The sequence below is a fragment of the Mycobacterium sp. MMS18-G62 genome, from assembly GCF_053877835.1.
On record NZ_CM132662.1, the window covers coordinates 2,383,684 to 2,603,608 of the forward strand.

The 219,925-nt window shown below is 65.5% G+C and carries 245 protein-coding genes, 1 tRNA gene and 3 pseudogenes (2 of these 249 running past the window's edge); 156 read left to right on the forward strand and 93 right to left on the reverse strand.

Features of this window, described 5'->3' with window-relative positions:
• Positions 1-16, reverse strand: the start of a protein-coding gene (locus tag ACWW36_RS11860) for a peptide deformylase (protein ID WP_456141723.1). Its footprint begins 578 nt before the window's first position; 16 of the gene's 594 nt are visible here — the first part of the coding sequence; it begins with the start codon at positions 14-16; the stop codon falls past the left edge of the window.
• A 135-nt stretch (positions 17-151) separates the two neighbouring features.
• On the opposite strand from ACWW36_RS11860, the gene ACWW36_RS11865 reads away from it, so the two are divergent.
• The 5 genes from ACWW36_RS11865 to ACWW36_RS11885 are packed head-to-tail and all read left to right on the forward strand — an operon-like array spanning position 152 to position 3,413.
• Complete coding sequence (locus ACWW36_RS11865) at positions 152-460, forward strand: DUF3263 domain-containing protein (protein ID WP_456141724.1); 309 nt, start codon at positions 152-154, stop codon at positions 458-460.
• Between the two features lie 42 nt (positions 461-502).
• Positions 503-964, forward strand: a complete 462-nt coding sequence (locus ACWW36_RS11870; RefSeq protein WP_456141725.1) for a LytR C-terminal domain-containing protein — start codon at positions 503-505, stop codon at positions 962-964.
• 10 nt (positions 965-974) lie between these two features.
• The gene (sodC, locus tag ACWW36_RS11875; RefSeq protein ID WP_456141726.1) at positions 975-1,661 is read left to right on the forward strand and encodes a superoxide dismutase[Cu-Zn]; all 687 of its coding nucleotides are present in this window, start codon (positions 975-977) and stop codon (positions 1,659-1,661) included.
• A complete protein-coding gene (locus ACWW36_RS11880; protein WP_456141727.1) occupies positions 1,642-2,775 on the forward strand; it encodes a glutamate--cysteine ligase in 1,134 nt (377 codons plus the stop codon). Before sodC ends, ACWW36_RS11880 begins: the two co-directional genes overlap by 20 nt.
• Positions 2,776-2,777: 2 nt before the next feature.
• Complete coding sequence (locus tag ACWW36_RS11885; RefSeq protein ID WP_456141728.1) at positions 2,778-3,413, forward strand: LON peptidase substrate-binding domain-containing protein; 636 nt, start codon at positions 2,778-2,780, stop codon at positions 3,411-3,413.
• Here ACWW36_RS11885 and ACWW36_RS11890 read toward each other — a convergent pair.
• From ACWW36_RS11890 to ACWW36_RS11920, 7 genes are read right to left on the reverse strand one after another with little or no spacing between them, the layout of a single operon-like run.
• A complete protein-coding gene (locus ACWW36_RS11890; RefSeq protein ID WP_456141729.1) occupies positions 3,410-4,303 on the reverse strand; it encodes an SAM-dependent methyltransferase in 894 nt (297 codons plus the stop codon). The two genes, ACWW36_RS11885 and ACWW36_RS11890, sit on opposite strands and share 4 nt — an antisense overlap.
• Complete coding sequence (mnhG, locus tag ACWW36_RS11895; protein WP_456141730.1) at positions 4,290-4,652, reverse strand: monovalent cation/H(+) antiporter subunit G; 363 nt, start codon at positions 4,650-4,652, stop codon at positions 4,290-4,292. Before mnhG ends, ACWW36_RS11890 begins: the two co-directional genes overlap by 14 nt.
• Positions 4,649-4,936: a monovalent cation/H+ antiporter complex subunit F gene (locus ACWW36_RS11900; protein ID WP_456141731.1), complete on the reverse strand. Its 288-nt coding sequence runs from the start codon at positions 4,934-4,936 to the stop codon at positions 4,649-4,651. The genes mnhG and ACWW36_RS11900 overlap by 4 nt, the downstream gene beginning before the upstream one ends.
• Positions 4,933-5,472 (reverse strand): Na+/H+ antiporter subunit E, encoded by a 540-nt coding sequence (locus tag ACWW36_RS11905; RefSeq protein ID WP_456141732.1) that lies wholly within the window; start codon positions 5,470-5,472, stop codon positions 4,933-4,935. The genes ACWW36_RS11900 and ACWW36_RS11905 overlap by 4 nt, the downstream gene beginning before the upstream one ends.
• 28 nt (positions 5,473-5,500) lie before the next feature.
• On the reverse strand, positions 5,501-7,096 hold the full coding sequence (locus ACWW36_RS11910; protein ID WP_456141733.1) for a Na+/H+ antiporter subunit D: 1,596 nt from the start codon (positions 7,094-7,096) through the stop codon (positions 5,501-5,503).
• Positions 7,093-7,563, reverse strand: a complete 471-nt coding sequence (locus ACWW36_RS11915) for a Na(+)/H(+) antiporter subunit C (protein WP_456141734.1) — start codon at positions 7,561-7,563, stop codon at positions 7,093-7,095. Before ACWW36_RS11915 ends, ACWW36_RS11910 begins: the two co-directional genes overlap by 4 nt.
• Positions 7,560-10,442 (reverse strand): Na+/H+ antiporter subunit A, encoded by a 2,883-nt coding sequence (locus ACWW36_RS11920; protein WP_456141735.1) that lies wholly within the window; start codon positions 10,440-10,442, stop codon positions 7,560-7,562. Before ACWW36_RS11920 ends, ACWW36_RS11915 begins: the two co-directional genes overlap by 4 nt.
• Positions 10,443-10,572: 130 nt before the next feature.
• On the opposite strand from ACWW36_RS11920, the gene ACWW36_RS11925 reads away from it, so the two are divergent.
• The gene (locus ACWW36_RS11925) at positions 10,573-11,997 is read left to right on the forward strand and encodes an FAD-dependent monooxygenase (protein WP_456141736.1); all 1,425 of its coding nucleotides are present in this window, start codon (positions 10,573-10,575) and stop codon (positions 11,995-11,997) included.
• Here the strand turns inward: ACWW36_RS11925 and ACWW36_RS11930 are convergent.
• On the reverse strand, positions 11,962-12,426 hold the full coding sequence (locus ACWW36_RS11930) for a DUF1707 domain-containing protein (protein ID WP_456141737.1): 465 nt from the start codon (positions 12,424-12,426) through the stop codon (positions 11,962-11,964). The genes ACWW36_RS11925 and ACWW36_RS11930 overlap by 36 nt on opposite strands.
• 92 nt (positions 12,427-12,518) lie before the next feature.
• Here ACWW36_RS11930 and ACWW36_RS11935 point away from each other — a divergent pair, with 92 nt between their 5' ends.
• Positions 12,519-12,962 (forward strand): SRPBCC family protein, encoded by a 444-nt coding sequence (locus ACWW36_RS11935; protein WP_456141738.1) that lies wholly within the window; start codon positions 12,519-12,521, stop codon positions 12,960-12,962.
• Between the two features lie 81 nt (positions 12,963-13,043).
• On the opposite strand, the gene ACWW36_RS11940 is transcribed toward ACWW36_RS11935, so the two are convergent.
• From ACWW36_RS11940 to ACWW36_RS11960, 5 genes are read right to left on the reverse strand one after another with little or no spacing between them, the layout of a single operon-like run.
• Positions 13,044-15,245 (reverse strand): AAA family ATPase, encoded by a 2,202-nt coding sequence (locus ACWW36_RS11940; protein WP_456141739.1) that lies wholly within the window; start codon positions 15,243-15,245, stop codon positions 13,044-13,046.
• Between the two features lies 1 nt (position 15,246).
• Complete coding sequence (gene pssA, locus ACWW36_RS11945; RefSeq protein ID WP_456141740.1) at positions 15,247-16,098, reverse strand: CDP-diacylglycerol--serine O-phosphatidyltransferase; 852 nt, start codon at positions 16,096-16,098, stop codon at positions 15,247-15,249.
• On the reverse strand, positions 16,095-16,793 hold the full coding sequence (locus ACWW36_RS11950; protein ID WP_456141741.1) for a phosphatidylserine decarboxylase: 699 nt from the start codon (positions 16,791-16,793) through the stop codon (positions 16,095-16,097). Before ACWW36_RS11950 ends, pssA begins: the two co-directional genes overlap by 4 nt.
• Before the next feature lie 22 nt (positions 16,794-16,815).
• Positions 16,816-18,045 (reverse strand): molybdopterin molybdotransferase MoeA, encoded by a 1,230-nt coding sequence (moeA, locus tag ACWW36_RS11955; protein ID WP_456141742.1) that lies wholly within the window; start codon positions 18,043-18,045, stop codon positions 16,816-16,818.
• Positions 18,045-18,956 (reverse strand): SDR family NAD(P)-dependent oxidoreductase, encoded by a 912-nt coding sequence (locus ACWW36_RS11960; RefSeq protein WP_456141743.1) that lies wholly within the window; start codon positions 18,954-18,956, stop codon positions 18,045-18,047. The genes moeA and ACWW36_RS11960 overlap by 1 nt, the downstream gene beginning before the upstream one ends.
• 41 nt (positions 18,957-18,997) lie before the next feature.
• On the opposite strand from ACWW36_RS11960, the gene ACWW36_RS11965 reads away from it, so the two are divergent.
• From ACWW36_RS11965 to ACWW36_RS11980, 4 genes are read left to right on the forward strand one after another with little or no spacing between them, the layout of a single operon-like run.
• Positions 18,998-19,480, forward strand: a complete 483-nt coding sequence (locus ACWW36_RS11965; RefSeq protein WP_456141744.1) for a PH domain-containing protein — start codon at positions 18,998-19,000, stop codon at positions 19,478-19,480.
• A 32-nt stretch (positions 19,481-19,512) separates the two neighbouring features.
• A complete protein-coding gene (locus ACWW36_RS11970) occupies positions 19,513-20,937 on the forward strand; it encodes a PH domain-containing protein (protein ID WP_456142457.1) in 1,425 nt (474 codons plus the stop codon).
• Positions 20,934-21,413 (forward strand): VOC family protein, encoded by a 480-nt coding sequence (locus tag ACWW36_RS11975; protein WP_456141745.1) that lies wholly within the window; start codon positions 20,934-20,936, stop codon positions 21,411-21,413. Before ACWW36_RS11970 ends, ACWW36_RS11975 begins: the two co-directional genes overlap by 4 nt.
• 44 nt (positions 21,414-21,457) lie before the next feature.
• Complete coding sequence (locus ACWW36_RS11980) at positions 21,458-22,273, forward strand: HAD-IIA family hydrolase (RefSeq protein WP_456141746.1); 816 nt, start codon at positions 21,458-21,460, stop codon at positions 22,271-22,273.
• On the opposite strand, the gene ACWW36_RS11985 is transcribed toward ACWW36_RS11980, so the two are convergent.
• Entirely contained in the window at positions 22,268-22,993 is a 726-nt protein-coding gene (locus ACWW36_RS11985; protein WP_456141747.1) for a Type 1 glutamine amidotransferase-like domain-containing protein, read from the reverse strand. The genes ACWW36_RS11980 and ACWW36_RS11985 overlap by 6 nt on opposite strands.
• A 68-nt stretch (positions 22,994-23,061) precedes the next feature.
• On the opposite strand from ACWW36_RS11985, the gene ACWW36_RS11990 reads away from it, so the two are divergent.
• Positions 23,062-23,544 (forward strand): SRPBCC family protein, encoded by a 483-nt coding sequence (locus ACWW36_RS11990; RefSeq protein ID WP_456141748.1) that lies wholly within the window; start codon positions 23,062-23,064, stop codon positions 23,542-23,544.
• Here the strand turns inward: ACWW36_RS11990 and ACWW36_RS11995 are convergent.
• Together ACWW36_RS11995 and ACWW36_RS12000 are read right to left on the reverse strand one after the other, a co-directional pair.
• Positions 23,533-25,221: a DEAD/DEAH box helicase gene (locus ACWW36_RS11995; RefSeq protein WP_456141749.1), complete on the reverse strand. Its 1,689-nt coding sequence runs from the start codon at positions 25,219-25,221 to the stop codon at positions 23,533-23,535. The genes ACWW36_RS11990 and ACWW36_RS11995 overlap by 12 nt on opposite strands.
• Before the next feature lie 80 nt (positions 25,222-25,301).
• Positions 25,302-25,799, reverse strand: a complete 498-nt coding sequence (locus ACWW36_RS12000) for a cupin domain-containing protein (protein ID WP_456141750.1) — start codon at positions 25,797-25,799, stop codon at positions 25,302-25,304.
• Between the two features lie 80 nt (positions 25,800-25,879).
• Between ACWW36_RS12000 and ACWW36_RS12005 the strand changes: the two genes are divergently transcribed.
• Positions 25,880-26,668, forward strand: a complete 789-nt coding sequence (locus ACWW36_RS12005; RefSeq protein ID WP_456141751.1) for a polysaccharide deacetylase family protein — start codon at positions 25,880-25,882, stop codon at positions 26,666-26,668.
• 21 nt (positions 26,669-26,689) lie between these two features.
• Here the strand turns inward: ACWW36_RS12005 and ACWW36_RS12010 are convergent, their stop codons facing one another.
• Positions 26,690-27,598 (reverse strand): SDR family NAD(P)-dependent oxidoreductase, encoded by a 909-nt coding sequence (locus tag ACWW36_RS12010; protein WP_456141752.1) that lies wholly within the window; start codon positions 27,596-27,598, stop codon positions 26,690-26,692.
• A gap of 99 nt (positions 27,599-27,697) precedes the next feature.
• Here ACWW36_RS12010 and ACWW36_RS12015 point away from each other — a divergent pair, with 99 nt between their 5' ends.
• Both ACWW36_RS12015 and groL read left to right on the forward strand, forming a co-directional pair.
• The gene (locus tag ACWW36_RS12015; protein ID WP_456141753.1) at positions 27,698-28,261 is read left to right on the forward strand and encodes a TetR/AcrR family transcriptional regulator; all 564 of its coding nucleotides are present in this window, start codon (positions 27,698-27,700) and stop codon (positions 28,259-28,261) included.
• 237 nt (positions 28,262-28,498) lie between these two features.
• A complete protein-coding gene (groL, locus tag ACWW36_RS12020; RefSeq protein ID WP_456141754.1) occupies positions 28,499-30,124 on the forward strand; it encodes a chaperonin GroEL in 1,626 nt (541 codons plus the stop codon).
• Between the two features lie 124 nt (positions 30,125-30,248).
• Here groL and ACWW36_RS12025 read toward each other — a convergent pair whose 3' ends face one another.
• Positions 30,249-31,058 (reverse strand): class I SAM-dependent methyltransferase, encoded by an 810-nt coding sequence (locus ACWW36_RS12025; protein ID WP_456141755.1) that lies wholly within the window; start codon positions 31,056-31,058, stop codon positions 30,249-30,251.
• A gap of 128 nt (positions 31,059-31,186) precedes the next feature.
• Here ACWW36_RS12025 and ACWW36_RS12030 point away from each other — a divergent pair, with 128 nt between their 5' ends.
• Together ACWW36_RS12030 and ACWW36_RS12035 are read left to right on the forward strand one after the other, a co-directional pair.
• Positions 31,187-31,954, forward strand: coding sequence for a superoxide dismutase family protein (locus ACWW36_RS12030; RefSeq protein WP_456141756.1), 768 nt, complete (start codon positions 31,187-31,189; stop codon positions 31,952-31,954).
• An 86-nt stretch (positions 31,955-32,040) separates the two neighbouring features.
• Positions 32,041-32,865, forward strand: coding sequence for an SDR family NAD(P)-dependent oxidoreductase (locus ACWW36_RS12035; protein WP_456141757.1), 825 nt, complete (start codon positions 32,041-32,043; stop codon positions 32,863-32,865).
• A 13-nt stretch (positions 32,866-32,878) separates the two neighbouring features.
• On the opposite strand, the gene ACWW36_RS12040 is transcribed toward ACWW36_RS12035, so the two are convergent.
• Positions 32,879-34,102 carry a threonine/serine exporter family protein gene (locus ACWW36_RS12040; RefSeq protein WP_456141758.1) on the reverse strand — a complete coding sequence of 408 codons (1,224 nt, stop codon included), beginning with the start codon at positions 34,100-34,102 and terminating at the stop codon, positions 32,879-32,881.
• 16 nt (positions 34,103-34,118) lie between these two features.
• Positions 34,119-34,499, reverse strand: a complete 381-nt coding sequence (locus ACWW36_RS12045; RefSeq protein WP_456141759.1) for a pyridoxamine 5'-phosphate oxidase family protein — start codon at positions 34,497-34,499, stop codon at positions 34,119-34,121.
• Positions 34,500-34,559: 60 nt separating this feature from the next.
• Between ACWW36_RS12045 and ACWW36_RS12050 the strand changes: the two genes are divergently transcribed.
• A complete protein-coding gene (locus tag ACWW36_RS12050; protein ID WP_456141760.1) occupies positions 34,560-35,399 on the forward strand; it encodes an alkaline phosphatase family protein in 840 nt (279 codons plus the stop codon).
• Here the strand turns inward: ACWW36_RS12050 and ACWW36_RS12055 are convergent.
• Positions 35,396-37,126 (reverse strand): N-acyl-D-amino-acid deacylase family protein, encoded by a 1,731-nt coding sequence (locus tag ACWW36_RS12055; RefSeq protein WP_456141761.1) that lies wholly within the window; start codon positions 37,124-37,126, stop codon positions 35,396-35,398. The two genes, ACWW36_RS12050 and ACWW36_RS12055, sit on opposite strands and share 4 nt — an antisense overlap.
• A gap of 46 nt (positions 37,127-37,172) precedes the next feature.
• On the opposite strand from ACWW36_RS12055, the gene ACWW36_RS12060 reads away from it, so the two are divergent.
• The 11 genes from ACWW36_RS12060 (at position 37,173) to ACWW36_RS12110 (ending at position 46,616) form a co-directional block, all read left to right on the forward strand.
• A complete protein-coding gene (locus ACWW36_RS12060; RefSeq protein ID WP_456141762.1) occupies positions 37,173-37,562 on the forward strand; it encodes a VOC family protein in 390 nt (129 codons plus the stop codon).
• A 46-nt stretch (positions 37,563-37,608) separates the two neighbouring features.
• Positions 37,609-38,778: an AMP-binding protein gene (locus tag ACWW36_RS12065; RefSeq protein ID WP_456141763.1), complete on the forward strand. Its 1,170-nt coding sequence runs from the start codon at positions 37,609-37,611 to the stop codon at positions 38,776-38,778.
• Between the two features lie 12 nt (positions 38,779-38,790).
• Positions 38,791-39,054 carry a hypothetical protein gene (locus tag ACWW36_RS12070; RefSeq protein WP_456141764.1) on the forward strand — a complete coding sequence of 88 codons (264 nt, stop codon included), beginning with the start codon at positions 38,791-38,793 and terminating at the stop codon, positions 39,052-39,054.
• A gap of 73 nt (positions 39,055-39,127) precedes the next feature.
• A complete protein-coding gene (locus ACWW36_RS12075) occupies positions 39,128-39,646 on the forward strand; it encodes a mycothiol transferase (RefSeq protein WP_456141765.1) in 519 nt (172 codons plus the stop codon).
• 47 nt (positions 39,647-39,693) lie between these two features.
• Positions 39,694-40,179 (forward strand): phosphoesterase PA-phosphatase, encoded by a 486-nt coding sequence (locus tag ACWW36_RS12080; RefSeq protein WP_456141766.1) that lies wholly within the window; start codon positions 39,694-39,696, stop codon positions 40,177-40,179.
• 53 nt (positions 40,180-40,232) lie between these two features.
• Positions 40,233-41,750, forward strand: coding sequence for an aldehyde dehydrogenase family protein (locus ACWW36_RS12085; protein WP_456141767.1), 1,518 nt, complete (start codon positions 40,233-40,235; stop codon positions 41,748-41,750).
• 62 nt (positions 41,751-41,812) lie between these two features.
• Positions 41,813-42,664: a polyphosphate kinase 2 gene (gene ppk2, locus ACWW36_RS12090; protein WP_456142458.1), complete on the forward strand. Its 852-nt coding sequence runs from the start codon at positions 41,813-41,815 to the stop codon at positions 42,662-42,664.
• A gap of 29 nt (positions 42,665-42,693) precedes the next feature.
• On the forward strand, positions 42,694-43,539 hold the full coding sequence (locus tag ACWW36_RS12095; protein ID WP_456141768.1) for a hypothetical protein: 846 nt from the start codon (positions 42,694-42,696) through the stop codon (positions 43,537-43,539).
• Positions 43,540-43,551: 12 nt separating this feature from the next.
• On the forward strand, positions 43,552-44,544 hold the full coding sequence (locus ACWW36_RS12100) for a DUF2889 domain-containing protein (protein ID WP_456141769.1): 993 nt from the start codon (positions 43,552-43,554) through the stop codon (positions 44,542-44,544).
• 57 nt (positions 44,545-44,601) lie between these two features.
• Complete coding sequence (locus ACWW36_RS12105; RefSeq protein ID WP_456141770.1) at positions 44,602-45,162, forward strand: PadR family transcriptional regulator; 561 nt, start codon at positions 44,602-44,604, stop codon at positions 45,160-45,162.
• Positions 45,162-46,616, forward strand: coding sequence for an MFS transporter (locus ACWW36_RS12110; protein ID WP_456141771.1), 1,455 nt, complete (start codon positions 45,162-45,164; stop codon positions 46,614-46,616). Before ACWW36_RS12105 ends, ACWW36_RS12110 begins: the two co-directional genes overlap by 1 nt.
• On the opposite strand, the gene ACWW36_RS12115 is transcribed toward ACWW36_RS12110, so the two are convergent.
• From ACWW36_RS12115 to ACWW36_RS12125, 3 genes are read right to left on the reverse strand one after another with little or no spacing between them, the layout of a single operon-like run.
• Positions 46,603-47,508 carry a crotonase/enoyl-CoA hydratase family protein gene (locus ACWW36_RS12115; protein ID WP_456141772.1) on the reverse strand — a complete coding sequence of 302 codons (906 nt, stop codon included), beginning with the start codon at positions 47,506-47,508 and terminating at the stop codon, positions 46,603-46,605. The two genes, ACWW36_RS12110 and ACWW36_RS12115, sit on opposite strands and share 14 nt — an antisense overlap.
• A gap of 43 nt (positions 47,509-47,551) precedes the next feature.
• Positions 47,552-48,412 carry a lysophospholipid acyltransferase family protein gene (locus tag ACWW36_RS12120; RefSeq protein ID WP_456141773.1) on the reverse strand — a complete coding sequence of 287 codons (861 nt, stop codon included), beginning with the start codon at positions 48,410-48,412 and terminating at the stop codon, positions 47,552-47,554.
• A complete protein-coding gene (locus ACWW36_RS12125) occupies positions 48,409-49,188 on the reverse strand; it encodes a class I SAM-dependent methyltransferase (RefSeq protein ID WP_456141774.1) in 780 nt (259 codons plus the stop codon). The genes ACWW36_RS12120 and ACWW36_RS12125 overlap by 4 nt, the downstream gene beginning before the upstream one ends.
• Before the next feature lie 83 nt (positions 49,189-49,271).
• On the opposite strand from ACWW36_RS12125, the gene ACWW36_RS12130 reads away from it, so the two are divergent.
• Both ACWW36_RS12130 and ACWW36_RS12135 read left to right on the forward strand, forming a co-directional pair.
• Positions 49,272-49,841, forward strand: coding sequence for a TetR family transcriptional regulator (locus ACWW36_RS12130; protein ID WP_456141775.1), 570 nt, complete (start codon positions 49,272-49,274; stop codon positions 49,839-49,841).
• A 48-nt stretch (positions 49,842-49,889) separates the two neighbouring features.
• Entirely contained in the window at positions 49,890-50,945 is a 1,056-nt protein-coding gene (locus ACWW36_RS12135) for an NAD(P)H-dependent amine dehydrogenase family protein (RefSeq protein WP_456141776.1), read from the forward strand.
• A gap of 9 nt (positions 50,946-50,954) precedes the next feature.
• Here ACWW36_RS12135 and ACWW36_RS12140 read toward each other — a convergent pair whose 3' ends face one another.
• Together ACWW36_RS12140 and ACWW36_RS12145 are read right to left on the reverse strand one after the other, a co-directional pair.
• Positions 50,955-51,665, reverse strand: coding sequence for a class I SAM-dependent methyltransferase (locus tag ACWW36_RS12140; RefSeq protein WP_456141777.1), 711 nt, complete (start codon positions 51,663-51,665; stop codon positions 50,955-50,957).
• Positions 51,666-53,666 (reverse strand): prolyl oligopeptidase family serine peptidase, encoded by a 2,001-nt coding sequence (locus tag ACWW36_RS12145; protein WP_456141778.1) that lies wholly within the window; start codon positions 53,664-53,666, stop codon positions 51,666-51,668.
• 74 nt (positions 53,667-53,740) lie between these two features.
• Here ACWW36_RS12145 and adh point away from each other — a divergent pair, with 74 nt between their 5' ends.
• The 6 genes from adh to ACWW36_RS12175 all read left to right on the forward strand — a co-directional run bounded on the left by adh (position 53,741) and on the right by ACWW36_RS12175 (position 58,312).
• Positions 53,741-55,264, forward strand: a complete 1,524-nt coding sequence (adh, locus tag ACWW36_RS12150; protein WP_456141779.1) for an aldehyde dehydrogenase — start codon at positions 53,741-53,743, stop codon at positions 55,262-55,264.
• Positions 55,265-55,354: 90 nt separating this feature from the next.
• Positions 55,355-55,861: a DUF779 domain-containing protein gene (locus ACWW36_RS12155; protein WP_456141780.1), complete on the forward strand. Its 507-nt coding sequence runs from the start codon at positions 55,355-55,357 to the stop codon at positions 55,859-55,861.
• Between the two features lie 29 nt (positions 55,862-55,890).
• A complete protein-coding gene (locus ACWW36_RS12160) occupies positions 55,891-56,169 on the forward strand; it encodes a putative holin (RefSeq protein ID WP_456141781.1) in 279 nt (92 codons plus the stop codon).
• Positions 56,162-56,641 carry a hypothetical protein gene (locus ACWW36_RS12165; protein WP_456141782.1) on the forward strand — a complete coding sequence of 160 codons (480 nt, stop codon included), beginning with the start codon at positions 56,162-56,164 and terminating at the stop codon, positions 56,639-56,641. Before ACWW36_RS12160 ends, ACWW36_RS12165 begins: the two co-directional genes overlap by 8 nt.
• Before the next feature lie 10 nt (positions 56,642-56,651).
• Entirely contained in the window at positions 56,652-58,046 is a 1,395-nt protein-coding gene (lpdA, locus tag ACWW36_RS12170; RefSeq protein ID WP_456141783.1) for a dihydrolipoyl dehydrogenase, read from the forward strand.
• The gene (locus ACWW36_RS12175) at positions 58,043-58,312 is read left to right on the forward strand and encodes a hypothetical protein (RefSeq protein ID WP_456141784.1); all 270 of its coding nucleotides are present in this window, start codon (positions 58,043-58,045) and stop codon (positions 58,310-58,312) included. Before lpdA ends, ACWW36_RS12175 begins: the two co-directional genes overlap by 4 nt.
• Here ACWW36_RS12175 and ACWW36_RS12180 read toward each other — a convergent pair.
• Both ACWW36_RS12180 and ramB read right to left on the reverse strand, forming a co-directional pair.
• Complete coding sequence (locus ACWW36_RS12180; protein WP_456141785.1) at positions 58,309-58,851, reverse strand: carboxymuconolactone decarboxylase family protein; 543 nt, start codon at positions 58,849-58,851, stop codon at positions 58,309-58,311. The genes ACWW36_RS12175 and ACWW36_RS12180 overlap by 4 nt on opposite strands.
• Entirely contained in the window at positions 58,848-60,263 is a 1,416-nt protein-coding gene (gene ramB / locus ACWW36_RS12185; RefSeq protein ID WP_456141786.1) for an acetate metabolism transcriptional regulator RamB, read from the reverse strand. The genes ACWW36_RS12180 and ramB overlap by 4 nt, the downstream gene beginning before the upstream one ends.
• A gap of 100 nt (positions 60,264-60,363) precedes the next feature.
• On the opposite strand from ramB, the gene ACWW36_RS12190 reads away from it, so the two are divergent.
• The 3 genes from ACWW36_RS12190 to ACWW36_RS12200 all read left to right on the forward strand — a co-directional run bounded on the left by ACWW36_RS12190 (position 60,364) and on the right by ACWW36_RS12200 (position 63,657).
• Positions 60,364-61,179, forward strand: a complete 816-nt coding sequence (locus ACWW36_RS12190; protein WP_456141787.1) for an acyl-ACP thioesterase domain-containing protein — start codon at positions 60,364-60,366, stop codon at positions 61,177-61,179.
• A gap of 265 nt (positions 61,180-61,444) precedes the next feature.
• The gene (gene aceA / locus ACWW36_RS12195; RefSeq protein WP_456141788.1) at positions 61,445-62,731 is read left to right on the forward strand and encodes an isocitrate lyase; all 1,287 of its coding nucleotides are present in this window, start codon (positions 61,445-61,447) and stop codon (positions 62,729-62,731) included.
• A 71-nt stretch (positions 62,732-62,802) separates the two neighbouring features.
• Positions 62,803-63,657: a 3-hydroxybutyryl-CoA dehydrogenase gene (locus tag ACWW36_RS12200; RefSeq protein WP_456141789.1), complete on the forward strand. Its 855-nt coding sequence runs from the start codon at positions 62,803-62,805 to the stop codon at positions 63,655-63,657.
• Here the strand turns inward: ACWW36_RS12200 and ACWW36_RS12205 are convergent.
• From ACWW36_RS12205 to ACWW36_RS12215, 3 genes are all read right to left on the reverse strand, one after another.
• Positions 63,645-64,475: an endonuclease domain-containing protein gene (locus tag ACWW36_RS12205; RefSeq protein ID WP_456141790.1), complete on the reverse strand. Its 831-nt coding sequence runs from the start codon at positions 64,473-64,475 to the stop codon at positions 63,645-63,647. The genes ACWW36_RS12200 and ACWW36_RS12205 overlap by 13 nt on opposite strands.
• 107 nt (positions 64,476-64,582) lie before the next feature.
• Positions 64,583-65,452 carry a polyphosphate kinase 2 family protein gene (locus ACWW36_RS12210; protein WP_456141791.1) on the reverse strand — a complete coding sequence of 290 codons (870 nt, stop codon included), beginning with the start codon at positions 65,450-65,452 and terminating at the stop codon, positions 64,583-64,585.
• Positions 65,449-66,156 (reverse strand): TetR/AcrR family transcriptional regulator, encoded by a 708-nt coding sequence (locus ACWW36_RS12215; RefSeq protein ID WP_456141792.1) that lies wholly within the window; start codon positions 66,154-66,156, stop codon positions 65,449-65,451. The genes ACWW36_RS12210 and ACWW36_RS12215 overlap by 4 nt, the downstream gene beginning before the upstream one ends.
• Positions 66,157-66,292: 136 nt before the next feature.
• On the opposite strand from ACWW36_RS12215, the gene ACWW36_RS12220 reads away from it, so the two are divergent.
• The 8 genes and pseudogenes from ACWW36_RS12220 (at position 66,293) to ACWW36_RS12255 (ending at position 70,927) form a co-directional block, all read left to right on the forward strand.
• Complete coding sequence (locus ACWW36_RS12220) at positions 66,293-67,588, forward strand: DUF445 domain-containing protein (protein ID WP_456142459.1); 1,296 nt, start codon at positions 66,293-66,295, stop codon at positions 67,586-67,588.
• Between the two features lie 94 nt (positions 67,589-67,682).
• A complete protein-coding gene (locus ACWW36_RS12225) occupies positions 67,683-68,090 on the forward strand; it encodes a helix-turn-helix domain-containing protein (RefSeq protein WP_456141793.1) in 408 nt (135 codons plus the stop codon).
• Between the two features lie 518 nt (positions 68,091-68,608).
• Positions 68,609-68,740, forward strand: a pseudogene (locus tag ACWW36_RS12230) (hypothetical protein); the annotation flags it as partial.
• A 75-nt stretch (positions 68,741-68,815) separates the two neighbouring features.
• On the forward strand, positions 68,816-69,097 hold the full coding sequence (locus ACWW36_RS12235) for a DUF2516 family protein (RefSeq protein ID WP_456141794.1): 282 nt from the start codon (positions 68,816-68,818) through the stop codon (positions 69,095-69,097).
• A gap of 16 nt (positions 69,098-69,113) precedes the next feature.
• Positions 69,114-69,527, forward strand: a complete 414-nt coding sequence (locus tag ACWW36_RS12240; RefSeq protein WP_456142460.1) for a DUF2599 domain-containing protein — start codon at positions 69,114-69,116, stop codon at positions 69,525-69,527.
• The gene (gene deoC, locus ACWW36_RS12245; protein ID WP_456141795.1) at positions 69,527-70,204 is read left to right on the forward strand and encodes a deoxyribose-phosphate aldolase; all 678 of its coding nucleotides are present in this window, start codon (positions 69,527-69,529) and stop codon (positions 70,202-70,204) included. The genes ACWW36_RS12240 and deoC overlap by 1 nt, the downstream gene beginning before the upstream one ends.
• 109 nt (positions 70,205-70,313) lie before the next feature.
• Positions 70,314-70,604 carry a hypothetical protein gene (locus ACWW36_RS12250; RefSeq protein ID WP_456141796.1) on the forward strand — a complete coding sequence of 97 codons (291 nt, stop codon included), beginning with the start codon at positions 70,314-70,316 and terminating at the stop codon, positions 70,602-70,604.
• Between the two features lie 32 nt (positions 70,605-70,636).
• Positions 70,637-70,927 carry a hypothetical protein gene (locus tag ACWW36_RS12255; protein WP_456141797.1) on the forward strand — a complete coding sequence of 97 codons (291 nt, stop codon included), beginning with the start codon at positions 70,637-70,639 and terminating at the stop codon, positions 70,925-70,927.
• A gap of 6 nt (positions 70,928-70,933) precedes the next feature.
• On the opposite strand, the gene ACWW36_RS12260 is transcribed toward ACWW36_RS12255, so the two are convergent.
• From ACWW36_RS12260 to ACWW36_RS12280, 5 genes are read right to left on the reverse strand one after another with little or no spacing between them, the layout of a single operon-like run.
• Entirely contained in the window at positions 70,934-71,818 is an 885-nt protein-coding gene (locus ACWW36_RS12260; protein ID WP_456141798.1) for an LmeA family phospholipid-binding protein, read from the reverse strand.
• The gene (locus tag ACWW36_RS12265; protein ID WP_456141799.1) at positions 71,815-72,630 is read right to left on the reverse strand and encodes a carbon-nitrogen hydrolase family protein; all 816 of its coding nucleotides are present in this window, start codon (positions 72,628-72,630) and stop codon (positions 71,815-71,817) included. The genes ACWW36_RS12260 and ACWW36_RS12265 overlap by 4 nt, the downstream gene beginning before the upstream one ends.
• A 9-nt stretch (positions 72,631-72,639) precedes the next feature.
• Positions 72,640-73,440, reverse strand: a complete 801-nt coding sequence (locus ACWW36_RS12270; protein ID WP_456142461.1) for a class I SAM-dependent methyltransferase — start codon at positions 73,438-73,440, stop codon at positions 72,640-72,642.
• Positions 73,415-73,936, reverse strand: a complete 522-nt coding sequence (locus ACWW36_RS12275) for a DUF2505 domain-containing protein (protein ID WP_456141800.1) — start codon at positions 73,934-73,936, stop codon at positions 73,415-73,417. Before ACWW36_RS12275 ends, ACWW36_RS12270 begins: the two co-directional genes overlap by 26 nt.
• A 22-nt stretch (positions 73,937-73,958) precedes the next feature.
• Positions 73,959-74,471 (reverse strand): DUF2505 domain-containing protein, encoded by a 513-nt coding sequence (locus ACWW36_RS12280; RefSeq protein WP_456141801.1) that lies wholly within the window; start codon positions 74,469-74,471, stop codon positions 73,959-73,961.
• 26 nt (positions 74,472-74,497) lie between these two features.
• Between ACWW36_RS12280 and ACWW36_RS12285 the strand changes: the two genes are divergently transcribed.
• Together ACWW36_RS12285 and ACWW36_RS12290 are read left to right on the forward strand one after the other, a co-directional pair.
• A complete protein-coding gene (locus ACWW36_RS12285; protein ID WP_456141802.1) occupies positions 74,498-75,544 on the forward strand; it encodes a UDP-N-acetylmuramate dehydrogenase in 1,047 nt (348 codons plus the stop codon).
• Between the two features lie 15 nt (positions 75,545-75,559).
• Positions 75,560-76,846: a L,D-transpeptidase gene (locus ACWW36_RS12290; RefSeq protein WP_456141803.1), complete on the forward strand. Its 1,287-nt coding sequence runs from the start codon at positions 75,560-75,562 to the stop codon at positions 76,844-76,846.
• A 3-nt stretch (positions 76,847-76,849) separates the two neighbouring features.
• Here the strand turns inward: ACWW36_RS12290 and ACWW36_RS12295 are convergent, their stop codons facing one another.
• Positions 76,850-77,599, reverse strand: coding sequence for an SDR family oxidoreductase (locus ACWW36_RS12295; RefSeq protein ID WP_456141804.1), 750 nt, complete (start codon positions 77,597-77,599; stop codon positions 76,850-76,852).
• A 162-nt stretch (positions 77,600-77,761) separates the two neighbouring features.
• Here ACWW36_RS12295 and ACWW36_RS12300 point away from each other — a divergent pair, with 162 nt between their 5' ends.
• From ACWW36_RS12300 to ACWW36_RS12330, 7 genes and pseudogenes are all read left to right on the forward strand, one after another.
• Positions 77,762-79,030: an ROK family protein gene (locus ACWW36_RS12300; protein WP_456141805.1), complete on the forward strand. Its 1,269-nt coding sequence runs from the start codon at positions 77,762-77,764 to the stop codon at positions 79,028-79,030.
• Positions 79,031-79,051: 21 nt separating this feature from the next.
• Entirely contained in the window at positions 79,052-80,353 is a 1,302-nt protein-coding gene (gene mshA, locus ACWW36_RS12305; RefSeq protein WP_456141806.1) for a D-inositol-3-phosphate glycosyltransferase, read from the forward strand.
• Positions 80,350-80,856, forward strand: a complete 507-nt coding sequence (locus tag ACWW36_RS12310) for a YbjN domain-containing protein (RefSeq protein ID WP_456141807.1) — start codon at positions 80,350-80,352, stop codon at positions 80,854-80,856. Before mshA ends, ACWW36_RS12310 begins: the two co-directional genes overlap by 4 nt.
• Positions 80,857-80,879: 23 nt before the next feature.
• Positions 80,880-81,626: a phosphoglyceromutase gene (locus ACWW36_RS12315; RefSeq protein WP_456141808.1), complete on the forward strand. Its 747-nt coding sequence runs from the start codon at positions 80,880-80,882 to the stop codon at positions 81,624-81,626.
• Positions 81,627-81,744: 118 nt separating this feature from the next.
• Positions 81,745-82,923: a sensor histidine kinase gene (locus tag ACWW36_RS12320; RefSeq protein WP_456141809.1), complete on the forward strand. Its 1,179-nt coding sequence runs from the start codon at positions 81,745-81,747 to the stop codon at positions 82,921-82,923.
• Positions 82,924-82,931: 8 nt separating this feature from the next.
• Positions 82,932-83,618: a two-component sensory transduction protein RegX gene (gene regX, locus ACWW36_RS12325; protein WP_456141810.1), complete on the forward strand. Its 687-nt coding sequence runs from the start codon at positions 82,932-82,934 to the stop codon at positions 83,616-83,618.
• Between the two features lie 259 nt (positions 83,619-83,877).
• Positions 83,878-84,645: pseudogene (locus ACWW36_RS12330) on the forward strand (glycosyltransferase 87 family protein); the annotation flags it as partial.
• A gap of 282 nt (positions 84,646-84,927) precedes the next feature.
• On the opposite strand, the gene ACWW36_RS12335 reads toward ACWW36_RS12330, so the two are convergent.
• Positions 84,928-85,227, reverse strand: a complete 300-nt coding sequence (locus ACWW36_RS12335) for a YciI family protein (protein WP_456141811.1) — start codon at positions 85,225-85,227, stop codon at positions 84,928-84,930.
• Complete coding sequence (locus ACWW36_RS12340) at positions 85,224-86,000, reverse strand: hypothetical protein (RefSeq protein WP_456141812.1); 777 nt, start codon at positions 85,998-86,000, stop codon at positions 85,224-85,226. Before ACWW36_RS12340 ends, ACWW36_RS12335 begins: the two co-directional genes overlap by 4 nt.
• Before the next feature lie 33 nt (positions 86,001-86,033).
• Between ACWW36_RS12340 and ACWW36_RS12345 the strand changes: the two genes are divergently transcribed.
• The 9 genes from ACWW36_RS12345 to ACWW36_RS12385 all read left to right on the forward strand — a co-directional run bounded on the left by ACWW36_RS12345 (position 86,034) and on the right by ACWW36_RS12385 (position 93,524).
• Positions 86,034-87,035 carry a Ppx/GppA phosphatase family protein gene (locus ACWW36_RS12345; RefSeq protein ID WP_456141813.1) on the forward strand — a complete coding sequence of 334 codons (1,002 nt, stop codon included), beginning with the start codon at positions 86,034-86,036 and terminating at the stop codon, positions 87,033-87,035.
• Positions 87,032-88,063, forward strand: coding sequence for a hypothetical protein (locus ACWW36_RS12350; protein WP_456141814.1), 1,032 nt, complete (start codon positions 87,032-87,034; stop codon positions 88,061-88,063). The genes ACWW36_RS12345 and ACWW36_RS12350 overlap by 4 nt, the downstream gene beginning before the upstream one ends.
• A gap of 28 nt (positions 88,064-88,091) precedes the next feature.
• The gene (locus tag ACWW36_RS12355) at positions 88,092-88,937 is read left to right on the forward strand and encodes a sugar phosphate isomerase/epimerase family protein (protein WP_456141815.1); all 846 of its coding nucleotides are present in this window, start codon (positions 88,092-88,094) and stop codon (positions 88,935-88,937) included.
• A gap of 45 nt (positions 88,938-88,982) precedes the next feature.
• On the forward strand, positions 88,983-89,762 hold the full coding sequence (locus tag ACWW36_RS12360) for a thioesterase family protein (protein WP_456142462.1): 780 nt from the start codon (positions 88,983-88,985) through the stop codon (positions 89,760-89,762).
• Positions 89,763-89,792: 30 nt separating this feature from the next.
• On the forward strand, positions 89,793-90,665 hold the full coding sequence (proC, locus tag ACWW36_RS12365) for a pyrroline-5-carboxylate reductase (RefSeq protein ID WP_456141816.1): 873 nt from the start codon (positions 89,793-89,795) through the stop codon (positions 90,663-90,665).
• Positions 90,666-90,805: 140 nt separating this feature from the next.
• Positions 90,806-91,069, forward strand: a complete 264-nt coding sequence (locus ACWW36_RS12370; protein WP_015304597.1) for a helix-turn-helix domain-containing protein — start codon at positions 90,806-90,808, stop codon at positions 91,067-91,069.
• Between the two features lie 125 nt (positions 91,070-91,194).
• Positions 91,195-91,296: a 30S ribosomal protein bS22 gene (locus ACWW36_RS12375; protein ID WP_003402602.1), complete on the forward strand. Its 102-nt coding sequence runs from the start codon at positions 91,195-91,197 to the stop codon at positions 91,294-91,296.
• Positions 91,297-91,325: 29 nt separating this feature from the next.
• Positions 91,326-92,414 (forward strand): SDR family oxidoreductase, encoded by a 1,089-nt coding sequence (locus tag ACWW36_RS12380; protein WP_456141817.1) that lies wholly within the window; start codon positions 91,326-91,328, stop codon positions 92,412-92,414.
• A gap of 33 nt (positions 92,415-92,447) precedes the next feature.
• Entirely contained in the window at positions 92,448-93,524 is a 1,077-nt protein-coding gene (locus ACWW36_RS12385; RefSeq protein WP_456142463.1) for a lysophospholipid acyltransferase family protein, read from the forward strand.
• Positions 93,525-93,542: 18 nt separating this feature from the next.
• On the opposite strand, the gene ACWW36_RS12390 is transcribed toward ACWW36_RS12385, so the two are convergent.
• Positions 93,543-94,082 (reverse strand): FAS1-like dehydratase domain-containing protein, encoded by a 540-nt coding sequence (locus tag ACWW36_RS12390; RefSeq protein WP_456141818.1) that lies wholly within the window; start codon positions 94,080-94,082, stop codon positions 93,543-93,545.
• 52 nt (positions 94,083-94,134) lie between these two features.
• On the reverse strand, positions 94,135-95,019 hold the full coding sequence (locus tag ACWW36_RS12395; protein WP_456141819.1) for an HAD family hydrolase: 885 nt from the start codon (positions 95,017-95,019) through the stop codon (positions 94,135-94,137).
• A gap of 38 nt (positions 95,020-95,057) precedes the next feature.
• Between ACWW36_RS12395 and ACWW36_RS12400 the strand changes: the two genes are divergently transcribed.
• The 14 genes from ACWW36_RS12400 (at position 95,058) to ACWW36_RS12465 (ending at position 105,746) form a co-directional block, all read left to right on the forward strand.
• Positions 95,058-95,315, forward strand: coding sequence for a glutaredoxin family protein (locus tag ACWW36_RS12400; RefSeq protein ID WP_456141820.1), 258 nt, complete (start codon positions 95,058-95,060; stop codon positions 95,313-95,315).
• 65 nt (positions 95,316-95,380) lie between these two features.
• Positions 95,381-96,718 carry a glutamyl-tRNA reductase gene (locus ACWW36_RS12405; protein WP_456141821.1) on the forward strand — a complete coding sequence of 446 codons (1,338 nt, stop codon included), beginning with the start codon at positions 95,381-95,383 and terminating at the stop codon, positions 96,716-96,718.
• Between the two features lie 3 nt (positions 96,719-96,721).
• Complete coding sequence (hemC, locus tag ACWW36_RS12410) at positions 96,722-97,669, forward strand: hydroxymethylbilane synthase (protein ID WP_456141822.1); 948 nt, start codon at positions 96,722-96,724, stop codon at positions 97,667-97,669.
• A 2-nt stretch (positions 97,670-97,671) separates the two neighbouring features.
• Positions 97,672-99,330: a uroporphyrinogen-III synthase gene (locus ACWW36_RS12415; protein WP_456141823.1), complete on the forward strand. Its 1,659-nt coding sequence runs from the start codon at positions 97,672-97,674 to the stop codon at positions 99,328-99,330.
• A gap of 142 nt (positions 99,331-99,472) precedes the next feature.
• Positions 99,473-100,453, forward strand: coding sequence for a porphobilinogen synthase (gene hemB, locus ACWW36_RS12420; protein WP_456141824.1), 981 nt, complete (start codon positions 99,473-99,475; stop codon positions 100,451-100,453).
• Positions 100,450-100,863: a hypothetical protein gene (locus ACWW36_RS12425; protein ID WP_456141825.1), complete on the forward strand. Its 414-nt coding sequence runs from the start codon at positions 100,450-100,452 to the stop codon at positions 100,861-100,863. Before hemB ends, ACWW36_RS12425 begins: the two co-directional genes overlap by 4 nt.
• Before the next feature lie 20 nt (positions 100,864-100,883).
• Complete coding sequence (locus ACWW36_RS12430) at positions 100,884-101,261, forward strand: hypothetical protein (protein ID WP_456141826.1); 378 nt, start codon at positions 100,884-100,886, stop codon at positions 101,259-101,261.
• Positions 101,258-101,740 carry a DUF3093 domain-containing protein gene (locus tag ACWW36_RS12435; RefSeq protein WP_456141827.1) on the forward strand — a complete coding sequence of 161 codons (483 nt, stop codon included), beginning with the start codon at positions 101,258-101,260 and terminating at the stop codon, positions 101,738-101,740. Before ACWW36_RS12430 ends, ACWW36_RS12435 begins: the two co-directional genes overlap by 4 nt.
• A complete protein-coding gene (locus ACWW36_RS12440; RefSeq protein WP_456141828.1) occupies positions 101,737-101,967 on the forward strand; it encodes a hypothetical protein in 231 nt (76 codons plus the stop codon). The genes ACWW36_RS12435 and ACWW36_RS12440 overlap by 4 nt, the downstream gene beginning before the upstream one ends.
• 111 nt (positions 101,968-102,078) lie before the next feature.
• Positions 102,079-102,948 (forward strand): oxygenase MpaB family protein, encoded by an 870-nt coding sequence (locus tag ACWW36_RS12445; RefSeq protein WP_456141829.1) that lies wholly within the window; start codon positions 102,079-102,081, stop codon positions 102,946-102,948.
• The gene (locus ACWW36_RS12450; RefSeq protein ID WP_456141830.1) at positions 102,935-103,531 is read left to right on the forward strand and encodes a TetR/AcrR family transcriptional regulator; all 597 of its coding nucleotides are present in this window, start codon (positions 102,935-102,937) and stop codon (positions 103,529-103,531) included. The genes ACWW36_RS12445 and ACWW36_RS12450 overlap by 14 nt, the downstream gene beginning before the upstream one ends.
• A 45-nt stretch (positions 103,532-103,576) precedes the next feature.
• Positions 103,577-103,855, forward strand: a complete 279-nt coding sequence (locus ACWW36_RS12455; protein WP_456141831.1) for a hypothetical protein — start codon at positions 103,577-103,579, stop codon at positions 103,853-103,855.
• A 38-nt stretch (positions 103,856-103,893) separates the two neighbouring features.
• On the forward strand, positions 103,894-104,379 hold the full coding sequence (locus tag ACWW36_RS12460) for a pyridoxamine 5'-phosphate oxidase family protein (protein ID WP_456141832.1): 486 nt from the start codon (positions 103,894-103,896) through the stop codon (positions 104,377-104,379).
• Positions 104,376-105,746, forward strand: a complete 1,371-nt coding sequence (locus ACWW36_RS12465; protein WP_456141833.1) for a cytochrome P450 — start codon at positions 104,376-104,378, stop codon at positions 105,744-105,746. The genes ACWW36_RS12460 and ACWW36_RS12465 overlap by 4 nt, the downstream gene beginning before the upstream one ends.
• Here ACWW36_RS12465 and ACWW36_RS12470 read toward each other — a convergent pair.
• Positions 105,743-106,126, reverse strand: a complete 384-nt coding sequence (locus ACWW36_RS12470) for a nitroreductase family deazaflavin-dependent oxidoreductase (protein ID WP_456141834.1) — start codon at positions 106,124-106,126, stop codon at positions 105,743-105,745. The genes ACWW36_RS12465 and ACWW36_RS12470 overlap by 4 nt on opposite strands.
• A gap of 23 nt (positions 106,127-106,149) precedes the next feature.
• Between ACWW36_RS12470 and ACWW36_RS12475 the strand changes: the two genes are divergently transcribed.
• From ACWW36_RS12475 to ACWW36_RS12510, 8 genes are all read left to right on the forward strand, one after another.
• Positions 106,150-106,545: a nitroreductase/quinone reductase family protein gene (locus tag ACWW36_RS12475; protein WP_456141835.1), complete on the forward strand. Its 396-nt coding sequence runs from the start codon at positions 106,150-106,152 to the stop codon at positions 106,543-106,545.
• Between the two features lie 51 nt (positions 106,546-106,596).
• Positions 106,597-107,901 carry a glutamate-1-semialdehyde 2,1-aminomutase gene (hemL, locus tag ACWW36_RS12480; protein WP_456141836.1) on the forward strand — a complete coding sequence of 435 codons (1,305 nt, stop codon included), beginning with the start codon at positions 106,597-106,599 and terminating at the stop codon, positions 107,899-107,901.
• The gene (locus ACWW36_RS12485) at positions 107,898-108,509 is read left to right on the forward strand and encodes a histidine phosphatase family protein (protein WP_456141837.1); all 612 of its coding nucleotides are present in this window, start codon (positions 107,898-107,900) and stop codon (positions 108,507-108,509) included. The genes hemL and ACWW36_RS12485 overlap by 4 nt, the downstream gene beginning before the upstream one ends.
• A 14-nt stretch (positions 108,510-108,523) precedes the next feature.
• Entirely contained in the window at positions 108,524-109,093 is a 570-nt protein-coding gene (locus tag ACWW36_RS12490) for a TlpA disulfide reductase family protein (RefSeq protein WP_456142464.1), read from the forward strand.
• Positions 109,090-109,866, forward strand: coding sequence for a cytochrome c biogenesis CcdA family protein (locus ACWW36_RS12495; protein WP_456141838.1), 777 nt, complete (start codon positions 109,090-109,092; stop codon positions 109,864-109,866). Before ACWW36_RS12490 ends, ACWW36_RS12495 begins: the two co-directional genes overlap by 4 nt.
• A 107-nt stretch (positions 109,867-109,973) precedes the next feature.
• A complete protein-coding gene (gene resB / locus ACWW36_RS12500) occupies positions 109,974-111,491 on the forward strand; it encodes a cytochrome c biogenesis protein ResB (RefSeq protein WP_456142465.1) in 1,518 nt (505 codons plus the stop codon).
• A complete protein-coding gene (gene ccsB / locus ACWW36_RS12505; RefSeq protein ID WP_456141839.1) occupies positions 111,491-112,465 on the forward strand; it encodes a c-type cytochrome biogenesis protein CcsB in 975 nt (324 codons plus the stop codon). Before resB ends, ccsB begins: the two co-directional genes overlap by 1 nt.
• A gap of 36 nt (positions 112,466-112,501) precedes the next feature.
• Positions 112,502-113,596 (forward strand): MinD/ParA family ATP-binding protein, encoded by a 1,095-nt coding sequence (locus ACWW36_RS12510; protein ID WP_456141840.1) that lies wholly within the window; start codon positions 112,502-112,504, stop codon positions 113,594-113,596.
• A gap of 2 nt (positions 113,597-113,598) precedes the next feature.
• On the opposite strand, the gene ACWW36_RS12515 is transcribed toward ACWW36_RS12510, so the two are convergent.
• Positions 113,599-113,760 (reverse strand): hypothetical protein, encoded by a 162-nt coding sequence (locus ACWW36_RS12515; RefSeq protein WP_456141841.1) that lies wholly within the window; start codon positions 113,758-113,760, stop codon positions 113,599-113,601.
• Positions 113,761-113,808: 48 nt separating this feature from the next.
• Between ACWW36_RS12515 and ACWW36_RS12520 the strand changes: the two genes are divergently transcribed.
• The 3 genes from ACWW36_RS12520 (at position 113,809) to ACWW36_RS12530 (ending at position 115,513) form a co-directional block, all read left to right on the forward strand.
• Complete coding sequence (locus ACWW36_RS12520; RefSeq protein WP_456141842.1) at positions 113,809-114,135, forward strand: DUF4229 domain-containing protein; 327 nt, start codon at positions 113,809-113,811, stop codon at positions 114,133-114,135.
• Positions 114,132-115,184, forward strand: a complete 1,053-nt coding sequence (locus tag ACWW36_RS12525) for an aminotransferase class V-fold PLP-dependent enzyme (protein ID WP_456141843.1) — start codon at positions 114,132-114,134, stop codon at positions 115,182-115,184. Before ACWW36_RS12520 ends, ACWW36_RS12525 begins: the two co-directional genes overlap by 4 nt.
• 95 nt (positions 115,185-115,279) lie before the next feature.
• On the forward strand, positions 115,280-115,513 hold the full coding sequence (locus ACWW36_RS12530; RefSeq protein ID WP_456141844.1) for a hypothetical protein: 234 nt from the start codon (positions 115,280-115,282) through the stop codon (positions 115,511-115,513).
• Positions 115,514-115,532: 19 nt separating this feature from the next.
• Here ACWW36_RS12530 and ACWW36_RS12535 read toward each other — a convergent pair whose 3' ends face one another.
• Positions 115,533-117,107 carry a sensor histidine kinase gene (locus ACWW36_RS12535; protein WP_456141845.1) on the reverse strand — a complete coding sequence of 525 codons (1,575 nt, stop codon included), beginning with the start codon at positions 117,105-117,107 and terminating at the stop codon, positions 115,533-115,535.
• Between the two features lie 140 nt (positions 117,108-117,247).
• Here ACWW36_RS12535 and ACWW36_RS12540 point away from each other — a divergent pair, with 140 nt between their 5' ends.
• A complete protein-coding gene (locus ACWW36_RS12540) occupies positions 117,248-117,616 on the forward strand; it encodes a response regulator (protein ID WP_456141846.1) in 369 nt (122 codons plus the stop codon).
• Here the strand turns inward: ACWW36_RS12540 and ACWW36_RS12545 are convergent.
• Entirely contained in the window at positions 117,598-118,251 is a 654-nt protein-coding gene (locus tag ACWW36_RS12545) for a response regulator (protein ID WP_456141847.1), read from the reverse strand. The two genes, ACWW36_RS12540 and ACWW36_RS12545, sit on opposite strands and share 19 nt — an antisense overlap.
• Before the next feature lie 321 nt (positions 118,252-118,572).
• Here ACWW36_RS12545 and ACWW36_RS12550 point away from each other — a divergent pair, with 321 nt between their 5' ends.
• Together ACWW36_RS12550 and ACWW36_RS12555 are read left to right on the forward strand one after the other, a co-directional pair.
• A complete protein-coding gene (locus ACWW36_RS12550) occupies positions 118,573-118,794 on the forward strand; it encodes a helix-turn-helix domain-containing protein (protein ID WP_456141848.1) in 222 nt (73 codons plus the stop codon).
• A gap of 2 nt (positions 118,795-118,796) precedes the next feature.
• The gene (locus ACWW36_RS12555) at positions 118,797-119,363 is read left to right on the forward strand and encodes a Clp protease N-terminal domain-containing protein (protein ID WP_456142466.1); all 567 of its coding nucleotides are present in this window, start codon (positions 118,797-118,799) and stop codon (positions 119,361-119,363) included.
• Here ACWW36_RS12555 and ACWW36_RS12560 read toward each other — a convergent pair.
• Both ACWW36_RS12560 and ACWW36_RS12565 read right to left on the reverse strand, forming a co-directional pair.
• Positions 119,360-120,229: a 1,4-dihydroxy-2-naphthoate polyprenyltransferase gene (locus ACWW36_RS12560; RefSeq protein ID WP_456142467.1), complete on the reverse strand. Its 870-nt coding sequence runs from the start codon at positions 120,227-120,229 to the stop codon at positions 119,360-119,362. The two genes, ACWW36_RS12555 and ACWW36_RS12560, sit on opposite strands and share 4 nt — an antisense overlap.
• A gap of 24 nt (positions 120,230-120,253) precedes the next feature.
• On the reverse strand, positions 120,254-120,913 hold the full coding sequence (locus tag ACWW36_RS12565) for a DUF1345 domain-containing protein (protein WP_456141849.1): 660 nt from the start codon (positions 120,911-120,913) through the stop codon (positions 120,254-120,256).
• 88 nt (positions 120,914-121,001) lie between these two features.
• Here ACWW36_RS12565 and ACWW36_RS12570 point away from each other — a divergent pair, with 88 nt between their 5' ends.
• Genes ACWW36_RS12570 through ACWW36_RS12585 form a run of 4 tightly spaced genes read left to right on the forward strand, consistent with a single transcriptional unit; the run spans position 121,002 to position 124,697 of the window.
• The gene (locus ACWW36_RS12570; protein ID WP_456142468.1) at positions 121,002-121,778 is read left to right on the forward strand and encodes an S-methyl-5'-thioadenosine phosphorylase; all 777 of its coding nucleotides are present in this window, start codon (positions 121,002-121,004) and stop codon (positions 121,776-121,778) included.
• Positions 121,775-122,806 (forward strand): NAD-dependent epimerase/dehydratase family protein, encoded by a 1,032-nt coding sequence (locus ACWW36_RS12575; protein ID WP_456141850.1) that lies wholly within the window; start codon positions 121,775-121,777, stop codon positions 122,804-122,806. The genes ACWW36_RS12570 and ACWW36_RS12575 overlap by 4 nt, the downstream gene beginning before the upstream one ends.
• The gene (locus ACWW36_RS12580) at positions 122,807-123,556 is read left to right on the forward strand and encodes an alpha/beta hydrolase (protein WP_456141851.1); all 750 of its coding nucleotides are present in this window, start codon (positions 122,807-122,809) and stop codon (positions 123,554-123,556) included. It abuts the gene before it with no gap.
• Positions 123,557-123,569: 13 nt separating this feature from the next.
• Positions 123,570-124,697, forward strand: a complete 1,128-nt coding sequence (locus ACWW36_RS12585; protein ID WP_456141852.1) for an NAD(P)H-dependent flavin oxidoreductase — start codon at positions 123,570-123,572, stop codon at positions 124,695-124,697.
• On the opposite strand, the gene ACWW36_RS12590 is transcribed toward ACWW36_RS12585, so the two are convergent.
• Positions 124,694-125,143, reverse strand: coding sequence for a nitroreductase family deazaflavin-dependent oxidoreductase (locus ACWW36_RS12590; RefSeq protein ID WP_456141853.1), 450 nt, complete (start codon positions 125,141-125,143; stop codon positions 124,694-124,696). The genes ACWW36_RS12585 and ACWW36_RS12590 overlap by 4 nt on opposite strands.
• 63 nt (positions 125,144-125,206) lie before the next feature.
• On the opposite strand from ACWW36_RS12590, the gene ACWW36_RS12595 reads away from it, so the two are divergent.
• Entirely contained in the window at positions 125,207-126,541 is a 1,335-nt protein-coding gene (locus tag ACWW36_RS12595; protein WP_456141854.1) for an adenylate/guanylate cyclase domain-containing protein, read from the forward strand.
• Between the two features lie 107 nt (positions 126,542-126,648).
• Here ACWW36_RS12595 and ACWW36_RS12600 read toward each other — a convergent pair whose 3' ends face one another.
• The gene (locus tag ACWW36_RS12600) at positions 126,649-127,671 is read right to left on the reverse strand and encodes a sensor histidine kinase (RefSeq protein WP_456141855.1); all 1,023 of its coding nucleotides are present in this window, start codon (positions 127,669-127,671) and stop codon (positions 126,649-126,651) included.
• On the reverse strand, positions 127,658-128,341 hold the full coding sequence (locus ACWW36_RS12605; RefSeq protein WP_456141856.1) for a response regulator transcription factor: 684 nt from the start codon (positions 128,339-128,341) through the stop codon (positions 127,658-127,660). The genes ACWW36_RS12600 and ACWW36_RS12605 overlap by 14 nt, the downstream gene beginning before the upstream one ends.
• Before the next feature lie 106 nt (positions 128,342-128,447).
• Here ACWW36_RS12605 and ACWW36_RS12610 point away from each other — a divergent pair, with 106 nt between their 5' ends.
• From ACWW36_RS12610 to ACWW36_RS12630, 5 genes are read left to right on the forward strand one after another with little or no spacing between them, the layout of a single operon-like run.
• Positions 128,448-129,095, forward strand: coding sequence for a glycosyltransferase family 2 protein (locus ACWW36_RS12610; RefSeq protein WP_456141857.1), 648 nt, complete (start codon positions 128,448-128,450; stop codon positions 129,093-129,095).
• A complete protein-coding gene (locus ACWW36_RS12615) occupies positions 129,092-129,760 on the forward strand; it encodes a TIGR04282 family arsenosugar biosynthesis glycosyltransferase (RefSeq protein ID WP_456141858.1) in 669 nt (222 codons plus the stop codon). Before ACWW36_RS12610 ends, ACWW36_RS12615 begins: the two co-directional genes overlap by 4 nt.
• On the forward strand, positions 129,750-130,379 hold the full coding sequence (locus ACWW36_RS12620) for a methyltransferase domain-containing protein (RefSeq protein ID WP_456141859.1): 630 nt from the start codon (positions 129,750-129,752) through the stop codon (positions 130,377-130,379). The genes ACWW36_RS12615 and ACWW36_RS12620 overlap by 11 nt, the downstream gene beginning before the upstream one ends.
• Entirely contained in the window at positions 130,376-131,476 is a 1,101-nt protein-coding gene (locus ACWW36_RS12625; protein ID WP_456141860.1) for a molybdopterin-dependent oxidoreductase, read from the forward strand. The genes ACWW36_RS12620 and ACWW36_RS12625 overlap by 4 nt, the downstream gene beginning before the upstream one ends.
• Positions 131,473-131,898 carry a hypothetical protein gene (locus ACWW36_RS12630; RefSeq protein ID WP_456141861.1) on the forward strand — a complete coding sequence of 142 codons (426 nt, stop codon included), beginning with the start codon at positions 131,473-131,475 and terminating at the stop codon, positions 131,896-131,898. Before ACWW36_RS12625 ends, ACWW36_RS12630 begins: the two co-directional genes overlap by 4 nt.
• A gap of 90 nt (positions 131,899-131,988) precedes the next feature.
• On the opposite strand, the gene ACWW36_RS12635 is transcribed toward ACWW36_RS12630, so the two are convergent.
• Positions 131,989-133,344: a hypothetical protein gene (locus tag ACWW36_RS12635; protein ID WP_456141862.1), complete on the reverse strand. Its 1,356-nt coding sequence runs from the start codon at positions 133,342-133,344 to the stop codon at positions 131,989-131,991.
• A 94-nt stretch (positions 133,345-133,438) separates the two neighbouring features.
• Between ACWW36_RS12635 and ACWW36_RS12640 the strand changes: the two genes are divergently transcribed.
• From ACWW36_RS12640 to zwf, 3 genes are all read left to right on the forward strand, one after another.
• Positions 133,439-134,029, forward strand: coding sequence for a TetR/AcrR family transcriptional regulator (locus ACWW36_RS12640; RefSeq protein ID WP_456141863.1), 591 nt, complete (start codon positions 133,439-133,441; stop codon positions 134,027-134,029).
• Between the two features lie 67 nt (positions 134,030-134,096).
• Positions 134,097-134,786 carry an SDR family oxidoreductase gene (locus ACWW36_RS12645; protein WP_456141864.1) on the forward strand — a complete coding sequence of 230 codons (690 nt, stop codon included), beginning with the start codon at positions 134,097-134,099 and terminating at the stop codon, positions 134,784-134,786.
• 39 nt (positions 134,787-134,825) lie between these two features.
• Entirely contained in the window at positions 134,826-136,322 is a 1,497-nt protein-coding gene (gene zwf / locus ACWW36_RS12650) for a glucose-6-phosphate dehydrogenase (protein WP_456141865.1), read from the forward strand.
• Between the two features lie 4 nt (positions 136,323-136,326).
• Here the strand turns inward: zwf and ACWW36_RS12655 are convergent, their stop codons facing one another.
• The 4 genes from ACWW36_RS12655 to ACWW36_RS12670 all read right to left on the reverse strand — a co-directional run bounded on the left by ACWW36_RS12655 (position 136,327) and on the right by ACWW36_RS12670 (position 138,770).
• Entirely contained in the window at positions 136,327-136,941 is a 615-nt protein-coding gene (locus tag ACWW36_RS12655) for a pyridoxamine 5'-phosphate oxidase family protein (protein WP_456141866.1), read from the reverse strand.
• A gap of 36 nt (positions 136,942-136,977) precedes the next feature.
• Positions 136,978-137,262: a hypothetical protein gene (locus ACWW36_RS12660; protein ID WP_456141867.1), complete on the reverse strand. Its 285-nt coding sequence runs from the start codon at positions 137,260-137,262 to the stop codon at positions 136,978-136,980.
• A 78-nt stretch (positions 137,263-137,340) separates the two neighbouring features.
• Positions 137,341-138,417, reverse strand: coding sequence for an o-succinylbenzoate--CoA ligase (menE, locus tag ACWW36_RS12665; protein WP_456141868.1), 1,077 nt, complete (start codon positions 138,415-138,417; stop codon positions 137,341-137,343).
• A 50-nt stretch (positions 138,418-138,467) separates the two neighbouring features.
• On the reverse strand, positions 138,468-138,770 hold the full coding sequence (locus ACWW36_RS12670) for a DUF3349 domain-containing protein (protein ID WP_456141869.1): 303 nt from the start codon (positions 138,768-138,770) through the stop codon (positions 138,468-138,470).
• Between the two features lie 215 nt (positions 138,771-138,985).
• Here ACWW36_RS12670 and ACWW36_RS12675 point away from each other — a divergent pair, with 215 nt between their 5' ends.
• Genes ACWW36_RS12675 through ACWW36_RS12685 form a run of 3 tightly spaced genes read left to right on the forward strand, consistent with a single transcriptional unit; the run spans position 138,986 to position 140,865 of the window.
• Positions 138,986-140,230 (forward strand): anion permease, encoded by a 1,245-nt coding sequence (locus ACWW36_RS12675; RefSeq protein ID WP_456141870.1) that lies wholly within the window; start codon positions 138,986-138,988, stop codon positions 140,228-140,230.
• A 32-nt stretch (positions 140,231-140,262) separates the two neighbouring features.
• On the forward strand, positions 140,263-140,544 hold the full coding sequence (locus ACWW36_RS12680) for a hypothetical protein (protein WP_456141871.1): 282 nt from the start codon (positions 140,263-140,265) through the stop codon (positions 140,542-140,544).
• A gap of 15 nt (positions 140,545-140,559) precedes the next feature.
• Positions 140,560-140,865 carry a DUF3349 domain-containing protein gene (locus ACWW36_RS12685; protein WP_456141872.1) on the forward strand — a complete coding sequence of 102 codons (306 nt, stop codon included), beginning with the start codon at positions 140,560-140,562 and terminating at the stop codon, positions 140,863-140,865.
• A gap of 42 nt (positions 140,866-140,907) precedes the next feature.
• Here ACWW36_RS12685 and ACWW36_RS12690 read toward each other — a convergent pair whose 3' ends face one another.
• The 3 genes from ACWW36_RS12690 to ACWW36_RS12700 are packed head-to-tail and all read right to left on the reverse strand — an operon-like array spanning position 140,908 to position 143,744.
• A complete protein-coding gene (locus ACWW36_RS12690; protein WP_456141873.1) occupies positions 140,908-141,279 on the reverse strand; it encodes a VOC family protein in 372 nt (123 codons plus the stop codon).
• A gap of 23 nt (positions 141,280-141,302) precedes the next feature.
• Positions 141,303-142,853, reverse strand: a complete 1,551-nt coding sequence (locus ACWW36_RS12695; RefSeq protein WP_456141874.1) for a long-chain-fatty-acid--CoA ligase — start codon at positions 142,851-142,853, stop codon at positions 141,303-141,305.
• Between the two features lie 12 nt (positions 142,854-142,865).
• Entirely contained in the window at positions 142,866-143,744 is an 879-nt protein-coding gene (locus ACWW36_RS12700) for an SDR family oxidoreductase (protein WP_456141875.1), read from the reverse strand.
• 62 nt (positions 143,745-143,806) lie between these two features.
• Here ACWW36_RS12700 and ACWW36_RS12705 point away from each other — a divergent pair, with 62 nt between their 5' ends.
• Together ACWW36_RS12705 and ACWW36_RS12710 are read left to right on the forward strand one after the other, a co-directional pair.
• On the forward strand, positions 143,807-144,301 hold the full coding sequence (locus ACWW36_RS12705) for a pyridoxamine 5'-phosphate oxidase family protein (RefSeq protein ID WP_456141876.1): 495 nt from the start codon (positions 143,807-143,809) through the stop codon (positions 144,299-144,301).
• 44 nt (positions 144,302-144,345) lie between these two features.
• Complete coding sequence (locus ACWW36_RS12710) at positions 144,346-145,290, forward strand: NmrA family NAD(P)-binding protein (RefSeq protein ID WP_456141877.1); 945 nt, start codon at positions 144,346-144,348, stop codon at positions 145,288-145,290.
• Position 145,291: 1 nt separating this feature from the next.
• On the opposite strand, the gene ACWW36_RS12715 is transcribed toward ACWW36_RS12710, so the two are convergent.
• The 6 genes and pseudogenes from ACWW36_RS12715 to ACWW36_RS12740 all read right to left on the reverse strand — a co-directional run bounded on the left by ACWW36_RS12715 (position 145,292) and on the right by ACWW36_RS12740 (position 149,464).
• Positions 145,292-145,681, reverse strand: coding sequence for a hypothetical protein (locus ACWW36_RS12715; protein WP_456141878.1), 390 nt, complete (start codon positions 145,679-145,681; stop codon positions 145,292-145,294).
• A 13-nt stretch (positions 145,682-145,694) separates the two neighbouring features.
• Entirely contained in the window at positions 145,695-146,606 is a 912-nt protein-coding gene (locus tag ACWW36_RS12720) for a 1,4-dihydroxy-2-naphthoyl-CoA synthase (RefSeq protein ID WP_456141879.1), read from the reverse strand.
• Positions 146,603-147,064 (reverse strand): nitroreductase/quinone reductase family protein, encoded by a 462-nt coding sequence (locus tag ACWW36_RS12725; protein ID WP_456142469.1) that lies wholly within the window; start codon positions 147,062-147,064, stop codon positions 146,603-146,605. The genes ACWW36_RS12720 and ACWW36_RS12725 overlap by 4 nt, the downstream gene beginning before the upstream one ends.
• 24 nt (positions 147,065-147,088) lie before the next feature.
• Positions 147,089-147,520: pseudogene (locus tag ACWW36_RS12730) on the reverse strand (nitroreductase family deazaflavin-dependent oxidoreductase); the annotation flags it as partial.
• Positions 147,517-148,203 (reverse strand): HAD family hydrolase, encoded by a 687-nt coding sequence (locus ACWW36_RS12735; protein ID WP_456141880.1) that lies wholly within the window; start codon positions 148,201-148,203, stop codon positions 147,517-147,519. The gene ACWW36_RS12735 and the pseudogene ACWW36_RS12730, both read right to left, overlap by 4 nt.
• Before the next feature lies 1 nt (position 148,204).
• Positions 148,205-149,464 carry an RNA polymerase sigma factor gene (locus ACWW36_RS12740; protein WP_456141881.1) on the reverse strand — a complete coding sequence of 420 codons (1,260 nt, stop codon included), beginning with the start codon at positions 149,462-149,464 and terminating at the stop codon, positions 148,205-148,207.
• Between the two features lie 67 nt (positions 149,465-149,531).
• Between ACWW36_RS12740 and ACWW36_RS12745 the strand changes: the two genes are divergently transcribed.
• Positions 149,532-149,741 (forward strand): ribosome modulation factor, encoded by a 210-nt coding sequence (locus ACWW36_RS12745; RefSeq protein WP_456141882.1) that lies wholly within the window; start codon positions 149,532-149,534, stop codon positions 149,739-149,741.
• Positions 149,725-150,327 (forward strand): nucleoside/nucleotide kinase family protein, encoded by a 603-nt coding sequence (locus ACWW36_RS12750; RefSeq protein WP_456141883.1) that lies wholly within the window; start codon positions 149,725-149,727, stop codon positions 150,325-150,327. Before ACWW36_RS12745 ends, ACWW36_RS12750 begins: the two co-directional genes overlap by 17 nt.
• 70 nt (positions 150,328-150,397) lie before the next feature.
• On the opposite strand, the gene fadD8 is transcribed toward ACWW36_RS12750, so the two are convergent.
• Together fadD8 and ACWW36_RS12760 are read right to left on the reverse strand one after the other, a co-directional pair.
• The gene (gene fadD8, locus ACWW36_RS12755) at positions 150,398-151,999 is read right to left on the reverse strand and encodes a fatty-acid--CoA ligase FadD8 (RefSeq protein ID WP_456141884.1); all 1,602 of its coding nucleotides are present in this window, start codon (positions 151,997-151,999) and stop codon (positions 150,398-150,400) included.
• 122 nt (positions 152,000-152,121) lie between these two features.
• Complete coding sequence (locus ACWW36_RS12760; RefSeq protein ID WP_456141885.1) at positions 152,122-152,592, reverse strand: YciI family protein; 471 nt, start codon at positions 152,590-152,592, stop codon at positions 152,122-152,124.
• Positions 152,593-152,726: 134 nt separating this feature from the next.
• On the opposite strand from ACWW36_RS12760, the gene ACWW36_RS12765 reads away from it, so the two are divergent.
• Together ACWW36_RS12765 and ACWW36_RS12770 are read left to right on the forward strand one after the other, a co-directional pair.
• Positions 152,727-154,334 carry an amidohydrolase gene (locus ACWW36_RS12765; protein WP_456141886.1) on the forward strand — a complete coding sequence of 536 codons (1,608 nt, stop codon included), beginning with the start codon at positions 152,727-152,729 and terminating at the stop codon, positions 154,332-154,334.
• A 30-nt stretch (positions 154,335-154,364) separates the two neighbouring features.
• Positions 154,365-155,933: a long-chain-fatty-acid--CoA ligase gene (locus ACWW36_RS12770; protein ID WP_456141887.1), complete on the forward strand. Its 1,569-nt coding sequence runs from the start codon at positions 154,365-154,367 to the stop codon at positions 155,931-155,933.
• A 7-nt stretch (positions 155,934-155,940) separates the two neighbouring features.
• Here the strand turns inward: ACWW36_RS12770 and ACWW36_RS12775 are convergent, their stop codons facing one another.
• Together ACWW36_RS12775 and ACWW36_RS12780 are read right to left on the reverse strand one after the other, a co-directional pair.
• Complete coding sequence (locus tag ACWW36_RS12775) at positions 155,941-156,564, reverse strand: SOUL family heme-binding protein (RefSeq protein ID WP_456141888.1); 624 nt, start codon at positions 156,562-156,564, stop codon at positions 155,941-155,943.
• Entirely contained in the window at positions 156,564-157,046 is a 483-nt protein-coding gene (locus ACWW36_RS12780) for a TspO/MBR family protein (protein WP_456141889.1), read from the reverse strand. The genes ACWW36_RS12775 and ACWW36_RS12780 overlap by 1 nt, the downstream gene beginning before the upstream one ends.
• Before the next feature lie 112 nt (positions 157,047-157,158).
• On the opposite strand from ACWW36_RS12780, the gene ACWW36_RS12785 reads away from it, so the two are divergent.
• From ACWW36_RS12785 to ACWW36_RS12815, 7 genes are read left to right on the forward strand one after another with little or no spacing between them, the layout of a single operon-like run.
• Positions 157,159-158,115: an o-succinylbenzoate synthase gene (locus tag ACWW36_RS12785; RefSeq protein WP_456141890.1), complete on the forward strand. Its 957-nt coding sequence runs from the start codon at positions 157,159-157,161 to the stop codon at positions 158,113-158,115.
• Positions 158,116-158,168: 53 nt separating this feature from the next.
• The gene (locus ACWW36_RS12790; protein WP_456141891.1) at positions 158,169-159,137 is read left to right on the forward strand and encodes a GlxA family transcriptional regulator; all 969 of its coding nucleotides are present in this window, start codon (positions 158,169-158,171) and stop codon (positions 159,135-159,137) included.
• Positions 159,138-159,153: 16 nt separating this feature from the next.
• Positions 159,154-159,891: a DJ-1/PfpI family protein gene (locus ACWW36_RS12795; protein WP_456141892.1), complete on the forward strand. Its 738-nt coding sequence runs from the start codon at positions 159,154-159,156 to the stop codon at positions 159,889-159,891.
• 50 nt (positions 159,892-159,941) lie between these two features.
• A complete protein-coding gene (locus ACWW36_RS12800; protein WP_456141893.1) occupies positions 159,942-160,724 on the forward strand; it encodes an alpha/beta fold hydrolase in 783 nt (260 codons plus the stop codon).
• A gap of 17 nt (positions 160,725-160,741) precedes the next feature.
• Positions 160,742-161,392, forward strand: a complete 651-nt coding sequence (locus ACWW36_RS12805) for a DedA family protein (RefSeq protein ID WP_456141894.1) — start codon at positions 160,742-160,744, stop codon at positions 161,390-161,392.
• A gap of 43 nt (positions 161,393-161,435) precedes the next feature.
• Complete coding sequence (gene menD / locus ACWW36_RS12810) at positions 161,436-163,064, forward strand: 2-succinyl-5-enolpyruvyl-6-hydroxy-3-cyclohexene-1-carboxylic-acid synthase (protein ID WP_456141895.1); 1,629 nt, start codon at positions 161,436-161,438, stop codon at positions 163,062-163,064.
• 8 nt (positions 163,065-163,072) lie between these two features.
• On the forward strand, positions 163,073-163,552 hold the full coding sequence (locus tag ACWW36_RS12815) for a DUF3592 domain-containing protein (RefSeq protein WP_456142470.1): 480 nt from the start codon (positions 163,073-163,075) through the stop codon (positions 163,550-163,552).
• Here ACWW36_RS12815 and ACWW36_RS12820 read toward each other — a convergent pair.
• Entirely contained in the window at positions 163,539-164,207 is a 669-nt protein-coding gene (locus ACWW36_RS12820) for a DsbA family protein (RefSeq protein WP_456141896.1), read from the reverse strand. The genes ACWW36_RS12815 and ACWW36_RS12820 overlap by 14 nt on opposite strands.
• A gap of 133 nt (positions 164,208-164,340) precedes the next feature.
• Between ACWW36_RS12820 and ACWW36_RS12825 the strand changes: the two genes are divergently transcribed.
• Positions 164,341-165,468 (forward strand): glycosyltransferase family 4 protein, encoded by a 1,128-nt coding sequence (locus tag ACWW36_RS12825; RefSeq protein ID WP_456141897.1) that lies wholly within the window; start codon positions 164,341-164,343, stop codon positions 165,466-165,468.
• A 10-nt stretch (positions 165,469-165,478) separates the two neighbouring features.
• Here ACWW36_RS12825 and ACWW36_RS12830 read toward each other — a convergent pair whose 3' ends face one another.
• Together ACWW36_RS12830 and ACWW36_RS12835 are read right to left on the reverse strand one after the other, a co-directional pair.
• On the reverse strand, positions 165,479-166,303 hold the full coding sequence (locus ACWW36_RS12830; protein WP_456141898.1) for an SDR family oxidoreductase: 825 nt from the start codon (positions 166,301-166,303) through the stop codon (positions 165,479-165,481).
• A gap of 108 nt (positions 166,304-166,411) precedes the next feature.
• Complete coding sequence (locus ACWW36_RS12835; protein ID WP_456141899.1) at positions 166,412-166,849, reverse strand: hypothetical protein; 438 nt, start codon at positions 166,847-166,849, stop codon at positions 166,412-166,414.
• Positions 166,850-166,915: 66 nt separating this feature from the next.
• On the opposite strand from ACWW36_RS12835, the gene ACWW36_RS12840 reads away from it, so the two are divergent.
• The gene (locus ACWW36_RS12840) at positions 166,916-167,608 is read left to right on the forward strand and encodes a demethylmenaquinone methyltransferase (protein ID WP_456141900.1); all 693 of its coding nucleotides are present in this window, start codon (positions 166,916-166,918) and stop codon (positions 167,606-167,608) included.
• On the opposite strand, the gene ACWW36_RS12845 is transcribed toward ACWW36_RS12840, so the two are convergent.
• Positions 167,605-169,167, reverse strand: coding sequence for a phytoene desaturase family protein (locus ACWW36_RS12845; protein ID WP_456141901.1), 1,563 nt, complete (start codon positions 169,165-169,167; stop codon positions 167,605-167,607). The genes ACWW36_RS12840 and ACWW36_RS12845 overlap by 4 nt on opposite strands.
• A 58-nt stretch (positions 169,168-169,225) precedes the next feature.
• Here ACWW36_RS12845 and ACWW36_RS12850 point away from each other — a divergent pair, with 58 nt between their 5' ends.
• The gene (locus ACWW36_RS12850; protein ID WP_456141902.1) at positions 169,226-169,819 is read left to right on the forward strand and encodes a TetR/AcrR family transcriptional regulator; all 594 of its coding nucleotides are present in this window, start codon (positions 169,226-169,228) and stop codon (positions 169,817-169,819) included.
• Between the two features lie 5 nt (positions 169,820-169,824).
• Here the strand turns inward: ACWW36_RS12850 and ACWW36_RS12855 are convergent, their stop codons facing one another.
• From ACWW36_RS12855 to ACWW36_RS12865, 3 genes are all read right to left on the reverse strand, one after another.
• Positions 169,825-170,034, reverse strand: coding sequence for a hypothetical protein (locus ACWW36_RS12855; protein ID WP_456141903.1), 210 nt, complete (start codon positions 170,032-170,034; stop codon positions 169,825-169,827).
• Between the two features lie 75 nt (positions 170,035-170,109).
• Complete coding sequence (locus ACWW36_RS12860; protein ID WP_456141904.1) at positions 170,110-170,532, reverse strand: DUF488 domain-containing protein; 423 nt, start codon at positions 170,530-170,532, stop codon at positions 170,110-170,112.
• Between the two features lie 11 nt (positions 170,533-170,543).
• Complete coding sequence (locus ACWW36_RS12865) at positions 170,544-170,990, reverse strand: GAF domain-containing protein (RefSeq protein ID WP_456141905.1); 447 nt, start codon at positions 170,988-170,990, stop codon at positions 170,544-170,546.
• Between the two features lie 31 nt (positions 170,991-171,021).
• Here ACWW36_RS12865 and ACWW36_RS12870 point away from each other — a divergent pair, with 31 nt between their 5' ends.
• Entirely contained in the window at positions 171,022-171,315 is a 294-nt protein-coding gene (locus tag ACWW36_RS12870) for a hypothetical protein (RefSeq protein ID WP_456141906.1), read from the forward strand.
• On the opposite strand, the gene menJ is transcribed toward ACWW36_RS12870, so the two are convergent.
• Positions 171,312-172,532 (reverse strand): menaquinone reductase, encoded by a 1,221-nt coding sequence (gene menJ, locus ACWW36_RS12875; RefSeq protein WP_456141907.1) that lies wholly within the window; start codon positions 172,530-172,532, stop codon positions 171,312-171,314. The two genes, ACWW36_RS12870 and menJ, sit on opposite strands and share 4 nt — an antisense overlap.
• Before the next feature lie 21 nt (positions 172,533-172,553).
• Here menJ and grcC1 point away from each other — a divergent pair, with 21 nt between their 5' ends.
• The 3 genes from grcC1 (at position 172,554) to ACWW36_RS12890 (ending at position 175,131) form a co-directional block, all read left to right on the forward strand.
• Complete coding sequence (grcC1, locus tag ACWW36_RS12880; protein WP_456141908.1) at positions 172,554-173,561, forward strand: nonaprenyl/(2E,6E)-farnesyl/geranylgeranyl diphosphat synthase; 1,008 nt, start codon at positions 172,554-172,556, stop codon at positions 173,559-173,561.
• Between the two features lie 62 nt (positions 173,562-173,623).
• The gene (htpX, locus tag ACWW36_RS12885; protein WP_456141909.1) at positions 173,624-174,505 is read left to right on the forward strand and encodes a zinc metalloprotease HtpX; all 882 of its coding nucleotides are present in this window, start codon (positions 173,624-173,626) and stop codon (positions 174,503-174,505) included.
• Positions 174,506-174,549: 44 nt separating this feature from the next.
• The gene (locus ACWW36_RS12890; protein WP_456141910.1) at positions 174,550-175,131 is read left to right on the forward strand and encodes a hypothetical protein; all 582 of its coding nucleotides are present in this window, start codon (positions 174,550-174,552) and stop codon (positions 175,129-175,131) included.
• A 24-nt stretch (positions 175,132-175,155) separates the two neighbouring features.
• Here ACWW36_RS12890 and ACWW36_RS12895 read toward each other — a convergent pair whose 3' ends face one another.
• Together ACWW36_RS12895 and ACWW36_RS12900 are read right to left on the reverse strand one after the other, a co-directional pair.
• Complete coding sequence (locus ACWW36_RS12895) at positions 175,156-176,181, reverse strand: NAD(P)H-dependent glycerol-3-phosphate dehydrogenase (RefSeq protein WP_456141911.1); 1,026 nt, start codon at positions 176,179-176,181, stop codon at positions 175,156-175,158.
• A gap of 31 nt (positions 176,182-176,212) precedes the next feature.
• Positions 176,213-176,704 (reverse strand): YajQ family cyclic di-GMP-binding protein, encoded by a 492-nt coding sequence (locus tag ACWW36_RS12900; RefSeq protein WP_456141912.1) that lies wholly within the window; start codon positions 176,702-176,704, stop codon positions 176,213-176,215.
• Positions 176,705-176,811: 107 nt separating this feature from the next.
• Here ACWW36_RS12900 and ACWW36_RS12905 point away from each other — a divergent pair.
• Positions 176,812-176,894, forward strand: a tRNA-Tyr gene (locus tag ACWW36_RS12905).
• A gap of 41 nt (positions 176,895-176,935) precedes the next feature.
• On the opposite strand, the gene ACWW36_RS12910 is transcribed toward ACWW36_RS12905, so the two are convergent.
• Entirely contained in the window at positions 176,936-178,129 is a 1,194-nt protein-coding gene (locus ACWW36_RS12910; protein WP_456141913.1) for a tyrosine-type recombinase/integrase, read from the reverse strand.
• A 37-nt stretch (positions 178,130-178,166) separates the two neighbouring features.
• Positions 178,167-178,379 (reverse strand): helix-turn-helix domain-containing protein, encoded by a 213-nt coding sequence (locus ACWW36_RS12915; protein WP_456141914.1) that lies wholly within the window; start codon positions 178,377-178,379, stop codon positions 178,167-178,169.
• A 156-nt stretch (positions 178,380-178,535) separates the two neighbouring features.
• Here ACWW36_RS12915 and ACWW36_RS12920 point away from each other — a divergent pair, with 156 nt between their 5' ends.
• The 5 genes from ACWW36_RS12920 to mobF all read left to right on the forward strand — a co-directional run bounded on the left by ACWW36_RS12920 (position 178,536) and on the right by mobF (position 185,167).
• A complete protein-coding gene (locus tag ACWW36_RS12920) occupies positions 178,536-178,817 on the forward strand; it encodes a type II toxin-antitoxin system RelE/ParE family toxin (RefSeq protein WP_456141915.1) in 282 nt (93 codons plus the stop codon).
• Positions 178,818-178,830: 13 nt separating this feature from the next.
• Positions 178,831-179,118, forward strand: a complete 288-nt coding sequence (locus ACWW36_RS12925; protein ID WP_456141916.1) for a HigA family addiction module antitoxin — start codon at positions 178,831-178,833, stop codon at positions 179,116-179,118.
• Positions 179,119-180,090: 972 nt separating this feature from the next.
• On the forward strand, positions 180,091-180,249 hold the full coding sequence (locus ACWW36_RS12930; protein ID WP_456141917.1) for a hypothetical protein: 159 nt from the start codon (positions 180,091-180,093) through the stop codon (positions 180,247-180,249).
• Between the two features lie 5 nt (positions 180,250-180,254).
• Positions 180,255-181,511: a hypothetical protein gene (locus ACWW36_RS12935; RefSeq protein WP_456141918.1), complete on the forward strand. Its 1,257-nt coding sequence runs from the start codon at positions 180,255-180,257 to the stop codon at positions 181,509-181,511.
• Positions 181,512-182,377: 866 nt separating this feature from the next.
• Positions 182,378-185,167 carry a MobF family relaxase gene (mobF, locus tag ACWW36_RS12940; RefSeq protein WP_456142471.1) on the forward strand — a complete coding sequence of 930 codons (2,790 nt, stop codon included), beginning with the start codon at positions 182,378-182,380 and terminating at the stop codon, positions 185,165-185,167.
• A 501-nt stretch (positions 185,168-185,668) separates the two neighbouring features.
• Here mobF and ACWW36_RS12945 read toward each other — a convergent pair.
• Both ACWW36_RS12945 and ACWW36_RS12950 read right to left on the reverse strand, forming a co-directional pair.
• Complete coding sequence (locus tag ACWW36_RS12945; protein ID WP_456141919.1) at positions 185,669-186,373, reverse strand: hypothetical protein; 705 nt, start codon at positions 186,371-186,373, stop codon at positions 185,669-185,671.
• Between the two features lie 362 nt (positions 186,374-186,735).
• The gene (locus ACWW36_RS12950; RefSeq protein ID WP_456141920.1) at positions 186,736-187,083 is read right to left on the reverse strand and encodes a hypothetical protein; all 348 of its coding nucleotides are present in this window, start codon (positions 187,081-187,083) and stop codon (positions 186,736-186,738) included.
• Positions 187,084-187,283: 200 nt separating this feature from the next.
• Here ACWW36_RS12950 and ACWW36_RS12955 point away from each other — a divergent pair, with 200 nt between their 5' ends.
• From ACWW36_RS12955 to ACWW36_RS12980, 6 genes are all read left to right on the forward strand, one after another.
• Positions 187,284-187,910 carry a hypothetical protein gene (locus ACWW36_RS12955; protein WP_456141921.1) on the forward strand — a complete coding sequence of 209 codons (627 nt, stop codon included), beginning with the start codon at positions 187,284-187,286 and terminating at the stop codon, positions 187,908-187,910.
• The gene (locus tag ACWW36_RS12960) at positions 187,907-189,376 is read left to right on the forward strand and encodes a hypothetical protein (RefSeq protein WP_456141922.1); all 1,470 of its coding nucleotides are present in this window, start codon (positions 187,907-187,909) and stop codon (positions 189,374-189,376) included. Before ACWW36_RS12955 ends, ACWW36_RS12960 begins: the two co-directional genes overlap by 4 nt.
• A 667-nt stretch (positions 189,377-190,043) precedes the next feature.
• Positions 190,044-190,709: a hypothetical protein gene (locus tag ACWW36_RS12965; protein ID WP_456141923.1), complete on the forward strand. Its 666-nt coding sequence runs from the start codon at positions 190,044-190,046 to the stop codon at positions 190,707-190,709.
• 463 nt (positions 190,710-191,172) lie between these two features.
• A complete protein-coding gene (locus tag ACWW36_RS12970; protein WP_456142472.1) occupies positions 191,173-191,802 on the forward strand; it encodes a nucleotidyltransferase domain-containing protein in 630 nt (209 codons plus the stop codon).
• 3 nt (positions 191,803-191,805) lie between these two features.
• Entirely contained in the window at positions 191,806-192,189 is a 384-nt protein-coding gene (locus ACWW36_RS12975; protein WP_456141924.1) for a hypothetical protein, read from the forward strand.
• Between the two features lie 475 nt (positions 192,190-192,664).
• The gene (locus ACWW36_RS12980) at positions 192,665-194,065 is read left to right on the forward strand and encodes a hypothetical protein (protein WP_456141925.1); all 1,401 of its coding nucleotides are present in this window, start codon (positions 192,665-192,667) and stop codon (positions 194,063-194,065) included.
• A 760-nt stretch (positions 194,066-194,825) separates the two neighbouring features.
• On the opposite strand, the gene ACWW36_RS12985 is transcribed toward ACWW36_RS12980, so the two are convergent.
• The 3 genes from ACWW36_RS12985 to ACWW36_RS12995 all read right to left on the reverse strand — a co-directional run bounded on the left by ACWW36_RS12985 (position 194,826) and on the right by ACWW36_RS12995 (position 197,338).
• The gene (locus ACWW36_RS12985; RefSeq protein ID WP_456141926.1) at positions 194,826-195,065 is read right to left on the reverse strand and encodes a hypothetical protein; all 240 of its coding nucleotides are present in this window, start codon (positions 195,063-195,065) and stop codon (positions 194,826-194,828) included.
• A gap of 414 nt (positions 195,066-195,479) precedes the next feature.
• Complete coding sequence (locus tag ACWW36_RS12990) at positions 195,480-196,664, reverse strand: IS481 family transposase (RefSeq protein WP_456138213.1); 1,185 nt, start codon at positions 196,662-196,664, stop codon at positions 195,480-195,482.
• A gap of 203 nt (positions 196,665-196,867) precedes the next feature.
• The gene (locus tag ACWW36_RS12995; RefSeq protein ID WP_456141927.1) at positions 196,868-197,338 is read right to left on the reverse strand and encodes a hypothetical protein; all 471 of its coding nucleotides are present in this window, start codon (positions 197,336-197,338) and stop codon (positions 196,868-196,870) included.
• A 172-nt stretch (positions 197,339-197,510) separates the two neighbouring features.
• Here ACWW36_RS12995 and ACWW36_RS13000 point away from each other — a divergent pair, with 172 nt between their 5' ends.
• Positions 197,511-198,302 (forward strand): bestrophin-like domain, encoded by a 792-nt coding sequence (locus tag ACWW36_RS13000; RefSeq protein ID WP_456141928.1) that lies wholly within the window; start codon positions 197,511-197,513, stop codon positions 198,300-198,302.
• A gap of 33 nt (positions 198,303-198,335) precedes the next feature.
• Here the strand turns inward: ACWW36_RS13000 and ACWW36_RS13005 are convergent, their stop codons facing one another.
• On the reverse strand, positions 198,336-198,566 hold the full coding sequence (locus tag ACWW36_RS13005) for a hypothetical protein (RefSeq protein WP_456141929.1): 231 nt from the start codon (positions 198,564-198,566) through the stop codon (positions 198,336-198,338).
• A 6-nt stretch (positions 198,567-198,572) separates the two neighbouring features.
• The gene (locus ACWW36_RS13010) at positions 198,573-198,974 is read right to left on the reverse strand and encodes an ester cyclase (protein ID WP_456141930.1); all 402 of its coding nucleotides are present in this window, start codon (positions 198,972-198,974) and stop codon (positions 198,573-198,575) included.
• 215 nt (positions 198,975-199,189) lie between these two features.
• Here ACWW36_RS13010 and guaD point away from each other — a divergent pair, with 215 nt between their 5' ends.
• On the forward strand, positions 199,190-200,593 hold the full coding sequence (gene guaD / locus ACWW36_RS13015; protein WP_456141931.1) for a guanine deaminase: 1,404 nt from the start codon (positions 199,190-199,192) through the stop codon (positions 200,591-200,593).
• Positions 200,594-200,612: 19 nt separating this feature from the next.
• Positions 200,613-201,350 carry a hypothetical protein gene (locus ACWW36_RS13020; protein WP_456141932.1) on the forward strand — a complete coding sequence of 246 codons (738 nt, stop codon included), beginning with the start codon at positions 200,613-200,615 and terminating at the stop codon, positions 201,348-201,350.
• Positions 201,351-201,467: 117 nt separating this feature from the next.
• On the opposite strand, the gene ACWW36_RS13025 is transcribed toward ACWW36_RS13020, so the two are convergent.
• A complete protein-coding gene (locus tag ACWW36_RS13025) occupies positions 201,468-202,067 on the reverse strand; it encodes a TetR/AcrR family transcriptional regulator (protein ID WP_456141933.1) in 600 nt (199 codons plus the stop codon).
• Positions 202,068-202,304: 237 nt separating this feature from the next.
• Positions 202,305-202,871: a hypothetical protein gene (locus tag ACWW36_RS13030; RefSeq protein ID WP_456141934.1), complete on the reverse strand. Its 567-nt coding sequence runs from the start codon at positions 202,869-202,871 to the stop codon at positions 202,305-202,307.
• 40 nt (positions 202,872-202,911) lie between these two features.
• Between ACWW36_RS13030 and ACWW36_RS13035 the strand changes: the two genes are divergently transcribed.
• The 5 genes from ACWW36_RS13035 (at position 202,912) to ACWW36_RS13055 (ending at position 211,011) form a co-directional block, all read left to right on the forward strand.
• Entirely contained in the window at positions 202,912-204,873 is a 1,962-nt protein-coding gene (locus ACWW36_RS13035; protein ID WP_456141935.1) for an Ig-like domain-containing protein, read from the forward strand.
• 78 nt (positions 204,874-204,951) lie between these two features.
• Positions 204,952-205,392 carry a hypothetical protein gene (locus ACWW36_RS13040; RefSeq protein WP_456141936.1) on the forward strand — a complete coding sequence of 147 codons (441 nt, stop codon included), beginning with the start codon at positions 204,952-204,954 and terminating at the stop codon, positions 205,390-205,392.
• Positions 205,389-207,545, forward strand: a complete 2,157-nt coding sequence (locus ACWW36_RS13045; RefSeq protein WP_456141937.1) for a peptidase domain-containing ABC transporter — start codon at positions 205,389-205,391, stop codon at positions 207,543-207,545. The genes ACWW36_RS13040 and ACWW36_RS13045 overlap by 4 nt, the downstream gene beginning before the upstream one ends.
• Positions 207,546-207,559: 14 nt before the next feature.
• Entirely contained in the window at positions 207,560-210,631 is a 3,072-nt protein-coding gene (locus ACWW36_RS13050; protein ID WP_456141938.1) for a lantibiotic dehydratase, read from the forward strand.
• A gap of 110 nt (positions 210,632-210,741) precedes the next feature.
• Complete coding sequence (locus tag ACWW36_RS13055; protein WP_456141939.1) at positions 210,742-211,011, forward strand: hypothetical protein; 270 nt, start codon at positions 210,742-210,744, stop codon at positions 211,009-211,011.
• An 87-nt stretch (positions 211,012-211,098) separates the two neighbouring features.
• On the opposite strand, the gene ACWW36_RS13060 is transcribed toward ACWW36_RS13055, so the two are convergent.
• Complete coding sequence (locus ACWW36_RS13060) at positions 211,099-212,322, reverse strand: cytochrome P450 (RefSeq protein ID WP_456141940.1); 1,224 nt, start codon at positions 212,320-212,322, stop codon at positions 211,099-211,101.
• A gap of 101 nt (positions 212,323-212,423) precedes the next feature.
• Between ACWW36_RS13060 and ACWW36_RS13065 the strand changes: the two genes are divergently transcribed.
• The 5 genes from ACWW36_RS13065 to ACWW36_RS13085 all read left to right on the forward strand — a co-directional run bounded on the left by ACWW36_RS13065 (position 212,424) and on the right by ACWW36_RS13085 (position 216,585).
• Complete coding sequence (locus tag ACWW36_RS13065) at positions 212,424-213,674, forward strand: PucR family transcriptional regulator (protein ID WP_456141941.1); 1,251 nt, start codon at positions 212,424-212,426, stop codon at positions 213,672-213,674.
• Positions 213,675-213,921: 247 nt separating this feature from the next.
• Positions 213,922-214,191, forward strand: a complete 270-nt coding sequence (locus tag ACWW36_RS13070; protein ID WP_456141942.1) for a WGxxGxxG family protein — start codon at positions 213,922-213,924, stop codon at positions 214,189-214,191.
• A 115-nt stretch (positions 214,192-214,306) separates the two neighbouring features.
• Positions 214,307-214,864, forward strand: coding sequence for a CsbD family protein (locus ACWW36_RS13075; RefSeq protein WP_456141943.1), 558 nt, complete (start codon positions 214,307-214,309; stop codon positions 214,862-214,864).
• 26 nt (positions 214,865-214,890) lie between these two features.
• Positions 214,891-215,568 carry an IF2 family translation initiation factor gene (locus tag ACWW36_RS13080; RefSeq protein ID WP_456141944.1) on the forward strand — a complete coding sequence of 226 codons (678 nt, stop codon included), beginning with the start codon at positions 214,891-214,893 and terminating at the stop codon, positions 215,566-215,568.
• Between the two features lie 231 nt (positions 215,569-215,799).
• A complete protein-coding gene (locus ACWW36_RS13085; RefSeq protein ID WP_456141945.1) occupies positions 215,800-216,585 on the forward strand; it encodes a SigB/SigF/SigG family RNA polymerase sigma factor in 786 nt (261 codons plus the stop codon).
• Positions 216,586-216,600: 15 nt separating this feature from the next.
• Here the strand turns inward: ACWW36_RS13085 and ACWW36_RS13090 are convergent, their stop codons facing one another.
• Complete coding sequence (locus tag ACWW36_RS13090; RefSeq protein ID WP_456141946.1) at positions 216,601-218,316, reverse strand: NHL repeat-containing protein; 1,716 nt, start codon at positions 218,314-218,316, stop codon at positions 216,601-216,603.
• A 183-nt stretch (positions 218,317-218,499) separates the two neighbouring features.
• On the opposite strand from ACWW36_RS13090, the gene ACWW36_RS13095 reads away from it, so the two are divergent.
• The gene (locus ACWW36_RS13095; RefSeq protein WP_456142473.1) at positions 218,500-219,750 is read left to right on the forward strand and encodes a KasA/KasB family beta-ketoacyl-ACP synthase; all 1,251 of its coding nucleotides are present in this window, start codon (positions 218,500-218,502) and stop codon (positions 219,748-219,750) included.
• Here ACWW36_RS13095 and ACWW36_RS13100 read toward each other — a convergent pair.
• On the reverse strand, positions 219,747-219,925 hold the 3' end of the coding sequence (locus ACWW36_RS13100) for a cyclopropane mycolic acid synthase family methyltransferase (protein ID WP_456141947.1). Its footprint extends 706 nt past the window's final position; only the last 179 of its 885 coding nucleotides appear in the window; the start codon falls outside the window, past its right edge; the stop codon is at positions 219,747-219,749. The genes ACWW36_RS13095 and ACWW36_RS13100 overlap by 4 nt on opposite strands.

The window sequence follows — 219,925 nt, forward strand, 5'->3', positions numbered from 1 at the left end:
TGGGTACGACGGCCACGGGGGAAGCTTAAGTCGGCAATCATCACCGCCCGACTCGCGGGGCTAGCTGACGCCGCAGCCTCCGACCCCATGGTTGAATGTTCGCCGAAGCACAAGGATGTTATTTCTAGTGTCGGAAGGGTCCAGGAGCGATATGGACGGCGCCATCGCGCGGACTGAGCAATCCGGAGACGACTCTGATCTCAGTGATGGGCTGACCCGCCGCGAGCACGACATCTTGGCGTTCGAACGCCAGTGGTGGAAGTACGCCGGGTCCAAGGAAGACGCGATTCGGGAACTGTTCTCGATGTCGGCAACCCGCTACTACCAGGTGTTGAACGCTCTTGTGGACCGCCCTGAGGCGCTGGCAGCGGACCCGATGCTGGTCAAGAGGCTGCGCCGGCTACGTGCCAGCCGGCAAAAGGCGCGCGCCGCGCGGAGGCTCGGCTTCGACGTCACCTGAGCTTTCGGGCTTGGGCGGCCCAGCTAGATACAGTGGGCGGTAATGAACCAGCGTGATTCTTCCGGGCTGCCCCTGCGCGCCATGGTGATGGTGCTCCTGTTTTTGGGCGTGGTCTTCCTGTTGGTCGGCTTCCAGGCCATGGGCTCGGGCGACGACTCCGACGGCGGATCGTCAATAGCCACGTCGACGATCACCACGACATCCACACCGACGTCCTCGTCTCCGGCGCCGGCGAAAGCCGACGTGCGGGTCTACAACATCTCGTCGACCGAAGGTGCCGCCGAAGGGGCCGCCAACCGACTGCGCGAGGCGGGCTGGAATGTCACAGAGACCGGCAACCTCAGCCTTCCGGAAATATCGGCGACGACGGTCTTCTTCAGCGACGCCGCCGGCGAGCGTGAGGCCGCCAACGAGGTGGGCAAGTTACTGTCGGCGCCGGTACAGCCGCGGGTCCCGGAATTGACCGAGCAACCGCCAGGCGTGGTCGTAGCGGTCACCGGCTAGGCTCTTGCACATGCTCAAGTCCGTCGCTGCTGCCGCCATCTTCGCCATTCCCGTCGTCGCGTTGAGCGCATGCAGCCCTAACGAACCCGTAGCCACCCAGCCCGGCACCACGCCGTCGATTTGGACCGGCTCACCGTCGCCGTCAGCATCGCCGACCGAGGGCCAGAACGAGGCAAAGGGCGAGAAGCTCACCGCCCAACTGAAGAAGGCCGACGGCACCACGGTGGCCACCGCCGACATCGAGTTCACCGGCGGCTATGCGACCATCACCGTGCAGACCACTGGGCCGGGCGCGCTGGCGCCGGGCTTCCACGGCCTGCATATCCATTCGGTCGGAAAGTGTGAGGCCAACTCCGTTGCGCCGACCGGCGGTGCGCCAGGCGACTTCAATTCCGCGGGTGGACATTTCCAGGTCGCCGGGCACACCGGGCATCCCTCCAGCGGCGACCTGACCTCGTTGCAGGTCCGCGAGGACGGCACTGCGAAGTTGGTGACGACGACCGACGCCTTCACCGCGGCCGACCTGCTCGGCGGCGCCAAGACCGCGATCATCATCCACGAAAAAGCGGACAACTTCGCCAACATCCCGCCGGAGCGGTACCAGCAGGTCAACGGCGCTCCTCCGCCTGACGAAACCACCCTGAACACCGGCGACGCCGGAAAGCGCGTGGCCTGCGGTGTTATCGGCACCGGTTAGCCGTCACATCGACTTCGCCGGCTCACCCCGGCCGACCGTTGGTGTCGAGTGGGAGTTCGCCCTCGTCGACGCCGAAACCCGCGACCTGTCCAACGAGGCCGCTGCAGTCATCTTGGAACTGGGCGAGAACAACCCGCGTGTGCACAAGGAACTGCTGCGCAACACCGTCGAAATCGTCACCGGTGTCTGTGATTCCACGCCGCAGGCGATGGAGGATCTGCGCTCGACATTGGTGACCGCGCGCAAGATCGTGCGCGACCGCGGCATGGAGTTGTTCTGCGCCGGCACGCACCCGTTCGCGCAGTGGTCGGCCCAGAAGCTGACGGATGCACCTCGCTATGCAGAGCTGATCAAGCGCACGCAATGGTGGGGACGCCAGATGCTGATCTGGGGTGTGCATGTGCACGTTGGCATTTCGTCTGCACACAAGGTGATGGCGATCATCACGTCGCTGCTCAACCATTTTCCCCATCTATTGGCACTGTCGTCGTCATCGCCGTTCTGGGCCGGAGAGGACACCGGTTACGCGAGCAACCGCGCGATGATGTTTCAGCAGTTGCCGACGGCGGGTCTGCCGTTCCACTTCCAGACGTGGTCGGAGTGGGAAGGCTTCGTCCACGACCAGAAGAAGACCGGCATCATCGACCACATGAACGAAATTCGCTGGGATATAAGGCCTTCGCCGCATCTCGGCACAATCGAAGTGAGGATCTTCGACGGCGTCTCGAACCTTCGTGAGCTCGGAGCACTTGTCGCGCTGACGCATTGCCTGATCGTCGACTTGGACCGCCGCCTCGACGCCGGCGAGCAGCTGCCGACGATGCCGCCGTGGCATGTGCAGGAGAACAAATGGCGCGCCGCACGATACGGCCTGGACGCGGTCATCATTCTGGACGCCGACAGCAACGAGCGTCTGGTCACCGAGGATCTCGACGAGCTGCTGAACCGGCTTGAACCGGTGGCGAAATCGCTGCATTGCGTCGACGAGCTGGCGTCAGTGTCCGACATCTACCACTCGGGCGCGTCATACCAGCGCCAGCGCAGGGTCGCCGAGGAGCACGACGGTGATCTGCGTGCGGTGGTCGACGCGCTGGTCGCCGAACTGGTCATCTAGCCGTGGCGGTCGTGCCGATGTTCCCGCTCGAGGTGGCGATGCTGCCCGGAGAGGAATTGCCGTTGCGGATCTTCGAGCCGCGTTATGCCGCGCTGGTGCAACGTTGTCTGGCCGCCGAGGACCCGGCGTTCGGTGTGGTGCTGATCGCCGCGGGCCGGGAAGTGGGCGGCGGCGACACCCGAAGCGACGTCGGAGCGCTCGCACACATCACCGAATGTGCCGACTTCGGCGACGGCCGCTACCGGCTCAAGTGCGTTATGGGACAGCGGATCCGGGTGCTCGAGTGGCATCCCGACGACCCGTACCCCCAGGCTGCGGTCGAGCTGTGGCCCGACGAGCCCGGTGAGGCGGTCGACGTCGAGGCGATCCGCGACGTCGAGGGCCGCATGATGGCGCTGTTCGAACGGATCGCCGCGGCGCGGGGTGCGCAGGTGGACCCGCGTGACATCGTCGTGGGCGCCGATGCATCCGGTGATGCCGCACTGTGGCTGTACGCGTTGGCTTCCCGCGTGCCGATGGGCCAGGCCGACCGGTACGCGGTGTTGGCTGCACCGACGGTCGCCGCTCGACTGGCCGCGCTCAGCGAGGCAGTCGACACCGTGACCGCGATGGTGGAGTTTCAGCTGTCGGGCGACTAGCCCGTCAAGTGACCTTCGACGAATGCCGTGCGGGGCGACACGTCGTCGACCTGACCCGGCTTGCAGCGGCCATACCGGGTCATCAGGTCGGCCGCCTCGATGGACGTCACTTCCCAACCGCGCTCGCCAAGCCAACCGGCGACGTCGGTACGGTCTTCGATGTACCACAGATCCGCAGTGTCGGGTCCCTCGGCGTCCTCGCCGGCCTCCTCACGCAGCCGACGCAACTGTTCGCGGCGGCGTGCGAGATAGTCGCGATCGAAGAAGCCGGCGCCGAACGATTCGACCGCGACGCGGCTGCCATGGGCACTGAGTTCGTGAATGCGCTCGAACAGTAGGTCCTGGCCATCGGCGGGCAGATAGGGCAGCAGCCCCTCGGCAGACCACGCGGTGGCGATCGTGGGATCGAACCCCGCGTCGCACAACGCTTTCGGCCAATCCTGCCTCAGGTCGACGGGCACGGCGACATGAAGAGCCGCCGGGTCTTGTTCGCGAAGCGTCTCCGCTTTGAACGCCAGCACCTTGGGCTGGTCGATCTCGTACACCACGCTGCCGTCTATCCATGGAAGCCGCCATGCCCGCGCATCGAGTCCGGCTGCCAGGATGACCGATTGCTCGATTCCGTTGGCGCCCGCGGCGATAAAGAACTCGTCGAACCATTTCGTGCGCGAGGCGGCGTAACCGGAGATGGACCGGATCCGCTCGAGCATGTAGGCGGGCGGGAGTTGCCAGCCGCGCTTCACGGCCGCATCGACGAACACCTGCGCGTACGGATCGCTGAAGAGTGGGCACTCAGAGGTCATCTCCTGCGATCGCGACCATGCCACTCCAAGCGCGGTCTGGCCCACACCCTCGGTGATGTCCCAGCTGTCGTCCTCAGTCCGCACCATTGCCGCGGGGTTCCCTGTTTTCGGCAAACTCATGCATATCGTCGCGGGCCAGTAAGTCGTCGCGAATGTTTTGCTCTCGATAAGCCAACTGGCCGACCCGGTTGGCCACCACCGGCGCGGTGATCACGGTGAACAATCCGGTCAGAATGATCATGCCGACGTCGATATTGCCGCGCAGCCGGATCGCGGCACCGGCCAGCACCAGCAGCAGCCCCAGCACCTGCGGCTTGGTTGCGGCATGCATCCGCGTGAGGGCGTCGGGGAAGCGAACCACGCCAATCGCCGCGGTGAGCGAAAGTGTCGACCCGCCGAGCACCAAGACGGCCGTCGCGACGTCCAGGACGTTCATCGGGAACTCCTTGTGCGGTAAGGCTTGTCGGTGTCAGGCACCCTGAACCGCGCAACGCTGACCGAGCCGACGAAGCTGATCAGGGCGAGAGCAGTCAGCCCGTACGTCACCGTGGTGTCCAAACTGAACGCCGCCCACGTGCCGATCGAACACATCGTCACCGCGACGAGCGTGTCCAGGGCCACTAGCCGGTCCAGCGTGGTCGGCCCGGCGAGCAACCGAATCATGGTGATGGCCGCCGCCGCGCCGAGCATCACCGCCGCGATGATCCAGACCGTGTTCATCTGCCCTCCTCCGTCTTGTCCGCCGAGGGACGCCATTCAGCGGTGCGCTCAAACGTCGACACCAACAGCCGTTCGATCCGTGACACCTGGCGGTAGAACCGGTCGACGGCCTTTTGCGAGCCCACGTCGATGACGTGCACATAGATCATTCGCCGCACCTGGTCGATCTCGAGGACGATCGAACCCGGCGTCAGAGTGAGGATGTTGACGGCCAGCGCGAGCACCAGGTCCGACTTGATGTCCAGATGCGCCCGCAGCACCGCACTGCGCGGCGGTGAACCAGGGCGGATCGCCAGCCACACCACGTGCATCGACGACATCACCAGCTCGTAGGCGACCACCGCGATCAGCACCAGCAGCGACACGGGATGTACCCGTCCCTCGACGGGCACCGCGGGCAAGGGGAGTAGCACCGTGATCATCACGGCGATGGCCAACCCGCTGACGACGTTGGCTACGGAGACCGTGCCCCACAACAACATCCAGACCAGAATCAGCCAGCACAGCACCCAAACCCGAAGCGCCGCGGCCCTCATCGCTGCCCTCTGCTCTTCGCGCAAGCGCTCATCGCTGCCCCACTACGGCCGAAATGTATTCACCGCGGTCGAGTATCTGGTCGGCCGCCCGTTCGCTGTAGGAGAAGATCGGGCCGGCCATTACGGTCAGGGTCAGGCCGACGGCGATGAGCGCTCCCGTCGGCGCCACCATGCCGGCCGGCATCCTGCCGACGTCCTCGCGGTGCACGAGCTCGATGTCCTCCAGGTCCTCGAGCAGCGCAACCGGGCCTGCGGCGGCGAGATGACCCTCCGGCGCGTCCTCCCGAGAACGCCAGAACGCCTTGGTCCAGACCCGTGTCACCACATACAGCGTCAACAGACTGGTGAGCACAGAGCCGCCGACGAGCAGCCATGCGAGCACCGAACCGTTCTGCGCGCCGGCCTCGAGAAGCGCCACCTTGCCGATGAACCCTGAAAACGGTGGGATGCCACCAAGATTCAGCGCGGGTACCACGAAGACGAAGGCCAGCAGCGGACTGGCGGCGGCCAGCCCCCCGAGCCGCTGCAGCGTCGACGCACCGGCCTGGCGTTCGATCAGCCCGACCACCAAGAACAGTGTGGTCTGCACCAGAATGTGATGGGCCACATAGAAAATCGCTCCTGCCATCCCCAGCGGGCTGGACAGCGCGATACCGAACACCATGTAGCCGATGTGGCTGACCAACGTGAACGACAGCAGTCGTTTGATGTCGCTCTGCGCGATCGCGCCGAGGATACCGACGAGCATCGTCAACAGCGCCGCCACCAGCAGCACATGGTCAAGGCCGCCGCCGGGAAACAGCAGCGAGTGCGTCCGGATGATCGCGTAGACACCAACTTTCGTCAGCAGACCGGCGAACACCGCGGTGACAGGAGCAGGGGCCGTTGGATATGAGTCCGGCAGCCACGCCGACAGCGGGAACACCGCGGCCTTGATCCCGAACGCGACGATCAAGAACGCGAAGAGGGCCCCGCGAGTCCCCGACGGCACACCGTCGAGCCGCATCGCCAGCTCCGCCATGTTCAGTGTGCCGGTTGCCGCATAGACCATTGCGATCCCGGCCAAGAAGATCAGGGACGACACCATCGACACCATCACGTACGACGTGCCCGCGCGCACCCGCTCCCGGCTGGCACCGATGGTCAGCAGCACAAAGCTCGCCGTCAACAACACCTCGAACCCGACGAACAGATTGAACAGGTCTCCTGCGAGGAACGTGATGCACACACCGGCGGACAGCACCAGGTAGGTGGGCAGGAAGATCGACACCGGCTGGCGTTCGTCCCCGTCGCGGATACCCTGTCCGATCGCGTACCAGACCACGGCCACCAGGACGATCGACGAGACGAGCAACATCATCGCCGAAAGCCGGTCCACCACAAGCGTTATGCCAAGCGGACCCATGCCGGCGTGGCTGACGCCCCAGCCGCCGACGTACGTCACGAGCGTTCCGTGTCGATCGGCCAGGTACACAAGCAGGGCGCACACCACCACGACAGCTGTCAGCGCGAGCAGCGTGATCGCGCGCTGCAACCGCGGCCTGCGACCGGCGAACAGCGTGAGCGCGGCGGCGACCAGTGGTATCAAGACGGGCAGCGGCGTCAGCGACAAGGCAGGTGTCATCGCGAGCCTTCGTAGCCGGGAAGCGCGTCGAGCTCATCCGGTGCGTCGGTGTCCCTGCTCGGTTCAGGCTGCAGCCGATCCTCGTCGAGGGCCGTTGCTTCTTCGGCGGCCAGCTGTGCCACCCGGGCGTCTTCCTCGTCGACTCCGATCTCATCGGCGGTGGTCAATCGATACGAGCGGTAGATCAGCGCAAGCACGAACGCCGCGACCCCCATCGTGATCACGATGGCCGTCAGGATCATGGCCTGCGCCAGCGGATCGGCGGTGACCGTCTCGCCATTGCTGGTGCGCCCCCGCACCGGCGGATTGCCCGACGGCCCACCTGCGACCAGGATCAGAAGGTTGACCGCGTTGCTGAGCAACAGCAGCCCGAACAACATTCGGGTCATGTTGCGTTCCAGCAGCAGGTAGACCCCCGCGCTGGTGAGCCCGCCGATGATGATGAGCGGAACGATGTGGACCGTCATCGCTTGAGCTCCGCTGCCCGGCTGGCGGTCTGTTCGGATACCTCGACATCGACCCGGGCGCCGAGGCTGCGCAGGACGTCGAGCACAAGCCCGACGACGATCAGATACACGCCGAGATCGAAGAACAACGCGGTGACGAACTTGACGGTGCCCAGCACCGGGACGTCGACCTCGATCAGCGCCGAAGACAACGCCGGTGCGCCGAGCATCAAGGAGGCGACCGCGGTGCCCGCGGACAGGCTGAGGCCGGCGGCCAGGATTTTCCCGGCGTCCAGCGGCAGCGTCTCGCCGAGCTCGTAACGCCCGCCGGCGAGGTAGCGCAACACCAGCGCCAGACCCGCGGTCAAACCACCCGCGAATCCGCCGCCCGGTGTGTTGTGTCCGGCGAAGAAGAAATACGCCGACAACACCATGATCAGCGGAAAGATGATGCGGGTCGTCACCTCGAGGACAAGCGACCGGTGGCGCGGGTCGCGCAATTCGCTTCCACGCAGCCAGGTGATCTCACCAACCGCGGGGCTCCTGGCATCCGCTCCGCTGACATCGGAACGGCCCGCGTCGGCTACCCGTGGAGCTGCACCAAAACGCCTGTGCCGGAACACCATTGATGCGACACCCGTCGCCGCCACCAGGAGCACGGAGATCTCGCCCAGGGTGTCCCATGCGCGAATGTCGACCAGGATCACATTGACCGTGTTGGCGCCGTGACCGCGGAAATACGCTGCGTCCGGCAGCAATTCGGCGATGGGCGTGCCGGTGCGGACCGCCATCGCGAAGACGCCGATCGTCGTCACGGTTGCGCCGACCGCCAGTGCGAGCACCGCACGCGGCAGCCGGCGACGGTTGACGTCGTCGCTCGTCGTCTCGGCAGGAAGAGTGCGCAGCACGAGCACAAAGATCACCAGCGTCAGCGTCTCCACCAGAAACTGCGTCAACGCCAGATCCGGTGCGCCGTGAAACGCGAAGATCGTGCCGCAGCCGTAGCCGGTGACGCCGACCAACAACAGTGCGGCCAGGCGGTTGCGCATCACGGTGGCGCCGACCGCGGCGGCAAGGATCAGAAACCCGACGACGGCCTGTAGCGGTGAGCCCCACAACGCGAACTGTGGGCGGCCGCGGGCACCGAACGTCAAGACCAGCGTGGGCACCAGAACAAGGGTCGCGAGGATCACCGACTGCGTCGCAGGGATCGAGCCGCGCTGGGTGAAGGCCGTCAGCCGCACCGCCAGCAGATCGGCACCGTGAAGCACGGCGTCGTAGATGCGGTCGGCGTTGCCCAGCGGCGTTCGGACCGTGCGCAGCCGCCGCAGCCGGGCTCTGGCGAAGTACGCCGCTGCGCCGAGGGCGAGGACGAGCGCCGACAGAAGCAGCGGTGCGCCGACGCCGTGCCACAGCGCGAGGTCGTAGCGGGCCCCGCCGGGCACGGTGTCGGCGTATGTGTGGAGCGCTTCGTCGAGCGGCGTCGGCCACAGTCCGAACAGCAGGCCGGCTGCAGCCAAAATGGCCGGGGCGGCAAGGAAACTGGCGGGCAGCTCGTGCATCTCGGCCACCCGGGTGCTGGGTTGCGGTCGTCCCTTGCCGCCGAAGGCGCCGAGCAGGAACCGCAGGCTGTAGATCGTGGTGAACACGGCGCCGAGCACGATCCCCGCGAGCACGTAAGGGGCTGCGGCGCCGAGCGCCGGGCTGTGCGCGACGGTTTCGAAATCGGCTTCCTTCGCGACGAAGCCGAGGAACGGCGGGACCGCGGCCATGCTTGCCGTCGCGGCGGCGGCGATGAGCAGCAGCGGTCGGTGGCGCTGCCCGAGCCCCGCCAGCCTGCGGATATCACGGGTGCCGGTGGCGTGGTCGATGACGCCGACGACCATGAACAGCGAGGCCTTGAACATCGCGTGCGCGCAGAGCATGGCCAGCCCCGCCAGCATCAGGTCGCCCCCGCCGGCACCGACCATCACGGTGATCAGCCCGAGCTGGCTGACCGTGCCGAACGCCAGGATCAACTTCAGGTCGTATTCGCGCACCGCGCGCCAACCGGCCAGCAGTGTGGTCAGTACGCCGAGGATCACCACTGTCGGTCGCCACGGCGGCTCGTCGGCAAAGCCGGGCGTCATCCGCGCGATGAGGTAGACGCCGGCCTTGACCATCGCCGCGGCGTGCAGGTAGGCGCTGACCGGTGTCGGCGCCGCCATCGCACCGGGGAGCCAGAAGTGCATGGGCACGATGGCCGATTTGGCAAGCGCGCCAACCAGAATCAGCGTCACAGCGATCGACACCATCTGTCCGGTCGGGGCCGCCGCGATCAATTCGGACAGCAGATAGGTGCCGGTCTTGTTGCCCAGCATGACGATGCCGACCAGCATCGCCAGCCCGCCGAACGTCGTCACCAACAGTGCTTGCGTTGCCGCGCGGCGGCTGGTGGCGCGTTCGGCGTAGTGGCCCACCAGTAGGAACGACAGCACGGTGGTGAGCTCCCAGAACACGTAGAGCACCAGCATGTTGTCGCTGACGACCAGTCCGAACATCGCGCCGGAGAAGGCGACCAGCTCGGCGGCGAAACTCGGCAGTCGCTTCTCGGTGTGGCCGTCGTGATGGTGGAAGTAGTCGGCGCAATAGAAGAGGACGAGCGCGCCGATGCCCAGCACGAGAACGCCCATGATCGCCGAGAGCGCGTCGAAGCGCAGCGTGATGTTCATCGACAAAGCGGGCAGCCACTCGATGTTGGCCGTCGCGGCGTGACCCGATCCCGGCCAGTTCAGCGCGACCCAGAGCAGCGATGCCAGCGGGACCAGCGCCAGGGGATAGAACGCCATCCGGCCCCACCTGTACACGAGCAGCGGAGCGACGGCCGTCGCTACGGCGTGCGCGAACAGGATGGCGAGCATGGCACTCCGGATCTCGTGCGGGTCGGCGATGAGCCGTCGGGCGAAGAGCAGATAGCGGGGTGTCAGCCGGTGTCAATGGCTTTGGTTTAACGCCAGTCTACGTGGGCGGATGCAGCTACCATCCGGCGTCGTGGGCACATCCGAGGTTGTCGTGGTCGGCGCAGGCCCGACCGGTCTGATGCTGGCGTGTGAGCTTGCGTTGGGTGGGGCGAAGGTGCGGCTGCTCGAACAACGCACCGACATGCCGAACATCACCAGGGCGTTCGCTGTCCACGCGCGCACGCTCGAGCTGCTCGATGCACGTGGCCTGGCCGACGAGTTGATACCCCGCGGACTCGTGGTGCCCCAGATCGCACCACCGGGCGGCACCACGCTGGACCTGACCGAACTGCACAGCCGATTCGGGATGGTGCTGATGGTTCCGCAAAGTGGGACCGAGCGTCTGCTGCAGACGCGAGCCGGGGAGGTTGGCGTCGAGATCGTGCACGGCGCCGAAGTCGTCGGGCTGACACAGGACGACAACGGCGTGACGATGGAGTGCGCAGGCGGTGACTCGGTTCGCACGGACTATGTAGTGGGCTGCGACGGCGCGCACAGTGCCGTGCGAACACTGCTCGGCATCGACTTCGTCGGCAAGCAATACCAGACCCATATCCTGCTGGCCGACGTCCACTTGGCGTCGCCGCCGCAAGACGGTCTGTTCGCAAAGGCCAGTCCCGAGGGCGTGGTGCTCTTCGTGCCCTTCGGCGACGGCAAGTTTCGTGCGATCGCATGGGACCGGCTGCGCGAACAGGCCCCGCTCAGCGAGCCGGTGACGCTGGACGAGATTCGCAGTGCGTTCGACCGCATCGCGGGCGACGACTTCGGGATGACCGAAATGAGCTGGAGTTCACGATTTCTCAGTGAGCGACGGCAGGCCCGTCATTATCGTCGCGGCCGGGTGTTCTTGGCCGGCGACGCCGCCCACGTGCATTCGCCACTTGGCGGCCAGGGCATGAACACCGGCCTCGGCGACGCGATGAACCTGGGCTGGAAGCTGGCCGCCGCCGTGCGCGGCACCGCGCCGCCCTGGCTGCTGGATACGTACGAAAGAGAGCGCCATCCCGTCGGCGCAATGGTGTTGAGAATGACGGACGCGTTCAACCAGATCGTGCTCGACCGCTCCGCGGTGCGGCGGGCGGTGCGCAGCTTCGCGCTCGGAACGATCCTGCGGATTCCGCGCACGCGGCGGATGGTGGCCGAACGGCTCAGCGGTATCGGGATCGCCTATCCACATTCGCGTGACGAGGATTGGATGGTCGGTCGCCGGATGCCGGATATCGAATGCGACGGGAAGCGGGTCTACGAACTGCTGCGCGCAGGGAAGTTCGTGTTGGTGACGGCGGTGCCGGTGCAGCTGGATCGGCCGGACATCGTGCATGCCGTCGACGCCCATCCCGAGTTGCCGGACGCCGTGCTGGTTCGTCCCGACGGCTATGTCGCGTGGGCGAGCGAACGCATGCCCGACGCGAAGCAGATTTCAGCGGCGATCAACCACTGGAGCCCCGTGGCATAGCGGCGGCATCGCGAACCGGATCGGCAGTGCGTGGCCGATCACGCCGATGCCCGCGCCGAGGATCGGCCAGATCGGCCAGAAGTACCAGGCGCCGGCGGTGAGGCCGACGGCCAGCCACACCGCGAGCACGATGACGACCATCGCCAGATATCCGGCGAGGTGGATCTGGACACCGAGGCGGGCGGCCCGTCGGCGGGCCGCCTGGCGTTGCGGGTCGTTGCGCCGCAGCTGGGCGAGCGGCAGGTCGGCGACGAGTTGGCGCAGTTCGGTGATGGTGTTGGCGGCGAATGCGGCCTGCAGCCGCTTCTCGTACTCGTCCATCGCGAGGTATCCCTGCGCCAATGCTTGGCCGAGTTGGCTCGCGGTCTTCTCGCGTTCGCGGTCGCCGGCTCGAATAGAAGGTGCGGCTGGTGCGGTTGCGACGCTCATGGTGTCTCCCGAGGTGCATCTTGACAGTGACTAGTTCTAGGTTGACTATGCACCCTCAACTTGTCACTGTCAAGATGTTGTTGAATCGGATCATGACCCCCAAAGTTGTCAGCGCGAGCCGGGAGATCGCCGCGCCGGCGGACCGGATCTTCGAACTGATCGCAGACCCGTCGCAGCAGCCGCGATGGGACGGCAACGACAACCTCGCCGAAGCAGGTCCCGACCAACGTGTGCACGCGGTCGGTGACGTGTTCACCATGACGCTCACCATGGGCGCCGTGCGTGAGAACCATGTCGTCGAATTCGACGAGGGCCGGCTCATCGCATGGCGGCCGTCGGAGCAGGGGAAGAAGCCGCCGGGTCACCTGTGGCGTTGGGAGCTCGAGCCCGTCGACGACGCGCGCACGCTCGTCACGCACACCTACGACTGGACGCAGCTGACCGACGAGAAGCGCATGGTCCGCGCTCGGGACACGACCGCGGACCGGCTTCAGGCGTCGCTCGACAGACTCGCTGAGCTTGCCGAGGAGGGCTGATCAGTGGCCGGCCGCGAGACTGCACTTATTGCGAGAAAGTGCGAGTGAGCCCCGCGACAACTGCAGTTTCGCGGCAGGTCCTCAGTGGCCGGCGGAGAACGCCCGCAGCGAATCGACCTGAACCGGGTCCAGCGAAGGGCGCACGGCTTCTCGCGCCTTGGCGACGTCGGCAGCGGTCACGTCGGCCGCGTCGATAGAGCGCCGCATCGCTGTCAGCGCCGCCTCGCGCAGCAGTGCCACGCAGTCGGCCGCGCTGTAGCCGTCGAGATCGGCGGCCAGTGCGTCGAGGTCGACGTCGTCGCTGAGCGGGACGGATTTGCCTGCGGTGCGCAGGATTTCGCGACGGGCTTCGGCGTCGGGTGGTTCGATGAACACCAGCTTCTCCAGCCGCCCTGGACGCAGCAGGGCCGGATCGATCAGGTCAGGGCGGTTCGTCGCGCCGACCACCACGACGTCGCGCAGCGGCTCGATGCCGTCGAGTTCGGTGAGCAGCGCCGCCACGACGCGGTCGGTGACCCCCGAGTCGAAGCTCTGCCCACGCCGAGGCGCCAGCGCGTCGATCTCGTCGAGGAACACCAGCGACGGCGCGGAGTCGCGGGCGCGCCGAAACAGTTCGCGCACAGCCTTTTCCGACGCGCCCACCCATTTGTCCATCAGCTCTGCGCCCTTGACCGCATGCACCGACAATCGGCCCGAACTCGCGAGTGCCCGCACAACGAACGTCTTGCCGCAACCCGGCGGGCCGTACAACAACACACCGTGCGGTGGGGCGACACCGAGACGCTGGAACGTGTCGGGGTGTTGCAGCGGCCACAGCACCGCTTCGGTGAGCGCTTGTTTGGTGGCGGCCATATCGCCGACGTCGTCGAGCGTGACCGAACCGACCGACACTTCTTCAGTCGCCGACCGCGACAGCGGGCGAATGACGGTGGTGGCTCCGAGCAGATCGTCTTGTCTCAGCACTGGGGGCTTGCCGTCCGAACTGGCCCGGGCTGCGGCCCGCAGCGCGGCTTCACGAACGAGCGCGGACAGATCAGCGACGACGAAGCCCGGTGTGCGCTCGGCGATTTCGTCGAGGTTCAGGGTTTCGGTGGGGACACCGCGCAGCAACACTTCGAGCAGCTGTCTGCGGACCCCGCCGTCGGGCAGGCTCAGGCCGAGTTCGCGATCGCACAGGTCGGGTGCGCGCAGCCGCGGGTCCAGGGCGTCGGGCTGCTGAGAGGTCGCGACGAACGCCACTCCCGGGGTGGCGACGGCATTGCGCAGTTCGGTGAGGATCAACGTCGCTACGGGGTCGGCCGCCGACGGCAGCAGTGCGTCGATGTCGGTGATCAGCAGCACGCCGCCCCCGTCACGCACCTCCGCCACTGCTGACGACACGCGTTTCAATCGGTCCTCTGGGTGCAACGCGCCGACCTCGGGACCGTCGAGCTCGACCAGCCGCCGGTTGGCGCACACTGCACGCACGAGGGCGGCCTTGCCGACGCCGGCGGGGCCGGACACCACGACGCCGAGATTTGGTTTGGCGCCGAGCTTTTCGAGCAGTTCGGGCTGGTCGAGCGAAAGCTTGAGCCATTCGGTGAGGCGGCTCGCCTGGGCATGCGAGCCCTTGAGGTCGTCGATGTCGACCGTGGCCGTCGGCTTGGCGGGCGTGGTCACCGTATGTTGCCCGATCGCGGCCTCCGCGGTCACAGCCAGCCCGTCGCCCCAGCTGACAACCGAATTCGGTTGCACGCTAACAGGTCCTGCAGGGTCGACGCCCGTCACCGTCAGCAATTCGGAGGTCCATGTGATTCCGACCGACGACGCCAGCGCAGCCGTCGCGGCCGACGTCGGGATGTCGGGTCCGAGCTCGCGCGGCAGCAGCGAGACCGTGTCGCCCACCGTCATCACCTTGCCCAGCAGGGCCTGTCGCAGCGTGGCCGACGAGATCGACTGCGTGGCAAGCTGCGACCCCGACACCATCACCGATCGTGCGCCGTACACGGTCACCGGCGCGACGATGACGGTCGTGTCCTCACGAAGACCGGCGTTGGACAACGTCACATCGTCGAGCAGAGCGGTTCCGGCCGGTGTGCCCGCGGGCGCCACACCCGCGACGGCGGCCGTGGTTCGCGAGCCGGTCAGCGATACCGCATCCCACTCCCGGATCCCAAGCGCCGCAATGGCTTCCGGATGCAGCCGGACGACGCCACGGCGGGAGTCCAGTGCAGAGGTGTTCAGCCTCGCGGTCAACCGGAGATGGCTCAGAGGTGGATCGTCCGCGACGTCGGTTTGCGTCACGTCAGCCGCCGGGTCTGCGCAGGCCCAGCCGCATCATCGACCGGCGGTGCGGATGGGCACGGCGGATCGCCCGGCGCGCTGCCCGCTGCTGTCGCGGTTTGTCGCCCCACACCTCGGGATGCGCCGCCAGGAATCGCCTTGTGCGGATGGCGAACGGGATGTGGATGACATAGGCGGCGATGATCAGCAGGATGACCACGTACCCGTACAGGATCGATGCAGCGACCCCGATGGCCAGCAGCGCCAGCAGCGGCGCGACCATGTTGGGCGACACCGAGAACGTGTGAATCTTGCGCATCGGGATGGTGCTGACCACCAGCAGCGAGACGCCGATCATCCAAATCACCACTGCGGGTTCCGACGTCCACCACCCGTCGCCGAACTGCATCTTGGCCGCCAGCGGTCCGATCGCGCCGATCGCGCCCGCCGGAGCAGGCATCCCGACGAAGTACTCCTTTTCATAGGCGGGCCTGTCCATGTCGAGCATCGCGTTGAACCGCGCCAGCCGTAACACGATGCACACCGCGTAGAGCAGCACCACGATCCAGCCGATGCGCGAATGCGACAACAGTGTTGCGTAGACGATGAAAGCCGGTGCGACACCGAAGTTCACGGCATCGGCCAGCGAGTCGATCTCCTCGCCCATGCGGGAGGTCGCCTTCAGAATGCGGGCAATGCGTCCGTCGAGAGCGTCGAGTATCGCGGCGACGGCCAGAAACGCCATCGCTTCGGTCGGGCGGTTGTCCAGCGCCATCTTCACCGCGGATAGGCCGAGGCAGATGGCGGCCACCGTCATGGCGCTGGGCAGAATGCGCAGGCTGACGACCGACGGCTTGACGCGGGGTTTGATCACGGCAACTCGGCCAATACGGTTTCGCCCGCCAGTGCACGCTGCCCCGTGGTGACCAAGAGGTTCGACCCCGCAGGCAGGTAGGTGTCGAGCCGCGAGCCGTAGCGGATCAGGCCGTACGTGTCGCCGATTGACACCTTGTCGCCGGCCTTGACGTCGCACACGATTCGACGCGCGACCAGCCCGGCGATCTGCACGGCGATCACGTCGACGCCGTCGGGTGTGCGGATCAGCACGCTGTTGCGTTCGTTGTCCTCGCTGGCCGCCTCGAGTTCGGCCGAGCCGAACAGCCCGGGGCGGTGCGCGACGGCGACCACTTCGCCGCTGACGGGTGCGCGCTGCACATGTGCGTCGAAAATCGACAAGAAGATGCTGATGCGCGGCAACGGCGTTGCGGGCAAGCCAAGTTCGGCAGGCGGCAGCGCTTCTTCGATGAGGCAGATGAGTCCGTCGGCCGGCGCGACCACGAGACCAGGGCGAGTGGGTGGCACCCGCGGCGGATGACGGAAGAACGCCGCGTTCGCAGCGGCAGACGCCAGGCCTGCCCCGCGCAGCCAGCGGTTCTTCCGGCCAAGCGCCGCGACCGCGAGGCTTGCCCCGACGAAGGGTAGCCCCGCGGAGTGCATCGGCGGAATAGTGGTGCGGACCAGCGCCAAGAGTCGCGCGGGGCCTGTTTGGAGGTCGGGGCGTCTGGCCATCGTGCAGCGATTCTACGGGCGCTCAGCCAGCAGACAGGTCCCACACCTGCACCGGGGACCCGGCGGTCAACTCCGCGACCTCCTCGTCGATCTCCAGCAGGCAGTTGGCCGAGGCGAGCCAGCGCAGATGGTGCGATGCGGGCGGACCGTAACTGGTGACCGTGTTGTTGGCTACGTCGAGCACGCCGCGGCGGAACTGCCTCTTGCCGCGCGGGGAGGTGAGGTCATCGGTCAGCACGGCCGTGCGGCGGGCCCGCTCAGGATTCGGCAGTCCCATCGCCGCGCGCAACGGCCCGCGGATGAACACCTCGAACGACACCAGGGCGCTCACCGGGTTGCCGGGAAGGGTGATGATCGGCGTGCCATCCACCGAGCCCGCACCCTGCGGCATGCCGGGCTGCATCGCCACCTTCACGAAATCCACCTCACCGCTTCCGCCCGATGTCGCCGGCCCTCCGGCTCCGAGGGCGTCCTTGACGACCTCGTACGCGCCCGCGCTGACACCCCCGGTCGTGATGATCAGATCCGCCTCGCCGGTGTACCGGTCAAGCGCTTCCCGGAACGCGTCGACGTCGTCGCCGGCCATCGGTGAAGCCACCACATGTGCACCGGCGTCGCGAACCGCGGCCGCCAGCATCACCGCGTTCGACTCATAGATCTGACCCGGCTGCAGTGGCGTACCCGGGGCCACCAGCTCCGAGCCCGTCGACATCACCAGCACACGTTGACGGGGCACCACGGTCAGCTCGCCGAGTCCGAGGGCAGCAGCGAGGCCGAGTGCTGCCGGTGTGACAACCTGCCCGGCGCGCAACACCGTGGTGCCTGCCGTGACGTCCTCGCCCGCACGGCGAATGTGCTGCCCGGGTTTGGCGCTCGCGCGGATGGAGACGGTGTCGGTCGCACCGTCGGTGGCTTCTACCGGAATGACGGCGGTGGCGCCGGCAGGCAGCGGCGCGCCGGTCATAATCCGGTGTGCCGTACCGGGTTTCAGCGTCAGCGGGTCGGTGCGTCCAGCCGGGATGTCCTCGGCGACCGGCAACACGACTGGCTCATCGGGTGTTGCGCCGGCGATGTCGTCGGCAACGACGGCGTACCCGTCCATCGCCGAGTTGTCGAACCCCGGCAACGACAGCGGCGCGACGACATCGTCGGCCAGCACCAAGCCAAGCGTGTCGGCCAGCTGCTGCGCGACCGGCGCGCGGTGGGTGATCAGACCGGCGACGACGCGCCGGTGCTCCTCGACGGATCGCATCAGACGGGATACGTCACGCCGGTGAGCTCCTCGGATACCGTCCACAGCCGGCGCTGGAGGTCCTCGTTGTGCGATTGTGCGCTGGAGCCAACGACTTTCGGATGGCCACGCGATTCGCCGATCCCGTCCGGTCCGTAGTACTGGCCGCCTTGTGCACTGGGGTCGGTGGCGGCGCGGAGGGTCGGCAGCGCGCCCATCTCGGCGGACTGGGTGAAGGGCCGCCAGAAGAAGTCCGGGATGAAACCGGGCAGATGTCGCATGAGCTCGGTGTCCGAGAAACCGGGGTGGGCGGCGAGCGCGACGGTCGGCGTCCCCTTCGCGGTGAGCCGACGCTGCAGCTCGTAGGTGAACAACAGGTTGGCCAGCTTGGACTGACCGTAGGCCTCGACGCGGTTGTACTTGCGCTCCAACTGCAGGTCCTCGAAATGGATCCGGGCCATGATCTTGTGGCCCACGCTGCTGATCGTCACCACCCGCGACCCTTCGACCGGCAGCAGGTTGTCGAGCAGTTGACCCGTCAGCGCGAAGTGGCCGAGGTGGTTGGTGCCGAACTGCATCTCGAAGCCGTCTTTGGTCGTTTCGCGCGTCGGCACGTACATCACACCCGCGTTGTTGATCAGCAAGTCGATGCGCGGGTAGGCGGCCCGTAGTTCGTCGGCGGCCTTGCGAACGCTGTCCAACGACGTCAGGTCGAGCTCCTGCAAGGAGACGACGGCGTTGGGGCTCTTCGCCTTGATGCGGTTGGCGGCCTCGTTGCCCTTGTCGAGATTGCGCACGGCCAGCACGACGTGTGCGCCCTTGTCGGCGAGCACGGTCGCGGTGTCGAATCCCAGGCCGGAATTTGCGCCGGTGACGATGGCGACCTTGTCGGATTGATCCGGCACGTCGGCCGCGGTCCATTTGGCACTCATGGGTTCAACATACTCAGCGTGTTTTGCGCCATGCTCGAAACATGAATCTCGTTGATCCGGCCTATCCGCCGAGCCGAAAGGCCCCGCTGGTGTGGGCGCTTGGGGCCGCGATCCCGTGGGGCTTGCTGGTGATCGGCCAGGTGGTGTGGTTCGCGATCGACCCGCGACTGATGTGGGTGCACTGGTCGGCGGCCGCGGTCACCGCGGTGGCCATCGTGGCGTTCGTGGTCGTCGTTCCACTGTGGCGCTTTTCCGTGCACCGCTGGGACATCGGCGAGCAGGCGGTCTATACGCGGACGGGTTGGCTGGTACAGGAGCGGCGGATCGCGCCGATCTCGCGGGTACAGACCGTCGACACCTACCGCGGACCGTTGGACCGCCTGTTCGGTCTGGCCAACGTCACGGTGACCACCGCGTCGTCGGCGGGTGCGGTGCGGATCGTCGCGCTGGACGCCGACGTCGCCGACCGGGTCGTCGCGCAGCTCACCGACATCGCCGCGATCGGCTCCGAGGACGCGACGTGACCGAGGACGGTTGGAGCCGGCTCAGCCCGCGAATGCTGCTCGTCCACCCCGTGCATGAGGTATTGCGTCAGATACCGGTCCTGGTCGGATCGCTGGTGCTGGGTTCGGCGACCGGCAATCAGATGTGGGCCGTTGCCGTGCTGGGTCTGACGGTCGCATTCGGCATCGCCCGGTGGTTCACCACGGCGTACCGCATCGAGCCCGACGAGGTGCAGCTGCGGGCGGGTGTGTTGCAGCGGAAGGTTCTTTCGGTGCCGCGCAACAGGATTCGATCGGTGTCCACCGATGCGCGGTTGCTGCACAGGCTGCTCGGGCTGACCGTGTTGCGGGTCAGCACCGGCAAGGCGGCCAAGGGTGACGCAGCATTCGCTCTTGACGCGGTGGAGGCCGAACAGGTGCCACGGCTGCGTGCCATTCTGCTGGCCGATTCATTGGCCGTTTCGGAGGACGACGCTCCGTCGGGTGTGCTGCTGGCCCGCTGGCAGCCGTCATGGCTGCGCTACAGTCCGCTGAGCTTCACCGGGCTGGCGATGATCTTGGGCGCGGTCGGGCTGGCGTATCAAGCGGGAGTCGGTGCGGCACTGCAGGATTCGCGCGCTGCACGATCAGGGATCGATGCGGCCGAGAGATTCGGTGTGGTGGCGAGCGCGGTCGTCGCGGCGGTGGTGGTGCTCGTCGCCTCGGTGTTGTTGTCTGTGGCCCGATCGCTGGTGACATACGGAAATCTGGTGTTGCGTCGCGATGCCGACGTCTTGCACCTCGAGCACGGACTGCTGCGGGTACGCCAGCACACCTACGACATGCGCCGGTTACGCGGGGGAACGCTGCGCGAACCGCTGCTGGTCCGAGTCTTCGGCGGCGCACGGCTGGATGCGGTGATGACAGGTGTCGGCGGCGAGGGGGAGGCGTCGCTTCTGCTGCCGCCGTGCCCACGTGCGACGGCGGAAGCCGTGCTGAGCGAGCTGATCGCCCGGCCAGACGAGGTGACAGGCCCGCTGCGCGCTCACGGGCCGGTGGCGACGCGCAGGCGGTGGACCCGAGCGTTGACATTCCCGGCCGTGGTGGCGGTGGTGCTGGGCGCGCTTTACGCCTGGATGCCTGTCTGGGTCTGGCCCGTGTGGGTGCTGTTGACGGTGTGTTGTGCGCTGCTGGCTGTCGATCGGTCGCGGGCGCTGGGGCATCGGGTCAGCGCGGAGTGGTTGGTGGCCCGCGCCGGAAGTCTTGACCGCCGCAGGGACTGCATCGCGACCGCGGGCATCATCGGGTGGACGGTGCGCCAGACTCTGCCGCAGCGCAGGGCCGGGGTGGCGACGCTGATCGCTGCCACTGCAGCCGGTGTGAAGCGGTATCAGGTGCTCGACGTTCCCGCGGAAGCGGCGTGGTCGATCGCCGCGACGGCATCTGGATGGCTAGCCGAGACCGAGTGGGCTCGGACGTGCGCCACAATCGAAGCATGATCACAGGCCTGGCACACACCGGCGTATGCGTTCCCGACTGCGAGGCTGCGGTGACGTACTACCGCGATGTGCTGGGATTCAGCGTGCTCTCGCCGCCGTATGTGATGGACGGCGAGGCAATCCGCGCCGATATGGGGCAGTTGTTGGCCGATCCGGCGATGAAGGCCGCGATCGTGGGCTTCGGCGACGACGGGGACCGCGTCCTCGAGGTGATCGAGTACCTGCGCGCCGGCGGGAGCGACGCCCGTCGGGCTGCCGGCCTGGCCGACAGTGGGCTCACGCATGTCGGACTGATTTGCGACAACCTCGACGAGACGCGGAAGTCTCTGGAAGACAAGGGAGTTCACTTCCTTGTCGACGGGACAGCCGATATCGCCGGGGTGCGCACCACGTGGTTCGCCGATCCATGGGGTGTGGTCTTCATCCTGGTAGAGAAGCGCAACCCTGACCGTCCGTACTTCGCTCAGCTGGGGTAGCCCCCCCGAGTTGCGCTGATTCGTTTGCCGTTTACTGTCGGGCCATGGCTATCGGTGGAGTGCTGTTCGACATCGATGGCGTCTTGGTGACGTCATGGAAGCCGATCCCCGGTGCCTCAAAAACATTGCGGACGCTATCTGATCACCAGATCGCATGCTCGTATCTGACGAACACCACGACGCGTACCCGCGTTCAGATCGCCGGGTTGCTCAATGAGGCGGGCATGGATGTGCGAGCCGACGAGGTGATCACGGCGGCGGTGCTGACGGCGGAGTACGTCCGCAACCGTTATCCCGACGCCCGGTGTTTTCTGGTCAACAGTGGTCAGATCGCGGAGGACATGCCAGGCATCGACATCGTCTACTCCAGCGAGTTCACCGGGCCGGCGGCGCCCGAGACTCCCGATGTCGTACTGCTTGGCGGGGCGGGGCCGGAGTACAGCCATTTGACCCTGTCGTGGGTATACGACTGGATGGCGCAGGGCGTGCCGGTGGTGGCGATGCACCGCAGTACCGCGTGGACGACCACCGACGGGCTCCGTATCGACACGGGCATGTATCTGATCGGCATGGAAGAGACGTCGGGGCGCAAGGCGACAGCCGTGGGGAAGCCGGCGCCGGAGGGTTTCCTTGCCGCCGCAAGCAGACTCGGCGTCGACCCGGACGAGATGTACATGGTCGGCGATGACCTCAACAACGACGTGCTGGCCGCGCAGGTGGTCGGAATGGTCGGGGTTCTGGTGCGCACGGGCAAGTTCCGGCAGGATACGTTGGACCGTTGGGCTGCAGACGAATTCGCGATGCAGCCTAATCACGTCATCGATTCGGTGGCCGATCTGCCGAAGTTGCTTGGGCTATAGCCGCCTGGTTTCCAACCGAACTTCCACGGCGTCGGCGCCATCGGACTCGACGAAATAGGCTGCCGCGCCGTCACGTTCGCTGACGGCTTCGGCGAACTCGGTGCCGCCGTACAGGACGCCGGCGCCGTCGTCGGTGGCGTATCCGGACGGCAGCGTGTCGTCGGCGATCAGTCGGTGAAACAAAGGCCGGCGCTGTTCCTCGGAGTCGTAATGCACGCCGTTCGAGAACGGCACCAGTGCGAGTCCGTCAGTCACCGCACGCAATTCGGGCCCGAACGAGTCGGTGGTACCACCGACATGCCAGCAGATCGATCCGGCGGAGATACCCGTCAGCACGACTCCGGCCTGCCATGCGGCATGCATCGCCGCGTCGACGCCGTGCAGCTTCCACATCGCCAACAAACCCGCGACGCTTCCGCCGAATACCCACACCACATCCTGGCCGAGCAAGTGGGCGGTGATGTCGTCGACGTTCGGCATCGGGAAGAGCGCCAGGTGCGACGGCTGAATCCCTCGCACCTGGGCGGCTTCGTAGAGGTGGTGCAGTGCCGCAGCGTCGTCGCCCAGTGCGGTCGCCACAAAGCAGACCCGCGGTGCCCGGCTGGTCACTCCGGAGAGTTCGATCGCATAGTCGGTCAAGGCGCTGAATTCCCAGCGCGTCCGTCGGCCATCCCGAATGCCTCCACTGGTCGCCAGGATGGTCGGTGCGTCGGCGGGCATGCGGCCAACGTAAACGCGATCGCGAATTCTCGCGATTACTTATTCCGTCGACGGCAGTCTCTATAGGTGTGACTGAAGAAACCTTGAGTGTCGTGACGACGATCAATGCTCCCGCCCAGGCCGTCTTCGACGTGCTGGCCGACCCGTCGACCCATGCGGCGATCGACGGCACAGGGTGGGTCAGGGAATCACTGGACGGTAAGCGCCTGACCGAAGTCGGCCAGGTTTTCCGTGTGGCGATGTACCACGACAACCACCCCAACAAGGACTACGAGATGGCGAACCGTGTCGAGGCATTCGACCCGCCACATGCCATCGCCTGGCAGCCCGGACAAGGTTCCGACGACGCCAATCTTGAGTTCGGCGGGTGGTTTTGGCGATACGACCTGAAGCCGGTCGGGCCCGCGAAGACCGAGGTCACCCTGACCTACCACTGGTCGAAAGTGCCACCGCAGACCCGTGAACACATCGGGTTCCCGCCCTTCGACGTGTCGCATCTCGACAACTCGCTAAAGAATCTGGCGGAGCTGGCTGAAGGCTCACGCCTGTAGCGTGCGCACCGCTTCGATGCGGGCCCGCAGTTGATCGGTCGTGGCCGCCGCCACCGGCGGGCCGCCGCACACCCTGCGCAGTTCATTGTGAATCCACCCGTGCGGCTTGCCTGTTCGGTGGTGGGCGATCGTCACCAGCGCGTTGAGCTCCCTGCGCAGCTCCCGCAGTTGGCCGTGCGTCGACGGCCGCGGCACCTCCCCGCCGGCCGTGCGACTGCGCCGGTCGATCTGCTCTTCTTGCCTGCGCCGCAACAGGTCTCGCATCTGCGAGGCGTCGAGCAGGCCCGGGATGCCGAGATAGTCGGCTTCCTCCTCGCTGCCCGCGGGCGTCGCGGTGCCGAACGACGACCCGTCGAAGATCACCTGATCCAATTCGGCATCGGCGCCAAGCGATTCGAAGCCGTTGTCCAGTTCACTCGGCTCGGATTTACGCCGCTCCACGTACTCGTCCTCGTCGCCCTGGGACTCCCTGTGCGGCTTGCCAAGGACGTGGTTGCGCTGGGCCTCCATCTCGCTGGCCAGCATCAGCAGGTTCGGCACCGACGGCAAGAAGATGCTCGCCGTCTCGCCAGGCCGCCGCGATCGCACAAACCGTCCAATGGCCTGGGCGAAGAACAACGGCGTCGACGCGCTCGTGGCGTACACGCCCACGGCCAGCCGGGGAACGTCGACACCCTCCGACACCATCCTCACCGCGACCAGCCATCGGCTGTCGCCCGCCGAGAACTGGCTGATGCGGTCCGAGGATCCGGGATCGTCGGACAGCACTACCGTCGGCGCCTCACCCGTGATCTTGGTGAGCAGTTCGGCATATGCGCGAGCGGCGGTTTGATCCGACGCGATGATCATTCCGCCGGCGTCGGGCACATGCTGGCGCTTCTGCTGTAACCGTGTGTCGGCGGCGGCGATGACCGCGGGCATCCACTCGCCGGCCGGATTCAACGCGGTGCGCCACGCCCTCGCGGTCTGTTCGGCATTCAGGGGCTCGCCCAGACGTGCCGCATGCTCCTCGCCCGCGCTGTCACGCCAGCGCGCCTCGCCCGAGTAGGCTAGGAACACGACGGGCCGGACGACGCCGTCGGCCAGCGCATCGGCGTAGCCGTAGACGTGGTCGGCCACCGACCGCAGCAAGCCTTCACCGTCGGGCTCGTAGGTGACGAACGGGATCGGGCTGTCGTCACTGCGAAACGGCGTGCCCGTCAACGCAAGCCGGCGCGTCGCGTCGCCGAACGCCTCGCGGATGGCCTCGCCCCAACTCTTCGCGTCGCCGCCGTGGTGAATCTCGTCGAACACGACGAGCGTGCGGTAGTTCTCGGTGCGCACCCGGTGCCGCATCGGGTGGCTCGCCACTTGCGCGTAGGTGACGACCACACCGTGATACTCCGACGACGTCTGCGCCGACGAGTTGGAGAATTTCGGATCGAGCGCGATACCAAAGCGCGCTGCGGCCTGGGCCCACTGAATTTTGAGATGTTCGGTCGGCACGACGACGGTGATCCGCTCGATGACGCCGTCGGACAGCAGCTCTCCTGCCACGCGCAGGGCAAACGCCGTCTTGCCTGAACCGGGGGTGGCGACGGTCAGAAAATCCCGCGGCTGGGCGCCAAGATACCGTACCAATGCCCGACGCTGCCAGCCTCGCAAAGCCTGGGTGTCGGGCGCTGTATAAGCCCGCACCCAAAGCTCCTCACTGATCGGACTGCAGCCTAGCGCAAGGGATTACGCGGGTGCATCTTGTTGCGCGTGTCGCGCGCGTGTCACTCGATGAAGAAGTTGTCGTTCTTGATGAACCACTCGCGGCGCTCGTCGTCGGTCATCTCGGACAGATGCGCCATACCCTCGAAGTAGTGTTCGCGCGGCGCGCCGGGAGCAAACAGCATCAAGATCGAGGTAGGCTCGTCCGCTTCGTTGCGGAAGCCATGGATGCCGCCGGGCGGCACATACAGGAAGTCGTTCGGATGGCCGTCGACCCAGTCGGTGCCGTCGTAGAGCTTGACGGTGCCGGACAGCACAAAGAACGCCTCGGACATGGCCCGGTGAAAGTGCGGTCCGGGGCCGCCGCCCTTCGGGGCGATCTCCACTCGGTACAGGCCGTAGTCGCCGTCGGTCGCCTGCTGGTTGGCGAGATAGTGGTATTTCACCAAGCCGAACGCGTCGTAGTCCGGCGGATCAGTGCCTCGCCGAAGCCGTGCACTGACCTCTGGTTCGTCTTTGGTGTATCGCGGTGGGGGATAAGGCGGCACGACGAGTGACATCGTCTCCAGCTTGCCACAGCAGCTCTGTTTCGCCGCGCTCTCGACAGCTTCCATTCAGGTAACGGAGCTAGCCTGCGCGGGTGATCAGCCGGAGGGCATTCCTGGCTACCGTTGCGGGTTCGGTGGCGGCTGCCGGCATCGGTATAGCGGACGCGGCCGCGGCCCCGCCCGATTTGGACCCGGGAGCTGTCGCCTCGCTCAACCGAGGGCGTGCGCCCATCCAGTGGGGCATGTCGCTGCCCGGTGTCTCCACGACGTTCGCCGCCGGTGGCAAGCAGATTGCGCTGACGTTCGATGCATGTCGCGGCGCGTGCGACGACACGCTGCTGGCGACTCTGACACGCAATGCCGTTCCCGCAGTGCTCTTTCTGTGCGGGATGTGGATTGACGCAAACCCCCGCACCGCGGAACGACTCGCTGCGAATCCGTTGTTCGAAATCGGCAACCACGGCACTCGCCATGTCCCGCTATCGGTGACCGGGCGCTCCGCGTACGGGATCGGCGGGACCCGGTCGGCCGATGAGGTGGTGGCTGAGGTGTGGACCAACCACAGCAAGATCACCGCGTTGACCGGTAAACCGCCGACCTGGTTTCGTCCCGGCACTGCCCACTACGACGACGTCGCCGTCGAGATCGTCCACGAGCTCGGCGAACGGCCGCTCGGCTTCGCGGTCAACGCCGACAAGGGTGCGACGGCGCAAGCGGCGTCGGTGCGCTCCAACATTGTTGGGGCGGCACCAGGATCGATCGTGATCGCTCACATGAACCATCCGGAGTCGGGGACCGCCGCGGGAGTGGGCGACGCGATCACCACACTGCGCTCGGCGGGCGGGGAATTCGTAGCCGTTAGCGGCCAAGCCGTGACGTGAGTTGCGTCGCCCGTCGCGGCGTCACCCGACGGGATACACAACTCCCGTCAGCTCCTCCGACACCGCCCACAGCCGGCGCTGCGCGGCCGTGTCGTGGGATGCGGCGGTCGAGTTCACGATCTTCGGGTAGCCCCGCTGTTCGCCGAATCCGTCGGGGCCGAAGTACTGCCCGCCGAGCACGCCCGGATCGGTGGCCGCCCGCAAGGTGGGCAGTGCGCCCATGTCCGGACCCTGGAACAGCGGTGTCAACAAGGCGCCAACTCCGCGTATCGCGGCGGGCAGATTGCGCATCAACTCGGTGTTCGAGCCGCCCGGGTGCGCGGCGGCGGCGATGGTGTTGGTGCCGATCAACCGGCGCTGCAGCTCGTACGTGAACATCAGGTTGGCGAGCTTGGCCTGCCCGTAGGCGCCGACCCGGCTGTAGTCGTTTTCCCATTGCAGGTCGTCGAAGCGGATCCCGCGGGCGAAGCGGTGCCCGGTGCTGCTGACCGTCACCACACGTGAACCCGGCACCGCCAGCACGCGATCGAGCAGCAGTCCGGTGAGCGCGAAATGGCCCAAGTGATTGGTGCCGAACTGCAGTTCGAAGCCGTCCTTCGTGGTGGACTTCGGCGTCATCATCACACCCGCGTTGTTGATCAGCAGGTCGATCGTGTCGTGCTTGGAGCGCAGCTCCTCGGCCGCGCCGCGGATCGACTCCAACGAGGTGAGGTCGAGCTCTTGCAGTGCCACGCTGGCGCCGGGAGTGCGCCTGCTGATGAGCTCGGCCGCGGCCTTCCCCTTCTCCAGATTGCGGACGGCGAGCACGACGTGGGCGCCCTTTGCGGCGAGCGCCGCGGCGGTCTCGTAACCCAACCCGGTGTTGGCACCGGTGATGACGGCCGTGCGACCCGTCTGGTCGGGAATGTCGGCGGTGGTCCACTTGCCCATGATTATCTCCTACAATCGCTTAAACGGGGCGGGCGCTCCGCTTGATTACGACTATACGGAACGCGCGCCCCGCTTCGTCAATTCCTGAGGTGATGTGATTTGGCTCAACCGGATCGGCCGCTACGCGCAGACGCGGCGCGCAACCGCGCGCGGGTGCTCGAGGTCGCGTACGAGACATTCGCCGCCGAGGGACTCGGCGTGCCGATCGATGAGATCGCCAGGCGCGCCGGCGTCGGCGCAGGCACCGTATACCGGCATTTCCCAACCAAGGAGGATCTGTTCCGTGCGGTCATCGCGGACCGCCTCAACCGCATCGTCGACGACGGGCGTGCTCTGTTGGCATCCGGCGATCCGGGGGAGGCACTGTTCACGTTCCTGCGATCGATGGTGCTGGAGTGGGGCGCGACGGACCAAGGCCTGGTCGATGCGCTCGCCGGGGTCGGCATCGACATCAAGGATGCGGTGCCCGACGCAGAGGAAGCGTTCTTGGAGATGCTCGGCAAGCTGCTGCGGGCTGGGCAGAAGGCGGGCACGGTGCGACGTGACGTCGACGTGCCCGACGTGAAGGCGATCGTCGTCGGGGCCCAGGCGATGCAGGCATATCGGCCGGACACTGCCTCGCGGCTCACAGAGGTCGTGCTCGACGGCTTGCGCGCAGGGTGAACGCTGCTTGATTGTCCGGCTCCTCGTCCCCGCTGCGCGGCCGCCTTCGTCGCCGGACGACCTTGCACTCTCCCTGGTCGAGTGCTAAGAATGCAGTTGGCACTCGCGACCGGTGAGTGCTAGGTCGGGACGGTGAGGCAGGGGCCGCACACGCGGAGCACATCCCCAGCCGTCCGTCGCGGGCACTGCACCCGGCCAAAGACGTGCCATCCCCAAATTTCGGAGGAACACTTCGCAATGGCCAAGACAATTGCGTACGACGAAGAGGCCCGTCGCGGCCTCGAGCGGGGCCTGAACAGCCTCGCCGACGCGGTAAAGGTGACGCTGGGCCCCAAGGGCCGCAACGTCGTCCTTGAGAAGAAGTGGGGCGCCCCCACGATCACCAACGATGGCGTATCCATCGCCAAGGAGATCGAGCTGGAGGACCCGTACGAGAAGATCGGCGCTGAGCTGGTCAAGGAAGTCGCCAAGAAGACCGACGACGTCGCAGGCGACGGCACCACCACCGCCACCGTTCTGGCCCAGGCGCTGGTTCGCGAGGGCCTGCGCAACGTCGCGGCGGGTGCCAACCCGCTCGGCCTGAAGCGCGGCATCGAGAAGGCTGTCGAGAAGATCACCGAGACGCTGCTGAAGTCGGCCAAAGAGGTCGAGACCAAGGAGCAGATCGCGGCCACCGCGGCTATCTCCGCCGGTGACACCCAGATTGGTGAGCTGATCGCCGAGGCCATGGACAAGGTCGGCAACGAGGGCGTCATCACCGTCGAGGAATCCAACACCTTCGGCCTGCAGCTCGAGCTGACCGAGGGCATGCGCTTCGACAAGGGCTACATCTCGGGTTACTTCGTGACCGACGCCGAGCGTCAGGAAGCGGTCCTGGAGGATCCGTACATCCTGCTCGTCTCGTCGAAGATCTCGACGGTCAAGGATCTGCTGCCGTTGCTGGAGAAGGTCATCCAGTCCGGCAAGCCGTTGCTGATCATCGCCGAGGACGTCGAGGGCGAGGCCCTGTCCACCCTGGTCGTCAACAAGATCCGCGGCACCTTCAAGTCTGTGGCCGTCAAGGCCCCGGGCTTCGGTGACCGCCGCAAGGCGATGCTGCAGGACATGGCCATCCTCACCGGTGGTCAGGTCATCAGCGAAGAGGTCGGCCTGTCCCTCGAGACCGCCGACGTCTCGCTGCTGGGTAGCGCCCGCAAGGTCGTCATCACCAAGGACGAGACCACCATCGTCGAGGGTTCTGGTGACAGCGAGGCCATCGCAGGCCGTGTTGCCCAGATCCGCACCGAGATCGAGAACAGCGACTCCGATTACGACCGCGAGAAGCTGCAGGAGCGCCTGGCCAAGCTGGCCGGCGGTGTTGCGGTGATCAAGGCCGGTGCCGCCACCGAGGTGGAGCTCAAGGAGCGCAAGCACCGCATCGAGGACGCTGTCCGCAACGCCAAGGCGGCCGTCGAGGAGGGCATCGTCGCCGGTGGCGGCGTGGCCCTGCTGCAGTCGGCTCCCGCGCTGGAGGAGCTCAACCTCACCGGTGACGAGGCCACCGGCGCGAACATCGTCCGCGTGGCGCTCGAGGCTCCGCTGAAGCAGATCGCGTTCAACGGTGGTCTGGAGCCTGGCGTCGTGGCTGAGAAGGTCCGCAACTCTGCCGCCGGAGTCGGCCTGAACGCCGCCACCGGTGAGTACGAGGACCTGCTCAAGGCAGGCGTGGCCGACCCGGTCAAGGTGACGCGTTCGGCGCTGCAGAACGCGGCGTCCATCGCGGCGCTGTTCCTGACCACCGAGGCGGTCGTCGCCGACAAGCCGGAGAAGGCGGCCGCTGGTGCGGCCGACCCAACCGGTGGCATGGGCGGCATGGACTTCTAAAGTCGCCAATGACGAGGCCCGGTCCCTTGTGGGACCGGGCCTTTGTCGTAGCGACTCGCCGAACGTGGGTTACCCGCACGCAGTTTCGCGCCGGCACGTGACATAAGCACACACTCGGCGAGGACTAGGTCGCAAGCACGACGCCTTGGATGGCTCGCAGCCGGCCGTCGGCGAGGGCGGCCGTCAGGTTCTTCGCCTTGGCGCCGAAGTCGGCGACGAACGCGTGCAGCCCAAGCGGATTGGTGGGCAATGTCATAAGCGCCTGCATCAATGCGGCGGCCTCCGCGGTGAGATCGGCCCAGTGGTCGATCGTGAACCCGGCCGACTCGATAGTGGTACGCAACTCGTCGGCGGTGGCAAGGTGGCTTCGGTCGGGTCGGTCTGCCCACGGCAGCGGATAGTCGAGTTCGCGACCATCGCCAGAAACGATGTCCCACAATGCAAGTCGACCGCCATCCACCATCACCCGGCGCGCTTCGGCGTAGAGTCGCGGCTTGTCGGCCACGTTCATCTGAACGTGCTGGCTGAAGACGACGTCGAACGTGGCGTCGGCGAAAGGCAGTGCGGTGACGTCTGCCTGCCGAACGGAAATGCGGTCGTCCAACCCGACGAGCTGATTGAGCCAACGAGCGGTCTCGCAGTATTCGTCGGTCAGGTCGACCGCGGCCACCCGACACGCGCATTTGTCGGCGACGAAACGGGCGGTGCCGCCGATACCGCTGCCGGCGTCGAGCACCGCGTGGTCGCTGGTGAGGCCGAGTAGATCCACCAGCTGGTGGGTGGCGATGCGACCCATGGTGTGGAAATCCTCGAGCGGTGCGAGGTCCGCCGGCGCAAGACGTTCGAGGTCCAATCCGGCGGTGATGAGTGCTTGCTCGATGTTTTGCCGTGAGACGCCCGTTGCGTATTGAGTGTCGATCGCGATGTCGGTCATGGTGCCAGCATGAAACGGCAAGACAAGAAAATCAACTAAAAAGACTACAAACGAGTCTGCTGTGAGCGTAAGCCACCCGTGGTGAATTCCCAGTTTGTTGCGCGCATCGTTCGGGTACGCGGCGCTTCATGAAGAAGCACGTCACCGCCGCCATTGCTTTGCTTGCCACGCCGGTCGCCGTTGTGAGCGCGTGTTCGAATCAGTCCTCGAACAACCCGTCGACGTCGACCACGTCCACCACGTCAGGGTCGGCCAGCGCCCAGACGCTGACCACCCAACTGAACACCACCGACGGAAAGCACGTCGCCGATGCAACCGTCGACTTCAGCAACGGCTACGCCACCGTGACCGTGCAGACCGCCGCGACCGGAATCCTTTCGCCCGGCTTTCACGGGCTTCATATCCACGCGGTAGGCAAGTGCGATGGTGACTTCACGTCCGCGGGCGATCACTTCCAGGCGCCGGGGCATACCGCCCAGCCGGCAAGCGGTGACCTACCGCCTCTGCTCGTGCGCTCGGACGGCTCGGGCAAACTCGTCGCCACGACCGATGGGTTCACGTTGGACCAACTCAAAGGCCCGGAGGGCTCGTCGATCGTGCTGCACCAGAGCGCCGACATGGGTACCGCGTCCGCCGATCAGCGCCTCGCCTGCGGCGTGCTCAGCCCAGTGAGCGCCGCGAGCACGTCGGTGTCGACGTCGGTCTCGACGTCGACCGTGACCACGACGGCCGCCTCCCCGGTTCCGCCGGCCACCGCAACGGAGACGACTTCGTCGTCAGAAACCACGTCCACTTCGAGCGTCGCGCCGAGCACGAGCACGAGCACCGTCACCGTGATTCAGCCGCCGACGATTCCGCCGATCACGGTGCCCCAATTGCCGGGACCCAACGGCTAGGCGGGCGCGCCGAGCGTGGGAATAGCGTCGTCGTGCGCACAGGTTGTCAACGAAAACGCCCACGTCCGACGCAAGGTTGAAACCACATGCCGCTGCCACCGCCATCGCCGACCAGCACCGCAGTCATCACCGGTGCATCCTCCGGAATCGGCGCCGACCTCGCCCGCGAGCTCGCGGCGCGTGGCCACGGCGTCACCCTGGTGGCCCGCCGCGAGGACCGGCTGCGCGAGCTCGCCGCCGAACTCGGTGGCGCCGTCCGCGTCGAGGTGATCGCTTGCGATGTCGCCGATCCCGCTGCCCGGGCGGCACTGTTCGACGAGGTAGAGCGCCGCGGCCTGACCGCCGACATTCTGATCAACAACGCCGGTATCGGGGTCGTGGGCGCCGTCGCGACCGCACCGGTGGCCGATGAGATCGCCCAGGTGCGGGTCAACGTCGAGGCCGTTATCGATCTGACGACGCGCGCCGTGCAGCAGATGGTGCCGCGGCGCACCGGTGCCATCCTCAACGTCGGCTCGACCGCGGGTTTTCAGCCCTTCCCTGGACAGTCCGGGTACGCAGGCACCAAGGCGTTCGTCGGCATCTTCACCGAAGGGTTGCGCGTCGAACTGGCCGGCACCGGTGTCACTGTCGCGGTTCTGCATCCCGGCCCGGTGCGCACCGAATTCCTCAGTGCTGCAGGCATGGACGAACGCGAGTTCGCCAACGCCTTCCCGAAGTTCATGTGGATGCCGTCACGGGCGGTGGCCAAGATCGGCATCGACGCGCTGGTTGACGACCGCGGCAGTGTCATTGCCGGTCTGCCGAATCAGATCAGCACCCGAGTGATGCAGCTGTTGCCGCGAAAGGTGTTGCTGAAGGTGCTGGCCAGCCAGCACCCCGCCCTCAAACGCGACAGCGCAGTGCGCTGACGGGCACGCTCGTCTAGCGCCAGGACAGCGCGCTGCCGAAGAAGTGCATCGGCAGCGCCAGGCCGATCGCCATGCCGGTCACGGTGATCGACGCGACGATCAGATCCGACGACGCGGCGCTCAGCAGGGCAGGCGATGGATGGCCTGCGAACTGCGCGAAGCCGCTCAGCGTTCGGAACACATACACACCGGGCACCAACGCCACCACAGACGCAAAACCGATGCCGGCGAACGGGATACGCATGTAGTGCGACACCGGCACCAATATCGCCCCGGCCAGGAGGCAGGACAAGAACGCGGCGAGCGCGACGCTGGCGCCCGCATGCAGCGCCCACCAATGCACGGCATGCGCGAGCGCGCCGACCGCCACGGGCCAACCGATCATCCGCCACGGCATCGAGAAGTAGACCGGGTAGGAGGCCGCCGCGATGCCCGCGGCGATCACGTCGAGATAGAACGGCGCGGCAAGGGGCGGCGCGGACACCGCCAGCGACTGACCGCCAAGGCCAAGCCCCAGCACAAGGCCTCCGGTGATCGCGGCGAGCAGAAGCGCGGCGTAGCCCACCCGTGCAAGGCCAAGCGACATCCGCAGGTCGAGCAGATCGAGCGCACCGTTGAGGATGTGCGGCCCCGGCACCAGCACCATGGCCTGACACACGGCGACCAGTGCTGTCGACGCGCCGAGGTTCAGGTGGGTGGCGAGGGCGCCGATCGCGCCGGCGATCACCGCCGCGCCGAAGACCTGCACCAGCGGGCTGGCGCCGGTATTGCCGAGCCAGCGTCGCAACAGTCCGCCGGCGGCGGCGCCGATCGCGACGAGCAGCACCGTCAGTGGGTGCGCGGCGCCGAAGATGACGGCAAGCGCGCCAGCGCCCGTCGCGCACGCGACAGTGAAAGCAGCTGTGCTGGAATTCTTTTCGCTGCCGGCATCGGTGACGGCGCGGACGACGGTCCGCAGTTCCAACGGCCCGTCCTCAGCACGGTCGATAACTCTCATCAGCGTGCCGACCCGCCGCATGTTGATGGCGGTCGGCGAAACCGGTTCGGTCAGCACGGTGCCGCGTGATGATCCGGCGGTGAGCGTCAACATGGGCCATGACGGGACCAGCACGGTGTCTACACTCAACCCGCTGTTCAGCCGGGCCACCGCCGTCTGCGTCATCGCGGTGGACTGCCCGTTGGCGTATAGAAGCGCCGCGGCCGCCAGCACCGTGCGGTAGCGCTCGTCGTCTTCCATAGCCCGATTCTCGGACCTAGTCCTGCTGTTCGATCGGCACACAGTCGTGCAGGCAACCCGTTGCGGCAGCGGGGGAGTTCGGCGTCGCGGCGCGATGCAGAACCGCGCGGCTGGGCACGACTTTCAGCGTGTCATCTGAGGCGCGGCCCTGGCCGTCGACGATCAACGAATAGCCGCCGGGCTCCTTCGGCGGCCAGACCAGCGTGACACCGTCGTGCTGGGCGACGTTCTTGCGCGTGCTGTTGCCGATCGGGCCGACATCGACAACGCCGTCGGTGAGCACCGGATCAACCGCCACGGTGTGCGCGCGATAGTCGTCACCGACCGTGATCAGGTAGGCGAACGCGAACTCGGCCAACGCGTCCGCCAGCTGGTCGAGATCCACCTTGACGCTCATGCGGTGAGGATACGGCGGGTTGACCGCTCACCGTCAGACTTGGTTCCTACACTGCGCATCATGAGGCGCTGGCCTTATGTCGCAGCAGCGGTCGCCGCAGTGCTCGCGTGTCTGGCCGAGCCCGAAGCCGCCGCCCAGTCGATGCCGACGCCGGCGCACATCGTCATCGTTGTCGAGGAGAATCACTCCAGCGCCAACGTGATCGGCAGCAAGTCCGCGCCATTCATGAACCAGCTGAGTGCCAACGGCGCACTGATGACGCAGTCGTACGCCGAGACCCATCCGAGTGAGCCGAACTACCTCGCGATGTTTTCCGGCAGCACGTTCGGTCTGACATCCGATGCCTGCCCTGTCGCTGCCGGTGCCGCCCCGAATATCGCTTCCGAACTGCTGGCGGCGGGGTACACGTTCGCCGGATTCTCCGAAGATCTGCCAGCCGTCGGGTCGCCGGTGTGCGCGGCGGGCAAGTATGCGCGAAAGCATGTGCCGTGGGCGAACTTCACCAACGTGCCCGCGACGACGTCATTGCCGTTCTCGATGTTCAACTCCCGTTCCGACTACGCGAGCCTGCCGACGGTGTCGTTCGTCATCCCCAACCTCGACAACGACATGCACGACGGCACCATCGAGCAGGCGGACAGCTGGTTGGCCGCCAACCTCACGCGGTACGCCAACTGGGCGGTGGCCAACAACAGCTTGCTGATCGTCACGTGGGACGAGGACGACAACGGTCCGGCGAACCAGATCCCGACGATGATTTACGGCGCCAACGTGAAGCCGGGCCAGTACAACGAAGTCATCAGCCACTACAACGTGCTGTCCACCATCGAGCAGATGTACGGACTACCGAAGACGGGGCTGGCCGCGAATGCTCCTGCGATCTCCTCGATTTGGGCCTAGGCCGGGGCCGGTTGACGGCCGCGCACCAGACGGCCCGGCCGCGCCTCGGTGGGCACGCCGTTTTCGGCGATGATCTCGCCCGACACGATCGTCGCCCGGTAGCCGTCCGCGGTCTGATCGAGCCGTCGGCCGCCGGCGGGCAGGTCGTGGGTGATCACCGGTTTGTGTAGCCGCAACCCCGCGTGGTCGATGACGTTCAGATCGGCCTTGTAGCCCACGGCAATCCGGCCGCGATCGGCCAGACCGGCGACTCGGGCCGGCGCCGACGTCATCATTCGGACAGCGTCGGGCACGCTCAACCGACCAGACGCGCGGTCGCGGGCCCAGTGTGCAAGCAGGAACGTCGGATAGCTTGCGTCGCAGATCATTCCGTAATGCGCCCCGCCGTCGCCGAGGCCGAGCACCACATCGTCGCGACGGATCAGCCTGCCGACGGTATCGAGTGAGTTGTTCTCGAAGTTGGCCATCGCCACCAGCAGCATGGCGTGGCCGTCGTCGTCGAGTAGCCGGTCGTAGGCCTCCTCCATCGGGCTGACTCCCCGTGCGGCGGCCCGTGCGGCGATCGACGTCGACGGGTCCGGCTCGTAGTCGGGGTTGTCGGTCAACGGGAAGATCCAGTTCCACGCCTGGGCGAGGTACAGCAGCGGATGGCCGCCTTCGGCGGGCTTGTCGGCGAGGATGCGGGCACGCACCTCGGGCTTGCGCATCTCGGCCACCCGCTCGGCCAGCGGAAGATCCGCGATCTCCTGATAGCTTGGATAGAACACGAACGGGTTGCCGGTCAGCTCCAGCCCGATCACCAAACCGATTGGGCGCGGGAACATTTGAGCGGTGATCGTGGAGTCCGGGGTGGCGACCGAGTTGAACTTCTCGATCAGCGTGATCGCGTCCGGCCAGATCGGGTCGCCCGAGTTGCCCGTCGCGAGTGTGAAGGTCACCGGCAGTCGGTGGTCCTGCGCAGCCTCGAACACGGCCTGCAGCACGTTGGCGTAGCCACCCGCCGCGATGTCGGGAACGAACTGGATCAACCCACCGCCGCCCTCGGCGACGCCTGCCGCGATCGCGTCGATCTCGGACTGCGCGGCGTCGTAGGTGGGGATCAACTCGCCGCTGGCGGTCTTGTGGAACGAGAACCGCGACGACGCGAAACCCAGCGCTCCCACTTCGATCGCCTCACGTGCCAACTCCCGCATCCGCGTCAGATCCTCGGCGGTGGCCGGCTCGCGGTCGGCGCCACGCTTACCCATCACGTAAACGCGCAGCGGCGAGTGGGGCAGGTAGGCAGCGACATCGATATCGCGGTGTCGCGAATCCAGTGCTTCTAGGTATTGGGGGAACGTCTCCCAATCCCATGGCAGGCCGTCGACCATCACCACACCGGGGATGTCCTCGACGCCGGCCATCACGTCGACCAGCACCTCGTGGTCTTCGGCACGGCACGGTGCGAAGCCGACGCCGCAGTTGCCCATCACGGCGGTCGTCACACCGTGCGCCGACGACGGCGTCATCCGGTCCGACCAGATGGCCTGCCCGTCGTAGTGGGTGTGCAGGTCGATGAACCCGGGCGTGACGAGCAGTCCGGTGGCATCGATCTCCTGGGCGCCGGCGCCGTCGACCGCCCCCACCGCGGCGATCACCCCGTCAACGACGGCGACATCGCCGACATAGGGTTCGCCGCCGAGGCCGTCGACGATGGTGCCGTTGCGGATGACCAAGTCGTACGTCATTAGCTGAATGTACGACTGTCTCACCACCGCATGCCAGGATGAGCCCGTGATCGACCACTTCGGAATCAACTGCGCGGACTGGAACAAGTCGAAGGAGTTCTACGACAAGGTGCTCGGCGTGCTGGGTTACACCCGGCAGATGGACTTCGAGGTAGCCATTGGCTATGGCAAGGAGGGCAAGCCCGCCTTCTGGATCGCCGACATGAACATCGGCGACGCAGCTGGACCCAACCGGGAGATCCACGTCGCATTCGTGGCCAAAGACACCGACGAAGTCAAGGCGTTCTACGACGCCGCCCTCGAATTGGGCGCGGAGTCGCTGCACGCCCCGCGGCTGTGGCCGGAGTACCACCCCGGCTACTTCGGCGCGTTCGTCCGTGACCCCGACGGCAACAACGTCGAGGCGGTATTTCACGGCGCAGCCCCGCAAAGTTGATGGCCGCGAGCTAACATCGTGGCGGCCCAGCGAGGAGACGAGGCGGATGGTGAGCAGCGCGTCGGTGGTCGCGCACGCCGAGCCCGACGCGAACGTCGTCGTCCAGCGCTACCTGGCCGCGTTCAGCGAAGACTCATCGATACTCGTTGCGGCCGGCCCTAGGCTCGCCTGCCTGCGATCCGCTGACTGGCTCGCCGATTGGTGCACGACGGATTGCGCGTCGACGTTCGAACCGGGCCGATGCGCCACGGATGAGCTGGTGATCGAGTCGTCGGGGACGACGGGCGAACCGAAGCTGATCCGGTATCGCAAGCAGACGCTGCGTGAGTGCGCGACGGCGATCGCCAAGTCCTTGCCGCTGACGGCGCAACGCGAAGCGTATGTGTCCCTGGTGAATCCGCGCCTGGCGTACGGCCTGTCGATCATGCACAGCCATCTGTCGGCGGGTGTGCCGGTGACGATGAAGCGCGCGCCGATCTCGTTGGACTCGTGGGAACAGTTCCGCCATGAGTTGCGGCCCAACTCGTCGGTGTATCTTCTCCCGCATCAGTCATACATGCTCGCGCACAAGGGCTTTTCGTTTGACAATCCGATCGAGCTGATATTCGCGGGCGGCAGGCTCACCCGGAACATGGTCGACCATCTGTACACGTCGTTTCCGAACGCCACGATCGTCAACATGTACGGTCAAGCCGAGATGGGCCCGCGTATCGCGATCGGCAGGTACCCGATCTCGGACTTCCGCGAAGGCAACGTGGGTGTGCCGTTGCCGGGGGTGAAAATCCGTATCGCTCAAGAGAACTCGATTGAGGTGCAAACCCCGTACCAGATGGCGTCCTACATTGCGGGCGACGGGACCGTCCGGCCCATGCCGGCATGGTGGCCGACCGGTGACATTGGGCACCTGTCGCCGACCGGCGATCTGTATGTCGACGGCCGCGCCGCCGCCGACATCAACTTCCTCGGCACCCGCGTGAGGCTTGCCGACCTGGGCGACGTTGTCCGCGGTGTGGACGGTGTCCTGGACGTCGGTGTGTCGGCGGCGGATCACACGGTTTACGGGCAGCAGCCTTCGATCCGGGTGCTTACCCAAGGCGGCGGCGATATCGAAGCGCGGGCGCGAAAAGCATTGGCCGCCTTGATCGGAACGCGAGCTGCGGCCGTGCTGATACGTATCGTCGAGCCCGCGAATCTTCCCGAATCCGGCAAGATCTGAAGGCACGTTGCGATGGCGGCTACGTGGGAAGTGTTGCGGCGGCGCCTGTTGGAGCGTGTCTTCTACAACTTCGCCGAAGACGACGTCGTCGCGTCGACCGATCTGATGAGCGACGGCTATCTCGACTCCCTTTCGGTACTGGTCATCCTCGCTTCACTCGACGAGGAACTGGGCGACGAACTCGCCGTACAGCATGCGCGTGTTCCTGACACGGCAAGCCTGGAAGCCATCGGCGGCTTGTACCAACGGCTGCTCATCCAGAGGCAGGTGCGCTGATACGTGACCCACGCGAGCAAGACCTGCAGTTCGACGGCCCGGCATCGCGATCGAGCCAAGGTAGGTTCAAGACATGGCTGACTCTGATGTGGCAGCGGTTCGCGAACTGCTGAGGGACTCGTTCACCCGGCTCATCGAGCACGTCGAGGAGTTGACCGACGGCCTGACCGACGAGATCGCAATCTTCCGGCCGACCGGAACCGCGAACAGCATCGCGTGGCTGATCTGGCACAGCGCGCGTGTACAGGATGCGCAGCTCTGCGATATCGCCGGCACCGAGCAGGTCTGGACTCGCGACGGCTGGGTCGACCAGTTCGGCCTCGACCTACCGCGCGACGACACCGGCTACGGCCACGACACGGACGACGTCGGCAAGGTGCGCGCACACGCGGACCTGTTGGCCGGCTACTACCACGCGGTGCACAAGGTGACGCTGGAGTACATCGCGTCGGTGACGTCCGACGAGCTGGGCCGCATCGTGGACAAGCGCTGGAATCCGCCGGTGACGGCGAGCGTGCGGCTGGTCAGCATCATCGACGACTGCGCACAGCACCTGGGCCAAGCGGCCTACGTGCGCGGTATCGCAACCTGAACGGCCAGAAGGCGATTCGGTGGTGCCCGCCGATCGCGCTGGTTGCGATGCTCTTGCTCGGCTGGGCCGTCGGCAAGCGCTCCACGGCGGTTGACGACTGGTTTCAGCGCTACCGCCACAGTCCAGCGCACTGGCTGCTGTTCTTCACCGACCCGTGGGTGCTCACGGTCATGCTCGCGGCCTGTGTGGGCGTGGCGCTTTACCGGCGACGCTGGCGGCTGGCGGCGCTGGCCGTGGTGGCTCCGCTGGTCGCGGTCGCGGCTGTCGAGCTGTTGAAGCGATTGTTCGGCCGTGAGAACGGCGGCGCGCTGGCATACCCGAGTGGCCACACGACGGTGACGGTGGTCGTGCTCGGCATCGCGGTGCTGGTGGCGGGTGCCGCGTTGTGGGCTGTGCTTGTCGCGGTCGTCTTCTGCCTGTTGGGCATGCTCGGCCAGGGCGTCACCTACCACTACTTCACCGACACGATCGGCGCGGTGCTGCTCGGGACTGCCATCGTCTGCATCGCGGCGCGCTTCACCGAACCGACTTGACACGTGTCAACCCCGGTGCGATCTACGTCACAGCCGGTGGTTACCATGAGGCCATGACGGCGACACCAGAAGTCGATGTGTCCGACACCAGCACCATCCGCAATCCTGCGACCGGCGCGGTGGCCGGCACAGTGCGATGGACCGACCCGGCCGACGTGCCGCGCATCGCGGCTGGGCTGAGGGAGGCGCAGCGCCAATGGGAGGCCCGCGGCGCCAAGGGCCGCGCCAAGGTACTGGCGCGCTACGCGGTGTGGCTGGGCGAGCATCGCGACGAGATCGAGTCGCTGCTGATCAAGGAGACCGGCAAGTCGGCCACCGATGCGGCCCAAGAGGTACCGCTGCTGATCATGATCGCCTCGTACTACATCAAGACGATGGAGAAGGCGCTTGCACCTGAACCGCGTCCGGCGTCACTGCCGTTCTTGGCGATCAAGAAGGTCGAGGTGCACTACCGGCCGCGTGCGGTCGTCGGGATCATCGCGCCGTGGAACTACCCGGTCGCCAACGCGCTGATGGACGCGATCGGCGCGCTGGCGGCGGGCTGTGCGGTGCTGCTCAAGCCGTCGGAGCGCACACCGCTGACCGCGGAGTTGCTGATGCGCGGCTGGCTGGACTCCGGTGCGCCCGAGGTGCTGGCGCTGGCTCAGGGTTCCCGCGAGGTGGCCGAAGCCGTCATCGACAATTCCGACTTCATCCAGTTCACCGGTTCGAGTGCGACCGGCGCCAAGGTGATGGAGCGCGCGGCTCGTCGGCTCACCCCGGTCAGCCTGGAACTCGGCGGCAAGGACCCGATGATCGTGCTCGACGACGCCGACATCGACCTGGCCGCACACGCCGCGGTGTGGGGTGCGATGTTCAACGCCGGCCAGACGTGCGTGTCGGTCGAGCGCGTGTATGTCCTCGAATCCGTATACGACCAATTCGTCGCCGCCGTGGTGCGCGACGTCAACAACCTGAAGCTGGGCGCCGGCGACGGGTACGACGTCGGCTCGCTGATCGATGACAGCCAGGTCGCGGTGACCGAGCGGCACGTCGCCGACGCAACGGCCAAGGGGGCCAAGGTGCTGACCGGTGGCAAGCGCCCGCAGGGTCCCGGCAGCTTCTACCCGCCGACCGTGCTGGTCGACGTCGACCATTCGATGGCATGCATGACCGAGGAGACGTTCGGGCCCACGCTGCCGATCATGAAGGTGGGCAGCGTCGACGAGGCGATCCGGCTGGCCAACGACAGCCCGTACGGCCTCAGCGCAGCAGTGTTCTCCAAGGACGTCGACCGTGCGAAAGCCGTTGCGGTCCAACTGGATTGTGGCGCCGTCAACGTCAACGACGTGATCTCGAACCTGATGTGCACCACGGCGCCGATGGGCGGCTGGAAGACGTCGGGTTTGGGTGCGCGCTTCGGCGGGGCGGACGGGTTGCGTAAGTACTGCCGTCAAGAGGCGGTCGTCGCGCCGCGCACCCACGTCGGCGCCGGAGGCGTCTACTACAACAATTCGCTCAAGGCGCTCAAGCGGATGAACAAGCTGATGACCCGCTTGGCGCTGGTCACGCCGCGCCGCGCAGCTAAGTAGGCACCGCGCGTTCACTCGCGCTTCACCTGGACGTCTACGCGTGTCGATACTTTCGGCACGTGATTCTGGATTCGCACAGCTACGTCGTGCATGACGACGACGATGACGACCCGATCCTCCTGGACGCCAACGGCATTCCCGTCGACACCTGGCGTGAGAATTACCCGTACGACGAGCGGATGAAGCGCGAGGCGTACGAGGAGCAGAAACGGCTGCTGCAGATCGAATTGCTGAAGCTGCAGAAGTGGAGTCAGGCCAACGGCCACCGGCACGTCATCGTGTTCGAAGGCCGCGACGCTGCGGGCAAGGGCGGCACCATCAAGCGCTTCATGGAACACCTCAACCCGCGCGGCGCGCGCGTCGTCGCCTTGGAGAAGCCGACCGATCGCGAACGCACCCAGTGGTATTTCCAGCGCTATGTTCACCACCTGCCTGCACACGGTGAAATCGTGATGTTCGACCGGTCCTGGTACAACCGCGCCGGTGTGGAGCGGGTGATGGGTTTTTGCACGCCGAAGCAGCACGCTGAATTCATCCGCCAAGTACCGCTTTTCGAGCAGATGCTGGTCAACGACGGCATCAGCCTGACCAAGCTGTGGTTTTCGGTGTCGCCGTCGGAGCAGCGCACCCGCTTCACCATTCGTCATGTCGATCCGGTCCGGCAGTGGAAACTGTCGCCGACCGACATGGCTTCGCTCGACAAATGGGACGCCTATACCGCGGCCAAGGAAGACATGTTCGCGTGGACGGACACCGAGATCGCGCCGTGGATGGTCGTCAAGAGCAACGACAAGAAGCGGGCGCGCGTGAACGCGATGCGGTACGTGTTGAGTAGGTTCGACTACGACAACAAGGACCATGAGGTGGTCGGCAGGCCGGATCCCCTCATCGTGGGGCGCGCGCTTAACGACTAGGCCGCGCGTCCCGTCGCGAAGGAGGATGCGTGCGGTTCGTGGCGACCGTGTTCCTGTGGCTCGTCACCACGGCCGCACTGGCGGTGGCGGTACCGGCGATGTGGGCGCAGAAGACGATCGTCGACGAGAACGGGTATTCGGCCTTCGCCTCGTCGGCCGCGAAGGACCCGAAGCTGCAGCAGGCGATGGCCAACGAACTCACGACGCAGATCACGTCGTTGGCCGCTAACAAGGGCTATGCCCTCAATGCCGATGTAGTCCATGAGGTCGCTGCGGCCTATACCGGTAATGCGGGCTTTCCCGGCCAGTTCGCGCAGGCGAATCGGATCGCGCACCGATGGATGTTCACCGATTCGGTGCAGCACGGGAACGCCAAAGACGAGTGGTTGCTCGACGTCGCACCGATGCTGTCGGATCCCTCGTTCAAGGCCACGCTCGGAAACCTCAACCTCGAGGTGCCCGACACATTGACCGTGCCGATCACCGTGGATTCGGAAAATCTGCGGCCCGGACAGTTGCGTCAATTGTCGAAGTGGGGTCCGTGGGCCAGTGTCGGGGCGACCATCGTGACGGGTGTGTTCGCGTTGCTGACATTGGCGATGTCCCGATCGCGCGGGAAAACACTTGCCGCGCTGGGTGTTTCGGCCCTGCTCGTGGGTGCCGCCGGCTGGGCGGGGGTCGAGGTGGCCCGGCGATACGTCAACAAGGCGCTTGACCGCACGACCGGCGATATTCGTCAGGTCGCCGACGCCATGGTCAACCACGCGGAAAGCAGCCTGCACCTGTGGCTGAACCTAACGCTGGTCGCCGGTGGTGCGCTGGTGGTGTTCGGTGTCGTCGTGTCCATGCTGGGCGGACTGCGGCGACGCGAGTAGTACCGTCTTGTGATGCCATTCGTCACGGACATCGTCGGGCCGCAGCGGCCCGTCCGGACGTGGCCACCGCTCGTCCCCGGTGCGGTACGCCGGACGAGCACCATCGACACCCATCCCGCGGGTACGGGCAACGTTGACGTCGACTTGCGGGCGCGCGACGTGGTGGCCTGCGCGCCGGACACCGTCGAGGTGCTCGGGCAGGTCTGCGTGCGCGCGCATCTCGCCGATCGCGTCATCGACGACATCGCCTCTGAACCGAGCGACGATCGGCTTAAGCGGCTACTGGGCAGCAGGGTCGGTCCTGGGTTCCGCTCGACGGTCGGCAAGCTCCTTCCGGAGGAAGCCGAGCGTGCCAGCCTGCTGCACCTGCTGCTCGACGACTGGGTCGGCGCGTCGCTGGTTTCGGGATATGCGGTGCAGCACGCAGCGATCAATCTGGGCATCGAGCAGAAGCTGCCGGACGGTGTCGCTGACAACATGGCAGGAATCTGCGCTGGCTTCGCACCGGACGCGTCGCTTGTCGGGTATGCCAAACGCAACGGCATGATTCCGTCGGCGCACGGGCCGATCGCGCCGCCGCTCGACACCGATGGCGATGGGATGCACGTCGTCGAACCGTTGCGCGCCCACGGCATGCGCCGGTTCCGCCGGCTCGACCTTCTTCCGGTCGACGCCGAGTCGATTGCCTTCGACGCACACTTTCGTGACACCCACGTCGATGGCGACGGCGTGGAGACGATCGTGCACGAGTACACGGTCGCGGGCTCGGTGGACACGGCGACGCGAACCATATCGTCGGTCACCGCGAATGTGCGGGTACTGCCGTGGCAGGAATGCCCTGGCGCCATCGGAAGTGCGACGCGGGTCGAGGGGATGACGCTGTCGGAGCTGCGCGGCCGCATACGTGGCGAGTTCGTTGGCACCAGCACGTGCACGCACCTAAACGACACGTTGCGGGCGCTCGGTGACCTCGATGCCCTGCTCGACCACTATCGAGGCGTCTAAGGCGGGCGTTGTCCGTGCCGGTTGCACGCGCGCGATTACTCGTGCGAGAGTAGTCTCGTGTCGTCCATCCGGATCTTTCTGCTCGCCGCCCTGCAGGAGCGCGGTCCCATGCACGGTCACCAGCTGCGCCTCCTTGCCGAAGAAGAGCACGTCTCCCTCTGGACCGACATCAGCGTCGGCAGCCTGTACGGGGCCATCAAGCGGCTCGCCGCCGAGGAGCTGATCGAAGAGGTCCGCGTCGAGCGAAGCGGCGCCTATCCGCAGCGGCAGGTTTGGGCAATCACCGACGCGGGCCGCGAAGCCCTCGGCGGGTTGCGATTGCGGGCACTGCACGACATCGTCATAAAGCCGGACCCGTTCGACCTCGCGGTGACTCGCGTCGACGAAGACCACCTTGACGATCTGTCGGCGATCATCGCCGCTCGGATGGCGTCGCTGTCGGGCACGCTCGAGCAATGGGAAGCCCACGCCGCGGCGATCGACCGCTACCTGAGTGTCAGTGAACGGATGGTGATGAAGCATCGCGCCGACCGGCTGCGTGCCGAAATCGCCTGGCATGGAGACCTTCTCGCGGCGCTGCCGGAAATCATCGCCGACTATCGCGCCAGGAGGCCTTGATGGCCGCTTCGGTTGCGACGTCGAAACGGGCTGTCGTATCACGCAATAAGTGGCTGGCTCTGGCCGTCTTGTTGGCCGGAGGATTCATGGCTCTGCTCGACGCGACCATCGTCAATGTCGCTCTACCGACCATCCGGACCAGTATCGGGGCATCGAACGCCACGCTCTCCTGGATCGTCTCCGGGTATGCACTTGCGTTTGGGCTTGCCCTGATTCCGGCGGGACGTGTGGGTGATCGGTGGGGGCACAAGTGGGTGTTCATCACTGGTCTGTCACTGTTCACTCTCGCCAGCCTGGCGTGCGGCTTGGCTCAGAACGACGGCCAATTGATCGCGGCAAGAGCGGTCCAAGGACTGGCGGGTGGCGTTTTCTTCACCACGATCACAGCGTTGATCCAATTGATGTTCGCGGACCCGCAGCGCGGCCGCGCCTTCGCGATTCTTGGTGCGACGATTGGCTTTTCCACTGCGCTCGGCCCGCTGGCGGGAGGTCTGATCATTCAGGCTTTCGGTGCGGAATCCGGGTGGCGGCTGGTCTTCGGGGTGAACCTCCCGATCGGAATCGTCGCCGTTGCCGCGGCCGTGGTGTTTCTCCCAGGTGGTGCCGAAAGCGCCGATAGCGCAGCCGACTGGCCGGGGCTCGCTCTGCTCACGGCGGGTCTGGTGGCGTTGCTCACGCCCTTGATCGAAGGCCAACAAGAAGACTGGCCGGTCTGGACGTATGCGTCGATGGCCGGAGGGGCGGCGCTTTTCGTGCTGTTTGGCCTATGGGAACGGCGCCTGGAGAACGCCAACGGCAATCCCTTGGTGCCGCCGCGATTGTTCACCCACCCATCCTTCGCTGGCGGGGTACTGCTCGCGTTGGTCTACTTCGCGGCCTTCACAAGTATCTTCTTCACCATCGCGCTGCTGTGGCAGGCCGGTTTGGGCCGCACCGCGTTGCAATCCGGGCTTGTCGCAATGCCCTTCGCCGTCGGCACCATCGTCGGTGCCTCTCAGAGTGATGTACTCGCCGCGCGATTCGGCCGCAGCGTACTCATCGTCGGCCTTGGTCTGGTCACTGCTGGCATAACGGTTGTGTGGCTCATCTTCGCGCTCAGCGCGCCCGCCCGCTACAACGGCCGGGAATTGCTTGCACCGTTGCTTGTCGCCGGTGTCGGTAGTGGCTTGTTCATAGCGCCGAACGCCGACTTCATCGTCGCGACGGTGGAGCGCCGTGACGCGGGCGCGGCCAGTGGCGTGATCGGGACGATGCAGCGCATCGGCAGCGCAATCGGCATCGCGATCATCGGCACGGTGCTGTTCGGCACGTTGCACGTCAAACCCGGGCCTGACGCTGTAGCCGTGGCATTCGGCCACAGCGCGACGATGGCGATGGGCGCCAGCGCCGTGCTGAGCGTTGTAGCGTTCGGTCTTGCGTTCGCGTTGCCTCGTTCGGTGCCTACGGCTCGATGACGTGTGAGGGGTCGGGCCGCCGCTCCGGTGGCGCCTGACTGTAGTCGCCCCAGGGGCCGTCCCGGAGTTCGATCGCTGCGCGCACACCGTCGTTGGCGGCGGTGTCGATGAACTGCAGTGCATCTGGAGTGTTGCGCATCAATCCGTCGAGGATTCCGCCGAGTGTTTGCGTGGAGGCCAGGCCCATGTTCTCGTAGGCCTGGTTGACGATGAGTTTTTGGGCCTGCAGTTGGGAAAGCGGGATGGTCGCGAGCTTGTCGGCGACTTCTTTGACGCGCGCCTCGAGGTTCTCGAACGGCACGGATTCGTTGATGAGTTCGACTGCGGCAGCTTCCTTTCCGGTCAGCGGCTCGCCAGTTAGCGAGTGCCATTTCACCTTGGCGAGACTCAGCCGGTAGAGCCACATGCCGGTGAGGTACGCACCCCACATGCGGGCGTATGGCGTGCCGATGACCGCGTCGTCGCTTGCGATGACGATGTCTGCGCACAGGGCGTAGTCGCTCGCTCCGCCAACGCACCAGCCGTGCACCTGAGCGATGACGGGTTTGGAGGCCCGCCAGATGGCCATGAACTTCTGTGTCGGCCCGGTCTCGCGGGTGCTGACCATCGCGAAGTCCTTGCCGGGATCCCAACGGCCGTCGGTGTTCATCGCGTCGCCCCAATGCTTGAAGCCGCCGCCGAAGTCGTAGCCGCCGGAGAACGCGCGTCCCGCACCGCGCAACACGATCACTTTGATAGCGGGGTCGCGTTCGGCAACGCCGATGGCACTTTCGATTTCGTCGGGCATCGGCGGAACGATGGTGTTCAGATGCTCGGGCCGGTTCAGCGTGATGGTGGCGATCGGCGGCTCAGTCTTGTAGAGCAGCGTTTCGAACTCAGGCGTCGTCGGCATAGCAGCAGTCGACTCACTGTCGCCCCAGAAGTCAAGGGCGCCATCAGGCCGGAGGCTGGGTCGCGCTGCGCCAGCCCAGCGGGCTCAGTTCCCGGTAGGGATCCCCTTGGCGGATGGCCAGCAGGTCGGCCAAGGTCTGCTCGAGTGATTCCTGGGTCTTCTGCTTGACCGTATCCACCCACTTTTCGTCCGAAACCCGTGGGGGTTTCGTGGTTTCGATCGGGGCGGCGAAGCGCATATACATCCGCTGCGGTCGGGGAATCAGCGTGGGACCGATCCCGTGCATCAGCGGCAGTGCCATATCCGAGCGACCCGACAGTGTCTTGCCGAGGGTCTGGCTGAAGCGCCCCCACCGACTTTCACGAGTGGTCAGGCTTTGGTAGACGTCATCGCCACCAATCAGGCCGACCGGCACGATCGGGTAGTCATGTTGCACCGACACGCGTGCGAATCCAGCGCGGCCTTGCCAGCGCAAGGTGTTCTCCTCGCCCTTGTACTTGGCAATCTCGCGACCACCGCCGGGGAACACCAGGATGCTTTCGTCGTGTCGCATCAGCTCGCTGGCGGTCTCCGGCGCGCCGACGACGGCACCGCATGCGGCGAACAAGTCACCGGCCAGCCCGCGCAGGCGGCCCATGCCACGCTCGGCCAAAGGGCGCACCCGTTTGCCGGTCACGCGGCGCGCGAAATACGGCATCATGAAGATCTCGGCACCGGACTGAGTGTGGTTGCCCACCAACAGGAATCGCCCGTCGCGGGGCAGGTTTTCCAGCCCGTCGACATACGGCCGGGAGAGGTCGACGAGTGGTGTCACCCGGTCGGCGACTGTCTCGACGACACGGCGTAGCGCCTGAACGCGCCCTGACTGATTCATGATCGCGTCAATGTTCACGTCGGTGCTCATGGCCGGGAGAACACCAGGGTCGTGGCTGACGGGCCGAGCCGAAGCGGCGACGGCAGGAACTCGATGCTCATCGTCGGGTCGGCCGCCTTGCCGAGCGCGAGGAATGCCGAGCGGCTGTATGCCCGCAACGAACTGATGAAGCCGTCGTGCATCACCGGCCTCAACCGCGGCACCACTGCCAGCGGCGCCAGTACCAGTGGGGCAAGGATCAGCAGCAGGGGAGATGGACGTTTGAGGTCGATCACCAAGAAGTGCTTGCCGACGCGGGTGGCTTCCGCGATTGCGCGTGAGGCGATGGCCGGCGGCAGGTGGTGAAACGCCTGGGCGAACACCACGAGGTCGTAACTGTTGTCGGCGGCGTCGATCGCGGTGGCATCGACCACCTGGGTACGCACCCGCGGGTTGGCGCCCAGCTCGCTCGCGGCGATGTTGGCCACCGAGGTCGGGTCCAGGTCACTGATCGTCACCGTGGCAGTGGGGTGCAGCTCCAGGATCTTGGCCGACAGCTTGCCGTGCCCGGCGCCCAGTTCGAGGATGCGCGGGTTGGCAATGTCGGCGACCAATCCGAGTGCGGTGCGGGCGTGCTTCTCGTGCTGCCCGGTTCGGGTACCCATCCGATCGAGAGCGGAGATCACCGTCTGCTTCACCTCGTCGGGGATGTCGTAGCGGTCGGTGTATTCCAATGCATCGGTCTGCAACCGCCGATCCAGCCACGAGGCGTCGGGCCCGCCTCGCGGCATTTCGCCGATCGCCCGGTGCACTGCCACTTCGCTCATCACTTCGCTCCTCGCATGTCGTGTAGTGGACTGGATGCCACCAACGTACCGAACGAACCAGTTCGTCTGGCTATGATTCTCCTGTGAGAAACACGACCGAGCTGCGCGGCGAAATCCTGGAGGCGGCCCGGGCCGAGTTCGCCCAGTACGGACTGGCCGGAGCCCGGATCGACCGCATCGCCAAGACCGCCCAGGCCAGCAAGGAACGCCTCTATGCGCACTTCGGCGATAAGGAAACCCTCTTTCGCGAAGTGGTGATCACCGACATCGCCGATTTCGTCCGCTCGGTTCCGCTGCGCCCGGAGGCGATCCACGAATTCGTCGGTGACGTTTTCGATCTGGCGTGCAGGCGCCCCGAACACCTTCGCATGATCGATTGGGCGCGGCTGGAAGGCGTCAATCTCGGTGAGCCAGTCCTCGATGGCCAGCACATCCCGACGCAGGCCATCTCCGCGATCGAAGCCGCGCAGGCAGGCGGCCACGTCGACCCCACGTGGCAGCCGTTCGACCTCGTCGCCCTGCTCTTCGCGATCGGACTGGCCTGGGCGCACCTGCCCCACCCCAATGCGCTCACCGACGATCCCGACGTCATCGCGCACCGTCGCGCCGCGGCCGTCGAAGCCGCCAGCCGGATCATCGCCACCCGGGGCTAAGTGCCAAACCCGGCGATCAATCGTCGTCCTTACCGTAAGCTCCTCAGCATGTTGCGCGTCATTCAGTGGGCCACCGGATCCGTTGGCCGCCACGCCGTCGCCGCCGTCCACGAGCATCCCGACCTCGAACTCGTCGGCGCGCTCGTCTACAGCGACGCCAAGGCCGGCCGCGACGTCGGCGACACCTGCGGCATCGGGCCGATCGGAGTCACGGCAACGACGGACCGCGACGAGATAGTCGCCCTCGACGCGGACTGCGTGCTCTACATGCCGCAGGGCGAGATGAACCCGATGGGAGCGCTCGACGACATCTGCCGACTGCTCGCGTCCGGCAAGAACGTGGTGTCCACCGCCGTGACGGGACTGATCTATCCGCGAAGTCTCGGTGACAGGGTCGTCGACCGGCTCGAAGCTGCCTGCGCGCAAGGACACGCGTCCTTCCACGCGACGGGCATCGAACCGGGCTGGGCCGCAGAGGTTTTGCCGCTCACGATGTCGGGACTGTTCCAACGCATCGACAGCCTGCTGGTCCAAGAGCTGATGGACTACACCACCTACGACAGCGCCGACATGCTGTTCGACATCATGGGTTTCGGCAAGGCGCCCGACGAACCTGTCCCCATGGCCGACGCCTCACTCGCCGGCGTCACGTTCCGCGCGCCGCTGATGCTGCTGGCCGACGGGCTCGGCGCCACCGTCGACGACTTCGTCTACCACCGCGAAATCGCCGTGGCTGAAAGGGCATTCGACATCAAGGCCGGACGAGTGGAGGCCGGGACCGTCGCCGCGCAGCGGTTCGGCTACACCGCGATCGTCGGCGGTCGGCCGGCGCTGACCGTCGAGCACATCACCCGGCTCGGCGATGACCAGGCGCCGGACTGGCCGAACGGACGGGGCTGGAAGGTGACCGTCGAAGGGCGACCGTCGATGGTGCTCGATTCGCAGATTGCCACCCACGGTGAAGACGAAACGGATCAAGGCTGCTTGGGTACCGCGATGCATGCCATCCACGCGATCGCACCGGTGTGTGCGGCGGCACCGGGAATCCGTACCTTCCTTGACCTTCCGATGATCACGGGTCGGGGAGTGCTGGCGAGCCGCTGAGCGACCGGGTCAGTCGCGCACCGCACCGAAGTGGACCAGGGCCCCTGAGCGCCGCAGGAAATCGATCCGCAGCCCGGCGCCTGTCAGCCACTGGTGCAGATCGTCCATGCTGCCGCCAGGCCCGAAGAGCCCTGCGCGCTGGAACGCCCCGATGATCAGGTCTTGGCGTCTTCCGGCGCCGCGGACGACGGCGTCGCCGATGAGGCGGCCGCCAGTGCGCAGGCAGCGCACGATCTCCCGGACCGCCGCCGACGGGTCGGGTAGGCAGTGCAGGCCGTTGAAGGACACACACAAATCGAACTCGTTGTCGCCGAACGGCATCCGCTCGATGTCGGCCTCGACGAACTCGACGCCTTCTCGGCCCAGCGCGGATGCCCGTCGCCGAGCCCGGGCGAGCATGTCCGGGGAGATGTCGGCAGCCACATAGCGAACCTGCTGGTCCTCGCGCAGCCCTCGCAACGCAAGCCCGCCGCCACACGGGACGTCCAGCACCGCCGAGCCGTCCGGCAGCTGGCCCAACAACCGGATCCTGTCGAACAGCAGCGTGGTGTCGGTGCTCCACAGTGCGAGCCCGCCTGGCCGGGCCAGCCACTCGCGCTCCGCCACGTAGTCATAGGCGCCACCGCCGAGCCGACCGACGATCCGTTCGCTCCAGGGATTGCGCACATCGGTCATGCGCTCACCATCCCGCAGCGCGGCGGGACGGTCAACGTCTGACATCTAGCCCCCGAGCGTCCGGTGCAGAAACTCGAAGATCAGCGCTGACCTGAACGCCGTCTGCGCATTGTCGGCAGCGCCTGCGTGCCCGCCCTCGATGTTCTCGTAGTAGTGCACGGGATGACCGGCCGCTTCCAGGGCCGCTGTCATCTTCCGTGCATGACCGGGATGCACCCGATCGTCACGCGTCGACGTGGTGATCAGGACCGGCGGATACCGCCGCTCTGCCGAGATGTTCTGATAGGGCGAGTATTTCGAGATGAACTCCCAATCCTCTGGATCGTCCGGATCTCCGTACTCGGCAACCCAGGACGCACCAGCCAGCAGCAGATGGAATCGCTTCATGTCGAGCAGCGGCACGCTGCACACCAGCGCGCCGAACAGCTCGGGGTACTGCGTCAGCATGATGCCCATCAGCAAGCCGCCGTTGCTGCCGCCCTGGGCGCCCAACCGCTCGACTGTCGTGATGCCGCGAGCGACCAAATCCCGTGCCACAGCCGCGAAATCCTCGGCCACCAGATGCCTGCCTTCGCGCATCGCCTGGGTGTGCCAGGTCGGGCCGTACTCGCCGCCGCCGCGGATGTTGGCCATCACATACGTGCCTCCGCGTGACAACCACAGCCTGCCGAGGACACCGTCGTAACCAGGGGTGCGAGCCACCTCGAAGCCGCCGTAACCGCCGAGCAGGGTGGGACCGGGTGCCTCGACATACTTGTGGCGGACCACAAAGTACGGGATCGCGGTGCCGTCGTCGGATGTCGCGAAATGCTGCGCGACGACGAGGTCCGCGGCGTCGAAGAACGACGGCGCCCGCTTGATCTCGGCGAGCTCGTCGCCCGCCGTCCCGTACAGCAATCGCGACGGCGTATCGAATCCGCTTGAGTCCAGGAACATTTCGTCGCTGTACTCGTCGGTTGCCACAATTACCGTGTTGGTGTTCTCCGGGATGCCCGGTACCGGCTCGGCCGTCCACGATCCCGGTGTCAGGACCTCGACACGGCTCGCCACGTCGGCCAGCGTGACCACCACGAGCTTGTCCCGTGTCCACGCGTAGTGGTTCAGGCAGGTGTGCGCATCCGGCTCGAACACCACCTCCAATTGGGCTGTGCCCGCGAGGAATTCGTCGTAATTGGCGGCCAGCAGCGAGCCGGCCACATACTCCGCGGACGCGGTGTACCAGTCGGTGCGCAATTCGATCAGCAGCCAGTTGTGGTGCACCGAGACGGTCGCATCGGTGGGCGCGTCGATCCGGATCAACTCGGCGCCGCGCAGCTCGTAGACCTCGTCGTTGAAGAAGTCGATGGCGCGCCGCAACACGGTTCGCTCGAAACCCGGTGTGCGGTCCACCGATGCGGCGACGATGACGTCCGTGCTCGCCGCGCTGAATACCGTCTCGGCATCCTCGAGCGGTTGGTCACGCCGCCATCGCTTCACCAGCCGCGGATATCCCGACTCTGTCAGCGAGCCCTCGCCGAAGTCGGTTCCGAGCAGGACGGTGTCTTCGTCCTCCCAGCTGATCTGCGTCTTGGCCTCCGGCAGCTGGAAGCCGTTGTCGACGAATTCGCGTGTGCGCATGTCGAACTCACGAACAATTGCGGCATCCGAGCCGCCCCGCGACAGGCTGACCAACGCCAGCTCATACGACGGCTCGATGACATCTGTGCCCGCCCACACCCAGTTCTCGTCGTCTGTGGCCGCGAGCGCGTCGACATCGATGACGACGTCCCAGTCCGGTTCCTCGCTGAGATAGCTGGCCAGCGTCGTGCGTCGCCACAAGCCGCGCGGGTTGTCGGCGTCGCGCCAGAAGTTGTACAGGTGCTCACCACGGCGCCGCACATACGGGATGCGGGCGTCGGTGTCGAGCACCTCCAACGCCTCGGCGCGCATCTGCTCGAACCGTTCCCCGCCGAGCTCGGCGAGCGTCGGCTCGTTGTGCTTGCGCACCCAGTCCAGCGCGTCGTCGCCAGAGATGTCCTCGAGCCACAGATACGGATCGTCAGCCACGAGAACCATTCTGGCCGCCCGGCGTAGTGTGAGCTGCGTTACACCGATTCGCCTGAACTCTGAGGGAGTCACTGATGACCGTTTATGCCCGCCCCGGCGCTGCCGATGCGCTGATGTCCTACGAGTCGCGGTACGGAAACTTCATCGGCGGCGAATGGGTCCCGCCCATCGGCGGTGAGTATTTCGAGAACCCCACACCCGTCACCGGTCAAACTTTCTGCGAAGTGCCCCGGTCGAACGAGGCCGACGTCGACAAGGCGCTCGACGCCGCCCACGCAATCGCGTCGCATTGGGGCAAGACCGCGCCGGCCGAGCGCGCCAACATCCTCAACAAGATCGCCGACCGCATCGAAGAGAACCTGGAATCGATTGCACTGGCCGAGGCGTGGGACAACGGAAAGCCCATCCGCGAAACGCTGGCCGCCGACATCCCGTTGGCCGTCGATCACTTCCGCTACTTCGCAGGCGCGATCCGCGCCCAGGAAGGCTCGCTGTCACAGATCGACGACGACACCGTCGCCTACCACTTCCACGAGCCGCTCGGTGTCGTCGGGCAGATCATTCCGTGGAACTTCCCGATCCTGATGGCCACGTGGAAGCTCGCGCCTGCACTCGCGGCGGGCAACGCCGTCGTGCTCAAGCCCGCCGAACAGACCCCGGCGTCGATCCTCTATCTGATGACGTTGATCGGTGATCTGTTGCCCGCCGGCGTGGTCAACGTGGTCAACGGGTTCGGGTTCGAGGCGGGCAAGCCGTTGGCGTCCTCGAACAGGATCGCCAAGATCGCCTTCACCGGCGAGACCACCACCGGGCGGCTGATCATGCAGTACGCGTCGCAGAACCTGATTCCCGTCACGCTCGAGCTCGGCGGCAAGAGCCCCAACATCTTCTTCAACGACGTGATGGCCGCCAACGACGACTATCAGGACAAGGCGCTGGAGGGCTTCACGATGTTCGCCCTCAACCAGGGCGAGGTGTGCACCTGCCCGTCGCGCTCGCTGATCCAAGCCGAGATCTACGACGAGTTCCTCGAGCTGGCAGCCATCCGCACCAAGGCCGTCCGCCAAGGCGATCCACTGGACACCGAAACCATGATCGGCAGCCAGGCGTCCAACGACCAGCTGGAAAAGGTGTTGTCCTACATCGAGATCGGCAAGGACGAGGGCGCGCGCGTCGTCACCGGCGGCGAACGCGCGGAGCTCGGCGGCGACTTGTCCGGCGGCTACTACGTGCAACCGACGATTTTCGAGGGCAACAACACGATGCGGATCTTCCAGGAGGAGATCTTCGGGCCGGTCGTCGCGGTCACGTCGTTCTCCGATTACGACGACGCGATCAGCATCGCCAACGACACGCTCTACGGCCTTGGCGCCGGCGTGTGGAGCCGCGACGGCAATGTGGCATACCGCGCCGGCCGCGATATCAAGGCAGGCCGCGTGTGGACGAACTGCTACCACGCCTACCCGGCACATGCGGCGTTCGGCGGCTACAAGCAGTCCGGCATCGGGCGCGAAAACCACAAGATGATGCTCGACCACTACCAGCAGACGAAGAACCTGCTGGTGTCCTACAGCGACCAGGCGTTGGGCTTCTTCTGATTCCCAGAAACGGCGCGAACGTGGGTTACCGTCACGCCGAAGTGCGATATCGCGTGACGGTAACCCACGTTCGGCGGGGAGAGGAGTGAGTTGGACGCTCCAGCGCGCGCGCTGATCACCGAGTCGGCCGCCGAGCTGCTGCGCAAGCTGCAGAGCCGTCACGGCGCGTTGATGTTCCACCAGTCCGGCGGCTGTTGTGACGGGTCGTCGCCGATGTGCTACCCCGACGGGGAGTTCATCGTCGGCGACCGCGACGTGCTGCTCGCAGTCCTCGACGTCGGCTTGCATCTCCAACCAGAAGGCGTTCCGGTCTGGATCTCCGGCCCGCAGTTCGAGGCGTGGAAACACACGCAGCTGGTGATCGACGTCGTGCCGGGCCGCGGCGGCGGGTTCAGCCTCGAGGCACCGGAGGGCATGCGGTTCCTGTCGCGCGGGCGCGCCTTCAGCGACGACGAGAACAAGTTGCTGGCCGAACAGCCTGCGGTTACCGGCTCCGACTACGCCGACGGCAAACGTCCACCGGCAACCGGCACGCATATCGTCGCCGAAGCGGTCGATGCTTGTCCGATTCCTGCAGGGCGTGGCGTGAAGCCGTAATCGACGCCGCCGGAGCTATCGTCGGAATTGTGATAGCCCTACCGCGTGCGTGGTTGCTGGCCGGTGCGATGCTGGTCGGGACCGCGGTCGGGATGATCGCCGGAATCGCCGCGACGGTCCTTGTCACGACCGCCATCCGGCCTGACGTGGTGATCGCGCTTGTCGTCGGTGTGCCCAGTTCCATCGGGATGCTGATGATCCTGTTCTCCGGACGACGCTGGATCACCGCGCTTGGCGCATTCATCCTCGCGATCGCGCCCGGATGGTTGGGCGTGCTCGTTGCAATCCAGGTGGCGTCCAGTGGCTGAAACATACGACCGCGATACGTTGACCGGCGAGCCGACGTCGCCCTATTTGCCGACTTTCACCGGCGAGCTGCCTGCCCAACCCGACCCGCAGGACGCGCCGTCAGAGCCATTACCCGTTCCGGCGCGGCCGGTCGTCCTACCTGGCGCCTACCAGTACCTCAAGCGCTGGACGTTCGTGCTCGTCGTGGCAGCGGTGTGGATCGTCGCCGCACCCATCGGGCTCGGCCTGTACTACTGGTGGTTTCACTCGATCGACAAGACGCCGTCGGTGTTCGTCGTCCTGCTCTTCCTCGCGGTCTGCACGGTCGGCAGCCTGCTGAGCGCGATGGTGCAGAACAAGCCTCTCGTATCGGCGCTGGCGATCGGACTCATGTCAGCACCGCTTGCCGCCACGGGTGCCGCCGCGGTGCTGCACGGTCTCTATTTCTGCGAGCGAGTAAGCCGATGCCTGGTGGGGTTGATCCCCTACTAAGGTTGGGCGGGTGACCCACTATGACGTCGTCGTTCTCGGAGCAGGCCCCGGCGGATACGTCGCCGCGATTCGCGCCGCCCAACTCGGGCTGAACACCGCCATCGTCGAACCCAAGTACTGGGGCGGCGTATGCCTCAACGTCGGGTGCATCCCGTCCAAGGCGCTGCTGCGAAATGCCGAACTGGCGCACATCTTCACCAAGGAGGCCAAGCAGTTCGGCATCAACGGGGAGGCGACGTTCGACTACGGGGTCGCGTTCGACCGCAGCCGCAAGGTCGCCGACGGCCGAGTCGCCGGTGTGCATTTCTTGATGAAGAAGAACAAGATCACCGAGATCCACGGCTACGGCAAGTTCACCGACGACCACACGCTCGAGGTCGATCTCAACGAAGGTGGCAGCGAGACAGTCACGTTCGACAACATCATCATCGCCACCGGCAGCAGCACGCGGCTGGTGCCCGGCACATCGCTGTCGGACAACGTGGTCACCTACGAGAAACTGATCATGACGCGGGAGCTGCCAAAGTCCGTCGTGATCGCCGGCGCGGGCGCGATCGGCATGGAGTTCGGCTATGTGCTGAAGAACTACGGCGTCGACGTCACCATCGTCGAGTTCCTGCCGCGGGCGCTGCCCAACGAGGATGCCGACGTCTCCAAGGAGATCGAGAAGCAGTTCAAGAAGCTGGGCGTGAAGGTGCTGACGGGCACCAAGGTCGAGTCGATCAAGGATGACGGCGGCGAGGTCACCGTCACCGTCAGCAAGGACGGCAAGAACGACGAGCTCAAGGCCGAAAAGGTGTTGCAGGCAATCGGTTTCGCGCCGAATGTCGAGGGCTATGGTTTGGACAAGGCCGGGGTGCAGATCACCGATCGCAAAGCGATCGGCATCGACGACTACATGCGCACCAACGTGCCGCACATCTACGCCATCGGCGATGTCACGGGGCTCTTGCAGTTGGCGCATGTCGCCGAAGCGCAAGGCGTGATCGCGGCCGAAACCATCGCCGGCGCAGAGACTTTGCCTCTCGGGGACTACCGAATGCTGCCGCGCGCGACGTTCTGTCAGCCGCAGGTCGCGAGCTTCGGGCTGACGGAGGAACAGGCACGCGATGAGGGCTATGACGTGAAGGTCGCGAAGTTCCCGTTCACCGCCAACGGCAAGGCGCACGGCGTCGGCGATCCGAGCGGCTTCGTGAAGTTGATCGCCGACGGCAAGTACGGCGAGCTGATTGGAGGTCACTTGATCGGCCACGACGTGTCCGAACTGTTGCCCGAGCTGACGCTGGCCCAGAAGTGGGATCTGACCGCCAATGAGCTGGCCCGTAATGTTCACACCCACCCGACGATGTCCGAAGCGATGCAGGAATGCTTCCACGGCCTCGTCGGCCACATGATCAACTTTTGAGAGCGATCTGGGTCGCCGGCATCGGCGGATTGGTGGTCGGCCACATCCTGTGGCTGGCCGGCATTTCCATTGCCATCGCCACGAGCTCGATCAACACCTGGGTGCTCGTCGTGGCGGCGGTGTCGTTTGTCGCAGGCGCCGCCGCGGCCTACCTCGGCTGGCGCTCGTACCGCCGCAAGTCCGACGTCTGGGCGGCGTTCTTGTTGATGCTGCCGATTTCACCGGTACTGCTGTCGCTGATCGTGCTCGGCGTGACGTACCTCTAGTCCGGGAAGTCGAGCGGAATCCTCAGCGTCGCCATCGTCGCGGCCAACGCATCGTATTGCCCTGCAAGCGTGCAGAATTCGATGAGCTGCGCCCGGCTGTAGATGCTCGACAGGGCCGCCCACGTTTCGGGCGACATCGATCGGGTGATGACGAACTCGTCGGTCGCGGTGATCAGCACACGCTGGCGATCGGTGAGCCCCTCGGCGTCGGGACCCTCGAAGATCCTTGCCTGAAGCTCGTCGTCGACACCGCGACTGCGCGCCAGCCGACGATGCTGCTGCAGTTCGTACTCGCAGTTGCGCAGATGCCCGACGCGAAGGATCACCAGTTCGGCGTCCTTGCGGGACAACTTGCCGGCGTAGAGCAGGAAACCGGAGAACGGTAACCACGCCAGGAACAGCAGCTTGTGCTGACCCAAGACATTGAACAGGTGGAACTTCGGGGCGCGAATCCCGCGGGCACCGAGCTTGGCGATGGCCCAGTTGACAGGACCCAACTCCCGGAAGCCGCCGGGTGGAATGCGTGCGGGCGTGCTCATGACTGCCTCACCAGATACGGCGACACCGTGCTGCGGTGTTCGTTGATGTCCAACGCGCGGCCCAGCGCCGGAAAGGCCCGCTGCGGACAGTTGTCGCGCTCGCAGACGCGGCACCCGGCGCCGATCGGAGTTGCGTTGTCACCCGACAAGTCCAGTCCCTCCGAGTAGACCAGCCGATGTGCGTGGCGGAGTTCGCAGCCCAGGCCGATCGCGAACGTCTTACCTGGCTGACCATATCGCGACGCGCGCCGCTCCACGGTGCGCGCCACCCACATGTAGTTGCGCCCGTCGGGCATCTGCGCGAGCTGCACCAGGATCTTGCCCGGGTTGGCGAACGTCTCGTAGACATTCCACAGGGGACAGGTGCCGCCGGAGGACGAGAAGTGAAAGCCGGTGGCGGACTGACGCTTTGACATGTTGCCCGCCTTGTCGACCCGCACGAACGACAAAGGCACGCCCCGCAATCCGGATCGCTGCAGCGTCGAGAGCCGGTGGGCGATCGTCTCGTAGGACACCGAATAGAACGCCGACAGCCGTTCGATGTCGTAGCGGAAGTTCTCGGCGACGTCGTGGAATTGCCGGTACGGCAACACCGTCGCGGCGGCGAAGTAGTTGGCCAGCCCCAGCCGGGCCAGCCTGGTGGACTCGTCGCTGGTGAATTTGCCTTCGGCGACCAGCTTCTCGATCAAATCGCCGAATTCCAGATAGGCCAACTCCGCGGCCATTTTGAACACCGTCTGCCCGGACGACAAATGGCCGCTGATCTGCAGCGTCTTGGACGCGGGATCGAAGCGGTGCAGCACGGTGTCACCCAGGTCGATGCGCCGGACGATGTGCACACCGTGCACCATCGTCAACCGGTCGGACAGCTCGCGGACCAACTCGCCGCGGTGCATCCGCATGCGGATGGTGAGATCCTCTGCGGCCGTGTCGAGCTCGTGCAGGTAGTTCTGCCGCTGATAGAAGTAGTCGCGCACCTCTTCGTGCGGCATCGTGATCGACCCGCTGCCGCTTCCGTCGGAGAACCGGTCCTCGGTCGCGGCGGCGAGCTGCGTCGTGGTCAGCCGATAGCGGCGGTGCAGGTTGACCATCGCCTTGGCGAGCGTCGGATGGGCGGTGACCATGTCGGCGACCTCCGCAAGGTCGACGTCGACATCGAGGTCGCGGTCCAGGGTCACCTCACGCAACTCGGCGACCAGGCGGGTGTCGTCCTGCGAGGCGAAGAACGTCGCATCGACGCCGAACACCTCGGTGATGCGCAGCAGCACCGCAACGGTCAACGGGCGAACGTCGTGCTCGATCTGATTGAGGTAGCTCGGCGAGATGTCCAGCATCTGCGCCAGCGCGGCCTGGCTGAAGCCGCGTTCGCTCCGAAGTTGTCGCACCCGTGAGCCGACGAACGTTTTCGCCACGTCAACCAGGCTAACAGCGCTGCGAAGATCACCTTTGCATTGTTGGCAGTTCGGCGGCTGTGGCAGGATCGTGCAGGTTGCAGTGACAGGGGAGCAGGGCATGGCGGGTAACTCAGGTAGCACCGGTTTGGCCAAGGTGATGATGCCTGTGCCCGACCCGCACCCCGACGTCTTCGACGTCCAGTGGCCTCTGCGCGTCGCCGACATCGACCGCGAAGGCAGGCTGAAGTTCGACGCGGCCACCCGCCACATCCAGGACATCGGCTCGGACCATTTGCGCGAACTCGGCTTCGAGGAAACCCATCCGCTGTGGATCGTCCGGCGAACCATGATCGACCTGATCAAGCCCATCGAATTCCAGGACATGCTGCGGTTGCGGCGCTGGTGCTCTGGCACATCCAACCGTTGGTGCGAGATGCGCGTGCGCATCGACGGGCGCAAGGGCGGGCTGATGGAGTCCGAAGCATTCTGGATCAACATCAACCGCGAAACCCAGGGCCCGGCGCGCATTGCCGACGACTTCATCGAGGGCCTGCAGCGCACCACCAACGTCGATCGGCTGCGGTGGAAGCCCTACCTGAAACCCGGTAGCCGCGAGGACGCCGCACAGATCCGCGATTACCCGGTCCGCGTCAGCGACATCGACATCTTCGACCACATGAACAACTCGGTCTACTGGAGCGTGATCGAGGACTACCTCTTCAGTAACCCCGAACTGCTGCACAAGCCGATCCGGGTCACCATCGAGCACGACGCCGCGGTGGCGCTCGGCGACAAACTGGAGATCATTTCGCACGTGCACCCCGCTGGGTCGACCGATCAATTCGGTGCCGAGCTTGCGGATCGCACTGTTAGAACGCTCACATACGCGGTCGGCGACGAGACCAAAGCCATCGCAGCGATCTTCGCCCTCTGACCACCTTCCGTTAAACAGTACGAGCGTACTGACCAGCGAAAATCTGGTTACCTCCGGGCAGCTACTGAACCGGTTCAGGCAATAGCCGTCTTCGCAACCTTCGCAAGCTATGACGAGGCCTTGGCGAAAATTTGCAACTGAAATGGGTGGACCTGCGGTTATGCATTGATGCATCCTCGGATTAGCACACAAGTGAAGATGCTGGGGCATTAACAACTGGTGATCGGCCGGGACGCCTTAGCGACTTGCAAACGAAGGAGATCGAATGTCGACCGTCGGCACGCCGAAGTCGCCCGAACAGATCCAGCACGACTGGGACACCAACCCGCGCTGGAAGGGCATCACCCGCACCTACACCCCGGCCGACGTGGTGGCCCTGCAGGGTTCGGTAGTCGAGGAGTCCACGCTCGCCCGCCGCGGCGCCGAAGTGCTCTGGGAGCAGCTTCACGACATGGAGTTCGTCAACGCGCTGGGCGCGCTGACGGGCAACATGGCGGTGCAGCAGGTCCGCGCCGGCCTCAAGGCCATCTACCTGTCGGGTTGGCAGGTCGCCGGTGACGCAAACCTGTCCGGTCACACCTACCCCGACCAGAGCCTGTACCCGGCCAACTCGGTGCCGCAGGTGGTGCGCCGCATCAACAATGCGCTGCTGCGCGCCGACCAGATCGCCAAGGTCGAGGGCGACACGTCCGTCGAGAACTGGCTGGCCCCGATCGTCGCCGACGGCGAGGCCGGCTTCGGCGGCGCGCTCAACGTCTACGAGCTCCAGAAGGCCATGATCGCCGCAGGCGTCGCGGGGTCGCACTGGGAGGATCAGCTGGCTTCGGAGAAGAAGTGCGGCCACCTCGGTGGCAAGGTGCTGATCCCGACCCAGCAGCACATCCGCACGCTGACCTCGGCCCGCCTGGCGGCCGACGTCGCAGACGTCCCGACGGTCGTGATCGCCCGTACCGACGCCGAGGCGGCCACCCTGATCACGAGCGACGTCGACGAGCGCGATCAGCCGTTCATCACCGGCGAGCGGACCAAGGAAGGCTTCTACCGCGTCAAGAACGGCCTGGAGCCCTGCATCGCACGCGCCAAGGCCTACGCGCCGTACTCCGACCTGATCTGGATGGAGACCGGCACGCCGGACCTGGAGCTGGCGGCGAAGTTCGCCGAGGGCGTCAAGAGCGAGTTCCCGGACCAGATGCTGGCGTACAACTGCTCGCCGTCGTTCAACTGGAAGAAGCACCTCGACGACGCGACGATCGCGAAGTTCCAGAAGGAGCTCGGCGCGATGGGCTTCAAGTTCCAATTCATCACGCTGGCCGGCTTCCACGCCCTGAACTACTCGATGTTCGATCTGGCCTACGGCTACGCCCGCAACCAGATGAGCGCCTACGTCGAGCTGCAGGAGCGCGAGTTCGACGCCGAGGAGCGGGGTTACACCGCGACGAAGCACCAGCGCGAGGTCGGCGCCGGCTACTTCGACCGGATCGCCACCACCGTGGACCCGACTTCGTCGACGACTGCGCTGACCGGTTCGACCGAAGAGGGTCAGTTCCACTGAGCCGCTAGTTTGTGACATCAGGCCCCGTCCTTATATTGGGCGGGGCCTGATGCTGTGGTGAGGAGAATTTGGTGAGCATTGAACGGGTAGGCGTCGTCGGCGCCGGACAGATGGGATCGGGCATCGCCGAAGTGTCGGCGAAGGCGGGCGCGGACGTCGTCGTGTTCGAGCCAACCGAGGAACTGGTCAATGCCGGCCGGAACCGCATCACCGGCTCGCTGGAGCGGGCGGCGAGCAAGGGCAAGCTCTCCGAGAGTGACCGCGACGCCGCATTGGCGCGGCTGACGTTCACGACGAACCTCGCGGACCTGTCCGACCGTCAGCTCGTCATCGAGGCGGTCGTGGAGGACGAGACCGTCAAGGGCAAGATCTTCGCTCAGCTCGACGAGATCATCAGCGATCCCGACGCGGTGCTGGCGTCGAACACCTCAAGCATCCCGATCATGAAAATCGCTGCGGCAACAAAGAATCCGAGCCGCGTGCTCGGCTTGCACTTCTTCAACCCGGTGCCGGTGCTGCCCCTCGTCGAACTCGTCAACACGTTGGTCACCTCCGATGCGGCGATCGCGCGCACCGAGAAGTTCGCGAGCGACGTGCTGGGCAAGCAGGTGGTGCGCTGCGGTGACCGGTCAGGGTTCGTCGTCAACGCGCTGCTGGTGCCGTACCTGCTGTCAGCGATCCGCATGGCGGAAGCCGGCGTCGCGACCGTCGAGGACATCGACACGGCCGTCGTGGCCGGGCTGTCGCACCCAATGGGGCCGCTGCGGCTGTCGGACCTCATCGGCCTCGACACCATGAAGCTGATCGCGGACTCGATGTACGACGAGTACAAGGACGCGACCTATGCGCCGCCGCCGCTGCTGCTGCGCATGGTCGAGGCGGGTCAACTCGGAAAGAAGTCGGGTCAAGGCTTCTACAAGTACTGAGCGAGCGCCGCTCGGACACGCCTCAGAATCCCTGCGCGGTCGTATCGCAGCTGGCGCGCGCTGATTCGGATGATGATCCATCCCTGTGCCGCAAGGAATTCCAGTCGCTCGATATCGTCGGCGTGGCTGTTCGGGTTTGTCCAGTGATGTCCGCCGTCGTATTCGACGCCGACTTTCCATACGGGCCAGCCCATGTCAACCCGGCGGCGGCCGACTTTGATTTGGGTGACGGGCCGAGGCAGTCCGTCGCGCACCAACAGGAGACGCAACTCGGTCTCCTTCGGGGACTCGGCGCCACCATCAGCAAGATCCAGAGCCTTGCGTAGGGCACGCATGCCGCGGGCGCCGGGGTACCGGTCGGCGATGCGTTCGACCTCCTGGACCGTGCATCCCGTGGAGTTCAGCAGCGCATCGATACGCACAATTGCCGTGTCGCCTGACACCCGTCGGCCGATGTCGTATGCGGTCCTCGCGGAAGTCGTGCAAATGATGCTCTGCCTCAAGCAGATCTCGTCGTCGGCGATGGTGCCGCGGTGAATAAGGATGCCCCGCGGAGCTGGCTGGCGCGCATAAGCAATCTCGGCCGGCGCGTCGTCGGGTAGCCATTGTGTACCGTGCATCGCCGCCGCCGAATGTCCGACCAGCGTGGCCGTGCGGCGCGACCACAACCATGCGGCCCTGGCCATATCAACTGCATTTAGTTCGAGACCCTTGCGGGCGTAGACGTTGTAATGAAGCTTGACGTACTTGGTGCGCAACGTCTGGCGAGTCACCATGCCAGCTGCGAGTGCCTCACTGGCCACAATGAGATCGTCCACACAGTTAAGGGGTCGTAGGACCCCTAACGGTTCCCGAGAGTGCGGAATATGACGGGAATCGGTCGAAAGCCGTCATATGTCGTACGCTCGGCGCGGCGGCTAGCCCCTTAGCAGTCCGCGAGCCGCTTCTTCTCCAACTTGACATCGAAATCCGGTGGCGGCCAAGACATGTTGAGGGTCTTCAAAGACTCGATCAGCAACTCGGTGATCGCTAACCGGCTGTACCACTTCTTGTCGCACGGGATGATGTACCACGGCGCGTAGTCCGTCGATGTGCGGTCCAGCATGGCTTGATAGGCCTGTTCGTACTGCGGCCACAGCTTTCGCTCGTCGATGTCGCCTGGGTTGTACTTCCAATACTTGTCCGGCCGTTCCAGGCGCTCGGCCAACCGCTTCCTCTGCTCGTTGAGCGAGACAAACATCGCCACCTTGACCAGAGTCGTTCCGCTGTCGACGAGTTCACGCTCGAATGCGTTGATCTCGTCGTAGCGAGGCTCCCACACCTCCCGTGGCACGAGGTTGTGTACTCGCACGATCAGAACGTCTTCATAGTGCGAGCGATCGAACACACCGATGTGCCCGGCCGGCGGCAGCGCATTGCGGATGCGCCAGAGGTAGTGGTGAGCCAGCTCCTCGTCGGTCGGCTTACCGAAGCTGTGGTACCGGATACCTTGCGGATTCCCAGCGCCCACAACATGTTTGACGATGCCACCCTTGCCTGCGGTGTCCATGCCCTGCAGCACGAGCAGTACCGATCGGGTGTCGCCTGCCTCTGATCTGCTGTTGGCGTACAGCATCTCCTGCAGCTCGGCGAAGCGGAGATTGCGCTCGTCCTGCAGCACCTTGGCGTCCTGTTTGGACCCGTCGAAGCCGGGCGTGCTGTTGGTCTTGATGTCGCCGACCTGGTCTCCAGCCGAGAACGACAAGTGCTCATGGGGTTCGTGCGACCACAGCGACGGGAGTTCGTCGTCGGTCATCGGTCAAGCAACCGGGGAGGCACGATCGGCGACGGATGCGGCTGATCACGGAATTTCTCCAGCGAACCGCCGACCTCGACGATGCCGCACAGCGCACTCCAGGACAGCATCGTCAAGTAGTCGATCAGCTCGTCGGCGGTCATCCGCGGATTCGACATCCATGAGTGCGTGGCCAACTGGACCCCCCCGACGGTGTGATAGGCCCAGGGTTCGACGCCGCGGGTATCCATCCCGGCTTCTGCCATGCGGCGGCGCAGCATGACGGCGAGCATCCTCGCGATGATCTGCTCGGAATCCGCGACCGCCTTGCTCTTGCTGGCCGAGTTGTTCGCCATGACGAACCGGTACGGCTCCGGTTCGTTGGCCACGGTGTCGACGTAGACGCGGATGATCTCGCGGGTCAGATCGAAGCCATCCAGGTTCGACGACAGCGCGGCGGTCATGTTCGGAATCAGCGTGGTCTGCGCGAACCGCATCATCACGGCGGTCGTGAGGTCGTTCTTGTCGACGAAGTAGCGGTACAGAACCGTCTTGGACACGCCGATTTCCGCCGCGATCTCGTCCATGCTGACGTTGCTGCCGCGACGCCGGATGGCCTCGAGCGTGCCGTCGACAAGTTCGTTGCGGCGCTCCACCTTGTGTTGGTGCCAGCGCCGTTTTCGGCCATCGGTCTTGACCGCCACCGCCGAGGTCTGCTGTGCCACTGTCCTCGTGATCCGTTCCCTAGTTCCCCTTGATACTACGGGCGATCTTGGTTCGGGGGCTTGCGGGACGGGTGCCCACCCCGTCGTAGCGGATGATGGAGGAGTGGCACACAGACCGGACGTCGGCAGGCGCGCGATGACGGCTGCGCGGCCGAGTTTCGCCGAGTCGCTGGCGGGGGCCGACTCCGCCGCAGATGCGCAGCGCCTGCGCGCCCTGCGGCGGATGAAAGTCGTCGCGCTGAGCTTCCTGGTCGGCGCCACCGTCATCTTCCTCGTCTGTACGTGGGCGCAGTCCAACGGGGCCGCGGCGTGGGTCGGCTATGTCCGCGCTGCCGCCGAGGCCGGCATGGTCGGCGCGCTGGCCGACTGGTTCGCTGTCACCGCGCTGTTCAAGCACCCGCTGGGCATCCCGATCCCGCACACCGCGATCATCAAGCGCAAAAAGGACCAGCTCGGCGAGGGCCTCGGCGCCTTTGTGCGGGAGAACTTCATGTCACCGCAGGTCGTGGAGACCAAACTGCGCGACGCTCAAGTTGCGGGTCGGCTCGGCAAGTGGCTGTCGGAGCCGGCGCACGCCGAGCGGGTCGCGGCCGAAACCTCTACCGTCCTGCGCGTGCTCGTGGAGATGTTGCGCGACGAGGACGTGCAACACGTGCTCGACCGCATGATCGTCAAGCGGATCGCGGAGCCGCAGTGGGGTCCGCCGATCGGGCGAGTGCTGGCCTCGTTGCTGGCAGAAGGGCGACAGGAAGCGCTGATCCAGCTGCTCGCCGACAGGGCCTTCCAATGGTCGTTGAACGCTGGCGACATCATCGAGCGCGTGGTCGAGCGCGATTCGCCCACCTGGTCGCCCCGCTGGGTCGACCACCTCGTCGGCGACCGCATCCATCGCGAGCTGATGGACTTCACCGACAAGGTGCGCCGCAATCCCGATCACGAACTGCGCCGCTCGGCAACGAGATTCCTCTTCGAATTCGCCGATGACCTGCAATACGACGATGCGACGATCCAGCGGGCCGAGAACGTCAAAGACCAGATCATGGCCCGCGACGAAGTCACCCGCGCGGCCGAGACGGCCTGGGCCGCCGCGAAACGAATTCTCTTCGAATCGGTCGACGATCCGTCGTCGGCGTTGCGGACCAGGATCGCCGACTCGGTCGTCGTCATCGGGGAGTCGCTGCGCGACGACGCCGAACTGCGCGACAAGGTCGACAGCTGGATCGTGCGCGCGGCCCAACACCTCGTTTCCGAATATGGGGTGGAGATCACAGCGATCATCACCGAAACAATCGAGCGGTGGGACGCCGACGAGGCCAGCCGCCGCATCGAGCTGCATGTGGGCCGCGACCTGCAATTCATCCGGATCAACGGCACGGTGGTGGGCTCGCTGGCGGGTCTGATCATCTATTCGATAGCTCAGCTACTCTTCTGACCTGCGCTAGCTAGTGCTTGCAAAAGTTAGCACCCCGTCGTACGGTTAATGGCGTCGCACATCGGATACCCGACGCAATCGAGGGGGCCACGCAATGCCGCAGGATGAAAATCTTGCCGCCGTCGTGTCCACCGCTGCGCAGAACGCAAAGCAGGACATCGGCACCTTCATCAGGACGCAACGTGAGGCAGCGCAGGTATCCGTGCGGCAGTTGGCCGAAAAGGCCGGCGTCAGTAATCCCTACCTCAGCCAGATCGAGCGGGGATTGCGGAAACCCTCCGCCGACGTGCTGCAACAGATTGCCAAGGCGCTGCGGGTGTCCGCGGAAGTGCTCTACGTGCGGGCCGGGATCTTGGAGCCCAGCGAGAAGAGCGAAGTCCGCGACGCCATCGTCACCGACACGGCGATCACCGAGCGGCAAAAGCAGGTGCTGCTCGAGATCTACACGTCGTTTTGCCAACAGAACGAAGCCGCGGTAGATGAGGAGCTGACGACTGACTGAGACCAGAACATCCGCTCACTAGAAGTCCAACGAAACCATCAGAAGGGAATGCAGACATGGCACAACAGAAGAACCAACCGAACCTTGATGTCGACGACTTGAAGGCTCCGCTGCTCGCCGCGGTAGGCGCCGCAGATCTGGCCCTCGAGCGGGTCAACGAGATCGTCGCGACCCTGCGTGAGCGCGCCGGCGAGGCCCGCACCGACACCCAGGCGCGCGTCGAGGAGAGCCGCGCCCGCCTGAACAGGCTGCAGGAAGATCTGCCGAGCCAGTTCGGTGAGCTTCGCGACCGGCTGTCCTCGGACGAGCTGCGCAAGTTCGCCGAGACCTATGCCGAGGCCGCGCAGAGCACGTACAACAAGCTCGTCGAGCGTGGCGAGGTCGCCCTGGAGCGCCTGCGCAACGCGCCCGCGCTCGAAGAGGGCCGCGGTCGCGTCGAAAGCTACCGCGAGCTGACCGAGGAGGCGCTGGGCAACGTCGCACAGCAGACCCGCGCTGTCGGCGAGCGCGCCGCCAAGCTGGTTGGCGTCGAGCTGCCGAAGAAGGCTGCTCCCGCCAAGAAGGCCCCGGCCAAGAAGGCTCCCGCCAAGAAGGCTGCGGCCAAGAAGGCTCCGGCCAAGAAGGCGCCGGCCAAGAAGGTCACCCAGAAGTAACTATTCGGCTCCGGTCGTCCGTCAGGGCGACTCAATGTCGACCGGGGGACGTAACCCGCTTAGGCTAGCTATGTGGAACTACAAGGCCTTGTGGGTTACGTCCTCTTTGCTTTGCAGATCGCGGTAGTGGCGACGGCCGTTTATGCCTTCGTGCACGCCGCGCTGCAGCGGCCCGACGCCTACACCGCCGCCGACAAACTGACCAAGCCTGTATGGCTGATCATCCTCGGAGTCGGTGTGCTGTTGGCCTTGGTGCTCGGCATCACCGGCGTGGCGATCGCGGCGGTCGCCGCCGGCGTCTATCTCGTCGACGTGCGGCCGAGGATCCTGGAAATCCAGGGCAAGTCCCGATAGCCGCGAGATGACAAAGCTGCGTCTTGTCGTCGCCGCCGCGATGGCACTCATCGCCGTGCCGCTTGGGATGGCTCCCGCTGCAACCGCTGCCCCCGCCGTACCAGGGCCGCCGTATGTCGACCACGTCCAGTGGGCGAAATGGGGCGACATGTCGAGCCTGCGCGTGTATCCGACGGAGGCCGCGCGGGTGGCGTCCGTCCAACCGGGCACTGATGCGCAAGCCGATGAAGCCTGGGCCGAAGTGCTGACGCTCTCGCCCGACGCCGACATCCCCGGCATGAAGGCTCAGTTCGTATGCCATTGGCATTTCGCCGAATTCGCCGAGCCCGGCAAGGTCAGCTGGAACCTCGAACCATGGCGCAACGAGGTCTCCGACGACCAAATGATCGCGGCGGGCTGTAACCCCGGCGGCACCGTAGAACCGTTCTAGTGCGCAACTACAGGCGCGACGAGGTGGCCGGCCTCGTCGACCACACGCTGCTCAAACCGGAAGCCACCGAAGTCGACGTGGCCGTTCTGGCGTCCGAAGCCGCCGAACTCGACGTGTTCGCGATCTGCGTATCGCCGTCGATGGTTCCCGCGGCCAAACGGTTCCGCTCAGTGGGGCAGGCGATCTGCTCGGTGGTGGGATTCCCTTCAGGCAAACATCTTTCGGCTATCAAGGCCGAAGAAGCCAGGCATGCGGTAGCGGCAGGGGCCGACGAGATAGACATGGTCATCGACGTCGGCGCCGCGCTCCACGGTGACTTCGACGCGATCCGCGCTGACGTCGCGGCCGTGCGGGCCGCCATCGATGAGCGAGTGATTCTCAAGGTCATCGTCGAGTCTGCTGCCCTACTCGACTTCGGTGACGAGCAGACACTGATGAACGCCTGCCGCGCCGCGGCCGACGCCGACGCTGATTTCGTGAAGACCTCCACGGGATTTCACCAAAGCGGGGGCGCATCAGTACAAGCCGTTGAGATCATGGTCGCGACGGTCGGACCCAGGGTGGAGGTGAAAGCGAGCGGCGGAATTCGTACCGCTGAAGATGCCGTCGCGATGCTCAACGCCGGTGCGACGCGGCTCGGGCTTTCAGGAACCCGTGCCGTACTCGACGGGCTGTGATCATTATTTGACGCCAGCTACAGAATTTGCTGGCTTTGTTCGCTAACTCTGCGTATGATCGGCGGATCGCCGCCTTCTGTAGGTGGTGAGACACAGATAGGACTGCACAATGACGTCACATAGCCATTTGCCGCGGCGGCTCTCAGCTGTTGCCGGCATCGGGGCCATCATCGCAATGGGCACGATCGCCGCTTGCGCCAAAGAAGAGAAAGCGCCTCCGACTACAACGACGACCACCACCACGACGACGACCACGACGTCCCCGTCAGCGCCTCCGGTGGCGCCGACCGAAAAGAGCATCAACCCCACCGGTGGCAACCTGTTCACCCCGACGGTCTATGCACCCCCGGCACCGACGGCACCTCCTGGCGTCCACCGCAACGGCGGCGGCGGCGAGTAGTAAAACCAGTCGTATACAGATAGGACTGCAGAATGGATTCACGACGAATGAGTCGTCTCGGGGCGGTCTGTGGCGTCGCCGCGGTCATCGCCATGGGTGGTCTGACCGCGGCTTGCGGCGGTTCTGAGAAGAAAGCGCCTGAAACCACGCCGACGACGACCGCGACGACGACGCCGTCGACGTCAGCGGCCGGCGCACCGCCGGCGCCGACCGAAAAGAGCATCAACCCGACCGGTGGCAATCTGTTCACGCCGCCGGTTCAGGCGACGCCGGCGCCGAATGTGCCACCGGGACAACACCCCGGTATCAACGGCGTTCCCTAGGCTCGATCAGATCCCGCTGAAGCAGGGATCCTGCTGTCCCTTCGGGATCGACGCGTTCTGGGTCGAAAATTGGCTCACCACACCGGAATCGGTGACCTGCACGCTGTCGGCGTGGATGCCCATCGGGTAGTTCTTCGTCAGCTGTGCGGTGAACGCGTCCAGCGCAGGCTGCACGGTTTCGCGTGGCAACGTGAAGCCGAGTCCCGTCAATTCGGTTATCTGTAGCGAGATTCCGTTGTCGGCGACGGCGGGCTTTGCGGTGATGCTGCCAAGCGCGCCCTGCAGCTCGATCGTGCCTGCAGACGGATTGGTGGAGACGCCCGTCAGGAACGAACCGACAAGCGGAATGGCGTTCTGGATGGTCTGCTTGATGCCCTCGGAACTCCACGTGATGTTGGCGCGCAACGATCCGACCGAGCCGCTGGTCGTGGCGGTGTCTTCCAAGCGGACATCTTTGATGTCCATGTCGACCTTCATGCCATTGGCCTGACGGATCTGGTTGCCCGCGGTCTGGACCGTGATGTTGGTGTAGTGGCCGGTCATGTGCTGCCACAAGAACGGCGGGACAGCGCCGAAGGACACCTTGGCCTCGTCCTGGACCACGCACGAGACGACCCTGCTCACCACCGCGTCGGCGCGGCTGCGGGCATACAGTTCGCCGCCGAGCACGCCCGCCAGCACCAGGGCGAGGACGATGACCGCGACCAGAACGATGGACAGCGGGTCGCGGAAGAAACTCTTGACCTTGTCAAGCGGCGAATCGTTCTGCTCCGGCGGCGCGGATGGCGGAAGTGGTGCGCCCTGGCCGCCCGGCGGCTGGCTATGCGGAAACTGTGGCTGCGGTGGGACGGGCGGGGCCTGATCGGCCGGACGAGCCCAGGGATCGGTCACCCCAGCGATTGTGCCTTACCGACGTGAGCGAACTCTGAGCGGTTGCGCAACACCGCGATCGTTTCTCGGGTCTTGGCGGCTGCGTCAAGGTCGAGATCGGCGACGAGCAGCTGCGGGTCCGGACCCGCCGACGTCAGCACCTCACCGACGGCCGTCGCGACCAGGCTGCCGCCCACCCCGGTCGGGCCGGAGGCCGCGATTTCGTCGCCTGGATAGGCCTGGCCGACTGCCGCGATAATGCCGGTCGTATCGATCGCGCGGGCGCGGGCCAGCAGCGTCCACTGCTCGAGCTTGCCCGGTCCGGCGCCCCACGACGCGTGCACCGTGATCAGCTGCGCGCCGCGCTGGGCCAGCTCGATGTAGAGCTCGGGGAAGCGGATGTCGTAGCACAGGGTCAGGCCGACGTTAACTCCGTCGACGGTGATCATCACCGGTTCGCGGCCCGGTGCGACCGTTTTCGACTCTTCGAATCCGAACGCGTCGTAGAGATAGATCTTGTCGTAGTGCGCGTCGACGCCGGGCCCGGTCGCGATCAGCGTGTTGGTCACCCTGCCGTCGTCGGCCGGACGGAACATGCCCGCGACGACGACGATGCCTGCCTGCTCGGCGATCGCCCGGACACCGGAGGCCCAGGAGCCGTCGAGCGGTTCGGCGATCGGCGCGAGCGGCACCCCGAACCGGCACATCGTCGACTCGGGGAACAGCACCAGTTTCGCGCCTGCCTCGGCGGCGCGCCGCGTGTAATCCTCGACCAGCCCGAGGTTGGCCGAAGGTTCTGTGCCGCTTTGGATCTGCGCGAGGGCAATCCGCATGCCGTCAGCCTAGACCGGCGCGACGTCGGACCAGGGCACGGTCAGCACCCCGTCACGCATCCGTCGTCGCGGCGGATCGACAGGGAAACCCTCGGTGCGCAGCAGGTCGAGCATCGCCCGCCAGCGCACCCGCGGGCCGAAGACGCCATGAGCGGCGGCTCTGGCCCACGCCCGGTCAGCGGCGGTCAGCAGCGCGTGGATCGGCTGGCCTTCGGCGTTGTGGTGGATCAGCACCTTCGGCAGCCGCTCGGCGAGATCCGACGGTCGCTCGATGGCGAACGGGTCGCACGCCAGCGTGAGGCTGACTGGGCCTGCGGCGTCCAACAGGACCCAGCAACAGCGGCGGCCCAGCTCGTCACAGGTGCCGTCGACGATCAAACCACCGGGCGCGAGTCGCCCCTGCATCACCGACCATGCCTCGGACACCGCCTCCACCGGATACTGCCGCAGTACGTTGAAGGCTCGCACCAAAACCGGTGTGTGCCCGGCCAATTCGAAACCGCCGTGACCGAACTCGACTGAGCTGTTTCGGGCGGCGTGAGCCGCGCGCACGCGCTCGGGGTCGATCTCCAGCCCGACCACCCGAACGTCGGCGCGAACCACCCGCAGCCGCGCCGCCAGCTCCAGCGTGGTCACCGGGAGCGCTCCGTAACCCAGGTCGATGACCAGTGGATCGGCGGCGGCCTGCAGCGCGGTGCGTACCCGCCGCGAGTGCACCAGCCACCGATCGCTGCGGCGCAGGCGGTTGTAGCCGGTCGTGCCGCGGGTGATCGCGCCGACCGGCTTAGTGATGCTTCGCGATCCAGTCAGCGGTGAACGCCTCCTCGGCGTGGAACAGGTGCTTGATGTTGTTCAGGATCAGGTCTTCCAGCGCCCCGCCGACCAACGGGATGTAGACCTTGCAGACGCTGGCCAACCGCAATCGGCTTCCCGTCTCGGTCTCGCTGAGGAAGTACTGGCCGCCGAATCGGCCCGGGCCACGGGGGACGGACGCGGAGTAGGTGCCCTTGGCCCTGTTCCTCGCATGGTCGTAGGGATCGAAGTGCTGGGTTCGGGTGATGACCATGTCGACCGGCATCACGGTGCGGGCGATCGGCGGCAGCTCCGAGCGCGGCATGACCTGGACGAAGACGATGTCGGTGCCGCGCTCATCTGACGTAAAGGACGTGATCTCCGACCCCGATTCCGGGCTCAGCCGACGGTACGTCTCCATCAGGGTTTGCCAGTAGTCGCGGCTGGTGAAGTCGGCATAGATCTTCTCCGCCGGTGTGTCGAAGGCGATCGTGTGCTCCATGCGCCGCGCCATGGCACATAATTTTACTTACGGATTAGGCGTTTTCGGTGATCCACACCGTTGTAAAGCGCTGCTCGGCGATCAACAACTCGACGAGCTGGTTGCCGATGAAGTTCTCGATCTTGCCCCCGACGAGCGGGATGTTGACCTCGACGGTGACCGTGAACTCCAGCCGTGAGCCGGCGCCGGAGTTTGCCGAGACGAGCACGGCGGTGCCGGAGAGTGTGGCGGGCGCACCGCGAATCGCGCCCTGCACCGTCGCGCCGGCCTGACCGTCGCGTATCGGCGTCCACGCTTCTTCGCGAACGAAACTCAGATCGCCGCGATGAAACTGCGTCACTATGCCGGGTAGCCGGTCGGCGCGCAGCGTCTGCGTGGTGACCACGTCGATTCCGCCCTGCGCGTCGACGTCCATCGAGTCGAGCGTGTAGTCGTCGGCGCCGGAATCGGCCAGGCGCGCAAGCCAATACTGTTCATCGCGCAATGCCCGGTGGACCTGTTCGACACTGCCCTCGTATTCGGCGGCCATGTCGAATGAACGCGGCATAGCTGGCCACGCTACCGTTACGGCCCGTGACCGGTCTGGAGCTGGGGGGTGCGGCCGTCGCGGAGGACGTGCCGCTCGCGCCGCTGACCACGCTGCGCATCGGACCCGTTGCGCGCCGGTTGATCACCTGTTCGAGCACCGAGCAGGTCGTCGAGGTGTTGCGCTCCGTCGGCGACGTGTTGGTGCTCGCGGGCGGGTCCAATGTCGTGCTGGCCGACGATCTGACCAACCTGACCGTGGTGCTGCTCGCCAACACGGAGATCACTGTCGAGGGCAACCTCGTGCGTGCCGAGGCCGGCGCGGCGTGGGACGACGTGGTCGTGACCTCACTGGCGTATGGGCTGGGCGGGCTGGAATGCCTGTCGGGAATTCCCGGCTCGGCGGGTGCGACGCCGGTGCAGAATGTCGGCGCGTACGGCGCCGAGGTCGCCGACACGATCCGTCGGGTGCGGCTGCTGGACCGCCGTACCGGCGAGGACCGATGGGTCGCGCCTGAAGAGCTTCAATTCGGTTATCGCACAAGCATTCTCAGGCACTCGCAGGCCGCGACCGTGCTTGAAGTGGAGTTTGCTCTCGACGCCGAAGGACGCAGTGCACCGCTGCGGTACGGCGAGCTGGCCACGGCGCTGGGCGCCGAGCCCGGGTCGCGCGCCGCCCCGACGCGTGTGCGGGAGGCGGTGCTGTCGCTGCGTGCGCGTAAGGGCATGGTGCTCGACGACGCCGACCACGACACCTGGAGCGTCGGCTCGTTCTTCACCAATCCCGTCGTCGCGCCCGCAGAGTTCGATCGGTTACAGCAGAGGATCGACGGCCCCGTCCCTAACTACCCCGCACCCAACGGGGTGAAGCTGGCGGCGGGCTGGCTCGTGGAGCACGCCGGTTTCGGCAAGGGCTATCCCGGCGACGGCGCACCGGCGCGGCTGTCGACCAAGCACGCGTTGGCTGTGACCAACCGGGGCCATGCCACCACTTCGGACGTGATTGCCCTGGCCAGGGCGGTGCGCGACGGGGTTAGATCGACATTCGGGATAGAACTCACACCTGAGCCGATTCTGGTTGGGTGCGAAGTCTAGGTACCCTGGGTCCACGTGACCCCAGCCAACCCCAAGCCGTCGTTCAGCCGACGGCAGGCACTGACCGCGCTTGCGGTCGGAGTCGTCGTGCCGGGCGCACTGGCGGCCTGCGGTAGCAAGGTCAGCAAACCAAGTGAGCAATCCGCGGCGCCCGCGGCAGCGTCGGTCAGCTACAAGCCGACGAACGCCGCCACGGATGTGTCCCCCGTCGACAAGATCAGCGTCGAGGTCAAGGACGGCTGGTTCCAGCGGGTCACCCTGACAAATCCCGAGGGCAAGGCCGTCGCGGGTGCGCTCAACCGCGACCGCACCGAATTCACGGTCACCGAACCCCTTGGCTATGGCCTCGAGTACACCTGGGGCGGCTCGGCCGTGGGCCGTGACGGCAAGGCCATCCAGCTGTCCGGCGGCTTCGCCACGATCAAGCCGGACACCCGGGTCAACGGCCAGTTCCAGCTGGCCGACGGCCAGGTCGTGGGTGTCGCGGCGCCGGTCATCATTCAGTTCGACGCCTCCATCACCGACAAGGCGTCGGTCGAGAAGGCGTTGAAGGTGACGACGACCCCGCCGGTCGAGGGCGGTTGGGCCTGGCTGCCCGACGAGGTCGGCGGTTCGCGGGTGCACTACCGCACGAAGGAGTACTACCCGGCGGGCACGAAGGTGAATGTCGAGGCCAAGCTCTACGGTGTCGACTTCGGTGACGGCGCCTACGGCGCGCAGGACATCACGCTGAACTTCGAGATCGGCCGCCGCCAGGTGGTCAAGGCCGAGGCGTCGTCGCACCGCATTCAGGTGCTCGACGCCGGGGGCGCGGTGATCATGGACTTCCCGTGCAGCTACGGCGAGGGCGACCTGCCGCGCAACATCACCCGCAGCGGCGTGCATGTCGTCACCGAGAAGTACGAAGACTTCTACATGACCAACCCCGCCGCCGGATACAGCAACGCGCACGAGCGGTACGCCGTGCGGATCTCCAACAACGGCGAGTTCATCCACGCCAACCCGGCCAGTTCCGGAGCGCAGGGCAACACCAACGTCACCAACGGCTGCATCAACCTGTCGACAAGCGACGCGCAGCAGTACTTCGGCAGCGCCATCTACGGCGACCCCGTCGAGGTCACCGGCACGTCGATCGAGCTGTCCTACGCCGACGGCGACATCTGGGACTGGGCCGTGTCGTGGGATGAATGGGTATCGATGTCGGCGTTGTCGTCACAACCGTCACCGAGCCAGATCCCGAGCACCGCGCCGGCCACACCGTCGGACGCCCCTCAACCGGTCAACGGACGGCCCGGCGGTTAAGTCCTAGGTTTTGCGGTTGAAGCGCGACGCGGTGGCCTGATCCCGCGGCCGGATCACGATCGTGTCGAGGTTGACGTGCGATGGCCGCGACGCGACGAACCCGATCACCTCGGCCACGTCCTCGGCGACCAGCGGGGTGACGCCTTCGTACACCTTGGCCGCGCGTTCGGTGTCTCCTTCGAATCTGCGCAGTGAGAAGTCGGTCTTCACCATCCCGGGTGCAATTTCGGTGAGCCGCACCGGTTTTCCGAGTAGCTCTCCGCGCAGCGTGCGATGCAACGCACCCTGTGCGTGCTTGGCGGACGTGTAGCCGGCGCCGTTGTCGTAGGTCTCGATCGCAGCGATCGACGTGACCGTGACGATCAGACCGTCACCCGAGTCGATCAGCTTGGGCAGCAGCGCGCGGGTGACGCGCAGCGTGCCGAGCACGTTGGCCTCCCACATCCAGCGCCAGTGGTCGATGTCGGCTTCCATCACCGGTTCGAGGCCCCGGGCTCCGCCGGCATTGTTCACCAGCACGTCCACCCGGTCCAGGGCGTCGGCGAGGGCGGTCACCTGCTCGTCGGACGTGACGTCCGCCACAATCGCGGTACCGCCGATCTCGTCGGCAAGTGCCTTGATCGGGTCTGCCCGACGGGCCACGCAGACTACGTGAAAGCCTTGCGCTGCAAGGGTTCTCGCCGTTGCTTCGCCGATCCCGGCGCTGGCGCCGGTGACTACCGCGACTCGATCGACCGCTGTCGGTGTCGTCATCTGCCCAACTTTAGTTGGCGTGCTAAGTTCATCGTGTGTTCCGGAGCTGTTGTTGTCGCCGCGCGATCTGCCGCGCCTGACCGACCCCGGATAATCTCACTGTCCCGTTGAGTCGCCAGGTGTGGCCAAGACCCACCCGCCGACTTCAACCAAGGACATCCGATGCGCACCACCGCCACCCTTCGTCAGACCCCCACCGCCCACACCAAGCGGGCCCTGCTCGCGCGGCCCTCGATCGTCGCGCCGTCGCTGAAGGTGGCCGATGCTGCGGCCGCATCGGTGTTCGGCGCTGCGCGGCTGCGCGGACCGATCGCCCGTGACGTCATCGCCCAAGTCACCCAGCTCAGCATCGCGACGGTGAACCGTCAGGTCACCGCGCTGCTGGACGCCGGCATCCTTCGTGAACGCGCCGACCTCGCGGTCTCAGGTGCGATCGGCCGCCCACGCGTGCCCGTCGAGGTCAACCACGAGCCGTTCCTCACGCTGGGCATCCACATCGGCGCCCGCACAACGAGCATCGTCGCCACCGACTTGTTCGGTCGCACGCTCGACGCGGTCGAGACGCCGACGCCGCGCGGAGCGCAGGGCGCCGCCTTGGCGTCGCTCGCCGGCAGCGCCCGCCGCTATCTGAGCCGTTGGCACCGCCGACGCCCGCTGTGGGTGGGCGTGGCAGCCGGCGGTGTGGTCGACGGAGCGACCGGTTACCTCGACCACCCGCGGCTGGGCTGGTCGGAGGCGCCGGTTGGCCCGGTGCTCGCCGAGACGCTCGGCCTGCCGGTATCGGTCGCTTCCCACGTCGACGCGATGGCAGGAGCCGAGCTGCTTCTCGGCGTGCGCCGCCTGCCGACCCCAACGACGACGAGCCTCTACGTCTACGCCCGCGAGACCGTCGGCTATGCACTGTCGATCGGCGGCCGGGTGCACTCACCTGCCAGCGGGCCCGGCACCATCGCGGCGCTGCCTGCGCAGTCGGAACTGCTCGGCGGCACCGGCCAGCTCGAGTCCACCGTCAGCGACGAGGCGGTGCTGATCGCGGCGCGCAAGGCCCGCGTCATCCCTGCCGAGGGCCCGGCGTCGACGATGACATCGGTGCTGCGGGCCGCCCGGCAGGGCAACCAGCAGGCCAGCGCGCTGCTGGCCGAGCGGGCGCGGGTGCTCGGCGAGGCGGTCGCCCTGCTTCGCGACATGCTCAACCCCGACGACTTGGTGGTCGGCGGGCAGGCGTTCACCGAGTATCCGGAGGGCATGAGCCTCGTCGAGGCCGCGTATGCCGAGCGTTCGGTGTTGCCTGCCCGCGACATCCGAGTGACCGCGTTCGGCAACCGGGTCCAGGAAGCCGGAGCGGGCGTGGTGTCGCTCGGCGGGCTCTACGCAGATCCGATCGGCGCGATGCGACGCGCACAGAGCCGCCGACCCGAAGTGTCCGCATGACCGCGGTGTAGACATGAGTGTGTGCGCCTAGCAACAGACCTGCCGCATCGCGTCGCTGTGCTTTCGGTGCACACCTCGCCGCTCGCGCAGCCCGGGACCGGCGACGCCGGAGGCATGAACGTCTACGTCCTGCAGAGCGCATTGCAGATGGCCCGTCGCGGCGTCGAGGTGGAGATCTTCACGCGCGCCACGTCGTCGGCCGACCCGCCCGTCGTGAAGGTGGCGCCTGGCGTGCTGGTGCGCAATGTCGTGGCCGGGCCGTTCGAGGGACTCGACAAGTACGACCTGCCCACTCAGCTGTGCGCGTTCACCGCAAGCGTGCTGCGCGCGGAAGCCACCCACGAGCCCGGCTACTACGACATCGTGCATTCGCACTACTGGCTGTCCGGGCAGGTGGGCTGGCTGGCCCGCGACCGCTGGGCGGTGCCGCTGGTGCACACCGCGCACACCCTCGCGGCAGTCAAGAACGCCGCGCTGGCCGACGGCGACTCACCCGAGCCGCCGCTGCGCGCCGTGGGGGAGCAGCAGGTGGTCGACGAGGCAGACCGGTTGATCGTCAACACCGAACATGAAGCGCAGCAACTGATTTCGCTGCATCACGCCGACCCGGCGCGCATCGACGTCGTGCATCCCGGCGTCGACCTGGAGATGTTCACCCCCGGTGACCGGGCCGCAGCCCGCGCCACACTGGGGCTTGACGCCGACGAGCAGGTGGTGGCGTTCGTCGGTCGTATCCAGCCGCTCAAGGCACCCGACGTGCTGCTGCAGGCGGCCGCCAAGCTGCCCGGCGTGCGGGTCCTGGTGGCAGGTGGGCCATCGGGCAGCGGGCTGGCGGCACCGGACGGTTTGGTCCGTCTGGCCGACGAACTGGGCATCACCGAACGCGTGACGTTTCTGCCGCCGCAGTCACGCGACCAACTCGTCGAGGTGTACCGGGCCGCCGACCTTGTCGCCGTCCCGAGCTATTCGGAGTCGTTCGGGTTGGTCGCCATCGAGGCGCAGGCGTGCGGTACCCCGGTGGTGGCCGCCGCGGTCGGCGGGCTGCCGGTAGCCGTACGCGACGGCGTGAGCGGGACGCTCGTCAACGGCCACGACGTCGGCGACTGGGCCTCGGCGATCGACGCACTGCTACAGCAAGGGCCGCAGACGATGAGCCGGGCCGCCGTCGAGCACGCCGCCACGTTCTCCTGGGCGCACACCGTCGACGCGCTGCTGGCCAGCTACGGGCATGCGATCGGCGACTACCGCGCCCGCCATCAACGCCGTGATACGGCGCGGCGCACCGGCCGTCGCTTCTCGATGCGGCGGGGTGTCCGGGCGTGAGTGACGTCACGAAGCTCATCGAGGACACCTGCAAGGAACACGGCCTCGTCTGCACCCGTCACGACGGCGCGCACGGAGGGCTGCCGGGCATCATCGTCGAACTGCCCGGCGAGCGGCGGCTGAAGACCAACACGATCCTGTCGATCGGCGAGCATTCCGTGCGCATAGAGGCATTCGTCTGCCGCAAGCCCGACGAGAACCACGAGGGCGTGTACCGCTTCATGCTCAAGCGCAACCGCCGCCTATACGGCGTCGCCTACACGCTCGACAACGTCGGCGACATCTACCTCGTCGGCCGGATGTCGCTGGCTTCCGTGACTCCCGACGAGATCGATCGCATCCTCGGGCAGGTGCTCGAGGCCGTCGACTCGGACTTCAACACCTTGCTGGAGTTGGGTTTTCGCTCGTCGATCCAGAAGGAATGGGAGTGGCGGGTGTCGCGCGGTGAATCGCTGAAGAACCTGGAGGCGTTCGCGCACCTTATCGACGAAGACGACTCCTAGCAGTCATGAGAGGATCGGGCGTCATGGGAGATGCCACGCTAATCCTGCTCCGACACGGCGAGAGTGACTGGAACCAGAAGAACCTGTTCACCGGCTGGGTCGACGTCGACCTCACCGAAAAGGGCAGGGCCGAAGCGGTCCGCGCGGGTGAGCTGATCAAGGAGTTGGACCGCCAGCCCGACGTGCTGTACACGTCGCTGCTGCGACGGGCGATCAACACCGCCAACCTCGCGCTGGATGCGGCCGACCGCCACTGGATCCCCGTGCACCGCGACTGGCGCCTCAACGAACGCCACTACGGCGCGCTGCAGGGCCTGAACAAGGCCGAGACCAAGGAGAAGTACGGCGAAGAGCAGTTCATGGCCTGGCGGCGCAGCTACGACACGCCGCCGCCACCGATCGAGGCGGGCAGCAAGTACAGCCAGGACACCGATCCGCGCTACGCCGACATCGGCGGCGGGCCGCTGACCGAATGCCTCAAGGATGTCGTCGAACGGTTCGTGCCGTATTACGAGAGCACGATCGTGCCCGACCTCCGGGCAGGCAAGACGGTGCTGATCGCCGCCCACGGCAACTCGCTGCGCGCGCTGGTGAAGTACCTCGACGGCATGTCTGACGAGGACGTTGTCGGGTTGAACATCCCGACCGGCATCCCGCTGCGCTACGACCTGGATTCCGAGCTCAAACCGAAAGTCATCGGCGGGCAGTACCTGGATCCTGAGGCCGCGGAAGCGGGCGCGGCCGCGGTGGCCGCTCAGGGCGCCAAGTAGTGCTCGACGGCAAACACTGGGTAAACGGCTACCGAACACCTGCGATTGCCCGTGTGACTTGTCCCGTTTTGGCCGCACGCTGCTGGGATGACGTTCACCGGGAACGTACGATTTTCGCGTGAGTGTGGTATCGGCACTGCTGCTCGCAGCGGTAGTCGCACTGCTCGCACTGGTAATCGGTGTCGGGTTGGGGGCGGGGCTAACACCCCGTCTGGCCGAACGTCGGCAACGCCAGGCCGCCGAGCAGGCCGGCATCACCGTGTCCCAGATGCTCGAACACATCGTCTCGCAGTCGCCGGTGGGGATCGTGGTGGTCGACACCTACCGTGACGTCGTCTACACCAACGACCGGGCGCGCGAGCTGGGCCTGGTCAAAGACCGGCTGCTCGACGACCGCGCCTGGCTGGCCGCGGAGCGCACGCTGGCCACCGGAGAAGACGGCGAGGTCGACCTTTCGCCGCGCAAGAAGACCAATCCCGGACGATCGGGCCTGTCGGTTCGCGGACACGTGCGGCTGCTGACCGAGGACGACCGACGGTTTGCGGTCGTCTACGTCGACGACCAGTCCGAGCACGCCCGGATGGAAGCCACCCGCCGCGACTTCGTGGCCAACGTCAGCCATGAACTCAAGACGCCGGTCGGCGCGATGGGTGTGCTCGCCGAGGCGCTGCTGGCCTCGGCCGACGACGCCGAGACCGTGCGCAGGTTCGCCGAGAAGATGCTCGCCGAATCGCACCGGCTGGCCAACATGGTCGGCGAGTTGATCGAACTGTCCCGGCTGCAGGGCGCCGAACGGCTGCCCGATCTGGAGGCCGTGGACGTCGACACCGTGGTGGCCGAGGCGGTGTCGCGCTACAAGGTAGCCGCCGACAACGCCGACATCGCGGTCACCACCGACGCGCCAACCGGCTACCGCGTGCTGGGTGACCAGCCTCTGCTCGTTACGGCGATTGCCAACCTGGTGTCCAACGCAATCGCGTACTCGCCCAATGGATCTCCGGTGTCGATCAGCCGCCGCCGCCGGGGCAACAACATCGAGATCGCCATCACCGACCGCGGCATCGGCATCGCCCGCGAGGACCAGGAGCGGGTGTTCGAGCGGTTCTTCCGCGTCGACAAGGCACGTTCGCGTGCCACCGGCGGCACCGGACTCGGCCTGGCGATCGTCAAGCATGTCGCCGCCAATCACAACGGATCCATCCGGCTGTGGAGTCAGCCGGGAACGGGATCGACTTTCACCTTGTCGATTCCGGCCTATCCCGATCATGAAGATGAATCGGACGAGCGAGAGGACTAGCCAGACCAATGACCAGCGTGTTGATCGTGGAGGACGAGGAGTCCTTGGCCGATCCCCTGGCCTTTCTGCTGCGCAAGGAGGGCTTCGAGGCCACCGTGGTGGCCGACGGCCCCTCGGCACTGGCCGAATTCGAGCGGGCCGGTGCCGACATCGTCCTGCTGGACCTGATGCTGCCGGGGATGAGCGGCACCGACGTGTGCAAGCAATTGCGTTCCCGCTCAAGCGTTCCCGTCATCATGGTGACGGCACGCGACAGCGAGATCGACAAGGTCGTCGGGCTCGAGCTCGGCGCCGATGACTACGTGACCAAGCCGTATTCCGCCCGCGAGCTCATTGCTCGCATCCGGGCGGTGCTGCGGCGCGGCAGCGACAGCGACGACTCCGGCATCGGCGACGGTGTGCTCGAAGCCGGCCCGGTTCGGATGGACGTGGAGCGTCACGTCGTCTCCGTCAACGGCGAGCAGATCACCTTGCCGCTCAAGGAGTTTGACCTGCTCGAGTACCTGATGCGCAACAGCGGACGCGTGCTCACCCGCGGGCAGCTCATCGACCGGGTGTGGGGTGCCGACTACGTCGGCGACACCAAGACGCTCGACGTTCACGTCAAGCGGCTGCGCAGCAAGATCGAGGCCGACCCGGCGAACCCGGTGCACCTGGTCACGGTGCGCGGTCTCGGCTACAAGCTCGAAGGCTAAGCCTCCGACGGTCGAACGTTCCTTACCGGCATCCCTGGGAGCCGTTCACAACTAGCTCGTCTATTGTCGGGCCTTTGCAACACAGGGCCGACACAGCGGACGACGACGAGTGACAACGCAGACCACATCAGATATCAAAGACCACAATTTCATCACCCCGTGGGTGCGTCATGGCGGCCCGGCGGTCGCGGCGGCCTCGCTGCTGACATACGTCGCCGTGTATCTGCACTGGCCGACGCTGCGGCTGCAGATCGACGCGATGGTGTACCGGTTCGCCGCTGAGCGCCTGCTGGCCGGGCTCGACCTGTACTCGACGGGTTTCACCGGCAAACCCGACGAATTGCTGTTCATCTACCCGCCTTTCGCGGCGATCTGTGCGATTCCGCTCGCGCTGCTCGACCGGGTCTCGGCGCAGTTCCTGTGGCTTCTCGGCATGGTTGTCGCATTGACGTATGCCGTCGTGCGGATGCTGAAATCGGCGGGTATGCAGGCCGGTGCCGGCCTGTTCAGTCTCACGGCGCTTCTGGTGGGTGTGACCGCCTGGCTCGAGCCAGTGCGGCTGACAGCCGAACTGGGGCAGATCAACCTGGCCCTGCTCGTGCTCGTGCTGGCGGATCTCCTCACGCCGAAGCAACGCAGGTGGGCGGGCGTCGGCATCGGCGTGGCCGCGGGCATCAAGCTGACACCGGCGTTGTTCATCGTGTACCTGCTGGTGACCCGTCGGGTCCGTGCGGCGCTGGTCGCCACCGCCACGCTCGCGGCCACGGTTGCCCTCGGATTCGCCATCGCGCCAAGCGATTCCGTCACGTTCTGGTTGCGCGGCCGCTTCGACGACGTGAACCGCATCTCGCATGACCCGCTCGCGAACACCAGTGTGCGCGGCTTGTTTCTGCGTATGCATTGGTCGCCCTCGCTCGCCACGGTCGTCGCGGTGGCGGTTGCGGCCCTCGCCGTCGTGATCGGAGCCGTCGCGTATCGCCGCGGCCAGAGCGTATTGGCCGTTGCCGTCGTCGGGATGGCGTCGGCCGCCGCGTCGCCGTTCAGCTGGAGCCACCACTGGGTGTGGTTCGTGCCGTTGGTCGTTCACCTGGGGTATCGCGCGTACGTTCACGGCAGCCGGATCGCCGCCGCGGCCATGTGGCTCGTGTGCGCCTTCGTCGGCGGCTGGTTCGTTTCGGTCGCCGGCGACACGCCACAGGCTGGTGTCATGTCGCTGCGGCCCGGCCGCATCTGGACCGAAATACTGCCCGCCACTTATGTTTTCGTCTTCGCCGCCGTACTGCTCGGTGCGGCCGTGTGGCTGTGGTGGTTAACCCGTTCGGCCGCCCATGATCTCGAACACCTCAAAGGTGTTGACACCGGCGGTAACCGACGGGTCGCGCTCGCCGATCGCCAGCACCTCGGCGCGGTCGGCGGCGCGCAGCACGCCCATGCCCCATACGCCCTCGGGGTCGGCGACTGGTCCGTAGACCACGACTCGACCCGCGCTCAGTAGGTTCGCCCAGTACGTCATGTGAAGCGTCATCGCGTGCCGTTCCTCGGCGGTCATCGTCTGGGCGAAGTCCGCTCGCGGCGGGACCAGCCGGAACAGAAACAGCGACTCGCTCATTCGGCCAAACGGGTCGCGGGGTGCACCGCGATCAGCCCTAAAGCGCTGCGGCGCTTGCACATTGCGGCCAGCTCGGCATAGGCCTTCTCACCGAGCAGCTCGGTGAGCTCGGGCGCATACGACTCCCAGACCTGCTTGGCTCCGACGTGCGCGGCAGGGTCCCCGGTGCAATACCAGTGCAGATCAGCTCCGCCCTCGCCCCAGCCCCGCCGGTCGTATTCCGTTATCCACGTCTTGAGGATCTCCGAGCCGTCCGGCCGTTCCACCCACTCCTGGGTGCGGCGGATCGGCAGCTGCCAGCACACGTCGGGCTTCATTGTCAGCGGCTCGACCCCGAGCTTGAGCGCCTTGCTGTGCAGCGCGCAGCCGATGCCGCCGGGGAAGCCGGGGCGATTGAGAAATATGCAGGCGCCCTTGTATTTTCGGGTGCGAAGGTTGGGCTTGTCGTCGTATTCATCCATTTCGAGGTAGCCCTTTTTGCCCAGCCCCTTGTCGCGGAACTGCCAATCCTCGTCGGTCAGCTGCTTGACGGCGTCGTCGAGCCGGGCGCGATCGTCCTTGTCGGACAGGAACGCGCCGTGCGAGCAGCAGCCGTCGTCGGGCCGCCCCTCGACCGTGCCCTGACACGCGGGTGTGCCGAACACGCATGTCCAGCGCGACAGCAGCCACGTCATGTCTGCGGCGATCAGATGCTCTGCATTGTCGGGGTCGTAGAACTCCACCCATTCACGGGCGAAATCCAATTCCACCTCTCCATGATGCGATGCGCTCACGGAACACAACGGTAGACCCAATAAGGTGGTGACGTGCGATTAGGCGTGCTGGATGTCGGCAGCAATACCGTCCACCTCTTGGTGGTCGACGCGCGTCGCGGCGGGCATCCGACACCGATGAGTTCCACCAAGGCGTCGCTGCGGCTTGCGGAGGCGATCGACAACTCAGGCAAGCTGACTCGCAAGGGCGCCGACAAGCTGATCAGCACGCTCGACGAGTTCGCGAAGATCGCCGCCAGCTCCGGCTGCGCCGAGTTGATGGCGTTCGCCACCTCGGCCGTGCGTGACGCCACCAACTCCGAAGACGTACTCGCCAGGGTGCTCGCCGAAACTGGCGTGGCGCTGCAGGTGCTCAGCGGCGTCGACGAATCCCGGTTGACGTTTCTGGCCGTGCGCCGCTGGTACGGCTGGAGCGCCGGCCGCATTCTCAACATCGACATCGGCGGCGGTTCGCTCGAACTGTCCAACGGCGTCGACGAGGAGCCCGATGCCGCTCTGTCGATGCCGCTCGGGGCGGGCAGGCTCACGCGCGAATGGCTGCCCGACGATCCGCCGGGCCGGCGTCGTGTGGCGATGCTGCGAGACTGGCTGACCACCGAGTTGGCCGACGCCGGGGCCAAGATGCTCGAGGTCGGCAGCCCGGACCTGGCCGTGGCGACGTCGAAGACCTTCCGCTCGCTGGCCCGTCTCACCGGCGCGGCGCCCTCCGGTGCCGGTCCGCGGGTCAAGCGGACACTCACAGCGACCGGCCTCAGGCAGCTCATAGCATTCATCTCTAGGATGACCGCGGCTGACCGTGCGGAGTTGGAGGGGGTGAGTGCCGAGCGGGCGCCACAGATCGTCGCCGGAGCTTTGGTAGCTGAGGCGAGCATGAAGGCTCTTGGCGTCGACAGCGTGGACATCTGCCCCTGGGCATTGCGAGAAGGGCTGATTCTGCGGAAACTCGACAGCGAAGCGGATGGAACTGCCTTGGTCGAGACGTCCGTACGGGATCCTGGACGAGAAGTAACGAGGCCCAAAGGCAACACACGATGACTGGACCAGAAGATAGCCACAGCAGCACGCGACCGATTTCGGTCGCGGAGTTGCTGGCGAAGAACGGCACTATCGGTGCCCCGCCCGTCGGCGGCCGGCGCCGGCGCCGTCGTGGCAACAGTGACGCCGTAACCGTCGCCGAGCTGACCGGCGAAATCCCGATCGTCACCGATCGCGACGTCGAAGAAACGGCCGAGCCGGAACCGACGGCCCACGACGAGCACGCCGACGCGACCGGCCCCGTCTCCACGAACGGCGCCGTCGAGCACGTCGAAGAGGCAGAAGCAGAGGCAGAGGCTGCGCCGGCCGACGAATACGACGAGGTCGACGACGCCTACGCCGACGCGGTCGCCGACTACTCAGCGCACATCGAGCAGCGGGACGCCGAGCAGGACCCGGTGGATTTCTTCTCGCCTCCGCGCCGCCCGCATTACGCCCACGCCGCCCGCCGTTTCCGCCCCTCTGTCGGGGTGGGCGCCGAACAGATGAGCCCGGATCCCGTCGTCGACGACGACGAGGACGTCGATGCCGGAGCGGACCTCATCGAGCCGCCCGAGATCGAGGACGTCGACACCGCGACCGCAGTCGAGGCGCGCGATCGTGACGAGCTGCCGTCGTATCTGCGGTCGAGTCAGGGGCCGTTGTTCGGCGGCCAGACGGTCGCCGACGACCTGGCCCGCCGCGGTGCCGCTCCTACTCCGGAGGACATCGACCTCGAAGACGCGGAAACGCAAGAGGACGCGCACACCGCCGCCCCTGCGGGAATGTCGTCGTTCCTGCGCGGCGCGTTGATCGTCGGGCAGTGCATCATCGCGGTCGCATTCGGAGCGGGCCTGTTCGTCGCGTTCGATCAGCTGTGGAAGTGGAACAACATCGTCGCGCTGGTGTTGTCCGTCCTGGTGATCCTGGGCCTCGTGGTCGGCGTGCGGGTAGTGCGCAAGACCGAGGACATCGGCAGCACGCTGATCGCGGTGGCGGTCGGCGCGCTGGTCACCCTGGGACCGTTGGCGCTGCTGCAATCGGGTTAAGAAGCCGACAGACGCCGAATTAGACCCAGTGCGCCCCGCCATCAAGGTTGGTCTGTCGACGGCCTCGGTCTATCCGCTGAGGACCGAGGCCGCCTTCGAATACGCCGCCCGGCTGGGCTACGACGGTGTCGAGCTGATGGTCTGGGCGGAGGCGGTCAGCCAAGATATCGACGCCATCGAGCAGTTGTCGATTCAGTACGACATGCCGGTGCTCTCCGTGCACGCGCCGTGCCTGTTGATCTCGCAGCGGGTGTGGGGTGCCAACCCGATCCCGAAGCTCGAGCGAAGCGTGCGCGCCGCCGAACAGCTGGGCGCGCAGACCGTCGTCGTGCATCCGCCGTTCCGCTGGCAGCGCCGCTACGCGGAGGGCTTTTCGGAACAGGTGATCGAACTCGAGGCGTCCAGCGACGTGATGGTCGCGGTGGAGAACATGTTTCCGTTCCGGGCGGACAGGTTCTTCGGTGCCGGCCAGACGTCCATCCAGCGGATGCGTAAACGAGGCGGCAAGCCTGGGCCGGGCATCTCGGCGTTCGCGCCGTCCTACGACCCGCTGGACGGCAACCACGCGCACTACACGCTTGACCTGTCGCACACCGCGACGGCGGGCACCGACGCCGTCGACATGGCCCGCCGCATGGGTGACGGGCTGGTGCATCTGCACCTGTGCGACGGCAGCGGCGCCTCGACCGACGAACATCTGGTGCCAGGCCGCGGCACCCAGCCCACCGTCGAGGTCTGCGAAATGCTTGCCGGGAGCGACTTTTCCGGTCATGTGATCCTCGAGGTGACAACGTCGGGCGCGCGCACCGCGACCGAACGTGAAGCGCTGCTGACCGAGTCGCTGCAGTTCGCCCGCAAGCATCTGTTGCGCTGAATCGATCGAAAGGAAACCGTGGGCTCCACGCTGTTCACCGACGCCATGGCGCTCACCCCCGTGGGAGACGGCGCGTATGACGGTGTGCTGAACGAACATTGGACAATCGGGCCCAAGGTGCACGGCGGGGCGATGCTGGCGCTGTGCGCCAACGCCGCCCGCATCGAGCACGGTGGAGATGTTCAGCCGATCGCTGTTTCGGGCAACTTTTTGTGGGCGCCCGATCCGGGGCCGATGCGGGTGGTCACCACCGTGCGCAAGCGAGGCCGCCGCGTCAGCCTCATCGACGTCGAACTGAATCAGGGCGAGCGCACCGCTGTGCGCGCCGCCGTCACTCTCGGCGACCCCGAACATCATGTGCCGCCGCTGCTCTCGGTCAACCCGGTGGTTCCGCTGATGCAGCCTGAACCTCCGCCGGGCCTCGAGCCGATCGGACCGGGCCATCCGATGGCGGACATCGTCCACCTGGCTCACGGATGCGATATCCGGCCGTCGCTGACCACATTCACACCTCGCAGCGACGGCGGCCCACCGATCATCGAGTACTGGGTGCGACCGAAGGGCGTCGCGCCGGACGTGCTGTTCGCGCTGCTGTGCGGCGACGTGTCCGCCCCTGTGACGTTCGGCGTGAACCGGACGGGCTGGGCGCCCACGGTGCAGCTGACGGCGTATCTGAGGGCCCTGCCCGCCGACGGGTGGCTACGCGTGTTGTGCACGACGGTGCAGATCGGCCAGGACTGGTTCGACGAGGACCACATCGTCGTCGACTGCGAGGGCCACATCGTCGTGCAGAGCCGTCAGCTGGCAATGGTGCCCGCGCCGTAACGTCGTCTCACGTCTGCAATGCTTTCCCGCATGGCCAGAATCGCGATCATCGGCGGTGGAAGTATCGGCGAGGCACTGCTGTCCGGGCTGCTGCGGGCAGGACGGCAGGTCAAGGACATGGTGGTCGCCGAGAAGTTCCCCGACCGCGCGAAATACCTGTCCGAGACGTATTCGGTGTTGGTGACCACGGTGGCCGACGCCGTCGAGACCGCGACCTACATCATCGTCGCTGTGAAGCCCGCCGACGTGGAGACCGTGATCGGCGACCTCGCCGATGCCGCCGCAAAGGCCGAAAGCAATTCGGCCGAGCAGGTTTTCGTCACGGTGGCGGCCGGCGTCACCACGGGGTACTACGAGGCGAAACTGCCGGCCGGGTCGCCGGTCATCCGGGTGATGCCGAATGCACCGGTGGTCGTCGGTGGGGGAGTCAGCGCGCTGGCGCGCGGCCGGTTCGCCACCCCTGATCACCTCAAGGAGGTGTCGGCGATTTTCGACGCGGTCGGCGGCGTGCTGACCGTGCCGGAGTCGCAACTCGACGCGGTCACGGCCGTGTCTGGTTCGGGGCCCGCCTATTTCTTCTTGATGGTGGAGGCGCTCGTCGACGCCGGCGTCGCGGCCGGCCTTTCGCGTTCGGTGGCCACCGATCTGGTCGTGCAAACAATGGCCGGTTCGGCCGCCATGTTGCTGGAACGCCTCGATGAGGCGCAGCCCGCCGGCGACGCGGCGATGGGCACCGCGATGGACACCACGGCCGCCCAGCTGCGGGCCACCGTTACCTCACCGGGCGGCACTACGGCGGCTGGTCTGCGGCAACTCGAAAAGGGCGGTTTGCGGGCAGCGGTCGCGGACGCCGTCGACGCCGCGAAAAGGCGCTCTGAGCAGCTAGGAATTACATCAGAGTAATTAGGGAATTTCCAACTGATTAGCCCACACCCGTCGCAGTAACCCCACCTGCCACGCTATTCTCCCAGTGGTAAGCACGGGTCGGGTGCCAGCGGTGGGGAAGCCGCTGGGACTGCCCGTGCCTGAAGGATTGGGTTGCGATGACGTCTATGAACGGGCCATCGGCGCGGGATTCGGCTAGTGGAAAGTCGGCGCGCGACGCCGGACCCACCGACGGCCAGCCGCCACGAGCTCAATTTCTCACCGTCGCCGAAGTGGCAAGCCTGATGCGGGTCAGCAAGATGACGGTGTACCGGTTGGTGCACAACGGCGAGTTGCCCGCTGTCCGGGTTGGCCGCTCGTTCCGTGTGCACGCCAAGGCCGTCCACGACATGCTGGAGAGCTCATACTTCGACGCGGGTTAGGCGGCAGCGTCCGCTCTTCGCGCAAGCGGCTCATCGCCAGACGCGTTTTTCGTTTACCTAGGCCGCCCAGGTAAGGTGACCGGGTCAGTCAACTTTGTTTTGAAGTAGCGGAGACTCCGGAGTTAATGGGTTCAGTCATCAAGAAGCGACGCAAGCGCATGTCGAAGAAGAAGCACCGCAAGCTGCTTCGTCGCACGCGGGTGCAGCGCAGAAAGCTCGGCAAGTAGCTTCGTGCCTCGGCCGCTAGGCTGACCGAATGGATTCTGGGGGCGAATCGAGCGGTCCCGAGTCGCGGGACACCGTTCACTATCCGAAAGTCGTTCTGGTCACGGGAGCGTGCCGTTTTCTGGGCGGCTACCTGACCGCCCGCCTCGCGCAGAACCCGTTGATCAACCATGTGATCGCGGTCGACGCGATCGCGCCGAGCAAGGACCTGCTGCGGCGGATGGGCCGCGCGGAGTTCGTCCGCGCCGACATCCGTAATCCGTTCATCGCCAAGGTCATCCGCAACGGCGACGTCGACACGGTCGTGCACGCCGCCGCGGCGTCGTACGCGCCACGCTCCGGCGGTCGGGCAGCGCTCAAGGAACTCAACGTGATGGGCGCGATCCAGCTGTTCGCGGCGTGCCAGAAGGCGCCGTCGGTGCGCCGGGTCGTCCTGAAGTCCACTTCCGAGGTGTACGGCTCGAGTTCACGCGATCCCGTGATGTTCACCGAGGACAGCAGTGCTCGCAGGCCACCGGGTGACGGTTTCGCCCGAGACAGCATCGACATCGAGGGCTACGCGCGCGGGCTGGGCCGGCGCAGGCCCGACATCGCCGTCACGATTCTCCGGCTGGCCAACATGATCGGCCCTGCGATGGATACCGCCTTGTCGCGGTATCTGGCGGGACCGGTGGTGCCGACGGTCGTCGGGCACGACGCGCGCCTGCAGCTGCTGCATGAGCAGGATGCGCTGGGTGCGCTGGAGCGCGCGACGATGGCGGGCAGATCGGGCACCTACAACGTCGGTGCGGCCGGCATCATCATGATGAGTCAGGCGATCCGGCGCTCGGGTCGGATTCCGCTGCCGGTGCCGCGGTCGGCGCTGTGGGCAGTGGATTCGCTGTGGCGCGCAACTCGCTACACTGAAGTGGATCGTGAGCAGCTCGACTACTTGAGCTACGGCCGAGTCATGGATACCGCACGGATGCGAAACGACCTAGGCTATAGCCCCAAGTGGACGACAGCGGAGGCTTTCGACGATTATGTGCGTGGTCGAGGATTGACTCCGATCGTCGACCCGCGATGGGTACGCTCAATGGAGAGTCGCGCCGTTGCAGCGGCGCAGCGGTGGGGACGTTAACGAAAGACTCTGAAATCGGGTGGGGAGAAGGTACTGAGCGTGGCGGGCGAGCCTAAAGCCAAAGTCATTCCGCTGCATTCCAATTCGGGTCGTGCCAGTGCCCAGCGGCGTGCCGCCAATCAGCGTGCCGAGAGTTCGCGCCGACATCCCTCGCTCCTCTCAGACAACGGCGGCCGCGCTTCCGCCGAGCAGATCGCTGCCGTCGTACGGGAGATCGACCAGCGGCGCGGATCCGTCTCAGGCGCGGGAACGGCCGACGAGACGCCCTCCGAACTCGCCAAGCGGATCGCGTCGGTTGCCGAGTTCGTCCGCAAGAGGATGATGGGCGACTACACCGTCGACGAGTTCGGCTTCGATCCACACCTCAACAGCGCTATCTTTCTGCCTTTGCTGAGGGTCTTCTTCAAGTCGTGGTTCCGCGTCGAGGTCAGCGGGATCGAGAACTTGCCGGAGTCCGGGGCCGCATTGGTGGTCGCCAACCACGCCGGCGTGTTGCCGTTCGACGGGTTGATGACGTCGGTGGCCGTGCACGACCATCACCCGACGCACCGGGATCTGCGGCTGCTGGCCGCCGACATGGTCTTCGACATGCCGATGGTCGGCCAGGCGGCGCGCAAGGCCGGCCACACCATGGCATGCACGTCCGACGCGCACCGGCTGCTGGCCGCGGGCGAGCTGACCGCCGTATTCCCCGAGGGGTACAAGGGCCTGGGCAAGCACTTCAAGGACCGCTACAAGCTGCAGCGGTTCGGCCGCGGCGGGTTCGTGTCGGCCGCGTTGCGGACCAAGGCACCAATCGTGCCGTGCTCGATCGTCGGCTCCGAGGAGATCTATCCGATGATCGCGGACGTCAAGCTGCTCGCGCGGCTGCTCGGCCTGCCCTATTTCCCGGTCACTCCGCTGTTCCCGCTGGCCGGTCCGGTCGGCATGGTGCCGCTGCCGTCGAAGTGGTACATCCAGTTCGGCGAGCCGATCTCGACCGAGGAGTACGACGAGTCAGCCGCTGACGATCCGATGATCACGTTCGAGTTGACCGACCAGGTTCGCGAAACCATCCAGCAGACGCTGTATCAGCTGCTGGCCAACCGGCGAAACACTTTCTTCGGCTGAGGTTCTCGCCGGGAAGGGTTAGTTCTTTTTAGAGCTTTGCCCAGCAATCATTTTCGCGATCGCGGCGTCGCGGGCGGCGGCAATCTGAGCGCTTATCTCGTCGGCTTCGGTGTCGGACTGTGCCTCGCCCATCACGGTGACGATGCTTGTGAGCACCGGCTTGCCGTCGGCGTCGGTCACCTCGCCGCGGATCTCGGTGACCACCGCGCCGTGCGACTCGGTCACCGAATCGAGATACGAGTCGAAGTACAGCTTGTCGCCGGCCACGATCGGCCGATGGAAGGTGATCTTCTGGTCGCGGTGCAGCACCCGCTCCATGTTGATCGGCACGTCGAACTGGTTGAAGATCTCCAGCTGGACCTTGCGCCCTGCCACGGCGAGGAACGTCAGCGGCGCGATCAGCGCGTCATACCCGCATTCCTTGGCGGCGTCCTCGCTGAAATGGGCGGGATGCTCGTCCTTGATCGCCCGGGCGAACTCACGGATCTTCTCCCGGTCGACCTCGAAGTAGTCGGGGTACCGGTAGTGGGTGCCGATGATCTCTTCAGCGATGGCCATCTGGTCGTTCTTCCCCTCCAGGTGTTAGCGGCGCGAGCCTATCAGCGGCGACTCAGCTGCCATCCTGCCTGCGGGAAACGATTGCAGCCAAAGCCCCGCCGACCGCGCCGAGCGCCAGCGCCGACGGCACGCCGATGCGGGCCGCCTTGCGGGCAGTCCGGAAATCGCGGATCTCCCAGCCCCGCTCGCGGGCCAGGTCGCGCAGGTCGGCATCGGGGTTGATGGCGACGGCCGTGCCGACCAGCGACAGCATCGGCACGTCGTTGAAGCTGTCCGAATACGCGGTGCAGCGGCGCAGGTTCAGGCCCTCGCGGATGGCCAGCGACCGCACTGCGTGCGCCTTGCCGGTGCCGTGCAGGATGTCGCCGACCAGTCTGCCGGTGAACACCCCGTCGACCGATTCGGCGACGGTGCCCAGCGCCCCGGTCAGCCCGAGCCGCTTCGCGATCGTGGCGGCCAGCTCGTAGGGCGTCGCGGTGACCAGCCACACCTGCTGGCCGGCGTCCAGATGCATCTGTGCCAGCGCGCGGGTGCCTGGCCAGATCTTGTCGGCGATGATCTCGTCGTAGATCTCCTCGCCGACCGCCATCAGTTCGGCCGTCGAGCGGCCCTCGATGAACGCCAGCGCCTTGGTCTTGCCTGCGGCCACGTCGTCGCTGTTCTCCCGGCCGAGAAGCTGAAACTTGGCCTGCGCGTAGATGAAGCGGCCCATATCGCCGTACGTGAAGTACTTGCGCGCGGCCAACCCGCGGGCGAAGTGCACCAGAGACGAGCCGTGCACCAGCGTGTTGTCGACGTCGAAGAACGCCGCGGCCGTCAGGTCCGGCGGCGGTGCAGGCGGGGTGGCGACCGCCTCGGCGGCAAGATCGGTGACGGCCGCCTCCGCGCTGGCCTCGCCGGCCAACTGTTGTTGGGCCGCCTCCTCCGTATCGGACACGAATCAACCCTAAGTCACGGGGTGCGCATACTTGCGGGGTGAACCGGCGGGTGGAATTGCTCACACGTGAGGGCTGCACGATCTGTGCGGGTGCCGCGACGCGGCTCGCGAAGTTGGCCGGTGAGCTCGGCTTCGAGCTGACCGTCACCGATGTCGACGCCGCAGCGGCGGCGGGTGATTCCGCGCTGCGTGCCGAGTTCGGCGACCGGCTCCCCGTGGTGCTGTTGGACGGCGTAGAGCACAGCTATTGGGAGGTCGACGAGCCCCGGCTGCGGGCGGATCTTGCGCAGCCTTGACCAGCAGAGCAAATTTGGTAGCCCAGCTGGTAAACGACTACCGTGGATGACGTGGTGATGGAGCCGTGAGCGTGCTGCTTTTCGGGGTTTCGCACCGCAGCGCGCCGGTGTCGGTGCTCGAGCAGTTGAGCACCGACGAGTCCGATCAAGCCAAGATCGTCGACCAGGTGCTGCAGTCCTCACTCGTGACCGAGGCCATGGTGCTGTCCACCTGCAACCGCGTCGAGGTCTACGCCGTCGTCGAGGCTTTCCATGGCGGCCTTTCGGTGATCGGTCAGGTGCTTTCCGAGCATTCGGGCATGTCCCTGAACGACCTGACGAAATACGCCTACGTGCGCTACGCCGAGGCGGCCGTCGAGCACCTGTTCGCCGTCGCGAGCGGGCTTGATTCCGCGGTGATCGGCGAGCAGCAGGTGCTCGGCCAAGTCCGCCGCGCCTACGCGTCCGCCGAGGCCAACCACACCGTCGGGCGCACGCTGCATGAGCTCTCCCAGCGGGCGCTGTCGGTCGGCAAGCGCGTGCACTCCGAAACAGGTATCGACGCCGCGGGGGCATCGGTGGTGTCGGTGGCGCTCGGCATGGCCGAAGAGAAATTGGGCGGCCTGGCCGGCCGCAGCGCGGTCGTCGTCGGCGCCGGCTCAATGGGGGCCCTGTCGGCCAAGCATCTGGCGCGCGCGGGGATCGAGCGCATCCACGTCGTGAACAGAACGTTGCCCCGCGGGAAGCGGCTGGCCCACAACATCCGCGAACTCGGCGTAACCGCCGATGCCTTCCCGCTGGATCACCTGCCGCCCGTGCTCACCGACGCCGACGTCGTCGTCTGCTGCACCGGCGCGGTCAGGCCCGTGGTGTCGTTGGCCGACGTCCATCACGCGCTCGCCCGCCGCGAGCACCAGCTGGTCATGTGTGACCTGGGAATGCCGCGTGACATCGACCCCGCGGTGACCGGTCTGCCCGGCGTTTTCGTCGTCGACATGGACCGCATCCAGCGTGAACCGTCTGCCCGCGCGGCCGCCTCCGACGCCGACGCCGCCCGCAATATCGTCGCCGCCGAGGTCGCCAACTACCTGGCAGGGCAGCGGATGGCCGAGGTCACGCCGACGGTGACGGCGTTGCGGCAGCGGGCCGCCGACGTCGTGGAGGCCGAGTTGCTGCGGCTGGACAACCGCCTGCCCGGGCTCGACACCGCACACCGCGACGAGGTCGCCAAGACCGTGCGCCGCGTCGTCGACAAGCTGCTTCACGCCCCGACGGTGCGCGTCAAACAGCTGGCGAGTGCGCCCGGGGGTGACAGCTACGCCGAGGCGCTGCGCGAGTTGTTCGAACTCGACCAGCAGGCCGTCGACGCCGTCGCCGGGGGCGAATTGCCTTTAGTGACAACAGATCTCGATCAGACCGAGTAACGCTTGACCAAAAGCCGCGCAGTAATCCGGATAGGCACCCGGGGCAGCCTGTTGGCGAAGACCCAGGCCGGTGCCATCAAAGATGCCCTGACCGCCAAGGGTCACCCCGCCGAGCTGGTGATCGTCTCCACCGAAGGGGACCGTTCGGCCGGGCCGATCGCCGACATCGGTGTGGGCGTCTTCACAGCCGCGCTGAGAGAGGCCATCCACGACCGGGTCGTCGACATGGCCGTGCACTCCTACAAGGATTTGCCGACGGCGCCCGACCCGCGGTTCACGATCGCCGCAATACCCCCACGCGAAGACGCCCGCGACGCCCTGGTGGCCCGCGACGGACTGGTGCTCGGAGAGTTGCCGGCGGGCTCGGTGATCGGCACGTCGAGCCCGCGACGGATCGCGCAGCTTAGAGCATTGGGTCTCGGTTTGGAAATCCGCCCCCTACGAGGCAACCTTGATACCAGGTTGAACAGGGTTAGCAACGGTGATCTCGACGGCATCGTGGTCGCCCGAGCGGGACTGGCCCGCATCGGACGACTAGCCGATGTCACCGAGACTCTCGAGCCGGTGCAGATGTTGCCAGCGCCGGCTCAAGGTGCGCTCGCGGTCGAGTGCCGCGCAGACGACACCGAGCTTGCCGCGCTACTGGCGGAGTTGGACGACCCCGACACACGCGCTGCGGTCACCGCTGAACGAGTCCTGCTCGCCCGACTGGAGGCGGGTTGTTCCGCACCGGTGGGTGCGATCGCGGAAGTGGTCGAGTCCATCGATGAGGACGGCCGCGTCTTCGAAGAGGTGTCGCTGCGCGGCTGCGTGGCGGCGCTGGACGGATCCGACGTGATCCGTGCGTCCGGCGTCGGGACTCCCGATCGGGCACGAGAGCTTGGTCTCTCGGTGGCCGAGGAGTTGTTCGAACTGGGCGCACGCGATCTGTTGGTCGAGGCTGGGAGATAGAGATGACTGGGCATTCGGGGCGAGGGCGCAAGCCGAAGCCGGGCCGCATCACGTTCGTCGGTTCAGGCCCCGGTGATCCGGGCCTGCTGACGACCCGGGCCCGGACGGTACTGGCCAACGCCGCCCTGGTGTTCACCGACCCCGACGTCCCCGAAGCGGTGCTCGCGCTTGCCGGTTCCGAGCTGCCGCCGCCGTCGGGACCTGAACCCGCTGAGGCGGCCAAGCCCGAGGACGCGGACGCGACGGAATCAACTCCGGTGACGATCCTGCCCGGCGGCCCGGATATCCGGCCCGCGCTGGGCGATCCCGCGGAGGTGGCCAAGACCCTGGCGCACGAGGCGCGTACGGGCGTGGACGTGGTGCGTCTGGTGGCCGGCGATCCGCTGTCGGTGGACGCGGTGATCACCGAGGTGACCGCGCTGGCCAAGACGCACCTGAATTTCGAGATCGTGCCGGGGCTGCCGGACACCACTGCCGTGCCGACGTATGCCGGCCTGCCGCTGGGCTCGGCGCACACCGTCGCCGACGTCCGCGGCGACGTGGACTGGGCGGCGCTGGCCGCTGCGCCCGGCCCGCTGATCCTGCACGCCACCGCATCTCATCTGCCCGATGCGGCGCGCACGCTGATCGAGCACGGGCTGGTCGACACCACGCCGTGCGTGGTGACCGCGAACGGGACGACGTGCCAACAGCGTTCGGTGGAAACCACGCTGGCCGGACTTCTCGACAAGGCCACGCTGGCTGGCACTGAGCCGTCGCCCTTGGCCGGGCCGTTGGTGGTGACGATCGGCAAGACCGTCGCCAACCGCGCGAAGCTGAACTGGTGGGAAAGCCGCGCTTTGTACGGCTGGACCGTGCTCGTGCCGCGCACCAAGGACCAGGCCGGCGAGATGAGCGAAAGGCTGGTCGGTCACGGCGCATTGCCGATCGAGGTGCCGACCATCGCGGTCGAGCCGCCGCGCAGCCCTGCGCAGATGGAGCGCGCGGTCAAGGGTCTGGTCGACGGCCGCTTCCAGTGGGTCGTGTTCACGTCCACCAATGCGGTGCGTGCGGTGTGGGAGAAGTTCAACGAATTTGGACTCGACGCCCGCGCGTTCTCCGGCGTGAAGATCGCATGCGTCGGGCAGGCAACGGCGGACCGGGTGCGTGCGTTCGGCATCAACCCCGAGCTGGTGCCGTCGGGTGAGCAGTCGTCGCTGGGCCTTCTTGACGAATTCCCGCCCTACGACGACGTTTTCGACCCGGTGAACCGGGTTCTGCTGCCGCGGGCGGACATCGCCACCGAGACGCTGGCCGAGGGCCTGCGTGAGCGGGGCTGGGAGATCGAGGATGTCACCGCATACCGCACGGTGCGTGCCGCGCCTCCGCCGGCGTCGACCCGCGAGATGATCAAGACCGGCGGTTTCGACGCGGTGTGCTTCACGTCGAGCTCGACGGTGCGCAATCTGGTCGGCATCGCGGGCAAGCCGCACGCGCGGACCATCGTCGCGTGCATCGGCCCCAAGACCGCCGAAACCGCAGCGGAATTCGGCCTGCGCGTCGATGTGCAGCCAGAAGTCGCGGCGGTCGGTCCGCTGGTTGAGGCGCTGGCCGAGCATGCCGCCCGGCTGCGTGCCGAGGGTGCGCTGCCGCCTCCGCGCAAGAAGAGCCGGCGGCGGTAGCGGGGCGCTCGAAATCAGTGGGGGACAGTGAACATGACGACTCTTTTGCCCGCCTCTGAGCGACAACAGGCCGATACGGATCTTGGTGTCGACGGTTTGTCGCGCATGTCCATCGAAAATCGGCGGATCTGAGGAACCCACAGTGGCCTATCCACGTCACCGCCCCCGTCGGCTCAGGTCAACCCCTGCCTTGAGGCGGCTCGTCGCGCAAACATCCTTGGAGCCAAGGCATTTGGTGCTGCCGATGTTCGTCGCCGACGGCATCGACGAGCCCCGCGACATCGCCTCGATGCCCGGCGTTGTTCAGCACACCCGTGACTCGCTGCGCAGGGCGGCGGCCGACGCCGTGGCTGCGGGCGTGGGGGGTCTGATGTTGTTCGGCGTGCCGCGCGACGAAGACAAGGACGCCACAGGCTCAGCGGGCATCGCCGACGACGGGATACTGAACGTTGCGCTGCGGGATCTGGCCAAGGATCTCGGCGACGAGACGGTGCTGATGGCCGACACGTGCCTCGACGAGTTCACCGACCACGGTCATTGCGGCGTCCTCGATGCGGCGGGTGCGGTCGACAATGACGCCACCAACGCCCGCTACGTGGAATTGGCTGTCGCACAAGCAGAATCGGGCGCCCACGTGGTCGGTCCGAGCGGGATGATGGACGGTCAGGTCGCAGCAATCCGCGACGGCCTTGACGCCGCAGGGCACGTCGATACCGTCATCCTCGCCTACGCCGCGAAGTTCGCCTCGGGCTTCTACGGACCGTTCCGTGAAGCGGTCGGCTCCAGCCTGCGCGGCGATCGTCGTACCTACCAACAAGATTCGGCCAACGCCCGCGAGGCCGTCCACGAGATCGAGCTGGACATCGACGAGGGCGCCGACATCGTCATGGTCAAACCGGCGATGGCCTACCTCGATCTGGTGCGCGCCGCGGCCGACATTTCGCCGGTGCCCGTCGCCGCCTATCAGGTGTCGGGCGAATACGCGATGATCAGCGCCGCCGCCGCCAACGGCTGGATCGACCTGAAAACCGTGGCGCTGGAAACATTGACGAGTATCCGGCGCGCCGGTGCCGACATCGTGCTGACGTATTGGGCGGCCGACGTGGCCGGCTGGCTCGAGTGACGGAAGACGACGGCCGCGCGCGTCCCGTCGACGTCGACACCGGATTCTGGCTGTGGCTGGCGGCGCTGCCGCTGTTGGTCATCGGGTACGTCGTCGACTTGTTGACCACCCCGCAACAGCACCCGCCTGTCATCGTGTACGCGATCTCGGCGGTGTTCGTGTTGGTGGTGTCGGCGGTGGTGGTGACGTTTCTGATCCTGATGCGGCACGGCTACCGATGGGCGCGCACCGTGCTGACCGGCGGCGGGATCGCCTCGGTCGTGTACACGGCCACCAGCCTGTTCACCGTCGACAGACCCGCACCCGCTGCGATCACCTTCGCGATCACCGCGATCGTCGGATCAGTGCTGATCGCCGGGGGTGTCTTCCTGTTGCACCGCAAGGACGCCCACGCCTTCTTCACGCGCTGACCGGATAGGCTGGCCGGACCATGACAGCTCCACCGTCGCGACCACGTGTGGTCACCGCCGCCTTCTGGTGCTGGGTGGCCGCGTCGATCATGCTGATCGTCGGTGGTCTGATCGTCGCTTCCGTTGGTCTTCCCCTCGTCTACCGAGGAGCGGGTGTCATCACCGCGGCCGCCGGCGCCGGGTTGGCGTTTCTGGCCGGCCGCGCCCGCAGCGGCGACACACGGTTTCGCCGGGCCGCCGTCACGCTTTCGCTGGCGACCGTTGTGCTGGTGGCGCTGGTGGCTGTAGTCGGGATCGTCCACGTGCTCACCCTGCTCGCGGTCATCCCGCTGATCGCAGGCGTTGTCCTGATCACCCGCCCTGCCGCGGCGTCGTGGTCTGAGCAGGAGCAGCAGTGATCGAGAGCGAAGCGCCGCCGGAGGTGTTGTTCTACGAGCCGGGTGCGAGCTGGTGGTGGCTGCTGGCAGGCCCGGCGTCAGGCGTCGCGATGGCATTGATTCAGCTGTCAGCCGGATACGGTTTCCAATTCCTGGTTCCTGGCGTGTTTTTCGTCCTGGTGACCGGATTCCTGGCGATTCAAGTCAAGGCGGCGCGCATCCACACCTCGGTGGAACTGACGCCCGATTATCTGCGACAGGGGACGGAGCGAATCAGCGTCGACGACATCGCGCGCATCTATCCCGAACCCAAGGGGCCCGAGGAGCCGAAATGGCAGTCGGCGCGGGCGTTGGGCGAGTTGACCGGCGTACCGCGGGGCCGCAAGGGCATCGGGCTCAAACTCACAAATGACCGCGCCGCACAAGCATGGGCGCGTAAGCACCACGTGTTGCGTGCCGCGCTGACGCAGGTGGTGGAAGAGCGCATACCGCCGTTATGAGGACCCGTGTGGAGTTGGCGCTGGCCGTCGTCGCGGCGGTCGGCTGCGTGCTGAGCTGGCTTGGTGCCAGCGAAACCGTGGCCGTCGCGCCGGTGCTCTCCGGCGAACCGCAGACCACCTCGGTGATCTACAACGCGCCGCTGCTGGCGCTGTCGTTAGTGCTGGCGACCGCCGCAGGGGTGCTGGCTGTCCTCGCCGTCGCGCGGCTCCGCCGTTCCGCGAAATAGCGTTCCTGGTCGTGATCTGAGGCTTTCACCAGCCATGTCTTCTCGCTCGGGCACCGTGAGACCGCTCACACGCCGTTGGTACAAAGTGCGAAATCTGTAACACTGTTCCTCATGACGGAACTGGCACCGGTCGCCGACAGCACGGACGATGCCCTGCCGCTGGGCCCGGGCTCACTGGTGTGGCGCTACTTCGGCGACAACCGCATGTACCTCATCGGGCCGCGGCCGGCGGTGCTGCAGAACATGCTCGCCGAACTGGGTCAGGGGGTGCTCGACCACTCCACGTTCTTCGCCGACACCGCCGAGCGGCTCAAGCGCACGATTCCGCCGATCTTCAACACCGTGTACGGCACCGACGACGACAACGCCGGCATGCAGGTCCGCGACTTCCACCACCACGTCAAGGGCGATATGCCCAGCCAGTACGGGGGAGCTGGCCGTTACCACGCGCTCGACCCTGACACGTACTTCTGGGCGCATGCGACGTTCGTCGAACAGGTGCTGTACTTCGCCGACACCTTCGTCAAGCGGCTCAGCCGCGACGAGAAGGAGCAGATCTACCTCGAGTCCAAGACCTGGTACCGCCGTTACGGCGTCAGCGACCGGCCGATGCCAGCGAATTACGCTGAGTTCGAACGGTATTGGGACCGGATGATGGACGAGATCGTCGTCGCGCACCCGACGGCCAAGTACGGCGTCGGCTACGTCACCAAGGGCTTTCCCTGCCCGAAGGGAATGCCGCCGTGGCTCTGGCGGATGATCGCGCCGATGTTCAACCCGATCGCGGCGTTCCTGACGACCGGTGGGCTGCCGCCGCGCGCTCGCGACCTGTTGGGTTTGCCGTGGAATGACCGCCAGGAACGCCGCTATCAGCGCTTCGCCGCATTTTGGCGGTCGCGGCCGGTGAACTGGTTGTGGGATCATCTGCCAATGCAGGTGCGCTACAACGGCTATGCGCTAAAAGGCTATGCCAGGGCCTGATCCGGCCGCCGAAGCCATTCTCGACGCCGCCGTCGTCGAGTTCGAACGGCATGGGTTCCGCCGTGTCGCCCTCGACGACGTCGCTCGACGGGCGCGGGTGAGCCGCACGACGATCTACCGTCGGTTCTCCAACAAGGACGAGCTGGTGGCCGCGGTCATTGAACGCGAAAACGTCCGGCTGTTCGCCGACATCGCTAAGGAGCTCAAACAGGCTGGGCCGCAGTCTAATTACTACGTCGAGGCGTTCACCCTGTCGATCCTCAAATTCCGCCGTCACCGGGTACTTGACCGGATGATCACCGACGAACCGGGTTTGGTGATCGAACTGGCCGGCCAGCACTACAGCGCGGCCATCGAACGGATGGCCGACGCACTGCGGATCATCTTCCCCGAAGGTTTCGCCGCGCGGATAGGGGAGCAAGCCGTCAACGAGCTGGCCGACACCATCCTGCGCTATGCGGCGATGGTGTTGCTGCTGCCCAGCGCCCAACCGCTTGATACGGCCGACGACATCCGCGCCTTCGCCAAACAGCACTTCTTGCCAAGCCTGCCTGCGGCCTTGAGGGCTGTGCCAGCTGGTTAGCTGTCCTGCGTTTGGTAAACCCGGCGATCGGGCAGCCCATGTGACATGGGTAACGAACAGCAGCCGGAAACCAGCGAAGCCGGACAGTTGACCGAAAAACCGGAAGTCACCGACGAGGCCAAAGAGAAGGCCAAGGAGATGGCCAAGGAATACGACGAGAGCCGCCAGACCACTACGTTGCCCGGCAGCGGCGGAACTGTCTCCGGCACTGCGGTCTCCGAGTGGGTCGACGAGAAGGACAAGGGCCACATCGAAACGACCGCCGAAGAGGGCAAGGTCGAGTACCGCAAATCCGAGGAGTTTCGCAAAATTCAGGAGAGCTGACGCGGCGCGGCGTGACTGTATGCCTAGGCTGAGCAGTCGTGACGCCGCTTGAGCAGATCGCGCCCGCCTTCATCGACATGGCTCACTCGATCGTGTGGGCCTCCGTTGCCACCGTCGACCGTGACGGCCGACCCAGAACCCGGATCCTGCACCCCATCTGGGAGTGGGACGGCCTAGATCTTTTCGGCTGGATCGCCACCGTGCCCAGCCCCGTCAAGAGGGCCCATCTGGCCGTGCATCCAGAAATGGCCGTCAGCTACTGGACCACGACCCACGACACCTGTAGCGCCGAATGCCTCGTCGAGTGGTACCTCGACGACGACACTTGCAGTGCGGTATGGGACAAGTTCGCGAATGCTCCAGCGCCGGTGGGTTACGACCCGTCCATCATTCCGATGTGGCGCGACGGGCCGACTTCGCGCGATTTCGCTGTGCTGCGACTGGCCCCATACCGTCTACGGGTGATGCCCGGCACCGTCATGATGAAGGGCGAAGGCCAACCCCTGACCTGGACGGCGACGTGAATCCAACGACCACCGAGATCGTCGACGTCAGCGCGCTGCCGTTGGCGCCGAAAAACCCGCTGCCCCTGTGGAAGCTCGCCAAGCTGCTGCGAAGGCTCGATACCGGGCAGGAAGTGATCCGCGACGCCGGCGGTCGCATCACGCGGATTCAATTCGGCCCGAAGTGGTTGTACCCGCCGATTGTTGCGGTCAGCTCGCCAGAGGGCATCCGCGACGTGTTGGGCCGCAACGACGCAGTCTCGGAGCGGTGCATCATTCACGACGAGGTCCGCCACATGGCAGGCGACAGCCTGTTCGTCCTGCCCACCGAGTTGTGGCGGCCGCGCAAGCGCGCACTGCAGCCGGTCTTCACCAAACACAACGTCCGCAATTTCGGCGGGTACGTGTCCGGTGCCGCGCAGAGCTTCGTCGACCGCTGGCGCGACGGCGGCGACATCGACCTCGACGTCGAATGCCGGCGGCTGACGATGCAGTCGCTTGGCCGCTCGGTTCTGGGTGTCGACCTCAACGAGCGCGCAGACGTGATCGCCGAACACATGCACGTCGCGTCGTCCTACACCGCCGATCGTGCGCTGCGGCCGGTGCGAGCACCGCGATGGCTACCGACCCCCGCACGGCGCCGGGCCCGCATCGCGGTCGCGGAGATGCGCAAGGTGACCAACGAGATGCTGCAGGCCTGCCGCGCGGATCCGAATCTGGACGCGCCGTTGGTTCACGCATTGATCCAAGCCACCGACCCGGAGACCGGCAGGTCGCTATCCGACGACGACATCTGTAACGACCTGCTGATCTTTATGCTGGCCGGCCACGACACGACGGCGACGGCGCTCACGTACGCGTTGTGGGCGCTCGGACACCATCACGAGATCCAGGACCGCGTCGCCGCAGAGGCCGCCGCAATCGGCGATCGAGAGCTCACACCCGACGATGTACCCCGGCTCGGATACACGGTGCAGGTGTTGCGCGAGGCATTGCGGCTGCAACCGCCCGCTGCGGGCGTCGCGCGGTTGGCGACGCGAGACATGGCCGTCGGCGGCTACCGCGTCGAGGCGGGAAGCCTCATGGCCGCGGCCGTGTATGCCTTGCACCGAGACCCCGCGCTATGGGATCGACCGCTGGTCTTCGATCCCGACCGGTTCAGCCCGGAAGCGTCCAAGGGCCGCGAACGCTGGCAGTTCATCCCGTTCATCGCCGGACCGCGCTCGTGTATCGGCGAACACTTCGCGATGCTGGAAACGACACTGGCGATGGCCACCATTGTCCGGTCGATCGAAATCCGTTCGCGGGACACCGATTTCCCCGTCGAAGTGCCGTTTACCACGGTCGCCAAGGGTCCGATCTGGGCACACATGCGCCCGCGCAACTAGGTCGCACGCCTGAGCAACACCGCCTGTTCGAACGGAAGGCGCGCGAAGATCGGCCGCCACAGGCCTTTCACCGTGTGCGCGGCTTCCGCCTTGGGGACCACCACTGGGTCGACGAGTTCGATGGACTTGCCGTAGCGCCGCATATGAGCGCCGCCGGACGCCGTGATGTTCTTCAGCCAGTCGCGGTTTGGACCGTAGGTCAACAAGATCGCAACGCCGTCATCGGTGGTGAACACGGTCAATGGTGTCCGGTACGGCTTGCCGGACTTGCGGCCCACATGCTCCAGAATGCCCATCGTCGGAGCCCACCCGGCCCACAGCCGCTGAATCGGGTTGGTGAAGTGCCGGTTGAATCGGGCCAGCCATTGCGGTAGTTGCATGAAAACGATCAAACTCGAACGTCATGGCCTACCTCAAGCCTCCATGGTTCACCCGCACGGTGTTCAACAAGATCGCGATGGCCGGGATCTTGCCGGGTATGGGCACCACCGAGACGCTGACCGTGACCAAGCGCCGAAGTAAGCACAAGCAGCAGATCCCCGTGATCCCGGTGGACGTCGGCGGCACCAAGTACGTCGTGTCCACCCGCGGCGAATCGGAGTGGGTGAAGAATCTGCGCGCCGATCCGAACGCCACGATCGGCGCGACGAACTACGTGGCGCGAGAAATCCCTGAGCAGGATCGGCAGGCCGTCCTCACCGCCTACCGCGAAAAGGCCGGCCGCGCCGTCGAGGGCTACTTCCGTTCGTTGCCCCGCGAAGCCGACCACCCGGTGTTCGTCGTCACACCGAAAGGCTGAGCACTACACCCTGTAGTTGACCGCCGACGTCCTGCTGGGACACTGGTGGCCATGTCCAGCATTGACGTCTCCGCGAAACTCTTCGCCGACGCGTGCGGCGTCATCCCCGGCGGCGTGAACTCGCCGGTCCGGGCGTTCTCCTCGGTCGGTGGCACGCCCCGGTTCATCACCTCCGCGAAGGGCTGCTGGCTGACCGACGCCGACGGCAACCGCTACGTCGACCTGGTCTGTTCGTGGGGACCGATGATCCTCGGTCACGCCCACCCTGCCGTCGTCGACGCCGTGCAGCGCGTGGCCGCCGACGGCCTGTCTTTCGGCGCGCCGACGCCCTCGGAGACCGAGCTGGCGTCCGAGATCATCGGCCGCGTCGCGCCGGTCGAACGGCTGCGCCTGGTGAACTCCGGCACCGAGGCCACCATGAGTGCGATCCGGTTGGCCCGCGGCTACACCGGCCGCGCCAAGATCATAAAGTTCTCCGGCTGCTACCACGGCCACAGCGACGCATTGCTGGCCGACGCGGGCTCCGGCGTCGCGACGCTGGGGCTGCCGTCCTCACCCGGTGTCACCGGTGCGGCGACGGCCGACACGATCGTGTTGCCGTACAACAACATTGCCGCAGTCGAGGAGGCGTTCGGCCAGTTCGGCGACGAGATCGCCTGCGTGATCACCGAGGCCAGCCCCGGCAACATGGGTACCGTCCCGCCGCTGGCAGGCTACAACGCCTCGCTGCGAAGAATCACCGCCGACCACGGCGCCCTGCTGATCTCCGACGAGGTGATGACCGGCTTCCGGGTGAGCCGATCCGGTTGGTACGGCATCGATCCCGTCGACGCCGACCTGTTCACCTTCGGCAAGGTGATGAGCGGCGGGCTGCCCGCCGCGGCGTTCGGCGGCCGCGCCGAGGTGATGGAGCGGCTGGCCCCGCTCGGCCCTGTGTATCAGGCGGGCACACTGTCCGGCAATCCCGTCGCGATGGCGGCCGGGCTCGCCACTTTGAGGACCGCCGACGACGCCGTCTATGCCGCGCTGGACGCCAACGCCGACCGGCTGGCAGCATTGTTCCATCAGGCGCTGACCGATGCCGGTGTGGCACACCAGATTCCGCGGGCCGGCAACATGCTGAGCGTCTTCTTCACCGACGAGCCGGTGACCGACTTCGCGTCGGCCAGGGCGACCGAGACCTGGCGTTTCCCGTCGTTCTTTCACGCCCTGCTCGACGCGGGCGTGTACCCGCCGCCGAGCGCATTCGAAACCTGGTTTGTGTCAACCGCTTTGGATGACGACGCATTCGAGCGCATCGCGGCCGCCCTGCCCGCCGCGGCCCGCGCCGCAGCAGAAGCGACGAAGCCGCAATGACTGAGAAGACGACCGTGCATGTGATGAGGCACGGCGAGGTGTACAACCCGGACAAGCTCCTGTACGGCCGGCTGCCCGACTACCACCTGTCCGACCGTGGCCGCGCTCAGGCCGAGGCCGTCGCGGATTGGTTGGCCGACAACGACGTCGTCTACGTCGTCGCCTCCCCGCTCGAGCGCGCGCAGGAGACCGCTACGCCGATCGCCGAACGCCACGGTTTGCCCGTCGACACCGACCCGGAGCTGATCGAGTCGTGGAATGTCTTCGAGGGACAACGGGTATCGCCGGGTGACGGCGCGCTTCGCGATCCCCGCAACTGGCACCTGCTGCGAAATCCGTTCAAGCCGTCGTGGGGCGAGCCCTACACCGAGATCGCCGCGAGGATGATCGAAGCGCTCCATCGCGCCCGCATCAAGGCCGCCGGTCACGGCGCGGTGTGTGTGAGCCACCAACTGCCGGTCGAGACGCTGCGCAGGGCGATGAGCGGCTCTCGGCTAGCGCATATCCCGACCAGCCGCATGTGCAACCTGGCGTCACTGACTTCGTTCCAGTTCGACGGCGACAAGCTGGTGGGCTGGGGATATTCGGAGCCTGCGGGACAGCTGTGAAGCGGTCGGTGGTCATGTTGGTAAGCGCGGCGATGGTCGCGCTCACCGCGTGCTCCACCGGCCATGACGCCGTCGCTCAGGGCGGCACCTTCGAATTCGTCGCACCCGGCGGTAAGACCGACATTTTCTACGACCCTCCCGAAAGCCGCGGCCGCCCAGGCTCTTTGGCCGGGCCCGAGCTGATGGACCCTGCAAAGACCATCTCCCTCGACCACTTCGCAGGCAAGGTCGTGGTGATCAACGTGTGGGGACAGTGGTGCGGACCGTGCCGCACCGAGATCACCCAGTTGCAAAAGGTCTACGACGCCACCCGCGCGCAGGGTGTCGAGTTTCTCGGCATCGACGTCCGTGACAACAACCGCGACGCCGCACGCGATTTCATCGTCGATCGCAAGGTCACGTTCCCGTCGATCTACGACCCGCCGATGCGGACGATGATCGCGTTCGGCGGTAAGTACCCGACCACCGTGATCCCGTCGACGGTGGTGCTCGACCGCCACCACCGCGTCGCCGCGGTGTTCCTGCGTGAACTTCTCGCCGACGATCTGCTGCCGGTCGTGCAGCGCCTGGCGGCCGAGAAATGACGCTCGACCATGTCAACGAGCTGATCGCCGGCGGTCCGCTGCTGCTGGCGCTGTGCGTGTCGGTGTCGGCGGGGCTCGTCTCGTTCGCGTCGCCGTGCGTGGTGCCGTTGGTGCCCGGCTACCTGTCATACCTCGCGGCTGTTGTCGGGGTGGAGGAAGAACAGGGACGCGTCGCTGTGCGTACGGCGCGTCTACGCGTCGCCGGGGCGGCGCTGCTGTTCGTGGCGGGCTTCACCGCGGTGTTCGTGCTCGGCACCGTCGCGGTCCTTGGCATGACAACGTCGCTGATCACCAATCAGCTTCTGCTGCAACGCATCGGCGGGGTGATCACCATCGTGATGGGCCTGGTGTTCGTCGGCTTCATCCCAGCGTTGCAGCGGGAAGCAAGGTTTACTCCGCGTCAGATCTCGACAATCGGCGGCGCGCCGCTGCTCGGCGCTGTCTTCGGTCTTGGCTGGACGCCATGCCTGGGCCCGACGCTGACCGGGGTGATCGCGGTGGCGTCGGCGACCGACGGCGCGAACGTAGCCCGCGGCGTGGTTCTCGTCGTCGCCTACTGCCTGGGACTGGGAATACCGTTCGTGCTGTTGGCCTTTGGGTCGGCGTGGGCGGTGCGTGGCCTCGGCTGGCTGCGCCGGCATACCCGCGCCATCCAGATCTTCGGCGGCGTGCTGCTGATCCTGGTCGGCGCCGCGCTGGTGACCGGTCTGTGGGACAGCTTCGTGTCGTGGGTCCGCGACGCCTTCGTCAGCGATGTGACATTGCCGATATGACGAACGTTTCCCCGCGAGCGGACGCAAAAGTCCCCGAAACACGGCGTGTCGGGGGCCTTTTGCGTCTGCTCGCGCTGGTACGCAACACCTGGCGCACCCTGACGTCGATGGGCACGGCGCTGGTGCTGCTGTTCCTGCTCGCACTGGGCGCTATTCCCGGCGCCTTGCTGCCGCAGCGCAGCCTCAACGAGTCGAAGGTCGAGCAGTACATCGCCGACCATCCGAGGATCGGGCCGTGGCTGGACCGACTGCAGGCATTCGAGGTGTTCTCCAGCTTCTGGTTCACAGCGATCTACGCGCTGCTGTTCGTCTCGCTGGTCGGCTGCCTGACACCGCGCCTCGTCGAGCACGCCCGCAGCCTGCGCGCCACACCTGTTGCCGCACCGCGCAACCTCAGCCGGTTGCCCAAACACCATGAGGCGACGGCGTCCGGAGACCCCGATGCCGTCGCTGAACAGATGTCGAACCATCTACGCGGGTGGCGAAGGGTCACCCGCAAGGACGGCGAGACCGTAGAGATTTGTGCGGAGAAGGGCTATCTGCGCGAATTCGGCAACATCGTCTTCCACTTCTCACTGCTTGGCCTGCTTGTCGCCGTCGCCGCTGGCAAGCTGTTCGGCTACGAGGGCAACGTCATCGTCATCGCCGACGGCGGCCCCGGATTCTGCTCGGCATCGCCCGCCGCGTTCGACTCGTTCCGCGCCGGCAACACCGTCGACGGCACAGATCTGAATCCAATCTGCCTGCGTGTCAACGACTTCCAGGCCCACTACCTGCCGTCAGGGCAGGCCACGTCGTTCGCCGCCAACATCGACTACCAGGCCGGCGCCAACCTGAACACCGACACGTGGCGGCCGTACCGGCTCAAGGTCAACGAACCTCTGCGCATCGGCGGCGACCGCGTGTACCTGCAGGGCCACGGCTACGCACCGACTTTCAGCGTGACGTTCCCCGACGGCCAGACGCGCACCCAGACCCTGCAATGGCGGCCCGAGAGCCCGATCACGCTGCTGTCGTCGGGCGCCATGCGGTTCGACCCACCGGGCGGCACGTATCCCGACGCCGGTGAACGCCGCAAGAACCAGATCGCCATCCAGGGTCTGTTCGCGCCGACGGAGCAGCTCGACGGGACGCTGCTGTCGTCGAGCTTCCCCGCCGCCAACAACCCGGCCGTCGCGATCGACATCTACAAGGGCGACACCGGCCTGGACACCGGCGCGCCGCAGTCGTTGTTCGCGCTCGACCCCAAGCTCATCGGCCAGGGCCGGTTAAGCAAGAAGGCCAGGATCAACCTGCGCGCCGGCGAACAGACCCGCCTCGACGACGGCACGATCGTGCGTTTCGACGGCGCCGTGCCGTTCGTCAATCTGCAGGTGTCCCACGATCCCGCCCAGGTGTGGGTGCTCGTGTTCGCCCTGACGATGATGGGCGGGCTGCTGGTGTCGCTCGTCGTGCGCCGCCGCCGGATCTGGGTTCGGCTGGCACCCGCAGGTCCAGGTACGGTAAGCGTCGAGCTGGGCGGCTTGGCGCGCACCGACAACTCCGGATGGGGCGACGAGTTCGAGCGACTGTCGAAGCGGCTACTCGACGGCAGCGACGCGACAGCCGCTAAGGAGAAGGTCTGATGAACACCGAGCACATCGACATCGGGCTGGCCCGCTATTCCGACTGGGCCTTTACGTCGTCGGTGGTCGTGCTGGTCGCTGCGCTGCTGCTGCTCGCCGTCGAGCTGGCGTACAGCCGCGGCCGCAAGGTGGAATCCCGCGAGCTCGTCAGCGCCACGGTCGGCGCGGACAGCAGCACCCCGGGCGTCGTCGCCGACGAGCCGAAGCGTCCGCTCGACGAGCGCGTCGGCAAGGCCGGCCTTGCCCTGACCTACGTCGGCATCGGACTGCTGCTGGTGTGCATCGTGCTGCGCGGTGCGGCCACCCTGCGGGTGCCGTGGGGCAACATGTACGAGTTCATCAACCTGACCTGCTTGTCGGGTCTGGTCGCCGCCGCGATCGTGCTCCGCCGCCCGCAATACCGGGCGCTGTGGGTTTTCGTACTCGTTCCTGTGCTGATCCTGCTGACGGTTTCCGGTCGCTGGCTCTACACCAACGCCGCACCGGTGATGCCGGCCCTGCAGTCCTACTGGCTGCCGATCCACGTCTCGGTCGTCAGCCTCGGGTCAGGGGTGTTCCTGGTGGCCGGCGTGGCCAGCATTCTGTTCCTGCTCAAGATGTCACCGCTGGGCGCAGCCGATCGCGAGGGCACGTTGGCACGTGTGCTCCAGCGCTTGCCGGACGCGCAGACGCTGGACCGCATCGCTTACCGCACAACGATTTTCGCGTTCCCGGTGTTCGGGTTCGGTGTCATCTTCGGCGCGATCTGGGCCGAAGAGGCCTGGGGCCGTTATTGGGGCTGGGACCCCAAGGAGACGGTGTCGTTCATCGCGTGGGTGGTCTACGCCGCCTATCTACATGCGCGGTCGACGGCCGGCTGGCGCGATAAGAAGGCCGCCTGGATCAACGTCGTCGGCTTCGTCGCGATGGTATTCAACCTGTTCTTCATCAACCTGGTGACCGTCGGGCTGCATTCGTACGCCGGGGTCGGCTGACCGCGCACCAACCGCTGATGAGAGGGGAGTTAGCCGTTGTCTGACCAGCCGGGTGGCTTTCGGGCGCAGCAGCGGTTCAGCGATCCGGCGATCGAGGTGCCGCCGGAGTGGACGGCCCCCACACCGCCGAACGGCTTGCCGCTGAACCTGACTTCCGTCCCGCCCGCGCAACCACCTCAGGACCCGCCGCCCTACCTGGATCTGTCGACGGTCGCGCTTTTGGGCAAACCGAAACAGGCGCCGTCGGAGGGCTGGCGCAAATGGCTGTATGTGGCGTCCTTCAAGTTGATCAACCTTGGCGAGAGCCCGAAGGTCAACCACCGCAACGACCTCATCACGCAGGTACAGCGGCCGCTGCGCGGCTGCTACCGGATCGCGTTGCTGTCGCTGAAGGGCGGCGTCGGCAAGACGACGATCACCGCGACGCTCGGAGCGACGTTCGCGTCGACCCGCGGCGATCGCGTGGTGGCTGTCGACGCCAACCCCGACCGCGGCACATTGAGTCAGAAGGTTCCGCTGGAAACGCCGGCCACGGTGCGGCATCTGCTGCGTGACGCCGAGGGCATCCAGGCGTACAGCGACGTGCGCGCCTATACGTCGCAGGGCCCGAGCCGGCTGGAGGTGCTCGCATCCGAACAAGACCCGGCCGTGTCGGAAGCGTTCAGCTCCGACGACTACACCCGCACGCTGGAGGTACTCGAGCGGTTCTATAGCTTGGTGCTCACGGACTGCGGTACGGGTCTGATGCACTCGGCGATGTCGGCGGTGCTGGCCAAGGCTGACGTGCTGGTCGTCATCAGCTCGGGTTCGGTCGACGGCGCGCGCAGCGCCTCAGCCACCTTGGACTGGCTCGACGCGCACGGCCACCAGGACTTGGTGAGCAACTCGATCGCCGTCATCAACGCGGTGCGACCTCGGTCCGGCAAGGTCGACATGAAGAAAGTCGTCGACCACTTCTCGCGGCGGTGCCGGGCGGTGCGGCAGGTGCCTTTCGACCCGCATCTGGAGGAAGGTGCCGAGATCAGCCTCGAGCGTTTGCGTCCGGAAACCAGGGAGGCGTTGATCGAACTGGCGGCAGTGGTGGCTGACGGCTTCCCCGGTGCATCGAAGCCGGGCGGCCGATCGGAGTAGCTCTACGGCCGGGGGTTGTTGTCCCCGTGGCCGAGCCGCCGCAGAAAATCCGGGTCGTCGTCCGGGCCGATCACGCGCGTCTTCGGCCGGCTCGTGGCCCGCACGAGCCGCCAGCCAACGTAGATCAATATGGCCAGAACAAGAATCAGGAGCAAATACGCCACAAAAACCTCCTTGAAATGAATATACGCGCCGTCGGTACGCTCGGTTTCGTGACTGAGGAACGGCGCCGATCACGCCTAGTGCTGGACCTGCTCGCGTACGTGCTGGCACGGCTGCTGCTCGTTGTTGTCCTGACAGCGGTGATCTTCGGTGCTGCACATTTGCTCGGCTTGCGCGATTTTCCGTTGGTGGTGGCGCTGCTGTTCGCGTTGGTGATCGCACTGCCGCTGGGGATCTGGATGTTCGCCCCGCTGCGGCGGCGTGCCACCGCCAGCATGGCCGCCTTCGACGAGCGCAGGCGCAAGGATCGACAGCAGCTGCAGGCCCGGCTACGCGGCGAGCAGCCGTCCGGTACCGAACCGCCAGCCGCCGAATGACGGCGGTATTGGCTCGAGAGGCGTTCGGAGCTGAATTCGTCGGTGCCGACGGGTTTCTCAATACGCCGACGTATGGACTGCCGCCCCGGTTCGTCATCGACGCTCTGCAGGAGTGCATCGGCCAGTGGCAGGCGGGCACGATGGACGTCCCGTCGTTCGACGCACAAGTCACCGCCGGACGCGCGGGCTATGCCGCCTTGACGGGTGTGCCCGTGGACTCGGTCGCCATGGGCGGCACCGTTTCGGCCGTGCTGGGTCTGGTCGCCGCGGCCATTCCCGACGGCAGCCGGGTGGCCACGCTGGCTGGCGAGTTCACCAGCACCACCTTTCCGTTCGCCGCCCAGGCTGGCCGCGGCGTCACGATTACCGAGCTGAGTGCAGACGAATTGGTTTCGGCGGCTTCGGATTTCGACGTGGTGACGGCAAGCGTGGTGCAGTCGGCGAACGGCGCGGTGCTCGACGCGGACGCATTGCGCGAGACCGTGGCGGGCACCGACACGCTGACGGTGATCGACGTCACTCAGGCGCTCGGCTGGAAGCAGGTCGATGTCGGCTGGGCCGATGTCACCGCGGGCGCCGTCTACAAATGGTTGCTGGCGCCGCGGGGAACCGCGTGGATGTCGTTGAGCGACAGGGCAAGTCGCATCATGACGCCGCATGCCGCCAACTGGTATGCCGGTGAGCAGCCGTGGCAGACGATCTACGGTCTGCCGCTGCGGCTGGCGGACAGTGCGCGACGCTTCGACACCTCACCCACGTGGTTTTCCGTACTCGGCGCCGGGTTGACACTGCCGTGGATGGCTTCGTTGGACCGCGCCGCCGTCGAGGCGCATGCCCTTGGACTTGCCGATCGCGTACGCGGTGAACTGGAGCTGCCGCAGCAGAATTCGGCCATCGTGTCGATTCCGATCGCCGACGCCGCCGAGCGCCTTCGTATCGCCGGCATCCGCGCCTCGGTGCGCGCCGGTGCGGTGCGCGTCGGCTTCCATCTCTACAACACCGAGAACGACGTCGATCGGCTGTTCGATGCTCTGGGGGTTAACGGGTAGAGCAAGTTGGGGGTCAGCTTCGACGACCTCGGCCGGCGCGCGGACGACTCTGGGAATTGCCAACTTAGGCATGGCAACAAAGGAGTAACGCCGTCATGAGAATTCGGACCTTCATCACACCGCTGCTGGCCGCGGGAGCAGGCGCGGTGGCTATCGCGTTCGCACCGCTGGCCGAGGCGGCCCCGACGTGCACATCGAGCGGAACGGCAAGCGTGTGCCAATCAGCTGGTAACGCCCAAGTCACCGCGACGCCGCCGCCCATCGAATATCAGCCGATGTACCCGTTCTTCGGAGGGTACGGGCTGCTGTTCCATCACGGCGGTCACTGAACCGCGCAGTGCCGCAGAGCTATTCGGGCCGCAGCGGGATGACGACCGTCAATGTCGTCCCGCTGCCGGCCTCGCTGGCGATGTCCAAGCGCCCCGCAAGCGCTTCGACGCGGTCCTTGAGTCCGATGAGGCCTGAACCGCCGCCCGCCGCTGCGCCCCCGACTCCGTCGTCTCGGATCGTGAGGTGCAGTTGCCTCTCGTCGAGCGAAGCTTCCACCGTGACAACCGAAGCGTTCGCGTGCTTGGCGGCATTGGTCAGCGCCTCGGCGACAACGTAATACGCGGCCACTTCGACGGTTTCCGGCAGCCGCCGGTCAACGTCGAGGTCCATCTCAACCGGTACCGCCGAGCGTCGGGCGAGGGTCTTGATCGCCGGGCCGAGGCCGCCTCGCGACAGGATGGCGGGATGGATTCCGCGCGAGATCTCTTGTAGGTCCGTCGATACACCGGACACACCGTCCACGATATGAGACACCTCGCCGCGCAGATCTGCCCGTTCGGGCGGTATCGCCGCCTCGAGCGCACGCAGTTTCAGACCGAGCGAGATCAGTCGTTGTTGCGCGCCGTCATGCAGGTCGCGTTCGAAGCCTCTGCGGGCCTGATCGGCCGCGGTGACGATGCGGACGCGCGACGCGGTGAGCTCGGCGCGGGTTTCGGCGTTGGCGATCGCGGTGGCGACCAGGTCCGCGAAATCCCCGACGCGGGCCTCGGTTTCCGGCGGCATTGGCTCGGTTTGCGACGAACCGATGACGAGTGCGCCCCAAACACGGCCGTCGACGACGATGGGGGCGCCGACTGCGGAGCGCAGCCCGAGTCCGCGGATGCGCTCGGCGGCCGGACCGGCTGCACCGTCGAAGCTGTCCATCCGTGCCGGCGCGGCCGTTTGTTTGATCATCGCGGCGACGTTGTCACCGTCGAGCGGAATATGTTCTCCGATGGACATTTTCGCCATGTCGTGCTGGTCGCGGGAGGCCAGCAGCACCACAGCCTGATCAGGCTCGTAGCGCATCAGCGCCACGTTGTCGATACCGAGACCGTGGGATAGCTCGGCGACTGCGACTGGATACACGTCGGACGGGGGAGCGCCGCGGGCAACAAGCGTGGCGACACGACGCAACGCGGCTTGTTGCTCTGCGAGGGCGCTCGCCTCGCGTCGACGCAGTTCCGATTCCGCCGCTCGCAGCCGGGCCTGGCCGGCAAGGATGTTGGCCAGCAGCGCCACCGGAAGGAAGATCAGGATCGAGACGGCGTCCTGGAGCTCCAAAGGCATGAACCCCCCGCTGGTGTCCATGTGGAAGTACACGTAGACCAACGCGCTCGCGAGCGACGTCCCCACCGCGAGCCAGAAATCCCACCCTGCGGAAACGACGAGCACACCGAGCAGGAACAAGGCGCCGAACGCGTTATCGGGTGTGACGCGCTGGAGTTGGTATACCAACACCGTTTCGAAGGTGATGAAGGCGACGGCGACCACGATGCCCAGCCATGTCGGTGGGGCCACCGGCCGCAGCACGACCGCCAGCAATCGCTGGCGAAACGACAGCCGAGTGCGGTTGGTTTCCCGCGATCGCGGGGTATCCGGGTGAAGGCTCATTCTCGATCTGCAACACAGGACGGACCGATGTTTATTGCGTGTGTTCGGCGGCCGATTGCCAGCAGACTTCCAGTTAGCGGGAATGCGCATGCAACACCGGATCTGCGATGCTGTGTCCGTGTATTGCCGCGGAGTGCGACGTGCGATGTTTGATAGTTGATGACAGCGCCGATTTTCGCGACGCCGCGAGCGCGATGCTGCGGGGCGCGGGGATCGACGTTGTCGGTGTGGCGTCCAATGGTGCTGAGGCGCTGAGGTGTTACGAGGATTCGCACCCCGACGTGGCCCTGGTCGACGTGAACCTCGGCGGGGAAGACGGATTCGAGCTCACCGAACGGCTTCATCGAGCGAGCACGCCGAACTCGTTAGCCGTCATCCTGGTCTCCACCTACACCGAGGCCGATTTCGCCGAGATGATCGATAGCAGCCCGGCTGTTGGCTTCGTGCAGAAGATCAGCCTGTCGCCGGACGCGATCCGCGATCTGGTCGGTCATCGGGCCTCGAGATAGGTGATCACTGCCAGCACACGCCGGTGGTCGTCGCCGGTCTCGGGCAGGTTGAGCTTGGTCAGAATGCTGCGCACGTGCTTTTCGACGGTGCCCTCGGTAACCCATAGCCGCCTGGCGATGCCGGCGTTCGACCGACCCTCGGCCATCAGCATCAAGACCTCGTGTTCACGCGCGCTCAGGGCGGCCAGGGGATCGTTGCGCCGACGGGCCGAGACCAATTCCTGCACAAGAGCAGGGTCGACGACCGATGCGCCCTTGGCGATGCGGTCGAGCGTGTCGAGGAAGTCGGCGACGTCGGTGACTCGGGTCTTGAGCAGGTAGCCGATGGCGCGGCCGCTGGTCAGCAGTTCGGTCGCGTGCTCGACGTCCACGTGCGCGGACAACACCAGAATGCCGGTGTCGGGCGATTCCGCCCGGATCACCCGCGCGGCATCCAATCCCTCGGTGGTGTGGGTCGGCGGCATGCGGATGTCGACTATCGCGAGTTGAGGCTTGCTCCCGCGCACCAAGGCGAGCAGCTCCGCGGCATCGCCGGCCTGACCCACCACCTCGAAACCGGAGCGGTCGAGCAGACTGGCCAAACCTTCGCGCAGCAGGACATCGTCGTCTGCGACGACAACCTGGACGGCGCACATATCTGTCCTCTCCGCGCCGAAAAAATCGGCGCAGTCGCACCAATCTTGCAACGAACTCACACATGAGTCAGCAAGGTTTGCTGCTAACGGGTAATGCCGGGTAAGGGCAGCGGTAAGAACTTTATGCCCGTCAACACTGGCGACATCGGGCACGTTGGCTCTCCGGGCGACAGTCGGGGTGGGCCGTCTGCACGGCCAATCCCTTTGTTGCACTTGCCATCGGCGCCGGATTCGGTTGTGTGGAGCCGCCGTCGACCGGGGATCGCAGGTTGAGCGTCAAATTTCCTTGACACATCCCTTCGTCAGCGTATCTTGACAGGTATGGCAGACCTCGATTCGTTGAGCGAGATCGTCGACGGCCTCAGTAGCGGCGACCCTGCGGTGGGGTTAGGCGCGGTCTTCGCGTTGCGGCGACTGAATGAAGGCGTGGAGAAGATCCACGTCGCTAATGCCCGTGACCATGGCTGGAGTTGGCAGGACATCGCCGACGCCATTGGGGTCAGCCGCCAGGCCGTGCATCAGAAATACAACCGGAGGAAATGACGATGCTCGAGCGGTTCAGCCGCAGCGCCCGTGTCGCAGTCGTGCTTGCCCAGGAGGAGGCCCGCGAGCTCAACTCGGACGAAGTAGGACCCGAACATCTACTCGTTGGCACACTGCAAAGTGCAAGTCGAGATCTCGCGCGAGTGCTCGACGGATACGGCCTGACCCCTGGTGCCGTTCGCGATCGGATGGCGGTCACGGAGTCCTCGGCAGACGCCTGTTTTGACGCCGATGCAGAGTCGCTTCGGTTGATCGGCATCGATCTGCGTGCAGTCCGCGACAAGGTCGACCAGACGTTCGGCGCAGGCACTTTCGACAGTGCAATGCCCAAGTCCGGCAGGCGAAGGCGCCGTCGCGGGCGCATTCCGTTCACCCAACCCGCGAAGAAGGTGCTGGAGCTGGCACTGCGAGAAGCCTTGGCGCACAAAGACAGCTACATCGGCTGCGAACACATCATCCTCGGCATCTTTCGAGGCGGGGACAAGTTCACCGTCGGCTTGATCACCGAACATGTCGGAAGTTCCGTCTTGCGCGGCGCGATCGTCGACCTGCTCGACAAGGCCGCCTAGCCGAAAGCCAATGCGGACGCGACCGCAAGCGCCCACACCAGCATGGTGAGGCCCGTATCGCGCAGCACGGGGATAAGGCCCTTGCCGCCCAAGCCTTTTCGCACCGGTGCGGCTGCGCGCAGTGCGAGCGGTAAGGCCACGAATCCGACCGCACACCATGGCTTCGCAAGCATCAGCACCAACGTCAGAATGAACGCCGCGACAACCAGTGCCTGGTAGAGCAACCGGGTGCGCGCGTCCCCCAGCCGCACGGCCAGAGTGATCTTGCCGGACTCCTTGTCGGTCGGGATGTCGCGCAGGTTGTTGGCGACCAGCACCGCAGACGACAGAGAACCCATCGCCACCGCCATCGCCAGCCCCACCCAATCGACCCGCAGCGCCTGCGTGTACTGCGTGCCGAGCACCGCGACGAGCCCGAAAAACACGAACACCGCGACCTCGCCCAGGCCCAGATAGCCGTACGGCTTGGAGCCGCCCGTGTAGAGCCACGCACCGGCGATGCACACCGCGCCTACCGCGATCAGCCACGGCGCGCTGAACAACGCCAGCACCACACCAGCGACGGCGGCGACGCCAAGGCTCACGACTGCGGCCGTCAGCACCGCGCGCGGCGACGCCAGCCGCGAGCCCACGAGGCGCAGCGGCCCGGCCCGCACATCGTCGGTGCCGCGGATGCCGTCGGAGTAGTCGTTGGCGTAGTTGACTCCGACGATCATCGCCACCGCGACGAGCAACGCCAGCAACGCCTTCCACCAACATGCGCCATGCAGCCAGGCCGCAGCACCTGTCCCTGCGATCACCGGGGAGACCGCGTTGGGCAGCGTCCGGGGACGAGCACCCTCGACCCATTCGGCGAAACTGGCCACGAGCGCCATCGTGCCATGCCAGGGTCAGGTCCCGGAGTTGCCCAGATTCACAACCAGGTTGATGGTGATGGCGAGAATGACCGTGCCGAACACATACGACAGCATGGCGTGCTGCAACGCGACGCGACGCATCGGCGAATTCTTCAAGTCGGTATCCGACACTTGGTAGGTCATCCCTACGGTGAACGCGAGATACGCGAAGTCGCGATAGGTCGGGGTGTAGCCGAAATCGACGCCGCCAACGGGGTCTTGGAAGTACTGCTTCGCATAGCGCAGCGCGTACACGGTGTGCACGACGGCCCACGAGGTGGCCACGCTCAACACACCGACGAGTGCCGCCATGTCGGCGTCGAGCCCCTTCGTGTTGCTCGCGGTCAGCAGTAGGGCCACCCCGCCCAGGCTCGCGACGCTTGCGAGAAGCACGAAGATCTCGGTTACCTGTCGAGTCGAGTCGCCGCCCGCCTCAGTCGCGTGCTCTTGGGTTTCGGGCGGGTCCATCCGGATGATCTTCAGCCAGGTCCACGCGACGTAGATCGCCGCCGCGAGGATCCATCCCACCGCTGGGCCGTAGCGCCATCTCGTCGTTTCACCGACGATGACGCCCGCGACCGCTCCCGCCAGCCCGGCGATGAGGATGCGGGCAACAACGTGACCCCGCCTGTCGTGAGTGGCCGGAGTGCTCACAGCGTGAGTTAAACACCGCCGCCGGGCGTCAGACTTTCGCCACGCCGTGCCGCCGCACCGGCGTCGCCGCATGACCGACAATGGTCAAATGCTGGGAGTCATCGGCGGCAGCGGCTTCTATACGTTCTTCGGTTCCGACGCCCGCAGCGTCAGCCTGGACACGCCGTACGGCCCGCCAAGCGCGCCGATCACCGTTGGCGCCATCGGCAAGCACGAGGTCGCGTTCCTGCCACGCCACGGTGTGAACCATGAGTTCTCCCCGCACATCGTGCCGTACCGCGCGAACATGTGGGCGCTGCGCGCGTTGGGCGTGCGCCGGATCTTCGGGCCGTGCGCGGTCGGCAGCCTCACGCCGGAGCTCGGGCCCGGTGCCATGGTGGTGCCCGATCAACTCGTCGACCGCACCAGCGGCCGCGACGACACCTACTTCGACTCGGGCGGTATCCACGTCGGGTTCGCCGACCCCTACTGCCCGACGCTGCGAGCGGCGGTGACCGACCTGCCGGGAGTTGTCGACGGCGGCACGATGGTGGTGATCCAGGGTCCGCGGTTTTCCACCCGCGCGGAGAGCCAGTGGTTCGCGAACCAGGGCTTCGCGCTGGTCAACATGACCGGTTATCCGGAGGCGGTGCTGGCCCGCGAACTCGAAATGTGTTATGCCGCCATCGCTTTGGTGACCGACCTGGACGCGGGCATCTCGACGGGCGAGGGCGTGCGCGCGGTGGACGTGTTCGCCGAGTTCGAACGCAACCTGGTGCCGTTCAAGAAGCTTGTGCACGAGGCGATAGATCAAGTGGACTCCGAGCGAACGTGCACCCACTGCCTGCCACATGATGGCGTCGAGTTGCCATTCGACCTGCCATGAGAGTGCTGCTGACCGGCGCGGCCGGGTTCATCGGAGCGCGGGTCGCCACCGCGCTCGCCGATGCGGACCACGAGGTCGTCGCGCTCGACGCGATGCTTCCCGCTGCGCACGGCCCGGACGCCGAATTGCCTGCCGGCGTGCACCACGTCGACGTCCGCGACGCGAGCGCGCTGGCGCCGCTGCTGCGCGGCGTCGACGTGGTGTGTCATCAGGCCGCGGTCGTCGGCGCGGGCGTCGACGCCGGTGATGCGCCGTCCTACGGCAGCCACAACGACTACGGCACAAGCGTGTTGCTGGCCGAGATGTTCGCGGCGAATTGTCAGCGATTGGTGCTGGCCTCGTCGATGGTGGTCTACGGGCAGGGCCGCTACGAATGCCCCGAGCACGGCGTGGTCGAACCGCTGCCGCGCCGCCGCGCCGACCTGGATTCCGGTGTGTTCGAACATCGTTGCCCGGTCGGCGGCGAGCAGGTGCAGTGGCGGCTCGTCGACGAGGATGCACCGCTGCGGCCGCGCAGCCTGTACGCCGCGAGCAAGGTCGCCCAGGAGCACTATGCGTTGGCGTGGGCGGAATCGACGAGCGGATCGGTGGTCGCGCTGCGCTATCACAACGTGTACGGCCCCAACATGCCGCGCGATACCCCGTATTCAGGCGTCGCCGCGATCTTCCGCTCCGAGCTCGAAGCAGGCGACGTGCCAAGGGTTTTTGAAGACGGCGGTCAGATGCGCGACTTCGTTCACGTCGACGACATAGCCGCCGCGAACGTCGCAGCAGTCGAAGCTCAGCTCGGCGGTTTCGACGCGTTCAACGTCTGTTCCGGTCGGCCGATCTCGATCCTGGAGGTGGCCACCGAATTGTGCGATACCCGCGGCGACGCGGCGCCGCTTGTCACCGGCCAATACCGCAGCGGCGATGTACGCCACATCGTCGCCAATCCCGCCCGCGCCGCGCAGGTGCTAGGTTTCCGTGCGGCGGTCGACCCACGCGACGGGCTGCGAGAGTTCGCTTTCGCACCACTGCGGGCGTAAATGCTCAGTCGGCTTTGGTCCCAGCAGCGGCGGCTGATCTACTTCCCGTCGCCCGGCCCGGTGCCGGCGGCCCATTCGGTGCTGCCTGGCGGTAGCGATGTCGTGCTCGACACCGAAGACGGAATCCGCTTGGGCGCCTGGTACTTTCCCGCCGGCCACACTGCCGTGTTGGTGTGCAATGGCAACGCGGGGGACAGGTCGATGCGGACCACGGTCGCGGCGGCGCTGAACCGGAGGGGTCTGTCGGTGCTGTTGTTCGACTACCGCGGATACGGTGGCAACCCTGGCAGCCCTTCTGAGGAGGGTTTGGCCGCCGACGCCCGTGCTGCGTGGAAGTGGCTGGCCGCGCAGGCCGGCGTCGAGCGCGTGGCGTACTTCGGTGAATCCCTCGGCGCCGCAGTGGCGATCGGCCTCGCCGCGCAGCATCCGCCTGCGGCGCTGGTGCTGCGGTCACCGTTCACGTCGCTGGCCGACGTGGCGGCCGTGCACTACCCGTGGCTGCCCGCGCGGCGGCTCCTCATGGACCGGTATCCGTCGATCGAGCGTGTCGCGTCGGTGAAGGCGCCGGTTTTGGTGATCGCGGGCGATCGCGACGACATCGTCCCGGCCGCACTGAGCCGACGGCTCTACGACGCGGCGGCCGAGCCGAAGCGATGGCTGCTGGTTCCCGGCGCTGGGCACAACGATCCTGAGCCGACACCAGTGCTCGACGAGATCGCGAGGTTCCTGTCGGCGACAGATCTGACTTAGTAATACTGGTGGTGTGAAACCAGCCATCTGTGAGCAGTTCGGTATCGATTTCCCGCTCTTCGCGTTCAGCCACTGCCGCGACGTCGTGGCCGCGGTGAGCAACGCCGGCGGGTTCGGTGTGCTGGGGGCGACGGCGTTCACGCCCGATCAGCTCGACCAGGAGCTGGCGTGGATCGACGACCACGTCGGCGGGAAGTCCTACGGCGTCGACCTCATCGTGCCGGCCAAGTTCGAGGGTAAGGGGGAGAACCTGTCGCGCGGTCAGCTCGCCGAGCGGATCCCCGACACGTACCGGGGCTTCGTCGCCGACCTGCTCGCCGAACACGGCATCGAACCCGAGGAGAAGCCGCGGATCGGGCCGTCGTTCCTCTCCGGTGACACCGGCCAGGACCTGCTCGACGTCGCGTTCAGCCATCCGATCAAGCTGATCGCCAACGCGCTCGGCGTACCGCCGGGTTACATGATCGACGCGGGCAAGGAGCGGGGCGTCCCGGTGGCCGCGCTCGTCGGCGCCAAAGAGCATGCCGTCAAACAGGTTCGGGCCGGAGTCGACCTGATCGTCGCGCAGGGCACCGAGGCCGGCGGCCACTGTGGCGAGGTGACGACGATGGTGTTGATCCCCGAGGTGATCGAAGCTGTGGCGGCGATCGGCAGCAAAATCCCCGTGTTGGCGGCGGGCGGGATCGTCACCGGCAGGCAGATGGCTGCGGCCGTCGCGATGGGCGCCGACGGTGCGTGGACCGGTTCGGTGTGGTTGACGACCGAGGAGGCGGAGACGGCGCCGCACACCGTGCAGAAGATGTTGGCCGCGTCGTCACGCGATACCGTCCGCTCGGCGGGACGTACGGGCAAGCCCGCGCGCCAGTTGGTGTCGGACTGGACCGAGGCGTGGCTGCCGCATGAGGGTGGTCAGCGGCCGTTGCCGCTACCGCTGCAGTCGATGTTGTGCGAGCCGGTGATTCGACGCGTCGACGCGCTGGCCTCGCAGGGTCATCCGGGTGCCCAGGCGTTGGCCACCTACTTCGTCGGCCAGGGCGTCGGTCTGATGAACAAGGTCAAGCCCGCTCGTGAGGTGGTGCGCGAATTCATCGAGGACTACCTGGCCGCGACGGAACGGCTGAGCAACTCGCTGCCGGATTAGTCGTCGAAGGTGATCCGAACCGAGATCGGATCGCTCTCCATCGCACGCATGGTCAGCGCGGCCGCGGACTGGCTGAGCTTGCCGTCGCCGCCGATGCTGCGGGCCCGGGCGCGCACATCGTCATCGGGCTCGAAAGTGGCTGTGCCGCTGCGCCATTGATTGTTGACCTTGACGCGAACCCTCGGGTTGGCAGTGATGTTGTGTGCCCAGCCCGCGCGACGGCCGTGCTGCGAGATCACCCATACACCCTTGTCGTCGGCGCGGCCGGTCAGCGGCACCCGGCGCGGCTGGCCGGACTTGGCGCCGGTGGTCTCCAGCTCGACCACTAGCGATGAGCGGATGCCCAGCCGGTCCAGCGTTGCGACCAGTGGGTTCGCGACCATCCGGCCCACCCGTCGCTCGAATTTGAACTTGCGTAGCGCCTTGCGTGAGCTCGTCGTAGCCATGTTAACGACGTTAATAGAAAGATCGCTCAAAAACAAGGCCGTCATCGGTGGCATGCTCTAGTCATGGCGGGGCCGCCCGAGACGCTCTACGCACGCGACGACGACGCCCACCTCGCATATCAGGTCGTCGGCGATCACGACCACGATCTCCTGTTCGTCCCTACCGGGATGTTCCCGATCGACCTGTTGTGGGACGACCCGGCCGTCGCCGCCCAACTGCGCCGCCTGGCGTCGTTCAGTCGAGTGATCCTGACCGACCTGCTCGGGGCCGGAAGCTCCGACGCGGTGTTGATCAACGAGCGACCCGCGATGCAATCGTGGACCGACGGGCTCCTCGCAGTCCTCGACGCCGCCGGCAGCGAGCGCGCCTCGATATTCGCGATGGCCGGGTCGGCGCTTCCCGTCATGCTCCTGGCCGCGAGCCATCCTCAGCGGGTGCGTTCGTTGGTGCTCTGGAGTCCGTTCGCGCGGTTCGCCCGCGCTGACGACCATCCCTTCGGGGTGCCAGAGCCGGCCCTCGCCACGCATATCGACCGCTTCGGGGAAGTCGTTGGGACCGAGGCGCGTACCGACTCGGTCGCGCCGAGCTGGGCGGGTGACGCCGCGAAGCGACGTTGGTGCGCGCGCAATGAGCGGCTGTCCGGCGGCCCGGGTTACTTCAAGGCGATGTTCGAGGTGTTCGTGCGCACCGACGTCCGCCCGGCGCTCGACAGCATCCAGGCGCCGACGCTGCTGCTGCGCCGGCGCGGCGACCGCCAAGTGCCTGGCGAGCATGCACGGGACCTCGCCGAGCGGATCGGGCACGCGCGACTAGTGGAGTTCGACGGCGACGACCATGTCTTTTTCGCCGGCGATGCAGACCGCGTATTGGACGAGATCGAGGCCTTTCTCACCGGCGAGCGCGGCGCCACGCCGTCGAATCGTGTGCTGGCGACTGTGCTTTTCACTGACATCGTCGGATCGACTCGGCGCGCGGCACACGTCGGCGACGCCGCGTGGACGTCGTCCCTTGCTGCCCACGACGACCTCGTCGCGAGGCATGTAGCGGATGCACGCGGCGTCGTCGTGAAATTCACCGGCGACGGCGTGCTCGCGACATTCGATGGGCCGGCTCGGGCGATCGAATGTGCCTGCCGCATCCGCGATGCCGTAGAGAACCTGGGCCTGACCATCCGGGCCGGCCTGCACACAGGTGAAGTGGAAATGGCCGACGGCGACGTGCACGGCATCGCGGTGCACATCGCCGCACGCATCATGTCGCTTGCCGGGTCAGGCGACGTTCTCGTCTCGGGTGTGATTCCACCGCTTGTGCTGGGCTCGCGAATCGCGTTCACCGACCGCGGTGACCACGAGTTGAAAGGCGTTCCCGGATCCTGGCGTGTGCTCGCGGTGAACTAGTCGCGCGGCTGAACCCGCATACGTTCTGCGGGAGACGAGTGTGGAGTTAATGCACGCGATCGGGAGAAAAAACGTGTATCAAGTACACACTCACCCCAGAGCCGCGCCTAGTCCGCCAGCGGCAGCCGCACCTCGAACCGCGCGCCGGTGGTCAGGTTGTGCGCCGACAGCGTGCCGCGATGCGCCTGCACCAGGCCCGCGGCAATGGCCAGGCCCAGCCCCGATCCGCTCGGCAGCGACGAGTCGGCCCGCGGAACCCGGTCATTGGAGCCGCGATAAGCGACGTCGAACACGCGCGGCAGATCGGCTTCGTCGATCCCGACGCCGGTGTCGTCGACGCGGGCCCACGCACCGTTTTCGTCGGCGCCGAGCGCCAGTGATACGCGACCGCCTTCGGGTGTGTGCGCAATCGCGTTCGCGACCAGGTTCGACAACACCCGCACCAGCGCTCGGTCGCTGCCGAGCACCCGCACCGGCGTGTCCGGCAGTTCCGCCTTCAACAGCACACCGGCACGCTCGGCGGCGATCCGGTGTGCCGCCAGCACGTCGTCGATGACCTCGTCCAGCGCGACCTTGTCGAACGCCGGTTGCACGGCCCCGGCGTTGATCTTCGACATCTCGAACAGATCGTCGACCATCTCGGAGAGCCGAATCGATTCTTGCTCAATATGTTTGGCGTGTACTCGCACTTCGTCGTCGGGCACAACTCCGTCGGCGATCGCCTCGGACACCGCGCGAATGCCTGCCAGCGGCGTGCGCAGGTCGTGGCTGACAAACGCGACCAGCCTGCGCCGTGAGTGCTCGGCCGCCCGCTCCGAGTCGCGGATTTCGGCCTCCCACACCGTGCGCCGCGCCTGATAGCGGGCCAGCATCACCGCCGCCGGGATCGTCACGATGGACACGATGACCAGAACGACGGCGGTGCGCTCGAACGTCTCGGTGATCATGAATCCGCTGGCGCCAAGGACGCCGGTGAATGTCGCCAGCACAGGGATCAATACCAGCGCCACCATGCTGACCGCCAGCGACCAGGACCGGGCCAGGCGGATGATCAGCGCCCCGGCCAGCACGACGGGGACCGAACAGGCCAGGGCCCACCCGACGATCTCCCAGAAGTCATTCCCCGGCACTGCTGCTCCACAGGTAGCCGCGGCCCCACACGGTCTGCACCCGATGGTGGTCGCCCAATTTGGACCGCAGCCGCTTCACGTGCACGGTGACGGTGGACAGGTCGCCAAAGTCCCAGCGCCACACCTGCTTTAAGAGCTCCTCGCGGGAGAACACGGTGTCGGTGTGGGTGAGGAAGAACATCAGCAGGTCGAACTCCCGGTTGGTCAGGCTCACCGGTTCTTCGTTGACGGTCACCGATCGCGCCGCGGTCGACACCGTCAGATCGCCGACCGTGATGTCCAGCGGCAGCACACCGACCGGCGACGGCGCACGCCGCAACACCGACCTCACCCGCAACGCGAGTTCGCGCGGGCTGAACGGCTTGGTCAGGTAGTCGTCAGCCCCCGCCTCGAGTCCGGCGATGCGGTCGTCCTCTTCGCCGAGCGCCGTCAACAGGATCACCGGGACGGTGTAGTCACCGCGCTGCGACAGGCTGCGGCACAGGGTGAGCCCGTCGGGTCCAGGCATCATCACGTCGAGCACCGCGACGTCGATCCGCTCGGAGCCGAGCAGCCGCAGCGCTTCGTTGCCGTCGCGGGCGATCGACACGTCGAGGCCATCGCGCTCGAGATAGCGCCGCACCACGTCGCGTACGACGGTGTCGTCGTCGGCGATCAATACCCGCGTCATAGCTCCCGACCTTAATCTCGCGGCGCCGTTACCAGCGCCGATGTCATGGTTCTGTCACTGTTCATTCGTTGCCGAGCGCGGCTTGGACGGCCTACCGTCCACAGATATGCCCGAGGTCACCGTGGTGCTGCCCTGCCTCAACGAGGCGGCATCGCTCCCAGGTGTGCTTTCGGCCATGCCCGACGGCTATCTGGCGCTCGTCGTCGACAACAACAGCACCGACGACACCGCGGAGGTGGCGAGGCAGCACGGCGCCGACGTGGTTGCCGAACCGCGACCGGGCTACGGCTCGGCAGTGCATGCCGGTGTGGAGGCGGCGACGACGCCGATCGTGGCGGTGCTCGATGCGGACGGCTCACTCGATCCGGGCGAGCTCCCCGCGTTGGTGTCCGAGCTCGACGACGCGGAGATGGTGATTGGACGGCGACGGCCGGTGCGCGGATTGCGGTGGCCGTGGCATGCGCGCCTTGGCACCGCCGCGGTGTGTTGGCGGCTGCGCACGCGCTACGGGCTGCCGGTGCACGACATCGCACCGATGCGCGTCGCCCGGCGTGAGGCGCTGCTGGCGCTGGGGGTGACGGACCGGCGATCGGGATATCCCCTGGAACTGTTGGTGCGGGCGGCGCAGGCGGGCTGGCGGGTGGTCGAGCGTGACGTCTCCTACGGCCCTCGCACCGGCGGTCGGTCCAAGGTGAGCGGTTCGCTGCGAGGGAGTGTTATTGCGGCGGTGGACTTTTGGCGGGTGATTTCGTGATCCCCGTCGCGGTGCTTGTGGTGGCCAAGGCGCCGGTGCCCGGCCTTGCGAAGACCAGACTGGCGGCCGGCGTCGGTGATCAACTGGCCGCGGACATTGCCGCGGCGGCACTGCTGGACACCTTGGATGCGGTGGCCGCCGCGCCGATTCAGGCGCGGGTGGTGGCGCTGACGGGAGATCTGGACGCGGCGAGCGCCGGTGACGAAATCCGCGAGCGGCTTGCGGACTTCACTGTTGTGCCGCAGCGCGGGGCCGACTTCGCCTCGCGGCTGGCCAATGCGCACGCCGACGCCGCTGCAGCCACCGGGCTGCCGGTGCTGCAGATCGGGATGGACACGCCGCAAGTGACCGACGAACTGATCGGGGACTGCGCACGGGAACTCCTCGCCGCCGATGCCGTGCTCGGACTGGCTCGTGACGGTGGCTGGTGGGTGCTCGGCGTATCGGAGGCCCAGATGGCCGACTGCCTGCGCGCGATACCGATGTCCCGATCCGACACAGGCGCTGTAACGCTGACGGCGCTCGGCGACACGGGTATACACGTGAGCCTGGTTGAAACGCTGGCCGATGTCGACACCATCGACGATGTCGAGGTGGTGCGCCGCGCGTGCGCGCCCGGAAGCCGGTTCGCGCGTGCGACCGAGGGCGTGTCCCATGCTCGGTAATCTCTACGACCGCGCCCTCGACGGCGAGCGCTGCTGGCTTCGCCACGACGACGGCAGGCTGGACGCCCTCCCGGTGCGCAGCTGGCTCGGTGGCAACCATGCCGATGCGTCGTTCGACCGCGCCGTCGTCGGAATGTGTGACGGGCCGACGATCGACCTGGGTTGCGGCCCCGGCCGTTTGGTGGCGCGCCTGATCAATCGTGGTGTACCCGCGTTAGGCGTCGACCAGTCCGCGACCGCGGTCGCGCTGGCTCGTCGCAGTGGCGCACCGGCCTTGCGTCGTGACGTGTTCGAGCCACTACCGGGCACGGGTCGTTGGCACACGGTGCTGCTGGCCGACGGCAATGTCGGCCTCGGCGGTGACCCGTGGCGGATCCTGCGGCGGGCTGGCGAACTGCTGCGGCACGGTGGGCACTGTGTGGCCGAATTCGACTCGGCTACACAAGGAATCCACGCCGGATGGGTGCGCCTGGAATCGTCGCGCACGATCGGCCCCTGGTTCCGGTGGGCGTCGGTCGGCGTTGATTGCGTAACCCGGCTGGCCGACGAGGTTGGCCTTGCGGTGTCGGGCGTTCACCCCATCGGCCGCCGTGTGGTTGCCAGCCTGGCGGCGACATGAAAACCACCACACTGCGAGGCACCGCGGTCACCGCACGCGTCGGGACGGCACTGGGGATCGCTGTGGCCGTGTGTTTTGTCACCGGTCTGATCAGTCACTTCATCCAGCATCCGCAGCCGTGGTTCTTCTGGCCGACGCGTCCGGTGTGGTTGTACCGGGTCACCCAGGGCCTGCACGTCATCTCCGGTATCGCGGCGATTCCGCTGATCGTTGTCAAGCTGTGGTCGGTTTGGCCAAAGCTGTTCGAACGTCCGATCATTGGCGGTTTGGTTCGGCAAATCGAGCGTCTGTCGATCCTCGTGCTCGTCGGGTCCATGCTGTTTCAGCTGTCGACTGGTCTGCTCAACATCGCCCAGTGGTATGCGTTCAAGTTCTTCTTCACGACCAGCCATTACGCCATGGCCTACGTTGCGGCCGGCGCGGTGCTGGTGCATATCGGAGTGAAGCTGCCGATCATCAGGCGCGCGCTGGGCGAGCCAGTCGATGACATGCCTGACCTCGCCGGCCCGACGCGACGGACAGTGCTGCGCGGCACCTGGCTCGCGGTCGCCCTTGCGACGGTGGTGACCGCGGGCCAGACCGTGCCGCTGTTGCGCAAGGTCTCGGTGTTGGCACCGCGCTCCGGAAAAGGGCCGCAAGGTGTTCCGGTGAATCGGTCGGCGATCGCGGCGGGCGTGCTGCGCAGCGCACGGTCGCCGGACTATCGGCTGACGGTGACGAACGGGTCGACGATCCGCGCATTCAGCCTCGCCGACCTTCAGGCGATGCCGCAGGTGACGCACCGGCTGCCGATCGCCTGCGTCGAAGGGTGGAGCGCCGACGCTGAGTGGACGGGTGTCGTGCTGGCCGACCTCATCAGCGCTGTCGGCGGCTCACGTAACTCGGATGTGCGGATGATCTCTCTCGAGCCGCCGGGACCGTACTCGCGGACCACGCTGCCCGCCCGGCATGCCGGCGACTCCAAGTCGCTGATCGCGTTGAAGCTCAACGGGCAGACGCTGGACTTGGACCACGGGTATCCGTGCAGGCTGATCGCACCGACGAGACCCGGTGTGCTGCAGACGAAATGGCTGTCGCGAATCGAGGTCGTCCAATGAGGGTCGTTCTGGTAGTCCTCGGCTTTGCGCTCGGAACCTATGGAGCCGTGCTGGTGTGGGAGAACCCGCCGGTGATCATCATGCGGATCGTGGTGTGGGCGCTTGTCGGGGTGGTGCTGCACGACGCCCTGTTCGCCCCGCTGTGCGTGGCGTTGGGATTCGCAGGCCGACGGCTGATCCCAGGTAACTGGTGGCCGCCGATCGCGGTCGCCGCATTCTGCAGCGTCATCCTGGTGTTCCTGGCGATCCCGGTGTACGGGAAGCCCGGCATGCGGCCGGACAACATGACGGTGCTGGACCGGAATTACCCTCTCGGGCTCTGGGTTTCGCTCGCGATCGTCTGGGCGTGGGTGCCGGTGTACTACCTGGCCAGAACGGTGCACCGGCGTGTGCGTAGTACTGCACCCTCTTCGCGAAGCTAGCGTCGAGATTGACATGAGGGCTGTGCATGGCCGCCGCAAAGGAGATCGCCGCAGCCCTGGTGTCGATCTCGGCGATAACACCGCGATCGACTACCAGTTGGTCAGGATGAAGTGGTTGAGCAGCAGAGCGCCGACCACGTTGAGCGCCAGCCACCAGCGATGTGACCTCACCGGCAACAGCGCACCCGCCGCGGTCAGCCACACCGTGAACGGCAGCCAGATGCGTTCTGTTTCAGCCTTGCTCAGCATGGACAGGTCGGCGAACGTGATCGCCAACAAGGCGGCCAGCACGACCAGGTGCAGTCCGGAGCGCCGCTTGAGAGCAGCGATGTCGAACGCGCGGCCGATGCCCGCCACGCTTCCAAGCCCGATCGCGCACACCACCGATGCGAAGTTCGCCCACGACCAGTACTGGAACGGGCGGTCGTTGGCGATGCCCTGCCAATAGCGTTGCTGTACAAGCGTATAGCCGTCGAACCACCAGAAGCCCGCAAGAGCGAACACCGCGACCACGGCCAAGGCGGCAAGCACAGCCGGCACGAATGCGCGGACCGCCGATCGCCAGTCCGCTGCCGTGATCAACACTGCGACGGCGAGCACAGCCATCAGGGCCAGGCCGTAATTCAGAAAGATGCCCCAGCCCAACAACAGTCCGGAGCCGACGGCCGCGAGCACGGGCACGCGCACATCCTGGCGAGCGGCCAACGCCAACAATGCAATGCCCCATGCGGCCACACCGGCGAAGTAGCCGTCGGCCGAGACTGCGATCCAGATGGCCGTTGGCGCCACCGCCACGAACGGCGCCACCAGCCGAGCGGTGCGTTCATCGTTGAGTGCGCGTATCGCGACGACGATCGCCGCGGCCGCGCTGGACCCGGCCAGCAGGCACAGCAGCCCAGCCCATGCGCCCCCGCCAAGCCCGATGCGGTCCAGCCATACGAACGTCAGCAGTGCACCCGGAGGATGTCCCGACACGTGGGTGATCCACGAATTCGGTTGAAAGTCAGGGATTCTGCTGGCAAATGTGCGCACCGCTTCGCCGACGTCCCTGATGGTCGGCACTTGGCGCAGGTACTCGTGCTGCGTTTCCAGCCGATGCGCGAAACCGCGGTGCCAGCCGTCGATCATCGCCAGTGAAAACGCCCATCCCCCCGAGACCGCCCATGTCACCCATGGCACGGCTCGCCAGGGCAGTGTCGTTGCGATGGCTTGTCCCCACAGCACCGCGGCCACGCCGATGACGATCGCGGGAACCGTGCCCCAGCCGACGTGGGCGTTCCACCATCCGAAGATCGGCGCTGTGTCGGCGAACGCGTGGATCCGTGCCGCCGAGGCGTGGATCAGCGGTGTGACGAGGCCGAGATGCAGGTGCGGGACGACGAACGCCGCGACGACGAGCAGCGCGCCGACGGTGACCGCCACCGCCTCCCTGCGTCCAGTCCGCACGCCGTCAGCCTATTGCCCGATGAAGCGTGCCCGGCTGACAATTCCGTGACGGCAGATCCGGACCGCTCGTTCCATAACCGCGTAGCGTGGAGATATGCCCCGCCCTCGCAGTTTCGACGAATCCGAGGTCGTCGCCGCCGCACGCGACGAGTTCTGGTCACGCGGATACGCGGCCACGTCCGTCGACGACCTGACCGCGGCGACGGGCCTCGGCAAGGGCAGCCTCTACGGTGCCTTCGGCGACAAGCACGCCTTGTTCCTGCGTGCCCTCGACGACTACATCGCCACCGCGGTTCAGACCATCCGCATGCGGCTACGCGATCCCGGGTACAGCGCAATGGATCGGCTCACTCGGCACATCCGCGCGCAGGCCAGGACCGTTGCCGCAGACACGACCCTGCGTGGCTGCATGATGGCCAAGAGCGCCGCCGAACTGAGCGCCACCGACGACGCTGTCGAGCGTGCCGTCGAGCAGGCGTACACCGTCTGGCGCGCCGAGCTCGCCGATTGCATCAAGGCCGCGCAACGCGACGGCGACATCGACGCCAGGCGCAACCCTCAAGCGCTCGCCACCACACTGCTGGCATTCATGCGCGGCCTTGAGGCGCTGCACAAGGGCGGCGGGAAACCCGCGCAGCTCAAGGCTGCCGCCGAGGAGATGATCGCGCTGATTCCGCGCGGCTAGGAATAGATCGGCGGCGCCATGTGTCGTGGTTCTTGACTGAATGGTCCAGAACTACGAAGGAGACACCATGCGCATCGAAGGATCAGTAGCTTTTGTCACCGGCGCCAACCGCGGACTTGGCCGCCACCTCGCGGAACAATTGGTCGCACGCGGCGCCGCGAAGGTCTACGCGGGCGTTCGCAACCCCGAAGCGGTCACCGTCGAGGGCGTCATACCGGTGCGGATCGACATCACCGACCCCGCATCCGTCGATGCCGCCGCGGCGATAGCCAACGACACCACGCTCTTGGTCAACAACGCCGGAATCCCCAGCTTCAATGGCCTTCTCACCGGCCCGCTCGACGACATCCGTGCCCAAATGGAAACGCACTACTTCGGAACGCTTTCGGTCACCCGCGCGCTCGCCCCGCACCTGATCGCCAACGCACCGGGCGCAGTTCTCAACGTCTTGTCCGTGCTGTCGTGGTTCCATCCTGCGAGAGCGGGCGCGTATTCGGCCGCCAAGGCCGCGCTGTGGAGCCAAACCGACGCGGTGCGTGAGGAATTGGCGCCGCACGGTGTGGGCGTGACCGCGCTGCACGTCGGATACATGGACACCGACATGGTCGCTGACCTCGACGCGCCGAAAATCGACCCCGCCACCGTGGCGTCCTTGGCTCTCGACGGTGTCGAGAACGGGCTCGTCGAGGTCCTCGCCGACGACGTCACCCGTCAGGTGAAGGCCGCACTCTCCGCCGATCGGGGAGCGAACGCATAGTGCGTGCGCCGGGCACGCCGCGGTGGAAGTATGCGGTAGGTGGCCGCAAACAAGCCGACGATCGCCTATCCCGCGCCGGGTGCCCGGCCGCACCGCTACGACGACAGCCCTGTCGATCCGCATGTCATCGTCTTGTTCGGCGCGACCGGCGACCTGGCCAAACGCAAGCTGATCCCGGGCCTGGCTTATTTGGATCAGTCCGAATTGGCTGCCCACATTCAGGTCGTCGCAACCTCGCTGGAGGACCTGACCGAAGACGAGTTCCGCGCGTTGGCGAAGGCAGCTATCGACGAGTTCGGTAACCACGAACTCACGGACGAACAGTGGAGGAGCTTTGCGAGCACACTGACATACGTCCCGCAGAGTGCGGGCCCTGAGGCGCTCGCCGGCGCCGTCGAGCAAGCCGAGGACAAGCTCGGGTCCGATGTCCGTCGGCTGCACTATCTGTCCGTGCCACCCAAGGCCGCTCGTGCCGTCATCACGACGTTGCGCGACGCGAAGCTCGTGGAGCGCTCGCGTGTGGTGATGGAGAAACCGTTCGGCACCGATCTGGCCAGCGCGGTGGAGCTCAACGACTTCGTGCACGAGACGTTCGACGAATCGCAGGTCTTTCGGATCGATCACTTTCTCGGCAAGGAGGCCGCCCTCAACATCTTGGCGTTTCGCTTCGCCAACGGTCTGTTCGAACCGATCTGGAACCGCAACTTCATCGATCACATCCAGATCGACATCCCGGAGATGCTCGGACTGGATCAGCGGGCCAACTTCTACGAAAGCACCGGCGCCTACAAGGACATGGTCGTCACCCATCTCTTCCAGGTGATGGCGTTCGTGGTGATGGAACCGCCGACAGCGCTGGAGCCACGCGCCATCAGCGAAGAGAAGAACAAGGTGTTCAGGTCCATGCTGCCCGTCGATCCGGCGAATGTCGTGCGCGGCCAATACGCCGGCTACCGCACAGAAGAGGGCGTCGCAAAGGATTCCGACACCGAGACGTTCATCGCGTTGAAGGTCGGCATCGACAACTGGCGTTGGGCGGGCGTTCCGATCTATCTGCGTACCGGCAAGCGCATGGCGGAGGGGATGCGGATCATCTCCATCGCGTTCAAGGAGGCACCACGCACGATGTTCGCCGCCGGCTCGGGCGTCGGCGCTCAGGGACCGGACCATCTGACGTTCGATCTGGCGGACGCGTCGAGGGTTTCGTTGTCGTTTTACGGGAAGCGGCCGGGGCCAGGTATGAAACTGGACAAACTGTCGATGCAGTTTTCGCTGCAGGAGATCGACTCCTCCGTCGACGTCCTCGAAGCCTATGAACGGCTGATCCTCGACGTGATGCGCGGCGACCACACCTTGTTCACCACCGCCGAGGGAATCGAATCCCTATGGGAGCGTTCGGAAGAGCTCTTGAGCGACCCGCCGCCGGTCAAGATGTACCAGCCCGGCACGTGGGGCCCGAACGCCATCCACCAGCTGGTCGCGCCGAATGCGTGGCGGTTGCCGTTCGAGCGATCGTGGCGCGAGGCCAAGCGCTAGTACTTCAGTAGAGCACCTTGCGCACGTTTTCTTCGCTGTAGCGCTCCTCGAGTTCGGCTTGCGTCCAGTCGTACCGGATCGCCTTGGCGATCCGCGCCACGCTCGGCACGGCGGTCGGATTCCAGGTCGACGGATCCCAGGCGTCCGACCGCAGAAATGCCTTGGCGCAGTGAAAGAACACCTCTTCGATGTCGACCTCGAGCGCCAGAATCGGCCGCTTGTTCTGGACGGCCATCGCGTCGAAATAGTCGGCGTCCGCGAGGAGCCGCGCGGTTCCGTTGATCCGCAACGTATCCCCGCGGCCGGGGATGAGGAACAGCGTGCCGACGTGCGGCTGCTGCAGCACGTTGAGGTAACCGTCGACGCGCTTGTTACCCGGCCGCTCAGGGATCGCGATGGTGGTGTCGTCGATCACGTGCACGAAGCCGGGAGGGTCGCCCTTCGGCGAGACGTCGACGCGTCCGCGCGCGTCGGTCGTCGCGACGAAACCAAGCGGCGAATGCGCCAGCCACTTCACGTGGATGTCTGACAGACGGTCCTTCACCTTGTTCGCGACGTACTTGTCGGGTTGCCCGACGATCGCGCGGAGCTCTTCGACGGTGTTTACTTCGCGGCGCATTGCTACATCATCCCTCGTGCCTTCGCGGGCCGGAGATCAGTCGTGCGACGGGCAGGAGACGTCGACGAAGACCATGGTGTGCTGCTTTTCCTCGAGCGTGGCATTGGAGGACAGGGTGGGGTGGATGCCGGTGACAGCGCATGTCGACAGCGGAACGGCGACGATCCCGTTGACCTGCACGTTGTAGCCCTCATCCTTGAGGCCGCTGACGACGTCGGCCGCCGTCCCGGCGTTCGGAAACGCTGCGGCCGCACCTGCCATGCTCAAGGCTGCTGCGGCAAGCGCACCTGCGGTCAGTGATGTGATGACGATGTTTTTCATGGCTGAATCTTGGCTGGTCAGCGGGGCGGCAAGCTTGGAGATTGTGTGGAGATCGCGTGGAGATTGCGAGCGATCGGCCTAACCGAAGCGCGCGGCCAACTCCCGCCGGTCTACCTTGCCGATCCCGCGGCGGGGCAGCTCGTCGACAACATGAATTTCGCGCGGCGCGGCCGTTGACGACAAGGAGGACGCGACGTGCGAACGCAGGTCCGCCAACGTCGGTGCAGGAAACCCCTGCGCGACGACGATCGCGGCGACCACTCGCTGCCCCAGCCGTTCGTCGGCCACGCCGAACACCGCACAGTCGGCAACCGCGTCATGCGTCGCCAGCGCCGCCTCCACCAATTGCGGCAACACCGTCAACCCGCCAGTACTGATCGCGTCGTCCACTCGCCCCAGTACCGTCAGCACACCTGAATCGTCAACTGTGCCAATGTCGTCGGTGCGGAACCAGCCCAGTTCGGCGAACGGATCAGGATCGACGGGATTGCGATAGCCCTTCGCCAGCGTCGCGCCGCCGAGCACCACCCGGCCGTCGTCGATGCGCACCCGCACCCCGCCGAGGGGAACGCCGTCGTACACACAGCCACCGGCGGTCTCACTCATGCCGTAGGTGCGTACCACGGGAATGCCTGCCGCCGAGGCTCTTTCGGCGACGGCGGCGGGCATCGGCCCACCGCCGATCAGCACCGCGTCCAGCGAAGCCAACGCCGACGTGGCGGCAGGATCGGCCAACGCCTTGTCCAGCTGCGCCGCCACCAAAGACGCGTACCGGCGCCCGGCCCCCAACTGCGAAACGGCCGAGGGCAATTCGGCGACGTCGAAGCACGCCACGGGATCAGTTCCCGCCACGACGCTGCGCACCAGCACTTGAAGGCCCGCGACGTGATAGGCGGGAAGCGCGAGCAGCCAGCGGCCTGGACCGCCCAGTCGGGTGTGCGTGGCGGAGGCGCTGGCGGTCAATGCAGCCGCCGTCAGCATCGCGCCCTTGGGCACACCGGTAGTGCCCGACGTCGAGACGACCACCGCGACGTCGTCGTCGATATCCGATCCGGCGCGCAAAGATGTTGTCAGCAAGGCGCTTTGCCGGTCATCGTCCGCAGGGACGGGAAGCATCGAAAGACGCCCGGTCAGCGCGTCTTCCACCGCGGGCATAACCGACAGCGCCGAAGCTCCGGACGGGACGGCGACGGCGCGAAGGACGGCTATTCGGCCTCCTCGCTGTCGCGCGGGTCGTCGAGCGGCCATCCTTGGGTGGCCAGTCGTGCGCGCACCCGCTCGATGTCTTCGGGCTGCGGAAGTTCGTCGGTGATCTGGGTGATCAGCACCCCGATGTCGACGTGGTCGAATTCGCCGCGCGCCAACAGTTCCCGTACGACGGCCGCCACTTCGTCGTCGCTGAGCCGTCGTTTCAGTAGCGCGAGCAGCGGCACACGGTCAGGGCCTGGCACACCTTCGGGATACCCCGCGGTGATCCATGCCACGATCTTGGCGAGAAATTTCGTCACAGTGTCAACTCCCCACGGAGGCGCGCGCCTCGGCTCGCTGGACAGATCGATGGTAGTGCCCCGTCAACTCGACGACGCAGACAAACGCTCTCGGACCGCGAGGTGAACAGTGCATGAACACCTCGCCGGAAGAGGCAAAGTACCTGGTGAGAGCCTCCGCTTAGGGTAGCTAGCCGCTGGTCAAATTTGCCGTCCTGCCCCCAGAATTAGCACCCATGAGCGCAGAGATGATCATTCTCGTGCTGTTGATAGCAACGGCACTGGCATTCGACTTCACCAACGGATTCCACGACACCGGAAACGCGATGGCGACCTCCATCGCCACCGGTGCACTCAAGCCGAAGACGGCCGTGCTGCTGGCCGGCGTCTTGAACTTGGTGGGCGCTTTCCTCTCTGTCGAAGTTGCCGTCACCGTGACCACGTCGGTCCTCAAGGTGCAGGACAGCAAGACCGGTCACCTGCTTCCGTCGATCGACGCGTCAACTGGACTCACGATCATCTTCGCCGGCCTCATCGGTGGCATCCTCTGGAACCTGCTGACATGGCTGTTCGGCATCCCGTCAAGCTCGTCGCACGCGCTCTTCGGCGGGCTGATCGGCGCCGGGCTCGCTGCGCTCGGCTCCGCGGGCGTCAACTGGACCGGCGTGACGCAGAAGGTGCTGATCCCCGCGGTCGCCGCGCCCATCATCGCGGGAGTCGTTGCCGCATGCGGAACCTGGCTGGTGTACCGGATCACCCGCAAGGTGATGGAGAAGCGCCGGGAAGAGGGCTTCCGCTGGGGCCAGATCGCGACAGCGTCGCTGGTCGCACTCTCACACGGCACCAACGACGCCCAGAAGACGATGGGCGTCATCGCGCTCGCGCTGATCACCACCGGCCACCTGACCGGTGACGTGAAGAAGGACGGCCTGCCGTTCTGGATCATCTTCAGCTGCGCGCTGGCGATCGGCCTCGGCACCTACATCGGTGGCTGGCGTGTCATCCGCACGCTCGGCAAGGGCCTCGTCGAGATCGAGTCGCCGCAGGGCTTCGCTGCAGAGGCGTCGTCGGCCGCGATCATCTTGAGCTCCAGCGCCGCGGGCATGGCGCTGTCCACCACGCACGTCGCTACCGGCTCGATCCTCGGCAGCGGTGTCGGCAAGCCCGGGGCGGAGGTGCGCTGGGCAGTGGCGGGTCGCATGGCGGTGGCGTGGCTGTTGACCCTGCCCGCCGCGGGAGTCGTTGGCGCGCTGTCGTTCTGGCTTTCCGACGCGGTCAAGTCGCTTACCGATTCTGCGCTGGCGGGTGACGGCCTAATCTTCCTCGTGCTGGTCGCCCTGTCCGGCTACATGTGGTGGCGTGCCCAGCAGCAGAAGGTCGACCACAAGAACGTCAACGCCGATTGGGACGAGTCGACCAACTCCGTCGTTCCCGCCGAGGTTCGTGAGTCCGCCAAGCCCAAGGACACGGCGACGGTCTGAGAAGACCAGCCGCGACTAGTAAAGGATTCGAAATGCATTACGTAGAAGCGCTTTTGAAGGTGCTCGTGGTGGGACTGGCCCTCGGGGCAGGCCTGCCCGCGATCTTCGCGGCGGGTTTGGTGTCCTACTCCAACGGTGCAGGAGCGACCGAAGCCGACGGCACCGTGCACGCCTCTAACCCGATGCTGAAGTATCTGGGCATCCTGTTGTTCGCGTTCGTCGGCTGGGTGATCGTGACGGCGATCTTCTGGATCACCAGGACGACGATCATCCACCACTTCGGTGTCGACCTTTTCCCCTTCATGCCTAAGTAGTGGAGCTGAAAACATATGATGCAGAATCAGAGTGTGTTGGACAACGTGCTGGGGTGGCTGCACGACGGCTACCCGGAAGGCGTCCCGCCGAAGGACTACTTTCCGCTGCTCGCGCTGCTGAAGCGGTCGCTGACTGAGGAAGAGGTCGTCCAGGCGGCCCAGTCGATCCTCAAGTCGACCGATTCGGACACCGTGACGGAGGACGAGATCCGCAAGGCCGTTCACGCGGTGATCGAGAAGGAACCGAATCCCGAAGAGATCCATCAGGTCGCCGCACGGCTGGCCTCTGTTGGTTGGCCCCTGGCGGCGCCCGCTCGCTGAACTAGTCACAACGGCGGCCCTCGGCTATCGGCCGGGGGCCGTTCAGCGTCTGGTGTCGCGGCGAAGCGGATGGTCCTCCGGTACCTGAACGAAGATCAGAAGCACACCGTCCGGGTCTGTCACGTGCATCTCGTGCAGCCCCCACGGTTCTTGCTTTGCTTCCCTCGCGATTTCGACGCCGCGGCCTTCTAGCTCGTTCTCGGCGGCGTAGACGTCACGCACTTGCAGCCACATCGTGCCGCCCGCGCTCGGCGTGCCGTGGTCGGCGAGCTCGATCAGTGACTGTCCCGCGTAGAACACGGTGCCTGCGCCGTAGTCGCGGGCGATCGCCAGCCCGAGTTCGTCGCGATAGAACCGCAACGAGCGCTGGTAATCGGCCGGCCGCAGGAGCATCCGGCTGGCCAGGATCTCCATGAATCCCTGTCTATCACGTCGGGTCAGCCGATCCGGCGCGCCACACCCTCCCAGTAGGGTTCGCGCAGCGTGCGCTTGAGTAGCTTGCCGCTCGGGGTCCGGGGCAGCACTCCGGCGAAGTCGACCGATTTGGGCAGCTTGAAACCACCGAGCCGCTCGCGGGCATAGGCGATCAGCTCGGCTTCGCTCGGCGACGTGCCGGCCGCGGGCACAACGACCGCCTTGACCGCCTCGCCCCACTTCTCGTCCGGCACGCCGATGACGGCCACGTCGCCGACCCCGGGATGCGTCATCAGCACGTTCTCCACCTCGGCAGGCGACACATTCTCGCCGCCCGACACGATGATGTCCTTCAACCGGTCGTGAAGGTAGATATAGCCGTCGCCGTCGAGGTAGGCGGCGTCGCCAGTCTTCAGCCACCCGTCGGGTGTGACAGTCCCGGTCGTCGCCTCGGGATTGTTCCAATAGCCGCGCATGTTCTGAGGCGATCGGGTCCACAGCTCGCCGACCGTGCCGATCGGAACATCGGCGCCGTCCTTGTCGACAATCCGCACCTGGACCCAGGGGTAGGGCTTGCCGCACGAGCGCAGCAGCTGGGGCCGGTGCACGGGGTCGTGATCGTCGAGTTGTGTTATGGAACCGGTGGTTTCGGTCAAGCCGTACACCTGGAGGAACTCGCAACCGAACTGCTTGAGACCCTTCACGAGGACGTCGTCGGTGATGGGGGACGCGCCGTAAACGATTGCGCGCACGCTCGAGAAATCGGTGTCCTCGACGCCCGGAGTACTGACCAGGCGATGGATCACGGCAGGCACCAGCAGCATGTTGGTAATGCCGTGTCGCGCAACAGCCTTGAGGATCGCGGGCGGATCGACATCGCGCTGCACCACGGTGGTGCAACCCTCGTACAGGCCGACCAACGCCCATCCGGAGCCAGCCATATGGAACATCGGCATCACGGCGAGGTTCACGCTGTCGGCGTCAAACCTCCACTGGTCGGCGATTCCGGTGGCCTTGCTGAAGTAGTTGTCGTTGGTCAGCATGACGCCCTTGGGCGAGCCGGTGGTGCCCGACGTGTACATCAGGAACGCGATATCGTCGGAACCGGTTGCGACACCGGGATCTTCGACTTGCTGTCCTGCCACCCAGTCGTCGAATTCGGGCCAGCGGTCATGCATGCCGATAGCGACGATGGTGCCGAGGTGGTCTTCGATGGCCTCAATGTGCCCGAAGAATTCCGAGCCGACGACGACTACCTTCGCCTGTGCGTCCTTGATGATGTGCAGCATCTCCGGCGCGGCCAGTCGCCAGTTCACAGGGACCGCAACGGCGCCTAATTTAGCGAGGCCGCAGACGACTTCGAAGAATTCGGCTCCGTTCTTTTCGACGAACGCGACCCGATCGCCGACGCCTACGCCCGCCGCCTGAAACGCCTGCGCGGCTTGGCTGGATCGCGCGTCGAGTTCGGCGAAGGTGATGGTGCGCTCGTCGACCACCAGTGCAACGGCGTCGGGCCGCTTCACCGCGTGCACACGCACGATGTCGGCGATCGAGGCGATGTCAGGTTGCGGCATAACGGTTTTCGGCTAGGCGTTGGGCTGCACGCGTTGCCGCTTCATGATTGCATCGACGGCATTGGGCGCCACACTGTTGAGCGCATGTGCCGTGACGGCCATGCGCGGCGCGATGCGCACGGGCCGGGTCCTGGCCGCGGTGATCATCCAATCGGCGGCCTCGCCGGCGCTCAGCCCGGGCAGGCCGTCGTATTCGCGCGTCGGCTCGATCATCGGCGTCTTGACGAGCGGGTAGTACAGGGTGGTCGAGTGCACACCCTGCGCGGACCACTCGGTTTCGATGACGCGGCTGACCGCCGACAGTGCCGCCTTGGACGCGTTGTACACCGCGAACAACGGCGACGATTCGCTGAGCACGCCCCACGTGGAGACGTTGATGATGTGGCCGTCGCCGCGCTCGATCATGCCGGGAGCGACGCCGCGGATCAGCCGCAGCGGCGAGTAGTAGTTCAACGACATTGTTCGTTCGACGTCGTGCCAGCGGTCCAGTGACTCCGCGAGCGGGCGGCGGATCGACCTGGCGGCGTTGTTGACGAGAATGTCGACGCCGCCGATGTCGTGTTCGACCTTGGTGACCAGCTCGTCGACGGCGTCGAGGTCGGACAGGTCGACGGCGTGAGCCGTGGCATCGCCGCCAGCGCGTGTGATCCGGTCGACGACGCCGTCGAGCAGTTCCTGACGGCGCGCGACCACGACGACCTTGGCGCCACGCCGGGCGAATTTCTCCGCGGCGGCCTCCCCGATGCCCGACGATGCGCCGGTCAGCAGGATGCGCTTGCCGCCGAGGTCGACGGGATCGCGGCGCCGCCGCAGCGCCTGCTCGGTCATCGCCGGCCGCATGCTGGCCAGCATCAGGCTCTCGGACAGCCGGCGAAGTGGACTTTTACTCACGTGGCGAGTTTAGGTGGCCTACTTTTCGATGAGCTCTCCGCCGCCGCGTGGTCGGTATTGGTATGGCTATTTTTGGAAAACTCGACACTCGTTTCAGCCAGGCCACCGAGCCCGTCGATTGGCAGCAGGTCAGCGAGGCTCTGTCGGAAGCGGAGCTCTACTGGCTCACCACCGTCCGCGGAGACGGCAGACCGCACGTCACGCCGCAGGTCGGGGTCTGGGTCGATGACGCGTTCGTGTTCTGTACCGGGGCCACCGAGCAGAAGTTCCGCAACCTCGAGCACAGCAAGGCCGTCGCGGTCACCACCGGCAACAACGCTTGGGCAGACAGACTCGACGTCGTCGTCGAAGGGTCAGCAGAACGGATCGCTGGGCACGATGCGCTCAAGGCCTTGGCCGACGCGTTCCGCGCGAAGTACGGCGATGCGTGGGACTTCGACAACGACGACGAGGTGTTCAACCCAGATCAGCAAGCCGCACACGTGTTTCGCGTGCCGCCGGACAAGGTGCTGGCGTTCGCGAAATCTCCGCACGGCCAGACGGCGTTCCGCCCCTGAGGCCCGCCGTTAGTGTTAGGCGCGGATCGACGAGAGGTGACGCCGTGGACGGGATCGCTGACTTGGGCTCCGGGCGGCCCGTCTTGGTGACCGGAGCGACCGGTCGCGTAGGCCGCATCGGCCTTCATGTGGGCACCGAACTTGTGAAGCGGGGACTGCCCGTCAGAGCGCTCGTCCGCCGAATCGATGACCGGTCAGACGCGTTGCAGGCCATGGGAATCGAAGTGGTAGTCGGCGACTTCACCGACTACGCAAGTCTGCTGGCCGCGCTGGAGGGTGTCGAGGCTGCCTACTTCAGCTATCCGGTCGGGGCCGGACTGACCGAAGCCGCAGGGCTTTTCGCGGCCGCGGGGCGTGAGCGGGATTTACAGCGCGTCGTGGATCTGTCGTTGGACGCGGCCTTTCCCGAGAGTCCGAGCCCGCAGGGCCGCGCCGAGTGGGTCGCCGAAAAAATCTTCGAGTGGGCCGGATACGGCGGGGCACATTTGAGAGTCGCGGCATTCTTCATGGAGAACCTTCTGACCTTGTACGGTCGCCAGGTCCGTGAACGCGGCGAGATCCGCAATTCGTTCGGCGACTTTGCGCCTTCGTGGATCGCCGGGTCCGACGTCGGGGCGATGGGCGCGGCGCTGCTGGCGGACCAGACGTTGATCACCGACCGGACCATCATGGTCGGGGCAGCAGAACGAGCCAGCCACGCCGCCATCGCGAAGATCATCAGCGAAGCCACCGGCCACCGGGTGCGCTATCAAGCACTCACACCAGAAGACTGGCGCGACGAGCTGATCGCGAACGCCGCGGCCGCAGGCCGGTCCGACACGACGGTCGCCGCGCATCAATCGGCGCAAAGCGTCGCCTTGCGCGAACACAACACCCACCTGGTCACCGACGACATCGAGCGGCTGACCGGACGACCTGCCGTCACCCTGGAAGATTTCATCACGCAAAACCGCGACACCTTCGTCGCGAAAGGTTCTCGCGCGGAATGACTTACGGCGTGCTTTCCCAATGTTTGGCCAGCGGTGTGCCTGCGAATTTCTCGAGCAACACTCGCGCGAAGAACAGCAGCGCGCTGCGTGGCCGGTGATTCACCACGATGTGCTGGGTCTGGCCGGCGGCATTGAAAGTAACCACGACATTGACGCTGATATGCACGCCGCGAACCTCAGTGGTGTAGATCTCGAGGAAGCCGTCGTTGTCGCCAAACGGGCCCGCGTAGCTGAACTGCTGATTCTCATACAGCTCCTTGGCGGTGACCACGATTGCCCGGACGTCCTGCGGGCCGTGCGCGGCGCCGTCCATCGCCGCGGCTTCTATGGTGACGTCGTCGGCCAGGTTGTCCAACCACTGCGGGTAATAGGGCTTGCCCATGTATGTCATGGCGTGCCAATCGTCAGAAGTAGCGGGGGAACGGCGTCCAGTCCGGGTCGCGTTTCTCCAGGAACGCGTCGCGGCCCTCGACGGCCTCGTCGGTCATATACGCCAACCGCGTTGCCTCACCGGCGAACAACTGCTGGCCAACCAGCCCGTCGTCGGTCAGGTTGAACGCGTACTTGAGCATCCGAATCGCTTGCGGCGACTTGCCGTTGATGGCCGCCGCCCATTCCAGGCCGACCGACTCCAGATCCGCATGGTCGACGACCTCGTTGACTGCGCCCATCGCGTGCATCTGCTCGGCGGTGTAGGGCCTCCCGAGGAAGAAGATCTCGCGGGCGAACTTCTGCCCGACCTGCTTGGCCAAATACGCACTGCCATAGCCGCCGTCGAAGCTGCCGACATCGGCGTCGGTCTGCTTGAACCGGGCGTGCTCGCGGCTGGCCAACGTCAAATCACACGTCACATGAAGGCTGTGCCCGCCGCCGGCCGCCCAGCCGTTCACCAGGCAGATGACGACCTTCGGCATGAACCGGATCAGCCGCTGCACCTCGAGGATATGCAGCCGCCCGGCCCGCGCGGGATCCACTGTCTCCGCCGTTTCGCCTGCCGCGTACTGATACCCGCTGCGCCCACGGATGCGCTGATCACCGCCCGAACAGAACGCCCAGCCACCGTCTTTCGGCGACGGCCCGTTACCCGTCAGCAGCACCACACCGACATCCGGGGACATCCGCGCATGGTCCATCACCCGATACAGCTCGTCGACCGTGTGCGGGCGAAACGCGTTGCGCACCTCGGGCCGGTCGAACGCGATCCGCACCGTCGGCTGCGGTTGGCCGTCCACGACGTGGCGGTGGTAGGTGATGTCGGTCAGCTCGAAGCCCTCGACCGCCTGCCACGCCGAAGGGTCAAACGGGTTGTCGCTCATGCTTTTACCGGATCCAGGCGGAAGACCGGGCAGCGCCCGGCGAGCGCCTCGAACTCGTCGGGATTCGCTCCGGTGACCAGGCCGGCGTTCTTCATGAAGCCCACACCCGTCGGCACCTTGACGGGAAAAGCCCGCAGCAGCGGACGGGCTTCGTCCACCGGGATCTCCACCAGCTGGACGTCCTCGATCTGGCGGCCCTTCCGTAGCGTCGCTTCATTCGCTTCGCGGGCGTTGGCCGCCCAATCGGAGCCGGGCAGCCCACCGACGATGTATCGCTTGCCGTCAACCGTCATCGGCGTGACCGGCGTTGACCGCAGTTTGCCGGTCTTGCGGCCCGGCACGGTCAGGACTGCCGGACCATCAGCGCCGAAGCTGACGCCGCGCCGCTGCAGCGCGATCATCACCTTGTTGACGTACTTCAACCACCAGGGCGGTCGGATGCGCTCACTGTTGGACATGCCCGTAACGCTACTCAGGCCCGCGTCGACGCGAAACACGGGCAGCACGCCTGCCAGCCCCTCCAGCTCCTCGGATGTGCCGTCGCCGACCAGACCGGAGTTCTTCAGAAATCCAACGCCCGCCGGCACCTGCACCGGGAACAACCGCAGCACAGGACGGGCCTCCTCCGGTGGGAGTTCCACCAGCGCAACGCGTTCGATGGACCCGCGGTCGGTCAGCGTCGCCTCTTGAGCCGCACGCACGTTGGCCACCCAATCCGCGCTGGGGAAGACGGCGACCACATAACGCTGGCCGTCGACCTCCATCGGGGTGACCGGCGTCGAACGGGGCTTGCCCGACTTGCGGCCCGGCGCAGTCAACACCACCGGCTGCTCGGCACCGAAGTGCACGCCACGGCGCAGCAGCACCATGTACACGCGGTTGATGGGTTTGAGCCAGCGGGGCGCGCGGGTCATACCGCCACGCCGTACTCGCTGAGTGCGCTGCGCAAACCGTCAGGCCGCTGGGATGTCGGCAGCGGATCGACCAGGACGAAGCCACAGCCGACGTTTCGGGCGCCGCCATCGGCTTCGTCGCTATCTCCGACCATGACGGTCTGCTCCGCCTCGGCGCCCAACCGGGTCAGCGCCGTCTCGAAGATCGCGGCATCAGGCTTGATGGCGCCGACCTCGAACGACAGCACAAACTCGTCCACGCAGTCCGCGACGCCGAGCGCCACGAACGCCGGCCGCACGTCGAAGGCGATGTTGGACACCACCGCGATCTTGATGCCCTGCCGGTGCAGACCCTTCAGAACCGCGGCCGTGTCCGGATACGGCGTCCACGACGACGGGTCGATCACCCGCTCGTACAGGGCCTCTGCGTGATGGTCGGCCAGCCCGGACTGCCGCAGCACGTGCAGATACGCCTCGCGATGCAGGTGCGGCTCGAGGTCGCGGTTGACCCAGGCCTGATGGGCTTCGGGCGTCATCTTGACGGACCGGCCAGTCGGCGCGGTAAGGCGACGCATCAGCTCGGCCTGGACATGGCCGTCGACCTCACGCTCGTCGACCTCGATGCCGTCGAACCAGCTGTCGTCCTCTTCGAGGCGGAACAGCGTGCCCGAGTAGTCGAACAACACGGCGTCCACCCGGCCCATGTTAACCACGTGCGCGAGCGGCCTTGTCGGCCAAAACGTCTCGTTCCCGGTCGTTGTCCGTCATCGACGCGGCGCGCTCGAACTCATCGGCCGCTTCTGTGCGCCGGCCGAGCCGCGACAGCAGCTCACCGCGCACGCTCGGCAGCAGGTACGAACCGTCGAGACCGTTGATGCCGTCGACGATCTCCAACGCCGAGGCGGGGCCCGTCGAAGGGTCAGACATGGCCACCGCGACCGCCCGGTTCAGTTCGACGACCGGCGACGGTGCTAGCTGAAGCAGCCCGTCGTACAGCGACACGATGCGCCGCCAGTCGGTGTCGGCCGCGGTCGGTGCTACTGCGTGGCATTCGGCCAGCGCGGCCTGAAGCGCATACGGCCCCCAGCCGATGCCCTTGCGCTGCAAGGCGTTAGCGGTGCGCTCCAGCGCCGCGACCCCGCGCTGAATCTGGGCCCGATCCCATTTCGCGCGGTTCTGATCCTCGAGCAGGACGGGCCTGCCCTCGGCGTCGGTGCGCGCCGCGAACCGCGACGACTGGAACTCCATCAGCGCCACGAGGCCGTGCACCTCGGGTTCGTCGGGCACGAGCGCAGCCAGTATGCGGCCGAGCCGCAGCGCCTCGCTGCACAGCTCGTCGCGAATCCAGCGCTGTCCGAACGACGCCGAATAGCCCTCGTTGTAGATCAGGTAGATCACGCTCAGCACGGCGGACAGCCGTTGCGGGTATTCCGAGCGATCCGGCACTTCGAACGGCACATTGGCGGCGGCGAGCGTCTTCTTCGCGCGGGTGATGCGCGCGGCGATCGTCGCCGTCGGCACCAGGAACGCGCGGGCGATCTCCTCGGTGGTCAGGCCGCCGACCACACGCAGCGTCAGCGCGATCTGCCCCTCCCGCGAGACCACCGGGTGCGTGGAGATGAAGACCAGCCGGAGCACGTCGTCGTCGATGCGGTCGGGATCCCAGGCATCGTCAACCTCGGTTTCGAGCTCGCGCGCCATGGCGGCGTACTTGGTGTCGAGGTTTTCCTGCCGCCGCCACTGGTCGATCGCCTTGCGCTTGGCGACGGTCGTCAGCCAGGCGCCGGGATTGCGCGGCACACCCGTTTGCGGCCACTGCGTGAGCGCGTCGACGAGCGCTTCCTGGGCGAGGTCCTCGGCAATCCCGACGTCACCGACCGCGCGGGTCAGCGTCGCGACGATCTTGGCGGCCTCCATCCGCCACACCGCGTCGACGGTCTGCTGCAGATCCGGCACGACGCCCATTCTGCAGCCGCGACACGCCGCGAGAAATGAGGTCCCCCAGTGTGATGGCGCAGCAAAGTTAGTAGCCATGGCGCATCGGTTCGTCACGGCCTATCTGGAGGGCCGGAAAGCGTTCCCTCGTACGCTCAACAACCCCTACGCGGGTATCGGGGACCGGATCGCCGCCCGCATGTGGCGGTTGGGCTGGCAACGCGCCAGCGACGAGTCCCGCGGGATACCCAGCGAAGAGGAACGCATCGCGCGAATCGCCGCCGAGATCGATGCACTCTTGGACTGAGCGGGTCGAGGCGCTGCTGGCGCGTGAACGCCGGGTCCTGCTCGGTATCACCGGCCCGCCCGGCGCAGGCAAGACGGCGTTGGCCGAATCGGTCGCGTCAGCATTTGTTGACGCGGTTCAGTTGCCTATGGACGGCTTCCACCTCGCCGATGCCGAACTGGATCGGCTTGGACGCCTTGATCACAAGGGCGCGATCGACACCTTCGACGGCTACGGCTATCTCGCTCTGCTGCAACGCATTCGCGCCCGGCCGCAGCGCATCGTCTACGCGCCGGCCTTCGACCGCACCGTCGAGCAGCCGATAGCGGGCAGCATCCCCGTCAGTCCTGAACATCGCCTGGTGGTGACCGAAGGTAACTACCTGCTCGACGACGATGAGCCGTGGCCGCAGATCCGTGCACAACTTTCCGAGGTGTGGTTCATCGACGTGCCCCGCGACGAACGACGTCGCCGCCTCATCGCCAGGCACGTGACGTTCGGCAAGTCACTTGAAGACGCCGAGGCGTGGGTGCGTGATGTCGACGAACGCAACGCCGACCGCATCGAAAACGCCCGCGCCAAGGCCGATTTCGTCGTCACCCTCTAGCGCGAGCAGACGCAAAGTGTTCCATTTCGTCGGCGTGTCGGGACACTTTGCGTCTGCTCGCGCAGGGAACTCAGCCGACCGCGCGGTCCGCGCCCTGCCAGAACTGTGCGCGCACCGACTTCTTGTCCGGCTTGCCCAGCGCCGTCACCGGCACGGAGTCGACGACGATCACCTGCTTCGGCGACTGCACCGAACCCTTGCGCTCCTTGACCGCAGCCTGAATCTCGGTGGTCATGCGGGCCACTGCATCCTCGTCAGACGGTGCGTCCGGCCGCAGCACCACCACCGCCGTCACCGCCTCACCCCACTTCTCGTCGGGCGTACCGATCACGCACACCTGCGCGACCGAAGGATGTTCTGCCACAACGTCTTCCACCTCGCGCGGGAAGACGTTGAACCCGCCAGTGACAATCATGTCCTTGGTCCGGTCGACGATGTAGTAGAAGCCGTCCTCGTCTTCGCGGGCCAGGTCGCCGGTGTGCATCCACCCGTCGCGGAACGTTTCGGCCGTGGCGTCGGGCAGGTTCCAGTAGCCGCCGGACAGCAGCGGGCCGGACACGCAGATCTCGCCTACCTCGCCCTGCAGCACCGGCTTACCGTCGTCGCCAAGCAGCGCGACACGGCAGAACAGCGTCGGCCGCCCGCAGGACGTCAACCGCTTCTCGTCGTGATCGTCCTTGGCCAGATACGTGATCACCATCGGCGCCTCGGATTGCCCGTAGTACTGCGCGAAGATCGGACCGAAGCGGTTGATGGCCTCCTTGAGCCGCACCGGGTTCATCGCCGAGGCGCCGTAGTACACCGTCTCCAGCGACGACAGGTCGCGGGTGTGCGAATCCGGATGGTCCATCAGCGCGTAGATCATCGACGGCACCAGCATCGTCGCCGTGATCTTCTGCTCCTCGATCACGCGCAGCACCTCGGCGGGATCGAATTTGGTCAGCACGACGAGCTCGCCGCCCTTGACGATCGTCGGCGTGAAGAAGGCCGCGCCGGCATGTGACAGCGGCGTGCACATCAAGAACTTCGGATGCTCGGGCCACTCCCACTCGGCGAGCTGGATCGTCGTCATGGTGGTGATCGACTGGGTCGTTCCGATGACGCCCTTCGGCTTGCCGGTGGTGCCGCCGGTGTAGGTCAGCCCGCCGATGTGATCGGGCGGCAGGTCGGCGGCGTTCAGCGGCTGCGGCGAGTACTTCGCGGCCTCGGCGTTGAGGTCGACGGCCACGTCGGCCAGCTCGGAGGGTGCCGGTCCGATCGTCAGGATCTGTTTGAGCGACGGCACCTTCTCCAGCAGCCCCAGCGCACGCTCGACGAACATCGGGTTGGGATCGATGATCAGCGAGGTGACGCCGGCGTCGGACAACACATAGGCGTGGTCATCCAACGATCCAAGAGGGTGTAGTGCCGTGCGGCGGTATCCCTGCGTCTGCCCGGCGCCGATGATCATCAGCACCTCGGGCCGATTCAGCGAGAGCAGACCGACCGCGGCGCCGGTACCCGCGCCCAATGCCTCGAACGCCTGAATGTACTGGCTGATGCGGTCGGCCAGCTGGCCGCCGGTGAGCGTGGTGTCTCCGAGGAAGAGCACCGGCTTGTCTTTGTTTCGCTTCAGAGCACCGACCGTGAGGTGGCCGGAGTGCAGGGGATGGCGCAGCAGCTCGTCCGTCATGGTTCCTAAGACTAGAACGTGTTACAGAAACCGTGGTCCGGTACCCCGCAGTCGCCGAAACTGCATTCCAGCAGGCCTCTACTCGACCCTGCCCTGCCGGAACACAGTTTCGGCGCTGAAGCTCAGCGGTTGGCGGCGTTATCGGCCTCAGCCCGGTACTCGGCAGCGACCTTCTCGGCGAGGTCGGCCCGCCACTGGATTTCCTTCTGGACCCATTCGTTGTCCTGCGGGAATTCCTCGGTTTCCGACACGCGGCGCACCTCGAGCTTGACGCCCGCGCCGAGCGGGCACTTCTGCGCCCACTGCTTGGCCTCTTCCTTCGACGACACGTCGAGAATCCAGAACCCGTTGAACAGCTCCTTGGCCTCGGTGTACGGGCCATCCGTGACGACCGGGGGATCGGAGTTGAAGTCGACGACGAAGCCCTCCTCGGGCCCGGTCAAGCCCTCGCCGGCCAGCAGCACGCCGGCCTTGATGAGCTCTTCGTTGTAGCGGCCCATCGCCGCGATGATCTCGTTGAAATCGATGTTCTGTTCGGCCATCGCCTGCTCGGCCTCGGGGGTGGACCGCATGATCAGCATGTAACGCGACATTGTGGTGTCTCCTTCTTCGTTGGGAAGGGGCCTCTATCGTGCCCTCGCAACTACGTCGAACGGCAAGCGGCCCGAATCGACACGGGTTGCGAATTTCTTCGAAGAATTTTTTCGCGCGCTGGGAGGATGGCCGAATGTCCCCAGCTGACCTGGTCATTTTCGGCACCGTGCTGACTGTCGACGATCTGCAGCCCACGGCCGAAGCGATCGCAGTCTCCGATGGCCGCATCGTCGCGGTGGGGGAGCGGTCCCAAGTCGAGAACTGGATCGGTCCCGGGACGCAGACGCTCGACATCGACGGCTGCCTGATGCCGGGGCTCGTCGAGGCCCATGGACATCCGGTGCTGGAGGCGATGGTGTTGTCGGACCGGATGGTCGACATCCGGCCGGTCACGCTGCCCAACGCCGACGATGTCGTCGACGCGATCCGGGCGGAGGTCGCCAAGCGGGGTCAAGAAGGCGCGTACCTGAACGGATGGGATCCGCTGCTGCAGAACGGTCTTCCGAAGCCGACGCTCGCGTGGCTTGACGGCATGGCCCCCGACAGCCCGCTGGTGATCATCCACAACTCGGGCCACAAGGCCTTCTTCAACTCGGCGGCCGCCGCACGCTACGGGCTGACCCGCGACACGCCAGATCCCAAGGGCGCCAAGTACGGTCGCGATTCCGACGGCAACCTCGACGGCACGGCCGAAGAAACCGCAGCGGTGTTCTCGCTGCTGGGCGGCGCCATTCAACCGAGCGACTACCCGGCGATGCTGCATGCCGAACTCGCGAGGCTCAACCGCTGCGGGCTGACCACATGCTCGGAGATGGCGTTCGATCCGCTGTTCCGGCCGTTGCTCGAGCAGATGCGCGACGAGCTCTCCGTGCGGCTGCGCGTCTACGAGATGTCCACCGCGCAGATGACGACGGAAATGACGCCGTCCAACGGCGACGACCTGCTCCGTCAGGTCGGCATCAAGATCTGGGTCGACGGCTCGCCGTGGATCGGAAACATCGACCTGTCTTTTCCCTATCTCGATACCGACGCCACCCGCACAATCGGCGTGGCGCCGGGTTCGTGTGGGCACGCGAACTACACCCGCGAGCAGCTGACCGAAATCGTCGGCGCCTATTTCCCGAAAGGCTGGCCGATGGCCTGCCACGTGCACGGCGACGCGGGTGTCGACACGATCCTCGACGTGTACGAAGAAGCGCTGCGACGCTGGCCGCGCCGCGATCACCGGCTGCGACTCGAACACGTCGGCGCCATCCGCCCCGAGCAGTTGCAGCGCGCCCACGACCTCGGCGTGACCTGCAGCCTGTTCGTCGACCAGATCCACTACTGGGGTGACGTCATCGTCGACGGCCTGTTCGGCCCCGAACACGGTGAGCGGTGGATGCCGTGCGGCTCGGCCGTGAAGACCGGAATGCGCATCTCGTTGCACAACGACCCACCGGTCACGCCCGAGGAACCGCTGCGCAACATCAGCGTCGCGGCCACCCGCACGGCGCCGTCCGGTCGTGTGCTGGCACCCGAGGAGCGGCTGACCGTCGAACAGGCGATCCGGGCGCAGACCATCGACGCGGCGTGGCAGTTGTTCTCCGACGACATCGTCGGCTCGCTCGAGGTCGGCAAGTACGCCGACATGGTGGTGTTGTCGGCCGACCCGCGGACCGTGGCACCCGAGGAAATCGCGGACCTGGAAGTGCAGGCCACCTATCTGGCTGGCCGGCAGGTTTACCCGAAAGGCGACTGACGCGGCGCGTCGCGTGGCACGCTTCATGCCATGTCCGACCTGCCTGAACCCCGATTTCTCGACGAACGCATCGCCCACTGGGCCGAAACCAAGCCAGACGCCGAGGCGATGGATTTCCTCGATCGCAGCTGGACGTGGTCGCAGTGGAACGACAGGGTCCGCAGGCTTGCGGGCGCGCTGAAAGAGCGCGGCGTCACGCGCGGCGACGTGATCGCGTTCCTGGACAAGAACCACCCCGCCTGCGTCGAGTCGACCCTCGCGGCGGCCTCCCTCGGCGCGGCCAACGCGATCATCAACTTCCGGCTGGCCGCTGACGAGTTGGATTACGTCCTCAACGATTCGGATGCCAAGGTGCTGATCGTCGGCGCGGAGCTGAAGCCGTCGATCGACAAGATCCGCGACAACCTGACGAAGGTCGAGCACGTCGTCGTGGTAACGCCGGAGGGCGGTGACGGCGACGAGTACGAGGCGATGCTGGCCGACGCCACGCCGGTCGGCCGCTCGGCCGATGTCGAGCCGGACGACGTGTGCATCATCATGTACTCCTCGGGCACGACGGGCCGTCCCAAAGGCGTCGAGCTCACCCAGGCGAACTTGATCGCGCACACCGTGAATGCGCACGAGGGCTTCGAGTTCGACGAAGGCGACAAGAACATGGTGTCGATGCCGCTGTTCCACGTCGGCGGGTCGTCGTACGTGCAGTTCGGCATCCACGACGGCGTGGCGAGCGTGATGACTCGCGATGTCGACGGGATGTCGCTAGCCGGTGCAATTCTCAAGGGCGCCAACAGAACATTCCTGGTGCCTGCGGTGCTGGCGAAGGTGCTGGAGTCAGGTGAGGACGCGGTGAAGTTGTTCGGTGCGCTGAAGACGTATGCGTACGGGGCTTCGCCGATGCCGCTGCCGTTGCTGCGGTCGGCGTTGAAGGCCTGGCCGAACACGGACTTCATCCAGGCATATGGGTTGACCGAATTGTGTGGCGTGATCAGCCATCTGCTTCCGGATGCGCATCGCACCGAGGATCGTCCGGAGCGGTTGAGCAGTGCGGGGACGCTGGTTCCCAACGCCGAGGTGCGCGTCGTCGATCCCGACACCCTCGAGGACGTGCCGACCGGCGAGCAGGGCGAATTGTGGTTCCGTTCACCGCAATTGATGAAGGGCTACCACAACAAGCAGGAGGCCACGGCGGAGTCGATCACGTCCGACGGCTGGTTCCGCACCGGTGACATCGGCCGCGTCGACGAAGGCGGCTACATCTTCGTTGAGGACCGGCTGAAGGACATGATTATCTCCGGCGGGGAGAACATCTACTCGATCGAGGTGGAAAGGGTGCTGGCGGAGCATCCTGCGGTGGCAGAGGTCGCGGTCATCGGTGTGCCGGACGAGAAGTGGGGCGAGGTGGTGAAAGCCGTTGTCTCACTGGAAGGTGAGGCGTCGGAGCAGGAGCTCATCGCGTTCTGTCGTGAGCACCTGGCCGCCTACAAGTGCCCGAAGTCGGTGGACATCACCGACGAGCTGCCGCGCAACCCGACGGGCAAGATCCTCAAGAAGGATCTGCGCAAACCGTTCTGGGAGGGACGCGACCGCGCGACGGTCTAGGGGTGGGCTAGGCGTCGCTGATGGGAACGGCAACCTCGTTGCGGCGTCTGAACGGCAATGTCCACGGCGGGTCGTAGAACCATGCGACGGCCTCCCCGGCGGGCTCGATGCCGTGCCCTCGCAGCGCAACGAGTAGCTCGTCGGTGCGCGCCGCGACTGCGTCGGGGCCGCGGTCGCCGCTGAAGCGCAGAACGGCGACCGTCTCACCAGGAACCTCGACAAGAGTGACTTGGTCGTCATCCGGTGCAGGCAGCGTCTCCATCGTCCATTTGGACGGCATGAAGAACCGAATTGTCCACTCGCCGCTGGCGTTTCGAGACTGCGCGACGGGTGCCGTCATGGCGATGTCGTCGCCGCGCTGCTGGCTGACGGGCGCCGTCATCGAAATCTGCTCGTCGCGATGATTGCCGCCGAAGATGTAGCCCGCGAGCCGGCGGAAGCCGATGTAGCGGGCGCGGTTCTCATCGCCGGCCACGCTGGTCTGGGCCGCGATCCGCGGGCCGTATCGGCGTATCTCGACGGTGTCGGTCAATGGCCGTCGAATGTAGTGCGGTTCCTCGGTGCCAAGTCGGATGCCGACGATCGACAATGCCGACTCGACGATTTGACCGGGAAGCTTGATGATTTGCATCAGCGTCGGTTCAGCAGCCAGATGTGCGTGGCCAGCGCGGTGGCGAACGCACACCACGCGGCATAGAGGGCGAGCGGCGCCGCCTTCGCGCCCCTTGCGGCCGCTGCCCGGCGCGTCAGATCCGCACTGCTGACCGCCAGCGCGCCCGCGGCGATCGCCGACGCCCCGAGCTTTCGCCGGTTGAAGAACAACCACGACCAACTTCCGTTGAGAATCAGGTTGGTCACCAGCGCGACGACATATGCGCGCCGCTCCTCTCGCTGGCCGTGGCGCTCGAGATCGTCCAGCGTGGCCGCCGACACGGCCGCGATGTCGGCGTACAGGATGGGCCACACGATCGGAAACGCCTGTCGCGGCGGCTGATACGGCGGCTTCTTGAGCGACTCGTACCACGCCGACTGTGCCGGCCGGCTGGCCAGGCCGCCTGCCACCGCGGTCACGGTCACCGCAAGAGTGGTCGGGAGAAGTGTTCGAATCTGCATGAGGGCCCCGCTGTCGGTAGAAAGTTAAGTAACTTAAATGTTACCGGACGTGGCAAGGCCCAAACCTCATCATCCGTGACCGTACGACTTCGCGGACCGGCAGTATGGAGGCGTGCAGCCGCTAGCGGACATCATCGACCGTCTTCATGTCGTTGCGTTGCCGATGCGAGTTCGCTTCCGCGGCATCATGGTTCGCGAGGTCGCGCTGATCGACGGGCCATGCGGCTGGGGCGAATTCGGGCCGTTCCTGGAGTACGAGGCGCCGGAGGCCGCGGCGTGGCTGGCGTCGGCGATCGAAGCGGCGTACGGCGAGCCGCCGCCGCCTCATCGCGACCGCATCCCGATCAACGCGACGGTGCCCGCGATACCAGCTTTGGAGGTGCCCAAGGTGCTGGCCCGGTTTCCCGATGTGCGTACCGCGAAGGTCAAGGTCGCCGAGCCGGGGCAGACACTGGTCGACGACGTTGACCGCGTCGAAGTGGTTCGAGCGCTCGTTCCGACCGTCAGGGTCGACGCCAACGGTGGATGGACCGTCGACGAGGCCGTCGCCGCCGCGCATGCGCTGACCGAATCCGGTCCGCTGGAGTACATCGAGCAGCCATGTAGGACGGTCGAGGAGTTGGCCGAGGTGCGGCGCCGGGTCGACGTGCCGATTGCCGCCGACGAAAGCATCCGCAAGGCCGACGACCCTTTGCGGGTGGTGCGCGCCGGGGGCGCCGATGTCGCGGTGCTGAAGGTCGCTCCGCTGGGCGGCGTCTCGTCACTGCTGAGGATCGCTGAGCAGATCGATATTCCGATCGTCGTCTCCAGCGCGCTCGACTCCGCCGTCGGGATCGCGACGGGCCTGCGCGCAGCCGCTGCGCTGCCCCAACTGGACCACGCGTGCGGGCTCGGCACGGGCGCGCTGTTGATGGACGACGTCGCCGAACCCCTGACACCGATCGACGGGTGCCTGCGCGTCAGGTCTGTCACCCCCGACCCGGCGCGCCTGGAGGCGCTCATCGCCCCGGCGGACCGCAGGCAGTGGTGGATCGACCGCGTCAGGGCCTGCTACCAGCTCATGTCCTAATTTGTGGGATGCAGGGCATAGACGCCACGCCCGCCATCCTCAACACTGGGTTCATGTCGCGCGACGTGCTGATCCTCGGCTTTCCGGGTGTGCAGGCGCTCGACCTGGTCGGGCCGTCGGAAGTATTCACCGGCGCGACCATCTATCTGCAAGGCCAAGGGCGGCCGGACGAGGGCTACACCGTCAGCGTCGTCTCGCAGAACGGCGAACCCGCCACCACCGGCACAGGGCTTGCTCTCGTCGCGCAGCCACTGCCCGATCCGCGCAAGCCCGTCGACACGATCGTGCTGCCGGGCGGCATCGGCGTCGACGCGGCCCGCCAGAATCCGGAGTTGATCGGCTGGATCAAGATTGCCGCCGACAACGCCCGCCGCGTCGTCAGCGTCTGCACCGGAGCGTTCATCGCCGCCCAGGCCGGGCTGCTCGACGGCTGCACCGCCACCACGCACTGGGCGTTCGCGGGCCGGATGGCACGCGAATTCGCTTGCGTCAAAGTCGATCCCGAGCCGATCTTCGTCCGCAGCTCCGAGAAGGTGTGGACGGCCGCAGGTGTCACAGCGGGCATCGACTTGGCGCTGTCGCTGGTCGAGGACGACTACGGCACTGAGGCTGCGCAGACCGTGGCCCGGTGGCTGGTGCTCTACCTGCGGCGCCCCGGCGGGCAGACGCAGTTCGCCGCACCCGTCTGGATGCCGCGCGCCAAGCGGACGCCGATCCGCGACGCGCAGGAGGCTATCGAATCCGAACCCGGTGGCACACATAGCATCCCGGAGCTCGCCCGCCGCGCAGCGATGAGCCCGCGCCATTTCACCCGCGTGTTCACAGTCGAGGTCGGTGAGGCGCCAGGCGCATACGTCGAGCGGATCCGTACCGAAGCCGCCCGCCGCCAACTGGAGGAAACCGACGACACCGTGACGGTGATCGCGGCTCGCTGCGGCTTCGGAACGGCTGAAACGCTGCGACGCAATTTCGTTCGGCGGCTGGGAATTTCGCCCGACCAATACCGCAAGACATTCGCCTGACAAAAAGGAGATCGACATGCAGATCGCAATTGTGGTGTATCCGGGCTTCACCGCCCTGGACTTCATCGGCCCCTACGAGGTGCTGCGCAACCTGCCCGACGCGGAGGTGCGGTTCCTTTGGCATCAACCCGGACCGATCGCCGCCGACTCCGGTGTGTTGCTCATCGGCGCCACGCATTCGTTCGACGAGACACCGTCGCCCGACGTCATCCTGATCCCCGGCGGCATGACGACCATGGAGCACGCCCGCGACGAGAAGCTTCTCGACTGGGTGCGCAGGGCACACGAGACAGCGACGTGGACGGCGTCGGTGTGCTCGGGATCGGTCATCTTGGCCGCTGCGGGTCTGCTCGACGGCAAGCGGGCCACATCGCACTGGATGGCGTTGCCTGCGCTCAAGACACTCGGCGCGGTGCCCGTCAACGACGAGCGGATAGTGCACGAAGGTGACATCGTCACCAGCGCCGGTGTGTCGGCGGGCATCGACCTCGCGATGTGGCTGGCCGGGCAGATCAGCGGCGAAGGCCGCGCCAAGACCATCCAACTCGCCATCGAATACGACCCGCAGCCGCCGTTCGACTCCGGCCACATGTCCAAGGCGTCTGCGGCCACCAAGGCCGCCGCCACCGCACTGCTCGGCAAGGACATGGTCAAGCCGGCGCAGCTCAAGGCCACGACCGCGCTGCTGTGGGACGCGGCGATCGGAAAGGCCCGCGGCCGTCGAAAGCAGCGCAAGACGGTCTCTGTGCATTAACCCGCGCCTGGCGCGGCTTCCTGCACACGAGCCACGGTACGGTCGTCGGCGTGAATCTGGCGTACGACGATCGCGGCAGCGGCGACCCCGTGCTGTTCATCGCGGGTCGCGGGGGCGCCGGCCGCACGTGGCATCTGCATCAGGTCCCGCACTTCCAGCGGGCGGGCTACCGCTGCATCACCTTCGACAACAGAGGGGTGGGCGCGACCGAAAACGCCAGCGGCTTCACGACCGAGACCATGGTGGCCGACACCGCCGCGCTGATCGAGAAGCTCGACGCGGCTCCTGTGCGCATCGTCGCGGTGTCGATGGGCGCGTTCATCGCGCAGGAATTGATGCTTGCCCGCCCGGAACTGGTCAGCCAAGCGGTGCTGATGGCCACCCGCGGCCGCCAGGACCGCACTCGCGACTTCTTCCGCGTCGCGGAATGGGAGCTTGCTGAATCCGGCGTTCGCCTGCCGAAGAGCTACGACGCGAAAATCCGTCTGCTGGAAAGCTTTTCACCCAGGACGCTCAACGACGACCGCGCCGTCGCTGACTGGATCGACATGTTCACCATGTGGCCGACCAAGCAGACGCCGGGGCTGCGCACACAGCTGGCCATCGGGCCGCAGGGCAACCGGCTGCCCGCCTACCGCAGCATCGCCGCACCGACGCTGGTGATCGGGTTCGCCGACGACGTGGTGCTGCCGGCGCACCTCGGCCGCGAGGTCGCCGACGCCGTTCGCAACGGCACCTACCTAGAGATTCCGGACACTGGGCATTTGGGATTCATCGAACAACCCGACGCCGTCAACACCGCCGCCGTGAAGTTCTTCGCCGACGCGACCTGAATGGCATTGTTGGCGGCGTGAATGTGGACGCGCTGCTGCAGACGATCCCGCCGTTCGCCGTGTACGTGGTCGTCGGGGCGGTCATCGGGCTGGAAAGTCTGGGCATTCCACTGCCTGGCGAGATCGCGCTCGTCAGTGCGGCGTTGCTCGCTTCACGCCACACCCTCGACATCAGCCCGGTGTGGGTCGGCGTGGCCGCGACGTGCGGGGCCGTGATCGGCGACTCGATCGGATACAGCATCGGCCGCAAGTTCGGCATGTCACTGTTCGAACGGCTGGGCAAACGCTTCCCCAAACACTTCGGCCCCGGACACGTGGCGCTGGCCAAGCAGTTGTTCGCGCGTTGGGGCGTGTGGGCGGTGTTCTTCGGGCGCTTTATCGCCCTGCTGCGGATTTTCGCCGGCCCTCTGGCCGGCGCGTTGAAGATGCGCTATCCGCACTTCCTGGCGGCCAATGCCAGTGGCGGGCTGGTGTGGGCGGGGGGCACCACGGCCGTCGTCTACTACTTGGGCATCGCCGCCGAGAAATGGCTGTCCAGATTCTCGTGGGTCGCGCTCGTCGTCGCGGTCGTGATCGGTATCGCGATGACGCTTCTGCTGCGAGAGCGCACGTCGCGGCTCATCGCGCAGCTCGAGGACGAGCACGACTGGGAAACGCTGCGGCACTAAAGGCACTGAAGGCACTGAAAATCTGCGCCGATACGCTGTAGTGGTGAACCCATCGACGGCGCAGGCACGCGTGGTCGTCGACGAACTGATTCGCGGCGGTGTCCGCGACGTCGTGCTGTGTCCGGGCTCGCGCAACGCTCCTCTGGCGTTTGCACTCCAGGACGCCGACCGCGCGGGCCGTCTGCGGCTGCACGTGCGCATCGACGAGCGCACCGCCGGCTACTTGGCGATCGGGTTGGCGGTGGCCGAGCGGGCCCCGGTGTGTGTGGCGATGACGTCGGGCACGGCGGTGGCCAACCTCGGCCCAGCGGTCGTCGAGGCCAACTACGCGCGGGTGCCGCTGATCGTGTTGAGCGCCAACCGGCCCTACGAATTGCTGGGCACCGGCGCCAACCAGACATTCGAGCAGTTGGGCTACTTCGGCACACAGGTCCGCGCCAACATCAGCCTCGGCCTGTCCGAGGATGCCCCTGAGCGGATGGACTCCTTGAACGCGCAGTGGCGCTCGGCGACATGCCGAGTCTTGGCCGCTGCCACCGGATCTCGCTCCGCCAATGCCGGCCCGGTGCAGTTCGACATACCGCTGCGCGAGCCGCTGGTGCCGGACACCGACGAGCCAGGCGTGGCCTATGCGCCGGAAGGCCGTCCCGGCGGCAAGCCGTGGACGTACACGCCGCCGGTCATGTTCGACCAGCCGCTGGACATCGATCTGACGCCGGATACTGTCGTCATCGCAGGCCACGGCGCGGGTGTGCACCCCAATCTCGCCAAGTTGCCGACGGTCGCCGAGCCGACCGCGCCGCCCGCCGCCAACCCGCTGCACCCGTTCGCCCTGCGGCTGGTCCACCCGCAGCAGGTCATCATGCTCGGCCGCCCGACCTTGCACCGTCCGGTGTCGGCGCTGCTGGCCGATCCGTCGGTGCCGGTTTACGCGCTGACGACCGGCCCGCGCTGGCCGGACGTGTCGGGCAATTCCCAGGCCACGGGCACCCGCGCGGTCACCACCGGCGAGCCCACCGCCAACTGGCTCAAACGTTGCGCCGACGTCAACCGGCATGCGATCGAGGCCGTCCGCAGCCAGCTCAAGGCCCATCCGCTGACGACCGGTCTGCACGTCGCCGCCGCGGTCGCCGACGCCGTCAAGCCAGGCGATCAGCTGGTGCTCGGCGCGTCGAACCCGGTCCGCGATGCGGCGTTGGTCGGGCTGAACGCGCAGGGCATCAAGGTGAGGTCGAACCGAGGTGTGGCGGGCATCGACGGGACGGTGTCGACGGCGATCGGCGCGGCGCTTGCGCACGACGGGCGAACCATCGCGTTGATCGGTGACCTGACGTTCGTGCACGACAGCTCCGGTCTGCTCATCGGGCCGACGGAGCCGACGCCGCGCAACCTGACGATCGTGGTGTCCAACGACAACGGCGGCGGCATCTTCGAACTTCTCGAGCAGGGCGATCCGCGGTTCTCCGACGTGTCGTCGCGGATCTTCGGCACTCCCCACGACGTGGACGTCGGCGCGTTGTGCCGCGCGTATCACGTCGAAAGCCGACAGATCGAGGCCGGCCAGCTCGGCGACGCGTTGGCCGAGCCGTTCGAGGGCATGCGGGTGCTGGAGGTGAAGGCCGACCGGTCGTCGCTGCGCGCACTGCACGCATCGATCAAGGCGGCCCTGTGACGCGTCTGATGGCGTTGGTGCGCAAGTTTTTTCCGCGGCTCTACGGGGACGAGACCGAGACGCGATCGGCCCGGGTCCTTCGGCGTCTGCGCATCGGCATTGTGATCGCTGCGTGTTTGGTGACGCTGCAGTCTCTGCTGTTGGTTCTCGGCGCGTGGCGCAACGACCGCCAGATCGAACGCCATATGGGTGTGGCGGAAGCCAATGTGCTCAGTGCGGGTCCGCGGCGTTCGACGATCGAATTCGTCACGCCCGACCGCGTCACGTACCGCCCGGAGCTCGGCGTGCTGTATCCGTCCGAATTGGACACGGGCATGCGGATTTACGTCGAATACGACAGGAACAATCCCGACCTGGTGCGGGTTCAGGACCGCAACGCGTCGCTGGCCATCATCCCGGCAGGTTCGATCGCCGTGGTGGCCTGGCTGATTGCGGGTGCGGCGCTCCTAGGCGTGACGCTGGTGGAGCGGCGCATCACGCCTGCATGAGCTTCTTCAGCCAGTCGTTGTCGTAGAGGTCGACTTTTTGGTTCTTTTCGAGATCGTAAACCGTTGGGGTGCCGAGATTTTCGTTGTCGATATCGTAGAGGTAGCCGAAGTTCGTGTCGTCCATGTCCTTGACGTTGACGGCCGAACCGCCATCGCTGATCTTCTTGGCCACGTCCTCTGACATTCCCGCCTTCGTTGCGTACTCGTGCAGCTCGTCTTTGGTCGGCGGCTTTCCGCCCGGACGCTGGTTCGCCCAGAGGATCTCGACGAACCGTTGAAACTGCGTGCCCGTTGCTCCTTCGGTGGCCGAGAACAACGCATTGCTGACTTGCGCCGAGTATCCGTTGTCCTTTTCATCCATGAAGATCATCGGTCGATAGGTCACCTGCAACTGACCGACCGCGATGTAGTAGGCCAGCTCGTCGCCGAAGTCGTGTTGAAGATCGGCGCAGTGGTTGCATTGGGGTTCGGTGTAGATCTCGATCTTCACGGGGGCATTGCCGAATCCGGCGGCGATGCCGTAGCCGTCCTTGGTCACCGCGAGCGGCGGCTTGTTCGGATCCGGCTGCGCCGAGCCTGCAACCTGTCGCGAGCAGCCGACGCCGACGACCATCAGCCCGATCACGAGCACCGCAAGAGCCCGGGAAATCCGCATGTCAACCGTCCTTCTTTGTGCGCACGATACTCGAATCGCGAGTGGGGGATCGGCCGATCATCCGCACCCGGTTTTCGCGTGTCGTATAACTGCACGCAACCTTCGCGACAGCCGACGATGGGACTCTGCTGGTGTGCGCGTTGCAATCGTCGCAGAGTCATTCCTCCCGAATGTCAACGGCGTCACCAACTCGGTGCTTCGGGTGATCGAGCATCTCCGCCGCACCGGGCACGAGGTCTTGGTCATCGCCCCGGACACGCCGCGCGGGGAACCGCCGGCGGAAAAGGTGCACGACGGGGTCCGGGTGCACCGGGTGCCGTCGCGCATGTTCCCGAAGATCACGTCGCTGCCGCTGGGTGTGCCGCGGCCACGGATGGTCAGCGTGCTGCGCGGATTCGCCCCAGACGTCGTCCATTTGGCTTCGCCGGCGCTGCTGGGGTATGGCGGTGTGCACGCTGCCAGGTATCTCGGCATCCCAACTGTCGCCGTATTCCAAACGGACGTAGCGGGTTTCGCCGAGAGCTACGGAATCGGCGTCGCGGCGCGTGCCGCCTGGGCGTGGACGCGTCACTTGCACAAGCGGGCCGACCGTACACTGGCGCCGTCCACCTCGGCGATGGAAAACCTTGCCGCGCATCGCATCCCGCGGGTGCACCGATGGGGCCGCGGCGTCGACATCACAGGCTACGCACCGTCGGCGCGCGACGACGGGCTGCGGCACAGGTGGTCACCGGACGGTAAGCCGATCGTCGGTTTCGTCGGCCGGCTGGCGCCGGAGAAACACGTCGAGCGGCTGGCGGTGCTCGCCGACCGCGACAACGTTCAGCTGGTCATCGTCGGCGACGGCGTCGACCGGGCCAAGCTCGAATCCGTCCTGCCGTCAGCGGTTTTCACCGGCGCACTGTACGGCGAGGCGCTCGCGACGGCGTACGCCAGCATGGACGTCTTCGTGCATCCGGGCGAACACGAGACGTTCTGCCAGGCGGTGCAGGAGGCGATGGCGTCCGGCCTGCCGGTCATCGCTCCCGACGCCGGCGGGCCGCGCGACTTGGTCGCGCCCTACCGCACTGGACTGCTCTTGGCGGTCAGCGAGTTCGAGGCCAAGCTGGTCGAATCCGTCGACCATCTGATCGCCGAGCGGCACCGCTATTCGGTCGCCGCCCGTCGCAGCGTGCTGGGACGCACCTGGCCCGCGATCTGCGACGAACTGCTCGGCCACTACGAGGACGTCATCGGCCTCAAGCAGCTCAAAGCCGCCTAGCTCGCGCTGATTAGCCCTGCGCCTCGATCGAGACGGGCTGCCACTCTTCCCATGTCTTGAGCCGGCTTTCGTAGTCGGCCTTGGCCAGCTGGAGCGGCAGCTCCCCGAAGAACACGCGCAGCGGCGGCTCGGGTGCGTCGACGATCTTGAGCAGCGCACGGGCCGACGCCTGCGGATCTCCCGGCTTGGCGACGCGCTGGCTGCGCGCCCGCTCGGCCGCTTCATGCACCTCTTTGTAGTCGGGCAGCGGCTCGGATCGCTTCGATGACGAGCCGGCCCAGTCGGTAGAAAAGCCGCCCGGCTCGATCAACGTCACGTGAACCCCGAACGGGGCGACTTCTTGGGCCAGCGCTTGCGAGAAGCCTTCCAACGCCCACTTCGACGCGTGGTAGATACCGACGTTCTGGAACGCGACGACGCCGCCGATGGACGACACCTGGATGATGTGCCCGCTGCGCTGGGCCCGCAGGTATGGCAGCGCCGCCTGGGTGACCCACAGCGCCCCGAACACGTTCGTCTCGATCTGAGCGCGCGCTTCGGCCTCCGTCAGTTCCTCGATGAACCCGAAGTGCCCGTAGCCCGCGTTGTTGACGACGATGTCCAGCCGGCCGAAATGGTCGTGCGCCTCCCTGACGGCGGCGAAGTCCGCCTCGCGGTCGGTCACGTCGAGCTGCAGCGGCAGCAGTGCCTCGCCGTATTTGTCGACCAGATCAGTCAGAGTGGCGGTGTCGCGCGCGGTGGCCGCGACCTTGTCGCCGCGCTCCAGAGCCGCGATCGCCCATTCGCGGCCAAAGCCGCGTGATGCCCCGGTGATGAACCAAACTTTTTCGCTCACAATTCAACCTCCCTCTTGCAGTCACTGGGTTGAAGCCCATGTGGGGCCCTGCTAATTCCCCATCGGGCCAATCGGCGGCTGGGAATCCGCTGTGATGCGTTGGGTCGGTCAGTGGTCTTCGCGATGCCGGCCGAGGACCTCGTCGACGATCTCGGTGACAAGATCGTCGGCGCGTTGAGTTTCAGTCCACACCTCCGTCACCACTTCGGTGGTCACAGAGTCGGTTGCTTCCCGGATGATCGCCTGCAGGTCCACGCCCTCGATGACCTTGTTCGCCCACCCGATTAGGTCGAGCTCGGCAAGCACCTCGTCCACCATGCGCACCACTGCGTCGGTGATCGTCGCTCTCATCGGATGCAGGCCATGCTCGATCACGCGCTCACCGTGGTCAGACAGAGCGGTTACACCGCGGCGGATCTGGGGCCCGATCAACGGCAGCTTGGTGACCGCGCCGTAGGTGGCCGCCACCCCGCTAGCGGCCAGCGACGCGGCTCCGACCGCGGCGGTCACCGCCGGGTTCTTCAGCACGTCGTCGCGCTCGGCCACTTCGGCATCGTAGTTGCGTATTCGCCTCGAAAGAGGCGGTCTGGCGAACCAGGTAGCGTCTGCTGCGTGAGCCGCGCGACGCTGGACAAGGACCCACATGAGGTGGCGTCGATGTTCGACGCCGTCGCCCGGCGCTACGACCTCACGAACACTGTGCTGTCGCTCGGCCAGGACCGGTTCTGGCGGCGCGCCACGCGTTCTGCGCTGGGGATCGGTCCAGGTGAGACGGTGCTCGACCTCGCGGCGGGTACGGCGGTCTCGACGGTCGAGCTGGCGGCATCCGGCGCGTGGTGTGTGGCGGCGGACTTCTCGGTCGGAATGCTCCTGGCTGGCGCGTCGCGCAACGTTCCGAAAGTCGCGGCCGACGCGACGCGACTGCCGTTCGGCGACGCGATGTTCGACGCGGTCACCATCAGTTTCGGGCTGCGCAACGTCGTCGACCACGCCGCGGCGTTGCGGGAGATGGCGCGTGTGACGCGACCCGGCGGCCGGCTGGTGGTCTGCGAGTTCTCGACACCGACGAACGGATTGTTCGCGACCGTGTACAAGGAGTACCTGATGCAGGCACTGCCGCGGGTTGCGCGCGCGGTGTCGTCGAACCCTGAGGCCTACGTCTATCTGGCCGAGTCGATTCGCGCGTGGCCCGATCAGGCGGCCTTGGCGCAGCGGATAGCCGACAACGGCTGGTCGGCAGTGCGGTGGCGCAACTTGACGGGCGGCATCGTCGCGCTGCACGCGGCGACAAAGCCGTCGGGCTAGCTCGCGGCGTCTTCGAGCACCGCGTACGCGGCGTTGTACCCGGGGATGAACGTAATCCCCGGACCCCCATGGCATCCCGCGCCGCCGAGGTAGAGCCCTCTCGTCGGGACGGGGATGTCGAGGAAACCCTTCGGCCCAGGACGATTGGGCCCCATCAGATCCGGATGCAGCAGACCGTGGCAGAAGTCGCCGGACGGGGCGGCGAACATCGTCTGCATGTGGTACGGCGCGAACGTGATGTGTCGCATCTGGATGTCGCGGAAGTTCGGTGCGAACCGGCAGATCTTGTCAATCACCTTCTCCGCCATCACGTTCTTGAGTTGGCGCGTGTCTCGGCTGTTCTCTACCGGCAATGCGTATGCGAACGCGCTTGCCGCGTGCTTGCCCGGCGGCGCCATGGCGGGGTCGTGCACGGACGGTATCTGCATTCCCATCGACGGGTTGTCCGGGACGACGCCTCGCCGGCACTCCTCCCACTGACGTTGTTGTTCTTCAGGCGAATTGAAGATTCCGATCGAACCCTGCATGCCCGGTTCGTTGAGGAAATCGTATGGTGGGGCGAACTCAGGAAGACCGTCGAGCGCGAAGTGGATCTGGACAAACGACGCCCTGTGGTCACGGCCGCTCAGTCGCGTGACGAGGTCGGCAGGCAGATGGTCCGCGCCCACCAGATCGATCAGCGTGAAATCCGGGGAGAGATTGGAAACCACCACAGGCGCGCTGATCTCCGTACCGTCGTGCAGACGCACACCGGTGACGCGATCGTCCTTGACGAGAATCTTGTCCACCTTGGCGCGGTACCTGACCTCACCGCCATTGGAGACGAACAGTTGGTGTAGGTGATCGCACAGCGCGCCGATGCCCCCTTCCAACTTGGTCATCATCGCGGTGGCGTCATCGGGAACCGCCAGCGCGAACGCCAAACACGTTGCGCTGCCTGGCGTATATGGCCCGCGATACGTGGAGTTGATCGCGAGGAAGGCGAGCATGCTTCGCAGCACCGCGTGTTTGTGCTTGTCCGGCAGGTAGCGGTCGATGGCATCCATCGCGCTCCCGAAGAGCACATCGTGGATGGCGGTGCGCTCTGCCTCATTGGACGCGCACGCGTACATCTCGTCGAGCGTCTTGGGTGGCGTGCGAACATCAAAGCGGCCCAATGCCTTTGCCGGTCCATGGCTCCAGCCGATCAGCTCGGCCATACCGGTGACGGCGTCGGTGCCATGCTTGTCGGCCAGGTGTGTCATGAACTGCATCGGGTCGCGGTAGAAGATCATCGGCTCTTCGCCTTCGTCGCCGAGATTGACCGACATCACCTCGGCGTCGACGGTGGGCAGCGTGTCCAGGCCCAACTCCTTGGCGATCTGGCTCGGCATGGGAAATTGCACCGAACCGGCGATCTCGTAGCGGAACCCGTCGATGAGTTCGACGGTGGCCGCCATTCCTCCGGTGTAGGTGTTGGCCTCCAGGCAGATAGTGCGAAGACCCGCTTGCTGAAGGACCGCCGCCGCGGTCAGTCCGTTGTGACCGGCACCGACGACGATCGCGTCGTAATCGCTCATGCCCAAAATATGTCAGTACTGACATATTTTGGCAAGGGTGGGATACGATCGCCGAGTTATGACCGCGGTGCCGAACCTTCATGAGCAGCGCCGACGGGCCACGCATGAAGCGCTGAGGCGTGCTGCGCTGGCGAGTTTTGCGAGCAAGGGCTTCGCGAACGTGACGGTGACGGAGCTTGCACGGGCGGCCGGAGTCACCGAGCGCACCTTCTTCCGCCACTTTCCGACCAAGGAAGCGGTGCTGTTCCAGGACTACGAGACACAGGTCGAGTGGTTATCGGAAGCGTTGGCGCAACGGCCGCCGACGGAGTCGGTGTTCGATGCGGTTCTGGCAAGTGTCGCGAGCTTTCCGTATGACCTGGAGGTGGTTCGCCAGGCGGCGACTGCCCGAACGGAGTTGATCAGCGCCGACCGCATCGCCAGCCATCTGCGGGTGGTGCAGTCCTCGTTCGCCGGCGTGATCACCGAGTTCGTCAAGAACCGCTATCCGGATAAGCCCGAACTTGTAGCCGAGGTTGCGGGTGCCGCTCTTGCCGCCGCTCTGGTTGTGGCAGTGGAGAATTGGGGCCGCAACGGCTGTAAGGGAGATCTAGGTGAGATCACCGCGGCTGCGCTCAACCTGGTGAGGTCCGGCCTGGCGCCGCTGTCCTGAATCGGCTAGTTGACGACATTGAGGCCGGTGCTGCCATCGGACGGAACGGCGACCTCGCCAAGGCTGTGCTGCGTTGGGGGAGAAGGCTGTTCACTGGCGGGCACACAGACTCCCACATAGGGCACGTCTGCGCAGGGGCCCACTGGGGTGGCGTCTGCTGTGGCGGCCAGGCCGAGGAATGCCGTCGCACTTGCCGCTGTTGCAAGGGCGGACATGAGTAACCGCTTGGATTCGGGCATCGTCGATACCTCTGTACTGAGGGTACGCCTGAATGGCCGCGGCGTTGTCGCTCAGAGGTGGGCAATTTCCGCAGCTCCTGCCTCGGCAATCAAGGCGTCGACGACCATCGCCCGATGGCACTGACTCGCATCACGCTCAAAACACATCAGTGCAACGCGCTGTTGTCTAGCCAGCCAAAGCAATTCGTCGAGCGCCGACCGGGCGTCAGGTGTCGCTAGCACGGCCTGATACCGCTGCTTGGCGTCGGCTTTACCGCGCCGAAAGGCGTCGCGGTTGTCGCGCGGATTGCCGAGCTGCGGCAGGTGCAGGTACTCGATGCCGGCATCGCGAAGCCGGGTTGCGAGTCCGTTCTTGGAGAGTCCAGGCTTGCGCGACAGCGGCGTAAGACGCACGTCCACAAGCACTTTCACGCTCGCAGTAGCGAGGGTTTCAATGAGCTGATCGACTGTGCGGTCTTGGTAACCGACCGTCATTATCACCGTGGTCATCGGTTGACGCGCGCCTGCCATATTCGGGCTGTCTGCGGACCGACCGCCCCGCCGTGGATTTGTTGAAAGTTGCATCCACCGCGCCCGAATGTGGCGATAACGGCAGCGGGAACTTCCGATTCGAGCACAGGCCTTGGCAGCCAACGGCATGGGCGTACATGAACGAGGTCGACGGCTGACGCGGCGGCGGCATCGTCGTAGTAGTACGGGCCTTCGACGCGGCCCAGCCAATAGAGGCCGTCCGCGTCGCGCGTCCAAACGAACGAGCCGTCGTCAACATCGGCGAACCGGCCGACCCGACGGGCGGGGCGCTCCTGCTCGCCGCGATCCCGAACGCGTTCGCCGAAGCCACACAGACCGACCCGGCGGGCACGGTCGACGGTCGCCCCCGGATCGATGGCGTCACTGCGTGACCGCATCGGCGCACGGTAGACGTCGGGCATAGCGACCATCCTGCGCGATATGCTGCGGCCCGTGGCCACCTTCTGGCGCTACATCAAGATCCAGCTGATGATGTTCGTCTTCGGCATCGTCGGGCCGATCTTCTTGATCCTTTACTTTGCGACACAACCGGATCCGTCGATGAAGTGGGCCTACTGGGCGGGACTGTTCATCACCGCGGCCGACGTGCTCATCGCGCTTGCGCTCACCAACGCCAGCGACCCGAACAGGGCGCCGAGCGATACCCGCGTCGCGCTGGCCATCGCCAAGCGCCTGCAGTCCGGCCGCGGCCACACCAGCGACAATTCGAGCTCGTCGAGTGACTAGCTGAACGGCGGGCGGCCGTCGATCCGCCGCGACGCCAAGCCCGCCGTACGCCACACCCGCGCAATCCAGTCGACGTCCTCGTCAGTGACGAGGTTGCCCATCACCCGGACCGCGACGTGCATCAGAAACGACGACCGCATCGCGAGAGGCCCCGTCGACGGCAGGAACCGCGGAATCGTCAACAACAGCCCCAGGCGCCTGGCGGCCGAAAACGCCCGCGCGTAGTGCGTCGAGAGCACCGACGGCCACACAAGCGAGAGATCGCCTGCGCCAAGCAACTCTGCGGCCAGCCGCCCGGTCTCCAGCGCATAGTCGATGCCCTCGCCGTTCAACGGATTCACGCATGCCGCGGCGTCGCCGATCAGCATCCAGTTCGGACCGGCCACCCCTGACACCGCTCCGCCCATCGGAAGCAGCGCGGACAACGGCAACCGCGGTTCGCCGTCGAAGCCCCACTCGTCGCGACGCAGCGCTGTGTAGTAGGACATCAGCGGCCGCAACGCGGCATCGGCGGGCCGTTTCGACGTGGCCAGCGCGCCGACGCCGATGTTCACCTCACCGTTGCCCAGCGGGAAGATCCAGCCGTAGCCGGGCAACACCCGGCCCTCCGGCGAGCGCAATTCCAGATGCGACGTGATCCATGGCTCGCTGGCCCGCGGCGTCGCGATGTAACCGCGGATCGCCACGCCGTACACCGTTTCCTGATGCCACTGCCGGCCCAATACGCGGCCCAACGGAGACCGTGCCCCGTCGGCGACGATCAACGATTCGCATCCGATCTGTGCGCCGGAGTCCAACGTCAAGGACGCCACCCGTCCGCTGGAATCATGCTGTACATCAACGGCTTTCGCGCCGAGAAGCATCTTGGCGCCCTCGTCGGCGGCCACCATCCGGATGCGGTCGTCAAGCTCGGTCCGTGGCACTGCGCTGCTCACCGAGGGGAACGACGGGCCGGGCCATTCGACTTCCACGTCGCCGCCGAAACCGACAAGCCGAAGGCCGCGGTGCTGCACGCGGCCCTCGAGCCACGGGCCAAGCCCGAGCCGCTGCAACTCCAACATGGCTCGCGGGGTAAGTCCGTCGCCGCACGCCTTGTCGCGGGGAAACTGCGCGGAATCGATCACCAGCACGTCGCGGCCCGCCCGACAAGCCCACGCGGCCGCCGCCGAACCCGCAGGCCCGGCGCCGACGACGACCACGTCGGCTCGCATACCCATGGCTCCCAGTATGTTGGCAGGGTGAGGACACCAGCCAGCGTGGTGGCGGGAGTGGATTTCGGGGACCCCGCTTTCGCCGCTGATGTGCGCGACGGGGTGGCCCGCATCGAGGACCTCATGGCCACTGAGCTCGGCAAAGCCGATGAGCTGATGTCCGAAGCGGTGCAGCATCTGTTCCAGGCGGGCGGCAAACGGTTCCGGCCGCTGTTCACGGTGCTGTCGGCGCAGCTGGGGCCCGAGCCCGACGCCTGGCAGGTCACGGTCGCGGGAGCGGTCATCGAGCTGGTGCACTTGGCAACGCTGTACCACGACGACGTGATGGACGAGGCGCAGGTGCGCCGCGGCGCGCCCAGCGCGAACGCCCGGTGGAGCAACAACATCGCGATCCTGGCCGGCGACTACCTGTTCGCGACGGCATCGCGCCTCGTCAGCCGGCTGGGCCCGGAAGCGGTGCGCATCATCGCCGACACGTTCGCCCAGCTGGTGACGGGTCAAATGCGCGAGACTCGAGGTGTCGTCGAGGGTGTCGACGAGGTCGAGCACTACTTGAAGGTGGTGTACGAGAAGACCGCGTGCCTGATCGCGTCGTCAGGCCGATTCGGGGCGACGTTCTCCGGCGCGGGCGAGGAGCAGATCGAGCGGCTGAGCCGCCTTGGCGGCATCGTCGGCACGGCCTTCCAGATCTCCGACGACATTATCGACATCGACAGCGACCCCGACGAGTCGGGCAAGGTGCCAGGCACTGACCTGCGCGAAGGTGTGCACACGCTGCCGGTGCTGTACGCGCTGCGCGACACCGGATCGGATGGCGACCGGCTACGGCAGCTGCTGAAGGGCCCGGTCGAAAACGACGACGATCTGGCCGAGGCGCTGCGGCTGCTGCGGAAGTCGCCCGGAATGGCGGAGGCCAAGGACACGGTGGCGCGCTACGCCGCGCAGGCCCGCGACGAGCTGGCCAATCTGCCGGAAGGTCCGGGTCGTCAAGCGCTGGCCACCTTGGTGGACTACACCGTCAACCGCCACGGCTAGGAATCCGGAACCTGCGGAGGGCGCTGGGGCGTTAAATCAGCGAAGAGTGCGTAGGAGGGCTGATGACCTGGCATCCGCATGCCAACCGGGCCAAGACGTTCGTGCTGCTCGTGCTGATGTCGACGCTGATCGTGTTCATCGGCGCGCTGTTCCACAGCAGGGCGATTCTGGGCTTGGCGGTGCTGTTCGCCGTCGGCATGAACGTCTACGTCTATTTCAACAGCGACAAGCTGGCACTTCGGGCGATGCATGCGCAGCCGGTGAACGAAATGCAGGCACCGGTGATGTATCGCATCGTCAGGGAGCTGGCGACGACCGCGCGGCAGCCGATGCCGCGGCTGTACATCAGCGATACGGCCGCCCCTAATGCGTTCGCGACGGGCCGCAATCCGCGCAACGCGGCGGTGTGTTGTACGACGGGGATTCTGCAGATCCTCAATGAGCGCGAATTGCGTGCGGTGCTCGGACACGAGCTGTCGCATGTGTACAACCGCGACATCTTGATTTCATGTGTGGCCGGTGCGTTGGCATCGGTGATCACCGCGCTCGCCAACATCGCGATGTTCGCGGGACTATTCGGCGGAAACCGCGAAGGTGGTGCGAATCCCTTTGCCCTGCTGCTGGTTTCGCTATTGGGGCCAATCGCGGCGACGGTGGTGCGGCTGGCGGTGTCGCGGTCGCGGGAGTATCAAGCAGACCAGTCGGGCGCGGAGCTGACGGGCGATCCGCTGGCGTTGGCGAGCGCGCTGCGCAAGATCAGCGCGGGTGTGCAGGCCGCGCCGTTGCCGCCGGAACCGCAGCTGGCCGACCAGGCGCACCTGATGATCGCCAACCCGTTCCGCTCCGGCGAGAAGATCGGCAAGTTGTTCTCGACGCACCCGCCGATCGAGGACCGCATCGCGCGGCTCGAGGCGATGGCGGGCCGCGGCCCGGGCATTTACTGATAGGCGCTGGTAACGCCGTTTGATCATCGGCCGATGTAGCAGGCATGCTGCGAGTCACTTCCGCACCACCTAGGGTGTGGGGCGTGTTGAACAGAGTCTTGATCGGCGTCGTCGGGTCTGCCGCGGCGGTCCTGATCGGCGCGGGCGTTGCCACTGCCGAACCGCCACCGGAGCCGGCGCCGCAGCCGCCTCCACCGCCCAACGTCAATGCGCTTACGCCGGTCAAGCTGTCCGAGTACGCGGTGATGAACAACAACTGGTACGCGTTCACCGTGCCGGACGGAATCACCTGCGTGCTGCAGAAATCCGGCAGCTACGGGTGCAGCGGTCCGATTCCCGCGGCGCCGAACGGCGCCAATCTCGTCAGCGGTTCGTATGGCGGGGTGCCGGGATTCGCCAACGCAGCCGGCCCGGTATTCGCGAACGTCGGTGAGGCCAAGCCTCTTCCGGCGGGTTCACGTATCAGCTACCAGAGCCTCAGCTGCGGCAACGACGGCGCGCAGACGACCTGCGTCGACAACCGCAGCCAGTCGGGCTTTGTCCTCAGCCCCGCAGGCAGCTTCATCCTCAACGAGGAGCCTCCGCTGCTCTACCGCCCAGGGGGCGGTAACCCGTACGTCAACTGAGCCACACGGCGGGCAGAGCTAGATCTAGAACCCTGAGCCGTGCACCTCGTGGCCCGGCTTTTCGGCGACGAGGCCACGGTAGGCGTCTTCGACGGTCGAACCGTGGTTGATGACGCCGTCGACCTCGCGTGCGATCGGCATGTTGATGCCGTACTTGTCGGCGAATTCCATGATCACGCTGGACGCCTTGACGCCCTCGGCGACTTGATTCATCGACGAGATGATCTCGTCGATCGGCTTGCCCGCGCCTAGCTGCTCGCCGACGTGGCGGTTGCGGCTGCGCTGGCTCGTGCACGTGACGATGAGGTCGCCCATGCCGGCCAGCCCGGCGAACGTGTCGCGGTGGCCGCCGACGGCCTCGCCGAGCTTGGACATTTCGCGCACCGCACGGGCGATCACCATCGCGCGGGTGTTCTCGCCGATACCGAGCGAGTAGCCCATCCCGACGGCGATCGCGTAGACGTTCTTCAACGCCCCGGCTATCTCCACGCCCACCACGTCGTCGGTGGTGTACGTCCGAAATCGCTTGGTACGGAACAACTCTGCGAGCCGGGACGCCAAGTGCTGGTCCGGCATCGCGAGCACCGCCGCTGCGGCGTACCCGTCGGCCACCTCGCGCGCGATGTTCGGTCCGGCGAGGATGCCGGCGGGGTGACCCGGCAGCACCTCGTCGACGATCTGGCTCATTCGGTAGTTGGTGCCCTGCTCGAGACCCTTCACCAGCGACACCACCGGCACCCACGGCCGCACTTCCTTGGCCAGTTCGGTCAGCACACCGCGAAAGCCGTGCGACGGCACGCCCATGACGATGACGTCGGCCGCACGCGCGGCTTCCGAAAAGTCGTTGGTGGCTTTCAGGCTCTCCGGCAGTCGGACCTCATCGCCGAGGTACTTCGAGTTGCGGTGGTTGTCGTTGATGTCCTTGGCGGTGTCCTCGGAACGGACCCATTGCAGCGTCGGGCCGCGTCGGGCGCAGATCGACGCCACGGTGGTGCCCCAGGATCCGCCGCCGAGGACGACGACTTTGGGTTCGCGTTGCTCAGGTGCCATGGCGATCAGGGTATTGCCGACACCTGTCGTTTCACCGGTAGTTGACGAACTGCAATGCGACCTCGAGGTCGGCCTGCTTCAGCAGCGCGATCACGGCCTGAAGATCGTCGCGCTTCTTGGACGAAACGCGGATCTCGTCGCCCTGGATCTGGGCCTTGACACCCTTGGGGCCTTCGTCGCGGATCAGCTTGGTGATCTTCTTGGCGTTCTCGCTGGAGATGCCCTGTTTGATGGCCCCGCTGACCTTGTAGGTCTTGCCGCTGGCCTGCGGCTCGCCCGCGTCGAAGGCCTTCATGGAGATGTCGCGGCGGATGAGCTTTTCCTTGAAGACGTCGATCGCCGCCTTGACGCGCTCCTCGGTCGAGGAGGTGATGACCACCGTCTCCTCGCCCTGCCACTCGATGGATGTGTCGGTGCCGCGGAAGTCGAAGCGAGTGGCCAGCTCCTTGGCGGCCTGGTTCAGTGCGTTGTCGACCTCTTGGCGGTCAACCTTGCTCACGACGTCGAACGATGAATCCGCCATTGGATCTCCGTCTCTCCTGGATGGTCTGATGCGTTTTCGTCTTAGGCCCATCCTCGTTGTACCCTGCTATTCGCACCAAACCGGGTCACCGCGTGGTGCAGCACCCAGGCAGGTTGCCCGAGCGGCCAATGGGAGCGGACTGTAAATCCGTCGGCTAACGCCTACGCAGGTTCGAATCCTGCACCTGCCACCCTGGTCAGAGCGTTATTGCGCTCGGGCCCCGTGTTCGAATCAGACGGAGTTGTCACGGTTTGTCACAACGCGCGCGAAACTCTGCGCCGCTGTGCTGAGTGCGTCGGGCTGCGAATGCACGTAGGTCGCCATCGTGAACGCCTTCGATGCGTGCCCGAGCCACGCGGAAATCACCGCGATCGGCACGTTCTGCAGGTGCATCAGCGTCCCGCACGTGTGCCGCGCGTCGTGGAAACGGATGTGGCGCACGCCAGCCGCCTTAAGCATCCGGGCCCACCGCGACGTAAGCGCGTGAGGACTGAGCGCGGTGCCGGCCTCGTTCACCACCACGTAGCCGCTCGCCTCGTAGTACTCGCCGAGTGCCAACCGATCGGCGGCTTGGATGGCCCGGGCAGTGCGCAGGGTGGCGGCCAAATGGTCAGGGATCGGCAGCGTCCGCCGTCCCGCCCGCGACTTAGGGGTGTCCTCGACGAGGTGCTTACCGAAACGCAGCCGTGTCGATGAGATCTGCAGAGTACGTCCGTCAAGGTCGATATCGCTCCACCGAAGGCCGGCCACCTCGCCGCGGCGTAATCCAGTGAGCGCGAGCTGCCACGCGATCGCGTAACGGTCGCCGTCGATGTGATCGAGGACCTTCTGCAACTCCGCTGGGGTAAAGGTATCCGGAGGTTTCGGGTCCGACGGTATGCGGTCCACGAGCTCGGCGACGTTACGCACGACGTGGCCTTGCCGCATCTGATCTGTTAGCACCGCCGTAAGCAGACCCAGTAAGTAATTCACCGAACGCGGTGACCACGGTTTGCGGTTCTTGCCAGTGGGGGAGGGCAGTCCGCCGGCACGCAGTTTGGTTACGAGGTCATCGATATGCCGCTTGCTCAGTTTCTGCACTTCTATGTCACCCAACACCGCCCGCGCCGGTGCGAGGTTCACGCGATGCCCGTGCAGTGTCGAGGGTTTGAGTCCGTGCTTGGCGGCCAGCCAGTCCTCGCAGGCCTGATCGAGGGTGATCCTCGAATGATGGACATATGTGCCCTTGGCGACGTCGCCACGTACCGAATCCAGTGCCGCGCGGGCTTCCTTCTCAGTCGCGTACCGCTTACGTAGCTGCTTGCGCTTTCCGTCGACGACACCCACATCGACCGTGAGCTGATAGCGGATAACTGGGCGGCCACCGTCGCGCTGAGCAAGTTCGATGCGCTTGATCTGCGGCGGCAGCTGGCGCCGCTCAGTCATTGCGAAATATCAAGAGAAGCAGTTGCTTTCGATATCACTATGCCGCCTCGGTATGCGCTGCGATGAATCGCTCGATCTCAGCGGGCGCCACCCGCCGGGACGCGCCGATCTGGACCCAGCCGAGCTGGCCGGAATCGAAGAGTCGATAGACGGAAGAACGCGAAATACTCAGAGCCTCAGCTGCTTCCGCAATGGTGAGCAGCCGGTTTGGTGTGAAAGGCCTCGCGTCAGGAAGGTTGGTGCCAGTCATGGCTGCCTCGGGAGGGGGAGTGAATCATGCGATCACCTCGTGTGTAGTGGTGTTCCACCACTGTAATTCGAACCTACGACTAGTTTGTGCAGTTTTTGACCGGCGCAATCGGTCGTAACGTTTGACGTTATTAACGTCGCACGTTACTATCTTAAAGTGATCCGCTCCTTCCGGGATAAGGACACTGAGGCGATTTGGCGGCGCCGATACGTCAAGAGGCTCAGCCCGGAGCTCAGCAGACTCACCTACAACAAGCTTGTTCTCATCAACGCGGCTGAGAGCATCAATGACCTGCGCGTCCCGCCGGGCAATCGGCTGGAGAAGCTGAGTGGTAACCGCGCCGGCCAGTACAGCGTCCGCGTCAACGACCAGTGGCGGGTCTGCTTCGCATGGAGCAGTGCCGGCGCGGGGAACGTCGAGTTAGTTGACTATCACTAGAGAGGAGAGACCGATGCCAGACTTCGCACCAACCCATCCCGGGGAGATCTTGTTGGCCGAGTTTCTCGAGCCGATGGGGATTTCGCAGTATCGGATCGCCAAGGCGATCGACGTGCCGCCCCGGCGAATCAACGAGATCGTCCACGGCAAGCGTGCTATCAGCGCCGACACCGCGCTACGGCTCTCACGCGCGCTCGGCCTGAGCGACATGTTCTTCATCAACATGCAGGCCCACTACGACGCCGAGGTCACCCGTGAGCAGCTTGCAACGGAGCTGGCCGCCATTGACCGCATTGCTTGAACCGATTCCACGCCTGCCGGCGATCATCGACACCGACGGTCTGCGAATCGCATTGGACGCCCGTCAATCGGGGGTAGTCGGCCACGGCCGTCCATACGATGGATTCATCAGTAGGCGATCGGCGGAGGTCGTGCGATGACCGATGGCGACAGGGCTCGGATGCGGTCAGAGGAGCTGCATCGCCGAGAATTCAGAGTTGCTGGAAATAGCAAACTAGCAGGTAACAGTGCTAGGGGCGGTAGCTCAATTGGTTAGAGCCGCGGACTCATAATCCGGCTTTCTCGCTGTTTGCTGTTGTGGGCCGTTTATGCTTGGTGCCAAGAATTCACTCTTGAACTGCACATATATGATTGATAGGTGCAGCGATGGGCTGTTGTCGGCGCCGCCGCGGTATGACTGCGGTATGGATTCCAATTCTGGCCAAATAAGGGTTTGCTGGCTGGGGGGATCTAGCTCGCTGAACCGACGACACCAGACAGTCGCGTTCGGTCGTCTCCGACATTGATGGAGGGAAACACGGCAACACGCTGGCGCGCAATGCCGGGATTATCAAGCGCCGTCAGGGAACATCGTTATGTCAGCCAGCGTGGCTGGCCTTGGAGCATGAATCTAGGCAAGAGATGTACATGCAGGTTATGTGTAAGAAGTGCGGCGACCACCTGGTCGACGTCCATGCGACAGTGTTCCGCGATTCCGGTGGTCAGGTCGTCGGAATACTTCCCCAAACGTTCTATTGCCAGGGCGGCTGCCGAGGCAGCGCTCAAGAGATCGTCGGCAATCTCATGGCGGCTTAGTGGCAACCCGAGTGTCTGCCTGGCGTAGGACCGGTCAGCGGTGTATGCACGGCGAGCCGATCGAGCAGCGGACCAACGACTACTACGTCGAGCAGCAGGACGTCCCGTACGAGTCCGTAATCGAGACCCGGTGCTGTCGTGCTTGTGAGGGCGACGAGTAAGGAGCTGATACGGCGGCATGGCATACATCACAGGAATATGTGCACAGTGCGGCGGCATCGTCGACATCAGGACGACGACCCACTACGCCGGGGGTGGCGAACCGGTCGCCGTTACTTACGACACGATGGAGTGCCGAAACGGTTGTATCGGCCACGTCTGGGACCCCCCGCGCTGAGAAACGTGCATCCACGGCCGGGGTTTCTTGCTCAAGACCCGGAAGTTATTGCCGCAGAAGATGGGCGGAATGCGCCGCCTGGGGCGGCTACGCCTGTACATGACATTCGCCGGGCGCAGGACTTCTACCGAGCCCTTTTCCAGAAACTGGAAGATCAAGCCTGGAACGATGCCCCCCGGGGGCCGCTGGCCGAGCACTGGCAGCGTGTGGATGGGTGGAAGTCAACAAACTATGTAGTTCGCCTGGCGAGCGTTATTGACAGGTTCGTCCCACACATCTATCCGGGCTTGACTCCAAATTTCTACCGGAAGCTTAAAAGTCTTCTCCGCCCGAACGATTCCTTCCGCTATGAGGAGACACTCGTCGAGTTAGAAGTGGGGTCATCATTATCAGAGATAATTACCCCAATCGAACTAGAGCCGCTCGTGCCGCTATCGCAGAAGTTGGCGCCAAATCCACCCAAATCTCCAGATTATGGACTGTGGTTACCGGAAAGTAACGTAACGGTCGAGGTAACGGTTTGGCATTGGGAAACCTATGCAGCATGGGAGAGGATGTACGACCAGATTTACACTACTTTGTGCAAGCGGCTACAGTTAGATGGCGTTCGTCGTCAACTGCGTATAGAGCTTCCGATTAACTCGCCGCAGGAAGCAATTAGCTGGCTGACGAACCGCCGCCTTTGTAAAGAAATAAGAGAACGAGATTTTGGCGGACGCGTTTTCGGTGCAGACACCGGCGCTCCAATAGTGATCAGGTGGTCCCCGGTCTTGCATTTTGATAGCGGCCGCGATATCGCTGCAGTTAACGCCACACGTGTTGGCCCTGAAGTGCACTGGACTGAAGGCGTGGACAATATCGGCAGCGTCGTCGCAGTCTCGGGTAGTGCGTGCATCACTGAAGACAGAGCGGTCGTTGGTCTCTCATCACTTCGTCGCGCAATTGATCACAAGAAGGCGCAACGTGACCCGGCTCGGGCGCATTTCCTTGCAATGGGACTTAATAGTCCAAAAGCTACGTGGGACGCATTCGGACCGATAATCGAGGGCCGAATTTGGCCTAATCCTAAGTACAGCTGGTTATCGGGCATCCTTGAATACTCGCCTGTTCGCACGACGAAGGAGGGCAGCTTTCTTGGCTACAATCCAAATCCTAATGCAGCGGTTCCTGCGCCGGATTCCATGATGCGGTTGATGTCGGGACGGGAACAATTCCACACAATGTGGCGCAGGCCGCGTAGGCATGAAGCGGAGGGTCACTGACCTCGTGACCGGTAGGAGATCTGAAGGGTTCGTTTTTTAAACGCCCAGGCTCTCTCTTTTCCATCTCTGAGCCACACCCGTAGTGGGTCGGATGTACGCGCCTGCTTAGCCGTCATAATGCCATGCGCCGCTCTCCAGGTTGTCGAGCATCTCGCGTAGACCATCCAACTCGCCTGCCGACCACCTGACCTAGTCGGGCTGGCGGTCATCTCCGATCTTGTGCAGTACGTACTTGTGGACACCACCGTCGGGGTCGGGCTGCGGTAGTCGGTCCCAACCTCGAAACCCATGCGTTCGGCGCGCGCCTCCTGCTCGAAGACGGCATGCGGGCGCGGGCGACTCGCGAAGATGTTGAGCGCGCGGCCGACAGCGGGCGGCGTTTGCACGTGAGCGCGCCCGTGAGACACACCTTGCGGCAGCCGAAGCTCGCCTACGCGCTGCTCTCGCTCACGAACAAGCGGCCGATGCCGGCATCGGAGACGTCAGTGCCCATCGACGTGCCGCAGCCACCAAACGTGCGGAGCGTGAAGAGGAGCTCCGACGTACCGAAGCAGACGCCGCTGAGACCTAAACGCAGCGATCGCCAACCGCTTCTCCTGTAGCTGCCCCCCGAGGCCCCAGCCTGCTCTGCCTATCATCCGTCAAACAACTCTCAAACTATCTCTATCGCTACCCCTATGTACCACTCTGTATCATCTAAATCCACAGCAGCCCAACGCATATCACCTACCACGCAACGCCTTCAAGCCGCCCAAAGACTGCACGGCACATTTGCACAAGGGTGCGAGAATGGTTGCGGTACAGCAAGTGCCATATCCGCGGCCGTCGGGTCGGCGCGCCGCACCCGCCGTCAGTGAGTGGTTGAGGTGTTGACGATCTCCAAGCTCAAGCGGTGGTCGATCAACTACTACATCGACACCGCCCGGGCCGCCGAGACCGCTGCGCGGGATCTCACGCGCGCGGCAGGTGGGTTGGGGGAGTACTACTCAGAACACGAAACCCGCACCCCGACATGGCTGCTGGCCGGCGACACTCACACCACCGCCACGTTGGTGGGCCTGACCGATGTCCAGCGCGCCGGGGGAGAGGCCGACGCCACGCTGGTGACCCGCTGGCTCGACGAGGGCGTCGTGCCCAACGGCGCCCGTGGGCGCGCGTTCGGGCAGCGCGGTGTGCACGGATTCGATCTGACGTTCTGCGCCCCCAAGAGCGTCTCAATCGTCCGTGCGCTGCGCGCCAATGACGTTGTCTCGAAGGCGATCGCCGCCGCGCACACCACCGCGCTATCGGAGGCGATGCAGTACCTGGCCGCCCACGCCGGCTACACCCGGGTGCACAACCCGCACACCGGTGAGAAAGATCTCGTGCGGCTGCCCGGGTTGACCGCGATCGCCTACCAGCACGAGACCTCGCGGTGCGGGGACCCGCATCTGCACACCCACGTCATCGTGCCCAACCGCCAGGCCCGCGCTGATGGGCAGATGGTGTCGATCGATGGCACCTCGTTGTATCACGAAGCCAAAGCCGCCGGCGTGATCTATCAGGCCATCCTGCGCCGCGAACTGCACCAGTCCCTCGGTTTGGAGTGGGCACCGGTCGATCCGTCGACCGGGATGGCCGAGCTGGCCGGCGTCGACCGGGACACGATCACCGCGTGGTCGCGGCGCTCCACCCAACTGCGCGAGTGGGCCGCCCACAACCTCACCCTCGTCGACGGCCCGTTGAGCGCGGCGCAGCTGGCCGCCGCGCAGAAGGCCACGCGGCCCGCCAAGCCCGAAGAGCTCGCGTGGGGGCAGCTGTTGGAGCAGTGGCGCGCCGACGAGCGCGGCCTGCAGCTCGACCGCGAAGCCTTCGAAGCGGCGCGCGCGGCCCGGCGCGCAGCAGCGCGCACCCCCGTCGACCGGGCGCGCCTCACGGATGCGGCCGAGAAGATCGACAAGGCCGCGTTCACCCGCGCCGACCTCGTGGAGATCGTCGGCGCGCAGCTGCCCGTCGACACCGAAGGCGCACCCCGTGAGCTGGTCGAAGCCGCCGTCGACGAGATCGGGGTGCGCCTGACCGCGCCCCGCGCCGCGCACCAGCGCGAGGGCCGTGAGCGCTTCACCCTCGAGGCCATCCTTCAAGAAGAAGCCGCCGTGCTCGACCTGGTCGACGCGCGCGATGTGCGCGCCCAGCTGTGGGCCACCGACGAGCACACCGCGCAGCTTTCGGCGGACCAAAAGCGCGCCGTGGACAACATCGCCCGCTCGCCCTGGTTGGTTCAACCGTTGACCGCGCCTGCTGGCGCGGGCAAGACCACCTCGATGCGCGCCCTGCGCACCGCCGTACACCGCTGCTACGGCACCGTGCTCGTGCTCGCCCCGACAGGAAAAGCCGTCGACGTCGCCATCCGCGAAGGCGCTGGCGACCACGGCTACACCATCGCCAAAGCCCTTCAACTGCTGGGCGATAACAAATTAGGGCTGAAACGAGGCACGCTGGTCGTCGTCGACGAGGCCGCCATGGTCGGCACAAGCGACCTCCGACAACTGCTCTCAGTCACGACCACGGCCGGCGTTAAGACGGTCTTGGTGGGCGACCAACACCAACTCGCCCCGGTCAAGGCTCGCGGCGGCATGTTCGCCCAACTCTGTTCGGATCTGCCGTGGACACAACACCTCTCCGAGGTCTGGCGGATGCGCGACCCCGACGAACGCACCGCCTCACTGGCATTGCGGAACGGCGGCCCGGCGTCGGTGCGCCGCGCCGTCGGCTGGTATCGCACCCACAACCGCCTGCACAGCGGTGACCAGATCACCATGGCCGCCGACGCCTTGGCCGCCTACAAAGCGGACACGGCCGCCGGCAATGACGCACTGCTGTTGTGCGACACCACCGAAATGACCGATGCCCTCAACCAACGTCTCCACCACGACACCATCGCAGCCGACGCACCCACCGTTGTCGGGGCGCGCGGGCACCGCATCGCCGTCGGCGACCTCATCCTCACCCGCCACAACGACGCCTCGATCCCGTTGCGCAACAGCGACGATCCCGCAGCCGAGCAGAGCCCCGTGCGCAACGGGCAGCGCTGGCAGGTAACCGCGATCAGCATTGAAAACAACCGGCTTGCAGCCCGCCGACTCAACGACAACACCCTGGGCGTTTTCGCCGGCGACTACGTCCGCGAACACATCACCCACGGATACGCCGCCACCGTGCACTCTGCCCAAGGTGTTACCGCCGACACCACCTTCGCCATCCTGAGCGACACCGCCACCCGCGCACTGGCCTACGTCGCCATAACCCGCGGCCGCCTGGCGAACACCGCCTATCTCTACCAGCGCGCCCCGGAGCACGAAAACCGCCGCGGGTCCGCCGAAGTCGGTCATATTGCGGTGCGCGGAAACAGCCAGCACGCTGCGCGCGCGCTCCGGGTAATCCTCGCCAACCAAGACCACGCCACGACCGCCCACGACATCGCTACCGCGTCGGCAGACCAAGGGCTGCCAGCCAGCGTGCGCTGTGCGCTCGATCAACGAGCAGCGACGCGTCGCCAACGCACCCTGGAATACCCGCGGTGGCATACCGCAGTCACACTCGGCACCACAACTAGCCACGACCGCGGCCGCGATATCGGCCTGGACAGGTCGAACGACCACGGCCTTGAGCTGTAGCCACTCGTGCGGATGGCGGCGTTTTCCAGTTCGGCCACCCGCGTGTGGTGCCCGGGGCGGCGACAGAGTGTCTTGCCCTTTTCAGCCCATGAGAAGGTCGACTACAGCGCCTGAGGAGTTGTGGAGCTGCCAGGAATCGAGGACGCAAATAACGTGGTCGACCTGCAAAGACCAGCAACGAGTCAGCACGGCGCGCGGTCTGATGCTAACCAGTCTGCGCCCCGACGCATTACCGCCACAGTAGGCGCGGGTCCATCGAGATCTCCGCCTAGTTCACTAAGCTGACGGCAATCATTACGGCTCGGCTCTAGAAGTGAGTGAGGCACCGCCTCGTGCAGTATCGATTAGCTTGACACCTGAGCTTGCCCGGCCGGGCGGGAGTAGCAAGACGGGACTTGTCACCGAGGCGCATCAGGGTTTGGTTTACCTGCTGTCACTGTGTCCCCACGACGAGGAGCATGTGTCGAAAGCGCGCAGCATTAGGCGCTCACCGGCGCTCGATCAGAAATGCCGATGCGACGATTGCGTGTGAGATTCGATCAGTTGCTTGATGCCCCACTTCAGATAGGCACTTAGCTCGGTCGCAGTCCATGATTCACCGTCGTTGGGGCTGTATGTAATCACTGCTGGTCTCCCATCAGGGAACAGTCCAAAAACCTCGTGCGGACGTTGCCCCGGGAACGGTGCGGTAGTTCTCCACGTATCCGGATGCCCTCCACCGTAAGTCGACTTGTACCAGTCATTCTCAAGAACGAGAGCGAGATCAGTCGGTGCGACGGACAACGCCTGCGCGCGCTCAGGCACCCAGCCGATACTCCCTCCCTCTGGTATGCCGATTGACAATGCGTATTTCTTCAATGCCAGGAGTACCTTCACTTTTGGCACCACTGCGCATTCCCGACGATAGTGATACATGACTGCACGATCGGTGAGAGTTGTCTGTCCGATGAGCCATGAATGACCGAGCGGGGTTATCCTCGCCGACGCGAATCTCTTGCCGTCCTCTTCATCGTTGTACGAGACAAGTGGCAGGCCAATATGGGGATAGGTCCTTGTTAGAAAGGCCGCGGCGTCTCGCAGAAGTCCGATGATTGTTGAAGATGCCCGCTGTTGGTTAGCGACGGCTCCCGAGAACAAGCCCGCTTTGTCATGGAGGCGATGCTGACCTGCGCGTGCAAGGCTATTTAATTCCTCACTAAATGACATTCAGACAGTTCCTGACTCATGGGATCTGGATAACGGATCAGGACGTAAGCCGAGCACCAAGCGGAAGTTCGACTGATGACAGCCATGCTAGCCGAAGCGAGCGACCGTTCATGGAGGACGGCCTTTCTCGCCCGGCATGGGAGGGCGACCGAACTCTGGTCTGGCACTGACCTCAGTCTCACAACTAAAAGATTTGCGACCTCACCCAGACAGGCTGCGCCTCAAATAGTGCCAGTTCGCACAGCCTCAAAAGATGCGTCAGAAAGCGTTCCAAAGTGCCGCGAAGCATTGCGGCACTTTGCCTTTGACGTGCAATGCCTGACCGGCATGTAATCCGTAAGCCCGCCCGGCCCACCTCAATGTCAGATCACGCAGTGCGAGGGGTCCACCCCGGGAAGCGGAAAGAGGCCCAGGCATTCCGGCGGGTTGGGAGGCGGAGGTGTCGCCGACGGATCAAACCCATCCCAGGGGTGAAAGATGCCGGTGTCGTCATCGACATTACCCGGGCGGCCACCCTGGTCGTCGTAGTGCCAGTGGTGGCAGACAGTCCAATCAAAGCCCGGCCATGGAGCCTTGGCGAGGAAGCTCCCATCTCCGGGACACCAGGTGATCGGGTCGGCCTGGGCGCCACCTGCCAGTCCCAAACCGGCCAGCCCCACACCTCCAGACACCAACAGTGTCGTTGCTAACCGCACGTTTCGTCGTTTCATCAACGTTTCCTTTTTCGTTGTCAGGCCGGTCACGTAAAGGTTGAGGGGGACGCCTTGGCGGATTCTTGGCATTGTTTGGCGCCCGGCGCCACATCAGAGCCTCATCAGGACCAGGTCGGTTCAGGGACCGGGCGCAAGGGGTCCGACACCACGTAGGGCAATGGCCTTAGAATGTTCGTCGCTAGCCCTACTATTCTCTGATGGCACCCGACGCAGAAGAAGTCCAAGAACTCGGACGCGACGGCGTGGCTATGGTCAAAAGGTGGCTAGAGGCCACCACCTTCATGGAGTTGAACTGGAACGTCTACGAGAATCCAGCCCTTTGCATCGTGCCGTGTCTTGGAGAAAAGACGAAGAAGACCCCACAGGGAGAAAAGCCCGCAGGGCCCCGCACCAAGAAATTCGATCTGGCGGGTGCTTTCATAGGGTTAAAACGAAGCCCGGTGGTTGTGGAAAGCAAGAACTACACTACTCCAACGGGTCAGCACAAGTATTTCAAAGAGTTCCTTTCGATCGCCTATAGTTCGACAGTTTATGAAATCGAAAACAAGCATTCCGATGTATCGCGGGAGTTCATTTGGGTAACGTTTCACCCGTTTATTCTCAGGGATTGGATGATCCTAGACACCGAGGATAAAATTGAAGAGGCACTTCGTGAATTCCCTGAGTATCTAGACGGTCGCGATATAGATCGAAAGATACTTCGCAAGGTCTCTGAGAGAATATGGGTGTTAGTTATGCACAAGAAGCAGGAAGATATCTCTCTCACTCATGAGGAATTGATGGACGTGTTGAGTACTCTCAAGCGGAAGGCGCCCACGCTATGACTGGTTTTGCTGATGAAATCGCTGCCGCCCGCGAAACCACTGATCCAAACTCTTACATCACGCAGGTCAAATTGGCTGTTCGAAAAGAGTTCGCAAGAATCGACGACACTGCCCAGCTTGACGATACTCAATACTTTAATCACTCAGCAGTACCCGACTTCATAATAAAATGGCCCGACCACACCGAAAGGCGGCTGTATTTGCGTAACTCTTTCGCGTCAATTGTAGCGAGTGGTGACGCGGTGAGGTTTAATTCCGCCAAACCTGTAGTCTTGGCGATCTCCAGCGATGACCGCGATGACCGCCGTGACTCTAAAAACGACATCGCGGAACAATCTCGTTCTGCACCTGACACGTTGATTTCCGATGTGACCGCATTCGATGCAATAGTCGAGACGCCAGACGGCCAATCCGGTGGGACATCCGAGCCCGCGAGACGCGGCAACCCTGTCGCCGAACTAATACGTGTCAATCTTGCGCGCGGAGGGCGCGGACTGTTGACTGCCCAGCGAGTCTCGGAATTGCTGGATGTACAGCCACCCGATCCCGGTCAGCCCGACTCGTACCTGCAGCAGCTCGAGCAAAATTTCTCGCCCGAATCGGTCGCTAGAATTTCACAAACCGCCGTCTTGGTGCAAGTGGCTCTCAGCGGTGACGTGTCGAACCTTAGCGCTGTCGATGCAACATCCGCGGACCTTAGCACCGCGGAAATTCTCAGCATCCTCCCCTGGGCTTTAGAGAATCCAGATGTAACAGATGACCCAGCGTTTTGGCGCTATATCGGATCTGTAATCAGCTTCGCGGCGGTAATGAATGCGAAAGACATTCTCGAGGGGCGAGATCTCACCCGACTAGTCAAGGCGAATATATCGGCGTGGTCGGGCAAACGTGCGTATATAGGGCAAGAGAATTTGCCGCCTCAGAACCCTAGCGATGATGATGTGCGTGTTCGCGAGGATGGTATCTGGTCAATCCTTGGCCCGACGCTCGGCGCAAATTTTCGGGGTTTACGGCTCCAACTCGCACATACGGGTACCGCCCTCCGCGGTCGTGACGCCAAGTCTGCGGTTCAATGGGCTGATTTGGCGTCTGCCCTATCGAACTTCAACGTATCGTCCGTGAATCTAAAGGGGATCGCTCGGTCCATCAACATAAATGCGGAGGAGAGTCCCGATGTCTCCCACGACATCGACGTCATCACCAGGTCAGTGGACGACACTTACTACGTTGCGAAGTTGGGCCTGGTCTTTCCGGCGGCTGACGAACAAGCGGCCAATGCGAGCGTGGACGTCAACTTTGACCACTCAATAATCTCTTCTGAGAAGCCGGTAGCCCTTTACAACCTCGCAGCCGCCGCATTACGCCTCCTCCGCTACCGAGAACCTATAGATACCGATGCCGAGACGATGTTGTTGGGCACTAGCTTCGAATCTGACGGCGTACCTGCCACAGAGTCGAATCCGTAAGTTCCATGACCGCAGTATCCATCTGAGGATGATGCGACTCTGTTGCCTGCGTCGTTGCTATTCGGCCTCACCGCCTTGATATCCGCGCCGCGCGCCTCCGACATCATGGGCCCGGGGCCTCGCTCCCAAACGAGGCGAAGTGGTCTGGCGCCCGACCTCGGCTCTCCCTAAGCGTTATGTGAGTCGATACGCCGCTTATATTCGCGGAGGAAAGTCGGCATCGCCTCCTGCCAAAGCGCCTCGGTGGTCGCTCCAATCGCCGGGCCCATCCGGGCGACAGCGACCGCAGCTCCGCTGCCCGACCAGAGAAATCCCAGGTGCAAAGTGGATTCGGAGAAATCCGCAGCCGCTTTTTTGATACCCGGAGAGAGGGTATGTACAGCAACCCGGGGCTGTCAGAGCGAACACCCGTTCGTACACGCGCCGGGTAAACTACGACTTACGGAAAGCGATATTCCTTTGCTCGGCTCCGACTTCTTTTGGCTGGCAGAAGCGCTGCACGCAAAAAGGGGCAACCGACAATACTCATAAATTTCGCTGAGGGCCGAGCCGAGGCCCCCTCCGTGATCGTGTTAGACCGTTAGCCCAGGGCACCCGGCCGGTCCTTCGAAAGCCGCGTGTGCCGCGTCGTCGCTGGTTCTCGCTGACAGGCCGTTAACCTACGTCGGTGACTGAGAACGCCGACCCGACGTCCGAACCGTCGGGACCAATAGCACACGCGGTCGATGCGGAGGCGGTCGAGGCTAGCGCCCTCCCGACTAACCCGCGGGACCGCAGAGCGACACTCGTAGTTGCCTCGATCGCGGCGGTAGCCGCTTTATTTGGAGCGCTGATCGGCGGAATCGCCAGCTATCAAGCGGCCAAGTATGAAGCGAATGCGACAAGACAGGAAGACCTTGAGAAGTTTCGTCGCGATGAACGTAAACAAGCATATAGAGACTACCTTCAGTCAATCGCAGCACTTTCGCGGGGGGCGGCACAAATCAGCAACGATTTGGATTTTTACCCAAAACAAATAGGCCTGACCACATTTAACCAGGATGTCCTAGCCTTTTACGACCTGCGACAGAAGAGTGACGACGCGGGATCGCTAATTACTCTACTTGGCTCAAAGAGCATGTCGAGAATAGTGGGCGATATTCACGAGACGGCGTTTGAGATGTCGCAAGTCACGGCGGATGCATCAAATATCTGGAATGACAAATCGCGCAACAGGGCAGACGACATCAAAGCGAAATTCAATGAGTTTGATCCACTGGCCCAAAAATTTTCGGATGATCTAATGGTCCGCTTTATCGGTGCAGCGCGCGCCGACCTAGGCATCACCGATTGACCGCGCAACTGAAGCGAGGTCCGAGCGTCTAGACCGGGTTTTCATAACCCGAGCATTGCGCCCAAACGGTCGGTCGCTCTGCGGGCTGCTTCATCGGACGTGTGTCCGTAGATGTCGCCGGCTATCGCGATTGAGCTGTGCCGAAGCAGATCGGCAATAGCCTTGATGTGGACGCCGCCTCAAGCCCCCTGTCGATTGCGCTCTGACCAGCTACGACCACCGGCGCTGGCCATCTTCGACACTTTGGAAATCGTTCCGGGAGAACGGGATTCCGATAGTGAAGTGGGGAGTCCGCTTTGGTCCGCGTGCTTCGGCAGGCGCTTTGAACCAACAGAGCCGTCTCGCTGCTCAACCGCAGTCCGCGCATGGTCTGGATGCGAAGCTTGACTCATCCGTACTATAGTACGTATTTACAAGCTATAGTACTGTTAAACCAACTATAGTTGGAGTTGTGGAGGTGCGCGTGCAGCTGAATCGCCCATTCGCGACAGTTACGCCCACGCTTGACGGCGACGTCCTTGCTGTCCTGGCAACCCACGATGCCACTTTCACCACGGGGCAGATTCACCGCGTCCTGAACGCCTTCTCAGAGGAGGGCATCCGCAAGGTCCTTAATAGATTGGTCGTGCAGGGCGTGGTACTGGCCGAACGCATCGGTAACACCTATGCCTACCGATTGAACACCGCACACCTGGCCGCGGAGCCCATTGTGGCGCTGGCGAAGCTTTTCGATACGTTCCTGAGTCGACTCGAACAACACCTCAGCGGATGGGAGTGCCCGCCGGTGTACGCGGCGGTGTTCGGGTCAAGCGTGGGGGACACGATGACCGCGGACAGTGACGTGGATCTGTTTTTGGTCAGGGACAGTCACACGCCTGAGGCCGTGTGGGCGCGTCAGGTGACCGAGCTTGGCGCGGATGTGACGGCGTGGACTGGCAACGATGCCCGGGTCGTCGAGTACACCGCCGCTGGCCTGCCGGCCGCTCGGACCGAGCCGATGGTGCAGGAACTCCTTGAGCGTGGACTCACCGTGGCTGGATCGCGTGCATGGTTGCTCAAGCAGCTGCAGCCGGTCGTGAATAAGGCGAGGTGATGGATGGCTGAACGGACACGGACCAGCACCGAGGCGATCCGGCGGGCGCGGCTGAAAAAAGCGACGCAATTCCTTGACGCAGCGCTCCTTATCGATGACGAGATGCCCGATGCGTCGGTGTCCCTGTTGGTCAATGCCGGTATCGCGGCGGCGGACGTCATCTGCGGCGCGCGCCTGGGCGTATACGCCGCGGGAGAAAGCCATAGTGAGGCAGTCGCGCTACTCGCACGGGCGGACTCAGGCTTGGAGAAGCATCTGCGCACCTTGTTGAACGTCAAGTCCAAGGTGGCTTACACGCATCAGTCGGCGACCTCGGACGAACTCAAGAAGTCCAGACGTGCGACCGAAGCACTGGTCGAGGCCGCTCGTCGTATCGCGGCCTCCTAAGGTTCGATCACGGTCACGACTTCCGGGGCACCGCTCATTCACCGCCAATGACCGCGAATCGACCGGAATCGGTCAGTTCTCCCGAAGCGGGATATGATCCCTAAGCTATTGTGTAGCAAGCATTTTGAAGAAATTATCGGCGGCTGCACGTATGGGATTTCGGTAATCCGCTGGTCGCCAGTACCGGCGATGGTGTCATCCGTCGCTTCGACTTCCTAGCCGGGACAGATAGCGCGGAGTGATGTTTTCGAGATCGGTGAGGACGCTTGGGGGCATGTCCAACGCAGCCATGGGATTATCGGGCTAATCAGTGCGCTGGGTTTGAGTGCCGAATTGTGTTGAGCCATGGTGATTTTCGTCGTGACCGCCCCAAACGTCATCGACAAAACCATGTGGCCGACGTCCTAAGCGTCGACCTCCCGGAGACATCGAGGAATCCGGCAAAATTCGGAACGGCCTAAAATAGCATTGACTTATGGATGGCGAACCGCCGCAGCAGATCCCGTCCGGGTCCGTATCGTCCGCCGCACACGTCCGGGCGGGCCCGGTTGCCACTGTCAAGGGCTGGTTGGAACAACTCGCAGGCACAAGAATCCTGTGGTTTCTCCTGCTTGGCACACTGTTTGTGGATGGCCTGGGAGCGGTCGTGCTTGCTGGCCTTGAGTTCTATATGGCCGCGACACTTATCGGAACGATGGCAGCCGGCACTATGCTCGCAGTTGGAATCACGAACTGGTGGGCTTTGTACTCCACTCTGCGGCGGAGGGAACACTCATGGCCAAGGGAAGTCGTCATCGCCCAAGTACTAGTGCTTTTGCTGACCGGGTACATCGTCTTGACCGACTGGCGAAGCCCTGAAATCAGTTGGCCCGTGATGGCAATCGCGGTGCTGATTTTTATCGTCGGTCTTTTTTGGATCTTGTTTCTCGGCGCGAGCGCTGGGGTAGAATGGACAAAGACGTCGATTATAATAACGGCACTTCTCCCGCTTGTCGGATTGTTACAATTCTGGTTGCAAACTTATTATATCCCTCAAACATTAAAGCCCCTTGTAGACCTTTCGAGTGATCTCTCGTTGCAGAGTCAGACTGGGCCGATTATGCATTTGTCCGCGAAGGTCACAGTTCATAACCGCGGCACAGGGGGGGTGAAGGTGGCCGACGCGCTGATGCGCGTGACCGCTTATACGCGAAAGCCCCAACCGCAGGGGCCGCGGTCGCAATGCGTGGATAGGTACGGACCCCAGCCGTTTTGCCAGTTAGCGAGTGGTTTAGATTTATGGGGCGGTAATATTGATAGTGACTTCCGCCTAAATCCGACTCCGCCAACAAGTAGCCAATTACTTTACGCTAGCGATTTTATGACTGGTAAGGGCACATTCTTGCCAGCTGGCGCTACCGAGACCTTTCAAAGAACTGTAGACATGGATGCAGCGACCTTTCGGTTAGCCCGTTTGTCTGTCAGCGCAGTATTCCTCACTGATCAGAAAATAAAAGAGACTAGGTGGTGCGCGGATGTCAACCCGCTATCGCCTTCGTTGTTTGCGGCGAAAACGTTTGATAATCCTGATGGCAGGTTAGACGGTGTGCCGAAGGATAAGCTCGGTCATGAGTTTTGCCTGGAATATGAGATCGCGCCAAAGAATGTTATCGAGAAGTGGATCGGTAATCCCCCCGTACTTCGGGTGTTCATGATCCTCGATGATCCGCTGGATCCCGGTAATGAATATCCGCAAATCGATTATACGTACAACGCCGCTAATGGATTCGACAAACCCGATCGGGGCCAACGTGATTCGAGTAAAATCATCGATGATGCGGTTCCGACTGTGGCCTATCTCGACGTATCCGCCGAGTACGCTCCGGCGGATCCTTGATGCTGACGTTGTGGCGGGCGATACGTGGATCGACAGGCCGGAGTGGTCAACGCGGCGACGGGTGTGGCGACGGTCATTGAATGCCCGCGTGATGTAGTCGTCGTCGCGCCAGCGTGAAATCAACGTCGCCGGCTTGGCCGGCTTCCTACTCGCTAAGATGGCTGCAGCCCACGGACGTCGTAAGCCAAGGACTGGTACGACATTGCAAAGCTCGGAGCCAGTTGCGGGGAGATGGCAGCCGGTGACGCTTCGCGATATGTGCGCGCTCCGAACCCCATTGTCGAGGCAAGGTCGTCATCGGATTTGTGAACGGAACGCTGCGACGCAACCGAGATCTAGCCGATCAGGTCGTGACAGCAAGAACTGCTAACCGCGTCTGAACTGCGCATTTGAGATGCCCGGACTACGGTGCGACGCTGAGCAAGTAGCTCATAACCCAGCGATCCGATAAGAGCCGCTGACTCTTAATCAGCGGGTCCGGGGGTTCGAAGTCCTGACAGGCCGAATCGCCGTCGCTGCCTATGTAGTCGGACCGTAGATTGACCGATTTTGACGACGACGCTGACGACGGTTGCTCGCTCAACCACCCCACAACAGCGCATCCCGCCGGCTGTCGCAGGGCGGGCCCCCTACTACAACCGGCTTCTCGACGCCGACAACGTGCTGCGCGTTGTCACGACCAAGCGTGTTGGCGCGCCCGGCTTTCGAGTGCAGCCAGAGGTTCGTAACGCTCCCAGACCGACGCCTTAGATGCTGCTGATCAGCAGCCCTTGGTGAATCCGCAAGGCACAGTCGCCTTCTGGGTGGGAGAAGCGATGGGAACGGCTGTGGGAGGGGTGGTCGTGGTAGCGGTGCTGCCGAGTGTCATTTGACCGCTGGACACGATCGGCGCGGTGCCGCCGTTGACCGTCTCCTCGCCTAGTGCCGTTGCGAAAGCGCCCGCGGCTACGAGGGCCGCTCCGGCGACCAGTATTGCTCGCAACTTTGTCGACTGTTGCATGAATGTCCCTCCTGGTCTCTGTGGCGCGACTTTGTATTACGTGCGGATATCTTGAGAGTTCCCCGCTGAACTGGACGATCGCTGGACAGACTCTGGCAATCCGCTACGAATCAATGAAGCGTGGAAATGACCTCCGCCCCGTACAGCAACCCGTACAGCCGACCGGCACTGTCACTGAGGCATCGAGTTGTCACCGCGTTGTCACAACTGCTACGCGACGCGCAGAAATGCGACGGCACGCGCTGGGTGCATCAGTGCAGGCCAGCGGCTCCGGGGGCATCCGGCGACATCGGGATAGACCCCATCGTGCGGACTGTAAATCCGTCGGCTAACGCCTACGCAGGTTCGAATCCTGCACCTGCCACCCATGTGATGTCGCAAGACATCCGCATAGCTGTGAACCTGCATTTGGGTTCACAGCTTTTTCTTTGGGCGGCCGCAGGGTACGCCGCGTGGTTGGTAGTCCCTGGTCGGATCGATGGTTAGCCGGCGGATGAGTTGGCCGGTGGCGGCGTTGATGATTCGGACGTCGAGGTCACGGATGAGCATTAGAACGTGGGTTCGGGCGTGGGTTCGGCCGACGCCGATGTGGTGGAGGCGTCCGGCTAGGCGCAGGGTGATGCTGCCGGTGTCATCGACGCGGTCGGTGCGGACTCGGTGGTGGGTGTCTACCCGTTCGCCAGGGGTGGCTTTGGGCCGTGCGGTGTAGACGGTGGCCGGGGTGGCGCGACGGGGCAGCGAGCAGTGCGGACGGCGGTGGTTGTATTCGTCGAGGAAGTCCTCGATCTGGCTTTGCAGCTGTGCCAGTGTGGTCGCTGCCGGTAGGGCGATGAGGTGTTTTTTGAGGGTTTGGTGGAAGCGTTCGACTTTCCCGCAGGTGGTGGGGTGGTTGGGCGTGGAGTTGATTTGCACCACCCCCAGCCGGCGCAGCTGGTGTTCGAATCCGTTGCGTCCGCCCTTGCCGCCGGACAGGCGGGTGGTGAACACCATGCCGTTGTCAGTCAATGTCGATGCCGGAATACCCTGGGCCTCAATGGCTTTGCCGAACGAGGCGAGGACGATTGGCCCGGTGACGCGGCGGTGTGCGGTGACCGAGAGGGCGTAGCGGGAGTGGTCGTCGATCCAGCACAGGATCTCCACGTGGGTGCGGTCGGCGAGCCGCCAGTGGGTGAAGTCGGCCTGCCAGCGTTCGTTGGGTAGCTGTGCGGCAAACCGGATGTAGGAGGCTTTGGGGCGCTTTTTGGGTGCGGGGATGACCAGGCCGGCCGCGTGCAGGTGGCGGCTGATCGTGGCCGCCGACACGGTCAGGCCGTGGTGTTGTGCCAGGTGCCAGGCGATGGTGTGGGGCCCGTTGTCGAGGCCTTTGCTCAACAGCTTCTCGCGCAGTTCGATGATCACCTCGATCGTGGATTGCGCCAGCCGGGCCGGGCTGGTGTGCGGGCGCCGCGAGCGTGGCGTGAATGCGGCTTCGCCCTCGGCTCGATAGCGGGCGACCAGCCGCGAGATCCACGGCTGCGACACCCCGTAGGCCCGTGCCACTTCGGATTGGCTGCGACCCTCGACAACAACGGCAGTAATGACCAAGCGGGCCTTCGACACCCACTGAACGTCGCGCCCTCAACCTATGCCTATGTGTTGCGACACCCTATGCGCATGTCCTGAAACAGAACACTGCACCTGCCACCCAGTGATGTCTCAGGACATCGTTGACAGATATCCCACCCACTCAAATGGTGGCTGCCTTGCGGGTTCAGCGTCCGAGCGCCGCAGTCGCGGCGGGCAACGGAAATACGTCTGCAGCCTCAGTGATCGTAAGACCGGTCATGACGGTGCGAGAGCAACTGCCAGTGAACCTGTATGACGGCGAAAAGGAACGCTGTGCTGATGCCGAACAGCAGCACACCGTTGACCGCTTCCAGCGCGCTTAACATCGCCCATCGGGACGGCAGCGTTATTCCAGATATTTCGGATGTTGTCATGGTGGCCAGTGAATAGATGGACGCGTCCGTGAACGAGTCGAGTCCGCCGAGCCAGTAATACGCCAGCGCCCACGTCACGCCCTCTAGCCCGTGCAGGGCGGCCAGTAGCAGCGCGACGGCTCCGATGTGACCGATCACGGCCGGAATCGCCCGCCGCCAATCGTGCGCCTGCGTGTTGGCATGCCCCCGAATTCTCGTTTCGAGGCCGAGCGCCATTAGCACCACCGCGGTCGTGTGGATGGCGATGGTCAGCACGATGAGCGAAAGGCCCAGGCTCCAACTCGGAAGATCCACTCGTCTTCCCTACCACCGGCCACATCGGCCACTGGCCACATCTACCGAAGTTGACGGATCGCCCGACGTTCGTGCGAGGGTCCGCCAGCCCTGGCGGACTGGGTGCGCATGCTGACGGGTATTCAATTGGAGCGCGCGCGGTCGGTCGCCGCCCAACAGGTGGAGGTACGTCATGGGCAAGTACGGAATGGCGGGTCTATTGGTGCTTCTCGCCGTGTCTCTCGTCACGGCGGTGCTCATCGCGGCCGGCAGTGTGTTGCTGGCGGATCGAACCCTCCCAGAACCGGTGAGCGAAGGACATAACGGGGCGCTGTCGCCGTTCTTGACCTGTGTCAGCCTCGTATATGGCGCGCTGCTCGGATTTACCATCGTGGTCGCGTGGGAGCAGTTCTCCTCCGCGGAGACCAACGTCTCCAACGAGGCGTCCACTCTGGTAACGATGTACCGGCAGACAGTCGGCATGCCCGTCCCGGAGCAGACCCAGATGCGGGGACTGCTCCGCAAATATGCGGGCGCTGTCGAAGGGCCCGAATGGCAGAACGCCATCCGCGCCGGCAGCGGAACCGAAAGCGCGCGGGACGCGCTCAACGAGATGTACAGGGTGCTCGGCAATGAGCAATCCAACGTCGCGACGAGTCCGATCAGTCAGAAGTTTCTCGACCAGCTAACGACTTTGGCGTCGGAACGCAATCAGCGGATCCTCGACGCCAAACCGCGAATACCCGGATTGCTATGGACCGGGCTGCTTTTCGGCGGTGTGGTACTGCTGGGAATCGGCGGTTTCATGCGTCTAGGGAGCGCACGCGCGCATCTAGGATTGTTGAGCGCGGTCGCCCTCTTGCTGGGCTTGTTGCTGTTTGTCGTCTTCTGGCTCGACCATCCGTTCGGGAACGAGTTGGGCGTTACGTCTGCACCTTTCGAACAGTCGCTGAGTGTTTTTGACTCGGTCGACAGGGGGACATGACCCGGCCTGGGGGCCGCAGTTCGGCCCACCAGCTCAGAATCCGAACGCGATTCCCAGGCCGAACTCGAATTCCACGTTGACGCCCGGCGCGTCAGTGACGGTGTTCGCGTTGGGGTTGCCCACGCAGTAATCGACCTCGACACCGTTGACGATCTCGCTAGTGCACGTCGCCACGGGTTCGGCGGAGGCGCTCGGTGCGCCGGTGATGGTGAGCAGGGCGACCGCGCTCGCCGTCACCGAGGACCGAGCGGATCGTGACCGCATTACCGGTTACTTCGCGAGCAGCCAGTGGTAGAGCTCGAACGAGGCCTGTTCGACCCAACCACGCTGCAGCTTGCCCTCGGCCACCGTCCACACGGCGGTGCCGGTCATGGCGATCGGCTTACCGTTGGGTTCCGTGCCGAGGATGCCGTTGTTGGTGCCTGTCAGTACCCATCGGGATGTGACGCGGGTGCCGTCCTCGTTTTGGAAGGTTTCGACGGTGTCGACGTGCAGGTCGTTGACGTGATGGAGGAACTCCCTCACCCAGTGCTTGATGTTGTCTTTGCCAGCGATTTCTTGGCCGCCTGCCTCGATGACGACGTTGTCGGCTACGAACCGGTCGACGGCATCGGGCTCGTGGGCGTTCCAGACGTCCTCCCAAAACGCCGTGACAATCTCCGTTGATCGCATGTCTGCACCATCGCACCTGCAATCACTGCTCGCAGGGCTTTCGACCGGCCTTTCAACTATGTCGGGAGACAGGTGCCGACTGATGGTGTGCGATCAAACACTGCACCTGCGACCACCACGCCTCGCTTTTTGCTCGTCGCCATGGAAAGACGCCAAGCAAAGGTAGTCTGAGCCTTTCGCATTGCCGCTTCGCACGGATGCCGAGGAACTATTTGATGCCGGCGAGTTGCGCGATCCGCGGGAGCTTCTTCGATTTCGTGGACGACCCGTGGCAGCACCCCGGCGATGAGGACCGGGCCGCGCGTTTTGTCGTCGATGGCCTCCTGGTCGTCAGGGACGGCATCATCGATGACTTCGGCCCGTACGACGACCTCTCCCGGTGCCACGCCGACCTGCCGGTGACACACCTGCAAGATCGCCTGATACTTCCCGGGTTCATCGACGGCCACATCCACTTCCCGCAGCTCCGCGTGCTCGGCGTGTTCGGCGATCAGCTGCTCGACTGGTTGCAAACCTGGATCTTCCCCGAGGAACTCAAATACAGCGACCGCGGCTATGCGCGCACCGCTGCGGGGTACTTTTTCGACGCGCTGCTGGCAGGCGGCACCACGACGGCCATGGCCTTCACGACCAGCAGCCCGGTGTCCACCGAGGAATTTTTCGAAGAGGCGACCCGGCGCGGCATGCGCGTCATCGCCGGCCTGTCGGGGATCGACCGCTTCGCGCCGGACGACTTCCTCATCACGCCCGACGACTTCTACCGCGAAACCAAGCAGCTCATCCAGCGCTACCACCGCCAGGGCCGCAACCTGTACGCCATTACGCCCCGCTTCCCGGGCGTCTGCAGCTCCGAGATGCTGGAGCGCTGCCGGCGGCTGAAGCAAGAGCACGAGGACTGCTGGATCAATACCCACGTCTCCGAGAACCCCTCGGAAGTGCGGATGGTGCGCTCCGAATTCCCCGATTGCGAGGACTACACAGCGGTGCATGCCAGGCACGGCCTCCTGGGCCCGAAATTCGTTGCCGGGCACGGCGTTTGGCTGTCCCGCGACGAGCTCCGCCGCTTCTCTGCCGCCGGCGCCACCATCGCCTTTTGTCCGCTGTCCAACCTGTTCCTCGGCAACGGCATGTTCCGTCTCGGCACAGCGCTTGACCCCGAGCACCCCGTGCGCGTTGCACTGGGTTCCGATGTGGGCGGCGGCAACGCCTTCAGCATCGTCCGCGTCCTGGAGGAGGCCTACAAGGTCGGCATGTGCAACAACACCATGCTCGACGGCTCGGTCGACGCGCGCGACCAGGACCGGGCGGAGGCCGAGCGCAACGTGCTGTCGCCGTACAGGGCCTACTACCTGGCGACGCTGGGCGGCGCCCGCGCGCTCTACCTCGATGACGTCCTCGGGAATTTCGACAAGGGCAAGGAGGCCGACTTTGTGGCGATCGACTGGAACGCAGGGCAGGCGGCCATGCGCTGGCGCCAATCGTTGATCGTCGACGGTGCTCCGAAAACGGTGGATCAGGCGGCACAGTTGCTCTTCGGCGTCATGATGATCGGCGACGACCGCAACGTGGACGAAACCTGGATCGCCGGCAAACGGGCCTACAAGCACGACGCGCAGTGACCCTCGTAAGGAAGTGACGATGTCGGAAACCAACGACGATGGCTGCGTCAGTCCTGACTGTTTTCGTGCCTATGTCAGCGCTGAAATCAAGGTGCCCAACACGCTTATCGCGGTGGGCCCCTACGTCGGCCATGCCGCACTGGCATCGCTACTGCCGGGAGATGACCTCAAGCCCGCCATACAGAGGTTCGCCAATACTTTCGCGTTCAGTCCCGGTCAAACGAAGAACGCGATCAAGACGGTCGTTCTCATACATCGGAGGTTCGGGGTTCCCGTTCTACCCGAGGGCGCAGACTTGCGAGGAGATAGCGCAATCAGAGTGTTCAAGCACCAGAGATTCGAAGTCGTCTACATGGAAGGCGTGATGAACATCCTGGAGTCGATTCTGCGCTTGCATGGGGAACGTGGCGAGAAAGGGTCTCCTCGCGGATCCCGAGTCGCGGAACTCTTGGAACACCCCGACAAGCGGGCGGCAACGGTGGCGGCGTTGGCGGCAGCCGAGAATGCAATAGATTCTCCGGCAGCCACTGAGAGGTCGGAAGCCTTCAAACAGAAATTCAACTTCGTCAAGTCCGGTGAAAAGCCACGGCCGATGGCCCCAGCGGACAAAGACGGCATTCAAGCTGAAGTCGTGCCGCTGATAGTCGCGGCAGTCACACAAGCCTTGAGTGAGTTCAATTGGAATCTTTCACGTGACCAAGCAGACGAATTCGTGCGCGTGCTGACGAGTCCGGAGCTTCACGACGAGGCGGCATAGCCCTTATTGATCGATTGATCCAGACAGTACTGGTACCGTGCGGGTGCTCCCGACAGGGCGGCGGCGCATCGCGGTCAACCGATGCGTCTGCGGGACGGCGATGCGGCCTAGCTGGAATCAACCGCGCACCGCGGTGGAGGGCTTGGTCAGCGCGTCGATCTGCCGCTCGACGAAGCGGCGCATCTCGTCGTGGCCGAGGGTGACGCCCACAGCGCTCTCGTTGCACAGCGAGCGTGCGATTTGTGCGATCAGCATCGAGATCACGATCGGCGGATAGGTGTCCAAGTCGACGCCATGGGCGCGCAGCACCAGAGTGACGGCCGCGGTTTCCATATCCCGCACACGCTCGGCGTACGCCTTGAGTTCCGCCCCAATTGTCTTGCGGTGGTTGGCCAGCGCCATGAATTCGGCGTTGAGCACGGTCTGACGAGGATCACTGTTGAGGGTCCAAAGCGCGCGCAGCGGGTCGTTATCGGTGAGCGCGGCGCGCATCTGATCCAGTGCGGAGTCCGCGCCCGCGTGCAGCACCGCAAGGAACAAGTCGTCCATCGTCGGGAAGTAGTAGTGGACGAGCGGCTGTCTGATACCGGCCTTTGCAGCGACTCGGCGTGACGTCGCGGCGGCATACCCTTCGTCGTGCATGATCTGGGCTGTTGCCTCGATCAGTCGGCGGCGGGTCCCGCCGTCGTCGGCCTTGGCCTTCCGCAGCGTCGCCATCAAAACCCCCGCGAGGGGGTTGACCGGAAATTTCTCCGCATGGTAGACATGCGCCACCTTAACATTTGATCGATCGATCAGGATTGGTCGTTACGCCACCGGAGTCGAGCTCATGACCGATATCTATCCGCCCGTGAACGCCACACCGTCTCGACGGGCCGTCCCCAGCGCCACAAGACTCGGCGGATACGGCGGCATGGCGGTGGCGGCGTGGCTGGTCACCGCGGTAGCGACCGGCTACGGGTTGGCCGCCGCAGACACGACCGGTACGACGGGCACGGCCTCGGAATCGTCCTCGACCAGCTCCACGAGCACGAGCACGGCGTCGTCCGGTGGGTCGTCGACGATGGCCCCGTCGACCAGCACCGGATCAACGTCAACCGCAGCCGGTACGACTTCGACGACCGGAACGGCGACGACATCAGGCGCGACGTCGTCGACCACACAGGTTGGCTCCGGTGTGACGATCAGCAGCAGCGGAGGCGCACAAACCGGCTCCGCCGAGCCGACTCCGTCGTCGGCTCCGGCGACGGCCACCGCCCAACCAACGGCGACGAGCGAACCAACCGTCTCCGCCGAGGCGCCCACGCCAACAAGGGCAAGCACGCCGGCGACCCCAGCCGGCGACATCGAGCAAGCGACATCGACTCCCGCCAAGACCGGGTCGGATTCGACGCACGCCGCCACAGCCAACGCCACGACGGCGCCGACCTCGGCCGGCGTTGCGGACGTCACCGCGACCGTCGCGAAACCGTCCGCGCCGGTTGCAGAGTCGAGTGCGGTATCTACCGCGCAAGCCGTCACCGCCAACACCGCAAGCGCCGCGCCTACCCAGACGGCCGCTGTGGTTACCGCGCCAGTGGCCCCGACGCCGCAGCTCGCCACTCCCGCTACGGGCGTATTCGGATTCCTGAACGCCGTCGTCACCAACCTCCTCAACCCGTTCCTCGCGCCGGCGCCGTCTACGCCGGAACCCGTTACCCCGGTGATATGGGCGGTGCTGGGTTGGGTTCGCCGCCAGCTGTTCAACCAGGCGCCGACCATCAACTACAACCCGACCACCACGGTGCAGACCGGACAGACGGTCACCGGCACGATCGGCGCGACCGACCCCGAAGGCGACGCCCTGACTTACACAGTCACGCAGGCGCCGCAGTACGGCAAGGTGACGATCGACCAGTCGACGGGCAACTTCACCTACACCCCAGATGACATCAACTACACTGCGGCGCAAACTGATTCGTTCACAGTGTCGGTCACCGATGGCAAGTTCAACGTGCTGAGCCTGTTCACCCCGCACAGTGATCAGGCGAGCATCGGCGTGACGGTGCTCAATCCCACCGTCGAGCGCGTGATCCTGAACCTGCCCGATGGCATCAAGAGCCCGGCCAATCCACGATTCTCCGAAGACGGACAGTCCATCTACTTCGCGGGTACACCGGCTGCCGGGGGTCGCTCGGAGATCTATCAGGTCAGCGTCGACGGCACACACGTCGAGTGCGTGACTTGTGGCGTCTCCACGAACGAAACCGGCAACCTGATGAAACCGGTTCCCGTCGACGACGGTTCGGGCCGGGTTCTGGTGCTGGTCCAAGAGCCGAACAAGGGACCCCGCTATTCCATCTTGGAAGACGGCGCCAACGAAAGACAGCTGGTTCCCGTCACCACGCCGTCGGGTGGCGGCTTCGCCATCGACCGGCAACGCGAGATGAGGGTCTCGCCCGACGGCACCCACGTGCTGTTCACGCGAATTGTGCTGGGCCCCAACAATCTTGTGCAGGCGCTTCCGATCGTGGGCACGTTGAACCGCACCGATACCGGCTACGAGGTCACCGACGCGCGGGTGGTCTACCCGACCGGTGAGGGCAAGCAATGGACGCCCGACGGCAAGGGTGTGGTCATTCTCGGCGGGGCATACGAGGCGGGCAATGTCGACGACATCGAGGTCGACCTGGCCACCGGCAAGGTGACTCGGGTGACCGCCAACCTCGACTACGACGAGGACATGGACTTCTCACCGAACGAGCAGTGGATCGCGATCGGAAGCACGCGCGGTCTCGACGCGCTGACGCCGATGACCAGGATCGTGCGACCGAACTTCCTGCCCGCCTACGTCAGCGCACCGGTGTACGACGAGTACGCACTTCCGATAAACGTCTCGAACCAGGAGTGGCTGGTCGCCCTCGAGGATGAACTCAAGCGCGAGAACGGAATTCCGCTGTTCGTCACCGGTGACGGCTATACGGCCCGAAGCATGCCCAGCTGGAATCCCACCGGCGACGCGATCACGTTCTGGGAGTCCAGCATCACGGACCCGACGCAGTCACGGCTGGTCATCGCGAACCTGAGGTACACGACGAGCGTCGGGCCGGTGGCGGCAGACCGGTCGACCCCGAGCTCGGATTCGTGGGCCCCGCAACTCGGCACCTACGTTCCCACCACGACGCCGCTGCCTGCGGTCGGATCGTATGCCGGCGCCGGCGGAGGCACCGCGGTGGTCAGCGAAGCGCCCGATCCCACGGATGCAACTCGCACGGTCCGCACCGTCGTCTACACCGACTACGTCAACGAGAACGGAGAAATCCTCAACGGCTCTGAGTCGGCCGACTACAACGCCGGCCAATCCGCGGTGCACTACCTCGCCGACATCACTGTCACAGGAGCGCACACCGGCTACCTGAAGGCCGACGCCACCGTCAACGCATTCCAGCAATCGTTGACCGGCTACATCACCTCCAGCGTCGACGGCGATGTGCAGAGCCTGCCGAATCCGGCTGCCGCAGAGCAGGCTCAGCAGAGTGCGTAGCCGACAGCAGGGGAGAACTGGCTAGCCCCATATGTTGATCCGGCAGCGCCCCTGAACGCCAGCGGCCACAATATCGTGGTGGCCGATGACGGCGAGGTCCGTTACGAAACGGTCTTTCGCGAGCGCTGGCGTGATCGCCAGTCGAAAGGTGCGCGCCCGGGCGAGTTGATCAAACAGCCCGGATGGATCGACGCTGGGCTCATCGCCCTTGGAGCGCTGTTGGCCGCGGGCGCCGTGGCGGCTGGCACGATGACCGTTGCGCGCAGCGAGGCGTTGCCTGCGGTGGTCCAAGGCAATTCGGTTACCGCGGTCGTCGCCGACGCAGCCGTGCCCGCACCGGGCACAGCGGTGCAATTCCGGGACGAGTCCGGGACAACCTTTGACGCGGTCGTGGTCGACGCGAGCCCGACGGAGGTGGTGGCCGAATTGAAGCAGGCCGGTCCGTCGTCGTCAGGCAAACTGCTTGTCCCGGCAGGGCGGCAGCGGTTGATTTCTCTGTTGCTCCCGAGACTGTGGTGAGGTGGCGTCGGCGCGCGATTCCCTTTGTCGCGCAGGCCGAGATGGCGGACTGCGGTGCCGCCGCGCTTGCCATGGCACTGGCTTACCACGGCAGGCACGTGCCGCTGGCCGAGATGCATACCGCCACCGGCACGGGGCGCGACGGCACCGACGCGTTACGCCTTGCCGAAGCCGCCACCATCTACGGATTGCGCGCCCGCGGTGTGGCCACCGAGCTCGATGATCTGCACGTGTTGCCCCGCGGCACCGTATTGCATTGGGGTGAGGCACATTTCGTGGTGTTGGAGTCAACATCGCGGCGCGGCGTGACCGTCGTCGATCCCGCGGCAGGCCGCTACCGAATCAGCTGGCAAGCCGTCAACGACCTGTACAGCGGGGTCGCGATCCTGCTGGAACCCTCCGCGGAATTCGAGGCGGGCGGCCGAGCCGCGCCGGGGGCGCTGCATCATGCCCGGCGGCTGTTGACCCGCTCGAGTGGACTGGGCAAGGTGCTGGCCACCTCGGTGGTGGTGCGGCTGATGGCGCTGGCCGTCCCGGTGCTGACGGGTGTGGTCGTCGATCGGATCGTGCCCGCCGATGACGGGCACCTGTTGAAAGTCATGGCCGCGGTGATGGTCGCGCTCATCTGCTACTCGGCGATCGCCACCTTCCTGCGGGCCCATCTGTTGCTCCGGCTGCGCAGCCGCCTGGATGTCGATATGACGCTGGATTTCCTCGAGCATCTTGTCGATCTGCCGTACGCGTTCTTCTTGAAGCGATCGTCCGGCGACCTGATGATGCGACTGCGCAGCAACGCGACGGTCCGCGAGATCCTGACGACTGGCACCATCGCCGCCCTGCTCGACGGCGCCCTGGCCACCTTCTACCTGATCGTCATATTTGCCCTGTCGCCACTGCTCGGTGCCCTCGTATCCGTGCTGGGGGCGGCCCAGGTCGCGATCTTGCTGTCGGCGCGGCGCCGCAACCAACATCTGATGGGGGAGGCGCTGGCCACCGAAGCCAAATCGCAGTCCTACGCCTACGAGATGTTCTCAGCGGTGGAAACCCTGAAGGCCGCAGGCGCTGAGCGCCGCGCCGTCACGCACTGGACCAACTTGTTCATCGCCGAGATGAACGTCTCGCTGCGACGGGGGCGACTTGCGGCCGCGGTGGAGTCCGCGATCCACGGGCTGGCACTGCTGTCGCCAATCGCACTGCTGCTCGTCGGCGCTCATCTCGTGGGCACCGGGCAGCTCTCGCTGGGCCAGATGCTCGCCCTGGCGGCGCTGGGCGGCGCATTCCTGGAACCGCTGTCCATCCTCGTCGGCACCGCGCTGCAGGTGCAGCTGCTCGGCAGCTACCTCGCCCGAATCGAAGACGTCATCAACACCCCGACGGAGACCGAGGGGCGCGACTTGCGACCCGCACCCCGGCTCGTCGGGGCGGTGCGCGCAGAAGGGCTCACCTTCCGCTACCGCCCCCACGGTCCGCCGGCCGTCGACAGCGTCGATCTTGATGTGCGCCCCGGGCAGCTGGTGGCCATCGTCGGACGCTCGGGCTCTGGCAAGTCCACGTTGGGCCGGCTATTGCTGGGTCTGTACCCGCCGTCGGAGGGGCGTGTCCTGCTCGACGGAATCGACCTGGCCACCCTCTACCCGCGCAGCGTGCGCTCACAGATCGGAGTGGTCACCCAAGACCCATACATATTCGGGCTGTCGATCCGCGACAACCTCGTTCTCGGCCACCCCGACCTCCCGCTGGATCGGCTCGAGACCGCAGCCGAATTGGCCGGCGTCGCCGAGGACATCCACGCGATGCCGATGGGGTGGAATACCCCGCTCGTCGATGCGGGCGCCTCATTGTCGGGTGGTCAACGCCAGCGGCTCGCATTGGCTCGCGCGCTCGCACCGTCGCCACGGATCCTGCTGCTCGACGAGGCCACCAGCAACCTCGACACCGTCACCGAAGGACAGGTCCATGCGAACATCGCCCGGCTCGGATGCACCGTCATCGTGATCGCTCACCGACTGGCCACGGTGATCGACGCCGACAACATCGTGGTGATGGACGCTGGCCGGGTTGTCGAGGTCGGCCGCCATCGCGATCTCCTGGCCGCCGGCGGTCACTATGCCCAACTCGTCTCCGGGCAACTCGTCGGCGAAACACCGCGTTAGACAAGGGGATTGAGGTGCGCAGGCAAGGAGCCGGAGCCGCTGTCCCGCTGACGGCCAGTGGCTTCTTTGTGATGCGTGCCCCCTTGTTGCCGCTGGAGGAACTGGATCGACTGCGCGCCGATCCCGACTACTGGCGCAGCCTGGCCGCGCGGCCCGACGTTCGCGAGGCGCTCTATCTCGCGTCGCCGGGGTTGGTGCGCCGTCTGGCCGACGGAAACCCGGACGGCCGGGTGGCCGCCTCGGTGACGGCCTACCTCGTCCGGATGTGCACGCGTGCAACACCATTCGGGTTGTTCGCGGGGTGCGCGTTGGGATTGGTGGGCGAGACGACGGCATTGGTGGTCGACGGCCCGGAAGGGACCACCCGGCACAGCCGGCCAGACACCGAGGTCTTGGCGTCGCTGGTTGAGCGACTGCTCGCAGAACCGGCGACCCGGGCGGCCATGGTTGTCGAGCCGAACTCCAGCCGCTACCACGCGGCAGGCGCGATGCGGCTGATCGAGAGTCGAGTGCGACAGGGCCGCCGCAGCCATCACCTGGTCGTGATCGAGGACGACGCGCCACTACGAGTTGCGTTGGCCACGGCCGCCGGCGGATGCGTGGTGGCCAAGGTCGCCGAGGCTGTCCAGGCTCATACTGGTGTCGAGCAGGACGAGGCACGCGAGTACGTGGATGCCCTCGTCGAGGCCAAGGTGCTGACCCCAATGGCCGAACCTGCGGTGACAGGCCCCGAACCGCTGGCGCACGTGCTGTCGGCGTTGAGCGGCCAGGACCTCGCCGCGCCAGGGGAGGCCTTGCGGCGGGTGTCCGACGAACTCGCTCGCTTGGACGCTGCGGGGCCCGGTAATCCTCCCGAGGCGTACGGCTTTGTGGCGGAGACCCTGCTCGAGTTGGCCGGTGGCGGCGACGACGCCCGGCTGATCCAGGTCGACCTGCATCGAGCGGGATCCAGTCTGACCCTCGGAAACGAGGATGTGCAGCTGCTCGCCGAGGCCGTGGATCTGCTCCACCGGCTGTCCCAAGGCTTTGAGGATCCGGCGCTGGCTCGTTTCAAGGCCGAGTTCGCGGCCCGCTACGAGGACCGCGAGGTTCCGCTGATGGAGGCCCTTGACGAGGAGATGGGCATCGGATACGACCGGTCGACGCATCCCGCGGCCGACGAGTCACCGCTGTTGGCGGGCCTCGATCTTGGTGGCGTGGAAGGGAATTCGGCCTTCACCGCGCGCGACGCGATCCTGCTCGATCTGGTGATCCGCACCCGCGACAGCGGCGCCGACAGACTCGAGCTTGACAGCGATACGGTCGCACGGCTTGCGACGGGCACGCCGTTGCCGCTGCCCGACGCGCTAGCCGTATTCGCCAGCATGCTCGAGGACGGCATCGAAATTCATGCCGTCACCGGTCCCTCGGGCGCGGAGCTTCTCGGGCGGTTCTGCCACGGCGATCTCCGTCTGCACGAAGCTGTGCGGTCCCACTTGCGTGCAGAGGAGGCTCACGCGCCCGGCGTCGTGTTCGCTGAGCTCGTCCATCTGCCGGAGGGACGGATCGGCAATATCTTGGCTCGGCCGGTGCTTCGCGATTATGAGCTCGTTCTGCTGGGACGTTCGGGGGCACCCGCAGATCGCCAACTGGGTGTCGACGAGCTCACGCTGCGCCGGGACGGTGAGCGGCTCGTCCTCTACAGCCCGCGGCTGAATGCCGAAGTGCGGCCGCGGCTGACCACCGCGCACAATCCGGCGTGGCGCGGCTTTGGGGTGTACCGCTTCTTGGCGGCTCTTCAGCGCGCCGGGGTGGCGAGTGGGCTCGCATGGGATTGGGGCGCGTTGGCAAGCGCGCCGACGCTGCCGCGCGTCACCGCCGGTCGGCTCGTGTTGGCCCGCGCCCGCTGGCAGCTCTCGGCCGCCGAACTGAGCACCGTCACCGGATCGGACGCGGCCGACGGATGGGCCGCCCTTGTCCGCGACCGCGGGCTCCCCCGCGAACTGCTGATCGCCGACGGCGACAACCGGCTCTACGTCGACACCGCGAGCCCCACGCTGACCGCCGCCGCCGCGAAGGTGCTGCGGGGACGAACGGGGGCGGTCGTCGAGGAGGTCCTACCCGACGGTGTCGCCACCGGGCCGCAGGGTCGCTTCGCCCAAGAACTCATCGTGCCGTTCACGCGCCGCACCGAACCCGTGCCCGCGCCCCAGCCTTGGCGTGCACCCCGGGTGCAACGGACGTTTGCGCCGGGCAGCCAATGGCTCTATTTCAAGATCTACGCCGGTACCGCTTCGGCCGACCGCATACTCACCGACACCATCGGACCGGTGATCGGCCGGCTGCGGGAAAGCGGCGTCATCGACGAATGGTTCTTCCTGCGCTACGCCGATCCCGAGCATCACCTGCGTGTGCGGCTGCATGGGGATCCGTCCGCGCTGCGCGACCATGCCCTGCCGGCCCTCACCGATGCGCTGGAACCACACCTCGAAGACGGCACGGTGTCGAACGTGGCGTTGGACACCTACCACCGCGAGATCGAACGCTACGGCGGTGATGACGGCATCGAGCTCGCTGAGCGGATCCACTGCGCCGACAGCGACGCGGCGCTGAGCGTGTTGGGCATGCTCGACGGGGAAGACATGGCAGACGCCCGCTGGAAGCTCTGCCTGTACGCCACCGACCGCCTGCTCGCGGACGCAGGCCTCGACATGCAGCAGCGCCGTGACTGGGTCAAGGGCGGCGCCGTCGGCTACCGGGCGGAGTACCCAGGCGCGCACAACCTCGACTCCGGCATCGGAGGCCGCTGGCGCAGTGAACGCGCAGAGCTCACCGCGCTGCTCGACGACACCACAGACCACCCCTACGAGTCAGCGCGCCAGGCGTTTCGGCAACGGTCCGAACAAATCGTGCCCCTGCTGGCCGAGCTCGCGGATCGTGGCCGACACGGCCTGTTGACCCAGGAGTTCGAGCACCTGCTGCACAGCTTCAGCCATCTGAACGCAATCCGGCTGCTGCGTTCAGCCGCACGGACCCATGAGCTCGTCCTCCTGAGCTTCCTGGACCGTCACTACGCCAGCCAGATCGCGCGGACTCCCCGCGAATAACGTGCGCCCGCTCCTCATTCGGGAGCTCCAAGAATGTTCCAAGCGCATCGGTTGATGCTCTCTCGTGAAGCGGCCGACCAGGGGTCGCTACCCCACACACAGGAGAGATCATGAACATCAACCGCAACAAGCTGGCCCTGCGCCGGCAGAGCATCCGGACGTTGACCGACAGCGAGCTTCGCATCGCCCATGGCGGCAACAGCGCGGCCCCGGCGCCCGGCACGGACCGGCAGACAATTAGTGCGTCCCAGACGTCGGTGATCCGTGCGTCGTCAGGTACCTCGGTGATCAACCCGTCGGGAGGCTCTGTTGCCAATCCGTCGGGAGGCTCCGTTCTGAACCCGTCGGGAGGCCGTGTTCTCAACCCGTCGGGAGGCTAGCCGGTCAGAGTGTGTCGAGCTGCCGCACCGGGATTGCCTCCCGGTGCGGGCTTGTCACCACTCACATGCACTAGTAGCCCGCCCCACTCACGCGGGGCTCTTGGGTATCAGTCGCAACGGCAGGGTCTCGAAGCGGCGAATCACGTTGTTCAAAGCCAGTTCTGGCGTGCCGTCGAGCTCGATGTGGTCGACATGTCGCAGCAACGAACGCAGCATCGCTTCTGTCTCCGCCCGCGCCAGACCTTGGCCTGCACACGCATGGACTCCATGTCCGAAGCCGAGCTGGCGGGACGCGTCGCGGGTGATGTCGAAACGGTCGGGATCGCTCCAGACACGTTCATCGCGGTTCGCCGACGCGAACATCACCAGCACCCGTGAGCCTGCCGGAATTCGAATGCCTGCGATCTCGGTATCACGCTCGGCTCGACGCCCGAACGCCCTGACCGAAGATTCCATGCGAATGACTTCGTTTACGGCATTCGGTATCCGGGCATGGTCGCGCTGCAGTATCTGCCATTGATCCGGGTTTTGCGCGAACAACCAAAGTGCCGCGGCGATCGCACTTGCCGTGGTGTCGATGGAGGGCGCCAGATAATCGATGAAGACCGAAGGGAGTTGCGACTGCTTCATCGCGCCTTGCTCGATGGCCTGCACCACCTCGTGGGCCATACTGCCCGGAATCACATTGCGGCGACGCGCAAGTCGATGCACGAACGCCAGCATCGACAAGACGTTGCCAGACGACCCGACGGCCAAACTGTTGAAGGGCCCAAGCAGATCGAAGGTGGCGCCGGCCCACTTCACCAGGTGCTCGCGATCGTCTTCTGGCCATCCGACAAGGTCGGGAACGACCGACAGCGGAAGCCTCAACGCGATATCCCGAACGCCGTCGACCCCACCCGTTGCCACGGCCGAACGCACAGTCTCTTCGGCCAAGTCGTCTATCTGGGTTTGCAGCGGGCGCAATGCCCGCGGTATCAGCCGATGGGCCGACAGTTTTCGGACGCGATCGTGCTCGGGGCCGTCGAGCATCAGAAAGCTGCGCCTGCCGACGGTCCGCGACAGGGAGTTCAGCGCCACGCCGCCGCCGGAACGGAACGTGTCGTCGTCGCGGAGCACCGCCTTCACCTCGGCGTATCGCGGAAGTGCGTACAACTTCTGTTTCGGTAGCCACACGACGGGACCCAAGGACCGCATGGTCGCGTAATGCGGATAGGGGTTGCGAATGGCGGCCTTGGAGTACAGATCGGTGCGATACACCGGCACACCGCCCGACACGGCGCGCGAAGGCGATGGGGAAGACATCGTCATCTGACCATCGTCGCGTGGCACCGGTCCAGGCGCGAGGGTCTGAATGCACCACATTTGCTTGTTAGTGGTGCAATGTGCACACCGGCGGATAGGCTGTCGCGGTGACCTCGCCGCATCCGAGCGAGCAGACGCGTCAGCTACTGCGCACGATCGCCGAGGCGCTCGTCCAGAACCAAGACACGTGGTTGGACGAGCTAGCCGCCGAATCCCTGAAAGCAGCCGGGATGGAAGCGACCGCGGCGGACCCCGTTCTGCGAGCATCGTCCGAACGCGCGTTCCGGGCCAGTTTCCTCCATTGGGCGACGCAGAACATGCAACATCCGGGTGCCAGCGTTGGGCCCGGCTTGGGCGACGAGGTTGTGTATATCGCGCGCGATCTCATCAGGCGGGGTCTGGAGGACGCGGCCACGACCGCATACCGGGTCGGACAGTCGCTGGCCCTTCGATACTTCGTGAGTAGGGCGTTCGAGGCCACTGACGACCCAGTTTTGCTGAGGGAACTCCTGGACACGGTCACCTGGTCGATCAGCGACTTTGTCGAGAGCACGGTCACCCGCGTCACCGAGATGATGCGCAGTGAACGTGCCGAGATACTCCGAGGCAGCCAGCCCGAACTGCGTGAAACGGTCGCTCTATTGCTGGACGGAGCGCCGATAACGCAACAGCGAGCAGAGTCGAGGCTCGGTTACCGGCTCGGTCAGCCGCACACCGCGGTCATCGTATGGAGCACGGAACCCGACGTCGACGTTCGCACGATCGACGACATCGTCGAAACGCTGACCAGGCCCTGGACAAGTCGCCCACTGGTCATCAGGCCCGGCGCCTCCACCAAGTGGGTGTGGCTTCCCGGGCCCGATGACCTCAACCGTGAGCAATTGCGCAGTGCGGTCGATCCGTCCGGATCCGTACGGGTGGCAGTAGGTGGACGAGCGGGGGGCGCGGACGGATTTCGGCGAACCCATGTTGACGCGATCGCGGCCCAGCGGATGGTGGCGCGACTGGAGTCAGCCCAGCGCGTCGTCTTCTTCGACGAGGTCCAGCTCGTGGCCCTGATGACGAGCGACGAGGAAGGGGCGGAGCGGTTCGTGAGGGAGATCCTCGGTGACCTTGCGTACGCCCCTCGAGACATTCGTGAGACAGTCCTTGCATTCGTCGAGGAACACGGCAGCGTAAGTCGTGTCGCCGCAAGGCAATACGCACATCGAAACACGGTCGTGCGCCGTGTGGCGCGAGCAGGAGCCCTGTTGCCGCGACCACTCGCCGAGAACCCTGTCCAGGTCGCCGCGGCACTGCAGGTGCTGCGCTGGACGGGCCACGGGCGTTCCGACCGCCAGGCCGCAGACCACGAATAAGACCTGAGCGCGCCGGTCGTCTTATGAAACATGTTACACAGCAACAGTATTCGCATCTTTGCTGCTGTGGGCTACTGCGCCGCTCCAAATGTATGTTTGGGCCGAGCCGCTGTGGGGTAACCCCTGTTTTGCGAGCTGAAGGTTTCCAGCAAGTCATGGTGGGCATCGCTTCACGACTAGAGCAACTGGTCCGCAGACCTTTCCCCGGTCACCATGGACCGATTCAATCTCTTTGGAGCGAAATTCAATGCGTAAAACACTTGGTGTCTCTGTGACTGCCTTGACCCTGTTGTTCGGCGGCGCTGGCGTCGCAGCGGCGACCACACCCGCCGGGCCGATGTCGCCGTCCACCACCTCTGTCGCCGCTGATTCTGACAACGGCGACAACGACAACACGGGCTTGTGGGGGCTCGCGGGCCTGCTGGGCCTGGTCGGACTCGCCGGCCTGAAGCGCCGCACCGATCGCGGTGTCGCCGTGGTCAGTACGTCACGCGATCCCAACGCCCCGCGCGTCTAGTAACCAACGGCTACGCCCCCGGGGTTGCTTTCCAAGCGCCCCGGGGACTTAGCACTTCAATAACTTTCGGGCAACTCACTTTTCGAGTTGTCTTGATACCAAGAAGGAGGCTCACATGAGTGAGCACAACAAGGCCGGCGAGGCCCGCAAGGGCTTGATCGACTCGGTGAAGGGCAAGGCGAAAGAAATCGCCGGCGCCGTCACTGGTAACGACTCGCTGACGGCCGAGGGACAACTAGAGCAGTCCCAAGCCAACGAGCGCAAAGAAGCCAACACCGTCGAAGCCGTCGCCGATGCGGAAGCCGCGCAGGCTCACGCCGAAGCAACTGCAGCCCGGGTAGAAGGCGCACAAGAGCGAACGGCCGTGAATGCGCAGACGGCGGCCGCGCAGACGTCCATCCGACATGAGCAAGCCGCTGAGAAGCGCGCGGCCGAGCAGGCTGGACGTCAGCGGGCAACCCTCGAGAAGACGCGTGCCGAGCTCGATGCGCTGGCCAAGACACAACGGGCGGAAGCCAAAGAGCACAACGAAATCGATTCCGCTGCAGCTGAAGTCGGCGAAGCCGTCGAGGATCATCTGACCGCGGCTCATGCTGCATCAACCGCCAAGGCAGAAGCCGATCGCATCAGGCGGCAGGCCGAGCAATTGACCAACAAAGCCGACCTGCCTTGAGCACCGGCAAGACACAGGAGTTATCAATGAGAGTCATCGACGCATCACGTGCAGTTCTGCGTTTCCAGTACCGCATCGTTCGTTTCCCGCTCGAGGTGATCGAGGAGCGGGTCGTCGCTCGAATGGGTACGGAAGTGCCGGCGCGGTTGTTCTACGAGCGCGCGCTGGGACTGTTGGACTCGACCGCAGGAAACGCACTGGGCGACTACCGGCTTGGCCGGCGTGGGAGCGCGCTCGCCGAGCGCAGCGCGGCGCTGCGGCGCGCGGCCCAACTCGACGCAGATGCCGATCAGGCACGCCAGCAGTCCAGTGCCGATCTGAAAGCAAAGAGCGACAAGGCGATCGAGGATCGCCAGGACGCGCGGGCGGCGAAGAAGCGTGAAGTCGACCAGGCCCGGACCGCAGCCGAAGATCGCCAGCACGCGGCTGACAACGCGGCCGCGCAGCGTATCGCTGCCGCTAAGAAACAGGCCGACGACGTGGCTGCCCTGCGCAAGAATTCGACCGAAACGGCGAAGCGTACGAAACAAGCCAGAATCACGGCGGACGAGCGAAAGGCTGCCGCGGCTGCCAACTCCAAGCTCGACGATGCTGCGGCACGACGCGACGAAGCCAACTCGAAACGTGCGCAAGCGAACCGGATCGAGCAGCTGGCGGACAGCGAGAAGAATAAGCGCCAGTCTGCGCGGGCGAACAACACCTGACGGCATGGGTGTGGGCGGCCGTTTTGGCCAGTGTTGGCGAGCCCCCTGGTGGCGCGAAGCGATCCATGAACGCCGCAGGAGGGTTACGCTGGGAATCTCGCCAGCTGCGTCTAAGGCAGTCGGTTGAGTCGCAGTCCGCGCCGTGAGGGTGGCGAAACCCCCCGCGCGTTCTTGCACGGTTCACATCCGAGCCGCCCGAATCAGCATCATCGAAATGGGGGCGTTGGGGTGATGTCATCGCCGAGGTCGGAGTACGCCGACGTAACCGACATGTTCCGATATCTGACGACGCTGGATGAACAGTCGCGTGAATACAGCCGTCGGCGGCACCTGATCATCGAACGCTGCCTACCGCTGGCCGATCACATCGCCCGCCGGTTCAGGAACCGTGGCGAGCCCGTCGAGGATCTCGTCCAGGTGGCACGGATGGGTCTGGTCCAGGCGGTGAACCGCTTCGACGTCGACAACGGCGCGGATTTCCTGGCGTTCGCCGTTCCGACCATGATGGGCGAAGTTCGCCGATACTTTCGTGATCACGGGTGGTCAGTGAAGGTTCCCCGGCGAATGAAAGAGCTCGGCCCCCAGCTCAGTCGGGCCATCGAGGAGTTGTCTCAGCGATTGGGACGTGCGCCAACGGCGAGCGAAATCGCCAGCCATCTAGGGCTCGACCATGAAGAGGTGGTGCTCGCGCAAATTGCGTCGAGCGCCTACTCCACCCTTTCGTCCGACGCGCCCGCTTTCGGTGGCGCAGGCGACGACGACCAACGATCGGTCAGTAGCAGTTTCGGAGACTTGGACGCCAACCTGGATAGGGTGCTCGACATCGAAACGGTTCGTCCACTACTGGCGGCGTTGCCGAAGCGAGAGCAAACCGTGCTCGTGCTCCGGTTCTTCGAGAGCATGACGCAGACTCAGATCGCGGAACGCCTAGGGATGTCGCAGATGCACGTGTCGCGGCTGTTGGCTCGATCGCTGGCGACTTTGCGCGACCAGGTTCACGAAGCAGTGCGGGTTTGAGCTGGCAGTGTCCGGCTATTGCACCGGTAATTTCAGCACCCGGTCGTTGACAGTGTCGGCGACGTAGACGTTTCCGTCGCCGTCCACCGCCACACCCCACGACCGAGAGAGGCCGTCAAGCGGCAACACCGTTGGCATGCTCGCGCCCGGCGCCAGCTTCAACACCCGACCGCCCTCGGTGGAGAAGCATGGTGGCTTGGATGCCGCGCACGGATCTTGATAGTCGGTGACGTAGACGTTGCCGTCGGTGTCGACCGCCATACCATCGGGACCCTTGACGCCGGTGAACGGCAGTACGGTTTGACTGCTCGTCGCCGCAGCCAGTTTCAGCACCCGGTTGTTGCCATAGTCGGTGACGTAGACATTGCCTGCGGTGTCCACCGCTACACCGTCGGGACGATCGAGCCCCGTGAAGGGCAGAACTGTCGGGACGCTCGCTCCCGCAGCCAGTTTGAGCACCCGGTCGCCGTCGAAGTCGGTGACGTAGATGTCGCCGGCGCTGTCGACGGCCACACCCTGGGGCCGTTCCAGACCGGTGAATGGGAGCTCGGTTGGCCTGCTCGCGCCCGCCGCCAGCTTGAGGACTCGCTGGTTGTTTTCGTCCGCGACGTAGACGTTGCCCGCGTTGTCCACCGCCACACCGTCGGCGATGTTTAAGTCGTTGAACGGCAAGACGATTGGAGCCGCCGCCCCCGCCGCCAGCTTCATCATATGTCCGTCGTCCGAGATGTAGAGGTTGCCTGCGTTGTCCACCGCTACACCCCTGGCGCCAGAGACGTTGGTGAACGGCACCACCGTCAGGTGCGGCGCACCCGGCGCCAGCTTGTACACACCGCCACCGCCGATGTCGGTGACGTACAGATTGCCTGCGGCGTCCACGGTCACGCCGAACGGGCCTCCGGGGCCACCGCCCCGCTCGGTCCTGGACGGCAGCTTGGTTGCAGTGCTCGAACCCGCCGCCAACATCCAAACCCGTTGGCTCAATTTATCTGCGACGTAGACGTTGCCCTTGGCGTCCACGGCCACGCCGTTCGGCTCCTTGATTCCGTTGAAGGGCAGCACGATTGGGGCGCTCGCCCCGGCCGTCAGCTTCAGCACCCGCTTGTGGCCCGTGTCGGTGACGTACAGGCCACCGGCGGCATCCACCGCCACCCCCTCCGGGTACGTGAGGTCCGGGATCGACAACACGGTTGGGGCGCTTGCTCCCTCGGCGAGCTGCAGCACCCGGTTGTTGCCGAAGTCGGCGACGTAGAGGTTGCCTCGGCTGTCCAGCGCCAGGCCACCGGGATGATTCAGGCCCTTGAACGGCAGCACCGTTGGGCTGCTCGCGCCCGGCGCCAGCTTCAGCACCCGGTTGTTGCCCTCGTCGGTGATGTAGAGATTGTCCTGTGGGTCGACCGTCACGCCGTTGGGGTCGTGCAGACCCGTGAGCGGCAGCGGGGCCGGAACGGTTGCGCCGGCCGCCAGTTTCCACACCTGGTGGGTGAAGTAATCGGTGACATAGGTATTGCCCGCAGTGTCGACCGCCACACCGGTGGGAAGTTTGAGGCTCGTGAACGGAAGCAGGACCTGGGATGAGTAGGACACAGTGCGCGGTTTGGCCTGGTGATGTCCAACGAGGGCCGTGATGCTCACCGCAGCGGCGAGGGCGACGAGGAACGCCGCCCCAATGGCGAGGGCGATTTTGGCGCGTCGACTCAACCGACGCGTAGGTGCCGAGGATGTGTTCATGAGGGAAGGTTGCGGCCCACGCCTCGACGGTTTCTCAAACGTTTCTTGGTGGTTCTGGGCTGCGGGACGATCCGCCTGCTCACAAGCCCTTAACGACAAACACAAGTCGATGCCGCGTAGCACCTTCTAACCTGGGTAGAGAACCCTCAACAAGGTCAGCTCATGAGAAGGAATTCGGCAGGCATGGCACCGTTGAGAACCGGGGACGGCTTCGCCGACGTCGTAGTCACCGCCGTCGCATCGACTACGCCCGTAGCCCCCGATGCCGAAGACACGTGGAAACTCCTGCTGGAGGGCCGAAGCGGCATCCGAACGCTTGATCGGCCATTCGTCGACGAGTTCCAGATGCCGGTGCGTATTGGCGGGCAACTGGTGGAAACCTTCGACGAACAGCTCGATCGCGTGGAGCGGCGGCGCACGTCGTACATGCAGAAGATGTCTACGGTGCTGGGCCGTCGCCTCTGGGAGATCGGGGGATCGCCCGAAATCGACACGAAGCGGCTACTCGTGTCGATCGGGCTGGCGCTGGGTTCCACCGAGGAGATTCCCGCCCAGCATGACGTCTGGCGGGAGAAGGGCCTGCGCGCGGTATCGCCGCTGACAGTGCAGATGTACATGCCCAACGGGCCTGCCGCTGCCGTCGGACTGGATCGCCAGGCCAAGGCCGGGATCATCTCGCCGCTGATGGCTGACGCCTCCGGTGCCGCGGCCATCGCCGAGGCATGGCGGCACATCGTTCTCGGCGAGGCCGACGTCGCGATCTGTGGTGGCGTCGAAACACGCATCGAGGCTGTGCCGGTTGCCGCGTTCTCTCAACTGGGCATCTTGTCCACCAACAACGACGACCCGCCCGGCGCCTGCCGGCCATTCGACAAAGACCGTGACGGCATGGTCTTCGGCGAGGGCGGCGCGATGATGCTCATCGAAACCGAGCAACACGCCAAGGCGCGCGGTGCGCCCATCCTGGCGCGGCTGATGGGAGCGGCCATCACCTCCGACGGCCTCGACATCGTCAAGCCGGACCCGGCAGGAGAGCGCGCCGGCGACGCGATTGCTCGCGCGATTCACCTCGCCGGTCTGACGCCCGACGACATCGACCACATCAACGCCCACGCCACCGGGACGGTCGACGGTGACCTCGCCGAGGCCCGCGCCATCCGCAATGCTCTCGGTGACCACGCGCCCGCGGTGTACGCGCCGAAAGCCGCCTTGGGCCACTCGCTGGGGGCCGCTGGTGCGGTCGAGGCCGTGCTGACCGTCCAGGCGCTACGCGACGGCGTCGTGCCGCCGACGCTCAACCTGAAGAACCTCGACCCGCAGATCGATCTGGACGTCGTGTCCGATCAGCCGCGCCGCGCCGACTACCGCTACGCGGTGAGCGATTCCTTCGGCCTCGGCGGGTACAACGTCGCATTGGTGTTCGGGGCGTATTAGGCCTTTGCGAGGGTGAACTGTCCCACGTAGGAGACCCCGCGCTTGAAGAAGTCTGAGCAGCCCGTCAGGTACTTCATGTAGCGCTCGTACACCTCTTCGGACGTCGCGGCGACCGCCTCGTCGTGAGCGGCCTCCAACTTCTCCGCCCAAATGTCGAGTGTCTTGACGTAGTGCG

Excerpts from the sequence above, each read along its gene's own strand:
- ACWW36_RS11865 (WP_456141724.1), top strand. The coding sequence starts at position 152 with ATGGACGGCGCCATCGCGCGGACTGAGCAATCCGGAGACGACTCTGAT.
- ACWW36_RS11870 (WP_456141725.1), top strand. The coding sequence starts at position 503 with ATGAACCAGCGTGATTCTTCCGGGCTGCCCCTGCGCGCCATGGTGATG.
- sodC (WP_456141726.1), top strand. The coding sequence starts at position 975 with ATGCTCAAGTCCGTCGCTGCTGCCGCCATCTTCGCCATTCCCGTCGTC.
- ACWW36_RS11890 (WP_456141729.1), bottom strand. The coding sequence starts at position 4,303 with ATGGTGCGGACTGAGGACGACAGCTGGGACATCACCGAGGGTGTGGGC.
- mnhG (WP_456141730.1), bottom strand. The coding sequence starts at position 4,652 with ATGAACGTCCTGGACGTCGCGACGGCCGTCTTGGTGCTCGGCGGGTCG.
- ACWW36_RS11900 (WP_456141731.1), bottom strand. The coding sequence starts at position 4,936 with ATGAACACGGTCTGGATCATCGCGGCGGTGATGCTCGGCGCGGCGGCG.
- ACWW36_RS11905 (WP_456141732.1), bottom strand. The coding sequence starts at position 5,472 with ATGAGGGCCGCGGCGCTTCGGGTTTGGGTGCTGTGCTGGCTGATTCTG.
- ACWW36_RS11910 (WP_456141733.1), bottom strand. The coding sequence starts at position 7,096 with ATGACACCTGCCTTGTCGCTGACGCCGCTGCCCGTCTTGATACCACTG.
- ACWW36_RS11915 (WP_456141734.1), bottom strand. The coding sequence starts at position 7,563 with ATGACGGTCCACATCGTTCCGCTCATCATCATCGGCGGGCTCACCAGC.
- ACWW36_RS11920 (WP_456141735.1), bottom strand. The coding sequence starts at position 10,442 with ATGCTCGCCATCCTGTTCGCGCACGCCGTAGCGACGGCCGTCGCTCCG.
- ACWW36_RS11930 (WP_456141737.1), bottom strand. The coding sequence starts at position 12,426 with ATGAGCGTCGCAACCGCACCAGCCGCACCTTCTATTCGAGCCGGCGAC.
- ACWW36_RS11935 (WP_456141738.1), top strand. The coding sequence starts at position 12,519 with ATGACCCCCAAAGTTGTCAGCGCGAGCCGGGAGATCGCCGCGCCGGCG.
- ACWW36_RS11950 (WP_456141741.1), bottom strand. The coding sequence starts at position 16,793 with ATGGCCAGACGCCCCGACCTCCAAACAGGCCCCGCGCGACTCTTGGCG.
- moeA (WP_456141742.1), bottom strand. The coding sequence starts at position 18,045 with ATGCGATCCGTCGAGGAGCACCGGCGCGTCGTCGCCGGTCTGATCACC.
- ACWW36_RS11960 (WP_456141743.1), bottom strand. The coding sequence starts at position 18,956 with ATGAGTGCCAAATGGACCGCGGCCGACGTGCCGGATCAATCCGACAAG.
- ACWW36_RS11965 (WP_456141744.1), top strand. The coding sequence starts at position 18,998 with ATGAATCTCGTTGATCCGGCCTATCCGCCGAGCCGAAAGGCCCCGCTG.
- ACWW36_RS11970 (WP_456142457.1), top strand. The coding sequence starts at position 19,513 with ATGCTGCTCGTCCACCCCGTGCATGAGGTATTGCGTCAGATACCGGTC.
- ACWW36_RS11975 (WP_456141745.1), top strand. The coding sequence starts at position 20,934 with ATGATCACAGGCCTGGCACACACCGGCGTATGCGTTCCCGACTGCGAG.
- ACWW36_RS11980 (WP_456141746.1), top strand. The coding sequence starts at position 21,458 with ATGGCTATCGGTGGAGTGCTGTTCGACATCGATGGCGTCTTGGTGACG.
- ACWW36_RS11985 (WP_456141747.1), bottom strand. The coding sequence starts at position 22,993 with ATGCCCGCCGACGCACCGACCATCCTGGCGACCAGTGGAGGCATTCGG.
- ACWW36_RS12000 (WP_456141750.1), bottom strand. The coding sequence starts at position 25,799 with ATGTCACTCGTCGTGCCGCCTTATCCCCCACCGCGATACACCAAAGAC.
- ACWW36_RS12010 (WP_456141752.1), bottom strand. The coding sequence starts at position 27,598 with ATGGGCAAGTGGACCACCGCCGACATTCCCGACCAGACGGGTCGCACG.
- groL (WP_456141754.1), top strand. The coding sequence starts at position 28,499 with ATGGCCAAGACAATTGCGTACGACGAAGAGGCCCGTCGCGGCCTCGAG.
- ACWW36_RS12025 (WP_456141755.1), bottom strand. The coding sequence starts at position 31,058 with ATGACCGACATCGCGATCGACACTCAATACGCAACGGGCGTCTCACGG.
- ACWW36_RS12030 (WP_456141756.1), top strand. The coding sequence starts at position 31,187 with ATGAAGAAGCACGTCACCGCCGCCATTGCTTTGCTTGCCACGCCGGTC.
- ACWW36_RS12035 (WP_456141757.1), top strand. The coding sequence starts at position 32,041 with ATGCCGCTGCCACCGCCATCGCCGACCAGCACCGCAGTCATCACCGGT.
- ACWW36_RS12040 (WP_456141758.1), bottom strand. The coding sequence starts at position 34,102 with ATGGAAGACGACGAGCGCTACCGCACGGTGCTGGCGGCCGCGGCGCTT.
- ACWW36_RS12045 (WP_456141759.1), bottom strand. The coding sequence starts at position 34,499 with ATGAGCGTCAAGGTGGATCTCGACCAGCTGGCGGACGCGTTGGCCGAG.
- ACWW36_RS12050 (WP_456141760.1), top strand. The coding sequence starts at position 34,560 with ATGAGGCGCTGGCCTTATGTCGCAGCAGCGGTCGCCGCAGTGCTCGCG.
- ACWW36_RS12055 (WP_456141761.1), bottom strand. The coding sequence starts at position 37,126 with ATGACGTACGACTTGGTCATCCGCAACGGCACCATCGTCGACGGCCTC.
- ACWW36_RS12065 (WP_456141763.1), top strand. The coding sequence starts at position 37,609 with ATGGTGAGCAGCGCGTCGGTGGTCGCGCACGCCGAGCCCGACGCGAAC.
- ACWW36_RS12070 (WP_456141764.1), top strand. The coding sequence starts at position 38,791 with ATGGCGGCTACGTGGGAAGTGTTGCGGCGGCGCCTGTTGGAGCGTGTC.
- ACWW36_RS12075 (WP_456141765.1), top strand. The coding sequence starts at position 39,128 with ATGGCTGACTCTGATGTGGCAGCGGTTCGCGAACTGCTGAGGGACTCG.
- ACWW36_RS12080 (WP_456141766.1), top strand. The coding sequence starts at position 39,694 with ATGCTCTTGCTCGGCTGGGCCGTCGGCAAGCGCTCCACGGCGGTTGAC.
- ACWW36_RS12085 (WP_456141767.1), top strand. The coding sequence starts at position 40,233 with ATGACGGCGACACCAGAAGTCGATGTGTCCGACACCAGCACCATCCGC.
- ACWW36_RS12100 (WP_456141769.1), top strand. The coding sequence starts at position 43,552 with ATGCCATTCGTCACGGACATCGTCGGGCCGCAGCGGCCCGTCCGGACG.
- ACWW36_RS12110 (WP_456141771.1), top strand. The coding sequence starts at position 45,162 with ATGGCCGCTTCGGTTGCGACGTCGAAACGGGCTGTCGTATCACGCAAT.
- ACWW36_RS12115 (WP_456141772.1), bottom strand. The coding sequence starts at position 47,508 with ATGCCGACGACGCCTGAGTTCGAAACGCTGCTCTACAAGACTGAGCCG.
- ACWW36_RS12120 (WP_456141773.1), bottom strand. The coding sequence starts at position 48,412 with ATGAGCACCGACGTGAACATTGACGCGATCATGAATCAGTCAGGGCGC.
- ACWW36_RS12125 (WP_456141774.1), bottom strand. The coding sequence starts at position 49,188 with ATGAGCGAAGTGGCAGTGCACCGGGCGATCGGCGAAATGCCGCGAGGC.
- ACWW36_RS12135 (WP_456141776.1), top strand. The coding sequence starts at position 49,890 with ATGTTGCGCGTCATTCAGTGGGCCACCGGATCCGTTGGCCGCCACGCC.
- ACWW36_RS12140 (WP_456141777.1), bottom strand. The coding sequence starts at position 51,665 with ATGTCAGACGTTGACCGTCCCGCCGCGCTGCGGGATGGTGAGCGCATG.
- adh (WP_456141779.1), top strand. The coding sequence starts at position 53,741 with ATGACCGTTTATGCCCGCCCCGGCGCTGCCGATGCGCTGATGTCCTAC.
- ACWW36_RS12180 (WP_456141785.1), bottom strand. The coding sequence starts at position 58,851 with ATGAGCACGCCCGCACGCATTCCACCCGGCGGCTTCCGGGAGTTGGGT.
- ACWW36_RS12190 (WP_456141787.1), top strand. The coding sequence starts at position 60,364 with ATGGCGGGTAACTCAGGTAGCACCGGTTTGGCCAAGGTGATGATGCCT.
- aceA (WP_456141788.1), top strand. The coding sequence starts at position 61,445 with ATGTCGACCGTCGGCACGCCGAAGTCGCCCGAACAGATCCAGCACGAC.
- ACWW36_RS12210 (WP_456141791.1), bottom strand. The coding sequence starts at position 65,452 with ATGACCGACGACGAACTCCCGTCGCTGTGGTCGCACGAACCCCATGAG.
- ACWW36_RS12220 (WP_456142459.1), top strand. The coding sequence starts at position 66,293 with ATGACGGCTGCGCGGCCGAGTTTCGCCGAGTCGCTGGCGGGGGCCGAC.
- ACWW36_RS12225 (WP_456141793.1), top strand. The coding sequence starts at position 67,683 with ATGCCGCAGGATGAAAATCTTGCCGCCGTCGTGTCCACCGCTGCGCAG.
- ACWW36_RS12250 (WP_456141796.1), top strand. The coding sequence starts at position 70,314 with ATGACGTCACATAGCCATTTGCCGCGGCGGCTCTCAGCTGTTGCCGGC.
- ACWW36_RS12255 (WP_456141797.1), top strand. The coding sequence starts at position 70,637 with ATGGATTCACGACGAATGAGTCGTCTCGGGGCGGTCTGTGGCGTCGCC.
- ACWW36_RS12265 (WP_456141799.1), bottom strand. The coding sequence starts at position 72,630 with ATGCGGATTGCCCTCGCGCAGATCCAAAGCGGCACAGAACCTTCGGCC.
- ACWW36_RS12275 (WP_456141800.1), bottom strand. The coding sequence starts at position 73,936 with ATGGCGCGGCGCATGGAGCACACGATCGCCTTCGACACACCGGCGGAG.
- ACWW36_RS12280 (WP_456141801.1), bottom strand. The coding sequence starts at position 74,471 with ATGCCGCGTTCATTCGACATGGCCGCCGAATACGAGGGCAGTGTCGAA.
- ACWW36_RS12295 (WP_456141804.1), bottom strand. The coding sequence starts at position 77,599 with ATGACGACACCGACAGCGGTCGATCGAGTCGCGGTAGTCACCGGCGCC.
- ACWW36_RS12300 (WP_456141805.1), top strand. The coding sequence starts at position 77,762 with ATGCGCACCACCGCCACCCTTCGTCAGACCCCCACCGCCCACACCAAG.
- ACWW36_RS12315 (WP_456141808.1), top strand. The coding sequence starts at position 80,880 with ATGGGAGATGCCACGCTAATCCTGCTCCGACACGGCGAGAGTGACTGG.
- regX (WP_456141810.1), top strand. The coding sequence starts at position 82,932 with ATGACCAGCGTGTTGATCGTGGAGGACGAGGAGTCCTTGGCCGATCCC.
- ACWW36_RS12335 (WP_456141811.1), bottom strand. The coding sequence starts at position 85,227 with ATGAGCGAGTCGCTGTTTCTGTTCCGGCTGGTCCCGCCGCGAGCGGAC.
- ACWW36_RS12350 (WP_456141814.1), top strand. The coding sequence starts at position 87,032 with ATGACTGGACCAGAAGATAGCCACAGCAGCACGCGACCGATTTCGGTC.
- ACWW36_RS12360 (WP_456142462.1), top strand. The coding sequence starts at position 88,983 with ATGGCGCTCACCCCCGTGGGAGACGGCGCGTATGACGGTGTGCTGAAC.
- proC (WP_456141816.1), top strand. The coding sequence starts at position 89,793 with ATGGCCAGAATCGCGATCATCGGCGGTGGAAGTATCGGCGAGGCACTG.
- ACWW36_RS12370 (WP_015304597.1), top strand. The coding sequence starts at position 90,806 with ATGACGTCTATGAACGGGCCATCGGCGCGGGATTCGGCTAGTGGAAAG.
- ACWW36_RS12375 (WP_003402602.1), top strand. The coding sequence starts at position 91,195 with ATGGGTTCAGTCATCAAGAAGCGACGCAAGCGCATGTCGAAGAAGAAG.
- ACWW36_RS12380 (WP_456141817.1), top strand. The coding sequence starts at position 91,326 with ATGGATTCTGGGGGCGAATCGAGCGGTCCCGAGTCGCGGGACACCGTT.
- ACWW36_RS12390 (WP_456141818.1), bottom strand. The coding sequence starts at position 94,082 with ATGGCCATCGCTGAAGAGATCATCGGCACCCACTACCGGTACCCCGAC.
- ACWW36_RS12415 (WP_456141823.1), top strand. The coding sequence starts at position 97,672 with ATGACTGGGCATTCGGGGCGAGGGCGCAAGCCGAAGCCGGGCCGCATC.
- ACWW36_RS12430 (WP_456141826.1), top strand. The coding sequence starts at position 100,884 with ATGACAGCTCCACCGTCGCGACCACGTGTGGTCACCGCCGCCTTCTGG.
- ACWW36_RS12440 (WP_456141828.1), top strand. The coding sequence starts at position 101,737 with ATGAGGACCCGTGTGGAGTTGGCGCTGGCCGTCGTCGCGGCGGTCGGC.
- ACWW36_RS12445 (WP_456141829.1), top strand. The coding sequence starts at position 102,079 with ATGACGGAACTGGCACCGGTCGCCGACAGCACGGACGATGCCCTGCCG.
- ACWW36_RS12450 (WP_456141830.1), top strand. The coding sequence starts at position 102,935 with ATGCCAGGGCCTGATCCGGCCGCCGAAGCCATTCTCGACGCCGCCGTC.
- ACWW36_RS12455 (WP_456141831.1), top strand. The coding sequence starts at position 103,577 with ATGGGTAACGAACAGCAGCCGGAAACCAGCGAAGCCGGACAGTTGACC.
- ACWW36_RS12470 (WP_456141834.1), bottom strand. The coding sequence starts at position 106,126 with ATGCAACTACCGCAATGGCTGGCCCGATTCAACCGGCACTTCACCAAC.
- ACWW36_RS12475 (WP_456141835.1), top strand. The coding sequence starts at position 106,150 with ATGGCCTACCTCAAGCCTCCATGGTTCACCCGCACGGTGTTCAACAAG.
- hemL (WP_456141836.1), top strand. The coding sequence starts at position 106,597 with ATGTCCAGCATTGACGTCTCCGCGAAACTCTTCGCCGACGCGTGCGGC.
- ACWW36_RS12485 (WP_456141837.1), top strand. The coding sequence starts at position 107,898 with ATGACTGAGAAGACGACCGTGCATGTGATGAGGCACGGCGAGGTGTAC.
- ACWW36_RS12490 (WP_456142464.1), top strand. The coding sequence starts at position 108,524 with ATGTTGGTAAGCGCGGCGATGGTCGCGCTCACCGCGTGCTCCACCGGC.
- ACWW36_RS12495 (WP_456141838.1), top strand. The coding sequence starts at position 109,090 with ATGACGCTCGACCATGTCAACGAGCTGATCGCCGGCGGTCCGCTGCTG.
- resB (WP_456142465.1), top strand. The coding sequence starts at position 109,974 with ATGGGCACGGCGCTGGTGCTGCTGTTCCTGCTCGCACTGGGCGCTATT.
- ccsB (WP_456141839.1), top strand. The coding sequence starts at position 111,491 with ATGAACACCGAGCACATCGACATCGGGCTGGCCCGCTATTCCGACTGG.
- ACWW36_RS12525 (WP_456141843.1), top strand. The coding sequence starts at position 114,132 with ATGACGGCGGTATTGGCTCGAGAGGCGTTCGGAGCTGAATTCGTCGGT.
- ACWW36_RS12530 (WP_456141844.1), top strand. The coding sequence starts at position 115,280 with ATGAGAATTCGGACCTTCATCACACCGCTGCTGGCCGCGGGAGCAGGC.
- ACWW36_RS12535 (WP_456141845.1), bottom strand. The coding sequence starts at position 117,107 with ATGAGCCTTCACCCGGATACCCCGCGATCGCGGGAAACCAACCGCACT.
- ACWW36_RS12545 (WP_456141847.1), bottom strand. The coding sequence starts at position 118,251 with ATGTGCGCCGTCCAGGTTGTCGTCGCAGACGACGATGTCCTGCTGCGC.
- ACWW36_RS12550 (WP_456141848.1), top strand. The coding sequence starts at position 118,573 with ATGGCAGACCTCGATTCGTTGAGCGAGATCGTCGACGGCCTCAGTAGC.
- ACWW36_RS12555 (WP_456142466.1), top strand. The coding sequence starts at position 118,797 with ATGCTCGAGCGGTTCAGCCGCAGCGCCCGTGTCGCAGTCGTGCTTGCC.
- ACWW36_RS12570 (WP_456142468.1), top strand. The coding sequence starts at position 121,002 with ATGCTGGGAGTCATCGGCGGCAGCGGCTTCTATACGTTCTTCGGTTCC.
- ACWW36_RS12575 (WP_456141850.1), top strand. The coding sequence starts at position 121,775 with ATGAGAGTGCTGCTGACCGGCGCGGCCGGGTTCATCGGAGCGCGGGTC.
- ACWW36_RS12580 (WP_456141851.1), top strand. The coding sequence starts at position 122,807 with ATGCTCAGTCGGCTTTGGTCCCAGCAGCGGCGGCTGATCTACTTCCCG.
- ACWW36_RS12590 (WP_456141853.1), bottom strand. The coding sequence starts at position 125,143 with ATGGCTACGACGAGCTCACGCAAGGCGCTACGCAAGTTCAAATTCGAG.
- ACWW36_RS12595 (WP_456141854.1), top strand. The coding sequence starts at position 125,207 with ATGGCGGGGCCGCCCGAGACGCTCTACGCACGCGACGACGACGCCCAC.
- ACWW36_RS12605 (WP_456141856.1), bottom strand. The coding sequence starts at position 128,341 with ATGACGCGGGTATTGATCGCCGACGACGACACCGTCGTACGCGACGTG.
- ACWW36_RS12610 (WP_456141857.1), top strand. The coding sequence starts at position 128,448 with ATGCCCGAGGTCACCGTGGTGCTGCCCTGCCTCAACGAGGCGGCATCG.
- ACWW36_RS12620 (WP_456141859.1), top strand. The coding sequence starts at position 129,750 with ATGCTCGGTAATCTCTACGACCGCGCCCTCGACGGCGAGCGCTGCTGG.
- ACWW36_RS12625 (WP_456141860.1), top strand. The coding sequence starts at position 130,376 with ATGAAAACCACCACACTGCGAGGCACCGCGGTCACCGCACGCGTCGGG.
- ACWW36_RS12630 (WP_456141861.1), top strand. The coding sequence starts at position 131,473 with ATGAGGGTCGTTCTGGTAGTCCTCGGCTTTGCGCTCGGAACCTATGGA.
- ACWW36_RS12640 (WP_456141863.1), top strand. The coding sequence starts at position 133,439 with ATGCCCCGCCCTCGCAGTTTCGACGAATCCGAGGTCGTCGCCGCCGCA.
- ACWW36_RS12645 (WP_456141864.1), top strand. The coding sequence starts at position 134,097 with ATGCGCATCGAAGGATCAGTAGCTTTTGTCACCGGCGCCAACCGCGGA.
- ACWW36_RS12655 (WP_456141866.1), bottom strand. The coding sequence starts at position 136,941 with ATGCGCCGCGAAGTAAACACCGTCGAAGAGCTCCGCGCGATCGTCGGG.
- ACWW36_RS12660 (WP_456141867.1), bottom strand. The coding sequence starts at position 137,262 with ATGAAAAACATCGTCATCACATCACTGACCGCAGGTGCGCTTGCCGCA.
- menE (WP_456141868.1), bottom strand. The coding sequence starts at position 138,417 with ATGCCCGCGGTGGAAGACGCGCTGACCGGGCGTCTTTCGATGCTTCCC.
- ACWW36_RS12675 (WP_456141870.1), top strand. The coding sequence starts at position 138,986 with ATGAGCGCAGAGATGATCATTCTCGTGCTGTTGATAGCAACGGCACTG.
- ACWW36_RS12680 (WP_456141871.1), top strand. The coding sequence starts at position 140,263 with ATGCATTACGTAGAAGCGCTTTTGAAGGTGCTCGTGGTGGGACTGGCC.
- ACWW36_RS12685 (WP_456141872.1), top strand. The coding sequence starts at position 140,560 with ATGATGCAGAATCAGAGTGTGTTGGACAACGTGCTGGGGTGGCTGCAC.
- ACWW36_RS12690 (WP_456141873.1), bottom strand. The coding sequence starts at position 141,279 with ATGGAGATCCTGGCCAGCCGGATGCTCCTGCGGCCGGCCGATTACCAG.
- ACWW36_RS12695 (WP_456141874.1), bottom strand. The coding sequence starts at position 142,853 with ATGCCGCAACCTGACATCGCCTCGATCGCCGACATCGTGCGTGTGCAC.
- ACWW36_RS12705 (WP_456141876.1), top strand. The coding sequence starts at position 143,807 with ATGGCTATTTTTGGAAAACTCGACACTCGTTTCAGCCAGGCCACCGAG.
- ACWW36_RS12715 (WP_456141878.1), bottom strand. The coding sequence starts at position 145,681 with ATGACATACATGGGCAAGCCCTATTACCCGCAGTGGTTGGACAACCTG.
- ACWW36_RS12720 (WP_456141879.1), bottom strand. The coding sequence starts at position 146,606 with ATGAGCGACAACCCGTTTGACCCTTCGGCGTGGCAGGCGGTCGAGGGC.
- ACWW36_RS12725 (WP_456142469.1), bottom strand. The coding sequence starts at position 147,064 with ATGTCCAACAGTGAGCGCATCCGACCGCCCTGGTGGTTGAAGTACGTC.
- ACWW36_RS12735 (WP_456141880.1), bottom strand. The coding sequence starts at position 148,203 with ATGGGCCGGGTGGACGCCGTGTTGTTCGACTACTCGGGCACGCTGTTC.
- ACWW36_RS12740 (WP_456141881.1), bottom strand. The coding sequence starts at position 149,464 with ATGGGCGTCGTGCCGGATCTGCAGCAGACCGTCGACGCGGTGTGGCGG.
- ACWW36_RS12745 (WP_456141882.1), top strand. The coding sequence starts at position 149,532 with ATGGCGCATCGGTTCGTCACGGCCTATCTGGAGGGCCGGAAAGCGTTC.
- ACWW36_RS12750 (WP_456141883.1), top strand. The coding sequence starts at position 149,725 with ATGCACTCTTGGACTGAGCGGGTCGAGGCGCTGCTGGCGCGTGAACGC.
- fadD8 (WP_456141884.1), bottom strand. The coding sequence starts at position 151,999 with ATGACGGACGAGCTGCTGCGCCATCCCCTGCACTCCGGCCACCTCACG.
- ACWW36_RS12760 (WP_456141885.1), bottom strand. The coding sequence starts at position 152,592 with ATGTCGCGTTACATGCTGATCATGCGGTCCACCCCCGAGGCCGAGCAG.
- ACWW36_RS12765 (WP_456141886.1), top strand. The coding sequence starts at position 152,727 with ATGTCCCCAGCTGACCTGGTCATTTTCGGCACCGTGCTGACTGTCGAC.
- ACWW36_RS12770 (WP_456141887.1), top strand. The coding sequence starts at position 154,365 with ATGTCCGACCTGCCTGAACCCCGATTTCTCGACGAACGCATCGCCCAC.
- ACWW36_RS12775 (WP_456141888.1), bottom strand. The coding sequence starts at position 156,564 with ATGCAAATCATCAAGCTTCCCGGTCAAATCGTCGAGTCGGCATTGTCG.
- ACWW36_RS12780 (WP_456141889.1), bottom strand. The coding sequence starts at position 157,046 with ATGCAGATTCGAACACTTCTCCCGACCACTCTTGCGGTGACCGTGACC.
- ACWW36_RS12790 (WP_456141891.1), top strand. The coding sequence starts at position 158,169 with ATGTCGCGCGACGTGCTGATCCTCGGCTTTCCGGGTGTGCAGGCGCTC.
- ACWW36_RS12795 (WP_456141892.1), top strand. The coding sequence starts at position 159,154 with ATGCAGATCGCAATTGTGGTGTATCCGGGCTTCACCGCCCTGGACTTC.
- ACWW36_RS12815 (WP_456142470.1), top strand. The coding sequence starts at position 163,073 with ATGGCGTTGGTGCGCAAGTTTTTTCCGCGGCTCTACGGGGACGAGACC.
- ACWW36_RS12820 (WP_456141896.1), bottom strand. The coding sequence starts at position 164,207 with ATGCGGATTTCCCGGGCTCTTGCGGTGCTCGTGATCGGGCTGATGGTC.
- ACWW36_RS12845 (WP_456141901.1), bottom strand. The coding sequence starts at position 169,167 with ATGAGCGATTACGACGCGATCGTCGTCGGTGCCGGTCACAACGGACTG.
- ACWW36_RS12850 (WP_456141902.1), top strand. The coding sequence starts at position 169,226 with ATGACCGCGGTGCCGAACCTTCATGAGCAGCGCCGACGGGCCACGCAT.
- ACWW36_RS12855 (WP_456141903.1), bottom strand. The coding sequence starts at position 170,034 with ATGTCCGCCCTTGCAACAGCGGCAAGTGCGACGGCATTCCTCGGCCTG.
- ACWW36_RS12860 (WP_456141904.1), bottom strand. The coding sequence starts at position 170,532 with ATGACGGTCGGTTACCAAGACCGCACAGTCGATCAGCTCATTGAAACC.
- ACWW36_RS12865 (WP_456141905.1), bottom strand. The coding sequence starts at position 170,990 with ATGCCCGACGTCTACCGTGCGCCGATGCGGTCACGCAGTGACGCCATC.
- menJ (WP_456141907.1), bottom strand. The coding sequence starts at position 172,532 with ATGGGTATGCGAGCCGACGTGGTCGTCGTCGGCGCCGGGCCTGCGGGT.
- htpX (WP_456141909.1), top strand. The coding sequence starts at position 173,624 with ATGACCTGGCATCCGCATGCCAACCGGGCCAAGACGTTCGTGCTGCTC.
- ACWW36_RS12890 (WP_456141910.1), top strand. The coding sequence starts at position 174,550 with ATGCTGCGAGTCACTTCCGCACCACCTAGGGTGTGGGGCGTGTTGAAC.
- ACWW36_RS12895 (WP_456141911.1), bottom strand. The coding sequence starts at position 176,181 with ATGGCACCTGAGCAACGCGAACCCAAAGTCGTCGTCCTCGGCGGCGGA.
- ACWW36_RS12900 (WP_456141912.1), bottom strand. The coding sequence starts at position 176,704 with ATGGCGGATTCATCGTTCGACGTCGTGAGCAAGGTTGACCGCCAAGAG.
- ACWW36_RS12910 (WP_456141913.1), bottom strand. The coding sequence starts at position 178,129 with ATGACTGAGCGGCGCCAGCTGCCGCCGCAGATCAAGCGCATCGAACTT.
- ACWW36_RS12915 (WP_456141914.1), bottom strand. The coding sequence starts at position 178,379 with ATGACTGGCACCAACCTTCCTGACGCGAGGCCTTTCACACCAAACCGG.
- ACWW36_RS12925 (WP_456141916.1), top strand. The coding sequence starts at position 178,831 with ATGCCAGACTTCGCACCAACCCATCCCGGGGAGATCTTGTTGGCCGAG.
- ACWW36_RS12930 (WP_456141917.1), top strand. The coding sequence starts at position 180,091 with ATGGCATACATCACAGGAATATGTGCACAGTGCGGCGGCATCGTCGAC.
- ACWW36_RS12945 (WP_456141919.1), bottom strand. The coding sequence starts at position 186,373 with ATGTCATTTAGTGAGGAATTAAATAGCCTTGCACGCGCAGGTCAGCAT.
- ACWW36_RS12950 (WP_456141920.1), bottom strand. The coding sequence starts at position 187,083 with ATGAAACGACGAAACGTGCGGTTAGCAACGACACTGTTGGTGTCTGGA.
- ACWW36_RS12955 (WP_456141921.1), top strand. The coding sequence starts at position 187,284 with ATGGCACCCGACGCAGAAGAAGTCCAAGAACTCGGACGCGACGGCGTG.
- ACWW36_RS12960 (WP_456141922.1), top strand. The coding sequence starts at position 187,907 with ATGACTGGTTTTGCTGATGAAATCGCTGCCGCCCGCGAAACCACTGAT.
- ACWW36_RS12975 (WP_456141924.1), top strand. The coding sequence starts at position 191,806 with ATGGCTGAACGGACACGGACCAGCACCGAGGCGATCCGGCGGGCGCGG.
- ACWW36_RS12980 (WP_456141925.1), top strand. The coding sequence starts at position 192,665 with ATGGATGGCGAACCGCCGCAGCAGATCCCGTCCGGGTCCGTATCGTCC.
- ACWW36_RS12985 (WP_456141926.1), bottom strand. The coding sequence starts at position 195,065 with ATGCAACAGTCGACAAAGTTGCGAGCAATACTGGTCGCCGGAGCGGCC.
- ACWW36_RS13000 (WP_456141928.1), top strand. The coding sequence starts at position 197,511 with ATGGGCAAGTACGGAATGGCGGGTCTATTGGTGCTTCTCGCCGTGTCT.
- ACWW36_RS13005 (WP_456141929.1), bottom strand. The coding sequence starts at position 198,566 with ATGCGGTCACGATCCGCTCGGTCCTCGGTGACGGCGAGCGCGGTCGCC.
- ACWW36_RS13010 (WP_456141930.1), bottom strand. The coding sequence starts at position 198,974 with ATGCGATCAACGGAGATTGTCACGGCGTTTTGGGAGGACGTCTGGAAC.
- guaD (WP_456141931.1), top strand. The coding sequence starts at position 199,190 with ATGCCGGCGAGTTGCGCGATCCGCGGGAGCTTCTTCGATTTCGTGGAC.
- ACWW36_RS13020 (WP_456141932.1), top strand. The coding sequence starts at position 200,613 with ATGTCGGAAACCAACGACGATGGCTGCGTCAGTCCTGACTGTTTTCGT.
- ACWW36_RS13025 (WP_456141933.1), bottom strand. The coding sequence starts at position 202,067 with ATGGCGACGCTGCGGAAGGCCAAGGCCGACGACGGCGGGACCCGCCGC.
- ACWW36_RS13055 (WP_456141939.1), top strand. The coding sequence starts at position 210,742 with ATGAACATCAACCGCAACAAGCTGGCCCTGCGCCGGCAGAGCATCCGG.
- ACWW36_RS13060 (WP_456141940.1), bottom strand. The coding sequence starts at position 212,322 with ATGACGATGTCTTCCCCATCGCCTTCGCGCGCCGTGTCGGGCGGTGTG.
- ACWW36_RS13070 (WP_456141942.1), top strand. The coding sequence starts at position 213,922 with ATGCGTAAAACACTTGGTGTCTCTGTGACTGCCTTGACCCTGTTGTTC.
- ACWW36_RS13075 (WP_456141943.1), top strand. The coding sequence starts at position 214,307 with ATGAGTGAGCACAACAAGGCCGGCGAGGCCCGCAAGGGCTTGATCGAC.
- ACWW36_RS13080 (WP_456141944.1), top strand. The coding sequence starts at position 214,891 with ATGAGAGTCATCGACGCATCACGTGCAGTTCTGCGTTTCCAGTACCGC.
- ACWW36_RS13085 (WP_456141945.1), top strand. The coding sequence starts at position 215,800 with ATGTCATCGCCGAGGTCGGAGTACGCCGACGTAACCGACATGTTCCGA.
- ACWW36_RS13090 (WP_456141946.1), bottom strand. The coding sequence starts at position 218,316 with ATGAACACATCCTCGGCACCTACGCGTCGGTTGAGTCGACGCGCCAAA.
- ACWW36_RS13095 (WP_456142473.1), top strand. The coding sequence starts at position 218,500 with ATGGCACCGTTGAGAACCGGGGACGGCTTCGCCGACGTCGTAGTCACC.